Annotated in this window: 217 protein-coding genes (1 of these 217 cut by a window edge); 81 read left to right on the top strand and 136 right to left on the bottom strand. The window is 32.3% G+C overall.

The genetic code is table 11. From position 1 onward, the window contains the following. The 3 genes in view from VCM48_RS01085 to VCM48_RS01075 are tightly spaced (at most 8 nt apart) and all read right to left on the bottom strand, a layout consistent with a single transcriptional unit that may run on beyond the window. Positions 1 to 16, bottom strand: partial view of a hypothetical protein gene (locus tag VCM48_RS01085; RefSeq protein WP_482271291.1) — the 5' portion only. Its footprint begins 1334 nt before the window's first position; 16 of the gene's 1350 nt are visible here — the first part of the coding sequence; it begins with the start codon at positions 14 to 16; its stop codon lies beyond the left edge, outside the window. Positions 17 to 24: 8 nt separating this feature from the next. Then, the gene (locus VCM48_RS01080; RefSeq protein WP_482271290.1) at positions 25 to 2121 is read right to left on the bottom strand and encodes a fibronectin type III domain-containing protein; all 2097 of its coding nucleotides are present in this window, start codon (positions 2119 to 2121) and stop codon (positions 25 to 27) included. Further along, complete coding sequence (locus VCM48_RS01075; protein WP_482271289.1) at positions 2121 to 6836, bottom strand: hypothetical protein; 4716 nt, start codon at positions 6834 to 6836, stop codon at positions 2121 to 2123. The genes VCM48_RS01080 and VCM48_RS01075 overlap by 1 nt, the downstream gene beginning before the upstream one ends. A 172-nt stretch (positions 6837 to 7008) precedes the next feature. On the opposite strand from VCM48_RS01075, the gene VCM48_RS01070 reads away from it, so the two are divergent. After that, positions 7009 to 9384: an FdhF/YdeP family oxidoreductase gene (locus VCM48_RS01070; RefSeq protein WP_482271288.1), complete on the top strand. Its 2376-nt coding sequence runs from the start codon at positions 7009 to 7011 to the stop codon at positions 9382 to 9384. Between the two features lie 4 nt (positions 9385 to 9388). Here VCM48_RS01070 and VCM48_RS01065 read toward each other — a convergent pair whose 3' ends face one another. Then, positions 9389 to 9679 carry a chaperone modulator CbpM gene (locus VCM48_RS01065; protein WP_482271287.1) on the bottom strand — a complete coding sequence of 97 codons (291 nt, stop codon included), beginning with the start codon at positions 9677 to 9679 and terminating at the stop codon, positions 9389 to 9391. 2 nt (positions 9680 to 9681) lie between these two features. Beyond that, on the bottom strand, positions 9682 to 10584 hold the full coding sequence (locus tag VCM48_RS01060; protein WP_482271286.1) for a DnaJ C-terminal domain-containing protein: 903 nt from the start codon (positions 10582 to 10584) through the stop codon (positions 9682 to 9684). A gap of 110 nt (positions 10585 to 10694) precedes the next feature. On the opposite strand from VCM48_RS01060, the gene VCM48_RS01055 reads away from it, so the two are divergent. Next, a complete protein-coding gene (locus VCM48_RS01055; RefSeq protein ID WP_482271285.1) occupies positions 10695 to 11054 on the top strand; it encodes a hypothetical protein in 360 nt (119 codons plus the stop codon). A gap of 14 nt (positions 11055 to 11068) precedes the next feature. On the opposite strand, the gene VCM48_RS01050 is transcribed toward VCM48_RS01055, so the two are convergent. Genes VCM48_RS01050 through VCM48_RS01030 form a run of 5 tightly spaced genes read right to left on the bottom strand, consistent with a single transcriptional unit; the run spans position 11069 to position 14781 of the window. Then, complete coding sequence (locus VCM48_RS01050) at positions 11069 to 11779, bottom strand: LytR/AlgR family response regulator transcription factor (protein ID WP_121147287.1); 711 nt, start codon at positions 11777 to 11779, stop codon at positions 11069 to 11071. A gap of 10 nt (positions 11780 to 11789) precedes the next feature. Then, positions 11790 to 12107 carry an Hpt domain-containing protein gene (locus VCM48_RS01045; RefSeq protein ID WP_121147286.1) on the bottom strand — a complete coding sequence of 106 codons (318 nt, stop codon included), beginning with the start codon at positions 12105 to 12107 and terminating at the stop codon, positions 11790 to 11792. A gap of 2 nt (positions 12108 to 12109) precedes the next feature. After that, complete coding sequence (locus tag VCM48_RS01040; protein ID WP_482271284.1) at positions 12110 to 13834, bottom strand: GAF domain-containing sensor histidine kinase; 1725 nt, start codon at positions 13832 to 13834, stop codon at positions 12110 to 12112. Continuing rightward, positions 13834 to 14373 (bottom strand): heme NO-binding domain-containing protein, encoded by a 540-nt coding sequence (locus tag VCM48_RS01035; RefSeq protein WP_482271283.1) that lies wholly within the window; start codon positions 14371 to 14373, stop codon positions 13834 to 13836. The genes VCM48_RS01040 and VCM48_RS01035 overlap by 1 nt, the downstream gene beginning before the upstream one ends. A 3-nt stretch (positions 14374 to 14376) precedes the next feature. Further along, entirely contained in the window at positions 14377 to 14781 is a 405-nt protein-coding gene (locus tag VCM48_RS01030) for a response regulator (RefSeq protein ID WP_482271282.1), read from the bottom strand. A 161-nt stretch (positions 14782 to 14942) separates the two neighbouring features. On the opposite strand from VCM48_RS01030, the gene VCM48_RS01025 reads away from it, so the two are divergent. Further along, positions 14943 to 15308: a YchJ family protein gene (locus VCM48_RS01025; protein ID WP_482271281.1), complete on the top strand. Its 366-nt coding sequence runs from the start codon at positions 14943 to 14945 to the stop codon at positions 15306 to 15308. Between the two features lie 120 nt (positions 15309 to 15428). Here VCM48_RS01025 and ilvA read toward each other — a convergent pair whose 3' ends face one another. The 6 genes from ilvA to VCM48_RS00995 all read right to left on the bottom strand — a co-directional run bounded on the left by ilvA (position 15429) and on the right by VCM48_RS00995 (position 23219). After that, positions 15429 to 16694 (bottom strand): threonine ammonia-lyase IlvA, encoded by a 1266-nt coding sequence (gene ilvA / locus VCM48_RS01020; protein WP_482271280.1) that lies wholly within the window; start codon positions 16692 to 16694, stop codon positions 15429 to 15431. 4 nt (positions 16695 to 16698) lie between these two features. After that, on the bottom strand, positions 16699 to 18201 hold the full coding sequence (gene ilvC / locus VCM48_RS01015; protein ID WP_482271279.1) for a ketol-acid reductoisomerase: 1503 nt from the start codon (positions 18199 to 18201) through the stop codon (positions 16699 to 16701). Positions 18202 to 18220: 19 nt separating this feature from the next. Then, positions 18221 to 18748, bottom strand: coding sequence for an acetolactate synthase small subunit (gene ilvN, locus VCM48_RS01010; protein ID WP_482271278.1), 528 nt, complete (start codon positions 18746 to 18748; stop codon positions 18221 to 18223). Between the two features lie 6 nt (positions 18749 to 18754). Next, on the bottom strand, positions 18755 to 20488 hold the full coding sequence (gene ilvB / locus VCM48_RS01005; protein WP_482271277.1) for a biosynthetic-type acetolactate synthase large subunit: 1734 nt from the start codon (positions 20486 to 20488) through the stop codon (positions 18755 to 18757). 165 nt (positions 20489 to 20653) lie between these two features. Continuing rightward, entirely contained in the window at positions 20654 to 22330 is a 1677-nt protein-coding gene (gene ilvD, locus VCM48_RS01000) for a dihydroxy-acid dehydratase (RefSeq protein ID WP_482271276.1), read from the bottom strand. Position 22331: 1 nt separating this feature from the next. After that, entirely contained in the window at positions 22332 to 23219 is an 888-nt protein-coding gene (locus VCM48_RS00995; protein WP_482271275.1) for a branched-chain amino acid transaminase, read from the bottom strand. Between the two features lie 897 nt (positions 23220 to 24116). Between VCM48_RS00995 and VCM48_RS00990 the strand changes: the two genes are divergently transcribed. The 9 genes from VCM48_RS00990 (at position 24117) to argH (ending at position 33791) form a co-directional block, all read left to right on the top strand. Beyond that, complete coding sequence (locus tag VCM48_RS00990; RefSeq protein ID WP_124591130.1) at positions 24117 to 24728, top strand: GNAT family N-acetyltransferase; 612 nt, start codon at positions 24117 to 24119, stop codon at positions 24726 to 24728. After that, the gene (gene argG / locus VCM48_RS00985; protein ID WP_482271274.1) at positions 24725 to 25903 is read left to right on the top strand and encodes an argininosuccinate synthase; all 1179 of its coding nucleotides are present in this window, start codon (positions 24725 to 24727) and stop codon (positions 25901 to 25903) included. The genes VCM48_RS00990 and argG overlap by 4 nt, the downstream gene beginning before the upstream one ends. Positions 25904 to 26054: 151 nt before the next feature. Next, on the top strand, positions 26055 to 27032 hold the full coding sequence (gene argC / locus VCM48_RS00980; RefSeq protein ID WP_482271273.1) for an N-acetyl-gamma-glutamyl-phosphate reductase: 978 nt from the start codon (positions 26055 to 26057) through the stop codon (positions 27030 to 27032). Between the two features lie 86 nt (positions 27033 to 27118). Then, positions 27119 to 27928 carry a pyrroline-5-carboxylate reductase gene (gene proC, locus VCM48_RS00975; protein WP_482271272.1) on the top strand — a complete coding sequence of 270 codons (810 nt, stop codon included), beginning with the start codon at positions 27119 to 27121 and terminating at the stop codon, positions 27926 to 27928. Next, positions 27915 to 29042, top strand: coding sequence for an aspartate aminotransferase family protein (locus tag VCM48_RS00970; RefSeq protein WP_482271271.1), 1128 nt, complete (start codon positions 27915 to 27917; stop codon positions 29040 to 29042). The genes proC and VCM48_RS00970 overlap by 14 nt, the downstream gene beginning before the upstream one ends. Beyond that, positions 29039 to 29977 carry a Rossmann-fold NAD(P)-binding domain-containing protein gene (locus tag VCM48_RS00965; protein ID WP_482271270.1) on the top strand — a complete coding sequence of 313 codons (939 nt, stop codon included), beginning with the start codon at positions 29039 to 29041 and terminating at the stop codon, positions 29975 to 29977. Before VCM48_RS00970 ends, VCM48_RS00965 begins: the two co-directional genes overlap by 4 nt. Before the next feature lie 288 nt (positions 29978 to 30265). Next, entirely contained in the window at positions 30266 to 31075 is an 810-nt protein-coding gene (argB, locus tag VCM48_RS00960; RefSeq protein WP_482271269.1) for an acetylglutamate kinase, read from the top strand. Continuing rightward, positions 31072 to 32130, top strand: coding sequence for a M20 family metallo-hydrolase (locus VCM48_RS00955; protein WP_482271268.1), 1059 nt, complete (start codon positions 31072 to 31074; stop codon positions 32128 to 32130). Before argB ends, VCM48_RS00955 begins: the two co-directional genes overlap by 4 nt. A 389-nt stretch (positions 32131 to 32519) precedes the next feature. Next, on the top strand, positions 32520 to 33791 hold the full coding sequence (gene argH, locus VCM48_RS00950) for an argininosuccinate lyase (protein ID WP_482271267.1): 1272 nt from the start codon (positions 32520 to 32522) through the stop codon (positions 33789 to 33791). Positions 33792 to 34155: 364 nt separating this feature from the next. On the opposite strand, the gene VCM48_RS00945 is transcribed toward argH, so the two are convergent. After that, complete coding sequence (locus VCM48_RS00945; RefSeq protein WP_482271266.1) at positions 34156 to 34428, bottom strand: hypothetical protein; 273 nt, start codon at positions 34426 to 34428, stop codon at positions 34156 to 34158. 74 nt (positions 34429 to 34502) lie between these two features. Here VCM48_RS00945 and VCM48_RS00940 point away from each other — a divergent pair, with 74 nt between their 5' ends. The 4 genes from VCM48_RS00940 to VCM48_RS00925 all read left to right on the top strand — a co-directional run bounded on the left by VCM48_RS00940 (position 34503) and on the right by VCM48_RS00925 (position 38718). Next, positions 34503 to 35207 (top strand): hypothetical protein, encoded by a 705-nt coding sequence (locus VCM48_RS00940; protein ID WP_482271265.1) that lies wholly within the window; start codon positions 34503 to 34505, stop codon positions 35205 to 35207. A gap of 161 nt (positions 35208 to 35368) precedes the next feature. Then, positions 35369 to 36625 (top strand): hypothetical protein, encoded by a 1257-nt coding sequence (locus VCM48_RS00935; RefSeq protein WP_482271264.1) that lies wholly within the window; start codon positions 35369 to 35371, stop codon positions 36623 to 36625. A 1-nt stretch (position 36626) separates the two neighbouring features. Then, a complete protein-coding gene (locus VCM48_RS00930) occupies positions 36627 to 37643 on the top strand; it encodes a hypothetical protein (RefSeq protein ID WP_482271263.1) in 1017 nt (338 codons plus the stop codon). 373 nt (positions 37644 to 38016) lie between these two features. Further along, complete coding sequence (locus VCM48_RS00925) at positions 38017 to 38718, top strand: HU family DNA-binding protein (RefSeq protein ID WP_305733629.1); 702 nt, start codon at positions 38017 to 38019, stop codon at positions 38716 to 38718. A 632-nt stretch (positions 38719 to 39350) separates the two neighbouring features. Here VCM48_RS00925 and VCM48_RS00920 read toward each other — a convergent pair. The 8 genes from VCM48_RS00920 to tssD are packed head-to-tail and all read right to left on the bottom strand — an operon-like array spanning position 39351 to position 43240. Continuing rightward, complete coding sequence (locus VCM48_RS00920; protein ID WP_099216182.1) at positions 39351 to 39734, bottom strand: hypothetical protein; 384 nt, start codon at positions 39732 to 39734, stop codon at positions 39351 to 39353. A 1-nt stretch (position 39735) separates the two neighbouring features. Then, complete coding sequence (locus VCM48_RS00915) at positions 39736 to 40068, bottom strand: carboxypeptidase-like regulatory domain-containing protein (protein WP_482271262.1); 333 nt, start codon at positions 40066 to 40068, stop codon at positions 39736 to 39738. A 29-nt stretch (positions 40069 to 40097) separates the two neighbouring features. Next, positions 40098 to 40457 carry a hypothetical protein gene (locus tag VCM48_RS00910; protein ID WP_482271261.1) on the bottom strand — a complete coding sequence of 120 codons (360 nt, stop codon included), beginning with the start codon at positions 40455 to 40457 and terminating at the stop codon, positions 40098 to 40100. Positions 40458 to 40464: 7 nt separating this feature from the next. Further along, positions 40465 to 40809: a hypothetical protein gene (locus VCM48_RS00905; RefSeq protein WP_482271260.1), complete on the bottom strand. Its 345-nt coding sequence runs from the start codon at positions 40807 to 40809 to the stop codon at positions 40465 to 40467. A 12-nt stretch (positions 40810 to 40821) separates the two neighbouring features. Next, on the bottom strand, positions 40822 to 41166 hold the full coding sequence (locus VCM48_RS00900) for a hypothetical protein (RefSeq protein WP_482271259.1): 345 nt from the start codon (positions 41164 to 41166) through the stop codon (positions 40822 to 40824). A gap of 7 nt (positions 41167 to 41173) precedes the next feature. Continuing rightward, entirely contained in the window at positions 41174 to 41524 is a 351-nt protein-coding gene (locus VCM48_RS00895; RefSeq protein ID WP_482271258.1) for a carboxypeptidase-like regulatory domain-containing protein, read from the bottom strand. Next, positions 41521 to 42753: a hypothetical protein gene (locus VCM48_RS00890; RefSeq protein ID WP_482271257.1), complete on the bottom strand. Its 1233-nt coding sequence runs from the start codon at positions 42751 to 42753 to the stop codon at positions 41521 to 41523. The genes VCM48_RS00895 and VCM48_RS00890 overlap by 4 nt, the downstream gene beginning before the upstream one ends. Before the next feature lies 1 nt (position 42754). Further along, complete coding sequence (gene tssD, locus VCM48_RS00885) at positions 42755 to 43240, bottom strand: type VI secretion system tube protein TssD (protein WP_440121903.1); 486 nt, start codon at positions 43238 to 43240, stop codon at positions 42755 to 42757. Between the two features lie 876 nt (positions 43241 to 44116). Here tssD and VCM48_RS00880 point away from each other — a divergent pair. From VCM48_RS00880 to VCM48_RS00865, 4 genes are all read left to right on the top strand, one after another. Next, complete coding sequence (locus VCM48_RS00880) at positions 44117 to 44680, top strand: Crp/Fnr family transcriptional regulator (RefSeq protein WP_482271256.1); 564 nt, start codon at positions 44117 to 44119, stop codon at positions 44678 to 44680. A 117-nt stretch (positions 44681 to 44797) separates the two neighbouring features. Beyond that, positions 44798 to 44992 carry a tautomerase family protein gene (locus VCM48_RS00875; protein ID WP_073183706.1) on the top strand — a complete coding sequence of 65 codons (195 nt, stop codon included), beginning with the start codon at positions 44798 to 44800 and terminating at the stop codon, positions 44990 to 44992. Between the two features lie 5 nt (positions 44993 to 44997). Continuing rightward, entirely contained in the window at positions 44998 to 45741 is a 744-nt protein-coding gene (locus VCM48_RS00870; RefSeq protein ID WP_482271255.1) for an SDR family NAD(P)-dependent oxidoreductase, read from the top strand. Between the two features lie 11 nt (positions 45742 to 45752). Next, positions 45753 to 46121, top strand: a complete 369-nt coding sequence (locus VCM48_RS00865) for a nuclear transport factor 2 family protein (RefSeq protein WP_482271254.1) — start codon at positions 45753 to 45755, stop codon at positions 46119 to 46121. 130 nt (positions 46122 to 46251) lie between these two features. Here the strand turns inward: VCM48_RS00865 and VCM48_RS00860 are convergent, their stop codons facing one another. From VCM48_RS00860 to VCM48_RS00825, 8 genes are all read right to left on the bottom strand, one after another. After that, positions 46252 to 47034: a LytR/AlgR family response regulator transcription factor gene (locus VCM48_RS00860; RefSeq protein WP_482271253.1), complete on the bottom strand. Its 783-nt coding sequence runs from the start codon at positions 47032 to 47034 to the stop codon at positions 46252 to 46254. Between the two features lie 2 nt (positions 47035 to 47036). After that, positions 47037 to 48089 carry a sensor histidine kinase gene (locus VCM48_RS00855; protein ID WP_482271252.1) on the bottom strand — a complete coding sequence of 351 codons (1053 nt, stop codon included), beginning with the start codon at positions 48087 to 48089 and terminating at the stop codon, positions 47037 to 47039. A 71-nt stretch (positions 48090 to 48160) separates the two neighbouring features. Further along, complete coding sequence (locus VCM48_RS00850; protein WP_482271251.1) at positions 48161 to 48904, bottom strand: hypothetical protein; 744 nt, start codon at positions 48902 to 48904, stop codon at positions 48161 to 48163. A 166-nt stretch (positions 48905 to 49070) separates the two neighbouring features. Then, positions 49071 to 49937: a M57 family metalloprotease gene (locus VCM48_RS00845; protein ID WP_274640639.1), complete on the bottom strand. Its 867-nt coding sequence runs from the start codon at positions 49935 to 49937 to the stop codon at positions 49071 to 49073. Between the two features lie 242 nt (positions 49938 to 50179). After that, positions 50180 to 51295, bottom strand: a complete 1116-nt coding sequence (gene leuB, locus VCM48_RS00840) for a 3-isopropylmalate dehydrogenase (protein WP_482271250.1) — start codon at positions 51293 to 51295, stop codon at positions 50180 to 50182. Between the two features lie 11 nt (positions 51296 to 51306). After that, positions 51307 to 51888, bottom strand: a complete 582-nt coding sequence (gene leuD / locus VCM48_RS00835; RefSeq protein WP_482271249.1) for a 3-isopropylmalate dehydratase small subunit — start codon at positions 51886 to 51888, stop codon at positions 51307 to 51309. Continuing rightward, on the bottom strand, positions 51888 to 53270 hold the full coding sequence (leuC, locus tag VCM48_RS00830) for a 3-isopropylmalate dehydratase large subunit (RefSeq protein ID WP_482271248.1): 1383 nt from the start codon (positions 53268 to 53270) through the stop codon (positions 51888 to 51890). The genes leuD and leuC overlap by 1 nt, the downstream gene beginning before the upstream one ends. Beyond that, complete coding sequence (locus VCM48_RS00825) at positions 53270 to 54445, bottom strand: 2-isopropylmalate synthase (protein WP_482271247.1); 1176 nt, start codon at positions 54443 to 54445, stop codon at positions 53270 to 53272. Before VCM48_RS00825 ends, leuC begins: the two co-directional genes overlap by 1 nt. Before the next feature lie 132 nt (positions 54446 to 54577). On the opposite strand from VCM48_RS00825, the gene VCM48_RS00820 reads away from it, so the two are divergent. After that, complete coding sequence (locus VCM48_RS00820) at positions 54578 to 56143, top strand: hypothetical protein (protein ID WP_415269824.1); 1566 nt, start codon at positions 54578 to 54580, stop codon at positions 56141 to 56143. Positions 56144 to 56235: 92 nt separating this feature from the next. Here the strand turns inward: VCM48_RS00820 and VCM48_RS00815 are convergent, their stop codons facing one another. The 5 genes from VCM48_RS00815 to VCM48_RS00795 form a co-directional block, all read right to left on the bottom strand. Then, positions 56236 to 56643: a hypothetical protein gene (locus VCM48_RS00815; RefSeq protein WP_482271246.1), complete on the bottom strand. Its 408-nt coding sequence runs from the start codon at positions 56641 to 56643 to the stop codon at positions 56236 to 56238. 83 nt (positions 56644 to 56726) lie between these two features. Next, on the bottom strand, positions 56727 to 57665 hold the full coding sequence (locus tag VCM48_RS00810; protein ID WP_099216203.1) for an NAD(P)H-dependent flavin oxidoreductase: 939 nt from the start codon (positions 57663 to 57665) through the stop codon (positions 56727 to 56729). Between the two features lie 97 nt (positions 57666 to 57762). Further along, complete coding sequence (locus VCM48_RS00805; protein WP_482271245.1) at positions 57763 to 58572, bottom strand: toxin-antitoxin system YwqK family antitoxin; 810 nt, start codon at positions 58570 to 58572, stop codon at positions 57763 to 57765. A gap of 16 nt (positions 58573 to 58588) precedes the next feature. Next, the gene (gene mnmA / locus VCM48_RS00800; protein WP_482271244.1) at positions 58589 to 59776 is read right to left on the bottom strand and encodes a tRNA 2-thiouridine(34) synthase MnmA; all 1188 of its coding nucleotides are present in this window, start codon (positions 59774 to 59776) and stop codon (positions 58589 to 58591) included. Between the two features lie 223 nt (positions 59777 to 59999). Continuing rightward, positions 60000 to 60707 (bottom strand): toxin-antitoxin system YwqK family antitoxin, encoded by a 708-nt coding sequence (locus VCM48_RS00795; RefSeq protein ID WP_482271243.1) that lies wholly within the window; start codon positions 60705 to 60707, stop codon positions 60000 to 60002. A gap of 45 nt (positions 60708 to 60752) precedes the next feature. Between VCM48_RS00795 and VCM48_RS00790 the strand changes: the two genes are divergently transcribed. Continuing rightward, complete coding sequence (locus tag VCM48_RS00790) at positions 60753 to 61343, top strand: adenylosuccinate lyase (RefSeq protein WP_482271242.1); 591 nt, start codon at positions 60753 to 60755, stop codon at positions 61341 to 61343. 72 nt (positions 61344 to 61415) lie between these two features. Here the strand turns inward: VCM48_RS00790 and VCM48_RS00785 are convergent, their stop codons facing one another. Beyond that, positions 61416 to 62195: a hypothetical protein gene (locus VCM48_RS00785; RefSeq protein WP_482271241.1), complete on the bottom strand. Its 780-nt coding sequence runs from the start codon at positions 62193 to 62195 to the stop codon at positions 61416 to 61418. A gap of 64 nt (positions 62196 to 62259) precedes the next feature. Beyond that, the gene (locus VCM48_RS00780) at positions 62260 to 62790 is read right to left on the bottom strand and encodes a hypothetical protein (protein ID WP_482271240.1); all 531 of its coding nucleotides are present in this window, start codon (positions 62788 to 62790) and stop codon (positions 62260 to 62262) included. A gap of 268 nt (positions 62791 to 63058) precedes the next feature. Here VCM48_RS00780 and VCM48_RS00775 point away from each other — a divergent pair, with 268 nt between their 5' ends. Then, positions 63059 to 63319: a hypothetical protein gene (locus tag VCM48_RS00775; RefSeq protein WP_482271239.1), complete on the top strand. Its 261-nt coding sequence runs from the start codon at positions 63059 to 63061 to the stop codon at positions 63317 to 63319. Positions 63320 to 63362: 43 nt separating this feature from the next. Here VCM48_RS00775 and VCM48_RS00770 read toward each other — a convergent pair whose 3' ends face one another. Both VCM48_RS00770 and VCM48_RS00765 read right to left on the bottom strand, forming a co-directional pair. After that, positions 63363 to 64202: a sterol desaturase family protein gene (locus VCM48_RS00770; RefSeq protein WP_274640627.1), complete on the bottom strand. Its 840-nt coding sequence runs from the start codon at positions 64200 to 64202 to the stop codon at positions 63363 to 63365. Between the two features lie 44 nt (positions 64203 to 64246). Then, positions 64247 to 64762 carry a YkgJ family cysteine cluster protein gene (locus VCM48_RS00765; RefSeq protein ID WP_274640626.1) on the bottom strand — a complete coding sequence of 172 codons (516 nt, stop codon included), beginning with the start codon at positions 64760 to 64762 and terminating at the stop codon, positions 64247 to 64249. 121 nt (positions 64763 to 64883) lie between these two features. Here VCM48_RS00765 and argS point away from each other — a divergent pair, with 121 nt between their 5' ends. The 4 genes from argS to VCM48_RS00745 all read left to right on the top strand — a co-directional run bounded on the left by argS (position 64884) and on the right by VCM48_RS00745 (position 68878). Next, positions 64884 to 66656, top strand: coding sequence for an arginine--tRNA ligase (argS, locus tag VCM48_RS00760; RefSeq protein ID WP_482272231.1), 1773 nt, complete (start codon positions 64884 to 64886; stop codon positions 66654 to 66656). Positions 66657 to 66689: 33 nt separating this feature from the next. Continuing rightward, positions 66690 to 68078 carry a dihydrolipoyl dehydrogenase gene (gene lpdA / locus VCM48_RS00755; RefSeq protein WP_482271238.1) on the top strand — a complete coding sequence of 463 codons (1389 nt, stop codon included), beginning with the start codon at positions 66690 to 66692 and terminating at the stop codon, positions 68076 to 68078. A gap of 64 nt (positions 68079 to 68142) precedes the next feature. Further along, on the top strand, positions 68143 to 68595 hold the full coding sequence (locus tag VCM48_RS00750) for a hypothetical protein (RefSeq protein WP_274640623.1): 453 nt from the start codon (positions 68143 to 68145) through the stop codon (positions 68593 to 68595). A 94-nt stretch (positions 68596 to 68689) separates the two neighbouring features. Further along, positions 68690 to 68878 (top strand): hypothetical protein, encoded by a 189-nt coding sequence (locus VCM48_RS00745; RefSeq protein WP_274640622.1) that lies wholly within the window; start codon positions 68690 to 68692, stop codon positions 68876 to 68878. Positions 68879 to 69570: 692 nt separating this feature from the next. On the opposite strand, the gene ettA is transcribed toward VCM48_RS00745, so the two are convergent. From ettA to VCM48_RS00685, 12 genes are all read right to left on the bottom strand, one after another. Then, a complete protein-coding gene (gene ettA / locus VCM48_RS00740) occupies positions 69571 to 71262 on the bottom strand; it encodes an energy-dependent translational throttle protein EttA (protein WP_482271237.1) in 1692 nt (563 codons plus the stop codon). Between the two features lie 20 nt (positions 71263 to 71282). Continuing rightward, positions 71283 to 71459, bottom strand: a complete 177-nt coding sequence (locus VCM48_RS00735; protein WP_099216284.1) for a CAL67264 family membrane protein — start codon at positions 71457 to 71459, stop codon at positions 71283 to 71285. A gap of 137 nt (positions 71460 to 71596) precedes the next feature. Then, positions 71597 to 73621 carry an oxidoreductase gene (locus tag VCM48_RS00730; protein WP_482271236.1) on the bottom strand — a complete coding sequence of 675 codons (2025 nt, stop codon included), beginning with the start codon at positions 73619 to 73621 and terminating at the stop codon, positions 71597 to 71599. A 129-nt stretch (positions 73622 to 73750) separates the two neighbouring features. Next, positions 73751 to 74224 carry a hypothetical protein gene (locus tag VCM48_RS00725; protein ID WP_482271235.1) on the bottom strand — a complete coding sequence of 158 codons (474 nt, stop codon included), beginning with the start codon at positions 74222 to 74224 and terminating at the stop codon, positions 73751 to 73753. Between the two features lie 187 nt (positions 74225 to 74411). Next, positions 74412 to 74714, bottom strand: coding sequence for a phosphoribosylpyrophosphate synthetase (locus VCM48_RS00720; protein WP_440121935.1), 303 nt, complete (start codon positions 74712 to 74714; stop codon positions 74412 to 74414). 79 nt (positions 74715 to 74793) lie between these two features. Then, on the bottom strand, positions 74794 to 75234 hold the full coding sequence (locus VCM48_RS00715; RefSeq protein ID WP_482271234.1) for a MarR family winged helix-turn-helix transcriptional regulator: 441 nt from the start codon (positions 75232 to 75234) through the stop codon (positions 74794 to 74796). A gap of 58 nt (positions 75235 to 75292) precedes the next feature. Continuing rightward, complete coding sequence (locus tag VCM48_RS00710; protein WP_274640618.1) at positions 75293 to 75541, bottom strand: glutaredoxin family protein; 249 nt, start codon at positions 75539 to 75541, stop codon at positions 75293 to 75295. Between the two features lie 93 nt (positions 75542 to 75634). Further along, on the bottom strand, positions 75635 to 75916 hold the full coding sequence (locus VCM48_RS00705) for a GNAT family N-acetyltransferase (protein WP_440121938.1): 282 nt from the start codon (positions 75914 to 75916) through the stop codon (positions 75635 to 75637). Positions 75917 to 75918: 2 nt separating this feature from the next. After that, a complete protein-coding gene (locus tag VCM48_RS00700) occupies positions 75919 to 76350 on the bottom strand; it encodes a (4Fe-4S)-binding protein (RefSeq protein WP_482271233.1) in 432 nt (143 codons plus the stop codon). A 17-nt stretch (positions 76351 to 76367) separates the two neighbouring features. Beyond that, entirely contained in the window at positions 76368 to 76898 is a 531-nt protein-coding gene (locus VCM48_RS00695; protein WP_482271232.1) for an NADPH-dependent FMN reductase, read from the bottom strand. Beyond that, on the bottom strand, positions 76899 to 77309 hold the full coding sequence (locus VCM48_RS00690; RefSeq protein WP_482271231.1) for an OsmC family protein: 411 nt from the start codon (positions 77307 to 77309) through the stop codon (positions 76899 to 76901). It lies immediately after the preceding gene. Further along, positions 77309 to 77659: a DoxX family protein gene (locus tag VCM48_RS00685; RefSeq protein ID WP_482271230.1), complete on the bottom strand. Its 351-nt coding sequence runs from the start codon at positions 77657 to 77659 to the stop codon at positions 77309 to 77311. The genes VCM48_RS00690 and VCM48_RS00685 overlap by 1 nt, the downstream gene beginning before the upstream one ends. A 157-nt stretch (positions 77660 to 77816) precedes the next feature. On the opposite strand from VCM48_RS00685, the gene VCM48_RS00680 reads away from it, so the two are divergent. Together VCM48_RS00680 and VCM48_RS00675 are read left to right on the top strand one after the other, a co-directional pair. Beyond that, a complete protein-coding gene (locus VCM48_RS00680; protein WP_482271229.1) occupies positions 77817 to 78776 on the top strand; it encodes a bifunctional helix-turn-helix transcriptional regulator/GNAT family N-acetyltransferase in 960 nt (319 codons plus the stop codon). An 11-nt stretch (positions 78777 to 78787) separates the two neighbouring features. Continuing rightward, positions 78788 to 79165 (top strand): cupin domain-containing protein, encoded by a 378-nt coding sequence (locus VCM48_RS00675; protein ID WP_330487075.1) that lies wholly within the window; start codon positions 78788 to 78790, stop codon positions 79163 to 79165. A 179-nt stretch (positions 79166 to 79344) separates the two neighbouring features. Here VCM48_RS00675 and VCM48_RS00670 read toward each other — a convergent pair whose 3' ends face one another. After that, positions 79345 to 80976 (bottom strand): isocitrate lyase, encoded by a 1632-nt coding sequence (locus VCM48_RS00670; protein WP_482271228.1) that lies wholly within the window; start codon positions 80974 to 80976, stop codon positions 79345 to 79347. A gap of 169 nt (positions 80977 to 81145) precedes the next feature. After that, positions 81146 to 82741 carry a malate synthase A gene (aceB, locus tag VCM48_RS00665; RefSeq protein ID WP_482271227.1) on the bottom strand — a complete coding sequence of 532 codons (1596 nt, stop codon included), beginning with the start codon at positions 82739 to 82741 and terminating at the stop codon, positions 81146 to 81148. Positions 82742 to 82896: 155 nt separating this feature from the next. Here aceB and VCM48_RS00660 point away from each other — a divergent pair, with 155 nt between their 5' ends. The 5 genes from VCM48_RS00660 to VCM48_RS00640 all read left to right on the top strand — a co-directional run bounded on the left by VCM48_RS00660 (position 82897) and on the right by VCM48_RS00640 (position 89557). After that, entirely contained in the window at positions 82897 to 84375 is a 1479-nt protein-coding gene (locus tag VCM48_RS00660; protein ID WP_482272230.1) for a helix-turn-helix domain-containing protein, read from the top strand. 58 nt (positions 84376 to 84433) lie between these two features. Further along, entirely contained in the window at positions 84434 to 86077 is a 1644-nt protein-coding gene (locus VCM48_RS00655; RefSeq protein WP_482271226.1) for an acyl-CoA carboxylase subunit beta, read from the top strand. Between the two features lie 15 nt (positions 86078 to 86092). Beyond that, positions 86093 to 88084 (top strand): DUF3352 domain-containing protein, encoded by a 1992-nt coding sequence (locus VCM48_RS00650; RefSeq protein ID WP_482271225.1) that lies wholly within the window; start codon positions 86093 to 86095, stop codon positions 88082 to 88084. A gap of 57 nt (positions 88085 to 88141) precedes the next feature. Then, positions 88142 to 88864: a YebC/PmpR family DNA-binding transcriptional regulator gene (locus tag VCM48_RS00645; protein WP_099216239.1), complete on the top strand. Its 723-nt coding sequence runs from the start codon at positions 88142 to 88144 to the stop codon at positions 88862 to 88864. Positions 88865 to 88954: 90 nt separating this feature from the next. Continuing rightward, entirely contained in the window at positions 88955 to 89557 is a 603-nt protein-coding gene (locus VCM48_RS00640; RefSeq protein WP_482271224.1) for a hypothetical protein, read from the top strand. A 4-nt stretch (positions 89558 to 89561) separates the two neighbouring features. Here VCM48_RS00640 and VCM48_RS00635 read toward each other — a convergent pair whose 3' ends face one another. From VCM48_RS00635 to VCM48_RS00580, 12 genes are all read right to left on the bottom strand, one after another. Then, complete coding sequence (locus VCM48_RS00635; protein ID WP_482271223.1) at positions 89562 to 90614, bottom strand: AMP-binding protein; 1053 nt, start codon at positions 90612 to 90614, stop codon at positions 89562 to 89564. A gap of 25 nt (positions 90615 to 90639) precedes the next feature. Next, on the bottom strand, positions 90640 to 91584 hold the full coding sequence (locus VCM48_RS00630; protein ID WP_482271222.1) for a CPBP family intramembrane glutamic endopeptidase: 945 nt from the start codon (positions 91582 to 91584) through the stop codon (positions 90640 to 90642). 2 nt (positions 91585 to 91586) lie between these two features. Then, entirely contained in the window at positions 91587 to 92624 is a 1038-nt protein-coding gene (locus VCM48_RS00625; RefSeq protein WP_482271221.1) for an o-succinylbenzoate synthase, read from the bottom strand. An 11-nt stretch (positions 92625 to 92635) separates the two neighbouring features. Next, positions 92636 to 93154, bottom strand: coding sequence for an SRPBCC family protein (locus VCM48_RS00620; RefSeq protein ID WP_482271220.1), 519 nt, complete (start codon positions 93152 to 93154; stop codon positions 92636 to 92638). 26 nt (positions 93155 to 93180) lie between these two features. Continuing rightward, positions 93181 to 93858 (bottom strand): metal-dependent hydrolase, encoded by a 678-nt coding sequence (locus VCM48_RS00615; protein ID WP_482271219.1) that lies wholly within the window; start codon positions 93856 to 93858, stop codon positions 93181 to 93183. Positions 93859 to 93862: 4 nt separating this feature from the next. Beyond that, complete coding sequence (locus VCM48_RS00610) at positions 93863 to 94681, bottom strand: DUF4349 domain-containing protein (RefSeq protein WP_482271218.1); 819 nt, start codon at positions 94679 to 94681, stop codon at positions 93863 to 93865. A gap of 22 nt (positions 94682 to 94703) precedes the next feature. Then, positions 94704 to 95651 carry a 1,4-dihydroxy-2-naphthoate octaprenyltransferase gene (menA, locus tag VCM48_RS00605; RefSeq protein ID WP_482271217.1) on the bottom strand — a complete coding sequence of 316 codons (948 nt, stop codon included), beginning with the start codon at positions 95649 to 95651 and terminating at the stop codon, positions 94704 to 94706. Between the two features lie 88 nt (positions 95652 to 95739). Then, entirely contained in the window at positions 95740 to 96144 is a 405-nt protein-coding gene (locus VCM48_RS00600) for a hypothetical protein (RefSeq protein ID WP_482271216.1), read from the bottom strand. Positions 96145 to 96244: 100 nt separating this feature from the next. Next, positions 96245 to 97024: a (Fe-S)-binding protein gene (locus VCM48_RS00595; protein ID WP_099216248.1), complete on the bottom strand. Its 780-nt coding sequence runs from the start codon at positions 97022 to 97024 to the stop codon at positions 96245 to 96247. Between the two features lie 92 nt (positions 97025 to 97116). Further along, the gene (locus tag VCM48_RS00590; RefSeq protein WP_244174742.1) at positions 97117 to 98436 is read right to left on the bottom strand and encodes a 4Fe-4S dicluster domain-containing protein; all 1320 of its coding nucleotides are present in this window, start codon (positions 98434 to 98436) and stop codon (positions 97117 to 97119) included. 44 nt (positions 98437 to 98480) lie between these two features. Then, positions 98481 to 99446: an MlaD family protein gene (locus VCM48_RS00585; protein WP_274640599.1), complete on the bottom strand. Its 966-nt coding sequence runs from the start codon at positions 99444 to 99446 to the stop codon at positions 98481 to 98483. Between the two features lie 65 nt (positions 99447 to 99511). Further along, positions 99512 to 100702, bottom strand: a complete 1191-nt coding sequence (locus tag VCM48_RS00580) for an N-acetylmuramoyl-L-alanine amidase family protein (RefSeq protein ID WP_482271215.1) — start codon at positions 100700 to 100702, stop codon at positions 99512 to 99514. 94 nt (positions 100703 to 100796) lie between these two features. On the opposite strand from VCM48_RS00580, the gene VCM48_RS00575 reads away from it, so the two are divergent. Further along, positions 100797 to 103499, top strand: a complete 2703-nt coding sequence (locus VCM48_RS00575) for a putative LPS assembly protein LptD (RefSeq protein WP_482271214.1) — start codon at positions 100797 to 100799, stop codon at positions 103497 to 103499. Positions 103500 to 103561: 62 nt separating this feature from the next. Then, positions 103562 to 103942 carry a Rid family detoxifying hydrolase gene (locus tag VCM48_RS00570; protein ID WP_099216251.1) on the top strand — a complete coding sequence of 127 codons (381 nt, stop codon included), beginning with the start codon at positions 103562 to 103564 and terminating at the stop codon, positions 103940 to 103942. Between the two features lie 58 nt (positions 103943 to 104000). On the opposite strand, the gene VCM48_RS00565 is transcribed toward VCM48_RS00570, so the two are convergent. From VCM48_RS00565 to pfkA, 3 genes are all read right to left on the bottom strand, one after another. Next, positions 104001 to 104363 (bottom strand): methylglyoxal synthase, encoded by a 363-nt coding sequence (locus VCM48_RS00565; protein WP_099216252.1) that lies wholly within the window; start codon positions 104361 to 104363, stop codon positions 104001 to 104003. A 66-nt stretch (positions 104364 to 104429) separates the two neighbouring features. Beyond that, the gene (gap, locus tag VCM48_RS00560) at positions 104430 to 105422 is read right to left on the bottom strand and encodes a type I glyceraldehyde-3-phosphate dehydrogenase (protein ID WP_121147213.1); all 993 of its coding nucleotides are present in this window, start codon (positions 105420 to 105422) and stop codon (positions 104430 to 104432) included. Positions 105423 to 105445: 23 nt separating this feature from the next. Further along, a complete protein-coding gene (gene pfkA / locus VCM48_RS00555; RefSeq protein WP_482271213.1) occupies positions 105446 to 106429 on the bottom strand; it encodes a 6-phosphofructokinase in 984 nt (327 codons plus the stop codon). A gap of 130 nt (positions 106430 to 106559) precedes the next feature. Between pfkA and VCM48_RS00550 the strand changes: the two genes are divergently transcribed. After that, entirely contained in the window at positions 106560 to 108287 is a 1728-nt protein-coding gene (locus VCM48_RS00550) for a sodium:solute symporter family protein (protein WP_482271212.1), read from the top strand. A gap of 37 nt (positions 108288 to 108324) precedes the next feature. Here VCM48_RS00550 and VCM48_RS00545 read toward each other — a convergent pair whose 3' ends face one another. Continuing rightward, the gene (locus tag VCM48_RS00545; protein ID WP_482271211.1) at positions 108325 to 109695 is read right to left on the bottom strand and encodes a tetratricopeptide repeat protein; all 1371 of its coding nucleotides are present in this window, start codon (positions 109693 to 109695) and stop codon (positions 108325 to 108327) included. A 194-nt stretch (positions 109696 to 109889) separates the two neighbouring features. Between VCM48_RS00545 and VCM48_RS00540 the strand changes: the two genes are divergently transcribed. Together VCM48_RS00540 and VCM48_RS00535 are read left to right on the top strand one after the other, a co-directional pair. After that, positions 109890 to 110231 (top strand): DUF2853 family protein, encoded by a 342-nt coding sequence (locus VCM48_RS00540; RefSeq protein ID WP_099216255.1) that lies wholly within the window; start codon positions 109890 to 109892, stop codon positions 110229 to 110231. Between the two features lie 89 nt (positions 110232 to 110320). After that, positions 110321 to 111745 carry an L-serine ammonia-lyase gene (locus tag VCM48_RS00535; protein ID WP_482271210.1) on the top strand — a complete coding sequence of 475 codons (1425 nt, stop codon included), beginning with the start codon at positions 110321 to 110323 and terminating at the stop codon, positions 111743 to 111745. A 6-nt stretch (positions 111746 to 111751) separates the two neighbouring features. Here the strand turns inward: VCM48_RS00535 and VCM48_RS00530 are convergent, their stop codons facing one another. The 3 genes from VCM48_RS00530 to VCM48_RS00520 all read right to left on the bottom strand — a co-directional run bounded on the left by VCM48_RS00530 (position 111752) and on the right by VCM48_RS00520 (position 114019). Beyond that, positions 111752 to 112390 (bottom strand): SanA/YdcF family protein, encoded by a 639-nt coding sequence (locus VCM48_RS00530; protein WP_482271209.1) that lies wholly within the window; start codon positions 112388 to 112390, stop codon positions 111752 to 111754. After that, positions 112391 to 113149, bottom strand: a complete 759-nt coding sequence (gene yaaA / locus VCM48_RS00525; RefSeq protein ID WP_274640589.1) for a peroxide stress protein YaaA — start codon at positions 113147 to 113149, stop codon at positions 112391 to 112393. Positions 113150 to 113242: 93 nt separating this feature from the next. Then, positions 113243 to 114019 (bottom strand): MBL fold metallo-hydrolase, encoded by a 777-nt coding sequence (locus VCM48_RS00520; RefSeq protein ID WP_482271208.1) that lies wholly within the window; start codon positions 114017 to 114019, stop codon positions 113243 to 113245. Between the two features lie 81 nt (positions 114020 to 114100). Between VCM48_RS00520 and VCM48_RS00515 the strand changes: the two genes are divergently transcribed. The 4 genes from VCM48_RS00515 to VCM48_RS00500 all read left to right on the top strand — a co-directional run bounded on the left by VCM48_RS00515 (position 114101) and on the right by VCM48_RS00500 (position 117183). Beyond that, positions 114101 to 115543: a nicotinate-nucleotide adenylyltransferase gene (locus VCM48_RS00515; RefSeq protein WP_099216260.1), complete on the top strand. Its 1443-nt coding sequence runs from the start codon at positions 114101 to 114103 to the stop codon at positions 115541 to 115543. Between the two features lie 63 nt (positions 115544 to 115606). Continuing rightward, positions 115607 to 116152, top strand: coding sequence for an RNA polymerase sigma factor (locus VCM48_RS00510; RefSeq protein WP_482271207.1), 546 nt, complete (start codon positions 115607 to 115609; stop codon positions 116150 to 116152). A gap of 33 nt (positions 116153 to 116185) precedes the next feature. After that, positions 116186 to 116722: a hypothetical protein gene (locus VCM48_RS00505; protein ID WP_482271206.1), complete on the top strand. Its 537-nt coding sequence runs from the start codon at positions 116186 to 116188 to the stop codon at positions 116720 to 116722. Beyond that, entirely contained in the window at positions 116719 to 117183 is a 465-nt protein-coding gene (locus VCM48_RS00500) for a sensor of ECF-type sigma factor (RefSeq protein ID WP_274640585.1), read from the top strand. Before VCM48_RS00505 ends, VCM48_RS00500 begins: the two co-directional genes overlap by 4 nt. Before the next feature lie 28 nt (positions 117184 to 117211). Here the strand turns inward: VCM48_RS00500 and VCM48_RS00495 are convergent, their stop codons facing one another. The 5 genes from VCM48_RS00495 to kdsB form a co-directional block, all read right to left on the bottom strand. Next, complete coding sequence (locus VCM48_RS00495; protein WP_047789135.1) at positions 117212 to 117409, bottom strand: hypothetical protein; 198 nt, start codon at positions 117407 to 117409, stop codon at positions 117212 to 117214. 133 nt (positions 117410 to 117542) lie between these two features. Continuing rightward, a complete protein-coding gene (locus VCM48_RS00490; protein WP_274640584.1) occupies positions 117543 to 117809 on the bottom strand; it encodes a hypothetical protein in 267 nt (88 codons plus the stop codon). Between the two features lie 22 nt (positions 117810 to 117831). Beyond that, positions 117832 to 118458 (bottom strand): CatA-like O-acetyltransferase, encoded by a 627-nt coding sequence (locus VCM48_RS00485; RefSeq protein ID WP_482271205.1) that lies wholly within the window; start codon positions 118456 to 118458, stop codon positions 117832 to 117834. Then, complete coding sequence (locus tag VCM48_RS00480; RefSeq protein ID WP_274640582.1) at positions 118459 to 119145, bottom strand: HAD family hydrolase; 687 nt, start codon at positions 119143 to 119145, stop codon at positions 118459 to 118461. It abuts the gene before it with no gap. Next, a complete protein-coding gene (gene kdsB / locus VCM48_RS00475) occupies positions 119138 to 119872 on the bottom strand; it encodes a 3-deoxy-manno-octulosonate cytidylyltransferase (protein WP_482271204.1) in 735 nt (244 codons plus the stop codon). Before kdsB ends, VCM48_RS00480 begins: the two co-directional genes overlap by 8 nt. A 488-nt stretch (positions 119873 to 120360) precedes the next feature. Between kdsB and VCM48_RS00470 the strand changes: the two genes are divergently transcribed. Then, on the top strand, positions 120361 to 120714 hold the full coding sequence (locus VCM48_RS00470; protein WP_121147205.1) for a hypothetical protein: 354 nt from the start codon (positions 120361 to 120363) through the stop codon (positions 120712 to 120714). Between the two features lie 90 nt (positions 120715 to 120804). Here the strand turns inward: VCM48_RS00470 and VCM48_RS00465 are convergent, their stop codons facing one another. Genes VCM48_RS00465 through idi form a run of 3 tightly spaced genes read right to left on the bottom strand, consistent with a single transcriptional unit; the run spans position 120805 to position 122716 of the window. After that, entirely contained in the window at positions 120805 to 121776 is a 972-nt protein-coding gene (locus VCM48_RS00465) for a type I phosphomannose isomerase catalytic subunit (RefSeq protein WP_482271203.1), read from the bottom strand. Between the two features lie 3 nt (positions 121777 to 121779). Beyond that, on the bottom strand, positions 121780 to 122193 hold the full coding sequence (locus VCM48_RS00460; RefSeq protein ID WP_099216270.1) for a 6-pyruvoyl trahydropterin synthase family protein: 414 nt from the start codon (positions 122191 to 122193) through the stop codon (positions 121780 to 121782). A gap of 1 nt (position 122194) precedes the next feature. Beyond that, positions 122195 to 122716, bottom strand: a complete 522-nt coding sequence (gene idi, locus VCM48_RS00455; protein WP_440066157.1) for an isopentenyl-diphosphate Delta-isomerase — start codon at positions 122714 to 122716, stop codon at positions 122195 to 122197. Between the two features lie 108 nt (positions 122717 to 122824). Here idi and VCM48_RS00450 point away from each other — a divergent pair, with 108 nt between their 5' ends. The 6 genes from VCM48_RS00450 to VCM48_RS00425 all read left to right on the top strand — a co-directional run bounded on the left by VCM48_RS00450 (position 122825) and on the right by VCM48_RS00425 (position 129883). Further along, a complete protein-coding gene (locus VCM48_RS00450) occupies positions 122825 to 124411 on the top strand; it encodes a peptide chain release factor 3 (protein ID WP_482271202.1) in 1587 nt (528 codons plus the stop codon). A gap of 109 nt (positions 124412 to 124520) precedes the next feature. After that, positions 124521 to 125957, top strand: coding sequence for a hypothetical protein (locus VCM48_RS00445; protein WP_274640577.1), 1437 nt, complete (start codon positions 124521 to 124523; stop codon positions 125955 to 125957). 111 nt (positions 125958 to 126068) lie between these two features. Then, the gene (locus VCM48_RS00440; RefSeq protein WP_274640576.1) at positions 126069 to 126998 is read left to right on the top strand and encodes a peptidylprolyl isomerase; all 930 of its coding nucleotides are present in this window, start codon (positions 126069 to 126071) and stop codon (positions 126996 to 126998) included. Positions 126999 to 127196: 198 nt separating this feature from the next. Further along, on the top strand, positions 127197 to 127868 hold the full coding sequence (locus VCM48_RS00435) for an energy transducer TonB (RefSeq protein ID WP_482271201.1): 672 nt from the start codon (positions 127197 to 127199) through the stop codon (positions 127866 to 127868). A 73-nt stretch (positions 127869 to 127941) separates the two neighbouring features. Next, positions 127942 to 128604 carry an energy transducer TonB gene (locus tag VCM48_RS00430; protein WP_274640574.1) on the top strand — a complete coding sequence of 221 codons (663 nt, stop codon included), beginning with the start codon at positions 127942 to 127944 and terminating at the stop codon, positions 128602 to 128604. A 148-nt stretch (positions 128605 to 128752) separates the two neighbouring features. Next, on the top strand, positions 128753 to 129883 hold the full coding sequence (locus tag VCM48_RS00425; RefSeq protein WP_274640573.1) for an energy transducer TonB: 1131 nt from the start codon (positions 128753 to 128755) through the stop codon (positions 129881 to 129883). Positions 129884 to 130137: 254 nt separating this feature from the next. On the opposite strand, the gene VCM48_RS00420 is transcribed toward VCM48_RS00425, so the two are convergent. The 8 genes from VCM48_RS00420 to VCM48_RS00385 all read right to left on the bottom strand — a co-directional run bounded on the left by VCM48_RS00420 (position 130138) and on the right by VCM48_RS00385 (position 158870). Further along, positions 130138 to 130776, bottom strand: coding sequence for a hypothetical protein (locus VCM48_RS00420; RefSeq protein ID WP_482271200.1), 639 nt, complete (start codon positions 130774 to 130776; stop codon positions 130138 to 130140). 18 nt (positions 130777 to 130794) lie between these two features. Then, positions 130795 to 131001, bottom strand: a complete 207-nt coding sequence (locus VCM48_RS00415; RefSeq protein WP_440121988.1) for a hypothetical protein — start codon at positions 130999 to 131001, stop codon at positions 130795 to 130797. Positions 131002 to 131120: 119 nt separating this feature from the next. Then, positions 131121 to 131990 carry an OmpA family protein gene (locus VCM48_RS00410; protein WP_274640571.1) on the bottom strand — a complete coding sequence of 290 codons (870 nt, stop codon included), beginning with the start codon at positions 131988 to 131990 and terminating at the stop codon, positions 131121 to 131123. Between the two features lie 139 nt (positions 131991 to 132129). After that, the gene (locus VCM48_RS00405) at positions 132130 to 134286 is read right to left on the bottom strand and encodes an OmpA family protein (protein ID WP_482271199.1); all 2157 of its coding nucleotides are present in this window, start codon (positions 134284 to 134286) and stop codon (positions 132130 to 132132) included. 12 nt (positions 134287 to 134298) lie between these two features. Beyond that, positions 134299 to 135219 (bottom strand): PorP/SprF family type IX secretion system membrane protein, encoded by a 921-nt coding sequence (locus tag VCM48_RS00400; protein ID WP_274640569.1) that lies wholly within the window; start codon positions 135217 to 135219, stop codon positions 134299 to 134301. Positions 135220 to 135261: 42 nt separating this feature from the next. Beyond that, complete coding sequence (locus VCM48_RS00395; RefSeq protein ID WP_482271198.1) at positions 135262 to 156762, bottom strand: Ig-like domain-containing protein; 21501 nt, start codon at positions 156760 to 156762, stop codon at positions 135262 to 135264. 382 nt (positions 156763 to 157144) lie between these two features. Beyond that, positions 157145 to 158278, bottom strand: a complete 1134-nt coding sequence (locus VCM48_RS00390; RefSeq protein ID WP_482271197.1) for a cysteine desulfurase family protein — start codon at positions 158276 to 158278, stop codon at positions 157145 to 157147. Positions 158279 to 158324: 46 nt separating this feature from the next. After that, positions 158325 to 158870: a Smr/MutS family protein gene (locus tag VCM48_RS00385; RefSeq protein WP_273694577.1), complete on the bottom strand. Its 546-nt coding sequence runs from the start codon at positions 158868 to 158870 to the stop codon at positions 158325 to 158327. 83 nt (positions 158871 to 158953) lie between these two features. On the opposite strand from VCM48_RS00385, the gene VCM48_RS00380 reads away from it, so the two are divergent. Further along, positions 158954 to 159589 carry a low molecular weight phosphatase family protein gene (locus VCM48_RS00380; protein ID WP_482271196.1) on the top strand — a complete coding sequence of 212 codons (636 nt, stop codon included), beginning with the start codon at positions 158954 to 158956 and terminating at the stop codon, positions 159587 to 159589. A gap of 3 nt (positions 159590 to 159592) precedes the next feature. Here VCM48_RS00380 and ppk2 (VCM48_RS00375) read toward each other — a convergent pair whose 3' ends face one another. Both ppk2 (VCM48_RS00375) and ppk2 (VCM48_RS00370) read right to left on the bottom strand, forming a co-directional pair. Then, a complete protein-coding gene (ppk2, locus tag VCM48_RS00375; protein WP_274640399.1) occupies positions 159593 to 160372 on the bottom strand; it encodes a polyphosphate kinase 2 in 780 nt (259 codons plus the stop codon). Positions 160373 to 160374: 2 nt separating this feature from the next. Beyond that, the gene (gene ppk2, locus VCM48_RS00370; RefSeq protein WP_274640400.1) at positions 160375 to 161232 is read right to left on the bottom strand and encodes a polyphosphate kinase 2; all 858 of its coding nucleotides are present in this window, start codon (positions 161230 to 161232) and stop codon (positions 160375 to 160377) included. Between the two features lie 68 nt (positions 161233 to 161300). Between ppk2 (VCM48_RS00370) and VCM48_RS00365 the strand changes: the two genes are divergently transcribed. The 10 genes from VCM48_RS00365 (at position 161301) to VCM48_RS00320 (ending at position 170182) form a co-directional block, all read left to right on the top strand. After that, positions 161301 to 162245, top strand: a complete 945-nt coding sequence (locus VCM48_RS00365) for a lipid A deacylase LpxR family protein (protein WP_482271195.1) — start codon at positions 161301 to 161303, stop codon at positions 162243 to 162245. Positions 162246 to 162331: 86 nt separating this feature from the next. Beyond that, the gene (gene dnaN, locus VCM48_RS00360) at positions 162332 to 163450 is read left to right on the top strand and encodes a DNA polymerase III subunit beta (protein ID WP_125067899.1); all 1119 of its coding nucleotides are present in this window, start codon (positions 162332 to 162334) and stop codon (positions 163448 to 163450) included. Positions 163451 to 163584: 134 nt separating this feature from the next. Further along, complete coding sequence (locus VCM48_RS00355; protein ID WP_274640403.1) at positions 163585 to 164349, top strand: ParA family protein; 765 nt, start codon at positions 163585 to 163587, stop codon at positions 164347 to 164349. 9 nt (positions 164350 to 164358) lie between these two features. Continuing rightward, positions 164359 to 165246 (top strand): ParB/RepB/Spo0J family partition protein, encoded by an 888-nt coding sequence (locus VCM48_RS00350; protein WP_047789667.1) that lies wholly within the window; start codon positions 164359 to 164361, stop codon positions 165244 to 165246. Positions 165247 to 165288: 42 nt separating this feature from the next. Then, positions 165289 to 165825 (top strand): DUF5683 domain-containing protein, encoded by a 537-nt coding sequence (locus VCM48_RS00345; RefSeq protein WP_482271194.1) that lies wholly within the window; start codon positions 165289 to 165291, stop codon positions 165823 to 165825. Position 165826: 1 nt separating this feature from the next. Then, positions 165827 to 166528, top strand: coding sequence for a 4-hydroxy-tetrahydrodipicolinate reductase (gene dapB / locus VCM48_RS00340; RefSeq protein ID WP_482271193.1), 702 nt, complete (start codon positions 165827 to 165829; stop codon positions 166526 to 166528). Positions 166529 to 166606: 78 nt separating this feature from the next. After that, positions 166607 to 168187, top strand: a complete 1581-nt coding sequence (gene lepB, locus VCM48_RS00335) for a signal peptidase I (RefSeq protein WP_482271192.1) — start codon at positions 166607 to 166609, stop codon at positions 168185 to 168187. Beyond that, on the top strand, positions 168187 to 168807 hold the full coding sequence (locus VCM48_RS00330) for a WbqC family protein (protein ID WP_482271191.1): 621 nt from the start codon (positions 168187 to 168189) through the stop codon (positions 168805 to 168807). Before lepB ends, VCM48_RS00330 begins: the two co-directional genes overlap by 1 nt. A 37-nt stretch (positions 168808 to 168844) precedes the next feature. After that, a complete protein-coding gene (locus VCM48_RS00325) occupies positions 168845 to 169417 on the top strand; it encodes a Crp/Fnr family transcriptional regulator (RefSeq protein WP_482271190.1) in 573 nt (190 codons plus the stop codon). A gap of 186 nt (positions 169418 to 169603) precedes the next feature. After that, a complete protein-coding gene (locus VCM48_RS00320; RefSeq protein ID WP_482271189.1) occupies positions 169604 to 170182 on the top strand; it encodes a Crp/Fnr family transcriptional regulator in 579 nt (192 codons plus the stop codon). Between the two features lie 131 nt (positions 170183 to 170313). Here the strand turns inward: VCM48_RS00320 and VCM48_RS00315 are convergent, their stop codons facing one another. The 5 genes from VCM48_RS00315 to VCM48_RS00295 are packed head-to-tail and all read right to left on the bottom strand — an operon-like array spanning position 170314 to position 175881. After that, positions 170314 to 171819 (bottom strand): lipopolysaccharide biosynthesis protein, encoded by a 1506-nt coding sequence (locus VCM48_RS00315; protein WP_482271188.1) that lies wholly within the window; start codon positions 171817 to 171819, stop codon positions 170314 to 170316. 1 nt (position 171820) lies between these two features. Next, entirely contained in the window at positions 171821 to 172906 is a 1086-nt protein-coding gene (gene wecB / locus VCM48_RS00310; protein ID WP_482271187.1) for a non-hydrolyzing UDP-N-acetylglucosamine 2-epimerase, read from the bottom strand. Beyond that, the gene (locus tag VCM48_RS00305; RefSeq protein WP_482271186.1) at positions 172903 to 174183 is read right to left on the bottom strand and encodes a glycosyltransferase family 4 protein; all 1281 of its coding nucleotides are present in this window, start codon (positions 174181 to 174183) and stop codon (positions 172903 to 172905) included. Before VCM48_RS00305 ends, wecB begins: the two co-directional genes overlap by 4 nt. A gap of 1 nt (position 174184) precedes the next feature. Further along, complete coding sequence (locus VCM48_RS00300) at positions 174185 to 175357, bottom strand: glycosyltransferase family 4 protein (protein WP_482271185.1); 1173 nt, start codon at positions 175355 to 175357, stop codon at positions 174185 to 174187. Beyond that, entirely contained in the window at positions 175354 to 175881 is a 528-nt protein-coding gene (locus VCM48_RS00295) for a methyltransferase (protein WP_415269760.1), read from the bottom strand. The genes VCM48_RS00300 and VCM48_RS00295 overlap by 4 nt, the downstream gene beginning before the upstream one ends. A gap of 317 nt (positions 175882 to 176198) precedes the next feature. Between VCM48_RS00295 and VCM48_RS00290 the strand changes: the two genes are divergently transcribed. After that, a complete protein-coding gene (locus tag VCM48_RS00290) occupies positions 176199 to 177887 on the top strand; it encodes a helix-turn-helix domain-containing protein (protein ID WP_482271184.1) in 1689 nt (562 codons plus the stop codon). Here VCM48_RS00290 and VCM48_RS00285 read toward each other — a convergent pair. Together VCM48_RS00285 and VCM48_RS00280 are read right to left on the bottom strand one after the other, a co-directional pair. Beyond that, the gene (locus VCM48_RS00285; RefSeq protein ID WP_482271183.1) at positions 177884 to 180325 is read right to left on the bottom strand and encodes a YfhO family protein; all 2442 of its coding nucleotides are present in this window, start codon (positions 180323 to 180325) and stop codon (positions 177884 to 177886) included. The two genes, VCM48_RS00290 and VCM48_RS00285, sit on opposite strands and share 4 nt — an antisense overlap. Positions 180326 to 180327: 2 nt before the next feature. After that, positions 180328 to 180609, bottom strand: a complete 282-nt coding sequence (locus VCM48_RS00280) for a DUF4834 family protein (RefSeq protein WP_482271182.1) — start codon at positions 180607 to 180609, stop codon at positions 180328 to 180330. A gap of 140 nt (positions 180610 to 180749) precedes the next feature. Here VCM48_RS00280 and VCM48_RS00275 point away from each other — a divergent pair, with 140 nt between their 5' ends. The 7 genes from VCM48_RS00275 to VCM48_RS00245 all read left to right on the top strand — a co-directional run bounded on the left by VCM48_RS00275 (position 180750) and on the right by VCM48_RS00245 (position 188263). After that, on the top strand, positions 180750 to 182093 hold the full coding sequence (locus VCM48_RS00275) for a transporter (protein ID WP_440122021.1): 1344 nt from the start codon (positions 180750 to 180752) through the stop codon (positions 182091 to 182093). Between the two features lie 18 nt (positions 182094 to 182111). Then, complete coding sequence (locus VCM48_RS00270) at positions 182112 to 183230, top strand: GTP cyclohydrolase (RefSeq protein WP_482271181.1); 1119 nt, start codon at positions 182112 to 182114, stop codon at positions 183228 to 183230. After that, the gene (locus VCM48_RS00265; RefSeq protein ID WP_482271180.1) at positions 183230 to 183940 is read left to right on the top strand and encodes a 16S rRNA (uracil(1498)-N(3))-methyltransferase; all 711 of its coding nucleotides are present in this window, start codon (positions 183230 to 183232) and stop codon (positions 183938 to 183940) included. Before VCM48_RS00270 ends, VCM48_RS00265 begins: the two co-directional genes overlap by 1 nt. Positions 183941 to 184087: 147 nt before the next feature. Beyond that, on the top strand, positions 184088 to 185158 hold the full coding sequence (locus VCM48_RS00260) for a helix-turn-helix domain-containing protein (RefSeq protein WP_274640420.1): 1071 nt from the start codon (positions 184088 to 184090) through the stop codon (positions 185156 to 185158). Positions 185159 to 185676: 518 nt separating this feature from the next. Next, positions 185677 to 186318, top strand: coding sequence for a DUF4159 domain-containing protein (locus VCM48_RS00255; RefSeq protein WP_482271179.1), 642 nt, complete (start codon positions 185677 to 185679; stop codon positions 186316 to 186318). After that, a complete protein-coding gene (locus VCM48_RS00250) occupies positions 186302 to 187213 on the top strand; it encodes a bile acid:sodium symporter family protein (protein WP_482271178.1) in 912 nt (303 codons plus the stop codon). The genes VCM48_RS00255 and VCM48_RS00250 overlap by 17 nt, the downstream gene beginning before the upstream one ends. Before the next feature lie 3 nt (positions 187214 to 187216). Beyond that, positions 187217 to 188263 carry a lysophospholipid acyltransferase family protein gene (locus VCM48_RS00245; RefSeq protein WP_482271177.1) on the top strand — a complete coding sequence of 349 codons (1047 nt, stop codon included), beginning with the start codon at positions 187217 to 187219 and terminating at the stop codon, positions 188261 to 188263. Here VCM48_RS00245 and VCM48_RS00240 read toward each other — a convergent pair. The 4 genes from VCM48_RS00240 to VCM48_RS00225 all read right to left on the bottom strand — a co-directional run bounded on the left by VCM48_RS00240 (position 188244) and on the right by VCM48_RS00225 (position 193573). After that, positions 188244 to 191168 (bottom strand): serine hydrolase domain-containing protein, encoded by a 2925-nt coding sequence (locus VCM48_RS00240; RefSeq protein WP_482271176.1) that lies wholly within the window; start codon positions 191166 to 191168, stop codon positions 188244 to 188246. The two genes, VCM48_RS00245 and VCM48_RS00240, sit on opposite strands and share 20 nt — an antisense overlap. 71 nt (positions 191169 to 191239) lie before the next feature. Beyond that, positions 191240 to 191725 (bottom strand): ABC transporter ATPase, encoded by a 486-nt coding sequence (locus VCM48_RS00235; RefSeq protein ID WP_440122031.1) that lies wholly within the window; start codon positions 191723 to 191725, stop codon positions 191240 to 191242. A gap of 74 nt (positions 191726 to 191799) precedes the next feature. Beyond that, positions 191800 to 192627 (bottom strand): exonuclease domain-containing protein, encoded by an 828-nt coding sequence (locus tag VCM48_RS00230; protein WP_482271175.1) that lies wholly within the window; start codon positions 192625 to 192627, stop codon positions 191800 to 191802. Between the two features lie 91 nt (positions 192628 to 192718). Next, the gene (locus VCM48_RS00225; RefSeq protein ID WP_482271174.1) at positions 192719 to 193573 is read right to left on the bottom strand and encodes a PPK2 family polyphosphate kinase; all 855 of its coding nucleotides are present in this window, start codon (positions 193571 to 193573) and stop codon (positions 192719 to 192721) included. A 139-nt stretch (positions 193574 to 193712) separates the two neighbouring features. Here VCM48_RS00225 and VCM48_RS00220 point away from each other — a divergent pair, with 139 nt between their 5' ends. Next, positions 193713 to 194228 (top strand): flavodoxin family protein, encoded by a 516-nt coding sequence (locus tag VCM48_RS00220; protein WP_274640428.1) that lies wholly within the window; start codon positions 193713 to 193715, stop codon positions 194226 to 194228. Here the strand turns inward: VCM48_RS00220 and VCM48_RS00215 are convergent. Genes VCM48_RS00215 through VCM48_RS00185 form a run of 7 tightly spaced genes read right to left on the bottom strand, consistent with a single transcriptional unit; the run spans position 194218 to position 198021 of the window. Beyond that, positions 194218 to 194973: a LytR/AlgR family response regulator transcription factor gene (locus VCM48_RS00215; RefSeq protein WP_274640429.1), complete on the bottom strand. Its 756-nt coding sequence runs from the start codon at positions 194971 to 194973 to the stop codon at positions 194218 to 194220. The two genes, VCM48_RS00220 and VCM48_RS00215, sit on opposite strands and share 11 nt — an antisense overlap. Before the next feature lie 21 nt (positions 194974 to 194994). After that, a complete protein-coding gene (locus VCM48_RS00210) occupies positions 194995 to 195303 on the bottom strand; it encodes a 2TM domain-containing protein (RefSeq protein ID WP_482271173.1) in 309 nt (102 codons plus the stop codon). Then, positions 195287 to 195628, bottom strand: a complete 342-nt coding sequence (locus VCM48_RS00205) for a 2TM domain-containing protein (RefSeq protein WP_274640431.1) — start codon at positions 195626 to 195628, stop codon at positions 195287 to 195289. The genes VCM48_RS00210 and VCM48_RS00205 overlap by 17 nt, the downstream gene beginning before the upstream one ends. Position 195629: 1 nt before the next feature. Then, a complete protein-coding gene (locus VCM48_RS00200; RefSeq protein WP_274640432.1) occupies positions 195630 to 195917 on the bottom strand; it encodes a 2TM domain-containing protein in 288 nt (95 codons plus the stop codon). Next, on the bottom strand, positions 195907 to 196203 hold the full coding sequence (locus VCM48_RS00195) for a 2TM domain-containing protein (protein WP_274640433.1): 297 nt from the start codon (positions 196201 to 196203) through the stop codon (positions 195907 to 195909). Before VCM48_RS00195 ends, VCM48_RS00200 begins: the two co-directional genes overlap by 11 nt. 1 nt (position 196204) lies before the next feature. After that, entirely contained in the window at positions 196205 to 197560 is a 1356-nt protein-coding gene (locus VCM48_RS00190; RefSeq protein ID WP_482271172.1) for a 2TM domain-containing protein, read from the bottom strand. Between the two features lie 44 nt (positions 197561 to 197604). Next, entirely contained in the window at positions 197605 to 198021 is a 417-nt protein-coding gene (locus VCM48_RS00185; protein ID WP_482271171.1) for a DUF2141 domain-containing protein, read from the bottom strand. Positions 198022 to 198172: 151 nt separating this feature from the next. On the opposite strand from VCM48_RS00185, the gene VCM48_RS00180 reads away from it, so the two are divergent. The 3 genes from VCM48_RS00180 to VCM48_RS00170 all read left to right on the top strand — a co-directional run bounded on the left by VCM48_RS00180 (position 198173) and on the right by VCM48_RS00170 (position 199858). Continuing rightward, positions 198173 to 198667 carry an RNA polymerase sigma factor gene (locus VCM48_RS00180; RefSeq protein WP_099216427.1) on the top strand — a complete coding sequence of 165 codons (495 nt, stop codon included), beginning with the start codon at positions 198173 to 198175 and terminating at the stop codon, positions 198665 to 198667. 6 nt (positions 198668 to 198673) lie between these two features. After that, entirely contained in the window at positions 198674 to 199294 is a 621-nt protein-coding gene (locus tag VCM48_RS00175) for a hypothetical protein (RefSeq protein ID WP_440122053.1), read from the top strand. 81 nt (positions 199295 to 199375) lie between these two features. Beyond that, on the top strand, positions 199376 to 199858 hold the full coding sequence (locus VCM48_RS00170) for a hypothetical protein (protein WP_482271170.1): 483 nt from the start codon (positions 199376 to 199378) through the stop codon (positions 199856 to 199858). Here VCM48_RS00170 and VCM48_RS00165 read toward each other — a convergent pair. Continuing rightward, positions 199855 to 200877, bottom strand: coding sequence for a threonine aldolase family protein (locus VCM48_RS00165; RefSeq protein WP_482271169.1), 1023 nt, complete (start codon positions 200875 to 200877; stop codon positions 199855 to 199857). The two genes, VCM48_RS00170 and VCM48_RS00165, sit on opposite strands and share 4 nt — an antisense overlap. Before the next feature lie 36 nt (positions 200878 to 200913). On the opposite strand from VCM48_RS00165, the gene prfB reads away from it, so the two are divergent. The 3 genes from prfB to VCM48_RS00150 all read left to right on the top strand — a co-directional run bounded on the left by prfB (position 200914) and on the right by VCM48_RS00150 (position 205316). Beyond that, positions 200914 to 202008 carry a peptide chain release factor 2 gene (prfB, locus tag VCM48_RS00160; RefSeq protein WP_440122058.1) on the top strand — a complete coding sequence of 365 codons (1095 nt, stop codon included), beginning with the start codon at positions 200914 to 200916 and terminating at the stop codon, positions 202006 to 202008. Positions 202009 to 202027: 19 nt separating this feature from the next. After that, positions 202028 to 202369 (top strand): arsenate reductase (glutaredoxin), encoded by a 342-nt coding sequence (gene arsC, locus VCM48_RS00155; RefSeq protein WP_482271168.1) that lies wholly within the window; start codon positions 202028 to 202030, stop codon positions 202367 to 202369. A gap of 118 nt (positions 202370 to 202487) precedes the next feature. Then, positions 202488 to 205316: a M16 family metallopeptidase gene (locus VCM48_RS00150; RefSeq protein WP_482271167.1), complete on the top strand. Its 2829-nt coding sequence runs from the start codon at positions 202488 to 202490 to the stop codon at positions 205314 to 205316. 48 nt (positions 205317 to 205364) lie between these two features. Here the strand turns inward: VCM48_RS00150 and VCM48_RS00145 are convergent, their stop codons facing one another. The 13 genes from VCM48_RS00145 to VCM48_RS00085 form a co-directional block, all read right to left on the bottom strand. After that, complete coding sequence (locus tag VCM48_RS00145) at positions 205365 to 206318, bottom strand: glycosyltransferase family 2 protein (RefSeq protein ID WP_482271166.1); 954 nt, start codon at positions 206316 to 206318, stop codon at positions 205365 to 205367. Positions 206319 to 206325: 7 nt separating this feature from the next. Then, positions 206326 to 207099 (bottom strand): DUF3050 domain-containing protein, encoded by a 774-nt coding sequence (locus VCM48_RS00140; RefSeq protein ID WP_482271165.1) that lies wholly within the window; start codon positions 207097 to 207099, stop codon positions 206326 to 206328. Between the two features lie 72 nt (positions 207100 to 207171). Further along, positions 207172 to 207984, bottom strand: coding sequence for an enoyl-ACP reductase FabI (locus tag VCM48_RS00135; protein ID WP_099216418.1), 813 nt, complete (start codon positions 207982 to 207984; stop codon positions 207172 to 207174). A gap of 50 nt (positions 207985 to 208034) precedes the next feature. Then, entirely contained in the window at positions 208035 to 209687 is a 1653-nt protein-coding gene (recN, locus tag VCM48_RS00130; protein ID WP_482271164.1) for a DNA repair protein RecN, read from the bottom strand. Positions 209688 to 209816: 129 nt separating this feature from the next. After that, positions 209817 to 210707 carry a type IX secretion system protein PorD gene (porD, locus tag VCM48_RS00125; RefSeq protein ID WP_482271163.1) on the bottom strand — a complete coding sequence of 297 codons (891 nt, stop codon included), beginning with the start codon at positions 210705 to 210707 and terminating at the stop codon, positions 209817 to 209819. Beyond that, entirely contained in the window at positions 210700 to 211911 is a 1212-nt protein-coding gene (coaBC, locus tag VCM48_RS00120; RefSeq protein ID WP_482271162.1) for a bifunctional phosphopantothenoylcysteine decarboxylase/phosphopantothenate--cysteine ligase CoaBC, read from the bottom strand. The genes porD and coaBC overlap by 8 nt, the downstream gene beginning before the upstream one ends. A gap of 1 nt (position 211912) precedes the next feature. Next, complete coding sequence (locus tag VCM48_RS00115) at positions 211913 to 212233, bottom strand: DNA-directed RNA polymerase subunit omega (protein ID WP_274640446.1); 321 nt, start codon at positions 212231 to 212233, stop codon at positions 211913 to 211915. Between the two features lie 3 nt (positions 212234 to 212236). Next, a complete protein-coding gene (locus VCM48_RS00110; RefSeq protein WP_482271161.1) occupies positions 212237 to 213049 on the bottom strand; it encodes an outer membrane protein assembly factor BamD in 813 nt (270 codons plus the stop codon). A gap of 92 nt (positions 213050 to 213141) precedes the next feature. Further along, on the bottom strand, positions 213142 to 213363 hold the full coding sequence (locus VCM48_RS00105) for a hypothetical protein (protein WP_482271160.1): 222 nt from the start codon (positions 213361 to 213363) through the stop codon (positions 213142 to 213144). A gap of 89 nt (positions 213364 to 213452) precedes the next feature. Further along, on the bottom strand, positions 213453 to 213968 hold the full coding sequence (locus VCM48_RS00100; protein WP_099216412.1) for a ferritin: 516 nt from the start codon (positions 213966 to 213968) through the stop codon (positions 213453 to 213455). 100 nt (positions 213969 to 214068) lie between these two features. Next, a complete protein-coding gene (gene dapA / locus VCM48_RS00095) occupies positions 214069 to 214944 on the bottom strand; it encodes a 4-hydroxy-tetrahydrodipicolinate synthase (protein WP_482271159.1) in 876 nt (291 codons plus the stop codon). Next, positions 214944 to 215456: a DUF6913 domain-containing protein gene (locus tag VCM48_RS00090; protein WP_482271158.1), complete on the bottom strand. Its 513-nt coding sequence runs from the start codon at positions 215454 to 215456 to the stop codon at positions 214944 to 214946. The genes dapA and VCM48_RS00090 overlap by 1 nt, the downstream gene beginning before the upstream one ends. A gap of 29 nt (positions 215457 to 215485) precedes the next feature. After that, positions 215486 to 216559 (bottom strand): esterase-like activity of phytase family protein, encoded by a 1074-nt coding sequence (locus VCM48_RS00085; protein ID WP_482271157.1) that lies wholly within the window; start codon positions 216557 to 216559, stop codon positions 215486 to 215488. Between the two features lie 75 nt (positions 216560 to 216634). On the opposite strand from VCM48_RS00085, the gene VCM48_RS00080 reads away from it, so the two are divergent. Further along, positions 216635 to 217024 carry a DoxX family membrane protein gene (locus tag VCM48_RS00080; RefSeq protein ID WP_482271156.1) on the top strand — a complete coding sequence of 130 codons (390 nt, stop codon included), beginning with the start codon at positions 216635 to 216637 and terminating at the stop codon, positions 217022 to 217024. 46 nt (positions 217025 to 217070) lie between these two features. Here the strand turns inward: VCM48_RS00080 and VCM48_RS00075 are convergent, their stop codons facing one another. The 8 genes from VCM48_RS00075 to VCM48_RS00040 form a co-directional block, all read right to left on the bottom strand. Next, complete coding sequence (locus VCM48_RS00075) at positions 217071 to 217529, bottom strand: GyrI-like domain-containing protein (RefSeq protein ID WP_482271155.1); 459 nt, start codon at positions 217527 to 217529, stop codon at positions 217071 to 217073. 79 nt (positions 217530 to 217608) lie between these two features. Continuing rightward, the gene (locus VCM48_RS00070; RefSeq protein WP_482271154.1) at positions 217609 to 218265 is read right to left on the bottom strand and encodes a lysoplasmalogenase; all 657 of its coding nucleotides are present in this window, start codon (positions 218263 to 218265) and stop codon (positions 217609 to 217611) included. Then, positions 218249 to 218617, bottom strand: a complete 369-nt coding sequence (locus tag VCM48_RS00065) for a hypothetical protein (RefSeq protein WP_425658049.1) — start codon at positions 218615 to 218617, stop codon at positions 218249 to 218251. The genes VCM48_RS00070 and VCM48_RS00065 overlap by 17 nt, the downstream gene beginning before the upstream one ends. Positions 218618 to 218620: 3 nt before the next feature. After that, complete coding sequence (ligA, locus tag VCM48_RS00060) at positions 218621 to 220618, bottom strand: NAD-dependent DNA ligase LigA (RefSeq protein WP_482271153.1); 1998 nt, start codon at positions 220616 to 220618, stop codon at positions 218621 to 218623. Between the two features lie 4 nt (positions 220619 to 220622). Beyond that, positions 220623 to 221186, bottom strand: a complete 564-nt coding sequence (locus tag VCM48_RS00055) for a hypothetical protein (protein ID WP_482271152.1) — start codon at positions 221184 to 221186, stop codon at positions 220623 to 220625. Between the two features lie 132 nt (positions 221187 to 221318). Beyond that, positions 221319 to 221681 carry a hypothetical protein gene (locus VCM48_RS00050; RefSeq protein WP_274640458.1) on the bottom strand — a complete coding sequence of 121 codons (363 nt, stop codon included), beginning with the start codon at positions 221679 to 221681 and terminating at the stop codon, positions 221319 to 221321. A 98-nt stretch (positions 221682 to 221779) separates the two neighbouring features. Continuing rightward, positions 221780 to 223222 carry a glyceraldehyde-3-phosphate dehydrogenase gene (locus VCM48_RS00045; RefSeq protein WP_274640459.1) on the bottom strand — a complete coding sequence of 481 codons (1443 nt, stop codon included), beginning with the start codon at positions 223220 to 223222 and terminating at the stop codon, positions 221780 to 221782. Between the two features lie 153 nt (positions 223223 to 223375). After that, positions 223376 to 224764, bottom strand: a complete 1389-nt coding sequence (locus VCM48_RS00040) for a trypsin-like peptidase domain-containing protein (RefSeq protein WP_482271151.1) — start codon at positions 224762 to 224764, stop codon at positions 223376 to 223378. 136 nt (positions 224765 to 224900) lie between these two features. Between VCM48_RS00040 and dapF the strand changes: the two genes are divergently transcribed. The 4 genes from dapF to VCM48_RS00020 all read left to right on the top strand — a co-directional run bounded on the left by dapF (position 224901) and on the right by VCM48_RS00020 (position 228011). Next, entirely contained in the window at positions 224901 to 225677 is a 777-nt protein-coding gene (gene dapF, locus VCM48_RS00035) for a diaminopimelate epimerase (protein ID WP_482271150.1), read from the top strand. Further along, the gene (locus VCM48_RS00030) at positions 225677 to 226201 is read left to right on the top strand and encodes a GNAT family N-acetyltransferase (protein WP_482271149.1); all 525 of its coding nucleotides are present in this window, start codon (positions 225677 to 225679) and stop codon (positions 226199 to 226201) included. The genes dapF and VCM48_RS00030 overlap by 1 nt, the downstream gene beginning before the upstream one ends. After that, entirely contained in the window at positions 226194 to 227222 is a 1029-nt protein-coding gene (gene mltG / locus VCM48_RS00025) for an endolytic transglycosylase MltG (RefSeq protein ID WP_482271148.1), read from the top strand. The genes VCM48_RS00030 and mltG overlap by 8 nt, the downstream gene beginning before the upstream one ends. Positions 227223 to 227375: 153 nt before the next feature. Continuing rightward, positions 227376 to 228011, top strand: a complete 636-nt coding sequence (locus tag VCM48_RS00020) for a peptidoglycan-binding protein LysM (RefSeq protein ID WP_482271147.1) — start codon at positions 227376 to 227378, stop codon at positions 228009 to 228011. A 51-nt stretch (positions 228012 to 228062) separates the two neighbouring features. On the opposite strand, the gene VCM48_RS00015 is transcribed toward VCM48_RS00020, so the two are convergent. Genes VCM48_RS00015 through dnaA form a run of 3 tightly spaced genes read right to left on the bottom strand, consistent with a single transcriptional unit; the run spans position 228063 to position 230686 of the window. Further along, positions 228063 to 228767: an SAM-dependent methyltransferase gene (locus VCM48_RS00015; protein WP_274640469.1), complete on the bottom strand. Its 705-nt coding sequence runs from the start codon at positions 228765 to 228767 to the stop codon at positions 228063 to 228065. Then, on the bottom strand, positions 228767 to 229225 hold the full coding sequence (locus tag VCM48_RS00010) for a low molecular weight protein-tyrosine-phosphatase (RefSeq protein ID WP_482271146.1): 459 nt from the start codon (positions 229223 to 229225) through the stop codon (positions 228767 to 228769). The genes VCM48_RS00015 and VCM48_RS00010 overlap by 1 nt, the downstream gene beginning before the upstream one ends. A 36-nt stretch (positions 229226 to 229261) precedes the next feature. Beyond that, a complete protein-coding gene (dnaA, locus tag VCM48_RS00005; protein ID WP_274640471.1) occupies positions 229262 to 230686 on the bottom strand; it encodes a chromosomal replication initiator protein DnaA in 1425 nt (474 codons plus the stop codon).

The raw sequence follows: 230686 nt of genomic DNA, 5'->3' as shown, positions 1-230686 counted from the left end.
GTAATTTTCTTTTCATAGGCAATTTTAATACTTTACTTCAATTTTTCTTATTTGTCCTAAGCTACCATCAACAAAAACGGGGCGTAATATATAAGTATATATATTATTTGGTTTTACATTTTCATCTACTATTCTATTTGTGCTCGGTAAAACATTTTTTAACAAGGAAACTTTTTCACCTTTTTTCCCTTTATAAATCATTATCTCTACAATAGCTTCTTCATTTACAGTTTTCCAGAATAACTCAATAAAAGTGTTATCTCTATCTACATAACTTCCTAAGTTTTTCAATCCTTTTAACAAAGTAAACCTTGGTACCTCAATAGTGGTATGTTTTGTATTAATAGACTGTAAATCACTCTCATCAACAGCCTTAATTAGATACTGGTAAGTTGTATTTCCTTCTACATTAGTATCCTTCCAATTTGTATATTCAATATGTAAGGTATCCTTGGGTAGTGTAGCTATTAAATTCCATTTTATACTATCTCTAACCCGTCTATATACTTCATGTTTTGTTATATCGTTACTCTGACTATTAGCCCAAGTTAAATTCACAGTTTCTTTTTCAACCTTGTAAGATGTTATTACAGGTGGTGCTGGTGGAATAAAGTCTGGTTTTTTCAATACTAAAACATCTGAATATTCAGACATATTATATCTTTTATCTACCGCTACAATTTTATAATATACTTTATCATTCAAACTTTTTACTGAAACGCTATCATAAAAAGTTGTTGCAAGATGCGGACTTACTGTAAGCTGTGAAAATTCTTCTTTATCATTATTCCCCTTAAAAACTCGATACCCTAACATATCTGGTTCAATATTATTATTCCATTTTAAGGTAACTACTCCTAAACTATCTACCTTTCCTTCTAAACCTATTGGTTTTACTGGAGGAATAGAGTCTACTGGTTGCACCAACACTGGGTATGATGTTCTACTATTTCCTTGCTTACCTATAGCGGTAATTGTAAAATAGTTCGTAGGATCTAATTCATCGTATTGAATTTTTCTTGTTCCTTTAGAAATACCTTTAATAACAGTTTTATACGTACCATTCGCTTTATTACTTTTATTAAGTTCAAAACCTTTGATAAATTCAACTCCCTCTTCTAAAAACTCCCATTTTAGAACTACGCTTTTGTTATTGTTTACTATTTTTTTACTTGATATTTTGGGCACATAAGGCAAAACTTTCACCCCTTTTCCTGAAATAATATCAGAAGGTGGGCTTAACTCTCCAAAAGGGGTTCTCCCTTTTACCCTATAATAATAGGTTTTATTATTTTGAATGGAATCTGTGTAATAAATTCTCTTAGTATCTACCCTACCACCGCTATTTAATGTAGTATAAGGCAGCTTATTAAGTTGATTAAAATTTACTCCATCCTCTGAACGTTCTATAAAATAACTATTAAATTCATTTTTATGGATTGCATAGTTCCAGTTTAACATTACCTTTTGATCATCAAAAATAGCAGCTAAGTCTAACGGTTTAGGTAAATCCTGATAGTCTTGAAGCCCTACAAAAACTCCTCCGTCTTTGATTTTCATTTCTTCTTTTGGTACTAAAGGAAAAACTTTATAAACATATTTTTCTGTAGATTTCACCTTTAAATCTTCGAAACCTAGTCCTGCTAATTTTGCTACTTCAAAATCCTGATCAGCCACATATAATGCCCAAGTAAATCGCTGTTCTTGTTCTTGAGACATATTTATAATTCCTTGTAAAGAACCAACTCCTTCCACATCAAAACTTTCACCAAACAACGATTGAGCCATAATAGCTGCATTGTTATTTTTCTCTATTATGCTGATCCATTTTTGTGGTTCTGCTGGCTTAAAAACTCCTAAATCTTTCTCTATAGGCTTTGACAAAGTTTGCCCACTAATACTAATGGTGTATCGCTTTAGCCTATAACCATATTTTGCTAATTTTCTAAACGACATTGGAGTTGTTGCTCCCCATCTCAACATAATTTTATGGCTACTATGGGGTCTTGCTAATACTTTAATGGCATTCTTGTTTACTTCTTTAGCTTGAGAAAAAGCTACAAAAGTTGAGAACACAAAAATTAATAGTACTATTATATTTCTTTTCTTAATAAATAGCATTAAAAAGGATTTTTATATTTAAATACTGTACTTGTTCCTAATACTCCTCCTGGCATTACATATTGCATTTTAACCTTATATTTACCAGACCATATCGCTGGGAATACCCCATTGATGATGTAATTATACTTCTGAATTTTCGATGCATATTCGGTAGGATCATTTAAATATTTATTTACCACTTTATATTGTATATCCATAAAGTCTCTTTTATAATGATAAGGTAAATTATATCTATAAGGAATTCGTTTGCTTAATAATGAAAATGTAGGGTTATTTCTTAAGTATGGTACATACCAAGTTAAGATATCAATTCCCTTTTTAGGTGGAATTCCTAAATCTTTTATATCTCTGTCTACTGTAAATTCAGGTTCTAAAGGGTACTTTTCATAAATTAACTGATAAATTCTATCTTCATAATAATTATCATCAAGAACTGCTTCAGTTTCAATTAAAGGTTGCTTTCCTGAATACTTACCTCCTTCTAATTCAATTCTATCAAATCTTTCAGATTCTCTAACATCTGTTTGAATAGCATGTACATCTGAATAAATAGGTTCTAGATAATGTTTTACTACTCTTTTATCATCTACTTTCTTAGCAAATGTATTGTATTCACTTGTAGTAAACTCATAGGTCAATAACTCAGTTACTGCTTCGTTATTAACAACACTTTGTACCTCTTTATTTTTAACCTCTACCGTATTACCTTCATAACCGGTATCTTGTTTAGTATAAGAAGTTTCATTTACAGAACCTTCTCCTGCATCTGGTGAACTAATCAATTTCAATGTGTATTTCTTTTGATTATTGAATTCGCCTAATTTAAAATTAACTTGTCTTTCACCTTTATTATAAGATACAGTATTTACAAAACTATGCCCTTCTTCGTTACTATAAACTACATTTTGTTTCCAATTTGTTTCAGGCGCAAACAAGTATGGTTGACCTCTTTTTAATTTCACATAACCAATTGTACTTTCATCTTGATAAAAATATTTCTGATCTATTACAGGGTATGTATATTCTATATTTTCAACCGGAATATAATCTGGTGCTATACCTGTAGTAAAAGTTCTTTCTTCTATTTCTTGAGCTTTTTTACCGTTGTGCATTAATGTAATCCAACTTCCTGATTTTAATTCTTGAAAACTAACCGCCACTTTTACCTGAATAGCTTTTTGCGGGGGTAAAACATCAAAAGAAACAAAATTCACTACATCTTGTGATTCATTCCACTCTAACTCTCCTTCTATTACTTTTCCATCACTTTTTACGGTAAACTCATCTAGTAAAATTCTATAAGTCTTTACTCCTTTATCGTCTTCGAGTTCAAAAGATTTATTTATTTTCATATTAAATGCTGATTGTGGTGCCGTGAAAACATCGACCTCTGTAGCATCATTATCAGGTGTAACTCCCGAAATTATCTTTATTCCACCTAATGGAGCTCCTCCTATTATCTCACATTCTTCTCCTAACTCAATTTTAAATCTAAAGCGTCCTTTTATCATTCCTCCTAGCACACTAAAATGACCTCCTACATATCCTCTAAACCAACTAGGATTTGGTAATTTTGCCTGTAATAACACAGCTGCTCCGGCTTTTACTATAGGGATTTTTGCTTTATAAAACCATAAATTAACCCTTATCCCTAGCTCTCCTTCTAAATATGCATAGGCTTGTCCGTTTGCGTACCAACCATCAACACCTATTTGTCCACTTCCTTTACAAGCGGTTTCCCCATAATCTTTAATCATGATATCAAACCCTAATCCAGCTCTAAATCGGGCATAAAACATTAAGAAATTCATGTTTCCTGTATCTAGACTAAAGTCCATACCTATAGCAAAACCTCTTCCATCTCCTAATGCATTTAAATCTCTCATATAGTCTAGACTATTTAGGTTTACTCCTAAAATATCAGCTACTGCTTGTGGTGGTGGTGGGCTACCCGGTATATTATCTCCAATCATTAAATAGGTTGTTGCTGATACACTAAAACCACCTATTCCTACTCGAAGTCCTATACGATCTTTAGGAGTTCCCATATGTAAATACCATCCATCTGGTCCAGTATGGAAAACCGCCCATCCTGCTCTACCTCTAGGACCAACACCACTAAAAAAGTTTCCTGGTGTGTTTACATATACTTCCATTTCACTATGAAAAGAATTATTTACAAAATCCATTTCCATAGAAAAGTGTGCATCAATTCCCACATCAAAAGTTAATCCATCTTGTGGAAAAGATACTTTACTGTACTCTACTAAATTTGTTTCTTTTAAGTCTTTAACCAACTGATTATCGGCTAAATCATTAATTTTATTTTCAAGTTTATTGAGCTTTTCTTTAAACTTATCCGCAAACTCTAACTTATAACCTTGCATTATATGAGCTTCCCCGAAGAAAAATATCCTATTCAAACCTCCATGAGTATTGAAAGCCATTTCAAAACCAACCTTACCATTAAAAGCACCTTCGTTCGCTAATGCAAATCCTAACATTGCTCTGAACCCTAGACCTGAGTTAGCGTCTGGAGTATAATCCATTCCTGAAGGAGGTTTTGGAGTCTTAACTGGCACAGGGTTTCCATTTTCATCTAACTCTCCTTGGTATACTAATTTAGGCGGATTAGATGTCTTTTTCATGTGGTAATAAGCACCACCTCCAAAACCGTTAATTTCAACAGGTCCAATCGTAGGTTTTGCTCTCATAGAAGATAAATCAGCATAAGCATCAACATACCAGTACCTTACATCTGTTTTACCAAACCAAGCTGTAGCTTTTACATTAATACTATTAAAATCTGCCTCTAACTCACCGTAAAATCCATTACCATATACAGGATCATTGTCTTTGATATCAACAAGTCCTTTAAACTTAACACTTCCTAAATCTGCTTCAACATTTATTCTTTGAATATCTATTCCATCGTACTTCCATCTATGCGTATTATCCTTATCTTCAAATTTTCCTTTAATTTTTAGTTTTGTACCTCCAGCAAACCCTTTATTCATTAAGTTTACATCCAACGCAAAACTTAACCCTATTCTATTATCATTGGCTGTTAGTCCTATTTCTGATATTGTTACTGGAAAGTTTCCAAATTTCACATCATCTTTATACCCCATGTAATCAACAGAAAAATATGGAGATTCCGTTTGCAACTGAAGATTTTCAAATGTGATGCCTTTAAAATCAACCAGCTTACTTCCATTACTGTTTTTCCTTCCAATAGTTAAACTACCATGCAAATTAGCTTTCGGTCTAAACTTACCCTCCTTAACTTTAAGAGTTACACTTGAATTTGATTTTAAGTGTGCCTCTGCCATAAAAACAGGAAAGTGTAATCCTTTTTTTGCTATGGGTTCCAGAGCTAAACTATAATCATCATTCCCTACATCAATTATAGCTGTATATTTAATTGCTTTCCTAACTCCTTTAACAAGCTCTGTTTGATTAATAATATCTTCCTTTGTAACTTTTCCTGAAGTAGGCAAAGCTATATGCCCACCAAAGCCAGCTCCTGTTATTTTGTTTGCTATAAAAGAAGCATGCAGATCAGTTACAGAAATAGGCCAACCTGAAGCTATTCCTTCTTCGATAGAAAAAAGATTTTCTACTGAGAATTGCCCCGTTATTCCTTCGCCATCAATTAAAAATTCTTTTGCTGAAAAGCTAAGCCTATTTTGTTCATTTCTTTTCATAAACTCCTTAGGCGCAATAATTTTTATTTCTTCTATAGATACTCCTCTCCACAATTCTTCATTCCCAGGAACTAGGTACTTTTCTTTATACGAGTTAGGAAAACTCATATTTGTAGAGTTTCTTAAATCACTAAAATCAAAAACAGCATTTTTAACTTCAAAGACTAACCCTCCTTTACCCCTACCTGTTGTAGATTTTTTATCTTTTAATTGAAATGGATGACTTAAATTTATCTCTGCAATAATATCGTTCCAATCTGACACTACTGTTTTAAAAGAGCCTTTAACCCTTGTTTTTGTATCTTGAATAACTTTGTAGTTGGCGTCCAATGGCTCTAATAGTTCTCTTGAGAACAATACATCGGCCGCTACCCCTATTTCTTTAATTCCAGAACAATCAATGGTTATATAGGTTTTGTTTTCTACAATACCTGTTTTCATATTAAAACCTCCCTTCAATTCCAGTAAACCTTTGTTACCTTGTATTGGTATTGCTACATCACCAAACAAGGATATATTGGTATCACCATAAATTCCCCCATTATGAGATATTTTTATGTTATCTGCTCCAAAAAAAAGCTCTTGTTGCTTTCCGTTCGCTCCTAATTGACCAACTGTCAGTTTAGCAAAAAGTGTAACCTCAGTATAATCTGGATAAAACTTAGCTTTACTTACACCTAATAAAGCTGTGTATTTACCGAATCTCTTTTTAACACCAACCGGTAAAGTAATCATATCATCAGAGCCTAAAACATCTACATAGCTACCTGTTTTTTCTATCGCCTCAAAAACAGAGGTTGCTCTACTTATAAGTGTATCTATCTTAGGATCAGAGTAATTTTCCTTTACATAATCAAAATCAAACTCTCCTTTTGCTTTAGAAGAAAACTCTATTAATTTAGGAAGTGCTTTTTCCGACCTAGAAATACTATCTAAAGGATTATCTGTTGAAGAAAAAACTAATTGAGAAAATACAATAAAAAAGAAAAAAGTAATTTTTTTCATAAGCAATAAGGGGTTAACAATTTCATTTTTAGCCGTGCAAACATATGCAGTAATTTGCTGTTTTCCAAAGTTGAAGAATAAAAAAATTCACATTTTTTTAACAAAAATATTCACACCCTAATTGTTCTCTTTTTTTCTTAATTTTATATCTCATAAAGATTCTAGAAAAACAATGGATAACAAAGCTAATAAACAAGCCGATAAACAACCTTCTGCTGAACCTCCGTACAAATTATTAAGCTTAAGAACTGGTAAACCAAAAGATTGGGCTGCAGGAATTCCTGGAGTTACAAACGCTATAAAGAGTTTAATAAACGATAAGGCTTTAGTTAGAGGAGGAAAAGCTTTGTTTAAAATGAATCAGTTTGATGGTTTTGACTGTCCTAGTTGTGGTTGGCCTGATCCTGATGATGAGCGATCACCTATTGCTGAATATTGTGAAAATGGTGCAAAAGCTATAGCTGAAGAAGCTACTAGTAAAAAAATTACTGCAGATTTTTTTAAACAAAATTCTATTTATGAGCTTTCTCAATTAACTGATTATGAAATTGGACATCTAGGTAGACTTTCTGAGCCTATGTACCTACCTAAAAATGGTACACATTATGAACCTATTAGCTGGGACAATGCTTTTGCAAAAATTTCCGAACACTTAAATAGGTTAGAGTCTCCAGATAATGCTGCTTTTTACACTTCTGGAAGAACAAGTAACGAAGCTTCTTTTGCATATCAACTTTTTGTGCGTGAATTTGGAACTAACAACTTCCCTGATTGTTCTAATATGTGTCACGAAACATCTGGTTTTACCTTAGCCTCAGTTACGGGTATAGGAAAAGGAACTGCTACTTTAAAAGACTTCTACGATACCGATGTCATCATGATTATTGGTCAAAATCCAGGAACGAACTCTCCACGAATGTTAAGTGCTTTAGAAAAAGGGAAAAAGAACGGAGCTAAAATTATTGCTGTTAACCCTCTTCCCGAAGCTGGTTTAATGGGATTCCGAGATCCTCAAAAAATAAGCGGTATTTTAGGAAAAGGTATCCAACTTGCCGATTTACATCTTCCTGTTAAAATTAATGGAGATTTAGCATTGCTAAAAGCTATCGAACTCTTACTATTACATTTTGAGAAAGAAACTCCTGGTAAAGTTTTTGACCAAGAATTCATCAATAATAAAACAGTTGGTTATGAAGATTTAATTAAGCAAATTGAAAACTATGATTTAGATGAATTAGCAAATGCATCTGGTGTTTTAAAAGAAGATATTCAAAAAGCTGCAGAAATGCTAGCTCATAAAAACCGAATTATTATTTGCTGGGGAATGGGACTTACGCAACAACCTAACGGTGTTGATATTTTAAAAGAAGTTCTAAACCTGTTATTCTTAAAAGGAAGTATTGGTAAGTCCGGAGCAGGTTCTTGCCCTGTACGTGGACATAGTAATGTACAAGGAAATAGAACGATGCTTATTAACCACAGTCCTTCTGTAGAGCAACTTGATAAATTACAAGAGGTTTTCGACTTTAATCCACCAAGAAATAATGGTTATGATGTTGTGAATACCATAAAGGCTATGAATGAAGGAAAAATTAAAGTCCATTTTAGCATGGGGGGAAATTTCTTATCAGCAACTCCTGACACCACATATACTGCTAATGGAATGAGACAGCTTGATTTGTCTGTTTCTGTTTCAACTAAGTTAAACCGAACTCATTTGATTCATGGAAAAGAGGCTTTAATTTTACCTACTATTTCGAAAAGTGAAATTGATATCGTTAATGGTGAGCATCAGTATACAAGTGCTGAAAATGCTATGGGAATTGTAGAGTGGTCTAAAGGAGTATTAAAACCTATTTCTGACAAGCTTATCAACGAAACACATATTGTTTGTAGAATGGCAAAAGCTACTTTAGGAAATAAAAGTGTGGTTGATTGGGATCGATATATGGATAGTTACAATGCTGTAAGAGATGATATAGAAAAATGTATTCCTGGTTTTGACAACTACAATGTTCGTGTAAAACAAAAAGGCGGGTTTTACTTGCCTAATGCGGCTCGTGAAGGGAACTTTAAAACAAAAGAGTTTGGAAATCGTGCTCCGTTTTCTATAACGACATTGCCTCAAAACACACTAGCTGATGATGAGTATTTAATGGCTACAGTAAGAACACACGACCAATTCAATACTACTATTTATGGATTAAATGATCGTTATCGTGGAATTCATAATGAACGTCGTGTAATTTTCATGAATAAAAAAGATATTGAAAAAGCAGGTTTTACATCTGGTGATAAGGTAGATTTATATAATTATGATAATGACACAGAGCGTATCGCTCCGCTATTTATTATTGTTGAATACCCTATCCCCGAAAAAAACACGGTTACTTATTTTCCTGAAACTAACGTACTTGTTTCAATCCATAACACCGTAAAAGGAAGTAATATGCCAGCTTCAAAACATATTAAAATTAAAATAAAAAAACACAATCCGAATATCTATGATAAAATAGAGGGAGTTCTTCATAAGAAATCCAATTCATAAAAATTTACTCGTATAATTTTAATTTATTTTCTAGTTGTTTAATTGTTTTATGCATAGAATCCATTCTATCAAGCATATTATTAATTACGTCTATACCTTGCATGTTTACCTCTAAATCGTAGTGTAATCTGATTATTTTCTCTAAAATAGGTAACTGTTCTGTATATAAGTATTTATTGGAATCTTTTACTACAAACTCTATGAGTTGAAAAGATTCAATACTTTCTATAAATTGTTCATCTAAATTGTGATGAACAATAACTTTTTGTACACTTATTAGTTCTGTATTGCTCATATCTATTTCAATTTAGAAAGTTTTGTAAATAACTCTCGTTGTTCATCTGTTAAATTGGTTGGAATCTCTATTTTGTAAGTAACATATAAATCTCCAAACTGACCTTCTTTTTTATACTTCGGAAATCCCTTTCCTTTCAATCGAATTTTGGTTCCATTTTGGGTACCAGCTTTTACTTTTAATTTAGCTTTATCAACAAAAGTATTAATCACTACCTCTCCACCCAATACTGCGGTATATAAATCAATAGTTTGTTCTGTATATAAATTAGCGCCATCACGTTTAAAATTAATATCAGGTTTAATATCAAAAGTGATGTATAAATCTCCATTTGGACCTCCATTTATACCTTCTCCTCCATGCCCTTTTATTTTAATTGTTTGACCATTTTCTACTCCAGCAGGAATCGTTATTCGTATTTTTTTATCATTTACCGTCAGTACTTGTTTTTGTGAAGTATAAACATCTCTTAAGTTTAATTGTAATGAAGCGTTAAAATCTTGACCTCTAAATTGCGCTGTACGTCTACCTGAGCTTCTTCCACCACCAAAGGCGGCATTAAAAAAATCAGAAAAATCAGTTCCATCAAAATCTGAGGATGAATATTGCTGATAAGCCCCTCCTCTTCCAAATCCACTTTGACTAGCGCGTTGTTTTTTAGCTTCCTCATATGCTTCTGCATGTTGCCAGTTTTCTCCGTATTCATCGTACTTTTTACGATTTTCAGGGTTACTTAATACTTCATTGGCTTCATTTATTTGCTGAAACTTCTTTTTAGCTTCTTCATCATTTGGGTTTGTATCTGGATGATATTTTCTTGCTAACTTCCGATAGGCTTTTTTTATATCGGCAGCAGTTGCTTTTTTATTTATTCCTAAAACTTTGTAATAATCTATAAATTCCATATCAATTCGATTGACCTAACACACTAAAATTACGAAATTTAACAACATAAAACCAATGCTTTCCCCCTACTTCTTTTTAATGTATTTTTGCACCTTTATTTGAAGATTGAATGACAGTAGAAGATTTAGTAGGAACATACAATATTATTGGTAGTAACCAAGATGAAAGTGAGAATACTTATAAAGGTACTCTTTCTTTAACTCTTGATGAAAATAGTAGAATTATTGCAAAATGGATAATTAACAACGAACAAGAACAATTTGGAACTGGCTTTTTTAAGAATAACATTCTTGTTATCAACTTTAATTATAATGGTGATGACAATACTACCTACAAAGGTGTTGCTGTATACTCTTGTCTTTCTAAAAATATTTTAGACGGGTTTTGGTCTGAAAAGCACGGAAATCCTTTATTTCTTGGAGAAGAACGTTGTTTTAGAGTTCAAGAACAAAATGAGTTAGTTAATTAACTTAAATAAGATAATTATAGTAAGTTTAGTCTTCTTTTAAGCTCATTTCTATTAGATCTACTTACAGGAATAACATCTTGTTTTATAAGCACACTATTATCCTCTATATCAATAATTTCATTTGTATTTATAATATAAGACCTGTGTACTTTTAAAAATGATTCTGAAGGTAGTTTTTCTTCAATCTTTTTTAAAGGACTGTGAACAATGTAATTTTTTTCTTCTGTTTTAACTTTAATATAATCGCCTTTAGCTTCTACAACATAAATACTCGGAATATCAATTTTTACTAATCGTCTATCAATATTTACATATAGTGTATTTACATCTGTGGGTTGATCTTTCTTTACTGGTTTTACATTATTATCTTTTTCTATGGCTGCAATAATTTTCTCTACCGATTTTTTAAAGCGCTCTAACTCTATTGGTTTTACTATGTAGTCTACAACAAAATCATACTCAAAAGCTTCAACAGCAAAGTTTCTATCAGAGGTAGTCAATACAATTTTAGGTGGATCTTTTAGCGTTTGAATAAGATCAAACCCCGTAAAATCTGGCATATGAATATCTAAAAAGATAGCATCTACTTTATTATTGTTTAAAAATTTTATTGCTTGTATTGCATTAGAAAATTCTCCTACAAGTTTTAATCCTTCTACTTGTTCACTCACTTTTTTGAGAATCATTCTTGACATTAGTTCATCATCAATAACAATACAGTTCATAGTTAATCTTTTAAAGTTCCTTTAAAAAAGCAAGCATTACAGGCAATACACTTTCAAAATGTTCTTTGTTTTCTATGCTATTGTCTGCAAGGTTGTTTTCAAACTCGTTGGTTATTTTATAGCTTTTTTCTAAGCCTAAAATACTCATTTTATGCTTAATTCTATGAACAATTTCTTTAGTTTTCTTAAAATCGTTATTTTTAATGTATAAAAAATAGCTTTCTATTTCACCTGAAAGTTCCTCTTTTAAAACTGCTGTAACTTGTTTTTTAAACTCCTCATCTCCTTTAGAAAGTGCATTTATATAAGATAAGTTTGGTTGCTCCATAATTACTTTTTTATTGTAAAAAAGAAGATTGTTCCTTTATTTATTTCAGACTCTAACCATATTTCTCCTTTATAAAAATCTACAATTTTTTTTACGATTGATAAACCAATCCCTGAAGAGTCTTTAGACTTTTTTAAAGATTGGAAAATTTTAAAAATTTTATCAAAGTGTTCTTTTTCAATACCAATTCCATTATCCTTTATTGAAAACTTATAAAAAGAGTTTTGGTCTTTTACATCAATTTCAATAATCCCTTTTTCTTTATCGTTAAACTTAATTGCATTATTTATCAGGTTTTGAAATAATTGTAGAAACTTTGTTTTGTCTCCTTTTATAATGGGTAATTTCTGTAAAACTTTTATTGAAATGTTTTTTGGCACATATATTACTTTCTTAACTTCTTCAATTAGCAAATTTAAATCTACATCATCGTCTTCTTTAACTCCATTAACTACACTAGAATATTCTAACACATCAGTAATGAGTTGCTCCATTTTTTCAAGAGTATTTTCAATATGTTCAAAATTTTGGAGACTAGCTTCATCAAAAATTCCTTCATTATCAGTTTTAATCCAACTGGTCAAAGCATGAATACTTCTGATAGGAGATTTTAAATCGTGGGATACTATGTGTGCATATTCTTCTAGTTCTTGATTACTTTTTGCTACCTTTTTTAATAAGTCAGTATTTTTCTTTTCTACTTTTTTACGTTTTTTAATGTTTATTGCACTTTTTAACTGAAGCGATACTAAACCTGCAATACCTTCTATCGTTTTTAAGTGCTCTTCTGTAAAATAGTTTTTCTCTTGATGCTCTGCATTTATAACTCCTATTACCTTATCTTCATTCTTTATAGGTACTGTTAATTCTGATAGTTTTGGGGTAATATAAACTACGTATCTATCATCTAAATTTGTATTATCTATAATTTCTGAAACACCTGATTTTGCTACGCTTCCAACCACACCTTTTTCAAAAGGTAATCGCATTTTTTCGTAAATTTCTTTGCTCTCTCTTTCTCTTTTATCAAATGAAGCTACTAATTCTAATTGTTTTTTCTTCTCGTTTACTAAGTAAACAACACAATCGTCAGTATTTAAATAATTAGCAACGCTGTTTGATACTTCCCATGCTATTTCGTAGATATCTTCTTTTCCTAAAATTGATTTGGCTGTGTTATTTATAACTTCAATTACTTGCCGTTCTTTTCTTTGGTTAGTTATATCTCTAATAATTCCTTGTGCAGCTATTGGAGTATTATTTTTATCAAAAACTACGCTTGAATTAATATTTACCCATTTTACTTCTTCTTTTTTAGTAATAACTCTAGCTACATAATTGGTGAAGTATCCATTTTTTAATAATTGTGCGTAAGAATTCATCGCATAATCATAATCTTCTTGTTCAGGATAAATAAGGCTTACAACATTTACATCTTCTTCATTTACATCAAAACCAAATAACTCTACGGCAACATCGTTCATTTTTAACACATTACCATTAATATCCATTACTAGATAAGCATCATTAATATTTTCAAAAATTCCTTTTAATTGCGAATCTTTCTCATCTAAAAGGTCTTCTAATTGTTCATTAACTACCTTTAGCTCTTGAGAAATATTAAATAATTCTAACGATTTTTCTTCTAGTATTTTCTCTGCTTGTTTTCTAGCCTTTTTTTGTCTTTCTAGCGCTCTTTGTAGTATTTCAATTTCCTTTATACTCACTAATTTTTATTGATAATAAATCTTACTTCAGTTCCGTCATTTTTAATTTTTTCTAAAATAATTTCTGCTGAACTATTAAAATGCTCAAACGTTTTATTCATTAAACCTAATCCAAAATGATGCATTGCTCTACTTGATTTATATAGCATTACAAGTGAATTTTCGCTTTTCTCTTCTACAAGAAATGTTGGTAATTCTGCATCTGGATAAATCTTTTTTACTTCTACATGAATATGATCTTCAATAGATGACAACATCTCTATAGGATCATTATATGTAGCTAAAAGTCCGGGATAACTATCTTCTATCACTGAAAAGAAATGTTCTGCGTATACTAACAACAAATCATCTGTTGAAACTCCTGTATTATTACTCAAATTCTCTAATAATTGTAGCATTTCAGAAAATCTGTATGTACCAATAGCAGTATATACACCACCAGAATCTAACTCAGATTGTTCTATAATTTTATCTACCATTTCGATACCAAATTTATCTTCAACTAAATCCAAGAACTCTGTAAAAACAATCCCTTTCATATTTTATTTTTTAAATTCATTAAGGCTCCAATACTCAATTATTGTTCCTATTTTTTTTTCATAATCTTGATACTTTAAAGGCTTTAAAACATACCCTGCTATTCCCAATCTATAACATTCTGTAATGTCTTTATCATTATCTGATGTTGTTAGTACTATGGTAGGAATATGTTTTAACTTTTCATCATTTTTTAGAATAGATAAAAACTCAATCCCGTTAGTATCAGGCATATTCAAATCTAATAAAATTATATTTGGTAAATCTTTTTCCAATAAAGATAAGGCTTCTTTTCCATTATTAGCTTGTGTAATTGTATGATTTTCTAAAACAGGAGTAATAGCTCTATTAAACTTAAGCACCTCTATCTTATCATCTTCTATTAAAAGTATTTTTATTTTTTTATTCAAAACCTCAGATTAAAAACTAACTTGATAAAAATAAATCAAATCTAAAGTTATGGCTTTTTTCTTTGATAAAGAACTATTTATCTATAGATGAAATGCGTTTTACTATAGACGAATTGATTTTTTACTTTTTTCACCTACTTTTGAAACAAATCTTTTAAGTTATGCAATGTCCTTGCAACCCAAATAAAAAACACAGTGATTGCTGCCAAAAAGCACATCAAAACATTCATTCAGTTACCTCAGCTGAAGCTTTAATGCGCTCAAGATATAGCGCTTTTGTATTAGCTAATATCAATTATCTACAAAAAAGTCATCATAGTAGTACCAGACCTTCTAAAAGAGAAAAGAAAGAAATTTTAGCTTGGACAAAATCTGTTAACTGGATAAAACTAGAGGTGTTGCACACAACAGAAACTACTGTTGAGTTTAAGGCTTTTTTTATGGAAAATGGAAGTATTGACGTAATTCATGAAAACTCTCTTTTTTGCAAAGAGAACGACCATTGGGTGTATCTTGGTAAAAAATAAGACTGTCGAAAACGTCATTTCAACCAAAGGGAGAAATCTTTTGTTTGTTACTCGTTTTTGAGAGATCCCTCCTCGTCCCTCGTTCGGAATGACATTTTATCTTAGACAATCTCATTAATACTACACCAAGAATTCAAATAAATTAGGTTTATCATTTAAATATTCACCATAAAAACTACGCTCTTTCATTCTGCGAATTAATGGTTGTATATCTTCTTTTTTCTCTAACTCAATTCCTACCACTGCTGGTCCGTTTTCTCTGTTTGTCTTTTTAGAATATTCAAAAAAAGTGATGTCATCATTCTCTCCCAATACCTCAGCTACAAACTCTTTTAAAGCTCCAGCACGTTGTGGAAAACGAACAATGAAATAATGCTTCAATTTGCCATATAACAATGCACGTTCTTTTATTTCGGCAGTACGAGTAATATCGTTGTTACTTCCGCTAATAACACAAACTACATTTTTACCTTTTAATTCTTCTTGATAAAAATCAAGTGCACTTATAGTCAAAGCTCCTGCAGGCTCTACTACAATGGCTTCTTTATTATACATTTCTAATATCGTTTGACACACTTTTCCTTCAGGAACAGTTATCATATCCGTTAAGTTTTCTTGACAAATTCTGTAGGTTAACTCCCCTACTTGCTGAACTGCTGCACCATCTACAAACTTATCAATACTATCAAGCTTAATATTGTTATTTTCCTCTAACGATTTTTTCATAGAAGGTGCTCCTGCTGGCTCTACTCCTATAATTTTTGTTTTGGGAGACAATAACTTAAAAACACTTGATAAACCAGAAGCCAATCCACCACCTCCAACAGGCACAAAAACATAATCGATTGGTTGTTCTGATTGTTCCAAAACCTCAAGACCTACAGTTGCTTGTCCTTCAATAATTTTTTCATCATCAAATGGATGTACAAAAGTCTTTTGTAAACTATCGCATAAAAGTTTTGCTGCCTTGTAAGCATCATCAAATGTATCTCCTATTAATTGAATATCTACAAAATCTCCCCCAAACATTTTTACTTGTTCTACCTTTTGTTTTGGTGTTGGTGCAGGCATGTATATAGTACCGTAGATTTCTTTTTTTCTACACGCCAAAGCAACACCTTGTGCATGATTTCCTGCACTAGCGCATACAATTCCGTTTTCCAGTTCCTCTTCGGTTAAAGAGCTAATTTTATTATAAGCCCCTCTAATTTTATACGAACGAACTTGCTGCAAATCTTCTCTCTTTAAAAAGATATTAGCATTGAATTGTTGTGATAAGTTAAAATTTTCTTGCAACGGAGTAACTGCTACGACTTCTTGTAAAGTCGCAGCAGCTTGTTGTATTGCTTCTAGTTTTGGAAAATAAGTTTCTTTTTGAACTTCCATAGTGTTATGCTAAAACAGGTTCTTCTTGATTGACGCTTGTTTTGATTACTTTCATTGCAGTCATAGCCTCACGCAACTCTGCACCTACTTTTTCAATAGGATGATTACGAATTGCTTTGTTTACTTTAATTAATTCAAGATTATCTACTTCATTGGAAGTGCTGTACTCTTTTCCAATAACATCAGTACTTACCGACTTCATAAAATCGGTTAATAACGGTTTTGCTGCATGATCAAATAAATAACATCCATATTCAGCTGTATCCGAAATTATCCTATTCATTTCAAATAACTTTTTACGTGCTACCGTATTTGCAATTAGTGGTAACTCATGTAGTGATTCGTAATAAGCCGACGCTGAAATAATTCCTGATTTCACCATGGTTTCAAACGCCAACTCAACTCCAGCTTTTACAAAAGCTACTAACAATGTTCCTTTATCAAAATATTCTTGTTCTGAAATTTCTTCGGAAGTTGCCGCTGTTTTTTCAAACTGAGTTTCTCCTGTCGCTGCACGCCATGTTAATAAATTCACATCGTCATTTGCCCAATCTTCCATCATGGTTTTTGAAAAATGTCCTGACATAATATCATCCATGTGTTTATTAAACAAAGGCTCTAACACCTCTTTTAATTCTTCAGAAAGTTGGTACGCTCTAATTTTTGCTGGATTCGATAAACGATCCATCATATTGGTAATTCCTCCATGTTTTAATGCTTCAGTAATAGTTTCCCATCCGTATTGAATTAATTTAGAAGCATATGTTGGTTCAACACCTTCTTCAACCATTTTATTGAATGATAAGATAGATCCTGTTTGTAATACCCCACATAAAATGGTTTGCTCTCCCATTAGGTCTGATTTTACCTCAGCTACAAATGATGATTCTAACACACCTGCTCTGTGACCACCTGTTGCATATGCATAGGCTTTTGCTTGTGCTAACCCTTTATTTTCTGGGTCATTTTCAGGATGTACTGCAATTAAAGTAGGAACTCCGAATCCGCGTTTGTATTCTTCTCTTACTTCTGTTCCAGGACACTTAGGGGCTACCATAATTACTGTTAAATCCTTACGTACTTGCATACCTTCTTCAACAATATTAAATCCATGAGAATATGATAATGTCGCTCCTGATTTCATTAATGGCATTACAGCATTTACTACCTGCGTATGTTGTTTGTCTGGTGTTAAATTACATACCAAATCAGCAGTTGGAATTAGCTCTTCATAAGTTCCAACATTAAAACTGTGTTCTGTTGCATTTTTATACGATTGACGTTGTTCTTTAATGGCCGCTTCTCGTAATGCGTATGAAATATCTAAACCAGAATCGCGCATATTTAATCCTTGATTCAATCCTTGTGCTCCACATCCTACAATTACCACTTTTTTACCTTCTAATGCTGCTGTTCCATCTGAAAACTCATCAGCATTCATAAATCTGCATTTTCCTAATTGTTCTAATTGCTCTCTTAATGATAATTGGTTGAAATAATTTTTCATTTTTATTTGTGTTGTTTGTTTATGCTGTTATTAATTGTAATAGTTTTGATACTGGCATTTCTTCTTTCGTAATGGCAATTCTTCCTGAACGAACAAATTGCTTAATACCATGTTTGTCTAAAATATGATAGAGTTCTTCTACCTCTTCTTTACTTCCTGATTTTTCAAGAACAAAAAAGTTTTTGTTCACATTAATGACTCTTGATTTACTTTGATTGATAATTGTTTGGATATCATCGTTATCGGTCAATAAGTCTGTACTCAGTTTAAACAAACACGATTCTTGATACACCGTTTCTTCATCTGTATGGTAAAAAGCTTTAATTACTTCCACTTGCTTTTCTATCTGCCCGATAATTTTTTTCATTTGCTCTTCAGTAATCTTTACTAAAAGTGTAATTCTAGAAACACTTTTTATTTCTGAGGAAGAGCTATTAATACTTTCTATATTAATATGTCTTCGTTGAAATATTGCTGATATTCTATTCAATAATCCAATATTATTTTCTGTATAAATAGAAACCGTATAGGTGTTTTTTGTATTCATATTTTATTATTTTAATCGAACTTCTGATACCGATGCCCCTGTTGGAATCATAGGGAATACATTGTCTTCTTTTTCTACACAAGCCTCTAAGAAATAAGCTTCTTTAGATTGTATCATTTCTTGAACAGCTGTTGCTAATTCTTCTCTTTTAGTTACTCTATTCGCTGCCATATGGTACCCTTTAGCAATTGATACAAAATCAGGGTTTGTCATTACGGTTGAAGCGTATCGTTTGTCAAAAAACAACTGTTGCCACTGACGTACCATTCCTAAAAACTCATTGTTTAATACCACAATTTTAACAGCTGCTTTTGTTTGTAAAATTGTTCCAAGCTCTTGAATCGTCATTTGGTAACCACCGTCACCAATCACAGCTACAACTTCACGTTCTGGAGCTCCCATTTTAGCACCAATAGCTGCAGGTAAAGCAAATCCCATTGTCCCTAATCCTCCAGAAGTAATGCTACTTTTAGTTTGGTTGAATTCCGCATAACGACTTGCTATCATTTGATGCTGTCCTACATCAGTTACTACAATAGCTTTGCCTTCAGAAGCTTCATTGATTTGTTTGATAACCTCTCCCATCGTTAAACCTTCTTTCGTTGGAAACAAGTCACTTTTTATAACATTATCAAACTCTATTGCATCCAAATTTCTAAACTCTTGTAACCATTCTTTGTGTGAATTTTCTTCCAAAAGAGGAAGTGCTGATGCTAAAGTTTCTTTTACATTTCCTAAAACAGCTACATCTGTTTTTACATTTTTATCAACTTCCGCAGGGTCTATTTCAAAATGTATCACTTTTGCTTGCTTCGCATAACGGTTTAAATCCCCTGTTACACGATCGTCAAAACGCATTCCGACAGCAATTAATACATCGCACTCGTTGGTGAGTTTATTTGGACTATAATTACCATGCATTCCTACCATACCAACATGTAACGGATGTTTAGTTGGTAAAGCTGACAATCCTAACAAAGTACTCGCCGATGGAATTCCTGCTTTTTCTATAAACGCTTTGAATTCTTCTTCTGCTTCTCCTAAAATCACTCCTTGTCCCCAAACTACAAATGGTCTTTCTGCATTATTAATTAACTCAACTGCTGCTTCAACACTTTGCACATCCATATTCGGAACAGGTTGATAACTACGAACCGAAGTACATTTTTTATATTCAAAATCAAATTCTTCAAACTGAGCATTTTTGGTGATATCAACCAACACAGGTCCTGGTCTTCCTGAACGAGCAATGTAAAATGCTTTTGCCATCACTTCTGGTATCTCGCTTGCTTTAGTTATCTGATAATTCCATTTTGTTACAGGAGTTGAAATTCCTACAATATCGGTTTCTTGAAAAGCATCAGAACCTAATAAATGTGCTCCTACCTGTCCTGTTATGCATACCATTGGTGTAGAATCTATCTGTGCATCAGCAATACCTGTAATTAAATTCGTAGCTCCCGGACCCGAAGTTGCCATGGCAACGCCAACTTTACCTGTAGCTCTTGCATATCCTTGTGCTGCATGTGTGGCTCCTTGCTCGTGACGTGTTAATACATGATGTAATTTATCTTGATATTTATACAACTCGTCATAAACTGGCATAATAGCACCTCCAGGATATCCATATAACAATTCGACTCCTTCAGCTAATAAACATTTGATTACAGCTTCTGCACCTGTAATGGTTACTTTTTGTGTTGTTTCTTGTTCTGTTTGTTGTTTCGTTTTTGTTTCCATAAACTCAGCTTTATGCTTTAGCTTTTAGCTATATGCTTAGTTATTTTATTTAATTTTTAAGACTACCAGGTGTAGTATTGAATCTTAATTCTCATGTCTTTTTCTAAAAATCAAACACTTTTAGGCAAGCCTCAGGAGATCAACCCTCTGGCTATCGCCCTGCGATTAAAATTCATCGGTTACACATCCATTGGATGCTGATGCTACTGTTCTTGCATATTTATATAATACTCCTCTCTTTACCTTTAAAGGAGGAGCTGTCCACTCTTGTTTTCTCTTTGCTAATTCTTCTTCAGAAACAGCTAAGTTTATTGTATTGGTTTCTGCATTGATGGTTATGGTGTCTCCATCTTTTACCAAAGCGATTACCCCACCTTCTTGTGCTTCTGGTGTGATATGCCCTACTACAAATCCGTGAGTTCCTCCTGAAAAACGACCATCGGTAATTAGAGCAACCTCTTTACCTAATCCTGCTCCCATAATAGCAGCAGTTGGTTTTAGCATTTCTGGCATTCCAGGACCTCCTTTTGGACCTTCGTAACGAATTACAACTACATCACCTTTTTCAACTTTTCCGTCTCGTATTCCATCATTAGCCTCGTATTCTCCTTCAAAAACTTTTGCCTTTCCAGAAAAATACAATCCTTCTTTTCCTGTTATTTTTGCTACTGAACCTTCTTTAGCAAGGTTTCCATAAAGCATTCGTAAATGTCCAGTAGCTTTGATAGGCTGTTCTGTCGGTTTAATTACATCTTGCCCGTCTGTTAAACTCGGAACCGTAGCTAAATTTTCAGCTAATGTTTTACCTGTTACAGTTAAACAATTACCATGTAACAATCCTTTTTCTAGTAGATATTTTAAAACTGCAGGTGTACCACCTACTTTGTGTACGTCTTCCATTAAATATTTTCCACTAGGTTTTAAGTCGGCTAAGAATGGTGTTTCATCAGAAATACGTTGAAAATCTTCTAAGGTAAACTTCACTCCTGCTGCTCTTGCTATCGCTAAAAAGTGTAGTACTGCATTAGTTGAACCTCCCATTACTGTTACCAATCGTACCGCATTTTCTAAAGCCTTTTTCGTTACGATATCTGATGGTTTGATATCTTTTTCTAGTAATACACGTAATGCTTCTCCTGCCCTAACACATTCTTGTTCTTTGTTATCACTAATTGCAGGATTGGAAGAATTGTAAGGCAAACTCATACCTAGTGCTTCAATAGCTGATGCCATAGTATTTGCGGTATACATTCCTCCACAAGCACCTGCTCCCGGACATGCTTTTTCTATTACACTTTGATATTCTTTTTTAGTAATTGTTCCTGCAACTTTCTCTCCCCATGCCTCAAAAGCAGATACCACATCTAATTTTTTTCCTTCATGACACCCTGAAGCAATGGTTCCTCCATATACTAAAACTGAAGGACGGTTTAAGCGCAACATCGCCATAAGAGCTCCTGGCATGTTTTTATCACATCCCACTACGGTTACCAAACCGTCATAGGACATCGCTTGCACTACGGTTTCCATAGAATCGGCAATTACATCTCGAGAAGGTAATGAATAACGCATCCCTGGTGTTCCCATAGAAATTCCGTCGGAAACGCCAATGGTATTAAATATCAATCCAACCAAATCGGCATTTTCGGTTCCTTCTTTTACCAATTTCGCTAAATCGTTTAGGTGCATGTTACAAGGATTTCCTTCGTATCCTGTACTTGCTATTCCTACCAAAGGTTTTTCTAGGTCTGCTTTTGACAATCCTATGGCATGCAACATTGCTTGTGCAGCAGGTTGTGTATCATCTTGTGTTACTTGTTTACTAAATTTGTTTAGTTCCATGTTAACTTGCTTTTCTTTTTTGACGTAAGCCCAATACTTCGTCTTTATATAATTTCATTAGTTTGTGTCCGTGTGATTTTTCCCACGCTAGTGGAAATTGATAATCGTCTAACGATTGTAATCCAACTACTTCGGCTGCTGTTCCTGTAAAAAAGCAAGCATCTGCTTGTTTTAATTCTTCTAGTGTAAAGTGTTTTTCTTCAACAGGTATTCCTTCTTCCTTACACAAATCGATAACCGTAGCACGTGTAATTCCTGCCATAATATGCCCTCTTGGTGGAGTGTATAATTTTCCATCTTTTTGCATAAAAACATTGGCTCCTGAACATTCTGCTACATTACCATTCATGTCTAATAATAGTGCTTCATCGTACCCGTTGTTTTTTGCTTCGTTGGTTGATAATATTGAATTTGTGTAGTGTCCTGTTACTTTAGCTTCCACAAAGCATGATTTCGGATTCGGACGTTGGAATGAAGACGTTTTTACACGTAGTAATTTATCGCCCATATATTTTCCCCATTCCCAGCATTGGATAACTAGATTTGTTTCTTTAGAAGTTAACAAACTCATATCGGCTCCAGTAGTGACTAACGGACGGATGTATGCATCTTTCAAACCATTACGCTCTAATAACTCATACGTTATTTGCGTTAGTTCTTCTTCTGAATAATCTAATTGAATATTCATCACCTCTGCTCCAAACTTTAACCTTTTGTAATGCTCATAAGACTTAAAGACTCTTGCTCCTTCCGTTGTATCGTAAGCTCTTATTCCTTCGAAAACCCCGTTTCCGTAGTGTAAACTCTGGCTATACAGATTAGCGCTAGCATCTTTTGCTTTGATAAACTCTCCGTTGAAAAAAATTACTGTTTCCTCGTTATAGTACATTTTTAGTTGTTTTTACTGTTCAAAATTATTTTTCGCTTTTTACTTTACTTTCTTCTATTTTAAGGCTTCAATGATTCTCATTTACTCACAAAAACACTTAAAAAACTCAAAACCAAACATTTAACACCTATTCATTATGATATTCAGAAGCATAAAAAAAGCCTGTATCTAGAGTTAGATACAGGCTTTCTTATAGGTAATAACCATCTGTATCAACTCGGTGGAGAGCTAATAATGACAATAATAATTACCACGATGTTAAAAAATTGATTCATGTTTTTTGTAACAAAAAAAGGCTTCCTAAATTTAGGAAGCCTTCTTATAATTTATATGTTAAACTATTAAATACCGCTTCCTTATCCTTGTGAAATAATCACAATGACAATAATAGAAATGATATTTAAAATTTGTTTTTTCATCTGTTGCCACAAATATTTGAAATTATTTTTTAGTTATCCTAATATTTTTTTGACTTTTTTATTTTACTCCTAGAAAAAACACTCACTAACCCTTTGTATTACTTACACTTATAAAACTTTTTATTTTTTATATAGCATTAATCAAAATTTATTTTATAGATTTGCGCCATTATGCAAACAAATAAAATATACAACAATATACCCAGTTTCTTAGTGCGGTTTTTCAACCAACGCTAGTCTTTCCTTGCACAAAACTGAGTATTGTATAATTTTATTTTCATCCTTTTGATTTCTATAATCTACATTTTTATATCGTTACTAACTCTTGTTATTGTTTTCAATAACACAGTTGTTGTACGACCTATTTTTATCCGACGTCGCCCGTAAGGGTACTACTTCTTTTGGGAACCTAGGTGCGTCCGGTTCTTCTTTTCAAACCACCGATTTATAACAAAATGTTTATCTAAAATCAATTTCAATGAGAGTTGTTATTGCTGATCAATCGCATAGTAAGTATGCCGAAATTATTTGTCAAACTATTGACGAAGCTGCTCTGGTTAGAGGTACAGGAATTGCCAAAAGAAAACCAGAATATATTATTACAAAACTAGAAAATGGCAACGCAGTTATTGCTTTAGATGGCGATAAGTTTGCTGGCTTTTGCTATATCGAAGCTTGGAGTCATGGCAAATTTGTAGCTAATTCAGGATTAATTGTTCATCCAGATTACAGAGGTATTGGTTTAGCCAAGCAAATAAAAAAAGTAGTTTTTGAACATTCCAGAGCAAAATTTCCTAATGCTAAAATATTTAGTATCACTACAGGCTTAGCGGTTATGAAGCTCAATAGCGAATTGGGTTATAAGCCTGTAACCTTTTCTGAACTTACCGAAGATCAATCTTTTTGGAATGGTTGTCAAACCTGCAAAAACTACGATGTGCTACAACGTACACAGCAAAAAATGTGCTTGTGTACTGGTATGTTATACGATCCTAACAAAAAATCTCAAAACATAAAAATAAAAGGAAAAGTCTTTCAAAGACTTAAAAGAATTAAGGAGAGCATCTTCCTAAAAAAAGACAAAAAATGAAAAAATTAGTAATTGCATACAGTGGAGGTTTAGATACTTCATACTGTGCGGTAAGTTTATCAAAACAAGGATATGAAGTTCATGCTGTTAGTGTGAATACTGGCGGATTTTCTTCCGAAGAAATTAAAAAAATTGAAGAAAATGCCTATACAATGGGAGTAGCTACCTATAAAAACATTAATGCTGTTGATGATTTTTACAAGAAGGTAGTAAAGTATTTAATCTTTGGAAATGTATTAAAAAACAATACCTATCCCCTTTCTGTAAGTGCTGAAAGAATTGTACAAGCTATTGAAATTGTAAACTATGCCAAAAGTATAGGTGCTGACTGTATTGCTCATGGTAGTACAGGTGCAGGAAACGATCAGGTGAGGTTTGATATGATTTTTCAAACCATTGCTCCTGAAATTGAAATCATCACTCCTATTAGAGATTTACAACTTTCAAGACAGGAAGAAATTGAATACTTAAAAAATAACGGTGTTGATTTATCTTGGGAAAAAGCCAAATACTCTGTAAATAAAGGTTTATGGGGAACTAGTGTTGGTGGTGAGGAAACTTTAACTTCTGAGCAACCATTACCTGAACATGCCTATCCTTCACAAGTGACCAAAACAACACCAAAACAGGTAAAACTTTCTTTTGTAAAAGGCGAACTCGTTGCTATTAATGACGATAAAAAAACTCCTGTACAAAATATAGAAGAACTAAATACTATAGCCTCAAAATTTGGGATTGGAAGAGATATTCATGTTGGTGATACGATTGTAGGAATTAAAGGAAGAGTTGGTTTTGAAGCCGCTGCTGCCTTAATTACCATTAAAACACATCACTTACTTGAGAAACACACCTTAACCAAATGGCAATTACAACACAAAGAGTATTTAGCTAGTTTTTATGGGATGCACTTACATGAAGGTCAATATTTAGATCCAGTGATGAGAGACATGGAAGCTTTTTTAGAAAGCAGTCAATCAAAAGTTACAGGTGATGTTTTTGTAACACTAAAACCTTATCACTTTACACTAGACGGAATTACTTCTCCATATGATTTGATGAATACCAAATTTGGAAGTTACGGTGAACTAAACAAAGGTTGGACAGCTGATGATGCTAAAGGTTTTATTAAAATCTTAGGAAATCAGAATAAGATATATCAACAAGTAAATCAATAGACAGTAAACAATGAACAGATTGCCACACTTGAGCCTGTCTTGAGCGACAGTCGAAAGGCTCGCAATGACAAAACCGTCATCATGAGGAGTGATAACGACGTGATGATCTTATAAATGAAAACTGATTCTACTATTTAAAACAACAAACAATATGATACAAGTAGGAATTATAGGTGGTGCAGGGTACACAGCTGGCGAGTTAATAAGACTTTTACTACAGCATCCTGAAACTGCTATCAATTTTGTGTACAGCACCTCTAATGCAGGAAATAAAATAGCAAACATACATCAAGATTTAGTGGGTAGCACTGAACTAACATTTACCAATAAAATTAATAAGAACATAGATGTACTATTCTTATGCTTAGGACATGGAAACTCTAAAAAGTTTTTAGAAGCTCATACCTTTTCAGACCACACAAAGATTATTGATTTAGGGAATGATTTCAGATTAAAAGCTGATAACACTTTTCAAAGAAAAGAGTTTGTATACGGTTTACCTGAACTTCAAAAAACAGCGATACAAGGTGCTAATTACATTGCAAATCCAGGTTGTTTTGCTACAGCTATTCAATTAGGATTGCTTCCACTAGCAGAAGCTAATTTGTTACAAAGTGATGTTCATATCAACGCAGTTACAGGGGCTACGGGTGCAGGAACTTCATTATCAGCTACCACACATTTTACGTGGAGAGATAATAATTTTTCCTATTACAAACCTTTTACCCATCAACATTTGGGAGAGATAAATCAGACATTAGATACTCTTCAATCTAGTTTTGACTCAGAAGTATTATTTCTTCCTAATAGAGGAGATTTTTCTAGAGGTATTTATGCAACATTGTATACACATTTTGAAGGAAGTTTAGAAGAGGCACTACAACTGTATGCAGACTATTACAAAAATGCCGTTTTTACTCATGTTGCTGATAATGACCTGCATTTAAAACAAGTGGTAAACACGAATAAATGTTTAATTCACTTACACAAACATGAAGATAAACTATTGATAACAAGTATTATTGACAACCTATTAAAAGGAGCATCTGGGCAAGCAGTCCAGAATATGAACTTACTATTTGGTTTTAAAGAAGATACAGGTTTACAGTTAAAAGCAACTTATTTCTAACCCTCACAGAGGGATTAGGTAAACCAAGATGAATGTCTTAATACAAGAAATGAATAATACAAAATATATAATCTAAACTTTCTCAAATGAAAATAGCAATTATAGGAACAGGTAACTTAGGAAAATCAATCGCTAAAGGATTGATACAAAACAATTCATTTTCTCAACTTTTCTTAACCAAGAGAAACATTGAAGAACTCAATGAATTTAAAGAAGTGCCCAACGTTTTCATTAGTTCTAATAACAAGGAAGCAATCACAGCATCTGATGTATTAATTTTTGCTGTACAACCAACACATTTAGAAGCTCTTTTAAAAGAAACTGCTCCTCTGTTATCAGACAATCATATTGTAATTTCTACAGTTGCTGGTTTTTCTATTGAAAAAATGGAAACGCTAATTGGTTCAGATACTACTATTATCAGAGCTATGCCTAATACTGCTATTGCCGTTGGAAAATCGATGACTTGTCTTAGTGGCAATACTCAAAAGAAGGAAGATTTAGAAATAGCTACAACTATTTTCAATCAACTAGGAACTTCTATGATTATTCCTGAAGATCAAATGCAAGCAGCCACCGTAATATGTGCTAGTGGAATTGCTTTTTGGATGCGCTTAATACGGGCAACTACACAAGCCGCTATTCAGTTAGGTTTCGATGCAAAAGAAGCACAAAAACTCGCTATGCATACTAGTGAAGGCGCTGCCAACCTACTCATAGCCACAGGAAATCATCCAGAAGAAGAAATCGATAAAGTTACCACTCCTAAAGGCTGTACCATTGAAGGCTTAAATGAAATGGAACACAAAGGGTTAAGTGCAGCATTAATACAAGGAATGGTAGCCTCTTTTAATAAAATTAACACCATAAAAAAACACAATAATGAGTTTATTTAACGTATATCCTCTATTTGATATAACCCCAGTAACCGCCAACAATGTATATGTACACGACGATAAAGGCACAGAGTATTTAGATTTATATGGCGGACATGCTGTAATTTCTATTGGACACTCACACCCTACCTATGTAAAAAACATCAGTGAGCAAGTAAGTAAACTAGGCTTTTATAGCAACGCTATTCAGAATCCGTTACAAGTTGAGTTAGCTTCACAACTAGAAAACATATCTGGCTGTAAAGACTACCAACTATTTTTATGCAATTCAGGAGCCGAAGCCAATGAAAATGCTTTAAAGTTAGCCTCTTTTCATACGGGTAAGCAAAAAGTAATTGCTTTTAAGAATTCGTTTCACGGACGTACTTCTGCTGCGGTAGCTGCAACCGACAATCCTAAGATTGTGGCGCCTATCAATGCGCAGCAAGAAGTTATCTTTTTAGCCTTTGAAGATTTAGCAGGTGTTGAAAAAGCCTTACAAAATATTGATGTTTGTGCTATTATTATAGAAACTATTCAAGGTATTGGTGGATTGGACGAAGCATCAACTACTTTTTATCAAGGGTTAGAAAAACTATGCCAGCAATACAACACCATACTTATTGCTGATGAAATTCAGTGCGGATTTGGTAGAACGGGTGGTTTCTTTGCTTTTCAAAAACACGGCATTACGCCACATATAATTTCCATGGCAAAAGGAATGGGGAATGGATTCCCTGTTGGGGGAATCTTAATCCATCCAAGTATTGAGGCTTCTTACGGTTTACTTGGAACTACGTTTGGCGGAAATCACTTAGCCTGTGCTGCTTCCTTATCAGTTATTGAAACCATTAAAAAAGAGCATTTGATGGAAAATGCACAACAAATTGCTGCGTATTTTATGGAACAAGCAGCTTCTATTCCACAGATAACAACTGTAAAAGGAAGAGGCTTAATGTTAGGGTTGGAATTCGATTTTCCTATTGCTGAGCTAAGAAAGAACCTAATATTCAAACATCACATTTTTACAGGGAGTGCTAAGAATCCAAATTTATTAAGAATTCTTCCGCCACTAACCATTCAAAAGCAACATATCGATGTGTTTTTTGAAGCTTTAAAAAAGGAACTGTCATGAAAAAATACACCAGCCTAAACGATATTGAAAACCTTTCAGAAACTATTCAAAAGGCCATTCAATTAAAAGAAAACCCCTATCAGTTTGCTGATTTAGGAAAACATAAAACCTTAGTCATGCTGTTCTTTAATGCTAGTTTACGTACAAGATTAAGCACCGAAAAAGCGGCTAAAAACTTAGGTATGGAGGTAAGCGTGTTAAACATTACCAATGCTTGGAATATGGAGTTTGAAGACGGTACTGTGATGAATTTAAGTACTTCAGAACATATTAAAGAGGCTGCCATGGTAATTTCTCAATATGCTGATATGATTGCGGTAAGAGCTTTTCCGACGTTGAAAGACAAAGAAAAAGACACCTCTGAAATTGTACTCAATAGTTTTATAAAGTACGCTACGGTGCCTGTTATCAATATGGAAAGCGCTACTGATCATCCGTTGCAAGCCTTGGCAGATGCGATTACCATTACAGAAACTAAAAAAGTGGACAAACCTAAAGTTGTGTTGTCTTGGGCTCCTCACCCGAAAGCCTTACCACATTCGGTTGCCAATGCTTTTGTACACCTTATGCACAACATGGATGTAGAGTTTGTTATAACACATCCCAAAGGTTATGAGCTAGACCCGGAAATTACGAAAGGATTCCCTGTAGAATACAATCAAGAGAAAGCTTTTGAAAATGCCGACTTTATTTATGCCAAAAACTGGAGTTCTTTTAATGATTATGGTAACATACTAAATGAAGACCCCAACTGGATGGTTACCAAAGAAAAAATTGGAGATGCTAAGTTTATGCACTGTTTGCCTATTAGAAGAAATGTGGTAGCGGAAGACGCTGTTTTAGATAGTGAGAATTCTCTTGTCATTAAACAAGCCAACAACAGAACCTTTGCAGCACAGGTAGTATTAAAAGAGATTTTAACTCATTTAAGTTGAATTTAAATTTTGACTTGTCAGTTCGAGTGTCGACCGCAGGGAGATGTATCGAGAACTACTTGAAAACGTCTCGATACAATTTTTCTCCCTTTCAGTACTAAAAATCACTCGACGTGACATTTAATTAAAAGAGAATTAAAATATGAAAACTGTCTGTATAAAGAAATAACGAGTGAAAAAGCGGAAGTGCTAAGCGTAGCTTTAAGCATGAAGCTTTGAAAATGAGTGGTGCGTAGCAATTTCCTCTTTACAGACTTGATTTTTTGGTTCGTTTTTTATCAAGAAAAAATGAACAATAAATTAAACTTAAAACTAAAAATGAAAACCATAAAGATTGTTAAAATAGGCGGAAACATCATTAATGATGAGACAGCCTTACATAGTTTCTTAGCTAATTTCGCTCAGTTAAAAGGTTCAAAAGTATTAGTACATGGTGGTGGAAAATTAGCTTCTGAATTGGCTAAACAATTGAATATTCCTGTGACGATGATCGATGGCAGACGTGTAACCGATACGCAAACTTTAGATTTGATTACTATGGTATATGCAGGTAAAATTAACAAGCAAATTGTTGCGCAGTTACAAGCATACAATGCAAATGCTGTGGGATTTACAGGGGCTGACGGAAACACAATTATATCAACCAAACGTCCTGCTGAACCTATAGATTATGGATTTGCTGGCGACGTTATTACCGTGAATCCGCAAGTAGTAACGGCATTAATTAATAACGAAGTAACTCCAGTGTTTTGTGCGATTACACACGATGCTAACGGACAATTACTCAATACCAACGCCGATACTATTGCTGCTGAATTGGCTATAGGATTATCTGCTGATTTCAATACAGAACTGTACTACTGTTTTGAAAAACCAGGAGTATTAAGAGATGTTACTGATGATACTTCTGTTATCGAGCAAATCACATTAGAAGCCTATGCTCAACTAAAAACTAACGGAGTCATTTTTGAAGGAATGCTTCCTAAGTTAGACAATTGCTTTCATGCCCTAAAAAACAACGTTCAAAAAGTACACATAGGCAATACAGCTATGGTATTTAACTCAAAAAACAAACACACCTCATTACAACTATCATGATACAAAGACTCACTACAAAAGCTATCAGCTTATTAAAAAACTTGATAGAAACTCCTTCTTTTTCTTCGGAAGAAGATGCTACTGCCCTACTATTGGAAAACTGGTTTCAAGAATTTGATATTCCGTATACCAGAACACAGAACAATGTATGGTCGGTAAACAAACATTTTGATGATAGCAAACCTACGCTGTTACTAAACTCGCATCACGATACCGTAAAACCTAATAACGGCTATACCAAAGATCCTTTTAAAGCGATTGTGGAAGATGGTAAACTCTATGGTTTGGGAAGTAACGATGCGGGAGGCTGTTTGGTATCATTACTAGCAACCTATACCTATTTCTACCAAAAAGAAAACTTAGCGTATAATTTGGTATTTGCAGGGACTGCCGAAGAAGAAAGCAGCGGTCCTAACGGTTTAAACGGATTACTAAAAACCTTACCAAACATTGATGTAGCCATTGTGGGAGAACCTACCTTAATGCAATTAGCTATTGCCGAAAAAGGCTTGGTAGTTTTTGATGCTGAGGTTGCAGGCACACCGAGTCATGCAGCACATCCGAACCATGATAATGCTATTTATAACACCATTGATGTATTACAATGGTTTAAAGATGTTGAATTTGAAAAAACCTCGGAAACCTTGGGAGACGTAAAACTCACAGTAACACAAATCAATGCAGGGAAACAACACAATGCTGTTCCTTCCGAAGTAAAATTAGTGGTAGATGTTCGCGTAAACGATAAATACACCAATCAAGAAGTTAGCGATTATTTACAGCAAAACGCACCTTGTAACATACAACCAAGAAGTTTGAATTTAAATTCATCGTCAATACCAAAAGAGCATCCATTAGTACAAGCAGGATTGGCTTTAGGAAGAAAAACCTATGGTTCTCCTACCCTATCTGACCAAGCAGTGTTGAGTTGTCCCTCGTTAAAATTAGGACCTGGTGATAGTACCCGCTCACACACCGCTGATGAGTTTATTTATCTTCAAGAAATTGAGGAAGGGATTGAGTTGTATATAGAATTATTGAATAAAGTATTGTAGAAGAAAATAGAACAAAGAGTCAAGAACAAAGACTTATAACCAAATCTTTGCTCTAACAGCAAAGCGGTCTATTCTCTTAACTCTGAAAAACAATCGTCATTCCGAACGATAGAGAGAAAACGTAAGGTTCAGCGTAGCTAAATCTCATTAAAAAGAGTAACTCATAAGTTTGAGACCTCTCACATACGTTCGAGGTGACAAACAAACAATGAGAATTTTGTTAGATAAAGTATTTAACACTCAATACTAAAATAAAAACGTCATAACGAGGAGTGAAACGACGTGGTTATCTCTTAATTTGAAACACAAACAATAAGAAGATTGCCACACTTGAGCTTGTCTTGAGCGACAGTCGAAAGGCTCGCAATGACACATTAAACACTAAGATTATGAAACTTTGGGACAAAGGATTATCCATAGATAAAAAAATAGAGCATTTCACTGTTGGAAACGATAGAGAAATAGACATACACATTGCACCATATGATTTACAAGCATCACTAGCACACGCAAAAATGCTGGCTTCCATCGGTATTATTACTTCGGAAGAATTAACGCAAGTAACCACTGGTATAAAAACGCTTCAACAGCAAGTTGTAAACGGCACTTTTGTAATTGATGCTCAGTTTGAAGATGTTCATTCTAAAATTGAGTTCGAATTAACCAAGATGTATGGTGAGGTTGGTAAAAAGATACACACAGCACGTTCCAGAAACGACCAAGTTTTAGTGGCTTTACAGTTGTATTATAAAGACAATTTACAGTTGATTTCTGATAAAACGAAAACGTTATTCAATACCTTACTACAGTTGGCAGAAGAACATAAAACCAAGTTATTACCTGGGTACACCCACTTACAAGTGGCAATGCCTTCTTCTTTCGGGTTATGGTTTTCTGCTTATGCTGAATTGCTAATTGACGATTTGTACATGGTGGATGCTGCACTAAAAACGGTAGATCAAAATCCGTTAGGTTCTGCGGCTGGTTATGGTAGTTCCTTCCCTATTGATAGAGAGTTTACCACCAAAGAACTAGGGTTTGAAACCTTAAAATACAATGTGGTGGCAGCACAAATGAGCAGAGGAAAAAGTGAGCGTACGCTTACCATGGCATTAGGAAGTGTAAGTAACACCTTAGCTCGTTTTGCCATGGATATCTGTTTATATATGAGTCAGAATTTTGACTTTATTTCTTTTCCTGATGAATTAACCACAGGTAGTAGTATTATGCCGCATAAAAAGAATCCTGATGTATTTGAACTCACTAGAGGGAAGTGTAATAAAATTCAAGCCTTATATACCGAAACCTTATTAATCACTAATAATTTACCAAGTGGTTATCATAGAGATTATCAGTTATTAAAAGAAAACATCATCAATGCTTTTGAAGAGTTAAAAGATGTGTTGGATATTTTTGATTATGCTATTCAGCAAGTTATTGTTAAGGATATTGACCTACAGGATGAAAAGTATAAATACTTATTTACGGTAGATAACATGAATACTTTAGTAGAAAACGGTATGAGTTTTAGAGAGGCTTACCAAAAAATTGGTGGCGAAGTTGTCAACGGTACGTATACTCCTGATACTTCTAAAAAACATACGCATGTGGGTAGTATTGATAATTTGTGTTTGGATAAAATACGTGAGAAGCTTGGTTAGTGGTTAGTGGTTAGTGGTTAGTGGTTAGTGGTAAATACTAAAAAAAAAATCGTCATTACGAGGAGGATACGACGAAGTAATCTGTTTGTTCAGAGTTCAGAGTATAAAGATTTCTCCCTCCGGTCGAAATGACATTCATAAGTCTATACTCTAACAGCAAAGCGGTCTTGTTTCTTGGTTCTAAGTCTTCTGTCATTCCGAACGATAGAGAGGAATCTTATTAAAAGGAGTAACTCATAACCTTGAGACCTCTCCTACAGGTTCGAGGTGACACGATGAAATTAGAATTTTGTTAGATTTTAATAGAACTCATAAAACAGCTATATAAAAAGAGGTTATTCTTAACAAATAACCTCTTTTTACTTTATTTCTTTACTGTTCTTGACCCTATGGAGAACTTATATCCAAATTGAAATTGATAAAAAGCCTCATCACTTTCGTTTCCTTTGTAGTTATAGGTTACTAGTCTTGCAAAAATGGCTTGGTTTGGGTTTTTGTTAGGGTGATAAAATACTTCTGCTTGGTTTTTTACTACAGGTACTTTAAAGTCTAAATCTATGGCGCTAGACCCGTTATATTCATAAGTTAACCAATATGTCTTTCGGATATCCGCATTTTTTATTACGGAAAACCACAAAAAATATTCCCATGAGAATGTATAAATTTACAAAGAACTAAAAATAAACAACTTAACCAACTAAACAAATTATTATGATACTAACCAAAAAACTTATTTACGGGCTAATTGCAATCTTTTTTACAAACCTTATTAATGCACAAAACTTCACTTCTGATTATACTGCATTAACTACCCCTCAACAATATGACGGGCAAATATACTACGTTGAAAATGATAAAACAGTTAGTGTTAAAAGTATTAGGGATTTAACTCACGATAAAACTTTATTAAACTCATTTTCCAATATAGTGTCAAATGTCACAGTTTATCAAATGAATGCTAATGGAGAGTTATCTGTTTTAGGAGTGGGTATATCTGGAAAAAATGAAACTTATCAAGTTATTTATGATTTTTCCCAAACTCAAACACTTATTAGTGATTCTGAAAGTAATTATGAATCTATTTTAGTAGGTGTGGGAGTTAGAATGGTTGCTAAAATAAAAACAAAAAAAGCTGGAATTAATTTAGCTAGTCCTTTCAGTTTAGTTGCTGACATAGAAAAAATTGAGGGGTCTCTAGAAGTAAGAGTAAGTGGAATAGGCTCTCAAAAAATTAATAGCTTAATCCCTACAACATCAGATTTATCACCTGCATCTATTTCTAATGCACTTCAAGCAGTTGCAACTATCAAATCTCATATTTATGATACAGAAACTATAATAAACCCTCAAATATTAGCATATAGCATGAGAGATCAAAAACTTAACTCTCAAGCTAATAAGCAAAAAATTAAATAATACTATTTTATTACTTAAACAATTCCAAACATTTTAATTATTGCTAAAATAAAAGTCAAACTTTTACTCTATTAGTATCTTATATATTTTTTACGGAAGACCATAAAAATAAACAAAACATGAATTATACTTTTACTGATATTTATTAACATATTGAAAAAATGGAAAATAGAACCGAAGGAGCCTGGATAATAAACCATGCAAAAAAACTTCAAGATGTTACAAGAACAACAGATTTTGAAGATATTGAATTAGCAGGTAAATGTGGGCTTTTATTATCTAGTTTAGCTGCTTCTGAATCAGAAAGTACATTAGATAAAAATAAAGTTAATGCTATTTCAGATTCATTAAATATTAGTAAGCGATTAGAATTACCAATTATATTAGAAACTCTTGAAAAATCTCAACTAATTGATACATCCCACAATGGGGATGTATCAATTTTAGGTATCACTACCTCTGGTGTCCTTACGCATACCTCTGAAATATTTAACCAATCCTCAAATGATTATCAAAAAGCATCATTAGATTTAACTAATTATAGTTCTGATAAGCCTATAAAAGAAAAACTTTTAAAAGAATATATTAGTGATACTTATAAACTTGATAGCAAAACAAATTTTAAATTATTCCAACAATCAGAAGATATAGGTTTAATTGATTATGAAGAACTAGATAAAGAAAAAACTTATTTTAACGGTAATTTATTTAAACGAGATTCTATTGAAAAAACATCTAAAGTTCTTAGCTCTCTAAGTTCTGAAGATGCAAGAAAAGTGTCTGATTTAGATGCCTTAATATCTAAAGATGGTTGTATTATTATTGAAACAGCTTTAACTATTCTTGGAAGCAAATTACTATCTAAACTTCAATCTATCGCAATGTACGACTTTAATGAGGTTAGTAATAACAATCATTCAAAAATATTTCTGACGAAACCTTCTTCATTTGCTAAATTCGGAAACCCTTTTGAAGATGATGCCCTAGATATGGCGAAAGCTTTTATATCATCCTTGATTTATGGTTTAAAAATAAGCTCTTCTAATAGAGGTCAAATCCAAGACTACTCAATGCTTGTAAATACTTTAAAAAAATTATTACGTGGAGAAAAAGTAGGTCCTTGTACAGCGATAGGTGAAGATTATCAAATATTGGAATTAAACAGAGTAATAAAATTGGAACATAGTTATGGAACTAGGTACTTTATGATACTATTGAAATATGATATAGCTAGAATAGCTCTTGATGTAATAGAAAAAGGAGATTTAGCAGAAAAGTCTACTTTAGGAACAACAATAAGTAGTTCAAGCGTTTCTAATTATACTGGTCCAGAAGAAAACAGATGGAAAATTAGAAGAAAAAAATCAACTACATCTGACTTAAATGTAGCAGAATTATTAAGAACAATGAGGAAATAATATGGAAAAACAACCTGAACTTTTTAAAGGAGAATTGATGGAAGAAAAACTACGTTTATACTTTATCAATAACGGTTATTATGTCAGTAGGGGTATAAAATATGAGTTTGAAAGCAATGAAATAACAGATATCGATTTATTTCTATATGGCAGAGTTTCTGGATTAACTAGAGAAAGGACAAATGTAGATATTAAAAACAAAAAAACACCTAAAGCTTTTGAAAGAATACTTTGGGCTAAAGGGTTACAACAACTTCTTTGCTTTGACAACTGTGTTGTTGCAACTACTGATAAAAAAGAAGCTGTAAGAAAATATGGACATAAGCATAATATTACCATTTTAGATGGTAATTTTCTTCAAAAACTATCTTACAATAATCTTGATAGGTTATCTGAAGAAACTTTTTTAAACCTTTTAAGTTCTTATAAAAGTTTTAAAGAATTTAAAAACCTTACATGGAAGAATATTTATGAAAAATCCAAATCAAGGTTATTAAGCGAGCTGGACTTTAGCGGTTACAACTCTACTCTTCTTATTCTTAATTATTTTATAAAAAAATGTTTCGACCCTCAAAAAAAAGACACCGCTTTAAGGGCTGTTTACATTACTCTTTCTCATAGCTTTTTAATACTTGATTATATATTAAAAGATGTTGCCTTTTTAGAACCAGAACAAAGAAAAGCTGTTTTAAGTGATGGTTTTAAATATGGTAACCTAGGTCGTGAAGGAGTAAATCAGACTATAGAAATGGCTATTAAAATTGCTAACTCAAAAATATCTGCTAACCAAATAAAGAAGTCGCTAGACACTACGGAAATGGATATACTAAAAGAATACTACTCTAAAGTTGAAACCATAAAAGGCGTCTTTAAATGGGCAATCATGTTCGAGAAAAAAGCTTTCCAAAAAACTTTAATAAATCCTGATGAGCTGGAGATCGAATTAAAAAGTTCATTAGCTCTTATGTTAGACTACTTCAAAGTTAACAGAAAAGATTTTTTTGAATTATATAGCTAAAATAACTTACTTAAAAACGCGGATTCCACATCCGTGTTTTCTATTCCCATACCTCCCCTACACTTCCTAAAACATTAAAAAACTCATAAAGTCAGAGGGTTAAAACGAAAAAAAACTATTTTAGTGTCAGCTATAAAAATTGTTTGTAAAAAGTAAATTGCTATCTCTTATTACTATTCAACCACATTCAATTTTACAACATCTTTACGAGGTTAATGCTATTAAGGTACACTCATACCTGACTATTTGGTGATGAATAACACCAAGGTTAGTAATTGTTTTGGCATGTATTGGTTATTGCTCCTATACCCCAACTGTTACTACCCCAAAAAGGATTCAAAAGGAAAAGTAAGTAATTTTAAAAATCGATATGATGAAGTACTATTTAATTGAAAACAAGTTAACCGATGAAACTAACTACTCAGCACGCGTATTAACAGAGCGTACTATTAATCAAGATGAATTGATTGATAAAATGTTGAGCAAACGTAACCTAGTAAGTAAAACCGATATTGTGGCGGTACTTAATTCTTACTATGAAGAAATTATCGAGTCGATAGAAGACGGCGATAATATTAACCTACCCTTACTAAATATTGGGTATTCTATTTCTGGGGTTTTTGATACTGAGGAAGATGGTTTTAATCCAGAAACTCATAAACTACACGTAAACCTCAACAGCGGAAAGTTAATCAACGAAATTAAAGACGATATTCCGCTACAAAAAGTAACTGCTCCTATTACCAACACGGTTATTAATAATTTAAAAGATATTACTACAGCAACTACGAATACCACCTTATCTGCCAACGGATTGTTTGAGCTGAACGGTTTGCGTTTAAAGGTTGCTGGAGACTTACCTGATGTTGGTTTATATTTTGTTGCCGAAGACGGTACCGAAACCAAAGTTTCTTATTTAGCACAAAACAGCTATAAGAAGATTATTGGTCAAGCTCCTGCCCTTGCTGCTGGTAACTATCGTGTTAGAATTAAAACGCAAGCTACTTCTAGTTCTGATCGATTTTTAAAGGATATTATGATAGCTGAGTCTACATATACTCTTACTGTATCGTAACACTATACAGTAGTGTCGAGTGACACCATACAGTAGTGTCGGATGACTTCATACAGTAGTGTATGAAGGTTAATACAAAATCTAATAACAAAAAAAGTACGAGCATATAGCTCGTACTTTTTTTGTATTTCTTATTTGCTGTGGTTTTTAATGGGTATTAGGTGTTAACTAGTATAACTAACAAAATTCTCAATGTTTTATAGGGTGTTTTATCGTTCTTCGTTATGACGGTTATTTTAGAGCCAAGAGAATAGACCACTTCGCTGTTAGAGTAAAGACTTATTTATAGGTCTTCGTTCGATATTCTTTTTATCATCTAGTGTCACTTCGAGTAAAATTATTGAAATGAAATAAAAATAATTTTGTATCGAGAAGTTTTCGAATAGTTCTCGATACAATTTTTACTTCGTTATCACTCAATAAAAATCACTCGAACTGACAGTGATTATAATAAAAGAATAAGTGTAATGCTTTGGAGTGAGATTTAGCTACGCTGGACCTTACGGTTTCTCACTACCGTTCGGAATGACGGTTGATTTTGAAGTTAGATGAAAGAATGTTTACTGTTAAAATATAGACTTTAGAATGATTACATTAACCATTAATTTAGTTGCCTTTTTAAGTTGTAACTATTACTTTTCAAGTGGTTTTAAGAAGATTGAGTCAAATCTTATAGTGTCTTTTGTAAAACCATACCTACCTCTTCTCTCAATACTTCTTTTTTCATATCCTTTTTTTATTAAACTAAACTTAAAAAAGCCCATGGGAGCTTCACCTCCTATAGCCATTTTATCGTAGTAAGTTTTCATTTTTAAAAAGAAGCTCCCGTTTACATCACTAATGGTTTCAGTAGAATAATCTTTTTTTACTGAATCCCAAGTTACTACATCAACACTATCTATTTTTTGTAATGTTTTAGAGTTATATATATAACCTATTATAGGAGGTCTACTAACTCTTTTAACAAAACAGCTTGTTAATGTTACTATTATAAATATGAATACTACTTTTTTCATTTTATTCTATCCTCTTCATAAATAAAGTGTCTGACTTTTTAGTTATAAAGATTGTTTTATCACCCCCTCTAAACTCTATATAAGGGCTTATTGTATCTATTTCAAATCCTTCTTTTTTAAAAATTAAATTTGCTATAAATGAATCTCTATCTAGTTTAAAATATCCTTCTTTATTTGTGTATGTGGAATTTGACAACGCTGCTTCTTCATAAACTTTTACATTATCTATTGGCTTTTTATTTTCATCAAATACATAGCCGTGATAACAATCACATAATCCTTGTTTGCAAGAAACTGTTAAAAGTAATAGTGTTAGTAATAATACGTTTTTCATTTTAGCTGCACAGCGTATCTAGAATACGCTTACTTTTCAAGTGGTTTTAGGAAAATTGAATCATACAATATTGCCTCTTCTCCAAAACTCCCTCTTGTTCCTTTTTCTATTTTGATAATCTTGTATTTTGGATGTTTTAATTCCATTGAATAAGATAAAGGAACATGCCCGCCTTCAAAATTAAACATCACTCTTTTCTTTACTCTCTGTATGGTAAACTTTCCTTGATTATCGGACTTTATCTGTTCATCATCAATTTGTATTAATACACCTTTAATTGGTTTATATGTTAAAGAATCGTATAGTGTTCCTTTAATTTCGGGTCTTTCTATTCTTGATGAACAAGAATTCAAAATAAGTGCTATTAATAGTAAGTAATAGAATCTCATTTTTATTTTATTGAAAATACTTGATGTATTTACTTTTATGACTAATTAAATAAATAGTATCTCCAGTAAAGTTTCTACTTATAAACTCTCCATTATGAGTACTGTATACAGGCAATGTATCTATCCTATAGTTATCTTTTTTTAAGATGATTTCATTCCCTATTAATGTTTCTTCTTTTAGAGTAAAAAAACCTTTCTCATCTGTTTGAGTTAATTTATCATCTTGTAAACTACATATTTTTACACCTTTTATAGGCTTTTTTGTATCTATATCATAGATATATCCGCTATAGTTAGTGTTACAGCTTTGTATTAAAAAGATAAAAGCTAATAATAAATGGTGGATTTTCATTTTACAAATCAACTATTTAAACCTACTCATATCTATAAAAAGAGTATCGTTTCTTCCATTAATAAAACGATAATTCAATTTTTCTCCACGATTTGAGAATATCGTGTGTATGGTATCAATCACCTTATTATTTTCTGTATATACAACTAAATTACCTCCAAAACTATTTAATTCTGGTATCTTAAAGTATCCCTTTTCATCTGTTAAACTAAAAGTTTTAAGGTTGTCGTCTTCTACTACTTTTAAATTTCTTAAAGGCTTTTTCTCTTTACTATAAATATAACCGTGGTAATAGTCTATTTTTTTCTTACAAGAAAGTAAAGACAACAAGAGAATAGATAAAAATAACTTTTTCATTATAATTTCAACCTTCTATGTGAGATATTACTTTCTTCTGTAGAATTACAGTATCTGCTTTTTTATTTAGAAATGTGTACCCTACCACTTCACCACTATGAGTCCAAACTGTTCTTACTATCTTAGTTTTATAACCTTTTTTGGAAAAGGATAATTTAGAGATAAAGTTGATGTCTTTTTTTAATTTGAAATACCCTTTTGAATCAGATAATGTTGAATTATTAAAGTCCAATTCTTTTACCTTTACATTTGGTAAAGGTCTATTATTTTCATCTAAAACAACCCCATGATAAAAAAGTCTTTTTTCTTTACAGGATAGTGATAAAGCTATAAAAAATATGAATAAAAATTTTCTCATTTTAATTTTAATTTAGATAACCATAGTAGCCCCTTTACATCATTTTCGTTAGCCACTCTTCTAATGTAAAAATCTGAAGGTTTTATTCCATTGTAATATTTCATAAGATCTATTTCTTTGTCTCTAGATGGATAACTTTCTCCTTTTGAACTGTGCATAAAATCAAGATGAGTTACTTTGTCTAGTAAAGACTCCTCAATAGGTTTTTTATCTTGAGGTAAATAGTAAGAACTGCCCTTATGCTGCCACGAAAAAGTAGTACCATAAAAAGCTTGTAATATTTCGTGTCCTATTTCATGAGCACAAGTTTCAGAAAACTCAACCTGTTCTTCTTCATCAGTTTGATAAAACCAACCATTAGAATATTTTATATATCCGACATTATATGATATACGTTGTATAATACCTGTATCTGGAATTATGTTTAGAGCATTATCATCAATATTGTTATCATTATAACTTCCTCCAGGATTTCCTGAACGTGACCAAGCATTATTAGTATTATAAATCAAGGGAATATCATTTAAACTTGTATAAGAATTATCTGTATTTATTGCTGTCACAATTATTTCCCAATTTTCATTATTAATTATCGTTCCATGAGTATTTGTATATCTCCTACTCCAATACCTGTTTATTCCCTCTAAAGCCATTTCCTCTAAATCCCTATAAGTTTTTGTTCTTTCCTTTAAGGGTTCTCCATGTTTTTCTACATATTCTTGTGGTATTTTATCCCACGGACATACTTTCATTGGAACTCTAAGTTTTGGATCTGGGTCAATATCCTTTTCATAACACTCTACCCCTCTCGCTCCTCCATCTTTTAAATTAACACGTAATGTAACATCTATTCTTTTAGAGTTTTTATCAATCTTTACATCTACCCATTTAACCTCATCGTAACGCATACTAAAATCTAACTTTTTTCTGCTGTAGTTATTTGAGCTATCTACGCCAATAGTATACAGATTTAAATTTTCGTATTGTGTCAGTTTAGCCGTATCTAAAATTCCTCCGCTATCAAACCCATCCCATTTCCAAATATGTTCTCCTTGTTTTAGTTTGTTGGCATCAGTTATTTTTTCTTCATATATCACCGAGCTTCCATCTCTAATTTGTAGCGTTAGTTCTTTGGCATTATTATCGGCTATTTGGTAAGTAAATTGTACAAAGCCTCTTTCACTATTTCCGCTGTAATCAGCTATTCCTAGGGGGACAAAACTTGGCATATTACGATAATTTTGGGGTTACACTAAAGTTTGTACCGTTACTAGAAACGGCACTACCATTATTAGTTACTTCTTTTTGTACTCCAGAAAGTGTTTTCCTCCAATACGTAGAATATTCTAGCGAAGCGTTAGGCATTTTCACTCCTGCACATATAATAATTAATCGGTCTTTTATCGGTTGATCGTTTGTATTAGAAAATACTGTTTCATATTTCTTTAGGTAACAATCAAAAAAAGTCATTGTTTTAGAGCCTCCTTTTAAATATGGGTAGTATATTTTTAACTCTAGTTGGTCTATAGCATTTTCTTTACAAGCCCATTCTTCAAAATCAGTATTACTACCTGATTCTATTTCTAATTCTAAACCTGCAAAGTTAGCGGAGCTTGTAGGTTGGTCAGAAGCATTAATGTTTCTATTAAAACCAAAGTTATAGGTTAGTACTTCTATCTCTCTGTTGTTAAACAACAGCATAGTTCTATATTTCATAGCTTTATTTTTAGTTATTTTTTTCTTGTTGAAGTAATTCTTAGCAATTTCAACGTATCAAACCTACAATTTTTCCACTTAAAAAACTAGAATATTTTTTATTAAATCCCTTTGTACTAAGTAAATACGGAACGTGTACTTTGTTTGTACTTAATAAGTACTTCTACTAACTTTGTTTAGGGTTAAACACTATGAAAGAATGCTTGGTTGTTAGCGTATGGATTTTGAATAATGAGATAACTACGTCGCTATTGCTACTCGTTATGACGGTTGTTTTTTAGAGCCAAGAGAATAGACCGCTTCGCTGTTAGAGTATAGACTTGTTTATAGCTCTTTGTTCTATATTCTTTTTTATCATCCAGTGTCACTTCGAGTAAAATTATTAAAATGAAATAAAAATAATTTTGTGTCGAGAAGTTTTCTAATCGTTCTCTATAGCTCTGCTGAGCCTAGTCGAAGTACAATTTTCACTTCGTTATCACTCAATAAAAATCACTCGAACTGACAGTGATTACAACAAAAGAATAAGGGTAACACTTTTTAGTGAGATTTAGCTACGCTGAACCTTACGGTTTCTCACTATCGTTCGGAATGACAGTATACTATTGTATAGGTTTACGTCATTGCAAGTGATAACGATAAAAAGGAGTTTTATATTCTTTTTCTTGATAAAAAGAAGCAAAAATCAAGACGTACAATAAAAGAATAAGGGTAACACTTTTTAGTGAGATTCCTCACTACCGTTCGGAATGACAGTGTACTATTGTATAGGTTTACGTCATTGCGAGGAAGGTATGCAAAAACATTTTCTAAATGCTACTTACTTTACAAGTATATTTGCATACAATAAAAATAAAATAGCATACTCTTTATTAAATGACACATCCTTTACGACAACATATTGAAGAAATTATTCCTCTTACTGATGAGGAGTTTGCTTATATCCTAAGTTTTTTTCAGCCTGTTACTAAGCGTAAACATCAATACTTACTGCAAGAAGGCGAAACTGCCAATAAAGAGTATTGGGTGATAAAAGGTTGTGTAAAGAGTTATTTTATTGAAGATAGCGGTAAAGAGCATATTCTTCAATTTGCTATGGAAAATTGGTGGATTACCGATTACGAGTCATTTGTAAAGCAACTACCTTCTAAAACGGCTATTGATTGTATTGAAGATTGTGAATTGTTGTATATCACTTATGAAAACCGTGATAAACTTACTGCTACCATGCACAAAATGGAACGCTTTTGGGCTAAAAAGAGTAAAATGGGCAGAATTGCCCTTCAAAAAAGAATTGTATCGCTCTTACAAAATTCTGCAAAAGAACGATACGACCAACTTTTAGAACAATACCCTACCCTTTTTCAACGTGTTCCTAAAAAAATGATTGCTGCTTATTTAGGGGTTTCTAGAGAAACTCTTAGCAGACTTAACTCTTAATTTTAGTACTTCTTACTGTTTGTATGTGACATACATCACTTTAAAGGTGTGACATAGCTCCTGTGTAGAGTTGTGCATCCACCGCAACTTTGTAGCATAATTTTAAAACATATTATTATGCCTTTTGTAAACATTAAAGTTACCGACGAACAGGTAACTCAAGAACAAAAACGTCAACTTATTGAAGGAACTACACAGCTTTTAGTTGATGTACTTCAGAAAAATCCTGCAACTACCCATATTGTTATTGAAGAAGTTCCTATGGGTAATTGGGGACATGATGGTAAACAATATTTAGGAACTAAAAAATAAGACTTATGAAAAATAAAACTGCAATTATTACAGGAGCTTCAACTGGTATTGGTAAAGAAATTGCTAAACTTTTTATAGAAAAAGGATGCAATGTGGTAATGAATGCTTCTAGCGAAGAAAACTTACAAAAAGCTTATAAGGAGTTCGGAAGTCCTTCAAACGCAGCGCTTCTTGTTGGAGACATTAGTAAACAAGATACAAGTAAGCAATTAGTAGCCTTAGCTTTAGAAAAATTCAACAGTATAGATGTACTGATTAACAACGCTGGAATCTTTGCTCCTAAACCTTTTTTAGAGGTTGAAGAAAGTGATTTAGAGTTGTACTGGAATGTAAATTTAAAAGGAACTTACTTTGCTTCTCAAGCTGTTATTCCAAATATGGTAGCTCAAAAAAACGGAGCGATTATAAATATAGGAACCGTATTGGTAGACCATGCTATTGCTGGTTTTCCTGCTACTGCTCCTTTAATGAGCAAGGGTGCAATTCATGCCTTAACCAGACAGTTAGCTGCTGAATTTGGTAATGATAACATTAAAGTAAATACGATTGCTCCTGGTATTATTAGAAGTCCGTTGCAAAGTAAAATAGGTATTGAAGATGCTGATAGTTTGGCAGGATTACACTTATTAAACCGTATAGGTGAAGTTACTGATATTGCTGAAGCTGCTTATTATTTAGCTTTTTCAAATTTTGTTACAGGAGAAACTATGAATGTGGCTGGTGGACACACTGTTGGTCATGCCATTTAAAACTAAAAAAGATGTATAAAGAGAATATAACAGCAATAGAGCTTTTAGTAACGAACTACTTTGAGGGTATTTTTTATGGAGATACTCAAAAACTTCGAGCATGCTTTCATAACAATACTCCTATTTACGGGGATATTAAAGGTGCTGACTATTTTAAAAGTTCTGAAAATTATATTGAAGGAGTTGCTAACAGACAAAGTCCTAATGATTTGAAGGAATCTTTTAACATGAAAATTATTGGAGTTGATATTATGGGGAAAATTGCCATGGCAAAGTTACATGTACCTATGTTGGGTTATAATTATTACGATTACTTATCTCTAACTAAAATAGAGAATGAATGGAAAATTGTAGCTAAGGTTTTTACACATGTAGAATAACACTATAAACAAAAGCAGTTTGGGTTTTTATCTAAGCTGCTTTGTTTTTATTACTAACAACAAGCCTAATAATTTTTCTCATTTGATAGAGATTCCTCACTATCGTTCGGAATGATGGTAATTGCCTATTTTATAATCCTAACCACTTCGTAAACTCTGCTGTTTTATTTTGACTGGTTTTTAAAACTGTTTTGCTGTTTTTTAGATTAATAGCCACAACATTTTTATTATACCTACTTATCTTTTCTATATAGTTTCTATTGAGTAGTTCGCCTCTATTAATTTTAAAAAACACGTTAGGGTTTATTATTTCTTCTAATGCTTTTAAAGAAGATTGATTTAATACATGTTTTTTATTATTTATATCATATGCTGTTACAATTCCATAATCTGCTTGAAAATACATTACCTCTTCCATCTTTAAGAAGTAGGTGTACTGAGAAGATTTAACAGCAATAAAATCTTGATAGCTTTTAGGTGTTTGAGCTGTTTGATTTGCTAGATAAGCATCTAATTTTTGCAAAACATTATGGTTACTTTCATCCTTCATTGAACTCTTTAAGCTTGAATATTTATTTACTGCTTTTTCAAAACGTTCTAATGAATAAGGTTTTAATAAATACTCTATACCACTAGTTTCAAAAGCATGCATCCAAAACTGATTGTATGCTGTTATAAAAATAATTGGTACTTGAATTTGTAGCTTATTATAAGCATCAAAAACATTACCGTCTCGTAATTCTATATCAGAAAAAATTAAGTCAATATCAGAAGTTGATTCAAAAAACTGAAGCACCTCTTCTACCGTTTCAAACTCATCTACCACAGTGATAGGTTCATGATAACTTTCTATATATTTTTTTAGCTTTTTTCTGGCTGGTAATTCGTCTTCAACAATAAGTGCTTTTATCATTTTTATACAGATTTATGGGATGGTATTAATGGTAAAACGACTTCAAACTCCTTTTCAGTTTCACGTATTTTAATAGTATTTTCAGCAAGTAACTCAAATTGTTTTGATAAGTTAATCAACGCCATTCCATTACCTTTTCTTCTTGTAGCATACAGTACTTTATTATTTGTTACCTTAATTCCTTCATCCTCTGTTACAGTAATATCTACAGGTGATTCGGAGGTTCCTTTATTGTGAGTAATTGCGTTTTCTATAAGAACTTGTAAACAAAACGGGGGTACTACAATGTTTTTTGTGTATAAAGTTGGTGCTATATTTAGTTTATAATAACCTTCATACTTTTCTTCCATTAGCTTAAAATATCCTTCTGTAAAAAACAACTCTTCTTTTAATGTAACCAGTTGTTTATCTGAACTATGTAAACTATATCTATATAATTCTGCAAAACGATTTAAAAATAAAGAAGCTCTTTGAGTATCTTCTTCAATAAGTTGATCTAAAATATTTAGATTATTAAATAAAAAGTGAGGGTTTAATTGTGTTTTTAATTGTGTTATTTCATTTTTAGCTTTACTTATTTCATAGGCAGCTACCTGTTTTTGATAAGCAACATTTTCTTTATAATACAAGTAGGCTAATGAAAATCCTCCAAAAATAATAAAGTCAATTACAGAATTTATATTAACATATATTACATGATAAACAGAACCAAAGTTTCTGGAATAGGTATCAAAAATGAACGCAACAATTAATCCGAAACTATTTCCTATCACTAAATATGTTAACAAGCCTATTCCAAAAAAATGCACATATCTTCTACTTAATGAAGTTTGTTTTTTTGAGTTTTTATTAATACTCTTTTTGATAAAACTAACCCACCAAAAAATAAAAACTGCTTTAAAAAAATACCAAAAGGGAGCATCAGGATAAAAGATAAAATCTTTCCAAGAATCTGAATTCCCAAATTGATTTTTTAAAATAAATATTAAGCAAAAGGTAAAGAGAAAGATTAAAAATGTAGCATTTTCTCTAAAAAAGGATGTGTTTGTTTTCATATCAGTACTCACAAATATATCAAATTTGCGATGAAACTTTTGATTGAATCTCACCGCAAGCTCTAGTATTTCTATTTATCTTCTGGCCAAGTACTTACTGTATTTCCTTTTTCATCATAGGCTTCTAATTTTATTTTATTATCCTCATCTATAATAAACTTAGCTCTTGTTTTTCCGTTAGAGTCGTATAAAAACAATCCGTTTTGTTTTCCTGGTGTTTGCCCTAAAGCTACTCTTGGTACCCCACCTATCATTCCTTTTTGTTGATACTCTTTAAACTTAGCTCTTCTTTCAGCAGGATCATTAATAGCTCTTAATTCTTCACTTATTTTTTGAGTCATTTCTTGGGTTTCGTTATCTCCTCTATCATTAAACACCAACCTACCTGCTTTGTATCTTTTTCCATCTCTCTTTGCATCAGTAGTTATGAGCTGCATTACTTGGTCTCCATCATACTGATCAAACGTTAATGATAATCCCGAACTATGTCCTTTTTCAGTTTTTTTACCATCATAAATAAATCCCCCACACTCTATACCTTCTTCATTATAAAAAAGCATTCCTGCTCTCTTTTTTCTTTCGTGATATACTCTTCCATTAATCTTATCACCTTTACTAGGAAAGTTTGCTGCATTTGTAATTAGCATTTTTACTGTTCCATCATTTTCTATGATATTAATTCTTTTTACATCAATAGTATCAAATTGTGTATTCCCTTTATTCTTAAAGGCTACAGTAGTTAAAACTCCTATTAAAGCTGTTATACTTATTGCAAATGTTCTTAAAAAAATAAGTTCTCTTTTTGTGTTCATCATGGTATGTTTTTATTATTAGATGCCTCAAAAGTATTTTGGACTCATGTTTTTAAAAACATTTTTTTTATAAGCTCAGGAAAATAAATGATAAACTAAGGAATATAAGCAATAAAAAAGCCACCGACTTTTAATCGGTGGCTCACTATGTATTAAGGTTAGTTATTTCTTAGTACATGTTTTGTAATGCTGTAATGTCGTTACCATTAAACTCTCCGTCTTCGTTAGAGCTAAAGCACGCTAACATAACTGAAGTTGAATCGTATCCTGTTGGTGTACCAGATACATGGTTAGCTCCAACACCTGCAGTACCTTCATTGGTATTTTGTCCACAACTTTGACGGCTAAACCAATCTGTATGTCTAAATCCAACTGAGTGTCCAATTTCATGTGTAATTACATGCTCAACAACATTCGTATCGTAGTTGTTCAAACCATATATTTGTACAAACTTGTATGGTAAACCATTGCTTGGGAAACCTGCACTACCACCTGCTCCAGATTGAGTTGGGTTATGGTATACTACCATATCTTTGTTGCTGTAGTTGGTTCCAAAACTTAATGTAAAGCTAATAGATACACCACTTAAACGGTTGTAATTATCTACCGCCCATTGTAATGCTGTTTGCTCTTTACTAGAAAGACCATATCCACCACCACCTGTGTATCCTACGATAGAAATATTTCTACCCTGAGATACCAAATTATTGGTAGAGTATTGACGAGCAGATTGATCTTTAGCTTTAGCCATAGTAAACAACTGATCTTCTGTTATTACTACATCTTCCTCTAAAAATAAACGTACTTCTGAAGTTCCATCAGGAAAGTAAAAATTGTCATAACGAATATGATCTACATTTAGCTCTAATTTGGCTACAGCATCAACTACCTCTTGAGGTATTGGTTTAAGTCCTGGGTTATCGCTAGATTGCTCTATAACTTCAGGGTTTTTAACTTGTTCGTTTTCACTTGAACATGAGGTGAAGAATACACCTGCAGACAAGCCCATAATTAGGGCTAACTTTGTTTTTTTCATAATATGAAGGGTTTTTTAATTCGCTGTAAATCTACACTTTAGATTCATATATTTTAAATAAAACCGAAAAAAACGTTAAAAAAAAGAATATTTAAACAGAAAAATCATAAAATATTAAATATTAAACAATACATAATAATTTCAAACAACTAACAATCAGACTACCAGTTATTTATAAACAAAACTTCCTTTAACCATGATAGTTAAAGGAAGTTTACATAATTATTTATAGTTTTTACTACTTATATAATGGTGCTTTGCCCCATGTGTATATTTTGGAAATTCATATCACTATCTTCTTGGTTATAGATATAGTCCGCTATAAAATCTCCTACTTTACTAGTAGAAAATGGATTCTCTGAATTAATATCTTCTGTAGTAATTCCTAATTCTAATGATTTTTGAACAGCACTCTCTACTGTATCTGCCTCTGTATGCAATTCTAAATGTCTTAACAATAATGCAGATGATAATATAGATGCTAATGGGTTAGCGATGTCTTTTCCTTTTGCTTGTGGAAAAGATCCATGGATTGGTTCAAATAACGTATTTTCTTTTCCTACTGAAGCGGAAGCTAACAAACCTATAGAACCTCCTATAACACTTGCTTCGTCAGAAAGAATGTCTCCAAAAAGGTTTTCGGTTAAAATAACATCAAAATCTTTTGGGTTTAAAATTAACTTCATCGCTGCATTATCAACAAATAAATAGTCTACTTCAACGTCAGGATATTGAGTTGCTAAATCTCCAACAGTTTTACGCCACAGCCTTGAGGTTTCTAATACATTGGCTTTATCTACCAACGTTAGTTTTTTACGTCTTTTTTGAGCTGCTTGAAAAGCTAAATGTGCCATTCGTTCTATTTCTTCTACAGTATAAGAACAACCATCAAAAGCATGCTTTCCATCATCACTCAGTTCTTTAATACCAAAATAGATTCCTCCTGTTAGCTCTCTATAAATAGCAATATCTGTTCCTTCAATTCTATCTTTCTTTAAAGGTGACTTATGAATTAACGTGTCATACGCTTTTACAGGACGTACATTACAAAATAGACCTAACTCTTTTCTTAAACGTAGTAATCCTTGCTCTGGACGTACTTTTGCAGTAGGATCATTATCATATTTTGGATCTCCTATGGCTCCAAATAAAATAGCATCACTCTTTTTACACAACTCAATGGTTTCATCAGGCAATGGATTTCCTGTTTTATCAATAGCACAAGCTCCCATTAATGTTTCTTTAAATAAGAATGTGTGATCAAACACATTACCAACAGCTCTAAGCACTTTTTTTGCTTGCTCTGTTACTTCTGGTCCTATTCCATCTCCTGGTATTACCGCTATATTGTACTTCATCTTTTTACTTTTTATATCATTGTTACTTCAAAAGCTGTTATTGTATCTTTTTTACTGATTAAAAAATCTATATCGTCATAACCATTTATCATACATAGTTTTTTGTACGGGTTTATTTCAAAATCTACATTACCTATGGGGGTTTTTAGTTTTTGATTTTCTAAATCAACTATAATAGTTGTGTCTGGTAATTCAGTTACTTTTTTTAACAGTTTTGCTAAATATTCTTTGGGTACTTGTACTGGTAATATCCCGTTGTTAAGTGCATTTCCTTTAAAAATATCTGCAAAAAAACTACTGATGACTACTTTAAACCCGTAGCCTGCTAATGCCCATGCAGCATGTTCCCTACTTGAGCCACATCCGAAATTATCTCCTGCTATTAAAATGCTTCCTGTATAATTTGTATTGTTTAAAACAAAGTCTTCATTTAAACTACCATTTTTATTGTAGCGCCAATCTCTAAACACATTGTCTCCAAATCCTTCTTTATTGGTTGATTTTAAAAATCGTGCGGGTATAATTTGATCGGTATCTATGTTCTCCGTCGGTAATGGTATGGCCGTATCTATTAGTTTAACAAATTTCTCCATTAGTTTAATTGTTTTGTAAAGTCAGTAATTTTTCCCTCTACTGCTGTTGCAGCAGCCATTAACGGACTTGCTAAAATGGTTCTTGCTCCTTGTCCTTGACGTCCTTCAAAGTTTCTATTTGAAGTTGATACACAGTATTCTCCTTCTGGTATTTTATCGTCATTCATTGCTAAACATGCTGAACAACCTGGTTGTCGTAACTGAAAGCCTGCTGCTTCAAAAACTTCTTGTAAGCCTTCTCGTTTTATTTGTTTTGCTACTTGTTGTGATCCTGGTACTAACCACGCATTTACATTCGCTGCTTTTTGCTTTCCTTTTATATAGTTTGCTGCTACTCTAAAATCTTCTATCCTAGAGTTTGTACAACTTCCTATAAATACATAATTAACAGGTGTATTAATTAATGATGTTCCCTTTTTAAAGTTCATATACTGTAACGACTTTTCAAAGGAAGCATCATTAAATTGGGGAATGTTCTCTGAAATTTTTATCCCCATTCCTGGGTTGGTTCCGTAAGTAAGCATTGGTTCTATGTCTTCTGCCTTAAAAGTGTATTCTTTATCAAATTTTGCACTTTTATCAGTCTTTAATGTGTTCCAATAGGCTACTTTGTTATCAAACTCGTCTCCTTTTGGTGCAAACTCACGTCCTTTTACATATTCAAAAGTGGTTTCATCAGGAGCAATCATACCGCCTCTTGCTCCCATTTCGATACTCATATTACACACGGTCATACGACCTTCCATAGACATTTCTTCAAACACATTTCCTGCATATTCACAAAAATATCCTGTACCTGAATTTGTTCCTAATTGCGCTATAATATATAAGATTACATCTTTGGGTAATACTCCATTTTTAAGTTTACCTTTTACAGTTATACGCATACTCTTAGGCTTTTCTAACAATAAGCATTGACTTGCAAACACCTGTGCTACTTGGCTTGTTCCTATACCAAAGGCAATGGTACCAAAAGCACCGTGTGTTGATGTATGGCTATCTCCACAAACCATGGTCATTCCTGGTTGTGTTATCCCTAATTCGGGAGCCATAACGTGTACAATTCCATTATATCGATGTCCTAAACCATATAGAGTAATATCGTTTTCTTTACAGTTTTGTGTTAACTGCTCTAGTTGTTGCCTTGATAATTCATCTTTTATTGGTAAATGTTGATTTACGGTTGGTGTATTATGATCGGCTGTTGCTACTGTTTTGTCTGGTCGTGCAATTGGAATATTACGCTCTTTTAACTCGTTAAAAGCTTGCGGACTGGTTACTTCATGAATTAAGTGTTTGTCTATGTATAATATTTGTGGTCCGTCTTTTACAGTATCTACTACATGCGCATCCCATACTTTATCAAATAATGTCTTTCCCATTAAGCTATGGCTATTTTTGAAATTTTATTTACTTGTTTCATAATCTGATGAATATCTTCATCGATTACTTCTTTTTGTCTGTCAGCAAACTGTAAGAATGTTTTATAAGCTGTATCTAACTGAATTTTAGTCAGCTCATACCCTATCTTTTTTGCTCGGTATGCTAAGGCTGCTCTTCCGCTTCTTGCGGTTAATACGATAGCACTTTCTGTGACTCCTACATCTGCTGGATTGATAATTTCATACGTTTCACGATTCTTGATAACTCCATCTTGATGAATTCCTGAGCTATGTGCAAAAGCATTTGCTCCTACAATGGCTTTGTTAGGTTGTACAGGCATTCCCATGCGTTCACGAACCATCATGCTTGTATCGTATAGTAATTTGGTGTTAATATCTGTTTGAAGATTTAAATATGGATGCTGTTTTAAAATCATTACTACTTCTTCTAAAGCCGTATTTCCTGCACGCTCTCCTATTCCATTAACCGTACATTCTATCTGACGTGCACCATTGATAGCTCCTGCAATAGAATTTGCTGTGGCTAAGCCTAAATCGTTATGGCAATGGCATGAAATAATTACATTTTCAATACCTTTTACATTGTCTTTTAAATACTTGATTTTCGCTCCATATTCTTCAGGCAAACAATATCCTGTAGTATCAGGAATATTCAATACTGTTGCTCCTGATTTTATAACTTCTTCACAAACTTTGGCTAAAAAAGCGTTGTCGGTTCTACCTGCATCTTCTGCATAAAACTCTACATCGTCTACAAAGTTTTTCGCGTACGAAACAGCTTCTTTTGCTCGCCTAATTACTTCTTCTTTCGAAGCATTGAATTTATACTGAATATGTGAATCACTAGTACCAATACCTGTATGAATTCTAGGTTTATTAGCTAATCTTAAAGCATCTGCTGCTACTTCAATATCTTTTTTAACGGCTCTTGTTAATCCGCATACAGTAGCATTTTTAACTAATTTAGCTATTTCTTGTACCGAAGTAAAGTCTCCTGGGCTTGATACTGGGAAGCCTGCTTCAATTACATCAACTCCTAAAAAATCGAGTCTTTCGGCAATAACTAGCTTTTGTTGGGTATCTAATTTACATCCTGGGACTTGCTCTCCGTCTCGTAATGTGGTATCGAAAATTTGAATTTTATCGCTTTGCATAAATCTAAATATGATTATCAAAATAAAAACCAAATGTATATATTGGCTTTTCTAGCAAGCTCTTTTTTAATGGGTTAGTTACGATATCAAAACGATAAAAAACAAAAATAAAATACTGAAAAACAAAAAGTTATGCGTAAACCAATTACATTCTCCAACCAACAAAATGATGCTTTGTTTGTTTTGATTAAGTCTTTATCAAAGTCAGAAAAACGTCAATTTAATTTATATGTTGGTCGTTTAGGAGGTAATGTAGATGCTAAATTTTTTGCGCTTTTTAAATTGCTTGAAAAACAAAAGAGTTATAACGAAAAGGCTATTATTGATAGCGGTGTGGTGAGTAAGCAGCAGTTATCTAACCTAAAAGCTCATTTATACAAGCAAATACTAACTAGTCTTCGTATGAATCCTGCTCATAAAAACATTAGAATTCAAATACGTGAGCAGTTAGATTTTGCTACAGTTTTATATCAAAAAGGATTGTACAAGCAAAGTTTAAAATTGCTTGACAAGGCTAAAAATATGGCGGTTGAAAATGAAGAAAAGAATGTTGCTTATGAAATTGTTGAGCTTGAAAAAGTTATTGAAAGTCAGTATATAACCCGAAGTATTGATACGCGTTCTGACGAATTAACTATTCAGGCAAAAGAGCTTAGCATGCAAAATGTTATCGCTAGTAAATTATCCAACTTATCGCTACAATTGTATGGTACGTTGCTTAAAAATGGCTACGTAAAAAACGATGAGGAACTACAACGAGTGAATACTTACTTTTATTCTAAACTTCCTGAATATACATATGAAGAATTGGGTTTTAGAGAAAAGTTATGGTTATACAAGGCACATTTGTGGCATAGCTTTTTAACTCAAGATTTTTTACAGAGTTATAAGTATGCTAATAAATGGGTAGATTTATTTAAACATGATACTAAGAATATTTCTTTGCATCCTGTTTTTTATTTAAAAGGAAAGAACTACTTATTAGAGAGCTTATTTTTTATAAAGCATTATGATAAGTTTAAAGAAGAGCTTTCTGCTTTTGAAGAGGAAATTGAGGAGAAAAGTATTCCGCAAAATAGCAATACTGAAATCTTAACTTTTCTATACTATTATGCTAACAAATTACACTTACACTTCTTAGAAGGCAACTTCTCTGAAGGTGAATACCTAGTAGATATTATTAATGATAAAATAGATGAGTACAAAGACCGTTTAGATACGCATCATATTGTAGTTTTTTACTACAAAATTGCTTGTTTGTACTTTGGTATGGGTAAAAACAAAGAGTGTATTTTGTATTTAAATAAAATAATTAAACCTAAAAATATTCAAGTAGCTAACGATCTACAGTGCTTTGCCAGAGTACTTTCTTTAATTGCTCATTACGAGTGTGGCTTAGATTATGATTTAGAGCGACAGTTTAAAGATACCTATCGTTTTTTACTTAAAATGGAAAATTTACAAGAGGTTCAAAAAGAGTTTATTTCTTCTATAAAAGCGTTGGGAGATGTGTTTCCGCATCAAATAAAAAAGGAGTTAAAAAAAGTACACAGTCGCCTTAAGGTTTATGAGAATCATCCTTATGAAAAAAGAGCTTTTTTATATTTAGATATTCTTTCGTGGCTTGAAAGTAAGATTGAAAATAAACCTGTTGCTCAAATTATTAAAGAGAAATTTGTTAGTTCTCAAAAGTGTTGAGATTGAAAATAAACATCTCCAAAACAAAGTGTAAAAGTTCTAAAATCAACCTTACAAATTAATTTTATTACAATAGTAATTATCCACTACCTCTAACTAGGGGTACTTACTAAAACTTTAGAGAAATTGTCTCTTATATATATTAGTTTAGAACTATCTATTTTAGGAAAATTATAATTAATACTTTCCAAATAATCTATAAAATTTTCATCGATAGAGTAATTATAATTATCCTTAATAAAACTTGTAAAGTATGATGGCCAGATATAATTTCCATCTGTATAATAACAATCAGGAGATATAAACTTTCCTTTCTTGTCAATAAAATACCCCATCCAAGCAATTACTACCTCTCCTTTTTCTAAATATTTTATTATTCTTTCTCTTTTCTTTGGTATTCCTATCTTTAATTCTTCAGAATAAGTAGTTTGCTCAAATACTTTCTCATTAAACTCTTTATCAAAACCAACAAAATGAACTTTCTTCCTAAATGTAGTCATAAGCAATTTAAAAATACTTTACCTTATTACTCTAGGGTTCAATATATACTACTATACATTTTTAACCTTATAATAAACAGCTCCTAAAACAACTGCTCTTTTTTCACTTGCTGATATTCTTCTACAATTGCTTCTAAAACTTCTTTTGCTGGTTTAATTTCATGAATAAGCCCTGCTACTTGACCTATTTCAAGTTCTCCATCATCTAGGTTTCCTTCAAACATACCTCTCTTAGCACGTGCACGTCCTAACAATTCTTTTAATTGTTCTATCGTTGGGTTTTGTTGATATAGTTCTTGAACTTCTTGAAAGAATTTGTTTTTTACTAAACGTACAGGTGCGAGTTCTTTTAACGTTAGTTGTGTACCTCCATCTTTTACTTCAACAATTGTTTTTTTGAAGTTGTCATGTGCTGAAGATTCTACAGTAGCTGCAAAACGGCTTCCAATTTGTACTCCGTCTGCTCCCAACACCATTGCTGCTAACATTCCTCTACCTGAACCTATTCCTCCTGCTGCAATTACTGGAATTTTAACTTGTTCTTTTACCATAGGAATTAACGTAAACGTAGTAGTTTCTTCACGTCCGTTATGACCTCCAGCTTCAAACCCTTCACATACTACAGCATCTACTCCAGCTGCTTCTGCTTTTAAGGCAAATTTTACTGAACTTACCACATGAACTACTGTAATTCCTTTTTCCTTTAAAAAAGAGGTCCATGTTTTTGGATTACCTGCAGAAGTAAACACGATTTTTACTCCTTCTTCAACGATAATATCCATGATTTTTTCTATATCAGGATACAACATTGGCACATTTACCCCGAAAGGTTTATCTGTTGCTTTTTTACATTTTTGAATGTGTTCACGAAGTACTTCTGGATACATAGATCCTGCTCCAATTAATCCTAATCCACCTGCATTTGACACTGCAGAAGCTAACTTCCAGCCACTTACCCAAATCATTCCACCTTGAACGATTGGATATTGTATATTAAATAGTTTGGTAATTCTGTTTTGCATAGCGTAAATGTACAATCATTAGCTAGGAAGCACAAAAAAACCTCGAAAAAATCGAGGTTGTATGTTTATGTTTTTATGTTTGAAAAAGTAATAAGTTTTAATCTATTACTCTTGTCGTAAAATTCAACGCAATGCTATATTTAGATGGTATTTTTCTATTCATTTCCACCGCTGGCTTCCACCCTTTTATAGATTCAAAAAAATCAATTATCTCGCTCCTTAATTTATTTGGAATATTATTAACCACCCATACGTCTTTGATACTTCCATCTACATCAATAGTAAAATTTACATAGATAATGGTGTTAATAGCATAACTTACATTATCTATTAAATAGCTCATCTTTGAATTAAAATCTTCTTTTCCCTTTTTAAAAGTAGGTTTTATAAACTTTGTATAAGTATCGTCCTTAAGTTCTTCTCCTTTTTCATTGAATAGTATATACCTTTCTATATCTCCATTTATATCGTAATAAAATTTTGCTGCTAGGTTACCATTGTAATGATAATACTTCCACAACCCTGATGGGACTCCTTTTTTATGGAAACCCGTATAATTTCTATTACCATTGTCAAATAATGTAAGTACTTTTCCTTCTAATTCTCCCTCAGCATCATAAAAAGCCCTTTTAGATATTTTTCCATTTCGGTGGAACACAAGATATTTTCCTACATAACTGCTTCCTCTATTATTTTTTGAAAACCCCTTCTTGAAAATTTTTCCGTCTCTATAATAAAGTATCTTTTCCCAAAGAGCTCCTTTTTTTACACTAGTTTCAATATATTTAGCATCGTTTTTGTTTGAAGTTATTCTAAACTTTCTATCTAAATAATTAGAAATAGAATCTTTTTGTGAGTATCCATTAATACTAATGAATACTATAAATAATAACAATGTTTTTTTCATAGCTTTACTCTTCTTCTTAAGAAATTACACCAGAACCTAATAGCTCTTCATTTTTATACCAAGCAACAAACTGCCCTTCTTGAATAGCTGATTGTGGATTTTCAAACGCTACATAAACTCCTTTGTCTACTTTATACAACGTAGCTTTTTCTAATGGTTGTCGGTAACGAATACGTGCTTCTACTTCCATAGATTCACCTGTTTGTAAAGCTAAATCTTCACGTACCCAGTGCAATTCTTCATTTGATACAAATAATACACTTCTATACAATCCTTGGTGATTTTTTCCTTCTCCAGTATAAATAATGTTGGTATCTACATCGGTTTCAATTACAAACAATGGTTCTTTGGTTCCTCCAACCGCTAACCCTTTACGCTGACCTTTTGTAAAATAATGTGCCCCTTGATGTTTTCCTACTACTTTTCCATCCTCTTTATTATAAGAGAACTTCGTTGAAAAATATTCCAATTCTGCCTCTTTATTCTCAAATTCTGGAATTGAACGATTGTACTGCTCAAATTCATCTGGAATTCGGACAATATCTCCTTCTTTCGGTTGTAGTTTTTGTTGTAAAAAGTCTGGAAGTCTTACTTTTCCTATAAAACACAATCCTTGACTATCTTTTTTATCGGCTGTAATTAAATCTGCTTCTTTTGCTATTTCACGAACTTCTGGTTTTGTCAATTCCCCAATAGGGAACAATGCTTTCGATAATTGTTCTTGTGATAATTGACATAAAAAGTATGATTGATCTTTATTAGTGTCTTTTCCTGCTAATAACTTGTATACAGGTTTTCCATCAATAATTTCTTCTGATTTTCTACAGTAATGTCCTGTAGCTACATAATCAGCTCCTAAACTTAATGCGATGTCCATAAACACATCGAACTTAATTTCACGATTACATAATACATCAGGGTTAGGTGTACGACCTTTTTCATATTCGTTAAACATATAGTCAACGATACGTTCTTTGTATTGTTCGCTTAAATCAACTGTTTGAAAAGGAATTCCTAATTTTTCTGCAACAATCATAGCGTCGTTGCTATCTTCTAACCACGGACATTCATTAGAAATGGTTACTGAGTCATCGTGCCAGTTTTTCATAAACAGACCAATAACCTCATATCCTTGTTCTTTTAGTAAATACGCAGTTACACTACTATCTACACCTCCTGAAAGTCCTACTACTACTCTTTTCATTTTTTACTTTTGAAGCTGCAAATTTACGAAATAATAAACGTTTTCTATTATGGAAATAATTGATGACTTCATTGTAAAAATTGATGGACAGTGATATGTCTTAGTTTCTTACCTTCTCTTAGAATATTTTTAAATTAACCAGTCAGAAAGTAAAACTCTTATTCTCCACTGAGTTACTTTATAAAAGAAATAAATTTATCTTTATACTCTCTATATCTATAGATTAGTTTTTAGGTATTGAATGTACAGCTCTTTTTCTCTTATCGGTAACAACTTCTCCATCCATGTAAAATTGCCATTTACCGTCTCTTTTACCGTTTTTATACATTCCTTTTTCTTTTAAATCACCTTTTAAGTCGTAATACCTTCCTTCTCCTTCTAGTTTTCCGTCAACATAATATACTTCTTCAATCATTACTCCCGTTTCAGTAAAAATCTTAGAAAGTCCATTTTTCTTACCATTTTTATAGACGCTTTCCTCCGTTAATTTACCATTTCTATAGTAGTTTTTTAAAACTCCATCTAGTTTACCATCAGTATATTCTTCTTCTGAAAAAAGCTTTCCATCTGAAAAATAATACGTCCACTTACCTACTCTCTTTCTTCCTTTCATCCATCCTTTTGTTTTTACTTTTCCTTTTGGTGTAAAAAACTGTACAAAAGCACTATCTGATTTTGCTGAAAAGTCTTTAGACATAGAAGGTACCCCATAAGAATTAGGCTCATAAAAATTAAATGTTCCAACTTCTTTCCCATTTTTAAATTCGCCTGAGTATCTTATTCTATTTTTATTGTCGTCGTAATACTTTTTCCACACCCCATGTCTCTTACCATTTGCATCAAACTGATTAATTTTTTGTGCTTGTGCAGCCGTTGTAAAAAAGACTGCTAATAAAAGTGCCGTTGAAAATATCCTTTTTATATTTATCATGCTATAATTTCTTTTACATTTCAAATTTACATAAACCATACCAATATGAGTGTTGATTTTTTAATTTCTGTGTTAGAAAATGTTGATAATGCTGCTAAAGTAAACAGAGATAATGCTTCAAATATTGTGTTAGCACAACCTGAATTGATAAAATATTTGATTGATATCACTTTTGATGTTGATAATAAACTATCTATTAAAGCTGCTTGGGTATTGGAATGGATTTGTACGCACAAAGGGGTTGAGTATATTCTTCCTTATTTAAGTGTTTTTACAAAAAATATATCTAGCGTACATTTTGACAGTGCTGTAAGACCATGTGCTAAAATTTGTGAGCATTTAGCAACTGCTTTTTCCTCAAAAACAACCAATGGTATAAAAGAACAGTTAACAGAAACTGATATCGATTTAATTATAGAAACTGGATTTGATTGGTTAATTACCGACCAAAAAATAGCAGTGAAAGCCTACACCATGAGCACTTTATTTTTATTTGGTTTACAAAAAGATTGGGTACATCCTGAGTTAGAACATATAATTCGTACTAAGATAATTCATGAAAGTAAAGGTTGTAAAGCTAGAGGTAAGAAAATATTGGAATTGATAGAGAAGCATAAAAACCAAAAACAATTATAAAACCTCAGAAGAAAAATCTTCTGAGGCTCTTTTATTATTTTACAAACAACTAAATAGTTGTAGCTTATTTTATTACCAAGCCCATCCTTTAGTAGATGAAACTTTATCGTTCCAAGATTTTCTCCAGAACCACCAGCCTGACATAGTATACCATTTAAGGTTAGCTATTCCAAAACCTGTGTATCCTGTTCCTTGATAGAATCCTATTACTTTTCCTCCATAACAAGAATGTTGGTATAAGTATACTACGGCCTTTCTATATGAAGGTTTTGTTACAATTAAAGAAGATAACTGATCGTTATAACCACTTCCTACCCAATGATCTCTATAATAATAGCGGTTCATTCTACTCATTCCGCTCATATAAGTGTTATAATAAGCGTGTTTATAGAAGTAAAATCTTCCTGACCCATACACGTCATAGCTATCACATTTAGCAGCTCTACCTTCAGTACCTACTTGATCGCCAGGAAAATTTCCAGCTACTTTCGCTCCATATTCTTGTAAGTCTTCTCCATTATCAAAAACCTTAACTTGAATATCAGTACTTCCTTCTTTTGGGTTATCAAAGAATAATGATTTTGGTGCTCTTTCTTCATCTCCAAAGATTTCTTGAGCAAGCTCAACATCTCCATCAGCTTTCAGTACTTCTCCACTTTCTTCATCATATACATAAGCTACTTTAAACTGCTTACCATAATAATCGTACGTATGATTAATAGTTACTGTACTTTCTTTTGCTAATTGTACTTCTTCTTTGTTCGATTCATTTTCAATTACATCTTCACTTTGACAGCTGAAAAGCAATGTAAAGCACATCACAGCCATCCATAAAAAATTTTGTTTTTTCATTTTTTCTTATTTTTTGAAACTCCCAGTATTTACTAAGAGTTTATTAGTTTGATTAGTTAGTTATTTAATTTTTTACAGGTATTAAAACCTCTCCGTTTTTAAAACGTGAATAATCTACAACGTATTTACCTGCTTGCAAAGTAATATTAGTTTTACCCAATTCTGCTACTATATCTTCTCTAAGAGAAACGTTTTCTGAAATGATAAAATCTTCTTCTTCTAAACTTCTTGAAAACACCAATCGTAATGATTCACCTTCATTTCTGAACGCTATCACACCATTATCTTCATCATTGTTTCCTTCCATAAGTTTTGAGAAAATTTCTTTTACTTCATCTGATAAGCCTGAACTTGCATTTCCATATACAAGTATGTCTCCATAATCGTTTTTAAAACACACTCCTGGTCCTGTAGTACAAGTTCCTCTACTAAAACGCCAATCCATAACATATACCCATGGTGCATAATAGGCTCGAGCTTGTTTTACCTCTAAATTTGTGTTGTTTAACAATTCGTTTGCAGTGTCTTCTTTTTGACATGCTTGTAGCATCATAAGGACGATGCCTACAATTACAAAGTTTTGTAGTCGTTTCATAAAATAATAGTTTTCGGGGTTAATTATGAACTCAAATATACACGAACACCACAGCTTAACTATCAGGGGAATTGTTGTTTATACCACAGGAAAAACACCCTTAAAATAAATCTTATGTACTGAACATTTGCTAAAGTTTGTGGGTATTTCAATTTATACCCTCTATAAATCAAGTGTTTATTCCTTTTAAAAATACAGTCGTTAACCTAAAGACCTTCTTCTCTTTCGGTTATAGTTTTGCCAACATTATAAATCAAAATAAAAAATTATGTTGAAAAAAATTTTAAAGTTAAGTGGTGTTCAAAAACTAAACAGTTTAACTCAAAAAGAAATCTCAGGAGGAGGTTCTTTTGGTGGTTATTTAGATGGAGTAGACACAACAACAGATCCTGACAGATTTCCTTCTGATCCAGTAACATCAAATTGGAAGTGGAGGTGTCATAACCAAACTAGTAACGGTAATACACCTACCTTTTTTTATTCTTACACAGATTTAAGCTATCGTGGTTACATTTGTTATCCTTTATAACTAGATAAGAATTATAAAAGCAAACCTAACTGCTTGCTTTTATTTATTTAATACCCTTTAAGTTCGTAGGTTTTCTATATCCTTGAAAAGGTTGCTTGAGTAACTCTTTTAGGCTTGAATTTTTTACCTCATCAGGAAATGTATCTACTCCGTAGACTATTTTTTCTCTATCTAATTCCATATAAGTCCCTAATAATCGATCCCAAATAGAAAAGATGTTTCCGTAGTTGGAATCAGTATAAGGTAATAAATTATGATGATGTACTTTATGCATATCAGGTGAAACAATAACATAACTTAATACTTTATCCAATTTTTTAGGCATTTTTATATTGGCATGAGTTAGTTGTGTAAACACTAACGACATAGACTGATATAACATTATTATACCTATAGGTGTTCCTACTAAAAAAACACCTAGTAATGTAAATGTAAAACGAATAACGCTTTCTATTGGATGATGTCTGTTTGCTGTTGTGGTATCTACTTTATGATCAGAATGGTGTACTAAATGCACCATCCATAAAGGTTTCACTTTATGCTCTACTAAATGTGCTAAATAAGCTCCGAAAAAGTCTAAAAACAACACTCCTAACAATACATACAACCATAATGGCATTTCAGGAAGCCAGTTAATCAATCCAAAATCATTTGCTTGTACCCAGTCCGCTGTTTTAAGCAATACAAAAGCCAGAGTAAAGTTGATAATTACCGTGGTAGCAGTAAAAAACAAGTTAGGCCATGCGTGTTTCCACTTATTGTATTTAAAACTAAATAAAGGCACAGCTCCTTCTAACAACCAGAAAAAAGTTATTCCTCCAACTAAAATAATACTTCTATGACTAGAAGGAATATTTTCAAAATAATGTATAAGGGTTTCCAATGTGTAATATTTTTTCTAAAAATAGAAAAAATATCTATAACAGCTTATTTTTTAGAACTTCCCGATTGTGGTAGACGTTTTTTCAATTCCTCTACTATTCTATAAGTAGCAGGACAAACCTCTGTATTTTTAATCGTTAAATCTGCTATTTGGATAAACTTTTTTCGATTCGTATGTGGATATTCTGAACAAGCTTTTGGACGAACATCATAAATAAAACAAGTATTATCAGACTCGTCTAAAAAAGTACATGGAGCTGATTGTAAGACCATAAAATTATCTTCATCTCGCTGTAAATACTGATTTGTAAAATCAACCACCTTCATTTTTAAGTGTTTTGCTATACGCTCTATATCTTTTTCGGTAAAAATTGGTGAAGTTGTTTTACAACAGTTTGCACATTCTAAACAATCCGTACGTTCAAATTCTTCCTCATGCAACTCTTGCATTAGTAAATCTAAGCGTTTAGGTGTTCTTTTCTTTAATCGTTGAAAATACTTCTTATTTTCTTGTAAAGCGTCTTTGGCTAATTTTGGTAAGTTTTCAAGGTCTTTATCCATGGTGCAAAGGTACAAAAGCATCAACTAAGTATGCTATAATCATGAATCAAAAAATCATCCTTAAAATGGTGGGAAGAAAAAATTAAAAACACTAATTTTGTGCGATAATCAAAAAGAACCAATGAATATTCAATCGTTAATAGAAACGAAAGTAAAAGAAGGATTTTTAGCCTTGTATGATGTAGAAATTCCTAGTGTAGAATTTCAAGCAACCCGTAAAGATTTTGAAGGAGACATTACTGTTGTTGTCTTCCCTTTACTACGGTACAAAAAAGGAAATCCGGTTCAAATTGGTGAAGATTTAGGTAAATATATAGTTGAAAACATCAACGAAGTTACCAGTTACAATGTTGTAAAAGGTTTTTTAAACTTAGTCGTTGACGATTCTTTTTATGTAAACTTTTTTAATGAAATTGCAGCAGATGCAAGGTATGGTTTTGTAAAAGAAGACGAAACAGATGCTCGAATGGTAGAGTATTCTTCTCCAAACACCAACAAACCTTTGCACTTAGGACATGTTCGTAATGTATTATTAGGATATTCTGTTGCTGAAATTTTAAAAGCTGCAGGGCATAAAGTTTACAAAACACAAATTATCAACGATCGTGGTATCCATATTTGTAAGTCGATGTTGGCTTGGAAAAAATTTGGAGAAGGCGAAACTCCTGAATCAACTGGATTGAAAGGAGATAAACTGGTTGGTAATTACTACGTAAAGTTTGATCAAGAGTATAAGAAAGAAATTTCTGAATTAGTTTCAAAAGGAATTTCTGAAGATGATGCTAAAAAACAAGCTCCATTATTTTTAGAAGCACAAGAAATGCTTCGTAAATGGGAAGCTGGTGATAAGCAAGTTGTAGCCCTTTGGGAAATGATGAACGGATGGGTATATAAAGGGTTCGATGTTACTTATGAAAACATCGGAGTTAACTTTGACAAATTATACTACGAAAGTAACACCTACTTATTAGGAAAAGATATAATTGAAGAAGGATTACAAAATGGAGTTTTCTACACAAAAGAAGATGGTTCTGTTTGGTGTGATTTAACTGACGAAGGACTAGACGAAAAACTAGTATTACGTTCGGATGGAACTGCGGTGTACATGACGCAAGATATTGGTACTGCTATCCAACGTTCTAAAGATTTTCCTGATGTAAACGGAATGGTATATACCGTAGGTAACGAACAAGATTATCACTTTAAAGTGTTGTTCTTAATCTTACAAAAACTAGGATATTCTTGGGCTAAACAATTATTCCATTTAAGTTATGGAATGGTAGATTTACCTTCTGGAAAAATGAAATCTCGTGAAGGAACTGTAGTAGATGCTGATGATTTAATGGACGAAATGACCAATACAGCTCGTGAAATTTCACAAGAGTTAGGTAAGTTAGAAGGGTATTCTACTGAGGAAAAAGAGGAATTATATAAAATTATCGGATTAGGAGCTTTAAAATACTTCATTTTAAAGGTAGATCCTAAAAAGAGAATTTTGTTTGACCCACAAGCATCCGTAGACTTCCAAGGAAATACAGGTCCGTTTGTACAATATACTTATGCAAGAATTCAATCCATCTTACGTAAAGCTGATTTCGATTATTCTTCTTCGGTATCAGTAGAATTACACGAGAAAGAAAAAGAATTAATCAAGCAATTAGAATTGTACCCTGAAGTAATTCAACAAGCAGCGAGTAACTATTCTCCTGCTGTGATTGCTAATTACACCTATGATTTGGTAAAAGAGTTTAACTCATTCTACCAAAACGTATCCATTTTAGGAGAAGAAAATCAAAATAAAAAAATATTTAGAGTTCAGTTATCTAAAAAAGTAGCTGACACCATAAAATCTGCATTCAAATTATTAGGAATTCAGGTTCCTGAAAGAATGTAATAAATTAACAAACAACAAGTAAAAGTAAACAACATGAAATACGACGTACTAATAATCGGAAGTGGTCCTGGAGGTTATGTAACTGCAATTAGAGCATCTCAATTAGGATTTAAAACCGCTGTAGTTGAAAAAGAAAACTTAGGTGGAATTTGCTTAAACTGGGGATGTATTCCCACCAAAGCATTATTAAAATCTGCTCAAGTTTATGATTATTTAAAACATGTTGATGAATACGGTTTAAAAGCAGAAGCAATCGATAAAGATTTTGAAGCGGTTATTAAACGTAGTCGTGGTGTTGCTGAAGGAATGAGCAAAGGTGTTCAGTTCTTAATGAAGAAAAATAAAATAGACATCATCGATGGTTTTGGAAAGGTAAAAGCTGGTAAAAAAGTTGATGTTACTGATAAAGATGGTAAAGTAACTGAGTATTCAGCTGACCATATCATTATTGCAACTGGAGCTCGTTCACGTGAGTTACCAAGTTTACCTCAAGACGGTAAAAAAGTTATCGGATATCGTGAGGCTATGAGCTTACCTAAACAACCAAAATCAATGATTGTTGTAGGTTCTGGTGCTATTGGAGTTGAGTTTGCTCACTTCTATAACTCAATGGGAACTGACGTTACTGTTGTTGAGTTTATGCCAACAATTGTTCCTGTAGAAGATAAAGATGTTTCTAAACAAATGGAGCGTTCTTTCAAAAAAGCTGGAATTAAAGTAATGACTAGTTCTTCTGTAGAAGCTGTTGATACTTCTGGGGATGGAGTAAAAGCTACCGTTAAAACTAAAAAAGGAGAAGAAATTTTAGAAGCAGACATCGTATTATCAGCTGTTGGTATTAAAACCAATATTGAAAACATCGGTTTAGAAGATGTGGGTATTATTACTGATAGAGATAAAATCTTAGTAAACGATTGGTATCAAACTAACATTCCTGGTTATTATGCTATTGGTGATGTAACTCCTGGTCCTGCTCTTGCTCACGTTGCTTCTGCAGAAGGAATTACCTGTGTTGAAAAAATTGCTGGTCTGCATACTGAAACTATCGACTATGGAAACATTCCTGGTTGTACCTATGCTACTCCTGAGATTGCTTCTGTTGGTTTAACTGAAGAGCAAGCAAAGGAAAAAGGTTACGAATTAAAAGTTGGAAAATTCCCATTCTCTGCTTCAGGTAAAGCTAAAGCTGCTGGAACTCCTGACGGATTTGTAAAAGTTATTTTTGATGCTAAATATGGTGAATGGTTAGGATGCCATATGATTGGTGCTGGTGTAACTGACATGATTGCTGAAGCTGTTTTAGGTCGTAAATTAGAAACTACTGGTCATGAAGTATTAAAAGCAATTCACCCTCACCCAACCATGAGTGAAGCGGTTATGGAAGCTGTTGCAGATGCTTATGATGAAGTAATTCATTTATAAAATTTACAAACTTTATATAAATTATAACCTCGTCTTTTTTGACGAGGTTTTTTTATATTTGAATATGAAAAAAATACTCTCAATATTCGTTTTATTATGCTGTTTTTATTCTTGTAAAACAGAAGAAAAGAAAACACCCGTAAATCCATTAACGGTTCCTTTTAGTGAACGTCCAACTCCACAACTTCCAAATAACAACAATAATTCTGTTAATATTATTGGAGGAGCGCATTATATATGCCCTAAAAAGTGTGAAGGAGGTACTTCAAGTGTTCAAGGTACTTCTTGCCCTGTTTGTAAAACTCCTCTTGCTCATAACCAAGGATTTCACAATACACAAAATAAAACTTCCAACTCTCCAATATCAACTCCTGTAACACAGACTACTTCTGGACCTAATGCTGCTGGACAATATCACTATACCTGTACCAACGGTTGTGCTGGAGGGGCAGATACTACTGGAAAGTGTAACAGTTGTAACGGAGATTTAGCGCATAATGCTGCTTTTCATAATTAAAAAAGTACGTAATTCCCTTATTCTTATTACGGTTTTTAATCAAGTTTCTTGACTTCTATAATATAAATTTGTTTCACAATAAAAATTTACACTTATGTTAAGAAATATTTTAAAAGTAGGAACTATTTTAAAGAAAGAAGAGCAAAAATCAGTAAAAGGAGGAAATGACATGAAAGAATGTTCTTTAGGAGATCGTTGTCCTAATGGATCTCAATTTCCTTCTGAATGCCTTCCAGCTGCTGACTTTTGTTGCGTTAATGGTTTTTATGAAATATGTAGTTAATAGTAAACCTTATAACACAAAGAGCTATTAATTTAGTTAAAGTTTCGAAAAAGGATTATTAGAGAACATATAAAAGTTCGTAAACCTCACCTAATTGGTGAGGTTTGTTTTTAAAATACGTAATTACCTTACATTTATTACGGTTTTTCTAAAGTTTACTTTTGACTTAATACATAAATTTATAACAACTTTAAAATTTATGATTATGTTAAAAAATATTTCAAACATTGGGCTTGTCTTAAAAGTATCTGAGCAAAAATCTATTACTGGTGGAATTACTAGCATATGCCCTAGAGAAGGTTTGGCCTGTAACAGCCAATACCCTTCTCCTGTACACTGTATTACTGATGTTCCATATTGCTGTGTTGATGGCTACTTTGAAAAGTGCTACTAAACTCATGAAATATAAATACTTATAAACCTCATCAATAAATGGTGAGGTTTTTTACACAGTACTAAAAACAGATAATTTACCGTAAAACGGTAAAAAATAACATAAATTCAATAAAAATGTTATTTTATTGAGTTTACGGCACAATAATTGTTGTTAAGAAAACTTTAACACAATTCGCTATACTATGAAAAACTATCTACAAAACAGTTTTACATTGAGGGGACAATTGTTATAGAAAAAGAAAAAACTCGAAGCTGCTAACTTCGAGTTTTATTTTATAAAATATTAGACAATAATTTTATCTAATTAACTTCTTGTATTTAATTCGCTTAGGCATTAAATCACCTCCTAAACGTTTCTTCTTATTCTCTTCATAATCAGAGAAAGAACCTTCAAAGAAATACACTTGACTATCTCCTTCAAAGGCTAAGATGTGTGTACAAATACGGTCTAAGAACCATCTATCGTGCGAAATTACTACAGCACAACCTGCAAAATTCTCCAAACCTTCTTCTAAAGCTCGTAGCGTATTTACATCTAAATCGTTAGTAGGCTCATCTAATAACAATACGTTACCTTCTTCTTTTAGAGTCATTGCTAAATGTAAACGGTTACGTTCTCCTCCTGATAAAGTAGCTACTTTTTTGTTTTGCTCACTTCCTGAAAAGTTAAAGCGACTTAGATAAGCTCTCGAATTTACTTGCTTACCTCCCATCATCACTAAATCCTGACCTTCTGAAAAGTTCCCCCAAATAGATTTTTCAGGATCTATGTTTGAATGTGATTGGTCTACGTAAGCAATTTTAGCTGTCTCCCCTACTTTAAAACTTCCAGCATCAGGAGTTTCTTCTCCCATAATCATTCTGAAAATAGTGGTTTTACCTGCTCCGTTTGGACCAATAATTCCTACAATTCCTGCTTGTGGTAAATTAAATTCTAAGTTTTCATATAATAACTTATCTCCATAAGCTTTAGAAACACCTGTAGCTTCTATTACATTCGTTCCTAAACGTGGACCATTTGGAATATAGATTTCTAATTTTTCTTCCGTTTGCTTTTGGTCTTGACTCATTAACTTCTCATAGTTCTTCAAACGTGCTTTTTGCTTTGTTTGACGACCTTTTGCTCCTTGACGTACCCATTCTAACTCTCGTTCTAATGTTTTTTGACGTTTAGATGCTGTTTTACTTTCTTGAGCCAAACGTTTTGACTTCTGGTCTAACCAAGATGAATAATTTCCTTTCCAAGGGATACCTTCTCCTCTATCTAACTCTAAAATCCATCCTGCAACATTATCTAAGAAATAACGGTCGTGCGTTACTGCAATTACAGTTCCTTTATATTGTGCTAAATGGTGCTCTAACCAATGCACAGATTCTGCATCTAAATGGTTGGTAGGCTCATCTAACAATAAAATTTCTGGTTCTTGTAATAATAAACGACATAAGGCTACACGACGACGCTCTCCTCCTGATAATACTCCTATTTTTTTATCACCTTCAGGCGTACGTAACGCATCCATGGCAATTTCTAACTTAGTATCTAGCTCCCAAGCATTAGATGCATCAATTTTATCTTGTAGTTCAGCTTGACGATCCATTAATTTTTGCATCTTATCTGCATCAGAATACACTTCCTCTAAACCAAACATGTCGTTTATCTTGTTGTATTCATCTAAAATAGCAACAGTTTCTGCTGCTCCTTCTTTAACAACTTCTAAAACAGTTTTGTTTTCATCTAACTGTGGCTCTTGTTCTAAATAGCCAACCTTATAACCTGGCGAAAATGTAACATCTCCTTGGTAATTTTTTTCTACTCCTGCTATAATTTTTAATAAGGTAGATTTACCCGAACCGTTTAAACCTAAAATACCAATTTTAGCTCCATAAAAGAAACTTAAATAAATATCTTTTAAAACTTGTTTTCCTGTACTTTGGTAGGTCTTAGAGACCTTATTCATTGAAAAAATGACTTTTTTATCGTCGCTCATTTCTTTATTTTTTTCTTTAATTAAACTCTTCCTTTTAAGGCATTAAATACCCATGCATTTGCAAAAAAACCTAAACCAACAGCTCCAAAGCCATATCCAGCTATTTCATCATACTTAAATACTGCTAAACATATAAGTAAAATCCCCATTAATACCATTATAAGCGTTGCCCAACCTAGGACAGTGTTTTTGTTCATTGCCATAATTTACTTTTTTCAAAAAAATGTGAGCTACAAATATCGGTAATTATTTAGACTTATTCACTGTAGTTGTGTGCATAAAAAAAGTCTTGCATTGGCAAGACTTTTTTAGTGATTTTAAATTTATGTATAAACTAAAGTTCAGCAGCTAACCTACTTCCTTGATTTATGGCTCTCTTTGCGTCTAATTCTGCTGCAACATCTGCTCCTCCAATTACATGTACTTTCATTCCTTTAGCTTCTAATGGTTCTAATAATTCTTTAAACGGAATTTGACCTGCACAAATAATTACATTATCTACTGGTAATACTTTTTGTTCTTCATTTTGAACATAATGCAAACCTTCGTCATCTATTTTTGTGTACTGTACCTCATTAATAAACTGTACTTTTTTTCTTTTTAATACTGAACGATGAATCCATCCTGTAGTTTTTCCTAAATTTCCTCCAAACTTCCCTGAACTACGCTTGAACATAAATATTTCTCTAGGTGAAGGATGAATTTTTGGAGCAATTCCTTCAATTCCTGCACGTGCTTCTAATGTTTTATCTATTCCCCATTCTTCTAACCAAGCATCTACATTTAAAGAAGTACTCTCTCCCTCGTGAGCTAAGTATTCTGAAACATCAAAACCAATTCCTCCTGCTCCAATAACCGCAACACGTTTACCAACGGGTTTCTTTAATTTTACAACATCTATATAACTCAATACTTTTTCGTGCTCTACACCTTCTATTCTTGGAGTTCTTGGCGTAATTCCTGTTGCTAAAACAACCTCATCAAAATTACCATTGTATAAATCTTCTGCAGAAACTCTTGTGTTTAACTTTACATTTACGTTGTGTAATTCTAGCTGCTTATTAAAGTAACGGATGGTTTCATAAAACTCTTCTTTTCCTGGAATCTGTTTTGCAATATTGAATTGCCCTCCTGTTTCTTTATCTGCATCAAATAAGGTTACATCATGTCCTCTTTGTGCTGCTACTGTTGAAGCTGCTAATCCTGCTGGTCCTGCACCTACAACTGCTATTTTTTTCTTTTTTGATGTTGGATTATAGTTTAGCTCTGTTTCATGGCATGCTCTTGGGTTTACTAAACAGCTTGCCACTTTTTTCTGAAAAGCATGGTCTAAACAAGCTTGATTACAAGCTATACAAGTGTTTATTTCGTCTACTCTTTCTTCTTTCGCTTTATTTACCCATTCAGGATCAGCTAAAAACGGACGTGCCATTGAAATCATATCTGCATGTCCTTCTGCTAATACTTTCTCAGCAGTATCAGGCATATTAATTCTGTTAGAAGTAACTAACGGAATAGATAATTCTTCTTTCATTTTTTTAGTTACCCAAGTAAACGCTGCCCTAGGTACTGAAGTTGCAATAGTAGGTATTCGTGCTTCATGCCAACCAATACCTGTATTGATAATAGTAGCTCCAGCTTTTTCTATTTCTTTTCCTAGTTGTACCACTTCTTCCCAAGAACTTCCTTGCTCTACCAAATCTAGCATTGATAAACGATAGATAATGATAAAATGCTCACCAACTACTTCTCTAATTTTTCGAACTAACTCTACTGCTAAACGAATTCTGTTTTCATATTTCCCTCCATAATCATCGGTTCGTTTATTTGTTCTTGTTACTATAAACTGATTGATTAAATATCCTTCAGACCCCATGATTTCTACGCCATCATATCCTGCTTCTTGTGATAACTTAGCACAGTTAACAAAATCTTTTACTGTTCTTCGTATTCCTGATTGCTTTAATGCAAACGGTTTAAAAGGAGTTATTGGTGATTTTATTTTTGAAGGAGCTACGTTAAATGGATGATATCCATAACGACCTGAATGTAAAATTTGCATACATATTTTACCTCCTTCTTTATGAACTGCTTCTGTAATTACTTTGTGTTCACGGGCATGTTTTTTTGTGCTCATACGAGCAGAAAAAGGCGCTGTCCACCCTTGAATATTAGGAGCAATCCCTCCTGTAACAATCAAACCTACTCCTCCACGCGCACGTTCTGCATAATAAGCAGCAATACGTTCAATTCCATTTTTTTCTTCTTCTAAACCAGTATGCATAGAGCCCATTAATACTCGATTTTTTAAAGTAGTAAAACCTAAGTCTAATGGCTCGAAAATATGTTTGTATTTCATTGTTTTATTTTTATAAAATATTATGCACGCATAACAAATTGCAAGATACATATTTTTATAATATGTTTTTCATATAAAAAAGACCTCACACTTATGTATAAGGTCTTTTAGAAATACTTACTTATTCTATTACCACCAAATGATTATAATTAAACCATTTGAACATATTATAATTATAATAATTCTAACTTTAGTTCCATCATTTAGTTCAGCTTCAAACCTATAAACTGGTTGCCTTTCATACTCGTGCGGTACTTGTATTACATTACCATCCTTCATTCTATGCTCTGCTAAACCTATACCTGAAAATTCATCTTTTACAATACGGTAACTTTTTAAATCTTCTTTTTTAAGGTTTCCTTTTTCTAAAAATAGATCTAAGGTTGGTTTTGTAACACCTTCTGGATTCATTGGGTATTCATCCGCTCTAACTACTCCGTAGTCTTCATGGTAATCTAATCTTAAATCATCTGTGGACTTTGCAGCTTTAGCATCAATTGCTTCTGTCTGAGTTTCGTTTGGTAATACAGTTTCTTCATTTTGGCATGATGTAAATACCAGGAAAAAGATACTTACAAACATTAGGGTTTTTAAAGTTTTCATAAAATATTAGTTTGGGTTAATTAATTAGCCCAAATATATCTTACCTCTATTTAGAAACTTATAGGCAAAAGGTTATTTATTATATAAGGGAAACACCTTTATTTTATGAGGTGATTAGCCCTTTTTTAAACCATTTTTGGTTACATAAAAAAGAGAAAATCAAAAAAATTGTCTTTTTATTTTTATATTAATGAACTATTTTTAGTTTTTGAATCATTTCTGGAGAAAGAGAATTAGCATAAACCCCATAAGCATCAACTAAAACTCCTTTAACACCTGTTTTTGTTTGAATTGCATATACAACAGAGTTATCTCCTGTACTGCTCATTCCTTCAAATCGATATACTTCTACTACCTCAAAGAAATCTGGAGGAAAAATTTCTTTAGTATTTTTACTCTCTATTTCCTTTTCTCTCAGGTTAAAATCAAGAGTAAACCCTCTTTTTTGCAAGTCCTTTAATGCTTCTGAAAGTGTATCGTATGTATACATGACTTATATCTTTTCACTTTCTTAAAAGATACAATATTTAAACTAGATTTCCTATTTATTTAATAAATAAGCACAAAATTTACTGTCTTATTTTATCCAATAAACCACTAAGTTGTGTGGCTTCTTCTTCTGTTAAATTATCAATAAAATCTAAATGCAATTTATCATCTATTGTTTTTAAAAGCTTTTTTCCCTGTTGGGTAATACTTATATAAACCACTCTTCTATCATCTTCACATCTTTCACGGTCAATTAAGTTTTTCTCACATAATTTATCCATTAATCTTGTGGCGTTCGGAGCTCGTTCAATCATTCTATTCTTAATTGTTTGAACTTTTATTGCTTTTTTTGCTCCTCTTAAAATACGAAGAATATTAAATTGTTGTGGAGAAATACTGTACTGCTTAAAAAACTCATTTTCTTTACTGTTTATCCAGTTAGCAGTATATTTAATATTTATAAAAGCTTTGATTTTATTATTTGGAAATTTTGAATTGATGTCTTTTGAAATATCTCCCATTGTTTTGGTTATCGACTATTTAGCCATTAGCCGGTTTATATTATTTAATAAAAAAAGATTACCCTTTTAACTTTAAGTCTTGCATTAATTTGTTAAAAGTATCTGATGATGGTGTTAAGTACACTTCTTCATCAACAAATAGTGTTGGATATTTTACTTGACCTTCATACAATTCTTTAGTATGCTCCTTTGCTTCGTTATCAACAGAAACATCTTTGTATTCAAATGATACTTCTGCAGATTTTAGAAAGTTTTTATATGCAACTGTATGTGCATGTCCTTTTCTACCGTATAAAACTATCTTCATTTTAACCTCCTTATTTTGAGTACAAAAATACAAAACACACATTTATATACCAAGGAATATAAACTCTTTACAAATACTGAAAAGGAATTTTGTTTATGCTAAAACGTTTGAATATTCTGGCTTTTTATCAAAAACTGATTTAGCAAACGGACATAAAGGAAGGATTTTAATATTTTTACTCCTCGCAAACTCAACTGAAGCTGCTACTAACTTGTATCCGGCTCCTTTTCCTCTTAAACTATCTCCAACCTCGGTATGATCTATAATTAATTTATCTTTCCCTGCCCAAGTGTAAGTCATTAATGCATCCCTACTTCCATTAACTTCAATATAAAACTCTCCCTTACCTCCTTTGTCTTCTTGCTGTACCTTCATAATTATCCTTTAAACTCTACTTTTACATGCGTACCATCACAATATGGCTTATTATGAGAAGCTCCACACCTACAAAAAGCAGTTGTTTTACTTTTCTTTTCTGTACTACCATCTGGATTGGTTACATGCAAGGTTCCGTAGATTAATAAAGGGCCATTTTCTAAAGCTTCTACTTTAGTTTCTATATGAGCTGCTGCTTGATTACCTTCTCTTTTTGAAATGTATGATAAAGCTCCTGATGGACACTCTTCTACTTGTTTTTTAATTCTTTCTGTAGTTGCTCCATCCATATTAATCCATGGTCTATTTTGTGGATTAAAAACCTGTATCAAGCCTTTCCAACATTTTTTTGAGTGGATACATGTATTTGGTTTCCAAACTACAGTAATATCATCATTACTATATTTTTTTACAATTTCCTTTGCTTCTGACATAATATTAAATTTTATGTTTACACTGCTTTTTGGAAAGTTGTAACTGCTTCTTTAATTTTTTGATTAAACTCCTCATTTACAACCCTTCCGTCTTTAAAGTTATCATAAAATTTTGGTAAAGAAAAATCCGCTATGACATTTGCCCCCATGTGTGGAAAACCATTTTTTGCTATGGACATAGATGATGCTCCACCTCTACCTCCTGGGGAAGTTGATAATAGTAACATAGGTTTATTATGCCATACTTTCTGCTCAATACGCGACATCCAATCTATTATATTTTTAAAAGCTACTGTAAAATTTCCGTTATGTTCAGCTAACGATACCGCAATTCCATCAGCTTTTTTAATTTTATCCAGAAATTTCACTGCATTTTCTGGAATACCGCTTTCCGCTTCCTTATCAACTCCATAAATAGGCAATGGATAATCATTTAAGTCTAATACAGAAACCTCAACTTCCTTTAAAAAACCAGAAGCGTATATTACTAATTGTTTGTTTATTGATTTTTTACTATTACTCCCCGCAAAAGCGATTATACTCTTCATTTATGTTGTTATTTTTGAATCGATTTCAGTTTCTCCCTTCACCATTTTAGCTACTGGGCACTTACCTGCTATTTCTAATAATTTGACACGTTGCTCATCCGTAACTTCCTTTTCAAAAGAAATTTCTTCTACTAATGATTTTTTAATTCCTTCTGGAGTTAATTGTTCTTTTTGGCTGACATTTACTGTAACTCTTCCTAAATCCCACCCTTTTCTTTCTGCGTACATTCGCAGTGTTATTGATACACAACCGCCAATTGCAGTTAATAAATATTCTACTGGGGTTGGTCCGTTATCGTCTCCTCCTTTATCTAAAGGTTCATCAATAACGGCAAAATGATTTCTCATTTTACCTTCTGCTAAGTAATTTCGTTCAGTTAAAATAACTGTTGCTGCTGGATTATTGCTCATTATATTTTTTTACTATAAATATACGAAACTATTAATAGTACCATTGCAATTGCAGCACCTGTTTGCTCTCCATCTCCAATCATAAAATGAGCAAAAAAGGCAAGAATGAACGCAAAGAAAAAACCTGCATATGCCCATTCATTTATAAACTTCCCTCTAAAAAACCATAATGCTACTAAACCTAATATTTTTGCTATTGCATAGGGATAAATAATGTATGTTGGATATCCAAATGTTGTAAACATTTTAGCTACTTCTACATGGTTAAAAAAATACATTCCTGCTGAAAAAAACATCAATAGTGTTAACAAGCCTGTAGCTACATAAAAAATAATTTTATCTCTTTTCATTTTTAATTGTTGTTAAAATTCTTTTACAAATATATGAAATTTTTCAATTATCTCCCATGGTATATATTCTCTAGGTATTTATTAAAATTAATAATCAACTGTTTAAAATTAAAAAAACATTTATATTTGCAGTTATATAAGTACTTATGTTTTATAAATGGATGCATTAAAAGGATTAGGAGAAATAGGTATAGGTTCTAGATTAAAGAGAACTAGTGAATATATGATGCGTGAAACACAATTGGTATATGATGAGTTTAATATTGACTTTGACCCTTACCTATTCCCTACTTTTAAAATTATAAAAAACAAAGATGGTGTAACAAATACTGAGATTACCAACAGTTTAAAAACATCACAACCTGCTACAACGCAAGCAATTAATAAACTTCAAAAAAAAGGACTTATAATTCTAAAAGAAGATAAGTTAGATAAGCGAAAAAAAGTTGTTTTTGTATCCGATAAAGGAAAAAGACTTATCAAAAGTGTTACCCCAATTTGGAACAGTATTGAGTACATTATTAAAGAGTATACAAATATAAAATCTGAGTCTCTAACTGAACTTATAAATGAGTTAGAAGCTAAATTTAACGAAAAACCCTTCAGTAAAGCTATTATTGAACATATAAAAATGAATACAACAAAAAACACTGTAGCAATTACCACATTTAAAGAAGAGTATAGCTCTTCTTTTTACGATTTGAATATTGAATGGTTAGAAACATTTTTCTACGTAGAACCTTATGATAAGGAAGTTTTAAGCAACCCTCATACATATATTATTAACAAAGGAGGACGTATTTTCTTTGCTACATTAAATAACGAAATTGTTGGTACTGTTGCTTTGATGCCAATGGACGAACCCAACGTTTATGAACTAACTAAAATGGCTGTTTCACCAAAACACAGAGGTTACAAAATAGGACAACAGCTTATGCAGCATTGTATTGATTTTGCTAAAGAAAATAATTTTGATAAACTCGTTCTTTACTCTAACACAAAGCTAGAAAATGCTATTTACATTTATAGAAAATTTGGCTTTTTAGAAATCCCTGTGGAAGAAGGTTGCCCATACGAACGTTGTAATATTAAAATGGAACTGAAAACAAAGTCTTGATAATTTACGATATGGATACAACTCTAACAATTAACATCCTACAGGAAGCTGAAAAGTTAAAAGAATATTTTTCTCCTAAAATAATTTCTGAGGTTAACAATGAATATGTTAAACTCGCCAAAATTAAAGGAGAAGACATCCCATGGCATAATCACAAAAATGAAGACGAGCTTTTTTATATTATTAGCGGAAACCTTTTAATGGAACTAGAGAACCAACCAAGTTTTAGGATGAAAAAAGGCGATTTATTTGTGGTTCCCAAAGGTGTAAATCACAGAGTTAGCTCTTCGGAAGATTGTTTAATTATGCTTATTGAAACTAAATCCACCAAACATACTGGTGATCTAATAACTCCTATTACGAAATCTATTGATACTCAAAAATATTAAAGCTATTATTAAAAATGAAAAAGCTCTCTTAAAAAAGAGAGCTACTACTTCAAAATAAAATTTACAACTGCTAATTATAAATTTATACTATTAAATTGGCAAGTAAAATTCCCGCTATGTAAACAAACAATTGAAACAAACCAAACATAACGGGAAGTTTACAAACAACTAAGATTTTTTTATACAGCTACTGCACTTTCTTCTTCTAGTCTTTTGTCTTTTGCTCCTGCTTCAAATTGATTAGACGTATTTTTTTCTCCACCCGCTTTTAATGCCTTGTCTCCTGCGAAAAACGTTTTGTGATCATCTCCTAAATCTGAACCAGCCATACGCTGATGTTTTACACACGACACTCCTTTTCTAATTTCTTGTCGTTGTACACCTTTTACATACGCTAACATTCCATCTTCACCAAAATAACCTTCTGTTAAATCGTTCATATGTAGTGCTGTTGTATGATACGTTGGTAAGGTAATTAAATGATGAAAGATTCCTGCTTCTCTTGCCCCATCTATTTGGAAAGTGCGAATTTTCTCATCAGCTAATTGACAAAGTTGTGATCCGTCATAAGCTGCATCCATTAAATTATTTCTGTCATACATTGAAACATCATATCCTTGTATTACCATTTCATCATATGCTTGATTACGGAAATTTAAAGTCCAGTTAAATGATGGCGAGTTGTTGTATACTAATTTTGCATTTGGTACTACAGCTCTTACTCTATTTACCATATTTGCTATTTGACCTACATGAGGTGTAGGTGTTTCAATCCAAAGTAAATCTGCACCATTTTGCAAGCTTGTAATACAATCTAGCACTACCCTATCAATATTAGTTCCTTCTCTAAACTTATACAAACCATTTGCCAAACGTACAGGACGCACTAACTTTCCTTCACGTTTTAATAACACATCATCTTCTCTTGCTTCTTCAATCGTAATTTCTTCAGCTTCTACAAATGCTAAATATTGAGATGCTAAATCTCCTGGCTCTTGACTTACTGGTAATTTTTGTGTTAATCCTGCTCCTTCCGAATCAGTTCTAGCAACAATAACTCCATCCTCTACACCTAATTCTAAAAAGGCATATCTAATTGCATTAAGCTTTGCTATAAAATCTTCATGTGGTACAGTTACTTTTCCATCTTGATGTCCGCATTGTTTAGCGTCTGAAACTTGGTTTTCTATTTGAATAGCACAAGCGCCAGCTTGAATCATTTTTTTGGCTAATAAATACGTTGCTTCTTCATTTCCAAAACCAGCGTCAATATCTGCAATAATTGGTACAATGTGTGTTTCGAAATTATCGATTTCATTTTGCACGTCTTCTCCGTTTTCTAACCTTCTAAATAAATCGTTTAATTCAATAGCGTCTGCTTGACGTAGAAAATCATAAATTTCTTCAATTAATGCAGGAACTGCTGTTTTTTCATGCATTGACTGGTCTGGTAACGGTCCGAATTCTGAGCGTAACGCAGCTACCATCCATCCAGAAAGATATAAATAACGTTTACTAGTAGTTTTATGATGTTTTTTAACCGCAATCATTTTTTGCTGTGCTACAAACCCATGCCAGCACCCTAGAGATTGTGTATAGTTAGATGGATCTGCATCGTAAGCAGCCATATCATTTCGCATAATAGCAGCGGTATATCTTGCAATATCTAAACCAGTTTTAAAACGGTTTTGTGCTACCATTCTAGCTGCATTTTTTGGTGATACTGAATGCCAAGTTGATCCGAACTTTTTCTTTAATTCTTTTACAGTTTGTAAAGCAGAACTATAATTAGCGTGTGCTAAATTTTTCATAATTTTGTGATTGATAAGGTTATTAATTTTTATTGATAGCTCGCCCTCTTAAATGTTGCCGCATTTTTGAGGGCTTTTTTTACTCGATAATCGAGATTAAATATTCCTAGTTTAGTCTGTATATTAAAGTATTTGTTTACATAAGAACTTATTCTATAAATAGTTTATACTACAAGTATTTATATGCTGGTAAGGTTAAGAATTCAACAAATTCTTTGTTTAAAATTAACTCGTCAAATAATTGAATAGCTAATTCAAATTTCCCGTTGTTGTATCTGTCTTCACCTACATAACTTTTTATTTTTTTTAATTCTTCTTTTTTAAATTGCTCATACATTGCTTCTGTAAATGTTCTACCATCTTCAAGCATCACGCTTTTATGCAACCATTGCCATACTTGTGTTCGAGATATTTCAGCTGTTGCTGCATCTTCCATTAAGTTATACAAAGCAGCTGCTCCTTGCCCCATTAACCAAGATTCTATATACAGAATTCCAACATTAATGTTTTCTCGTATACCATTTTCAGTAATTGTACCTTCTGGTAATGCCACTAAATCTTCTTCAGTAATAGTTAAATCTTCTAGCTTTTTATCTATTTGATTAGCATTAGGCATTGTTGTATTAAAAACATCCATTGCAATTGCTACTAAACCAGGATGAGCAACCCAAGTTCCATCATGACCATTCTTAACTTCTTGTTCCTTATCATTCTTCACCTTTGCAAAAGCTTCTTTATTTAACTCATCGTTATTCTTAACTGGAATTTGTGCAGCCATTCCCCCCATTGCATGTACACCACGTTTATGACATGATTGAATAACTCGTAACGAATATGCTTTCATAAACGGACTGCTCATGGTTACTTGTGATCGATTTGGCACTATAAAACCAGTGTGATTTCTAAACTTTTTAATGTATGAGAAAATATAATCCCAACGACCACAGTTTAATCCAGCCACATGATCTTTTAACTCATAAATAATTTCATCTAACTGAAAACTTGCTGTAATTGTTTCAATTAACACTGTTGCTTTAATTGTTTTTTGTGGCACTCCTAAATATTCTTGTGCAAAGACAAAAACATCATTCCACCAACGTGCTTCTTTGTAATGTTCTAGTTTAGGTAAATAAAAATAAGTTGCACTTCCTCGCTCTTGTAACGTTTTGATATTATGGAAAAAGTACAAACCAAAATCAACCAAAGAACCTGACATTTCTACTCCATCAATCAACAAATGTTTTTCGTTTAAGTGCAATCCTCTTGGTCTTACTAATAAAGTAGCTACTTTGTCTTTCAACTCATAGCTTTTATCTTTTGCAGCGTTGTAAAATGAAATTGTTTTATTTACTGCATCTCGTAAGTTCACCTGACCATCTAAAATATTTTGAATTGTAGGTGAATTACTATCTTCAAAATCTGCCATAAATGTTTTTGCTCCAGAATTTAAAGCATTGATAATCATCTTACGCTCTACTGGTCCTGTAATTTCTACTCTCCTATCTAACAAATCTTCAGGTAATGGAGCACATACCCAATCGCTTTCTCTAATTTCTTTCGTTTCTAAAGGAAATATTGGATTATTTCCTGCATCAAAATAAGCTTGTTCTATTTCTCTTTCAGCTAATAACTGAAGTCTTTGAGTATTAAACTTTTCTTGAAGTTGAATTAAAAACGCTTTGGCTTCGTCAGTTAGAACACTTTTATACTCAGCTTGATCAAAACCTACACATTGAATTTCTTTTGCTAAAACATCTTGATTCATATCTATTTATTTTTTCTTATTGATTGACAGTTCAATATTAAAAAAAAGAACTCAAACAAAAAAGCGAACGTTCGCTAAAAACAAATAATTTACTAATTTTTATTAATTCGCTAATTTTTATACCTTTGAATTACGAATCTTTTAATAAAAACACCTTGGAAGAAGAATATATCAGATTAGTTTTCGGATTAAAGCTTAAACAAATACGTACAGATAAAAACCTATCACTCTTTGGATTAGCCAAATTAACAGGATTATCAAAATCGTATTTAAACGAAATTGAGAAAGGAAAAAAGTACCCAAAAACTGATAAAATTGTTACTCTTTCTGAGAAGCTAGAAGTGCCTTATGACCATTTAGTTTCCTTAAAGTTAGATAAAAACTTAGCACCAATTGGTGAAATTTTACAATCGAAAATTTTAAAAGAGATTCCTCTTGACCTATTTGGTATTAAAGAAAATAATCTAATTGACATCATTGCCAATGCTCCTGCCAAGGTTAATGCATTTATAAGTACAATTATTAAGATTTCTCAAAACTACAATTTAACAAGAGAGAGCTTTTTTCTTGCTGCATTACGTTCGTACCAAGAAGCACACAATAATTATTTTGAGGATATTGAAACAAAGGTTACTGACTTTATTAAAGCATATCAAATAAACCCTAATAAACCTATTACTTCAAAAGACTTAGAAGAAATTTTAATTGAAGAATATGGTTATACTATTGATAGTGAAGAACTATCTAAGCATCAAAAACTATCTGAACTCAGAAACATCTATATTCCAAAGAATAAAACACTCCTTATATATAACGACATAAGCGAAGCACAAAAAACATTTATTTTTGCTAAAGAAATAGCCTACAATTATTTACAGATAGAAAATAGACTATACACCTTTCCTTGGATCAAATTTGAGAGTTTTGATGAAGTATTAAATAATTTTATTGCTTCTTATTTTGCGGGCGCTTTAATTATTCCAAAAGGTGATTTAATTCAAAAACTAACACAACTTTTTTCTTTAGAAACCTGGCAACCTATACAATTACACAAAATTATTAGAAGCTATAACTGTTCTGATGAGACATTCTATCAACGTTTAACTAACATCCTACCAAGACATTTTAATATTAAAAATTTATTCTTTTTACGTTTTACACATAAAGAAGGCTCTCCAGTGCATAGACTTTCAAAAGAATTACATATTACTCAACAACAATCTCCACATGCCAATCGTAATAACGAACATTATTGTAGAAGATGGATTGCTATTAAAACAATTCAGGATTTAGAAGTGTCTGAAGAAAAAAAATCTGCTTACGGGATTCAGATATCATCGTACGAAAATTCTCAAAAAGAATACTTAGTACTTTCTGCAGCTACCGCAGATCCTTTTAAAGAAAAAATTAATCGTAGTGTGAGTATAGGTATGTTACTTTCTCCACACTTAAAAAGAAAACTTCATTTTTTTGATGAAGATACTTTCACTAAAAAAACAGTAGGAGTAACATGCGAAACTTGTGCTGTAAAAAATTGTAACGAACGTGTAGCTGAACCATATATTTTAATGAAACAATCTAGAAATAAAGAAATAGAAAACACTGTTGAAAACATCATTCAATCATATACTTAAACACCTTGTTTTATACATTGATTTTCTTATTTTAGCACACGCAAACAAATAACTTACCATGGATCTTAACTTCAATAAAAACGAAGACCACAATAAACTTTTAGTATCAGATTTACGCAGACGCTTTGCCAAAGTAAAATTAGGTGGCGGACAAAAACGTATTGATAAACATCATGAGAAAGGAAAATTAACTGCTCGTGAACGTATTGATTACTTATTAGACGATAAATCTAAGTCTATTGAAATTGCTGCATTTGCAGGCGAAGACATGTATCAAGAACACGGTGGATGTCCTTCTGGAGGTGTAGTTGTAAAAATGGGATATGTTAGCGGTAAGCAATGTATTGTTGTTGCTAATGATGCTACGGTAAAAGCAGGTGCTTGGTTCCCTATTACAGGAAAAAAGAATTTAAGAGCACAAGAAATAGCAATTGAAAATAAACTACCTATTATCTATTTGGTAGATTCTGCTGGGGTTTATTTACCAATGCAGGATGAGATTTTTCCTGATAAAGAACACTTTGGAAGAATTTTTAGAAATAATGCAGTAATGAGTAGCATGGGAATTACCCAAATTGCTGCCGTTATGGGAAGCTGTGTTGCTGGTGGTGCTTACTTACCTATTATGAGTGATGAAGCACTAATCGTAGATAAAACTGGAAGTATTTTCTTAGCAGGTAGTTATTTAGTAAAAGCTGCTATTGGTGAAACTATTGATAATGAAACGTTGGGTGGAGCAACCACACATTGTGAAGTATCTGGGGTTACCGATTACAAAGCAAAAGATGATAAAGATGCTTTAGACACCATTAAAAACTTAATGGATAAAATTGGAGATTATGACAAAGCTGGTTTTAACCGTAAAGAAGCTTTACCTCCAAAAGAAAATGAAGATGATATTTTCGGAATTTTACCAAAAGCTCGTAATGAGCAATACGATATGATGGAAATCATTAAACGTTTGGTAGATAATTCTGAATTTGAAGAATACAAGGCCGGTTACGGTCAAACAATTATTACAGGATACGCTCGTATTGATGGATGGGCTGTTGGTATTGTTGCCAACCAACGTAAAATTGTTAAATCAAAAGGTGCTAAAACGAAACCTAGCGAAATGCAATTTGGTGGTGTAATTTATAACGATTCAGCCGATAAAGCTACTCGATTTATTGCTAACTGTAACCAAAAGAAAATTCCGTTAGTTTTCTTACAAGATGTTACTGGGTTTATGGTAGGAAGTAAATCTGAACATAGTGGAATTATTAAAGACGGAGCTAAAATGGTGAATGCTGTTAGTAACTCTGTTGTTCCTAAGTTTACGGTAGTTATTGGTAACTCTTACGGAGCAGGAAATTATGCTATGTGTGGTAAAGCCTATGATCCACGTCTTATTTTTGCATGGCCTAGTGCTGAATTAGCTGTAATGAGTGGAGCCTCTGCTGCCAAAGTATTATTACAAATTGAAACAGCTGCTTTAAAGAAAAAAGGAGAGGAAATTACTCCTGAAAAAGAAGCTGAATTATTTGACAAAATAAAATCGAGATATGATAATCAAATATCTCCTTATTATGCTGCAGCAAGAATTTGGACCGATGCTGTGATTAACCCTCTAGATACTAGAACTTGGATTTCTATGGGAATAGAAGCAGCTGACCACGCTCCTATTGAAAAGCCTTTCAACCTAGGGGTGTTACAAGTTTAAAACATAGAAAGCAGCATGAAGAGGAAGGTATTTTGGGGTATTATCGCCCTTGTAATTGGTTTTGTAATCTATCAGGTTTATATTTTCACCTTATCTGAAAATGATAATATAAAATCTATTTACTTAGTTCCTGATGATGCTGTTTTCATAGTTGATACAGAAAGACCTATTGATACTTGGGATGAAATAAGCTCAAGTCAAATTTGGACACATCTTCAAAAAAATCAACAAATCAATAAACTATCTGAAGGTATAAATAGTTTAGATGAAACTTTTAAAGCAAAAAAGGAAATCTTTGACTTTATTGGAGAACGTAACCTGGTGATCTCTGTACATGTATATAGCCCCAAAAAGTACGGGTTATTATATATTGCTGATTTACAAAAGTTCTCTAAACTCATCTTTTTAAAAAGAGCTATTAGCAATTTAGCAGGTGAAGACTATAAAGTAACCAAACGTGTATACAAAGAGCATGAAATTATAGAACTCTATAATAAGCAAACAAGAGAAACCTTACATCTTTCCTTTATTAAAAATCAGGTCGTAGCTTCCTACACTCACCTTTTGGTTGAACAATCAATAGACCAATACTTAAATCCTATTATTGGACGTGATCTCAACTTTTTAGAAATAAAAAAGAAAACAGATACTGATGGCTTTTTTAATATGTACTTACAACATAAATACCTAAAGGACTATCTCAACTGTTTTACCAGTTCAAGTAATTTAGATTTCTTAAACAAAGAAGCATTCTTCTACTCTGGTTTAGATATATCAATTATAGAAGGAGTTATAGTTCAAGCTACAGGTTTTACAAATATTGATAGCAACTCGCAAACCTACCTAAAAGTATTACAAAAATCTGGAGTTGGCAAGCGTAGTATTGCTAAAATAGCTCCCAAAAACACTTCTTTATATCTTAGTTTCGCTTTTGATGATTTTAAAACATTTAATAGCAATTTAGAAAAGCTTCAACAAGAAAATCCAGCTGAATTTAAAATGTATACTGATCAGCTCGCTATGATTGAGGATAAATTAGATATAAATGTGTCTGAAAATATTTATAGTTGGATTGGTAGTGAAATAGCTTTAATTCATTTTAACACTGAGCTTTCAAAAAACAAAAAAGATATCGCTGCTATTATTAAAGCCGATGATATTGATGACGCGAAAGAAAACCTTCAGCTTATTCTTTCTAAAATTAAAGAAAATACCCCTTTAAAATACAAACAAATTAATTATAGAGGCTATCCAATTAACTTTTTTGACCTAAAAGGGTTCTTTAAAATGTTAGCTGGAAACATGTTTTCTAAGATGGAAAAACCTTATTTTACAATTATTGATGATTTTATTGTTTTTAGTACTAGCCCAAATACTATTAAAGAAATCATTAATAATCACTTAATAGGATACACACTTGAAAGTTCTGAAAAGTTTGACGATTTTAATTATCACTTTGAAAAGAAATCTAGTGTATTTGCTTATGTAAACACACCTAACTCATACAAAGATCTTTTAAGTTTAGTTGACAGCAAAACTCGACGTGAACTCCAAAAGAATAAACCATACATAACTTGTTTTTCTCAAATTGGAATGCAACTAATTGCTTCTGATGAACTCTTTGAAACTAATATTTCTTTCGTTTTTGAAGATCCAAAAAACATTGAAACAAGTATTAAAAAAGATAAAGAGTTAAGAGAAAAGTTACTGCTAGAGTTAGCTCCTTATAAAGACTCAACAGATACTCAAAATTCTACATCATTTTTCAAACTACCTCCAATACATCCTTCAGATTTAAGCGCTAAGTCGTACAAGGAGTATTATAAAAACGGAAAACTAAAGTTTGATGTGGACTTAGATGATGGTTTAAAAGATGGCTCTTATAAATCTTACTATGAAAACGGAAATATAAAAGTCAAAGGACATTATAAAAATGATAAGCAAAGTGGAACTTGGAAAGCTTATGATGAACAAACAGGTGATGTAATTTTCAAAAAACATTTTTAATTGCAATATTTTATAGCATTAGTTACATTTGCCAAGCAAAATTAAAACAGAATACACATGGGAAGAGCATTCGAATTTAGGAAAGCAAGAAAGATGAAACGTTGGTCAGCTATGGCTAAAACCTTTACTCGTATTGGTAAAGATATCGTTATGGCAGTTAAAGAAGGTGGTCCAAACCCCGAAACCAACTCTCGTTTACGTGTTGTAATTCAAAATGCGAAGGCTGCTAACATGCCTAAAGACAATGTTGAGCGCGCTATTAAAAAAGCTTCTGATAAAAGTACTGAAAACTATAAAGAAGTATTATTTGAAGGATATGCTCCTCACGGTATTGCTGTTTTGGTAGAAACTGCTACTGATAATAATAACCGTACAGTAGCTAATGTACGTGCTGCTTTTAACAAGTGTAACGGAAATTTAGGAACTTCTGGATCAGTTGCTTTTATGTTTGACCATGTGGTTAACTTTAAAGTAAAAGAAGATTCATTAGGAATGGATTTAGAAGAGTTTGAAATGGAAATGATTGACTTTGAAGTTGAAGAAGTTTTTGCCGACGAAGAAGATAGTTCAGTAATGCTGTATGCTCCGTTTGAACAATTTGGTGCTATTCAAAAATATTTAGAAGAAAATAATATTGAAATTCTTTCTTCTGAATTTGAACGTATACCTACAACCACTACTGCCATTTCTGACGAACAAAAAGAAGAAGTTAACAAACTTTTAGAAAGATTGGAAGAGGATGATGATGTGAATAATGTCTATCACTCTATGGAAGAATAATTTTCTATTTCTTTATAAAACTTCAAAATCCAACGAAAATAATCGTTGGATTTTTTTTATATATTTATCCAAACCAAACTTCTCACTATTATGATTTTCTACGGAACAAAAGGAGCGCATTTACACAGCGAAAAAGTTAGTGGTGTAAAATGTAACCACTGTGAACAACAAAACGCTCACACTATTAGTATTTTTGGTAAATACTTTTACATTTATTGGATACCTATTTTTCCTCTAGGTAAAAAAGGAGTGTCTGAATGTAACCATTGCAAAGCTACTTACGAACGTAAAAACATGAGCGAACAATTAAAACTAGCTCATGACAATGTAAAACGAAATGCAAAAACTCCATTCACACATTGGATAGGTTCTTTATTAATGGGATCTATAATTCTCTTCGGAATTTACTCTGCACAACAACACGATAAGGATGTTGTTACCTATATTAATTCTCCCGAAGTTAATGATATTATTGAGTACAAGTCATCCGACAAAGCCTACTCTACCGTAAAAGTAACAAACGTTACCGCCGATTCTATTTTCTTTGTAGCCAACTCTATGGAAATAAGCAGAAAAAGTAAACTTTATAAGATAGACAAAGAGAAAAACTATAACGCCGAACGATTCGGAATGAGTTTAACTGATTATAAAAAAGCTTTTGATGACAAAAAGTTTTTAGATGTTGATAGGTAAAAAACTATAATTCCACTAAATCCAACGTCTTTTTACGTTGGATTTTTTTTGTTTCTGTCTCAACAAATTCTTCTACAAAATAAATTTCTTTAGGAGTTTCATATTTAGAGAGCTCACTAAGATTTCTCACTTTGTTCGAAATGACACTATCTTTCTCTCCTTCTATTACTAAAATTAATTTCTCTCCTAATTTTTGATCAGGAATACCTGCTACAAAAAAACGATTCGAGATGATTTTAGAAAGTTTTTCCTCAATTTTTTCTGGATGCAGCTTAATACCTCCAGAGTTAATTACGTTGTCATAACGTCCTAGCCATTCAAATTCTGTTTTTGAAATCAAGCGAACTACATCATTTGTTACAGTTTTTTCTTCAGAAACTTTAAACGCATCAATAACTAAACAATTTCGATTGTCTTGAGATAATTGTACATTAGGAAGTACCTTGTAGTGAGATTTCTCGCTATCGTTCGAAATGATATTGTTTAGCTTTTTAACGGCAATATGCGTAATTGTTTCTGTCATTCCATATGTAGCAAAAATTTCAGTCGATTTATCTTCTATAATTTTAATTAAATCATTTGCTACGACTCCTCCACCAACAATAAGTTTCTTTATTTTATGAATGTTCTCCAAAGAACTTCTTAACTGCAAAGGTACCATCGCGGAAAAATCATAATTTTTTGCAATTTCAACTTTAGAAGTTGGAGCGACCACATCAATACTCCAGCCTAAGGTCAGTGCACGCACTAGCATCATTTTTCCTGCAATATAATCAGTTGACAAACACAGTAAAGCTGTAGTATTTTCTTCTAAGTTAAAAAAAGCTCCTGTAGCTTTTGCTGAGTTTATCATAAACTCTTTTTTTAACGATATTGGTTTAGGCTTTCCTGTGGAGCCTGAAGTTTGCACAATTACAAAATCATTAGTATTAAACCAATCTGATAAAAATTGATATATGGAATCGTTTATAGTCTTCGAAAAAGTTAATAATTCATCTTCCGATGAAAAAGATATTCCATTTAACTGAAAACTTTTATGAAAATTTAGATCCTTCACTACGTTCAGAACACTGTTTTTATAGTTATTGGTTAATTATTTCTGGCTTTTCTATATTTCCAAACAGTTTTTCTTTCCAGTTTTTCCAACCATATTTTTTTGAAAATAATAGTAGCATTAAAGGGTACAAAACAAATACAGGTAAAAACATTTCTATACCAACTGAAGGGTCTGAAGTATCTACAAATAAAGCATCTGTTTGAAAAACAGTCCAATCAGTTGTTACTAAGAATGCTGCTACAATATTGTTAATAGCATGTAAACCTAATGCTAACTCTGTTCCTTCATCCATTAAGGTTGTAATTCCGAAGAAAAAACCTGTTCCTATATAAAATACCATTGAAATATATCCTAGCTTCTCTACTTCTGGATTTGCTCCATGTAGTAGTCCAAAAGCTACTGAGGTTACTATTAATGGAACCCATCTGTTTTTAAACCAAGTTCCTAATCCTTGCATAAAATACCCTCTAAAAAGTAATTCTTCAAAACTTGTTTGGATAGGTAAAAACAAAAAAGATATTGCTACTAAAGTAAAAAAAGGAAGAGGTTTAAAGTTCCAAATATAATTTTCTGGGGACAAAAGAATATCAGAAGACACTACTATTACAGATAATATTCCCCATACAAAAAAACCGAACCAAAAACGACTCCAGTCTATTTTTGCTCTACTTGTTATAACTGTTTTAACCGCCCTTTTATGAATGTATTTTACTCCTAAAAACAATGAAACTAATCCAAAAGCAAACATGGCAACCATCATAAATAAAAACAAATTCTTATTTATTCCTAAACTCATAAAGCTATCATCCGCAGCTCTTAAAAATTCATTAGTATTTTCAGAATGTAAAACCGCCGTAATAGCTAAAGGAATTACACCTATAAATTGCCATCCAAATAAAACTATAAAAATAACTAGTAGGTATAAGTACCACTGATTTTGCCCTTTATATGCTTGTTGTATAAAATTCATTGTTAAATATTAAAGTTCCAATTTCTATCAACATTATATCCTAAACTGCCGTTTGAAACTTCTAACGGACTTTCAAAATTATTGGTAAACAAACTTCCTGTTCCTAACCCTTGTGGTAATGGATTGTTTAACGTGTACGTCCATTGTGCGATTGCATTTAACCCTATATTACTTTCTAAAGCACTAGTTATCCAATTACCTGCGTTATGGTTAGATGCTATTTGAATCCATTCGCTACTTCCTTTAAATCCTCCTACCAAACTAGGTTTTAAAATAATGTATTGTGGTTGAATTGTAGCAATACATTTTTCTTTTTCTTCGAAAGAAAATACTCCTATCAACTCTTCATCTAAGGCTATTGGTAATGGAGTTTTTTCACATAAACTTGCCATTTCCTGCCATTGTCCTTGCTTTATAGGTTGTTCAATAGAATGTAATTCCAATTCAGATAGCTTTTTTAATTTTTCTAAAGCATTTTCAGGTAAAAATGCTCCATTTGCATCTACTCGTAACTCTATTTCTTTGGCTGAAAATTCTTTTCGAATTGATTGTAATAAGGCTATTTCTGTATCGAAATCAATTGCTCCAATTTTCATCTTTATAGTGGTAAAACCTTGTTGCAACTTATCTTTTATTTGCTGTTGCATAAAGGCTTTATCTCCCATCCAGATTAATCCGTTAATGGAAATTTGCTGTTTTCCTTTTGTAAAATCTGATGGAAATAATTCAAATGGTATTTTACTTTCTAACGATAAAAAAGCTTGCTCTAATCCAAATTGTATCGACGGAAACTCAATGAGTTCGGGTAACAATTTCTCTAAACCTAAATTAACATTGTTACTTACCCATTGTAATTTTTCTTCATAATCGGGTTTATCATCTGCACTTAAGCCTCTGAACAATCCACATTCTCCAAAGCCTTTCTTTCCTTCATTTTCTAAAATTAAAAACCAAGTTTCTTTAGTTCTTAAAACTCCACGAGAAGTCCCACTAGCTTGTTTAAAGTTCAGTAAGTATTTATGGTAAGTAGCTTTTATCAATTGTAAGTTTTTTAATTATGAGCTTCAGAAGCTTTTTTAAAATTATCTAAATATTGTTGACTCATTCTTTTTAAAGATCCTTTAAAGTATGGAAATAAGCAACTCATTACATAAGAATCACTAGTACAAGTAGTAGTTTGTAGTATCTTGGTTTTATTTCCTTCTGAAGTAAACGTATAATCATCTGTTTTTAGCATGTTCTCTGCATCAAAATGAAGAGTAAGCTTTTCATTTTGCTTATATGCTAATACTTCTTCAGTCATCGTTACTAATTTCCCTTGGTTTTCAACAACTACTTTATACTTACTTCCTACTTTATCTGGTTTTTCTTCTAAGGTTTCAATTGATTTTACCTCTGGCATCCATTCTTTCATTAATTCTTCATCTTGAAAATCTGAAAAAACTTTATTCGTTGGCTTGTTTACTATTACTTCATTAGTATAAACAACTTCTTGTACTACTAACCCTGTTAAAAAAAATGCAAGAATTAAAACTGTTATAACTCCTAAAATTATTTTGATTGTTTTCATATATAATACCTAAATAAAAGGTTTACTTAAATAGTTATTGTTTGTCCAATTTCTAAAATCACCAATTCCTTTTTTGCTTGAGCAAACTTTTCTTTAGCTTCTTCTACATCTATTTCTATTGGAGGGAAGGTATTAAAATGACATCCTATCACCTTATTACAGATAACTAAATCGCTTGCTATAATAGCATCATCAACTCCCATTGTAAAATTATCTCCTAAAGGAAAGATAGAAGCTGTTAAATTGGTTGACATCGGTATTAGTTGCATATCCATTGTTACCGCTGTATCACCAGAAACATATAATGATTTTTCTCCTGCGGAAATTACGAATCCTCCGGGTTGACCTCCATAGCTTCCATCAGCAAACGAAGAGGTGTGAATTGCATTTACATATTTAGCTGAAAAGGTATCGTTAGTATAAGTACCTCCATGATTTACTGGATGTCCTTTAAGTTTTTTTGCTTCATAATAAGTTACAATCTCATAATTTGAAATAATTATAGCTCCAGTTCTTTCTGCAATACGTTCTACATCTAACACATGATCTTGATGTGCGTGTGTAAGTAATATATAATCTGCTTTTACTTGATCTACGTTTATATTAGTAGCTAATGGGTTTCCTGTAATAAAAGGGTCAACTAATACGTGTGTTCCGTTAATTTCAATACCAAAACATGCGTGACCGTAAAAAGTGATTTTCATCTATTTATTCTTTTCGTTTAATTCGTTTTTTAATGAATATAATTAGTAAAACTATTAAAAGTATAAATGGCCAAATGTTTACCAAACCGATAAAAAACCACTTTATATTATCTACTCCATTACCAAAAGCATCAGCTATACGTCTTCCAAAACTTTTGGAATAAGTTTTACTTACTTCTTTTTTATAAAATCTTATTGTTAAGGTTGAAAACGACACTTGATTTTGTAAATACTTCAAACGTCCTTCCATCGACTCTATTTCAGATCTTACATTTGTTAGTTCTCGCTCAACTTCTAAAATTTCTTTTACTGAACTAGCCTTTTTAAGTATTTCACTATATCGTTGTTCTAATTCTTTTTTTACTTTCAAACGTGCTTGTACATCAAGAAATTGTTCTGTTACATCATTTACAGAAATATTCTTATTATCAAACCTCTCAACTTTTGATGAAATCTCATTTAAAAAGTCATCAAAACTTTCTGAAGGAATTCGAACCGTTAAATTTGAAGTAATATTTTGAGAAGACTTGTATTCGTTATCAGCAGAAATGTATCCGTTATATTTTTTTACTGCTTGCTCTATGTGATTTCTTGTCTCTAATAAATCATCTGTTTCAAATGAAATGTCACCTGTTTTAATAAGTTTTCTTTCAATTGTTACTTCTTTATTCTCTTGTGTAACTTCTGATGCTTCTACAATCTCTTCAGTAATATCAAAATTTCCTGAAGTTTTAAGTTCTCCATAAGAGTTTGGGTTCTCTCCTTTGCTATTACAGCTTACAAATAATAAAAATGCTCCGAAAAAGACTAAAATAGTTCTCATAGTATTAAATTTTCTCGGGAAGTTACAAAATTTGACCTAATCCGAATAAAATTGAAAATAAAAAGGTACTAAGAGCTACTTTTTTTAACTCTCCATCTAATAGAGCTTCTTCTTTATTTTTATAGACAAAAAATAGGTGTTTTAGTAGAGGAATATAAGCTATAATAAATAAGAATTGATATGGTGATTTAAACTTGATTACCGTATATAATAAAGTAAATATAAAAGATACTATAATTAGAAAATAGTGATACATTTTTGCAGACTCTGCCCCCATTTTTACCACAAGTGTATTTTTTCCTGACATTGCATCATTCTCTCTATCCCGCATATTGTTTAAGTTCAATACCGCTGTACTTAACAGTCCAACTGTGATTGCTGGTAGAAAGGTTGTAAAATTTAGTTGTTTCGTGTATAAAAAGTATGTTCCAACGACTGCTAACAATCCGAAAAAGATAAAAACAAAAACATCTCCAAATCCACTATAACCATAAGCAGATTTCCCAACAGTATATTTTATGGCAGCAATAATTGAAGCGATTCCTAATCCGAAGAAAATTACTGAATACAAAAAGTTGTCTTTGCCAAAGGAAACATAAATCAGCAACAATGCTATAATAGTCGTAACAACTCCTGTAACAATCATTGCGTTTTTCATTTGTTTTGGAGTAATTGCTCCTGAAGCCACCATTCGTGCCTCTCCTTCTCTTTTGTTATCCGTACCTTTTACTCCATCTCCATAATCATTGGCAAAATTAGATAACACTTGAAAACCAATTGTGGTTAGAATTGCCAACCAGAAAATAGAAGACTCCAATATATTTTTTCTTCCAACATAAATAGTTGTATCAAGAAGAGTTGAAGACACTTTCAAAAAAGATTCATTTAATCCTAAAAATGCTCCAACAATAATTCCTGAAACAGATAGTGGTAGGGTACGTAAACGTGCTGCTTTTATGTAGTTTTTCATTGAGATAGTATGATTTTCAAAGATAAGTTTTTTAGACATAAAAAAAGGAAAGCTTAGCTTTCCTTTTATCTTAAAGTATATGAGCTGTTTATTTATTCACCACCGCATCAAAACCTACTTTTGTTCCTGGTTTATCTATAAAATATTCTCTTTTGTCAACTAAAACATTATCTCTAAATATTTCCATTGTTATTGTATAAACACTAAAATTATCTGTGGCTTTATCTTCATATTCAAAGGCTAAATTAGCTGCAAAATTAATTTCATCTGTGTACGATTTCTTATAAGGAAAAACATTAGTTGTTGTAGTGTTATCATACTTAAAAAAACCTGATTCTAGAAAAACAGTTTTAATTCTTCCATTATTGTCATTACTTGTACTTGTAATGTTAAACGTTATTGTTGCCAAGGTTCCATTTCCATCAATAGATAAATCCGTATCATCACATGATGTTAATAAAACTAAGCACAGGAAAGTAAAAAGGTATCTCATTCTTTTTTATTTTTTGTAATTATTTCCCAACAAACTTACTATAAAGAAAAAAGTGTGCTACTCTCGTAACACACTTTTAAGAAAACTTTATATTTCTTTACTAAAGGTTATTTGCTTCAGCAATTAACTCTGCAATATCTTTTACTTGTATTTGCGATTCTTTTTCTTTGAATTTTACACCGTCTGTCATCATGGTATTACAGTAAGGGCATCCTGTAGCAATAATTTGTGGGTTTGTTTCTAACGCATCTTCTGTTCGTAATACATTAATGTCTTTATCACCTTTTTCTGGTTCTTTAAACATTTGTGCTCCTCCAGCACCACAACATAATGCTGTTGACTTATGACGCTTCATTTCTGTCATTTTTACTCCTAAACGACGAATTAATTCACGTGGGCTTTCATATACATCATTTGCACGTCCTAAATAGCATGGATCGTGATATGTTAAACGTTTTCCATTTAAGTTTTCATCTTCTATGGTTAAACGTCCTTCTTTAATTAGCTTACTAATATATTGAGTGTGGTGATACACTTTATACTTTCCTCCTAATCCAGGATATTCATTTTTTAATGTATTAAATGAATGTGGATCGCAAGTAACAATTGTTTTTACTTCGTAAGCATTTAATACTTCAATGTTAGTAACTGCTTGCATTTGAAATAAGAACTCGTTTCCAGCACGCTTTGCTGCATCTCCTGTTGAACTTTCTTCGGTACCTAATACTGCAAAATCAACTCCTGCTTGTTGTAATATTTTTACGAAAGCTCTTGTTATTTTTTTTGCTCTATCATCATAACTTCCTGCAGCTCCTACCCAAAACAACACTTCTGGTTGTTTTCCTTGAGCCATCATATCTGCCATTGTTGGTACGTTCATAATTCTTTATCGTTTAATTGTTGAACTGTTTTTTTGTTTACACCTCTAACAGAGGTTACTTTTTAATTTTTATGGAATAAAATAGTTAAAAACTACTCTTCGTCTTTCCAGTTTAATCTATCCATTTGACTATACTGCCAAGGCGCTCCATTATTTTCAATATTGGTCATCATCATATTTAACTCCTGAGGAGCTGCTGATTCTTCCATTACTAAATAACGACGCATATCCATAATAATAGATAATGGATCGATACCAATAGGACATTCTTGTACGCAAGCATTACAACTTGTACATGCCCATAATTCTTCTGGAGTGATATAATCGTTTAATAACTGCTTACCATCATCTTTAAACTCTCCTCCATTTTCATCAATATTCTTTCCTACTTCTTCTAAACGGTCACGTGTTTTCATCATAATAGCACGTGGTGACAATTCTTTACCTGTTAAGTTTGCAGGGCAAGATGATGTACAACGTCCACACTCAGTACAAGTGTATGCGTTCATTAACTGCACCCAGTTTAAATCAGTTACATCTGAAGCTCCAAATTTTTCTGGCTCACCTTCTTCTTCTCCTTCTTCAGGCATAGCATATGGGTCAGCGTCTGGATCCATCATCATTTTTACTTCCTTCGTTACCGCTTCTAAGTTATTAAACTGTCCTTTAGGATTTAAGTTTGCAAAAAATGTGTTAGGGAAAGCTAATAAAATATGTAAGTGCTTAGAGTAGTATAAATAGTTTAAGAAAATTAAAATTCCTACGATATGTAACCACCAAGCTGTTTTTTCAATAGTATGCAACGATTCATTAGAAAAACCATCAAACCAAGGTGCTATAAACTGAGAAACTACATTTCCTACTCCTGCTTCTTGAAAATGTACATCTGTTGCATTCATTACCAAGAACAAAGTCATTAATACCATTTCAAAATATAGAATAATATTACCATCATTCTTTGGCCAACCTTCCATTTCTTTGTTCCAAAAACGTTTTACTTTCTCTATATTTCTACGGAACCAAAAAATTGTTACAGCTACAAAAACTAGTAATGCTAACACTTCAAAGTTCCCTATCAAGAACCCGTATAAAGCATCTCCAATAATTGGTTGAAAAACACGATGTGTACCAAATAATCCATCAATAACGATTTCTAACATTTCGATATTGATTAAAATGAACCCAACATACACAACTATATGTAAGATACCTGAAACTGGACGTCGTACCATTTTATATTGCCCTAAAGCTATTTTTGCCATGTTTTTCCATCGCTCAGGTTTTCTATCCGTTCTATCAATGTCTTTTCCTAATTTGATGTTTCGTATTAACTTACGAACATTCATTACAAAATACCCGATACCTGCAATTAAGATAAGTGCAAAAAAAATGTTTGGTACGTATTTCTCCATCGTTCTTTAATTATTAAGTTTGTTAGGTTTATAAAAACGTAAGCTTATTTATTACTTACATTTTTGGTATTATTCTCTTCGTTATACGGCTTTGCTTTTTTCCCAAATAATGAGAAGTGTACAAATCGTTTTGGATTTAGTTTCATTTCTCTTAACAGCTCTTCTAATTCTTTTGAAGCATTAGTAAGATTTGTATACATTTTCTCATCAGTCATTAACTTCCCTAGAGTTCCTTTTCCTGACTTCATTTTAGCTAATAAACCATTAACATTTGCTAAAGTAGCTTCTAGTTTTTTTACTGATTCTCCTAAATTAGCTTTTGCTAAATCATCAGATACTTTAGAAAAATTGTCGGTTATCTTTTTGGTATTTGCTAAGGTAGCATTTAAGTTACCTTTATTATCTGCTAATAATGAATTTACAGAAGATAATGTTTTACGAACATCAGAAATAGTTCCTTCTAAACCTAAAATACTTCTGTTTAAACTTTGACGAGATTTTTCGTCTAATACTTGATTAAATCCTATTAACAAAGAATCTGCTCCTACTAAAACATTTTCTAGTTTTGCTTGAATAGGGTTTAACTTTTCACCTACTGATGAAAATATATCTGACTCGACCTCTCCTTTTAAATAATCTCCTGACTTGGCTATTTCTCCATCATATTTAGGAACGATTGCTAAATTTTGACCTCCCATTAAGCTTGCTGAGTAAATCTTAGCAATACTATTTTTAGAGAAATTAAAGTCGGTATCTAATGAAATCTTAACAATTAAGTTTCCTTTTTTATCTGGATTATCATTGAATCTGATTTCATCTACTTTCCCTACTTTCAAGCCATTAATGGTAACAGAGCTAGCTTCATTAAGACCATTAATATTATTGTACTCTACAAAAAAGTGCCTTGCATTAGCACTGAACAAATCTTGTCCTTTTAGGAAGTTATAACCCCAAATAAATAGCGCAATAACAACGACAGCAACAATTCCTGTTTTTAGTTCTTTAGACATAGAATATATTTATACGAGCGAAAATAATAATAATTTTGGGAGTATAAATATAGAACACCTCTAAATTAACGGTTTTTCAGTGCTTCTTTTATTGAAATTCGCTTTCCATTTTTAAAAGCTACTACCCAAGCATCTTTATACCCTTTACTTCTTACCTTAGGTAAAACCTTCTTTATTCCAGATAAACTTGGTGAATTTCCGTAGTAATATTTGTAGTAATCATCTATAAATAAAGACTCAACGTTTTCTAACCCTTTAAAACCACTTGTAGAAAGTTTTTTTCTAGACGCTGCTATTTGTATTCTAAATACAACGTCTGTTGATACTGATTTTGGTTCTGTAGTTTTTTTCTTTGGTGAAGTTTCTTTTTTAACTACTTTTTTAGGTTCCTCTTTCTTTATTACAGGTTTTGAAACTTCTTTTTCAACCAACGGTGCATTAACTGTTAGTGTTTCGCTAATCGTATTTAGCTTTAATCGCTCAAAATACTTTTTTATTGCTTGAGCTATTGACTTGGCCATTCTTATTTGCCCCTTTCTAGAATTTAGATATTTACCTTCATTTTTATTAGTTAAAAAACCTAACTCTATTAAAACACTTGGCATAACAGTTTCTCTTAACACTAAAAAATTTGCTTGCTTTACCTTTCTATTATTTCTTTTTATTGCTACAAAGTTATTTTGAACTAAACCTGCGATTCCTAAACTATTTTCAAGGTTTTCTTCTTGTAGTACTGACAATCCAATAACTGACTCTGGTGAATTAGGATCATAATCATAATTCTGCTTATAATTATCCTCTAATAAAATTACCGAGTTCTCTTTCTTAGCAATCTCTAAGTTCTCTTTATTTCCACTCAATCCTAACACAAAAGTACTTGCTCCGTGCGGGTCAGGTCTTCTAAAAGCATCACAGTGAATAGACACAAATAAATCTGCTTTCTTATCATTTGCTATTTTAGCACGATTATGTAGCTCTATAAAAACATCTTTTTTACGAGTATAAAATACTTCTATATCTTTTGAAGTTAGTAACTCTTTACCTACATCTAGTGCTACTCTTAATGCTATGTTTTTTTCTCTAAAACCATTCCCCAGGTTCCCTGGATCTTTTCCTCCATGTCCTGCATCAAGAACAACTGTGTATTTTTTTTGCGCTGAAACCGATAATATTCCTCCATATAAAATAGTTAAAGAGGTTAGAATGATTAAGCTTAATTTTGAGATATTATATTTACGGAAATTTAAGAATTGCATCAATAAAATTTAACTATTTTTGGTTTTTAAAATATAGGCATTCAAATAGCACGCCAAAGTTTTTAAATATAACACAAAAATAGTATTAATAATATTGCGAGCAAATCCAACTTACATACTTTTAGCTTTCTATCTTTTTTGTTTTCAGTTAAGTAATGCGCAAGAATTTGGAAAGAAAGGCATTACTCCTCAAAAACCTAATAAAGACTCTATTTTTTCTAGTCCTAAAGACACCTTAATAGGTTTAAAAAATAATGCTCTTGTTAACAAAAAAAGAGACACTATTGCTAACGATTCTATTAAACCGAAAGAAGTAATTGATGGTATAATTACTCACGACGCTGAAGATTATACTATACAAAATGCCAAAGACAAAACTATTACCTTATATAATAAAGCCCAAGTAACCTATACTGATATTGAATTAAAAGCTGGAATTATTATTCTAGATTACAAAAACAATATGGTATATGCTAAAGGTATAAAAGATAGCACAGGATATCATCAGAGACCTCAGTTTAAACAAGGTGGACAAGAATCTGAACAAGATTCTATCCTTTTTAACTTTAAAACTAAAAAGGCTTTAGTTTATGGTGTTAAAACTGACCAAGCAGGGATTATTACTTACGGAGAGAAAACAAAAAGGGTAAACGATTCTACCATATATATGCGAAGGTTACGTTTTACTACTTCAAAAAAGAAAATTCCAGATTATTATATTCAAACAAATAAAGCAAAACTAGTTCCTGGTAAAAAAATTATTGTTGGTGGTAGTAATTTAGTACTAGCAGATGTACCAACTCCTGTTTATTTACCTTTTGCTTATTTTCCTTTAACAGATAAAAGAACCTCTGGTTTTATTATTCCTTCTTGGGGAGAGAGTAATAATCAAGGTTTTTTTATGCAAAATGGAGGATACTACTTTGCTTTAAGCGACTATTTTGATTTAACGGTGTTAGGAGATTTATATACCAATGGTAGTTGGGGATTAAATGCTTCCTCCAACTATTATGTTCGTTATAAGTTTAGTGGAAATTTTAGCGTTCGTTTTGAAAATATTATTAGAGGTATACGTGGTTTAAGCGACTATCAAAAATCTACAAATTTTAATCTTAGGTGGAGTCATAGTCAAGACGCTAAATCGAGTCCAAATTCTCGTTTCTCTGCCTCTGTTAATCTAGGAAGTAGTAAATATTACCGTCAGTCTTTAAACGAATTTAATAGTTCTCAGTTTTTAAACAATACGTTGAGTTCTTCTATTTCATACTATAAAAATTTTGTAGGCACTCCTTTTAATGTTAGTGTAACAGCTACTCACTCACAAAACACAAATACGGAGTCTATTACCATGACACTTCCTTCTTTACAACTTAACATGGATCGTATTTACCCATTTGCAGGAGAAGGAGGAATTAAAAAGAACGCTATTCAGCGAATGGGACTTAACTATAGTATGCAAGGTCAATATCAGATTAATACTACTGATGATGAGTTTTTCACTTCTAAAATGTTTAAAACAGCAAAAAAAGGAGTTCAACATAATTTAAGTACAAACACAAGTTTAAAAGCTTTCAAATATTTTACATTATCACCTAGTGTAAACTACAAGGACGTTTGGTACTTTGATCAAATTAAAAAACGATACGATCCAACTGCCGTAAACAAAGATGGTAATTTTGGTGCTGCTGTTAATGATACCATCAGTGGTTTTACTCGTTATAATGAATATAACTTTGGTGTTTCTCTATCTACAAACATATACGGTACATTTAACTTTAAAAAAGGACGTTTAAAAGCAATTCGTCATACAATTAGACCCTCTATTTCATACGGATATCGTCCAAATTTTGCTGATGATTACGATTTAACAGTTCGTCAAAGCTCTGATCCTAATGATCTATTAACTTACTCTCCTTTTGAAGGTGGTATTTATGGAACACCAGGAAGTGGAGTTTCAAACTCTATTGGTATTTCGGTAAATAATGTTTTAGAAGCCAAAGTAGCACCAAAAGACCCTGACAGTGATGAAGAAGATAAAAAAATCACGATTCTTAACAACTTAAATTTTAGCACAAGCTACAACATAGCTGCCGATAGTTTACGTTGGTCTCCAGTAAGAGCAAATGCTGGTACACGTCTTTTTAAAGACAAGCTTGCTTTAAACATGAATGCTACTTTTGATCCATACCAAGTAAACAGCAAAGGACAAAGAATAAATAAATTTAACGGTAGCCTTCTTAGAATGACTAATTTGGGAGTAACAGCAAACTACTCTATTTCTAGCAAAGATTTTGAAAAGAATAAAGATGGTGAAGATGACTCTGATAATAAAAGTGGAAATGGAGCCCAAGACACTCCTGATGTTTTTGGAGAAGGTATAGGTCCCACCAATGGCTTTCCTAACAATAGAGGTAATAAAAAAGGTGAAAGTGAAACCAAAGAAACTGAGCTATATAGAGCTAAAATACCTTGGACTCTTAATTTAGCTTACAGTATGAGCTATACAGACAATGGTTTAGAAAGTAAAATTGGTAACAATACGTTAATGTTTAGTGGTGATGTTGAACTTTCACCGAAATGGAAGGTTGGTTTTTCTTCTGGTTACGACATAAAAGACAACGCTTTCACATACACAAGATTGAATTTCTCTAGAGATTTAGATAGTTGGCGATTCAACTTTAACTGGACTCCTTTTGGTGTTAACTCGTCTTATAATTTCTTTATTGGAGTAAAATCTTCAGTATTAAGTGACTTAAAATGGGATAAAAACAAACCACCAGATAGAGTTTTATTCTAAAGTTAGAAAAATCTAACTTCCCCTTTTTAACAAAGCAAACAACTTTATAAACTCAAACTAAAATGAAAAAAATAATCACAACTGATAAAGCTCCAGCTCCAATTGGACCATATAATCAAGCTGTACTTAGTGGAAATACTTTATACACTTCTGGACAAATAGCAATTAACCCTGAAACTGGTGAGTTAGTTTTAGATTCTATTGAAGCAGAAACAAAACAAGTAATGCAAAACATGAAAGAAGTATTAGCTGCTGCTGAAATGACTTTTGAAAACGTTATTAAGACTTCTATTTTCATTTCAGATATGCATAACTTTTCAAAAATTAATGCTGTTTATGGTGAGTATTTTGATGATGCTACAGCTCCTGCTCGTGAAACTGTTGAAGTAGCTAACTTACCTAAGTTTGTAAATGTAGAAATTAGTATGATTGCTGTTAAGTAAGCCAATCTTAAAAACATGAATAAATAAAAAATCCACTTTTTGAAAGTGGATTTTTTTATTATATCGCTTTTATTAATAATTCTGCTGTTGATGGATTTGTAGCTAACGGTACATCGTGAACATCACACAAACGCATTAACATAGAAATATCTGGTTCATGTGGATGTTTTGCTAATGGATCTCTAAAAAACAGTACCATTTGACATTTCCCTTCTGCTACCCTACCTGCAATTTGTGCATCACCCCCAATAGGTCCTGATAAATATTTTGTTACTTCAAATCCTGCTTTTTCAGCTTTCTCTCCAGTTGTTCCCGTTGAAATTAACTGAACACTTTTTTGGCGTAAAACTTCTTTGTGTTCATTTAAAAACTGAACCATTTCAGCTTTCATTCCATCATGTGCTATAATTGCTATTTCCATAAATAGTGTTTAAAAAAGTATTCCCGCAAAAAGCGGGAATACAATATTACAAAATATTTTATGCTTTTATAAAGAAGCTGAATACTCTAGTAAATCTACAATTTTTGTAGCATATCCAAACTCATTATCGTACCAAGAAATTACCTTGAAAAAGTTTTCGTTTAACTCTAAACAAGCATCAGCATCAATTACTGATGTTCTTGTTTCTGAAACAAAATCTTGTGATACTACCTCATCTTCAGTATACCCTATAATTCCTTTAAATTCACCTTCTGAAGCTTCTTTTAATGTTGCTAAAATTTCTTTTAACGAAGTCGCTTTATCTGTTCTAAACGTTAAATCAACCAAAGAAACATCCGCTACAGGAACTCTAACAGCCATACCTGTTAATTTACCTTCTAGTTCTGGAATAACCTTTGTTACAGCTTTTGCTGCTCCTGTTGATGTAGGTATAATATTGTTAACTACTGAACGTCCTCTTCTCCATTTTTTGTTAGGTCCGTCAACCGTGTTTTGTGTTGATGTTGCTGCATGAACCGTAGTCATCAAACCTTCTTTTAACCCAAAGTTATCGTGAATTACTTTTGTTAATGGCCCTAAACAATTTGTTGTACACGAAGCATTTGAAAAGATATTTTCATCAGCTGTTAATTCTTTATGGTTTACCCCCATAACATACATATTAGCATCTTTAGAAGGCGCTGAAATAATTACTTTCTTTGCTCCTCCTGTAATATGCATTGCTGCCTTATCTTTGTCTGTAAAGAAACCTGTAGATTCAATTACATATTCTGCTCCGGCTTCATTCCATTTTAAATTTTCAGGATTTCTTTCCGCAGTTATTCTTATTGTTTGTCCATTTACAACTAAGTTTCCATCTTTTACTTCAACATCTCCTTCAAAACGTCCATGAACAGAATCATACTTCAATAAATAGGCTAAATAATCTACATCTAACAAATCGTTAATAGCCACAACTTGAATGTTGTCTCTTTTCATTGCAGAACGGAATGCTAATCGACCAATTCTTCCAAATCCGTTAATTCCTATTTTTATCATTATTTTAAATTTTATATTCGTGTTTAAGTGGTCATAATATCAGATACGCGTAATAATTCAGTATCAATATTATGTTGACCTTTGATTGCTTTTTCTAAATCGGTAGAAATTACTTTATTATCTTTCAAACCTACCATCAAATTTGTTTTTCCGTCAAGTAATAATTCAACAGCACTTACACCTAACCTACTTGCTAAAACTCTATCAAAACATGATGGAGAGCCTCCTCGCTGCATATGACCTAACACAGAAACCCTCACTTCATATTCAGGTAAATTTTCCTCTACATAATCAGCCAGTTCAAATACATTTTTTCCAGTTTTATCTCCTTCTGAAACTACTACTATACTTGATGATTTTCCTGATCTTCTACTTTTCTTTAACGATTCTAACATTCTTTCTAAACCTAAATCTTCTTCAGGAATTAAAATCTCTTCAGCTCCTGCACCAACACCTGCATTTAATGCTATAAACCCAGCATCACGTCCCATAACCTCAACAAAGAAAAGTCTATTATGAGAAGAAGCTGTATCTCTAATCTTATCAATGGCCTCTACAGCTGTATTCAAAGCTGTATCATAACCAAGGGTATGACTTGTTCCTGAAATGTCATTATCTATTGTTCCTGGAATTCCTATAATGGGGAAATTGAACTCTTTGTTAAAAATAACTCCTCCTGTAAAAGATCCATCACCTCCAATTACTACTAAAGCATCTACATTATTCTTTTTTAAGCTTTCATAAGCTTTTTGTCTTCCTTCTTTAGTTCTAAAATCTTTTGACCGAGCCGATTTTAATATCGTTCCTCCTTTATGAATAATATTATTTACACTCCTAGCGGTTAAAGGAATTAAATCTTCTTCTATCAATCCTTGATACCCTCTATAAATCCCCATACAATCCGTACGATAATAGGCACAAGTCCTTACAACAGATCGTATCGCGGCATTCATTCCTGGAGCATCCCCTCCAGAAGTCATCACTGCTATTTTTTTAATTTTTCTCATAAAACGAATATCAAATTTACTCAATTTTAGTCATTTTTAAGTAAAAAACAACAAATTCATTTTTGCATTTTAATTGAAATTTAACGTTTCATTTTATTTGGTTACTTTTAGCCAACAAATAAAACAAACTATGCTATTAACCTCTCTTGATTACATTATTATTTTCGGTTTTTTTATTCTTTCATTACTTATTGGGCTTTGGACTTCAAAATCAGCAGGTAAGAATAGCTCTGAATTCTTTTTATCAGGAAGAAACATGCCATGGTGGTTATTAGGAGTTTCTATGGTCGCAACTACATTTGCTGCAGATACTCCTGGATTGGTTACCGAATTAGTTAGAAAAAATGGTGTTTCAGGTAACTGGGTTTGGTGGGCAATGCTTCTTACGGGAATGCTTACCGTGTTTTTTTATGCTAAACTATGGAGAAAATCAGGTATAACTACCGATTTAGAGTTTTATGAGTTACGCTACTCTGGTAAAATGGCTAGCTTTTTAAGAGGTTTTAGAGCCATTTATTTAGGTGTAATTTTTAACGTAATTACAATGGCAGGGGTTTGTTTGGCTGGAGCTAAAATTGCTAATATTTTATTAGGAATATCGCAAGAAGAGACACTATTGTATTCTTCAATAATTGTTGTTATTTATTCTTCTTTAGGTGGATTAAAAGGTGTGTTACTTACTGATTTTGTTCAGTTTTTAATTGCTATGATTGGTTCTGTTTGGGCCACTATATATATTGTTAGTTTACCAGAAATTGACGGGCTTTCAAATTTATTAACGCACCCAAACGTAAGTGATAAACTAGCAATGTTTCCTGATTTTTCAAACAAAGAAGCTTTAATTACTTTATTTATTATTCCTTTCGCTGTACAATGGTGGAGTACTTGGTACCCTGGAGCTGAGCCTGGTGGAGGTGGCTATATTGCACAACGCATGTTGGCTGCTAAAGATGAAAAAAATGCTACATGGGCTACTTTATTTTTCAATTTTGCGCATTATGCATTACGTCCTTGGCCATGGATTATTGTTGGCTTAGCTTCATTAATTATTTTTCCAAGTTTAGAAAGTATGAATCAAGCGTTTCCTGGTTTAACTACTGAAATGCAAGGACACGATGTGGCTTATGCTGCAATGATGACCTATTTACCAGCAGGCTTATTAGGAATTGTATTAACTTCATTAATCGCTGCTTTTATGAGCACTATTTCTACCCAATTAAACTGGGGTAGCTCATATGTGGTAAATGATTTTTATAGTAGATTTATTAATAAAGATGCTTCTGAAAAGCAAAAGGTAGTAGTTGGTAGAATATCAACTGTAGTTTTAATGTTATGTGCTGCTCTTTTTTCTTTCTACTTACAATCAGCCAAAGGAGTTTTTGATTTACTACTACAAATTGGTGCAGGAACTGGACTGCTATTTATTTTACGTTGGTTTTGGAGTAGGATTAACCCGTATAGTGAAATTGCTGCAATGGCTATATCTTTTATAATTGCTGTTTTCTTTTTTATCAATGGAAAAATGGAATCTCCATTTATTCAAATTGCGGGTTATTGGCAATTAATTATTGGTGTTTTGGTTACTACAGTAGGTTGGGTTATTGTAACCCTTTTAACACAACCTACCGATGCTAAAACTTTAGAAAAATTTGATAATCTTATTTTTGAGAATAATAATAAGTTTAAAAATGTTGGATATAAAATTGTAGGTTTTATAACTGGAACTATAGGTGTCTACAGCTTCTTATTCGCCACTGGAAATTGGATTTATGGTGAAATAGTTCTTGCTACAATACTTTCTATAATCACCTTAATTTGTATTTTAATTTTAAGAAAAATATGGAAGTTTGTTTCTTAACACAATTAATCCTTACAAATGTTAGATACAAAAACCTTTATTGAACAGCTTTATCGTAATTAGATATAATTTTTTGTATTCTTTTGTTTTCAAAAACAGAAGGATACAACTCTTTTACAATTGTATGATACTCAAAATCGATAGTTAAAGCGTTATTTAAATGTGTTACACTATACTCCTCTTTACCAAGAATCATAAATAACCCACAAAGTCTATACTCTATTTCTGCAAATTCTTTATACGTTTTCTTTGCTTGAATTAATATTTTAAGAGCTTCATTAAACTCTCCTAAAAACAGTAGAAGGTCTGCCAACGCAACATATATTTCAATTTCTCTGTCTCCTAATGATAAGCAAGTTCTAAAAGCTTTAACAGACTCTTCGTAAAAACTAAGTTTTAAATTGATATCGCCATAACGTCTCCAATACAAAACGTTTGCCTCATCAATATGAATAGCTTTATTAATATAATACAGTGCTTTTTGATAGTTTTCTTGATTATAACAAGCATTCGTTAACAAAATCCACCCTCTATCTAAAAGTGGATCTTCATGTACAGCTTTTTTATAAAAGTGTATTGCTGTTTGTATGTTCTCAAGTTTTTCGTAACATTCTCCTATTCTTATGTAGGCGTAAGCTGTTGGGTCATCTAGTTCTAGTGTTACTAAATAATTCTCTATAGCTTCTTCATATCTCTTTAACTCTTCTAAAGATTTAGCTTTCTCTAAATACCCTCCTATAAAACTATCATCAATCAATACTGCATAATCAAAAGCTGTTAATGCTTCTTTAAACAAACCTAACTCAAAATATTGCCTTCCTAATTGATGCCACGCAACTTCGCAGTAAGGATTTTTATCTAAGTATGAGTTTAAAAATTTTATCGCATCCTCATGACTATCTTGCATATCAAAACAATACACAATGTTATATAACGATGAATAATCTTCGTAATCTACCTCAATACATTTAGCAAAGTTTAAACGTGCATTTTCAAAATCATCTAGGTATAGGTACTCCATACCTATCATAGACCAAACATCAGATGGGTCTTCTATGTATTGTAAAGACTCTTTTAAAATGGCAATTGCTTCTGTGTGTTGTTTCTTTTTAGATAAGATAATTGCTTTTTGAATAAATACCTCATCGTTGTGAGGTTCAACAGCTTCAATATTAGATAGCATTTTAATTGCTTCATGCAATTCATCTTCAAAAATTAAAATTTCTACTTTCATTAATTTTAATTGAATTGAAGATGGATGCTGCTCCAAACCTAGCTGTACAGCTTTTTTTGCCAACGACTGTTTACCTATATTTAAATAATGCTCTATAATTGTTTCAAATTCTACAGCATCAAAAAAATATACCTCATTGGTTTTCAACATGGATTCAAATTTTGATAATGACATAGGCTACAGATTTGAATTTATATAAAGTTACTACAAGAACAGTACCTATTTACCCATATGTTTATTTCTTTTCAACAATTTAATTAACAATACTAAGCTCTCTTTCTTATTAACACTAAGTTATTTGAAAGAGTTAATTATTTTTCTATATTTGAAAGAACAAAAAATTAACATCTAATTTTAAACAAAAAATCATGAGTAAATTTGACGAAAAAGTAGCGCTTTATAAAAAATTTATGGACGATAGAGATATTCGTTCTAATACTGATTTATTAACTGCTGTTACAAAAGGATTAGGACCTTCTATTTATAAAAATGATGCTGAAACAGTATCAGGTAGTGATCCTAAAGAACTAGAAACGGTTAAGAAAAACTTTTTAATGAAAAAATTAGGTTTAGCTGATGGACCTGAATTAGATAAGGCTATTGGAGAAGTGATGGAGAGAATTGGAAAGTCTGAAAGAAATAAATATCGTGCAGTTGTATACTACATGCTGGTTAAGAAATTTGATAAAGAGTCTGTTTACGGAATGTAATAATATTCTTTTAAGAAATATAAGTCCTGTATTTAAGTTTTAAATACAGGACTTTTTTTATTTTAGCCACCAACAAACAACTTATATTTATGTCGCAATTTATTAGCGTTTTTGATATGCTTAAAATTGGGGTGGGACCTTCTAGCTCCCATACCTTAGGCCCTTGGAGAGCTGCCCAACAGTGGATACAAAAATTAAAAGAAACAAATGAATTTCTTTTAATTGAAGAAATAAAAGTAGACTTGTATGGTTCTCTTTCTTTAACTGGTAAAGGACACGCGACAGATTTAGCTGTTTTATTAGGTTTAAGTGGTGCTGATCCGGAATACATTCCTATTGAAACAATCGATGTTATTATTAGTGATATTCAAACCAAAGAGCTTTTATTTTTTAATAATGAAAGAAATATTGCTTTTGCTAATGGCTCAGTAACATTCAACAAAGAGTTTTTACCGTTTCATGCCAATGGAATGACTTTTAGAGGATTTGCTAACGGTGTAGAGATTTCTACGGAAACATACTATTCTATTGGTGGAGGTTTTATTGTACAAGAAGATGATAACCTTGCTGAAGATATTGAAATTAATAAACAAAATTTTCCATTTCCAATCAACAGAGCTACTGAGCTTGAAGCCTATTGTGAAAAGGAAGGGTTAAATATTTCTGATATTGTTTACCAAAATGAGCTTGTAATTAATTCTGCTGAAGAAATAGATAAAGAGTTACATCGTATATGGAATACAATGTTAGAGTGTATGTACATAGGTTGTCATACTCAAGGGACTTTACCTGGAGGATTAAATGTAAAGCGACGTGCATTTGAAACACACCAAAAACTTATTAAAGATGCTCAATACACTAATCAACAAGAATGGATTACTGCTATTAGAGGTACCGAAGTTAAGTTTCGCGAAATTTTAAAATGGGTAAGCTGTTTAGCCTTATCTGTTAACGAGGTAAACGCTGCTTTAGGTAGAGTTGTTACCGCTCCTACTAATGGAAGTGCGGGAGTTATTCCTGCTGTAATAATGTATTACTTAGTAATAGAAAACCACGATGCTACTTTTGAACATGTTAAAAAGTTCTTACTTGTTGCTGGAGAAATAGGAAGTATATTTAAGAAGAATGCTACAATTTCTGCGGCTATGGGTGGCTGTCAAGCTGAGATTGGTGTATCCTCTGCCATGGCCGCTGCTGCATTAACAGAATTGTTAGGCGGAACCCCATCACAATGCTTAGTTGCTGCTGAAATTGCCATGGAACATCATTTAGGACTTACATGCGATCCTATTGGTGGATTAGTACAAGTGCCTTGTATTGAGCGTAATGCTATGGGAGCCATTAAAGCTATTAACGCTGCTGAATTAGCTTTAGAAACAAACCCAAAAGAATCTAAAGTGCCTTTAGACAAAGTAGTTGATACCATGTGGGAAACAGCTAAAGATATGAATAGGAATTATAAAGAGACTTCAGAAGGAGGTTTAGCCGTAACTGTACGATTAGCTGATTGTTAATCTCTACTATTTTACCTCTATTGGTTCTCCTAAAAATTTAGGTTTTATATTAAAAAGGATATCAATAAAAACTTTTACTCTAGCTAAGTATTCTCTTAGCTGGACTTTTATTGCCTTTTTGCCTGAAACTCCTTTAGCATTAAAGCCTATTGCATCAATCTCAAAATGATTTGCTAAATATAAAGCTCTTTCATTATGGAATTGTTGAGAGATAATAGTTACAGAAGTCTGCCCGAAAATTTCTTTAATTCTTACTACCGAATCTAAAGTTCTAAAACCAGCATAATCTAAATAGATTTTATCCTCAGGAATTCCTGCTTTAATCAAATCATTTTTAAAATCGGTTGGTTCATCATATCCTTCAGAACCATTATCACCGCTTACTAAAATAAAATCAATCTTCTTTGCTTTGTATAACTCCACAGCAGCATTCAATCGAAATTGATAGTACAAATTCACTCTACCATCAGATAGATACTTTACCGTACCTAATAACAATCCTACTTTGTTTTTAGGAATTGTTTCTGTAGTATTAAATAGTTTTTCTTCCGCATTTTTAATTATTACTTTATTTGATATATAAATAGCAATAACAATTAATAAACAACTTAAAAGAAAAAGGATAGCAACATTTTTTCGTTTCATTTATCTTGTGAAAACTAGTTCTGTTTCAGTAGACATTTCTTCAGAAAAGCCATATCCTTCTACATCAAAACCTTTCAACTCTTCTAAAGTTTCTACATTATTGTCTATAATGTAACGCACCATTAATCCCCTTGCTTTTTTAGCAAAAGTCATAATCGTTTTATACTGCCCATTTTTAAAATCTTTAAAAACTGGGGTTATCATAGGTACTTTTAATGCTTTTTTAGGAAGTGCTTTAAAATACTCTGTGCTTGCTAAGTTGATTAACAACTCACCGTCTTGTAACTCTTCATTTAGTGATTCAGCTAATGTAGTATCCCAGAACTTATATAAGTTTTCTCTTCTTCCTACTTTTAACTTAGTTCCCATTTCTAAACGATACGGTTGAATTAAATCTAAAGGTTTTAGTAAACCATACAACCCTGATAAAATCCTCAACTTGTCTTGTAAAACAGGAATCTTATCTTCTGAAATTGAATTAGCATCAATCCCTCTATACACTTCACCTGTAAATGCAAACACTGCTTGTTTTGCATTATCTAAAGAAAAAGGAGGTTGCCAATCTTGATTTCTGTCATAATTTAAACTTGCTAAATCATCAGAAATCTTCATTAACTCACTCAATTTTTTTCTTGATAGTGTTTTTAACTTCTTATTTAGTTTTTCAGATTGTTCTAAAAATCTAGGTTGTGTATATACATCGGTAGTCGCTTTGTTTTCAAAGTCTAACGATTTTGCTGGTGATATAATAATTTTCATGCTGTAAAATTTAAAGTAAAAATAAGAAGCTATTTTAAAATCATCAATTACTTCAGGTAATTTATATTGATTGTAGTATTGATATTTTTAATACTAAACTTGTAATCCATCATAAGCCAAAAACACATTCTCAGGTAACTCTATTTCAACCTCATCATGCAACCCTAAAAGCTCACTAATATGGGTTAGATATGCTTTCTTTGGTTTAATCTCTTCTATAAAACTTAATGATTCTTCTAAATTAAAATGTGTTTTATGAGGCTCCCTTCGCAAACCTGTAACTACTAAAACATCTAAATCATTTAGTTTTTCTTTCTCCTCTTCAGAAATAGTTTTAATATCAGTTATATACGCTACATTATTAAAACGGTATCCGAGAATTGGTAAATTACCATGCATTACTTCAATTGGAGTTACCTCTACCCCATCTAACTCAAAACTTTTTTTATGTGATATAATGATTGGAGCTACACTTGGTGCACTTGGATATCGGTTTTCGGTTGCAAATATATAATCGTATCGCTTTTGTAAAACTCCCAGTACTCTTTCTGTTAAATAAATGGGTACTGGACCTATTTGAAAACAATACGGACGAATTTCATCTAAACCAGCTATATGATCAGCATGTTCATGTGTAAATAAAATTCCATTTATTGAAGCAACTTCTTCGCGCATCATTTGCTGACGAAAATCAGGTCCGCAATCAATCACATAATTAATATCATTCCATGAAACCAACACCGAAGATCGTAATCTTTTGTCTTTGGGGTTTTTAGATAAAGCTACAGGATGTTTACTTGTAATCATTGGAACTCCAGTAGAAGTTCCTGTTCCTAAAAAAGTTATTTTTACTTGATTTTTTTTCTTCATTTTCACCACAAAAATACAACAAAAATTGTCTGTTAGTTTGTAATTTCAGTACATTTGTACTACGTAACTAAAAATAACAAAATGGCAATTACGTTAAAAGGAGATCAAAAGATAAGTACTGTACCAACTACCAAAATGAAATCGTTAAAGATTAACTTAAACGCTCATATATATGGAACTTTTGCAGAGATTGGAGCTGGTCAAGAAACTGTTCGTAATTTTTTTAGAGCCGGTGGAGCTTCTGGTACAATAGCAAAAGCTATGAGTGCTTACGACAAAGACTTTTCTGATGCCATTTATGGAGTTGAAAAAGACAATCGTTATGTTACTGAACCTCGATTAAAAAAGATGCTAAAGCATGAAATGGATTTAATTGAGGAGCGTCTTGATCGTCAAAAGCATCCTGATAAATTATTTTTTAGTTATGCTAACACGGTAGCAACCATTAACTTTACTAAGAAATTTAAAGGTCATGGTTGGGTTGGTATTCGTTTTCAGTTAGATCCATTAGAAGATTATAACGAAATTGTTTTACACCTCCGTTTTAAAGAAACTGATGCTCGTCAGCAACAAGAAACGTTAGGTGTTTTAGGTGTAAACTTAATTTATGGAGCTTACTACTTAAATGACAATCCAAAAGACTTATTAAAGTCTTTTTACGACAACATTGATAAAGACCGTTTAGAGATTGATATGATTAATTTCTCTGGTCCTCGATTTATGTATGTTGATAATCGTTTAATGAGTTTACAACTTGTTAAAAATGGGATGACTAATGCTGTAATGTTTGGTCCTGATGGAAACAACTTATTACCAGCACAAGTACTTTACAAAAAGAACATTTTAGCACTTCGTGGTAGCTACAGACCTGTTACCAAGGTAAATATGGATATGTTTGAACGTGCTAAACAATTATTCTTTGACGAGAATAAAGTAGACCCAAAAAAGACAAAAATTATTTTTGAGATTACCTTGAGTAACCTTCGTGCCGAAGGAGAAATTAATGAACGTGACTTTTTAGATAGAGCTGAGCTTTTATGTTCTCTTGGTCAAAATGTTATGATTACCAACTATCAAGAATACTTCAAACTAGTAGAATACTTTAGTGAATACACTAAAGAGCGTATGGGACTTGCTATGGGAGTTTACAACCTGATTCAAATTTTTGATGAAAAATACTACCGTGATTTAAGTGGTGGTATTTTAGAAGCTTTTGGTAAACTTTTCTATAGAGATTTAAAGGTATACATGTATCCTTATAAAAATGAGGAAACAGGAGAGTATATAACCAGCGAAAACCTTAAAGTACATCCAAGAATGAAAGAACTTTATAAGTTCTTTAAAAATAATGGTCGTTTAATTGATATTAAAGATTTCAATCCTAACATCTTACATATTTTTTCTAGAAAAGTTTTAAAGAAAATAAAAAATGGAGAAGAAGGATGGGAAGAAATGCTTCCTAAAGGAGTTTCTGAAACTATCAAGGAAAAACGTTTATTTGGATGCACAAAAAGAATTAAGTAATCTTTTTAAACCTCTTTTTAAACCTTTTATTATCTTTAAAGTCTAACAGCTAAACAGTTTTAGTTGATTGACGAAATTACACTTATAGATCAATTACAGCAATCTACTACTAAAGAGATTGCTTTTAAAAGCCTTGTATCTCAATATAAAGAGCGATTGTATTGGCATATACGAAAAATTGTAATTTCTCATGAAGACGCTGATGATGTTTTACAAAACACATTTATTAAAGTCTTTAAAAATATTGATAACTTTAAAAGAGATAGTAAATTATTTTCTTGGATGTATAGAATAGCTACTAATGAAGCTATAACTTTCATAAATAAAAAAGCTAAAGAAAAAAAAATACATATTTCTGATTATCAACTACAAATAACCTCTACTCTAGATAGCGATTATTGGTTTTCTGGTGATGAAATTCAGCTTATTTTGCAAAAAGCAATTGCTACATTACCTCAAAAGCAGCAATTAGTATTTAACATGAAGTACTTTGACTCTATGAAATATGAAGAAATTTCTGAGATTCTTGACACCTCAGTTGGAGCTTTAAAAGCCTCGTATCATATAGCCGCAAAAAAAATAGAACATTTTATAAAGAACTATAATTAAACCTTTTACAAAAACAATAGTCTTACTAGGGTAATGAATGAAAAATTAAAACATACTATAGATTTTATAAACCAGCAGGTTGGCAAAGATTGTGGTTTTTCGACTCCTCAAAACTATTTTGAAGAAGTTGAAGAAACTATTAACACCTCTATATTTATAGATAGTTTACCAAAAAATAAAGCATTTAATACCCCTGACAGTTATTTTGACGATATTGAAGCTCAAATTCAATCAAAATTAGCTACAGAACAAATTACAGAAACGAAAGTAATTTCTTTTCGTAAAAGAGTTCTACAATATATTCCTGTAGCAGCTGCGGCTTCAGTTTTACTTTTTATTGGCATTAATTATTTTAACACTCAAAAAATTACTTTTGAAGACATTACTATTACTGATATAGAATCTTGGTATGAAAATGGATATGGTGATATTGACAACAGCGAACTTGCAGTAACATTAAACACTTCTGAACTAGACGAAGATATACTGGCCTCTATTAGTGATGAAACACTTGAAGATTACTTAGATTCTGTTGACACACCAACACTTATAAACGAAATAGAACAATGATGAAGAAACACTTACTTATATTATTAGTAGCTTTTACTTCTTTTTTCTCTGTTCAATCACAGACAAAAAAAGGTAACTATGAAAAAATTAAAGCTTTTAAAGTGGCTTTTCTTTCTGAAAAGTTAAACCTTACAGAAAAAGAGGCTGATAAATTTTGGCCATTATACAATGTGTACGATAAAAAAATGATTGAGCTTCATAAAGCAGAACGTTACAGTATAAAAAAGAAAATACTTAGTTGTGGAGGAATTGATAGCTTAACCGATAAAGAATCAAAAGAAATTGTCAATAAAATTAAGTCTGTTTCAAAAGAACAATATGAAACTAAAACTAATTTTTATGATAACCTTTCTACCTTTTTATCAGATAAAAAAATCCTCACTTTAGAGGTGGCTGAACACGAATTTCACCGAAAGCTTATAAAAAAGCTAAAAGGTGAAAAAAGGAAACATCGAAAATAAAAAAAGGAAGCTTAAAAGCTTCCTTTTTTTACTTATCGACTAAGGCTAAACAAACATATAAATCTGGTTTATTAGCCGTAAATTGTTTTAGCCAAATAGTTAGTTCATCTATTTCATAAGGTAGTAATCTACCTAAAGCTTTTTCAAGCTCTTTACAAAATAAATCAGCGTTAAAACTAACCTTTTGAAGTACAGTTTTCGTGTACTCGTACATAGCTCTTGCCATATTTATTGGGGTTATCTGTTATTAAATACTGAACGTAATTTACGAAATTTTATTCCAATGTTAGTGTTAAAGTTTATCAAAAAAAAAGCGAGACTTAAATAAGTCTCGCTTTTTAAACATATAATTTATAGTATTATAAACTATTTACTTTTTCTATTAAAGCGTTTGCTCTTGACTCTAAATCAGCACTTACTGATTTATAGTGAGCTTTTTTATCTTCAACATTTTTTGCATTTACCTTTGCAATTAAATCATCAAAAGTTACAATAACTTCATCTACAATAGCGTCTGCTTTCGCTTTATCAGCTTCAGGGTTTAACTCTGTAGTTATTTGACAAATACTAATAATGTCTCCTAATGTATAGTTAATATCTTTCTTTAAATTTTTTATGCTTGCCATAATTATAAATTTTGATGCAAAATTAATCGATTTTATCTAATTCTTGTTGAAATTTTTCAAAAAACTGCCCCACATGATATCCATCTACCAAAGCATGATTTACATTTATTGCTACCGGCATTAATATTTTATCATTTTCATACTTTAATTTACCAAAAGCTAATTGAGGAACACTATCCTTTTTGTTTCCTGAAAAAGGTTCTTTATGTCCTGTAAAACTTACCCAAGGAATCGCTGAAGAGTGTATACAGCCTAACGAATATCTGGGAGGTAATAAATTAGTTGAATTTTGTATTCGCTCTTTTTCTTCTAGATAACTTTTGTTAAACGTTTCAAAATCTTCTGAGTAATCAAAATAAGAAAAGCCAAATGTTGTATCTGCTCTTGCTACAGTTGTTGATGCATTAATAACATCATAAACTGTAACTTTATCTCCTTCTATTCTATACTTAAAGTTTTCAACGGCATTTATAGCTTTCATACAAGCGTGTAAATACCGAACAAAAAAGGATTGATTTTTCTCCTTTGCCGATTGATAAGTCCTAGACACATCTACATCTGCAACTAAACCGAAAGTTGGGTCTGCTAAAGCTCTAAAATGTTTAAAAAGTTCTTTTCTGTTCCAATTTTCAATATCTAGATACTTCATTTATAAAAACTTTAATACATCTGTAATACTAGATACTGTTTTATAAGCATCTGACTTTTGTTCTTCATTTACTTCTTCGTGCGCCCATGTTGTATGAAATGGAACATGAATTGCAGTTGCTCCTATTTCTATTAAAGGTAATACATCTGATTTTAATGAGTTTCCTATCATTAAAAACTCAGAAGGGTTAATATCTAACCTTTTTACAAGTTTTTTATAGTCAGTTTTTTTCTTTTCACTCATTACTTCAGTATGATGAAAATATTTTAAAATTCCTGATTTAGCTAACTTACGTTCTTGATCTAACAAATCTCCTTTTGTTGCTACAATTAACTTGTATTTTCCGTGTAACTCTTGTAGAACCTCTTCTACCCCATCTAACAACTCTATTGGCTTTTCTAACATCTCTTTTCCTATCTCTAAAATTGCTTCCATTTTTTTTGGACTGATTTTATAGTTAGAAATTTCTAAAGCGCATTCTACCATTGACAACATAAAACCTTTTACTCCATATCCATATATTTTAAGGTTTTCTATTTCCTTTTTAAATAACTCTTGATGGATTTTATTTTCCGTTTCGTAATCAGACAATAATCGAGCAAAGTCATCTTCAGCATCACGAAAGTAAGTTTCGTTTACCCAAAGTGTATCGTCAGCATCAAAGGATATAATTTTAATATTATTCATTTTCTAATAATTTTATAGCTTTTTCTAAGTCTTCAGGAGTATCAATACCAATGCTTTCTACTGAAGTTTCAATCATTTTTATTTTTTTTCCTACTTCTAAATAACGAATACATTCAATTTTTTCAGCAGCCTCTATTGGTGTCATAGGTGTATGATAAAAATCAATTAATGCTTCTTTTCTGAATGCATAAACTCCCTTATGTTTGTAGTAATTAACAGCTACTTCTTTATCTCTATGATATGGAATTACACTTCTTGAAAAGTAAATAGCAAAATCATTTATGTCTGTAATTACCTTTACGCTATTAGGGTTTTGAATCTCTTCTTCATTTGTCATTTTTACTTTTAGTGATGCTAAATCAATTTCCTTTTGAACATCAGATTTAAAAACACTAATTAATTTTGACAACGAAACTGTATCAATAAAAGGCTCGTCTCCTTGTACGTTTACCACGATATCTACGTCTAAGTTTTCAACTGCTTCAGCAATTCTATCAGATCCACACTCGTGTTCTTTTTGGCTCATTAACACCTTCCCCCCTATCTTTTCTATAGAGTTATAAATTACTTCAGAATCTGTTACCACATATACTTCATCAAACAAATTAGCTTTTACCGCAGCCTCATAAGTTCTTACAATTACAGGTTTTCCGCCTAAATCTTTCATTAATTTCCCAGGAAAACGTGATGCACTATAACGTGCAGGAATCATTGCTATTATCTTCATAAATAATCATAAGTGTTTACGTATCAAAGATACATATTTAAACTACTAACATAAAAACTGATAAAGCTCACATTGATAAAACTTTAACATTAAATACTTTTTGATTTTATTCAATTATTAAAAACTTTTACTATTTTTGGATCATTATGAAGGCGCTTTTAGGCACATACACATTTATTTTTAACGCGATCAATTCGATTATGTGTAATGCCCGCATGCATAAACAATATGTATATGTAACTAAAAGCACCCAAAGAAACAGATTAAAACATCGATTTTAAATAATCAATTTTTATAAAACTTAACCAAGGTGCTTTTTAAAAAAAGCACCTTTTTTTATTTACTAATATTTTAAATTTTAAACATTATGAACACTTTTAAGTATCGAAATTCAATTAGAAAACACGTAGCCTCAACAGTAATGTACTCAGTACAAAATCCATTTTACAGAGATCCGGAATTACTAATACTTAATCCTTAAAATTATCATGAAAACATTAAACATCACATCAAACAATAAGTCTAACCAATTTATAGTTAACAAAAAACAAGTTAGTAAAAACAAAGTGCTAAAAGCTTCAGTTTTATATGATAAAATTGAATCTAGCGCGAACACTTCTTTAGACTTTTATCCAGATTCTTCTAATTTTAGTTTTAACAGCATCGAATTTGATCTGTTAGGCAATGCCTACCTTAATGATAAGCTTGTTATCAAAAACAATATTAAAAAATTGAGTGATACTGAAATTATTTTCAATATAACAGTATCTAAAAAAGAAGAAAAGAAACAAAATATTATTTGTACAGCTACTTTTGGCTATACTATTAAAAAAGCATCTTAATTATTCCTAAAAATTGATTTTACAATCAATTGAGCAATCGTTAAGTTAGTTTGGTTTGTTTATAAGCTTAGGAGATTTTTTCTCTTAAGCTTATTTTATATACGTTTCTAATAACTCTGAAGAACCTTCTGATAAAATTTCTACTTTATCAATACATGCTGGTACCAAGATTGTTTCTCCTTTTCTTATGATTTCTTGTTGGCTATCATAAAAAAATGTTACTTCTCCTTCCACACACATATATATTATAAAACTATCTTTTCTTGATAAATCAATTTCTTTCTTTCCTTTTACAGGAAGTATATTCGTTGTAAAATAAGGGCATGTAACTACTTGACTTGCTACATTTTTTTGTTTCGAGTAAGTTGTTTTATAAGTATTCTTGGCTGAAAAATCTATTGCTTTTAATGCTTTTTCTGTATGTAATTCTCGGTAATTACCATCAATATCTTTTCTATCCCAATCATAAATACGATAAGTAATATCTGAAGTTTGCTGTATTTCAGCAATCAACAAACCCGCTCCAATAGCATGCACTCTACCTGGAGGTACAAAATATACATCTCCTTTAGTTACTTTATCAACATTTAATATGCTTAAAAGTGTTTTATTATCAAGATGCTGTATGTATTCTTCTTTACTTGAATTTTCTTTGAACCCTATTATAATACTAGCCTCTTCATCTGCTTGCATTACATACCACATTTCGGTCTTTCCATAAGACTCTTGAAGTCCTGCTAAATCATCATCAGGATGTACTTGAATACTTAGTACTTCTTTAGCATCTATAAACTTTATTAACAGCGGAAACTGTTTTCCAAAAGTTTTATAAACATAATTACCTACTAAATCATGCTTATACTCTTTTAAAAGACTTCTTAATGTTCTCCCTTTTAAGTTACCGTTACTAACGATTGATTCATCTCCATCTACATCAGAAATTTCCCAGCTCTCTCCAATATTGGAACCATCTGATTTTTTATGAAGTAGTTGGTTTAGTTTTTTTCCTCCCCAAATTTTTTGTTTTAAAATTGGAGTAAATCGTAGTAATTGGTTTATCATAGATTAAGCACCTCTATAAGTTACGTAGTTTCTCGGAGTTTCGTATAATGTAACTTCTAAGTCTAATTTTTCAGGAATACTTACACGTAACTTATTATAAATTACCACAGATATATTTTCTACTGTAGGATTGACATTTTTAAACTCTTCAACTTCAATATTTAAGTTTTTATGATCTAAAACATCTTCAACCTTTAACTTAACTAAATCTTTCAGTTTACCTAAATCATATACATAACCTGTTTCTTGATCTATCTCACCAGTTAATGAAACAATTAACTCATAATTATGACCATGGTAATTAGGATTGCTACATTTACCAAAAACCTCATAATTTTTCTCGTCAGACCATTTAGGGTTAAATAACCTGTGTGCAGCATTAAAATGTGCTTTTCTATGAACTGTTACTTTAGGCATATTAAATATACTTAGATATTTTATCGTAAGATTCTTTAAAAATTATTTTAAACCAAGCTGTATATTCTTCTGGATGATTTTCTATATCATTTTTCACCTCTTCTAAAGGCATCCATTTATATGAAGCTACTTCTTCAGGGTTTACAATAGGTTCGTCGTTAAATCTACCAATCATTACATGATCATATTCATGTTCTGTCAAACCATTATCAAACGGCGCTTTATAGATAAAAGAAAACACCTCTTCTAACTCACATGAAAAACCCATTTCCTCTTGTAATCTACGTTTTCCAGCCTCTATATTCGACTCTCCATCTCTTTGGTGTGAACAACAAGTATTTGTCCATAATAAAGGTGAATGATATTTTTCAGCAGCACGTTGTTGCAACATTAATTCATTTTTATTATTAAAAACAAATACCGAAAAAGCCCTGTGTAGTAAAGCTTTTTCATGTGCCTCAATCTTTTCCATTAACCCTATCGGATTGTCTTGCTGGTCAACTAAAATTACTTGCTCTTTCATGTAGAAAATTTACGAAAAGCAAACTTACGAAATTGAGACCAGTTCAACAATTAAAACCTTTTGAACAGTTCGCTTTAAAATGTATCTTTGCAACCTTAAAATTTATAGATGAGTTTTTTAGAAGAAATACAGAAGAGACGTACATTCGGAATTATATCACACCCCGATGCTGGTAAAACTACCCTAACTGAAAAGTTATTACTTTTTGGTGGAGCAATTCAAGAAGCTGGTGCGGTAAAAAATAACAAAATTAAAAAAGGAGCTACTTCCGATTTTATGGAAATTGAGCGCCAACGTGGTATCTCAGTAGCCACTTCTGTATTAGCTTTCATTTATAAAGACAAAAAAATCAATATTCTTGATACACCAGGTCACAAAGATTTTGCTGAAGACACCTTTAGAACGTTAACTGCTGTTGATAGTGTTATTGTTGTTATTGATGTTGCAAAAGGGGTTGAGGAGCAAACCGAAAAGTTAGTAGAGGTTTGTCGTATGCGTAAAATCCCGATGATTGTTTTTATCAATAAATTAGACCGTGAAGGTAAAGATGCTTTTGATTTATTAGATGAAGTTGAGCAAAAGTTAGGTTTAAAAGTAACTCCTTTAAGTTTCCCTATCGGAATGGGATACGATTTTAAAGGAATCTATAATATTTGGGAAAAGAAATTAAATATCTTTTCTGGAGATAATAAACAAACCATTTCAGAAGGTGTTGAATTTGATGATATAGATAACCCTGAACTAGATAAAATTGTTGGAGAAAATTCTGCAAATACACTTCGTGAGGAATTAGAATTAGTGAATGAAGTATATCCAGACTTTGATCAAGAAGCTTACGTTAATGGAGATTTACAGCCTGTTTTCTTTGGTTCTGCTTTAAACAACTTTGGGGTGAAGGAATTATTAGATTGCTTTATTGATATTGCACCTAATCCGCAACCAAAACAAGCGGAAGAACGCTTAGTTGACTCTAAAGAAAATAAATTAACTGGTTTCGTATTTAAGATTCATGCAAACATGGATCCTAAACACCGTGATCGTTTAGCTTTCGTGAAGATTGTTTCTGGAACTTTTAAAAGAAACACTCCTTACTTACATGTTCGTAACGGTAAGAAAGTAAAGTTTTCTAGTCCAAATGCATTTTTTGCTGAAAAGAAAGAAATCGTTGAAGAATCTTTCCCTGGAGATATTGTTGGTTTACACGATACAGGAAATTTTAAAATTGGTGATACCTTGACTGAAGGAGAACAATTAAATTTCAAAGGAATTCCAAGTTTCTCTCCAGAGCATTTCCGTTATGTAAACAACGCGGATCCTATGAAAGCGAAACAACTATACAAAGGTTTAGATCAATTAATGGACGAAGGGGTTGCACAGTTATTTACGATGGAAATGAACGGACGTAGAATTGTAGGAACTGTAGGAGCGCTTCAATACGAAGTAATTCAATACCGTTTAGAGCATGAATACGGAGCTAAATGCTCGTATGAAAACATTGGAGTACATAAAGCTTGTTGGGTTGAACCAGAAGACCCTAAAAATGAAGAGTTCAAAGAGTTTAAGCGTGTAAAACAACGCTATTTAGCGAAAGACAAACAAGGTCAACTAGTATTTTTAGCTGACTCACCTTTTACAATTCAAATGACACAAAGTAAATACCCAACGGTAAAATTACATTTCACTAGTGAGTTCTAAAAAACACTACATAGCATTTTTTCTTTTCTCTTTTTTCTCTTTTTCCTCAATACACAGTCAAGGGAGTTTATCGAGTTTACAGGGAAAAGAATTACATAATAAAGTTCGGTTGAATTTTATTCCTGTTGAAATGCCTACGGATGAATTTCCTAACTTAAAATCAACGATGGGACTAACTGGTTTACATTACCAAATTCCAATTAACGATTGGCTGTATGGTGGTGCCGGATTCCATTTTGCAGTAACAGGAGATCAGGGAGGATTGTTTACGTTAGGCGCTGAATTAGGAGTTAATAAACAACTATACAAAAACTTTTATGTTGATGCTAATTTCCATATTGGCGGTGGTGGTGGATATCGCTATCTGGTAAATGATGGTGGCTTTATCAATCCTAATATTGGATTACAATACAAAAAGAATGATTATTCCTTCGGAATACAATATAGTCACGTTAACTTTTTATCAGGAGAAATAAAAAGTAATTCAGTTTCTTTCTTTGTAGAAATACCAAGTATTTTACGTTTTACTGATTATGATAAAGCGCATCAAAAATTTGTAGCGGACAATCTTTCTCCAGATAGTTTTTGGAACAAACCAGTTGTTAAAAATGCACAACAAATTCGTTTTGATTTCTTTAAGCCTATTGGGAATTCAAAAAAAGATAATGGAGACGACCTAAATGAGGTACTATATGTGCTAGGTTTTGAATATCAGAAGTATTTGAACGAAAACACTTTTTTATTTGCGCATACTGATGCTATTTATAGAGGCTTACGTGCTGGTTTTATGGATCTATTTGTAGGTGCAGGATATCATCCATATCAATCGAAGTACATTAATATATTCGGAAAATTAGGTGTTGGTGCTGCTGGTGGTCGTGTGGCTCCTGAAGGTGGATTGATGGTCTACCCTTCCGCAGGAATTGATTTAAAGATATTTAAAAATATTGCTATTAGTGGTCATGGAGGTTACTATCGTGCTATAGCTGGAGATTTAGAAGCGTATACCTTCGGGTTTGGATTAAAATACTTCGGATTAAACGGTGGAGTATCTTCTGAAGAAAATAGCACTTACAATACAAAAGGATTACGTTTTGAAGTACAAAATCAAAGTTATTTTGATGTTGCTAAAACAGATGACCTTTTAGACGCTACTGAAATTGACTTGCAATTAATTGGTTTTAAAGTTAATTATGACTTGAATCATTCATTGTATGTTGCAGGAGAAGCTGGTTTTGCTTACGATGGTCGTTCTGGTGGTTATGCTCACGGATTAGTTGGTGGTGGTGTATATAGCCCTAGATTTTTCAATGATAAAGTACGTGGTTTTATTGAAGTTATGGCTGGTGCTGGTGGAGGTGCTGGTGTAGATACTGACGAAGGAATTATAATTCGTCCTACACTTGGATTAAGTTATGATATCGTAAATCAAATTTCTATAATTGCTTCTGGGGGTAGATATTATTCTCCTTTCGGTAATGTAAACTCAAATAATATTAACATAGGTTTAAGCTTTAACCTTTCAACTTTATCAGTAAAAAACTAACTTTGTCATTGCTAAGAAAAACAATGATTTAGCTATTTTAATAATTTAAGATTCTTTTTTCCTAAATTTTGGATATAGGGAATCGTACATATATAAATAAACAAGAGAAAAATGGATAACGGAATTTATGCAAAGTTCACCACTCCAAAAGGTGATATTTTAGTAAACTTAGAATATGAAAAAACTCCTGGAACTGTAGGTAACTTTGTTGCTTTAGCAGAAGGTAACTTAGAAAACTCAGCAAAACCACAAGGAACTCCTTATTACAACGGTTTAAAGTTTCACCGTGTAATTGCTGACTTTATGATTCAAGGTGGTTGCCCTCAAGGAACTGGAACAGGAAACCCTGGTTATAAATTTGATGATGAAATTCACCCTGAATTAAAGCATGATGCTCCAGGAAAATTATCAATGGCAAATGCTGGACCTGGAACAAATGGTTCTCAATTTTTCATTACACATGTTGCTACTCCTTGGTTAGATGGTAAGCACACTGTTTTTGGTAGTGTTGTAGAAGGACAAGATGTTGTTGATGCGATTGCTCAAGACGATACTATGGATGTAGAGATTATACGTGTTGGTGATGCTGCTGAAGCTTTCAATGCAGTGGAAGCTTTTAGAACTTTTGAAGGAGCTCGTGAAAAACGTGAAGCTGAAGCAAAAGCTAAACAAAAAGAATTATTAGATCAAGTAGCTGCTGGATACGATGAAACTCCAAGCGGATTACGTTATAAAATCTTACAAAACGGAGACGGAAAACAAGCTACTAAAGGAGCTATGGTTTCTGTACACTACAAAGGTCAGTTATTAGACGGAACTGTATTTGATTCATCATACAAACGTAAACAACCTATTGATTTTGCTATCGGTGTTGGTCAAGTAATTCCTGGTTGGGATGAAGGTATTCAATTGTTAAAAGTTGGTGATAAAGCTCGTTTAGTAATTCCTTCTGACTTAGCATATGGTGCACAAGGTGCTGGTGGTGTAATTCCTCCTAATGCAACCTTAATTTTTGATGTTGAGTTAATGAATGTAAAATAATAACTTACAACATAATTATATAAGTTAACTAAGCCTTCATAATTTATGGAGGCTTTTTTATGCTCTAATTTCACTTAATATTTATTTAATATTCATAACATTAAAGAGTATATTACTTAATGGATATATCATAATTACTTAAGAGCAAGAAAGTAAAAAAGGGTGATTTTTACATCACAAAACAAGCTCTTAAAACCTATGAAAACAACTTTACTTTATTTAACAACATTCATTCTTCTGTCTTCTATCGAACTAAAAGCTCAAGAAGTATGTACTACACCAGAAGATAATGCTATTGATTTAAATATTATAAGCGCAAAAAAATGTGATATTGTTAACGAAAAACAAACCCCAAGAGAAAGAACTACAAAAACATTAATTGCTAGAAATAGAATAAAAAAAATAAGAAAATCACCACAAAAAAGTCAATCAAGCTTAAGTGCTTCTTCTAAAGTTTCTATTGTCACTACAAGCAATGATTTATCTATAAAAAACTCTTTAAAATCTCAAACTAAAGAAGTTTTATTCTCGGTTGTTGAAGAAGTTCCTTTATTTCCTAAATGTAAAAATAGCTCTAACGAAAAAGCTAAAAAGTGTTTTAAAGACAATATGCAAAAACATTTTTCAAAAAATTATTTTCCTGAAGTCTTTTCAGAAGAAGGTATACGTGGTAGAATTTTAATTCAATTTACTATAGATATTTATGGTAATCCAAAAAACATCCAAGTAGTTAGTTCTAAGCCTAGTAAAGTTATTACTAATGAAATCAACCGAATTATCAACAAACTACCTCAGTTAGAGTCTGGTAAAGAAAAAGGAATCCCTGTAGATGTTACTTACTCTTTCCCTATAAATTTAATCTTAAATTAATATAAGATATTTATCTGAGTTTTCAGATAATTTTATTTTCGTGCTCCTTAAAATTCCTCTTTAACACACACAAATGAAACATATCTTTACCATTTTTTTATTTTCAATATCATTTTCTTATTCTCAAGAAAAATGTGAAACTCCTAATGAAAACATCCAAGATTTAAATACTATTAGTATTACTAAATGTTCTATAGAAGATGTAAAAGAAGCTCTAGAAACTGAAAAAGTTAAAGAAATTTCAACAAGAAAAAGACATCGTAAACTTAGAAAAGCAAATGCTATTTCAACTAAATCAAATAAAGTTGAAGAAATTAAAAGTAAAAACACTCTTGTTCAAAAGTTAAATATAAAAGAAGATATCCTAAGTTCTCTAGATAAAGTTCCTTTTCACTTAGTAGAACAAATTCCTTTGTTTGATGAGTGTAAAAGCACTCCTATTTTACAACAATCAAAGTGTTTTGAAAAAGAAATGATAAAACATATCGTTAGAAATTTTGATTATCCAAAAGAAGCTTTACGAAAAAAAATTGAAGGCAAAATTTTAGTGCAATTTACAATTGATAAAGAAGGTAATGTTGTTGATATAAAGAAAAAAGGCCCTGAAAATAGTGACCTTTTAAAAAAGGAAGCACATAGGCTAATTAATACACTTCCTAAATTTATTCCTGGTAGCCATAAAGATAGTTTTGTTAATGTAAAATACGCTTTACCAATAATTTTTAGAGTACCTTAAAACTAATTTTTACTCGTTCTTTTTTTGGTTATTAACACTCTAGTCAACTGAATAACAGAATAAATTTGTTATATTCTATTTTTTATTTATATTTACAGCGTTAGTTAACGTTTAATTAACTTCACCAAACACTTAAAATTAGAGCACAATGATTAAAAAATTCCCCTCAGTAGTAGCTGCCATGCTACTTTCTTTAGCGGCTGTAGGACAGGAAGTATGTACTACTCCAGATGAACAAATCGCAGATCCGAACAGTATCACAAAATGTGCAATCGAAGACACCGATAATGGTGCAAAAAAACAACTATCTATTGAAGTCTCTACTAGACGACGTGTTGTTCGTAAGAACAAAGAAGCGGTCTCTGCTATTGGAGGTATTAATTCTTCACAAAAAGTAGCAGATATTAAAAAGAAATCTTTATTAATTGGTAAACTTGAGTTAGAAGACAACTCTTCAACTATTGAGAAAGTACCATTTAATTTAGTAGAAGAAATTCCTTTGTTTAGTAAATGTAACAACGTTCCTTTAATTAAACAAGCAAAGTGTTTTGAAACTAATATGACTAAACACATTATTAAGAATTTTAACTATCCTCAAGAAGCAATTGATGCTGGAATACAAGGTAGAGTTTTAGTTCAGTTTACTATAAACGAGCAAGGAAATGTTGAAGATATTTTAATGCGTGGACCTAAAGGTGGTGAATCTTTAGAGAAAGAAGCTGAAAGAATTATTAATGATCTTCCTAAGTTTATTCCTGGAAAACATAATGGTAGAACTGTAAAAGTAAAATATGGAGTTCCTATTACTTTTAAAGCACCAGGAGCAACAAATAACAGTTCTTCATCTAGAAGAAGTACTAACAAGGTTGTTGCTAAGAAAAGCTCTAACGTTGTTAAAAAGGAAAAGGTTATTACTGATTTTGTGAAGTTTGTTGAAGTACAGAGTATTCCTCAATTCAAAGCTTGTACAAAAGTTCCAGATATGCAAAAATTAACATGTTTCAACGAAAGAATGGTTAGCCATATTCAAAGAAACTTTAACTATCCTGCTGCTGCTGCTGAACAAAACATTGAAGGTAGAGTTTGGGTACGCTTTATAATTGACAAAAAGGGAGAAGTAACTAATATTAAGATGAAAGGTCCTGAGAATGGTCAATTATTAGAACAAGAAGCTAAAAGAATGGTTTCTAAGTTACCTAAATTTGTTCCAGCAGAGCATAATGGTAAGACAGCTAATGTTGAATATTACATTCCTGTTAACTTCAAATTACATGAATAACAACTCTTAAAAGTGTTTATATAAAAAAAGAGCTTCTAATTTAGTTAGAAGCTCTTTTCTTTTTGTCCAAATAGTTTTTACAATACTATTTAACCTCACTCAACTTATATGTAACTAAGCTCTAACACAAATAAATTATACAGTACAGTAACTTTTAAATAACGATACAATACTTAGTAATCGATTCACTTAAAAACAAAAAAAGAGGTAGTTAATAATTAACTACCTCTTTTTATTACTATACTATTTTATTACTATTTCTTATCTTCTGGAAATAATATTTTCTTTAGAGCTTCTTTCTCTTTTTTAACTTTTTCTTTTTGCTCTTGAATCTTTTTATCTAACTCACTAAGTCTTTCATTAGCTTTGCGAACTACTTCTTCCTTTTCTTTAGCTTCTTCATCAGAGATTTCTTTATTCTCTTTAGCTTCTTTTATTCTCTCTTGAGCTTTTTTAACCTTTTCTCTTCCTCTATTTAAAACACCTTCGCTATCACGAATGTTTTTTTCTTGCTCTTCAATTCGTTGCTTAGCTTCATTTGATCTCATTTTTCCAAATTCTCTTCCGCTCATTCCATCCTTATCTCGACCATAGGCATTAGCTTTTCCTTTTTTCTCTTTATCTGCCTTTAGTTCTTTTTTCTGCTTTTTACCTTTTTTCTCTTTTAGCTCTTTTTCCTTCTTCATTTCTTGAGCTTTGTCTTTCCCTTTTTCTTTTACATCTTCTACTTCTTGCTCAAGTTCTTCTTTTATCTCTTCGGATTTATCCTTTCCTTTTTGCTTTACCTCTACACTTTTTTCTTTTCCTTTACCCTTTCCTTGGGCAAATGCTTGTTGAGTTCCTATAAATGCAAAAAGCATTACGATTGATGCTATCAGTTTTATGTTTTTCATAATGATTGAGTTTTTAATTTATATACTATCTATTTCTTGCAACTGCTCTTCAAGTTTCTTTGTTGCTTCATTTAATTTATCGATGCCAGCTTTTACCTCATTTTCAATAGAGTCTATTTTTTTTATAGCTGCTTCAATTTTCTGTTTTTCTTCTTGTTCTTTCTTTTTATCTGTACAAGAAACCATAAAAAGAATTCCGAATGTTAAAATCAATAGTTTTTTCATAATTTAATTAAATAGGTTAATATATACTAAGACACTTAAACAACTACAAAGTCACTATGGACTATAGCTATTTAAGCAAAAAGCCAGCATAATGCTGGCTTTTTGTTGTTTTTAAATGATTAAGGTTTGATATTTTCTTCCTTAGCTAATAAACCAAAAAACTTATCTAAGTTTGGTAAGATTACAATTCTAGTTCTTCTGTTTTTTGCTCTATTAGAAGCAGTATTATTATCTACTAACGGCATTGCACTACCTCTACCCGATGCAATTAATCTGCTTGGATCGACTCCATATTTTTTCTCTAAAAGTCGAACGATAGATGTTGCTCTTTTAACACTTAAATCCCAGTTATCTTGTAAAACTCCAGAGTTAAATGACCTAGCATCAGTGTGTCCTTCGATCATAACATCCATACTTGGTTCAGAGTTAATAATATCAGCTAACTTTTTTATTAATTTGTTAGCATTTCTTTTTACTCTGTAACTTGCTGTATTAAATAACATCTTGTCAGAAACAGAAATCATCACAACCGTTTGATCGATATCAATGTTTACATCTTCATCATTTTCCAATTCTGATGTATTAATTGATTTCTTAAGATTGTAAGATACTGCAACATTCATCGAGTCTTTCAATGTTTTAGCATTTGCTAACTCAGCTGGATCAACATTTTTAAGTGTTTCTCTCATTTTTTCTTTCATAGAGTTAGAAATAACAGCTGTATTACCAACCATATCTAACTTTACGCTATTTTCTTCATGGAGTGATTCATTTACATTTCTTAATGAATTAATCTTGTCATTGTAGTCATCAACTCTCTTTTCTATTTTAGCAAACTTTGCTTCAAGTTGCTCCTTTTCTAGAGTTGTTTTTTGTAAATTTCCTCTTGTATCATTGTACTTCTGTTCTAACTCAACATACTTCTTTTTTGACACACAAGACGTCATTGTTAAAGCCAATAACGCCATAGGAATAAATAGTTTCTTCATAATTAATAATAATGATAATAAGTTAATGTAACCTTATAACTTAATTTTTTCCATAATATTATACTTGTATGAATAAAAAAACTCCTTTTTAAAAAGGAGTTTTTAACTTGATAATATTACTATTATTTATGTAAGATTCTTAATTCTTATAATTCACTTTTATTTCTTTATCCATTCTATTGCAATCTTCTTCTTTTTCTTTAAAACATTTATTGTTTTCAGGTCTTGCACTTCTTCCTGATCTCTTCAAATTCTTACTTAAAAACTCTAAAAAGTTACTTTTTTTAGTAGCTATTCTTTTTCTCACTCTTTTCTTCTCTTGTTCTTGCCTTATTTCTATAGATTCACTTCCTTCTACTATATAGAAATATGAACGCCTGTTTAATTGATACTCTTCTTCAGAACATCTTATTCCGTCTACACAGTCATTTAATGGTTTATCTTCTCCATACCCTATAGCGCTTTCAATTCTGTTACTAGCAATACCTCTTGACAAAATATAATCTCTAGTAGATTTTGCTCTTTTATCTGATAACATTCTATTATAATCTCTATGACCACGACTATCCGTATGTGATTCTATTTTTATCACTAATTCAGGGTGGTTTGTCATTACTGTTACAATATTTTCTAACTCATATTCTGCATCTTCTCTTATAACAGACTTGTCATAGTCAAAGTAAATAGGTTTTATTACTATTTGGTTTCCTATAATTAACGGTGTTAACTTAAGATTTGCTGTAACTTCATCACTTCTTTTACTAGTAGTTGAAACAACACTTCTACCTGATCTGTGATCTAATTTAGTTGCCGTAATTGTATAAGTATTATTACACGGTACATCTTTAAAAGTATAATTACCTGAACCATCAGAAATTGTTTCTGCTATAATTTCTTTTTCTCTATTAATTAACTTTATTACTGCTGCATCTACTGGAGTATTTGTTTTATTGTTCTTTATTACTCCTCTAACAATTTGTGTACAAACAGGTGGATCTGTGTAGATAAAGAAACTATAAATATCATCATCTCCTTTTCCTTTTTCTCTGTTTGACGAAAAGAAACCTCTTTTACCATTATTACTTATAAAAAAAGAAAAGTCATCTTTTTTACTATTGAATGGATACCCTAAATTTTCTGGTGATGATAATGTACCATCTTCTTTAATTTTTGCTTGAAAAATATCAAGAAGTCCTAAACCTAAGTGCCCATTGGAAGAAAAATACAATACATTATCATTTCCTACATAAGGAAAGACTTCTTTTTCTGGTGTATTTACAGAGCTTCCTAAATTTTCTGGTTCTCCGTACTCATCTTTACCTTTGATAGCTACTTTATAAATATCAGATTGTCCATAACCTCCAGGCATATTAGAAACAAAATATAATGTTTTTTCATCTGGACTTAAGGCTGGATGCCCTGTTGAATACTCATCATTATTAAATGGCAACTCTTTAACATTAACCCAATAACCATTTACATAACTAGCTTTATAAATTTTTAAGTTAGAAGTGTTTTTCTTACTTTTTCTTGCTCTTTTTCCTTCTGAATTATTTCTTGTAAAGTAAATAGTCTTTCCATCTTTTGTAAAAACAGGTGTTGATTCATGTAATTCAGAAGCTATTGGTTCTCCAAGCTTTTGAACGTTACCTAAAACTAAAATAGTATCTTGTTTACTACCTTCTAATGTTTGTATGTCCTCTTCTGCCTTATAAATATTTAAGAATGGTTGGTTGTTCCATTTATATATTTTTTGTCTTTTTGAATCATTAGGCACAGCGGATGTGAAATATGATTTTCCATTCAATAAGACCCCACCAAAATCTGAGTATGGTGTATTTATTGCCAGATTTCTTACTCCTATCCTTTTTTCTTGACTATTGTAATCTAATAAGTAACTATCCTTTTTAAGTTCTTCATTTAGGCTACTTTTTTGAGATTGTGCTAATTTTAAAAATATAGAATCTGATTTTTTATACTTTCCATTACTCCTCAAAGCTTGAGCATACTTAAATAAGTGTTTTTCTTCAACCTTTTCATTAAAATTAGAAATAAGTTTTTGGTACCAAACTTCTGCTTTTTCAGTATCTGAATTGTTATAGTAAGATTCTGCCAACCTACTTAATACATGTTGAGAACTATCTCCTTTAATTAATACTAAATCTTTATATAATTTAGCTGATTGAACATAAGAAAACTCTTCAAAATAACGATCTGCTACTTTTCTACTTTGACCAAAAACATTTACTGCCAATACTAACAGCATTGTTAGCACTAGTAATTTTTTAAAACTCATTTTTCTCTTTTTTTAGAAGAATCTTGGGGACCTATATCTAATATCTTTAAATATTTCATATTGTAACATGATTTCGTGTGTTCCCGAATTTGTTACATTATAGTTTGATGTTGTTAAATCATATGAGTATCCTATAAGCAAAGAATCTGTTGCTTGAAAACCTAAAAGTGCACTTACAGAATCATCCCATCTCCATGAAGCTCCAACTCTAAATTTCTCATTAAACAATAAATTTGCTGAGATATCTAATGATAGTGGAGCTCCAGAAACTCCTTTTAGTAAAGCAGCTGGTTTAAACTTTAAGTCTTCATTTATATCAAAAACATATCCTGCTATTAAGAAAAAGTGCATTCTTTCTACAGCTACTTCACCTGGAGTATCGGCATCGTAATGCTCCATTCTTAAAATATTTGGTACCGATAATCCGACATACCACTGTGGTTGGTGATAATAAATACCTGCTCCAACTGTTGGTAAGAACTTATTGATATTATCTTGAAAAACTACTTCATCATCTTTATAGGTTCCTTTTGACCAATCTATATTTAATAACCTACCTCCTAAACGTAAACCAAAAGCTAAATTTCCTTCTTGTCCAGTTTGAATATTATAAGAAACATTAGCATCTAAATATATTTCACTAGATGGACCTACTTGGTCATTCATTAAATTAACTCCTAATCCTAATCCTGAATACCCTAAAGGAGTATCATAAGATAAATTTTGGGTATTAGGTGCCCCCTCAAAACCTACCCATTGCATTCTACCTAAGGCAGTGATTACTGTATGCCCTCTTGATCCTGCATAAGCAGGGTTCACATTCATAGTATTGTACATATACTGTGTATACTGAGGGTCTTGTTGTGCATGAATATCTGTAGTTATACAGATACTCATTACACATATTAAGATTAAACTTAAATATAATTTCATTTGATTAAAACTTTTATTCATCAGTCTTTTTATAAATCCAGATTATCTATTAATGTAAATCCAGCCTTTTTTAACTTTACTTCCGTTTCCTAGATCTAAAATATAGAAGTATGTTCCAACTGGCAATTTATCTCCTACATTTATATTAGCTCTTCCTTCAGAGATTCCTTCAAATCTTTTATTTCTGTCCTTATTCGAGTATCCTTCTATTCTGTATACGGTGTTACCCCAACGGTTAAAAATTTCAAGAGTATTATTTTGGAAATTCTCAATACAATCAATATGTAAATAACTGTTTGCTTGATCTCCATTAGGACTCATTAAGTTGTTTACTTTCACACAAGTATCATCATTGATTGCGTCCCCGAAGCCATCTAACCCATCTACACTATCAGCTATACCATCTCCATCTGAATCTATTCCACTATCATCAACTACACCGTTTCCTCCACTATTAGGATCTGTTGGGTCTGTATTATTATCTGGAGAATTGGCATCTCCATGACCGTCAAATCCGTCTACACTATCGGCTATACCATCTCCATCTGAATCTTCAGAAGGGTTGTCTACTTGACCATCTCCATCTTCATCAGAATTTCCTCCTTCCACAACGTCATTAATACCATCATCATCACTATCTAAATCTTGATAATCAGGAATACCATCTCCATCTGTATCTGGTTCTTCATTATTATCTACTGAATCATCAGCCTGCCCATCTCCATTAGCATCTGTATATCCTGAATCATTAGAATCGATAACACCATCTCCGTTTGTATCTAAATCTCCATCTCCTCCTTCTGTTACATCATTAATACCATCGTTATCTGAATCTAAATCTAATGAATCTGGAACCCCATCATTATCTGTATCTACCAAACCATCACCTTCTTCTACATCTGGTATACCATCATTATCATCATCCACATCCATAGCATCTGGTATACCATCGTTATCTGTATCAACACAATCTTCTCCTGATAACCTACCATTTACTACAAAATCTTCAGAAGATCCTCTACCACAACTACTACTCACACTTACTGTATAAGTAACTCCAAAATTATAACCGTTAATTACACCGTTTTCATCAACCGCTAATGTTGAATCATTGAAAACATAAGTTAAACTTGAATCGTAATTAGTAATTATAGCCCTACCTGGTGTTGAACATGTAGCTCTTTCAACTGATATAGAAGGTATCGAAGGAACAGCCTCTTCTGTTACCACTACTTCAGATGTAGCTTCACTTGTACATGAACTCGTTGCTGCTACTGTATAGGTATAGATTCCTGCTCCGGCTAAGGCTGGTGACCAAGCACCACCTGTATCTGGCGTCCCACCTAACTCTGCAAATAACTGCGTTTCTGTTACTGTTGTTCCTTCACAGATTGTTAACGTTCCGTTGGTTCCTGCATCTGGAGCTCCTGTGATTGTCAATACAACCGATGTTCTTGTTAAACTTGTACAAGTACCATCGTTATACTCTGCATAATAAGTTGCTGTTCCTACTGTATTTAATGTAGGGCTTGCAACTACATTTCCGCCTGTTGAAGTATCGTACCAAGTAATTCCTGTTGTACTTGATAATGCATCGTTGGCATCTAAAGTCTGGATTGGACTTGTCTCACACTCAGTAATATCTCCACTGCTCACTGGGGCTGCTGGAGCTCCTGTGATTGTCAATACAACCGATGTTCTTGTTAAACTTGTACAAGTACCATCGTTATACTCTGCATAATAAGTTGCTGTTCCTACTGTATTTAATGTAGGGCTTGCAACTACATTTCCACCTGTTGAAGCATCGTACCAAGTAATTCCTGTTGTACTTGATAATGCATCGTTGGCATCTAAAGTCTGGATTGGACTTGTCTCACACTCAGTAATATCTCCACTGCTCACTGGGGCTGCTGGAGCTCCTGTGATTGTCAATACAACCGATGTTCTTGTTAAACTTGTACAAGTACCATCGTTATACTCTGCATAATAAGTTGCTGTTCCTACTGTATTTAATGTAGGGCTTGCAACTACATTTCCATCTGTTGAAGCATCGTACCAAGTAATTCCTGTTGTACTTGATAATGCATCGTTGGCATCTAAAGTCTGGATTGGACTTGTCTCACACTCAGTAATATCTCCACTGCTCACTGGGGCTACTGGAGCTCCTGTGATTGTCAATACAACCGATGTTCTTGTTAAACTTGTACAAGTACCATCGTTATACTCTGCATAATAAGTTGCTGTTCCTACTGTATTTAATGTAGGGCTTGCAACTACATTTCCATCTGTTGAAGCATCGTACCAAGTAATTCCTGTTGTACTTGATAATGCATCGTTGGCATCTAAAGTCTGGATTGGACTTGTCTCACACTCAGTAATATCTCCACTGCTCACTGGGGCTGCTGGAGCTCCTGTGATTGTCAATACAACCGATGTTCTTGTTAAACTTGTACAAGTACCATCGTTATACTCTGCATAATAAGTTGCTGTTCCTACTGTATTTAATGTAGGGCTTGCAACTACATTTCCATCTGTTGAAGCATCGTACCAAGTAATTCCTGTTGTACTTGATAATGCATCGTTGGCATCTAAAGTCTGGATTGGACTTGTCTCACACTCAGTAATATCTCCACTGCTCACTGGGGCTGCTGGAGCTCCTGTGATTGTCAATACAACCGATGTTCTTGTTAAACTTGTACAAGTACCATCGTTATACTCTGCATAATAAGTTGCTGTTCCTACTGTATTTAATGTAGGGCTTGCAACTACATTTCCATCTGTTGAAGCATCGTACCAAGTAATTCCTGTTGTACTTGATAATGCATCGTTGGCATCTAAAGTCTGGATTGGACTTGTCTCACACTCAGTAATATCTCCACTGCTCACTGGGGCTACTGGAGCTCCTGTGATTGTCAATACAACCGATGTTCTTGTTAAACTTGTACAAGTACCATCGTTATACTCTGCATAATAAGTTGCTGTTCCTACTGTATTTAATGTAGGGCTTGCAACTACATTTCCATCTGTTGAAGCATCGTACCAAGTAATTCCTGTTGTACTTGATAATGCATCGTTGGCATCTAAAGTCTGGATTGGACTTGTCTCACACTCAGTAATATCTCCACTGCTCACTGGGGCTGCTGGAGCTCCTGTGATTGTCAATACAACCGATGTTCTTGTTAAACTTGTACAAGTACCATCGTTATACTCTGCATAATAAGTTGCTGTTCCTACTGTATTTAATGTAGGGCTTGCAACTACATTTCCGCCTGTTGAAGCATCGTACCAAGTAATTCCTGTTGTACTTGATAATGCATCGTTGGCATCTAAAGTCTGGATTGGACTTGTCTCACACTCAGTAATATCTCCACTGCTCACTGGGGCTGCTGGAGCTCCTGTGATTGTCAATACAACCGATGTTCTTGTTAAACTTGTACAAGTACCATCGTTATACTCTGCATAATAAGTTGCTGTTCCTACTGTATTTAATGTAGGGCTTGCAACTACATTTCCATCTGTTGAAGCATCGTACCAAGTAATTCCTGTTGTACTTGATAATGCATCGTTGGCATCTAAAGTCTGGATTGGACTTGTCTCACACTCAGTAATATCTCCACTGCTCACTGGGGCTGCTGGAGCTCCTGTGATTGTCAATACAACCGATGTTCTTGTTAAACTTGTACAAGTACCATCGTTATACTCTGCATAATAAGTTGCTGTTCCTACTGTATTTAATGTAGGGCTTGCAACTACATTTCCACCTGTTGAAGCATCGTACCAAGTAATTCCTGTTGTACTTGATAATGCATCGTTGGCATCTAAAGTCTGGATTGGACTTGTCTCACACTCAGTAATATCTCCACTGCTCACTGGGGCTACTGGAGCTCCTGTGATTGTCAATACAACCGATGTTCTTGTTAAACTTGTACAAGTACCATCGTTATACTCTGCATAATAAGTTGCTGTTCCTACTGTATTTAATGTAGGGCTTGCAACTACATTTCCGCCTGTTGAAGCATCGTACCAAGTAATTCCTGTTGTACTTGATAATGCATCGTTGGCATCTAAAGTCTGGATTGGACTTGTCTCACACTCAGTAATATCTCCACTGCTCACTGGGGCTGCTGGAGCTCCTGTGATTGTCAATACAACCGATGTTCTTGTTAAACTTGTACAAGTACCATCGTTATACTCTGCATAATAAGTTGCTGTTCCTACTGTATTTAATGTAGGGCTTGCAACTACATTTCCGCCTGTTGAAGCATCGTACCAAGTAATTCCTGTTGTACTTGATAATGCATCGTTGGCATCTAAAGTCTGGATTGGACTTGTCTCACACTCAGTAATATCTCCACTGCTCACTGGGGCTGCTGGAGCTCCTGTGATTGTCAATACAACCGATGTTCTTGTTAAACTTGTACAAGTACCATCGTTATACTCTGCATAATAAGTTGCTGTTCCTACTGTATTTAATGTAGGGCTTGCAACTACATTTCCGCCTGTTGAAGCATCGTACCAAGTAATTCCTGTTGTACTTGATAATGCATCGTTGGCATCTAAAGTCTGGATTGGACTTGTCTCACACTCAGTAATATCTCCACTGCTCACTGGGGCTGCTGGAGCTCCTGTGATTGTCAATACAACCGATGTTCTTGTTAAACTTGTACAAGTACCATCGTTATACTCTGCATAATAAGTTGCTGTTCCTACTGTATTTAATGTAGGGCTTGCAACTACATTTCCGCCTGTTGAAGCATCGTACCAAGTAATTCCTGTTGTACTTGATAATGCATCGTTGGCATCTAAAGTCTGGATTGGACTTGTCTCACACTCAGTAATATCTCCACTGCTCACTGGGGCTGCTGGAGCTCCTGTGATTGTCAATACAACCGATGTTCTTGTTAAACTTGTACAAGTACCATCGTTATACTCTGCATAATAAGTTGCTGTTCCTACTGTATTTAATGTAGGGCTTGCAACTACATTTCCATCTGTTGAAGCATCGTACCAAGTAATTCCTGTTGTACTTGATAATGCATCGTTGGCATCTAAAGTCTGGATTGGACTTGTCTCACACTCAGTAATATCTCCACTGCTCACTGGGGCTGCTGGAGCTCCTGTGATTGTCAATACAACCGATGTTCTTGTTAAACTTGTACAAGTACCATCGTTATACTCTGCATAATAAGTTGCTGTTCCTACTGTATTTAATGTAGGGCTTGCAACTACATTTCCGCCTGTTGAAGCATCGTACCAAGTAATTCCTGTTGTACTTGATAATGCATCGTTGGCATCTAAAGTCTGGATTGGACTTGTCTCACACTCAGTAATATCTCCACTGCTCACTGGGGCTGCTGGAGCTCCTGTGATTGTCAATACAACCGATGTTCTTGTTAAACTTGTACAAGTACCATCGTTATACTCTGCATAATAAGTTGCTGTTCCTACTGTATTTAATGTAGGGCTTGCAACTACATTTCCATCTGTTGAAGCATCGTACCAAGTAATTCCTGTTGTACTTGATAATGCATCGTTGGCATCTAAAGTCTGGATTGGACTTGTCTCACACTCAGTAATATCTCCACTGCTCACTGGGGCTACTGGAGCTCCTGTGATTGTCAATACAACCGATGTTCTTGTTAAACTTGTACAAGTACCATCGTTATACTCTGCATAATAAGTTGCTGTTCCTACTGTATTTAATGTAGGGCTTGCAACTACATTTCCATCTGTTGAAGCATCGTACCAAGTAATTCCTGTTGTACTTGATAATGCATCGTTGGCATCTAAAGTCTGGATTGGACTTGTCTCACACTCAGTAATATCTCCACTGCTCACTGGGGCTGCTGGAGCTCCTGTGATTGTCAATACAACCGATGTTCTTGTTAAACTTGTACAAGTACCATCGTTATACTCTGCATAATAAGTTGCTGTTCCTACTGTATTTAATGTAGGGCTTGCAACTACATTTCCGCCTGTTGAAGCATCGTACCAAGTAATTCCTGTTGTACTTGATAATGCATCGTTGGCATCTAAAGTCTGGATTGGACTTGTCTCACACTCAGTAATATCTCCACTGCTCACTGGGGCTGCTGGAGCTCCTGTGATTGTCAATACAACCGATGTTCTTGTTAAACTTGTACAAGTACCATCGTTATACTCTGCATAATAAGTTGCTGTTCCTACTGTATTTAATGTAGGGCTTGCAACTACATTTCCGCCTGTTGAAGCATCGTACCAAGTAATTCCTGTTGTACTTGATAATGCATCGTTGGCATCTAAAGTCTGGATTGGACTTGTCTCACACTCAGTAATATCTCCACTGCTCACTGGGGCTGCTGGAGCTCCTGTGATTGTCAATACAACCGATGTTCTTGTTAAACTTGTACAAGTACCATCGTTATACTCTGCATAATAAGTTGCTGTTCCTACTGTATTTAATGTAGGGCTTGCAACTACATTTCCGCCTGTTGAAGCATCGTACCAAGTAATTCCTGTTGTACTTGATAATGCATCGTTGGCATCTAAAGTCTGGATTGGACTTGTCTCACACTCAGTAATATCTCCACTGCTCACTGGGGCTGCTGGAGCTCCTGTGATTGTCAATACAACCGATGTTCTTGTTAAACTTGTACAAGTACCATCGTTATACTCTGCATAATAAGTTGCTGTTCCTACTGTATTTAATGTAGGGCTTGCAACTACATTTCCATCTGTTGAAGCATCGTACCAAGTAATTCCTGTTGTACTTGATAATGCATCGTTGGCATCTAAAGTCTGGATTGGACTTGTCTCACACTCAGTAATATCTCCACTGCTCACTGGGGCTACTGGAGCTCCTGTGATTGTCAATACAACCGATGTTCTTGTTAAACTTGTACAAGTACCATCGTTATACTCTGCATAATAAGTTGCTGTTCCTACTGTATTTAATGTAGGGCTTGCAACTACATTTCCATCTGTTGAAGCATCGTACCAAGTAATTCCTGTTGTACTTGATAATGCATCGTTGGCATCTAAAGTCTGGATTGGACTTGTCTCACACTCAGTAATATCTCCACTGCTCACTGGGGCTACTGGAGCTCCTGTGATTGTCAATACAACCGATGTTCTTGTTAAACTTGTACAAGTACCATCGTTATACTCTGCATAATAAGTTGCTGTTCCTACTGTATTTAATGTAGGGCTTGCAACTACATTTCCACCTGTTGAAGCATCGTACCAAGTAATTCCTGTTGTACTTGATAATGCATCGTTGGCATCTAAAGTCTGGATTGGACTTGTCTCACACTCAGTAATATCTCCACTGCTCACTGGGGCTGCTGGAGCTCCTGTGATTGTCAATACAACCGATGTTCTTGTTAAACTTGTACAAGTACCATCGTTATACTCTGCATAATAAGTTGCTGTTCCTACTGTATTTAATGTAGGGCTTGCAACTACATTTCCGCCTGTTGAAGCATCGTACCAAGTAATTCCTGTTGTACTTGATAATGCATCGTTGGCATCTAAAGTCTGGATTGGACTTGTCTCACACTCAGTAATATCTCCACTGCTCACTGGGGCTGCTGGAGCTCCTGTGATTGTCAATACAACCGATGTTCTTGTTAAACTTGTACAAGTACCATCGTTATACTCTGCATAATAAGTTGCTGTTCCTACTGTATTTAATGTAGGGCTTGCAACTACATTTCCACCTGTTGAAGCATCGTACCAAGTAATTCCTGTTGTACTTGATAATGCATCGTTGGCATCTAAAGTCTGGATTGGACTTGTCTCACACTCAGTAATATCTCCACTGCTCACTGGGGCTGCTGGAGCTCCTGTGATTGTCAATACAACCGATGTTCTTGTTAAACTTGTACAAGTACCATCGTTATACTCTGCATAATAAGTTGCTGTTCCTACTGTATTTAATGTAGGGCTTGCAACTACATTTCCACCTGTTGAAGCATCGTACCAAGTAATTCCTGTTGTACTTGATAATGCATCGTTGGCATCTAAAGTCTGGATTGGACTTGTCTCACACTCAGTAATATCTCCACTGCTCACTGGGGCTGCTGGAGCTCCTGTGATTGTCAATACAACCGATGTTCTTGTTAAACTTGTACAAGTACCATCGTTATACTCTGCATAATAAGTTGCTGTTCCTACTGTATTTAATGTAGGGCTTGCAACTACATTTCCGCCTGTTGAAGCATCGTACCAAGTAATTCCTGTTGTACTTGATAATGCATCGTTGGCATCTAAAGTCTGGATTGGACTTGTCTCACACTCAGTAATATCTCCACTGCTCACTGGGGCTGCTGGAGCTCCTGTGATTGTCAATACAACCGATGTTCTTGTTAAACTTGTACAAGTACCATCGTTATACTCTGCATAATAAGTTGCTGTTCCTACTGTATTTAATGTAGGGCTTGCAACTACATTTCCACCTGTTGAAGCATCGTACCAAGTAATTCCTGTTGTACTTGATAATGCATCGTTGGCATCTAAAGTCTGGATTGGACTTGTCTCACACTCAGTAATATCTCCACTGCTCACTGGGGCTGCTGGAGCTCCTGTGATTGTCAATACAACCGATGTTCTTGTTAAACTTGTACAAGTACCATCGTTATACTCTGCATAATAAGTTGCTGTTCCTACTGTATTTAATGTAGGGCTTGCAACTACATTTCCACCTGTTGAAGCATCGTACCAAGTAATTCCTGTTGTACTTGATAATGCATCGTTGGCATCTAAAGTCTGGATTGGACTTGTCTCACACTCAGTAATATCTCCACTGCTCACTGGGGCTACTGGAGCTCCTGTGATTGTCAATACAACCGATGTTCTTGTTAAACTTGTACAAGTACCATCGTTATACTCTGCATAATAAGTTGCTGTTCCTACTGTATTTAATGTAGGGCTTGCAACTACATTTCCATCTGTTGAAGCATCGTACCAAGTAATTCCTGTTGTACTTGATAATGCATCGTTGGCATCTAAAGTCTGGATTGGACTTGTCTCACACTCAGTAATATCTCCACTGCTCACTGGGGCTACTGGAGCTCCTGTGATTGTCAATACAACCGATGTTCTTGTTAAACTTGTACAAGTACCATCGTTATACTCTGCATAATAAGTTGCTGTTCCTACTGTATTTAATGTAGGGCTTGCAACTACATTTCCATCTGTTGAAGCATCGTACCAAGTAATTCCTGTTGTACTTGATAATGCATCGTTGGCATCTAAAGTCTGGATTGGACTTGTCTCACACTCAGTAATATCTCCACTGCTCACTGGGGCTGCTGGAGCTCCTGTGATTGTCAATACAACCGATGTTCTTGTTAAACTTGTACAAGTACCATCGTTATACTCTGCATAATAAGTTGCTGTTCCTACTGTATTTAATGTAGGGCTTGCAACTACATTTCCGCCTGTTGAAGCATCGTACCAAGTAATTCCTGTTGTACTTGATAATGCATCGTTGGCATCTAAAGTCTGGATTGGACTTGTCTCACACTCAGTAATATCTCCACTGCTCACTGGGGCTGCTGGAGCTCCTGTGATTGTCAATACAACCGATGTTCTTGTTAAACTTGTACAAGTACCATCGTTATACTCTGCATAATAAGTTGCTGTTCCTACTGTATTTAATGTAGGGCTTGCAACTACATTTCCGCCTGTTGAAGCATCGTACCAAGTAATTCCTGTTGTACTTGATAATGCATCGTTGGCATCTAAAGTCTGGATTGGACTTGTCTCACACTCAGTAATATCTCCACTGCTCACTGGGGCTGCTGGAGCTCCTGTGATTGTCAATACAACCGATGTTCTTGTTAAACTTGTACAAGTACCATCGTTATACTCTGCATAATAAGTTGCTGTTCCTACTGTATTTAATGTAGGGCTTGCAACTACATTTCCATCTGTTGAAGCATCGTACCAAGTAATTCCTGTTGTACTTGATAATGCATCGTTGGCATCTAAAGTCTGGATTGGACTTGTCTCACACTCAGTAATATCTCCACTGCTCACTGGGGCTGCTGGAGCTCCTGTGATTGTCAATACAACCGATGTTCTTGTTAAACTTGTACAAGTACCATCGTTATACTCTGCATAATAAGTTGCTGTTCCTACTGTATTTAATGTAGGGCTTGCAACTACATTTCCGCCTGTTGAAGCATCGTACCAAGTAATTCCTGTTGTACTTGATAATGCATCGTTGGCATCTAAAGTCTGGATTGGACTTGTCTCACACTCAGTAATATCTCCACTGCTCACTGGGGCTGCTGGAGCTCCTGTGATTGTCAATACAACCGATGTTCTTGTTAAACTTGTACAAGTACCATCGTTATACTCTGCATAATAAGTTGCTGTTCCTACTGTATTTAATGTAGGGCTTGCAACTACATTTCCATCTGTTGAAGCATCGTACCAAGTAATTCCTGTTGTACTTGATAATGCATCGTTGGCATCTAAAGTCTGGATTGGACTTGTCTCACACTCAGTAATATCTCCACTGCTCACTGGGGCTACTGGAGCTCCTGTGATTGTCAATACAACCGATGTTCTTGTTAAACTTGTACAAGTACCATCGTTATACTCTGCATAATAAGTTGCTGTTCCTACTGTATTTAATGTAGGGCTTGCAACTACATTTCCATCTGTTGAAGCATCGTACCAAGTAATTCCTGTTGTACTTGATAATGCATCGTTGGCATCTAAAGTCTGGATTGGACTTGTCTCACACTCAGTAATATCTCCACTGCTCACTGGGGCTGCTGGAGCTCCTGTGATTGTCAATACAACCGATGTTCTTGTTAAACTTGTACAAGTACCATCGTTATACTCTGCATAATAAGTTGCTGTTCCTACTGTATTTAATGTAGGGCTTGCAACTACATTTCCGCCTGTTGAAGCATCGTACCAAGTAATTCCTGTTGTACTTGATAATGCATCGTTGGCATCTAAAGTCTGGATTGGACTTGTCTCACACTCAGTAATATCTCCACTGCTCACTGGGGCTGCTGGAGCTCCTGTGATTGTCAATACAACCGATGTTCTTGTTAAACTTGTACAAGTACCATCGTTATACTCTGCATAATAAGTTGCTGTTCCTACTGTATTTAATGTAGGGCTTGCAACTACATTTCCGCCTGTTGAAGCATCGTACCAAGTAATTCCTGTTGTACTTGATAATGCATCGTTGGCATCTAAAGTCTGGATTGGACTTGTCTCACACTCAGTAATATCTCCACTGCTCACTGGGGCTGCTGGAGCTCCTGTGATTGTCAATACAACCGATGTTCTTGTTAAACTTGTACAAGTACCATCGTTATACTCTGCATAATAAGTTGCTGTTCCTACTGTATTTAATGTAGGGCTTGCAACTACATTTCCGCCTGTTGAAGCATCGTACCAAGTAATTCCTGTTGTACTTGATAATGCATCGTTGGCATCTAAAGTCTGGATTGGACTTGTCTCACACTCAGTAATATCTCCACTGCTCACTGGGGCTGCTGGAGCTCCTGTGATTGTCAATACAACCGATGTTCTTGTTAAACTTGTACAAGTACCATCGTTATACTCTGCATAATAAGTTGCTGTTCCTACTGTATTTAATGTAGGGCTTGCAACTACATTTCCATCTGTTGAAGCATCGTACCAAGTAATTCCTGTTGTACTTGATAATGCATCGTTGGCATCTAAAGTCTGGATTGGACTTGTCTCACACTCAGTAATATCTCCACTGCTCACTGGGGCTACTGGAGCTCCTGTGATTGTCAATACAACCGATGTTCTTGTTAAACTTGTACAAGTACCATCGTTATACTCTGCATAATAAGTTGCTGTTCCTACTGTATTTAATGTAGGGCTTGCAACTACATTTCCATCTGTTGAAGCATCGTACCAAGTAATTCCTGTTGTACTTGATAATGCATCGTTGGCATCTAAAGTCTGGATTGGACTTGTCTCACACTCAGTAATATCTCCACTGCTCACTGGGGCTACTGGAGCTCCTGTGATTGTCAATACAACCGATGTTCTTGTTAAACTTGTACAAGTACCATCGTTATACTCTGCATAATAAGTTGCTGTTCCTACTGTATTTAATGTAGGGCTTGCAACTACATTTCCACCTGTTGAAGCATCGTACCAAGTAATTCCTGTTGTACTTGATAATGCATCGTTGGCATCTAAAGTCTGGATTGGACTTGTCTCACACTCAGTAATATCTCCACTGCTCACTGGGGCTGCTGGAGCTCCTGTGATTGTCAATACAACCGATGTTCTTGTTAAACTTGTACAAGTACCATCGTTATACTCTGCATAATAAGTTGCTGTTCCTACTGTATTTAATGTAGGGCTTGCAACTACATTTCCGCCTGTTGAAGCATCGTACCAAGTAATTCCTGTTGTACTTGATAATGCATCGTTGGCATCTAAAGTCTGGATTGGACTTGTCTCACACTCAGTAATATCTCCACTGCTCACTGGGGCTGCTGGAGCTCCTGTGATTGTCAATACAACCGATGTTCTTGTTAAACTTGTACAAGTACCATCGTTATACTCTGCATAATAAGTTGCTGTTCCTACTGTATTTAATGTAGGGCTTGCAACTACATTTCCACCTGTTGAAGCATCGTACCAAGTAATTCCTGTTGTACTTGATAATGCATCGTTGGCATCTAAAGTCTGGATTGGACTTGTCTCACACTCAGTAATATCTCCACTGCTCACTGGGGCTGCTGGAGCTCCTGTGATTGTCAATACAACCGATGTTCTTGTTAAACTTGTACAAGTACCATCGTTATACTCTGCATAATAAGTTGCTGTTCCTACTGTATTTAATGTAGGGCTTGCAACTACATTTCCACCTGTTGAAGCATCGTACCAAGTAATTCCTGTTGTACTTGATAATGCATCGTTGGCATCTAAAGTCTGGATTGGACTTGTCTCACACTCAGTAATATCTCCACTGCTCACTGGGGCTACTGGAGCTCCTGTGATTGTCAATACAACCGATGTTCTTGTTAAACTTGTACAAGTACCATCGTTATACTCTGCATAATAAGTTGCTGTTCCTACTGTATTTAATGTAGGGCTTGCAACTACATTTCCGCCTGTTGAAGCATCGTACCAAGTAATTCCTGTTGTACTTGATAATGCATCGTTGGCATCTAAAGTCTGGATTGGACTTGTCTCACACTCAGTAATATCTCCACTGCTCACTGGGGCTGCTGGAGCTCCTGTGATTGTCAATACAACCGATGTTCTTGTTAAACTTGTACAAGTACCATCGTTATACTCTGCATAATAAGTTGCTGTTCCTACTGTATTTAATGTAGGGCTTGCAACTACATTTCCACCTGTTGAAGCATCGTACCAAGTAATTCCTGTTGTACTTGATAATGCATCGTTGGCATCTAAAGTCTGGATTGGACTTGTCTCACACTCAGTAATATCTCCACTGCTCACTGGGGCTGCTGGAGCTCCTGTGATTGTCAATACAACCGATGTTCTTGTTAAACTTGTACAAGTACCATCGTTATACTCTGCATAATAAGTTGCTGTTCCTACTGTATTTAATGTAGGGCTTGCAACTACATTTCCATCTGTTGAAGCATCGTACCAAGTAATTCCTGTTGTACTTGATAATGCATCGTTGGCATCTAAAGTCTGGATTGGACTTGTCTCACACTCAGTAATATCTCCACTGCTCACTGGGGCTGCTGGAGCTCCTGTGATTGTCAATACAACCGATGTTCTTGTTAAACTTGTACAAGTACCATCGTTATACTCTGCATAATAAGTTGCTGTTCCTACTGTATTTAATGTAGGGCTTGCAACTACATTTCCACCTGTTGAAGCATCGTACCAAGTAATTCCTGTTGTACTTGATAATGCATCGTTGGCATCTAAAGTCTGGATTGGACTTGTCTCACACTCAGTAATATCTCCACTGCTCACTGGGGCTGCTGGAGCTCCTGTGATTGTCAATACAACCGATGTTCTTGTTAAACTTGTACAAGTACCATCGTTATACTCTGCATAATAAGTTGCTGTTCCTACTGTATTTAATGTAGGGCTTGCAACTACATTTCCATCTGTTGAAGCATCGTACCAAGTAATTCCTGTTGTACTTGATAATGCATCGTTGGCATCTAAAGTCTGGATTGGACTTGTCTCACACTCAGTAATATCTCCACTGCTCACTGGGGCTACTGGAGCTCCTGTGATTGTCAATACAACCGATGTTCTTGTTAAACTTGTACAAGTACCATCGTTATACTCTGCATAATAAGTTGCTGTTCCTACTGTATTTAATGTAGGGCTTGCAACTACATTTCCATCTGTTGAAGCATCGTACCAAGTAATTCCTGTTGTACTTGATAATGCATCGTTGGCATCTAAAGTCTGGATTGGACTTGTCTCACACTCAGTAATATCTCCACTGCTCACTGGGGCTACTGGAGCTCCTGTGATTGTCAATACAACCGATGTTCTTGTTAAACTTGTACAAGTACCATCGTTATACTCTGCATAATAAGTTGCTGTTCCTACTGTATTTAATGTAGGGCTTGCAACTACATTTCCACCTGTTGAAGCATCGTACCAAGTAATTCCTGTTGTACTTGATAATGCATCGTTGGCATCTAAAGTCTGGATTGGACTTGTCTCACACTCAGTAATATCTCCACTGCTCACTGGGGCTGCTGGAGCTCCTGTGATTGTCAATACAACCGATGTTCTTGTTAAACTTGTACAAGTACCATCGTTATACTCTGCATAATAAGTTGCTGTTCCTACTGTATTTAATGTAGGGCTTGCAACTACATTTCCGCCTGTTGAAGCATCGTACCAAGTAATTCCTGTTGTACTTGATAATGCATCGTTGGCATCTAAAGTCTGGATTGGACTTGTCTCACACTCAGTAATATCTCCACTGCTCACTGGGGCTGCTGGAGCTCCTGTGATTGTCAATACAACCGATGTTCTTGTTAAACTTGTACAAGTACCATCGTTATACTCTGCATAATAAGTTGCTGTTCCTACTGTATTTAATGTAGGGCTTGCAACTACATTTCCATCTGTTGAAGCATCGTACCAAGTAATTCCTGTTGTACTTGATAATGCATCGTTGGCATCTAAAGTCTGGATTGGACTTGTCTCACACTCAGTAATATCTCCACTGCTCACTGGGGCTACTGGAGCTCCTGTGATTGTCAATACAACCGATGTTCTTGTTAAACTTGTACAAGTACCATCGTTATACTCTGCATAATAAGTTGCTGTTCCTACTGTATTTAATGTAGGGCTTGCAACTACATTTCCGCCTGTTGAAGCATCGTACCAAGTAATTCCTGTTGTACTTGATAATGCATCGTTGGCATCTAAAGTCTGGATTGGACTTGTCTCACACTCAGTAATATCTCCACTGCTCACTGGGGCTGCTGGAGCTCCTGTGATTGTCAATACAACCGATGTTCTTGTTAAACTTGTACAAGTACCATCGTTATACTCTGCATAATAAGTTGCTGTTCCTACTGTATTTAATGTAGGGCTTGCAACTACATTTCCACCTGTTGAAGCATCGTACCAAGTAATTCCTGTTGTACTTGATAATGCATCGTTGGCATCTAAAGTCTGGATTGGACTTGTCTCACACTCAGTAATATCTCCACTGCTCACTGGGGCTACTGGAGCTCCTGTGATTGTCAATACAACCGATGTTCTTGTTAAACTTGTACAAGTACCATCGTTATACTCTGCATAATAAGTTGCTGTTCCTACTGTATTTAATGTAGGGCTTGCAACTACATTTCCACCTGTTGAAGCATCGTACCAAGTAATTCCTGTTGTACTTGATAATGCATCGTTGGCATCTAAAGTCTGGATTGGACTTGTCTCACACTCAGTAATATCTCCACTGCTCACTGGGGCTGCTGGAGCTCCTGTGATTGTCAATACAACCGATGTTCTTGTTAAACTTGTACAAGTACCATCGTTATACTCTGCATAATAAGTTGCTGTTCCTACTGTATTTAATGTAGGGCTTGCAACTACATTTCCGCCTGTTGAAGCATCGTACCAAGTAATTCCTGTTGTACTTGATAATGCATCGTTGGCATCTAAAGTCTGGATTGGACTTGTCTCACACTCAGTAATATCTCCACTGCTCACTGGGGCTGCTGGAGCTCCTGTGATTGTCAATACAACCGATGTTCTTGTTAAACTTGTACAAGTACCATCGTTATACTCTGCATAATAAGTTGCTGTTCCTACTGTATTTAATGTAGGGCTTGCAACTACATTTCCATCTGTTGAAGCATCGTACCAAGTAATTCCTGTTGTACTTGATAATGCATCGTTGGCATCTAAAGTCTGGATTGGACTTGTCTCACACTCAGTAATATCTCCACTGCTCACTGGGGCTACTGGAGCTCCTGTGATTGTCAATACAACCGATGTTCTTGTTAAACTTGTACAAGTACCATCGTTATACTCTGCATAATAAGTTGCTGTTCCTACTGTATTTAATGTAGGGCTTGCAACTACATTTCCGCCTGTTGAAGCATCGTACCAAGTAATTCCTGTTGTACTTGATAATGCATCGTTGGCATCTAAAGTCTGGATTGGACTTGTCTCACACTCAGTAATATCTCCACTGCTCACTGGGGCTGCTGGAGCTCCTGTGATTGTCAATACAACCGATGTTCTTGTTAAACTTGTACAAGTACCATCGTTATACTCTGCATAATAAGTTGCTGTTCCTACTGTATTTAATGTAGGGCTTGCAACTACATTTCCGCCTGTTGAAGCATCGTACCAAGTAATTCCTGTTGTACTTGATAATGCATCGTTGGCATCTAAAGTCTGGATTGGACTTGTCTCACACTCAGTAATATCTCCACTGCTCACTGGGGCTGCTGGAGCTCCTGTGATTGTCAATACAACCGATGTTCTTGTTAAACTTGTACAAGTACCATCGTTATACTCTGCATAATAAGTTGCTGTTCCTACTGTATTTAATGTAGGGCTTGCAACTACATTTCCGCCTGTTGAAGCATCGTACCAAGTAATTCCTGTTGTACTTGATAATGCATCGTTGGCATCTAAAGTCTGGATTGGACTTGTCTCACACTCAGTAATATCTCCACTGCTCACTGGGGCTGCTGGAGCTCCTGTGATTGTCAATACAACCGATGTTCTTGTTAAACTTGTACAAGTACCATCGTTATACTCTGCATAATAAGTTGCTGTTCCTACTGTATTTAATGTAGGGCTTGCAACTACATTTCCACCTGTTGAAGCATCGTACCAAGTAATTCCTGTTGTACTTGATAATGCATCGTTGGCATCTAAAGTCTGGATTGGACTTGTCTCACACTCAGTAATATCTCCACTGCTCACTGGGGCTGCTGGAGCTCCTGTGATTGTCAATACAACCGATGTTCTTGTTAAACTTGTACAAGTACCATCGTTATACTCTGCATAATAAGTTGCTGTTCCTACTGTATTTAATGTAGGGCTTGCAACTACATTTCCGCCTGTTGAAGCATCGTACCAAGTAATTCCTGTTGTACTTGATAATGCATCGTTGGCATCTAAAGTCTGGATTGGACTTGTCTCACACTCAGTAATATCTCCACTGCTCACTGGGGCTGCTGGAGCTCCTGTGATTGTCAATACAACCGATGTTCTTGTTAAACTTGTACAAGTACCATCGTTATACTCTGCATAATAAGTTGCTGTTCCTACTGTATTTAATGTAGGGCTTGCAACTACATTTCCACCTGTTGAAGCATCGTACCAAGTAATTCCTGTTGTACTTGATAATGCATCGTTGGCATCTAAAGTCTGGATTGGACTTGTCTCACACTCAGTAATATCTCCACTGCTCACTGGGGCTGCTGGAGCTCCTGTGATTGTCAATACAACCGATGTTCTTGTTAAACTTGTACAAGTACCATCGTTATACTCTGCATAATAAGTTGCTGTTCCTACTGTATTTAATGTAGGGCTTGCAACTACATTTCCATCTGTTGAAGCATCGTACCAAGTAATTCCTGTTGTACTTGATAATGCATCGTTGGCATCTAAAGTCTGGATTGGACTTGTCTCACACTCAGTAATATCTCCACTGCTCACTGGGGCTACTGGAGCTCCTGTGATTGTCAATACAACCGATGTTCTTGTTAAACTTGTACAAGTACCATCGTTATACTCTGCATAATAAGTTGCTGTTCCTACTGTATTTAATGTAGGGCTTGCAACTACATTTCCACCTGTTGAAGCATCGTACCAAGTAATTCCTGTTGTACTTGATAATGCATCGTTGGCATCTAAAGTCTGGATTGGACTTGTCTCACACTCAGTAATATCTCCACTGCTCACTGGGGCTGCTGGAGCTCCTGTGATTGTCAATACAACCGATGTTCTTGTTAAACTTGTACAAGTACCATCGTTATACTCTGCATAATAAGTTGCTGTTCCTACTGTATTTAATGTAGGGCTTGCAACTACATTTCCGCCTGTTGAAGCATCGTACCAAGTAATTCCTGTTGTACTTGATAATGCATCGTTGGCATCTAAAGTCTGGATTGGACTTGTCTCACACTCAGTAATATCTCCACTGCTCACTGGGGCTGCTGGAGCAATGTCTACAACTACTACAACAGACTCAATTTCATAACAACCACTAACTGAAGTTAATTTTATATAATAAGTCCCACTAGTAGCTACTGCGTTAGGAGATACTAAGGTATTGGTCGCAGCTGAATCTGTCCAATATGTTAATGTCCCTGTTGTACTACTTCCGTTAGCTCCATTTGTTACTGTGCTAGCCGTTAAATCAACAGTTGAAGGACTACATACTGATGCTGGATTCGTTATTATTAAAGTTGGTACAGCATCTGTGTTTTCTGTGGCACTTGTTCCTATTCCTTGACCTTGTGTATTGTTACCTCCGTCAGCAGAACCACCAGAATTAACTATATTAGGAACACCATCACTATCTACTCCTCCTGTTATTCTACCGCTTGATAAGTCTGATATATCCACATCTTCATTACCTTCTATAGCATCAAAACAACCATCTCCATCTGAATCAGTATCTAAATAATCTGGGATATTATCATTATCTGTATCGACACAAGATGAATACACCTTTACTGCCCCACCAATTCTATCTGGTCCTGAACCATCTTGATTTATTACATTAAAGTTATTGGTTCCTGCTAAAAAAGAAATAGTATTAAAAGAAGAACCATCTCTGGGTTGCATTAACTCTAAAGATGTAGAACTTGTTGAACGAGAACCGTATGCTGTAACATTTCCTAAAAAATCAATTTCAACCCTTAATCTTGGTAAACCATTATTATTTGCCAACCATGGTGAGTTCATTAAAGAATTATCTGAAGTGAACTCCATAATTACTTCTCCTGAATTGACAATATTCTCTAATTGTAATACATTATTTGCATTTAAGCCTCCCCCGTTTATTTCTATTGCTACTGAATTATCAACATAATAAAAATCAAATACTGCTGAAGAAACTGCTGATTGTGAAAAGCTTGTAGTACTACCTCCATCACCTCCAAAAACAGCAAAATAATTAGTAGCACAACTTCCTTCAGAAGAATCAAGAATACCATCGTTATCATCATCTAAATCACAAATATCACTTATACCATCTGAATCTGTATCATTTGTATCAACTATCACTGTCACCACCGATGTTGGAGAACTCTCACATGCCACACTGTTTTCCGTAGATATTGTTACTCTTCTAAACTGTGTTGTAACTGTTAAAACATTTGGATCATAGGTTGATGAAGTTTCTCCTGAAACAGGATTCCAATTAATCCCGTCTTCACTCGATTCCCATCGGTAACTTATTGTACCGCTTCCACTACCATCTGTATCACTAGTAAACGCTATAGGGTCACCTCCGCTACATATTACTTGATCACCTGCAATAGTTCCAGCTATAACTTCATCTTGAATTGTCACCACAACTGGTTCTATTTCATAACAACCACTAGCTGATGTTAACTTTATATAGTAAGTTCCATTAGTAGCTATTGCATTAGGGGTTGCTAGGGTATTAGTAGCTGCAGCATCTGTCCAATATGTTAATGTCCCTGCTGTACTACTTCCGTTAGCTCCGTTAGTTACATTACTTGCTGTTAAATCTACCGTATTTGAAAAACATACCGTTTGTGGCGGTGTTATGATTAAATTTGGACTAGCATCAGCACTAAACACCAATTTTGAACCAACTCCTTGTCCTTCATCTCCACCTAAATCTGCAGCTCCTCCTGAGTTTACTAAATTAGGAACTCCAAAATTTGTTATTCCTCCTGTTGAAAAGATATCTATTCTATCATTTCCATCTAATTGAGACACCTCTACATTTTCATCTCCTTCAATAGCATCTGGGCAACCATCATTATCGGAATCTACATCCAATCTATCAACAAAAGCATCACCGTCTGTATTTATGTCAACACAGTCTGTAGAACTAAAAGCTGGATAAGAAAAAGAATCTATATATATACGCCTGTTTGAATTTGTCTGAAGGTTTGCTCCTCTAACTCTAATATACCTTGCATCTGTACTTAAAACATATGCTATATTCTTATATGAATTACTAACTGAATATGTATCCGTTAATGTATTTTCAAATGCAGAACCGTCTATAGACTGATCTATTAACACACTTACTTGATTATGAGCATTGGTCTCTGTTTTAATCGTAATAATAGTACCTTGCGGAACGACTTGACCTAAATCTACCGTTAAGAACTCTCCTGGATAATCTATATATGCATTAACATCATCACTCCCCCCTAATGCTTCACTCGTACTATGCCCGTTACTAGAAAAAACAGCCGAAGCATTACCTGCAGGTATATTAGTAGTAGTACAACTTTGTTCGTCTATATCTAAAATACCATCATTATCATCATCTAAATCATATACATCAGCTATATTATCTCCATCAGTATCCTGAGAACAATTTGTTGTGGCCGTACTTCCTCCATCTGATAAAGTTATATTTGTGGGGTCTCCAGAATAATTTGTAACTAAAAAAGCATAGTATTTACCTGAAGTTACAGTTATATCAAAAGTAAAAAATGACTCGGGTTCATAATCACAATCTAGTGGTGTTGAATAAGAACCGCACTGAAACAACATGTCGTTAATCGAATCGAATGGTCCCCAAATGGCTCCATCCACATCTACAGATGTTGTTCCATTAGTATTTGTTTGATTAATAACTAAACTCCCTCCTGTACTTGCTTGAAAGAAAAACCATTTGGAGTTTGGAGTTGTTGTTAAACAACCATAGTTGTTTCCTGGAGTAATATCCCTAGCAGAACCTCCTGAAGTTTCTGCTGTATAAGTCTGAGTAGTACCAATACAAACTGGTGTAAAATCTGAAATTACACTACAATCTTGTCCATAAAACTCTACCGAAAACAAAAGAGTTAACACTAAAAAGAACAACTTCTTATATGTACTGATTTTAGAAACGTAGTTTTCCCCCATATTAATACATTTTATTTTATATACAATGTTGTACCCCAAAACTCTTTGAGGCTATTTATTTTTTAATAAACAATACGGTGGGATATAAAAAACCCCACACAAAAACGTTAAGTTGCTCTTTTACAACTTATTTCTTGTGGGGGGCTTCTAATTATTTTCAGTGTGCAAAAGTAAACTATTTTTACTTTCACTAAAATATTAGACGTAAAATTAACAATTTAGGTCACATTATAGATAAAAAAAACATGCTAGCAATAATCTATAAATAAAACCTATTTAAAGAACTCTCTAGAAACGCTTTATAAAGACTTAATTTCTAATAAGAATAATTCTCTAGCAAAGAAATAAAAAAACGCCTTAAATACAAATAAAAAAGACTTTATTATTTTTTTAGTACTTTTTTTAACTGACTAAGTACATAATCAACTTCATCGAGTGTATTTAATTTACTAAAAGAAAACCGTACAGATGTTTTCTTTTCTTCTTTTTCATTTAAAAACTCCTGTAACACGTGAGATCCCTTACTACTTCCACTTTGACAAGCACTACCTCCAGAAACAGCTACTCCAGACAAATCTAAATTAAACAACAACATTTTATCTTCAATAGGAAATTGTAAGTTCAATATTGTATAACTTGTTTTTTCTACTGACTCTCCGTTAACCTTTACATTTAGAATTATTTCTTTTACTTTATCTACAAAGTACTTTTTTAATCCTAAAATATACTCTTTATCTTTTTCTAAATCTTCATAAGCTATAGTTAACGCTTTTTCCATACCAACTATGGAGTGTACATTTTCTGTGCTTGACCTAGCTCCTTTTTCTTGCTCTCCTCCATGTAACATTGGTAGTATTCCTATACCTTTTTTAAAATAAGCAAATCCTACTCCTTTAGGTCCATGAAATTTATGAGCGCTTGCTGCAATAAAATCTATTGGTGTTTTTTGTAAGTCTATATCATAATGTCCTATGGCTTGTACTGTATCTGAATGAAAATACGCTTCATGTTCTTTACATAATGCTACCACATCTTCTATAGGCAGTAAATTACCTATCTCGTTATTTACATACATTAAACTCACCAAAGTTTTTTTCTTTGATTTATTTAGTAAGTCCCCCAGACTCTCCATTGAAACAGTTCCGTTTTCATTTACCCTAACATAATCTACAGTTATTTTGTATTCTCTTTCTAAAAACTTAACTGTATTTAAAACTGCATGGTGCTCTATCTTAGAAGTAATAATTCTTTCAACTCCTAAATTTAAAACTGCATTAAATAAAATTAGATTGTCTGCTTCTGTTCCTCCAGCTGTAAAAATAATTTCACTTGAAGACACATTAAAATGTTTTGCTATATTTTTTCTGGCTGTTTCTACCGCAGCTTTAGCTTTCCTACCATATTGATGAGTAGATGATGGGTTACCAAAATTTGTTAACATTGATTGTTGAACAGCTTCAATAACTTCAGGCAACATAGGTGTTGTTGCTGCATTGTCTAAGTAAACAGATTTCATAGGGCAAAAATAAGGTTTTCTTTCTGATAGTTAAGCTTTCAAAAAATTACTGATTTTGAAAAATATATACCTCGGTAGCTCCTTGTCCATACTTTTGATAAGAAGCATCATAATATTTAACTGGATAGTTATTTAACAAGTATTGTAACTCTGTTTTTAAAACCCCATCTCCTACTCCATGTATTAAAACTAGTTTTGATATTCTTTTAGATATACAATATTCTAATTTATGTTTTGCTGTATTGATTTGTATTGATAAAATATCAAAATTATCCATTCCTCTTGTAGACTTAACCAACTTTTCAGCATGTAAATCTACTTCCATTACTATTTCTTTTTTATCTTTTACAAAAGATGTTTTTTTCTTCTTTTCTTTGGATTGAATTTTTGCTTTTAGCATTGGATTATTGATGTCAGAATACTTGCTTAACTCATTTTGATCCACTTCAACTTTTACCAATTCTTTCCTAAGAAAACAATACTCCATTCCGTCCTCATCTTTAACAAAAACCTCTTCATTTTTAATTTTTGTTACAAATCCTCTAATATCAGCATCAATTACTGCCACTTTATTACCGATTTCTAAACACATCCTTAACCTTTATTTAATTAGCTAAAAGGGTATTAGCTTGTATTTTTGCAAATAATTATACTCTGCAAAAGAACTGCAAATAAATGATAAACACTAAGAATATTAATACAAAAATTTTCTTTGAGGAAGCAAGAAAAGAGTTAATCCTTACTGAAGAGCGAAAAGATTTATTACTTGAAATAGCTGATACTATTCTTGAAGAGTATCTTGATAGAGAGAAAATAAATTTAAACTTTATTTGTACTCATAATTCTCGTAGAAGTCAATTAGCACAAGTATGGAGTTTCTTTGCTATTGAATATTTCAACTTAAAGAATATATTCACCTATTCTGGCGGAACAGAAACTACTTCTTTCCATAGAAATACAGTAAAATGTTTACAAAAAACTGGTTTTACTTTTAGTGTAGTTGATTTTTCTCATCAAAACCCAAGATATTTAGTTTCCTTTAACGGGACTAAAAAATCTATCTTAGGTTTTTCAAAATTATACGATCATCCTCAAAACAGTTATCCTTTTATCGCTATTACCACTTGTGATAACGCTGATCAAAATTGCCCGTATATTCCTGATGCAATTGAGCGTTTTCACCTACCTTATAACGACCCTAAAGCATCAGACAATACTGATTTAACTGAAGAAACATATCTAGAAACAAGCAAACAAATTGCTGGTGAGTTGTTTTTTATTTTTGAAAATATTCAACAAAAATTATCTTAGTTTTTATACCTCTATACTTTTATCGTAAGGTATTCTTTCTAAAATATAATTAATCACATTTATTCTTGCTATTGTTTTTCTATTTGCTCGAATAACTTTCCATGGAGATATTTCTGTGTTTGTTTTTGAAAACATGGCCTTTTTGTATTCTGTATAATCATCCCAAAGCTCTTGCGCTTTTTCATCTACAGGTGTCATTTTCCATTGTTTTAATGGATTGTTCTTTATATCATTAAATCGTTTCGCTTGTTCCTTTTTGTTGATAGACATGTAAATTTTCACCAAACGAATACCCGACTCTAGAATCATACGTTCAAAATCATTTACCTGATTCATAAAAATCTCATATTCTTCTTGCGTACAAAAACCATTAACAGGTTCAACAACCGCTCGATTATACCAGCTTCTATCAAAAAAAACTATTTCTCCTGCTTTAGGAAACTGCTCTACATATCGCTGAAAATACCACTGAGTTTTTTGATCTTCATTTGGTTTTGGAAGTGCTACAATTCGCATATGACGAGGATTTATACGTTCTGTAATTCTACGTATTGCACCACCCTTACCTGCTGCATCTCTTCCTTCAAAAATTACAATTATTCGTTCATTTTCTTTTATTGCCCAAGCCTGTAAACGAATTATTTCAACTTGTAATTTTTTTAGCTTTCTTTCATAATCAACATATCGAATTGCTCTTTCTAAATTAAAAGATTTCGACAATAAAGCTTTTAAGCCTCTAGTTGTATTTAGTTTATTTACGTCTCTTTGAGTTAACTTTCCCATTCTTAATCTAAATGTTTTACTGAACGATAATAACGCATTACAATATTTGGATCTGGTGTTAAAATCGTTTGAGCTTCTTCTTTTCCTTCGTAATCAAATTGAGATAGCACATGACGCATACACTCAACTCTTGCTTCTTTTTTATTATTCGTTTTTACTACTATCCACGGACTGTAAGCTGTATGTGTTTTACTAAACATTTCGTTTTTATAATAACTATATCTATCCCATAATTCTTGCCCTCTTTTATCTACAGGACTAAACTTCCAACGTTTTAATGGGTTGTTATTTCGAGAATTGAAACGACGTAATTGCTCATCTTTTGAAATTGAAAGCCAAAACTTTATAACCACCACCCCATCTTCATATAACATATGTTCAAACTCTGGTACTTGCACCAAAAAATTCTGATACTGATCATCGGTACAAAACCCCATTACAGGCTCTACTACTGCTCTATTATACCAGCTACGATCAAAAAAAACTATTTCGCCTGGATTTGGCAATTCTTTAATGTAACGCTGAAAGTACCATTGCCCTTTTTCTACTTCTGTAGGCTTATTTAAAGCTACCAAACGAGTAGAACGCGGGTTCATATGTTCCATAAAACGTCGAATACTTCCTCCTTTCCCTGCTGCGTCTCTTCCTTCAAAAATTACTGCTACTCTTTTTTTATTTTTCGCAATCCATCGTTGAAGTTTTACCAATTCTATCTGTAATTTCCTTAACTCTTCTTCATAATCTAACTTAACCTTAACCTTACTTATAGAAATTCCCTTTTCTTTAATTATAGCCAACAACTCTTTATTTGTTGAAACATTTTCAAAATCTTCAATTGTTAATACAGGTTCTTCTTTCATAAGTCTATTAATTATTCTTCTTAATAATTTAACCAAGGTTGTGCTAAAATAATACGATATTTACAGCTATGAAAAAAAATATACTACTTTTATTTATCTTATTTTGTCTTTCTTCTTTCTCACAAAACAAATATTCAAAAGAGTTTAGTTTTATAAATGATAATGATTTATACACCTCTACTTACCAAGACAGATATTATACCAATGGAGCTTTTTTAACATACCGTTTTCTAAGCAAACAACAAGTAGAAAACATTGATAAAAAAATATATGAAATTCAATTAGGACATCATATGTACACTCCTTATAAAGCTATCGTAGAAACCGTTGAAGAACACGATCGTCCCTTTGCTGGTTATTTATTTGGTAGCTTTGGTATAAACAGGTTTTTCAAGAATGAATCTATTTTAAAAACATCCATACAAATAGGTGTTATCGGTTCATCTTCTTTAAGTGAAGAACTGCAAGGCGTTATTCATAAAATGTATGGTTTTAGAGAAGCTACTGGATGGGAGTACCAAATAAAAGACGCTTTTGCTCTTAATTTAAAAGCTGATTATATTAAAAAAATAACTAAAGACAATGTTTTTGATCTTAATTGGACTAACTCTGCCAGGTTAGGTACTGTTTATACTGATTTATCAACTGGTTTATACACTCGTATTGGTTTCAAACCTTTAGAAAGTATTATTAACTCTATTGCCTTTCATGGAAACTTAAACAATCAGGATACAAACTTCGAGAATAAAGCTGAAGTCTTTTTATACTTAAAACCAATGATACATTATGTAGCCTATGACGCTACTATAGAAGGTAGCTTTTTAAATGACAATAGCCCTGTTACATTTGACGTAGAACCTTTTAAATTTACAACGGAGTTTGGAATTCGTTTTACAAGTAATCGTTTTAATTTTGGTTATGCTATAAATTACCATACTAAAAAACTTAAAAGTTCGCGTGTTCCTAAAGGGAATTTTTATGGCACAATACAGTTAAATTATCAGTTTAATTAAGCTTATTGTACCCCCATAAAAAAATAATTTTTAAAATCATCAAATTAAGATATATTTGTAAGTCTAATAAATAGAAAAATTACTAAATGAAATTTATCGTATCTAGCTCACAATTATTAAAACAACTACAAGTTTTAGGTGGGGTTATAAATAGCAATAACACGTTACCAATTTTAGATAACTTTTTATTTGAACTATCTGAAAACGAATTAAAAATATCTGCTTCTGACCTTGAGACAACTATGTCTTCAGTTATTGAGGTAGAAAGTACTGATACTGGAGCGATTGCTATAAATGCTCGTTTATTATTAGATACTTTAAAAACATTTCCTGAGCAACCACTTACTTTTAAGGTTGAAGGAGATAATACTATTGAGATTATTTCTGAGCAAGGAAAGTATGATATGGCTTATTTTAGTGGTGATGAATTCCCTAAAGCTGTAGAATTACCTTCTCCTAGTAGCACTGAAATTCCATCTCATATTTTAGCTACAGCTATTTCTAAAACTATTTTCGCTGCCGGTAATGATGACTTACGTCCAGTAATGAGTGGTGTATTTTTTCAGTTCAATTCAAAAGAATTAACTTTTGTAGCTACTGACGCTCACAAATTAGTAAAATATACCCGTACCGATATTACTGCTGATAAATCAGCTGAATTTATCATGCCTAAAAAACCTTTAAACTTATTAAAAGGAATTTTAGGAGGTTCAGAAAATAACGTAACTATTGAGTATAACGACACCAATGCTAAGTTTACGTTTGATAACGTGGTGTTAATTTGTCGATTAATTGATGGAAAATACCCTAATTACGAAGCAGTTATACCAAAAGAAAACCCAAATAAATTAACAGTAGATAGAGCTTCTTTCTTAAACTCTGTTCGTCGTGTATCTATTTTCTCTAGTAAGACTACACATCAAATTCGTTTAAAAATGGCAGGTACTGAGTTAAATATTTCTGCGGAAGATTTAGATTACTCTAATAAAGCTGACGAACGATTGAATTGTGATTATCAAGGAGATGACATGCAAATTGGATTCAACTCTCGTTTTTTAAGTGAAATGTTGAACAACTTAAACTCTAACGATGTTTTAATTGAAATGAGTTTACCAAATAGAGCTGGAATTTTAACTCCAATTGATGGAACTGAAGAAGGTGAACTAGTAACTATGCTTGTTATGCCTGTGATGTTAAACGGGTAATAAATTCTTAATATATAAAATTACAAAAGCCACAGAATCAAAACTCTGTGGCTTTTGTAATTTTATTAACGTCTTTCTCTTTCAAAAATGATAAATAATTGTAAATTTACCTCTTTCAAACTTTATAAATTATAATGGGTAGAATTATTGCAATTGCAAATCAAAAAGGTGGCGTAGGTAAAACTACTACATCTGTAAACTTAGCTGCGGCTTTAGGTGTTTTAGAAAAAAAAGTATTATTAATTGATGCTGATCCCCAAGCAAATGCTACTTCTGGTTTAGGTTTAGACGTTGAAAGTGTAGAAATTGGAACTTATCAGGTATTAGAACATACAATTCCTGCTAAGGATACTGTTTTAAAAACAGACTCTCCTAACGTTGACTTAATCCCTGCTCATATTGATTTAGTAGCCATTGAAATTGAATTGGTAGACAAGCAACAACGCGAGTACATGTTAAAAAATGCGTTAGAGGACATTAAAGATGATTACGATTTTATTTTAATTGATTGCGCTCCATCTTTAGGTTTAATTACCTTAAACTCTCTTGTTGCAGCTGACTCTGTTGTTATCCCTATTCAATGTGAATATTTTGCTTTAGAAGGTTTAGGAAAACTATTAAATACTATTAAGAGTGTTCAAAAAATACATAATCAAGAATTAGAAATAGAAGGTTTATTATTAACCATGTTTGATTCTCGCTTACGCTTGTCAAACCAAGTGGTAGATGAAGTACGTAAACACTTCAGTTCTATGGTTTTTGAAACAATAGTACATAGAAACATTCGTTTAAGTGAGGCACCAAGTTATGGAGAAAGTATAATTTCATACGATGCAACGAGTAAAGGTGCCGTAAATTACTTAAATTTGGCGAACGAAATTTTAACTAAAAACGTATAATTACTGTAAATGGCAAAAGCAACAAAAAAACAAGCTTTAGGTAGAGGTTTATCAGCATTATTAAAAGAAACTGCAGAAGTAAATTCAGCAGAAGACAAAAATGCAGATAAGTTAGTTGGAAATATTATTGAGATTGATATAAACTCAATAGACGTAAACCCATACCAACCTAGAACTTATTTTGATGAAGAAGCGTTGCGCGAACTAGCTAGTTCAATTAAAGAATTAGGAGTTATTCAGCCTATTACTGTACGTAAACTATCAAGTGATAAATTCCAATTAGTTTCTGGAGAGCGTCGTTTTAGAGCTTCTAAACTTATTGGTAACAAAACAGTTCCTGCTTATATTCGTTTAGCTAACGATCAGGAAATGTTAGAAATGGCGTTGGTAGAAAATATCCAGCGTAAAAATTTAGACCCAATTGAAGTTGCTCTTTCTTATCAACGTTTAATTGATGAAATTCAACTTACACAAGAAGAATTAAGTACTCGTGTAGGTAAAAAACGTTCTACAGTTACTAACTATTTGCGTTTACTTAAGTTAGACCCAATTATTCAGACAGGAATGCGTGATGGGTTTATTTCAATGGGACATGGTCGTGCTTTAATTAATGTTGATAGTAATTCTGATCAATTAAACATTTATGAAAAAATTGTTCGTGATAAACTATCGGTACGTCAAACAGAAGAGCTAGTAAAAAACTTAAAAGCTGGTAAGGTTGCTAAAACAGCTAAAAAGAAAGCTTTACCTAATTATATTTCTGAAAGTGTTAAGGATATTAGCGACTATTTTGGACATAAAATTGACGTTACGGTGAACAATCGTGGAAAAGGTAAAATTTCTATCCCTTTTCATTCAGAAGAAGACTTTAATCGTATTAAAAACTTATTAAAGTAATTGAACATACGTACAATCATATTCGTTTTTTTTAGTCTTTTTTTGTTTCAAAATACATTTGCTCAAAAAGATTCTATTGCCGTTAGGGCAAAACAGCTTCAATTAACTAGCGACAAATACAACCCTTTATCTCCTTCAAAAGCTGCTTTTTATTCGGCTATTTTTCCTGGAGGTGGACAAATTTATAATGGAAAATACTGGAAAGCTCCAATAGTATGGGCAGCAATGGGCGCCAGTGCTTATTTTTATATTCATAATAGTGATCAATATGATCGCTACCGAACTGCTTTTAAACTTCGTAAACAAGGGTTAAAAGACGAATTCACCAGAGAGGATGGAACTGTTCTTATTTCTACTGCTGGTTTAGAAAGTGCTCAAAAAACTTTACGAAAAAATAGAGATTTATCATTATTAACTGGTGTACTTTTATACGTTTTACAAATTGTTGAAGCTAGTGTTAACGCACACTTATTACAATTTGACACAGATGATAGCTTGTCTGTAAAACCAGTAATAACTCCAGATCCTTTATTTATAGAAGCACCAAAGGTTGGTTTAACACTAAAATATTCTTTTTAAGATGAAAATAGCCTTACTTGGTTATGGTAGAATGGGTAAAGAAATTGAAAAAATTGCTTTACAAAGAGGTCATGAAATTGTTATAAAAGCTTCTGGGAAAGAAGTGTATGATATTACAGAAGCTGATGTAGCAATAGACTTTAGTATTCCTTCTTCTGCATACGACAATATCAGTAATTGTATTAACAATAATATTCCTATTATTTCAGGAACCACTGGTTGGTTAGATAAATACGAAGATATCGTTAATTTATGTAATGAAAAGAAAGGCGCATTTATTTATGCTTCTAACTTTAGCTTAGGTGTTAATGTTTTCTTTGAACTAAACGAACAACTTGCTAAAATGATGAGTACTTTAGAGCAATATAATGTTTCTATTGAAGAAATCCATCATACTAAAAAGCTAGATGCCCCTAGCGGTACTGCAATTACATTAGCAGAGGGTGTTATTGAAAACACAAATAAAAAAGCTTGGGAGCTAGACAAAAAAACATCAGACGAAAATATTCCTATCACAGCTATCCGAACTCCAGATGTTCCAGGTACTCATACTGTAACTTATAACTCTGAAGTAGATACAATTGATATTAAACACACCGCTCATAATCGTCAAGGTTTTGCTTTAGGTGCAGTAATTGCTGCTGAATGGTTAAATGGTAAAACAGGTGTTTTTACTATGCGAGATGTGTTAAACTTAGGTTAATAGCGTAACAAAAAACTCTAAAAGCACACAAATAATATTGAATTTATTCCTTGTAAGGAAATACAAAATATATAGATTATGACATTTACTGAATGGTTTTTATTCTTCTTACTTATACAAGTTATTCATTTTTTAGGTACTTGGAAACTATATACTAGAGCTGGTAAAAAAGCTTGGGAAGCAGCTGTGCCTGTATATAATGCCATAGTACTAATGCAAATAATAAATCGCCCAAAATGGTGGGTAGTTTTATTGTTTATTCCTATCGTTAACCTATTAATGTTTCCTATTATTTGGATTGAAACATGTAGAAGTTTTGGCTTTAATAAAAGACCTGACACCATCTTAGCAATTCTAACTTTAGGGTTATACATCTATTATATCAACTACTTTACAAATGCAGAGCATATAGAAAACAGAAGTTTAAAACCTAGATCTCCTTTAGGTGAATGGGTAAGTTCTATTGCTTTTGCTATTATTGCTGCTACTTTAGTGCATACTTATTTTATGCAACCTTACACCATCCCTACATCATCATTAGAAAAAACCTTATTGGTTGGTGATTACTTGTTTGTAAGTAAATTTCATTATGGTGCACGTGTTCCTATGACTACAATCGCAGCACCAATGGCACATGATACAATTCCTGGATTAGGTTTAAAATCATTTTTATCTGATGATAAAAATAAAGATGGTTTACTAAATAAACTGTCATTACCTTACATGCGTGTTCCTGGTTTTCAAAAAATTAAACGTAACGATATAGTTGTTTTTAGCTGGCCTTCAGATTCCTTAGCTACAATGTGGGGTGACAATTCTGGAAAATTCACTTATAAACCTATTGACAAACGTACTAACTATGTAAAACGTGCTGTAGGTACTCCTGGTGATAGCTTAGAAGTGCGAGATGGTTATGTATTTATTAATGGAGAAAAAACGGTATTACCTGATAGAGCAAAGCCACAATGGCTACATATTGTGGATACTAACGGTGAAAAGTTTAGTGAAGGCTCTGTAAAGAGATACAACATCAGAGAATGGGGAATGCAAGGAGATAAATATGTCTTGAATTTAACAGATGAAGAGGCTACTTTAATAGCTAAAAACCCTATTGTAAAAACTATTGAAAAGCACATAACCCCCAAAGGGACTTATGATAAATCTATATTCCCTCACGATCCAAGATATGCTTGGTCTACCGATAATTTTGGACCTATATATATTCCTAAAAAAGGAGCTACAGTAGAGCTAAACTCTAAAACCATACCTTTTTATGAGCAAATTATTCGTAGGTATGAGGATAACAACTTAACAATTTTTGGAGACGACATTTACATTAATGGTAAGAAGGCAAAAGAATATACTTTTAAGCAAGATTACTACTGGATGATGGGAGACAATCGTCAACGCTCATTAGACGCTAGAAACTGGGGATACGTACCTTTTGACCACGTAGTTGGTAAACCTGTAATGATTTGGTTAAGTTGGGATGCTAACGCACCTAATTTTATCGCTAAATTAAACTCTATTCGTTGGGATAGAATGTTTACAACTGTTGGTGGCAGTGGTAAACCAGTTTCTTATCTTTGGTTAGTTTTATTATTAATTGGAGGTTATACTGTATATAGTTTTAGAAAAAGTAAAAAGAAGAAAGCGTAATGTCACTTTTTATCCCTACTTACTTTGCTCCTATTTCACAGTATGCTGCAATCTATAAATCAGACGTAATAACTTTTGAAGTAGAAGACAATTATCAAAAGCAAACCTACCGTAATCGTTGTTATATTTATGGAGCTAACGGTAAACTTGCCTTAAATATTCCTGTTAAACACAAAACAAAAGACGGTAGAAAAAAGACAAAAGACACGTTAGTGGAAAATGATTTTCCTTGGCAGCAACAACATTTTAAATCGTTACAATCAGCCTATCGCTCTTCTCCTTTTTTCGAATTTTTTGAAGATGATTTACATACTATTTTCAGCAAAAAATACACCTTTTTACAAGACCTAAATATTGATACTCATTTATTTGTAGCAGATGCCTTACAAATTGATCAACAATTTAGTAAAACAACTAGTTACGAATTAAGCCCTGAAAAAACTGATTTCAGGTCTTTAGCAATTGCTAAAAAAGGAGTTGAAATAGAAATGGATTCCTATGTTCAAATGTTTGATGATAAATATGGGTTCATACCTAATTTATCTATTTTAGATCTCCTTTTCATGGAAGGCTCTAATACTATTAGCTTTTTAGAAAAAATTAATGTAAATTTGGAATAACCCCCTCTAGTTATTTCATCCTTTCATTATTTTACTTATGGAGTTTTTTAGAGAGTTTTCGCAAAATTTTCATCCTTTATCTGAAGCTGCTTTAAATAAAATATTTGCTATTTTATCTATAAAGAAGTTTCCTAAAAATTATGAGCTAGTCTCTTTAGGTCAGATGCCCACAAATGTATATATCTTAAAAGAAGGAATTATAAGGTCATATAACGTAGACTCCAAAGGAAAAGAACACACAAAAACTCTTTACACTCCCGTAATTACATCAGGTAATTTGGGTGCTTTAATTAAAAACGAGCCTTCTGAATTAATTTATGAATGCTTAACTGACTGTGAAGTTTTAGAATGTAATTATCAAGATTTTTATAGTCTTTCTTTACAATATCATGAGATTTCTATTTTTCACTACAAAATACTACAAAACATATATATTAGGGAAGAATCCAAAATTTTAGAGTTACAGATGTTGGATGCTACTCAGAGGTACAAAAAACTCCAAGAAAACTATCCAAACATTGATAATCTCATTAATCAATACCATATAGCTTCTTACCTCAATATTACACCAGTTCAACTTAGTAGAATTAGATCTAGTTTTATTTATTAACATATGTTAATGGTTATACTATAAAACTGTTCTAAATTTGTTTTTGTAATTAACAAGTTACATACCCCTTATCATATTCAGACCTAATTTCCCCTTAAAGTTAGGTCTGTATTTTTACTTCAATAACTAAAAGTTTTTTATTAACTTAGTAATTTACCCTCACTATTATCATATAACTTGTTAATTATGAATGATGATATAAAAAACTTTATTCATCTCTACATTGACTTGCCAGATGACTTAGTTTCACTTTTTCAAGGCATAGTTACGTATACGGAGTTAAAACCCAAAGAAATTCTCACGAAAGAGGGAGAATACTCAAATGATTTTTTTATAATCAAAACAGGAATTATGCGGTCTTATTTATTGAATGAAAAAGGAACAGAAACCACTAGGGCTTTTTTTATTTCTGGTGATATTTCTGGAGCAAACTCTGCAATGATGCAAAAAATTCCCTCGGAAGTTAACTATCAAGCCTTAACAAACGTAAAAGGTTATAAGGGAGATTTTAATAAGCTTATAGAGCTAACATTAAAACATAAAGAATTTAGTTTGTTCTACATAAAAGCACTAGAAAACGCATATTTAATAGCTGAAGAATTACTTTTGAATATTTCCACACTTACTTCAACAGAAAGATATATAGCTTTAAAAAAAAGAATACCAAATATTGATAAACTAATTACACAACGACACATCGCTTCATATTTAAACATTTCTCCTGTACAACTCAGTAGAATCAAGAAAAAACTAAAAAATCAATAATTTTTTAACATAAATTAAGAGGCTGTTTACTTATTTTATATATATTTGTCAGCGAAACATTTCCCCCTTTTTAATGTTTCATTCCCCCTTATTATTAAGAAAAGACTTGTTCCCTTTGTGTGCAGGTCTTTTTATTTTATATACCTTTTTACTAAATTATTTATCTGTTCTGAAATAGATAACTTTACTACTACAAAAACATAAACTGCAATAATTAGTATACTTTTTAAAATAATGTTTATTATGGGGTGAATTGGAAAGTCTGAAAAGTAAAACTCAGGTATTGAAAAGTTCCAAAAATTAAATCCTAAAAACATTATTAAGACAATAAGAATCATTAAAAATGTTTTATTAGTAAAAGGTGTCATATTAAACTTTTCTTTTACAAACCATAGTTTAAAGGTGTTAAATACTAAGATTGTAATGAGAGTTGCAAGTGCTAACCCTTTCGTTCCCATTTCTAAATCATTAAAAAAGTAAATATTTAAAAAATATACAGAAAAGGCCATTCCTAAACCTACAGGTAAAGTAATACGATAAAATTTAGAATTGCTTATAATAGCTCCATTACTACCTAATGACATTAAAAATAACTTTGCAGACGAGATTAATAATACTACTAGTACTCCTTCTTTTCCATAATTTTTATTCGGCATCAGCCTGAATAATTCCTCCACATTACAATTCACTAGGATAAAAAACAGTCCACCAATCAACAATAAGTTAATAGAACTTTTTTTGTATAAATTCTCTGTTTCTTTAGGATTATTTTCATTAAGTGCCTTAGAGGTTAATGGCTGTAAAATTTGTCCCATAGCTCTGCTTGGGGCTTCTATAAACGATCCTATAAACACAGCTACTGTATAATATGCAGCTGTAGCAAAACCTTCTTTGCCTGGTATCATTACTTTATCTATATCTAAAATAATAGCCCCAGCACTACCTGCTAAAATAATATAAAAAGTATATCTCAATACTTCTTTAAAGTTACTTGGTAAACTAAATGTAAATTTTGGTGTATACAAACGAAAAGCGTATGTCATCATTAGCAAAACTCTAAATATATATGCTACCGACATATAAATTAAAAACTCTTCTTTAGTTATTACATTAAAGTACACAGCTAAAAGTAAAACCATTACTGCCACTCTATTGTATAATTCTTTTAAAAGATTTCCAAAAACTGACTGCATTTGTACCCTTGCCCAAGAGTAAAACACTTCAAAATAAGCACATGCAACAGCTATTATATAAATATAAATTGTGTAGTCTTCAATTATTAAATTCTCATTAGCTCCACTTTCTACTACATAACTCATAATCCAATCATGAAAGAAATTCCAAAAATACCCTATTGGAATTGCTATGAATAATGGTAAAAAAATTATGGTGCTTAAAAACTTATCCTTTTCTACCTTCGATGTATACCCTGAAAAAAACTTTATTATAGTAAAATGAACTCCGAAAGCTGTTATGGGCATTATTAAATTTGAAGCAGAAAACACATAGGTTGCTAAACCATAATACTCATCACCTAAAAAACGTGTATATAATACTAGGGTATTAATACCTCCAATTAAAAATCCTAAATAAATTATTAAGGTGTTTCTGAATGATTGTTTAAATACAATTCCCAATTTATTCTTTTATTAACTTTAGTATTGATTGATATATTTTTTCTCCTACATTCTCTCCATACAACTGCTCTTTAAAATCTTTTGTTGTCGCTAAAAACTGTTGGAAATAATTTTCTATTTTTTTTGCACTAGCTCCAGTTATAGCTGCATAACCGTTATCTACTAATTCTTTCCACTCTGTTTCATCCCTTATTATTATACAAAACTTCTTATTAAAGAAAGCCTCTTTTTGTAATCCTCCACTATCAGTAATAACCAAGCTACAGTTTTTTAACAACTCTAACATTGAAAAATAACCTACAGGTTCTATAAAAGTAACGTTTGGTTGTAATTGATATTTCTCTAACATCTTTTTTGTTCTCGGATGCAAAGGAAGTATCACTTCTTTTGTTTTATGAATCTCTTCTAGAGCAGAGAAAATATTAGTTAGCTTACCTTCACTATCTGTATTTTCTTGACGGTGGATTGTTGCTAACACAAACTCTTTTTTCTTTAAACCTAAGTCTTTAATAATAGTTGACTTCTCTTTGGAAACTTGACTATAAAACTCTACAGCATCTTTCATTATATCACCGTGTTTCTCTATCAAAATATCAAAACTATCAAAGCCTTCATTTCTTAAATTTGATACAGCAATATCTGTTGGGCAACTTAGTAAATTCCCTATTCTATCAGTTAAAATACGGTTAATTTCTTCAGGCATTAGCATATTAAATGAACGTAATCCTGCTTCAATATGCACTACTTTGATATGAAGTTTTTTTGCTGCTAAAGCTCCAGCTAAAGTTGAATTAGTATCTCCGTATACAACAACTACATTAGGCTTTTCCGTTAGTAAAATTTCTTCAATTTTTTCTAGCATTTGACCCGTCATTGCCCCATGATTCAGTCCATTAATATTCAAGTTATACTTAGGCGTAGGAATTTGCATTTGATCAAAAAAAACAGCGCTCATGTTTGCATCAAAATGTTGTCCTGTATGCACTATTACTTCTTCAACTTCATTGTGTTTTTGAACCACTCTACTTAACACGGCTCCCTTTATAAATTGCGGACGTGCACCTAATATAGTTACTATTTTTTTCAAGAATTAACGACTTGTTTTAATATGATAGATAATTTTTCAGTTAGCTTTTTTCGATGATATTGCTCTATGTTTTCAGAATTAACTTCTAAAGTTCCTTTCTTATATTGATTATAGAAAAGTTTAATTTCTTTTTTCATTTTTACTACATCATCAAAATCAACAATAGTCCCTGAGTTAGTTTTAGCCAATATTTTTGCTAAATCACCATCTTCTGGACCTACTGCTAAGATAGGACGTTTTGCTTGCAAATATTCAAAAATTTTACCTGTTATAATCCCTTTAGCACTTGGCACTTTATTTACTGCTAACAATAAGACTTGTGATTTTCTTTGGTGTTGCTGTACTTCTTGGTGAGGAACATAAGCAATTTTTGTAATATTTTTAAACTGATATCGTTCTAAAGTTTTTTCAACTTCTTTAGCTACTTTTCCTATAAATTTAATTTCTAAGTCTTCTGTAAATTCATTATTTTCTACACATAACTCTGATAAAGCTTTCCACAAAGCCTTAGGATTTCTATCAGCATTCATCAAGCCTATATGCGTTATTGAAAATTTTTTATCTAGAACAACGTTTTCTTTATCATTCAATTCAAAATCAAATCCATTGGTTATAACGTGAATATTTTTGGAAAATTTTTGATAATTCATTTTCATTGTTTCCCCCACTACCAAACTTGCATCAGCATATTTTAGAACTTCCTCCTCTAGCTTATAATGTTTTATTTTAGATTTTTCAGTTAAAGGTAATTGATGAAAATAATCAATATCTGTCCAGGGGTCTCTAAAATCTGCAATCCATTTTACTCCTAACTCTTTTTTTAATTGCACCCCAATTAAATGTAAACTATGAGGTGGTCCAGTAGTTATGATAGCATCAATATTATTTTCTTTTAAATGTCTTTTTAGCTTTTTAACTGAAGGTTTTACCCAAAATTTACGTGCATCAGGAATAAAATAGTTAGCACGAATATACTGCATAACCTTCCCTGTAAAACTTGGATTAGGATCTAGAAATCCTGCACTTGTTTTTGTTTCTTTTTTCTTAAAAACAGATAATAAATCATTAGGTTCCCATATCGGAGTTTTAAATACTTCTAAATTCTTAGGAACATCTTTTTTTAGTGATTCATCTATAATCGGGTATGTTGCCCCGTCAACAGTAAAAACTACTGGTTCAATATTAAAATCTCTTAAATATTTTACAAACTTCAACCATCGTTGTACACCAGAACCTCCAGAAGGCACCCAATAATATGTAATTATTAATACTTTCAAATTATAAACTATTGTACAAGTTTATCAATCCTTTTGAGGTCTTGTCCCAAGTAAACTCATTTCTAACAAAAGTTTCACCATTATTCCCTAGTCTTTCTCTTAATTGTTCCTCTTTGTACAGAGTTAAAACCTTCTTTGTAAAATCAGCCACATTTTTTTCTTCGTGTACTAATCCTCCTCCTACTTTTTCAATTATATTTTTTTGAGCTGTGGCATCACTAACTAATAAAGGTTTTCCTAAGCTCATATATTGAAATAACTTATTTGCATGTGTAGTATCATGGTGAATATTTCTATGTAGTGGGGATAAACAAATATCACTATTACTTATATAACTTGGGAATGTCACTTCATTCTGCCAACCTTCAAAACTAACGTATTTCTCTACATCTAACTCCTTTACTAATGCTTTTAAATCGTCATTTACGTTTCCTACTATAACTATTTTGATGTTTTTTATATCCTTTTTTAAAACAGGTAAGCTTTTTATTACTGTTTTTAACCCTCGTCTTTCACCCGTATCTCCAATATACAATAAGTTAAAACTATTTTTTATTGTATGTTCTTTAAGTTTGTTTAATGATTTAAAAAAAGAGTTTCTAACAGTATTAGGAACTATAAAAATTTTTTTTGATGCTATTTTAACTCTTCCTAATATTTCATTTTTTGCCTCTTCTGTAACAACTATTAGTTTACTGGCTCTTTTAATAAACTCCTCTTCTTTCTTTTTCCATTTGTTAGTTGATATTAAAATACTTTGTGGAAACTTTTTTAAGTGAGGATAAAACTTCATTATCTCAGGCCTATTCTCATGTAAATCTAATATAAATGGTATTTGCTTTTTTTTATTAGCTAATAAAACTGCTTCTGCAACAACTATATCATGCACATGAATTGCTTCTATAGCGTATTTATTAAGAAAATGAGTTATCTTCTTTTTCATTAGAATAGAATATAATGGTATAGTATAAGCTAAAGCTGATAATTTATACTCTAACTTATTAGATTTATATCTCTTTACCTTTATCTCATTTATAAACTCTTCTGAAGGTTCATTAGTATAGGTTAAACAAAACAAAAAAACCTCATGACCTGCTTTTATAAGCTCTATAGCTTCATTTTGTACTCTAGGATCTGGAGGAAATGTTTTATCTAAAATCATTCCTATTCTCATTTCACATTAGCTTTTTCTGCATATACAGCATAATATCTAGGAGTATATTTTCTTAAAACAGGTCTAATTCCAAACTTATTAATTGGGCTAGTCCATTTTTTCGTATCAACAATATTCCATCCTGATTTTTCTAATAACCAATCATACTGCCAATCTTCAAACTCATGATAATGTCTATCCCACATATCTGTTTTACTCCTGTAAGCACTCGTAAACCACAATTTTAACGGAATAGTTGTTATTATTTTTGTTGCCTCAATTTCTCTTAACACATTGAAAGGAGCTAACAAATGCTCAAAAATTTCAAAAGCTGTTACAGCATCTACTTTATATTCTTTTACTATTTCTGGTAACAAATCTAAATCTTCCCCATTAGTATTATAAACTGTGTAACCGTTCTCTTCCATTATTTCAGAAAAGGGGTTACGAACTCCTAAATCTAGTATGATAGCAGGTGCAGGAAGATGCTTTTGTAAAAACTCAAGTGTGTGCTTATATCTTTTTTGAGGTAGTTTAGAATACATGAACATTATTTTAATAACAAATGTATTACTATTTTATCATTTCAAACAACAATGCTTAAAATAGAATTGAGTAACATTCCATAAAAAACAAAAGCGAAAGATTACCCCTTCGCTTTTAACTATTTAGTTTTCCATAGCAACTCGTACTTATATTAATTAGTACGTTTTACATGCTACAAACATATTATTGTTTCACTTATAAAAAAACATTATATACCGTATTTTATAAAAAGCATCATTAAAATAATGTATATTTGGAGTTGTTGCATATGTTTTTTAGAAAAAGAACTTTCTTTATTTGACTTATTTATATTAAGATGACCAGATTTATAATTATAATACTTATAACCTTATTCTCTTCTTTAAAAATAATTTCCCAAACAAAGTATTTAGACTCTATAAATCATAGTAAAATTGACTTTTATAAAAACATTAATAGTGATAGCTTATTTTTTTATTGTGATAAATTAGAAAACTCTAACGATATCTGTAAAAAAATAGTGGCCTCTACTGGTAGAGCTTATGGGTTTTATAGATTAAAAAAATATGATAAGGCTGAAACAATATCTATCAATGTAATAAAACAAGTAGACTCTTTGTTAAAGGTGGAAAATTTGACTTGCCTTATTGACAGGAAGATTGCTGCCTTAAATAGACTTTTTTGGCTTAAAAAAAACCAAGAAAAATATGAAGAAGCATACTCTATTCTCATAAAGTATGAACATGAAATATTAAATCATCCTATTCAAGATCAAAAATGGATTAGAAATAAGTTAGGTCTTGCACTCAGTAAAGCTGTGATAAAAAATAAGCTTAACATGCAAGAAAAATCGAAAGCTATATTATTAAACACTATCTCTGAATCTAAAAACCCTATTTTAAAAAGTGTTCAAAAGAATAGCTTTTTTCTTCAATGGAAGGCTAATTCTTTTAATTGCCTAGGAAACACTTATATGTCTATTAACAATAAAAAGCCAAATAAAACTTATCTAGATTCAGCTGATTACTATTTTAACAAAGCTTATAAAATAACTCAACAGTTTATACCTGAGCATAAGGACTCTGAAATCTTTTATAACTTAAGAAAAACTGAAGTTTTAATGGCTAGAAAAGAATTTTCCAAAGCCATTGACTTAATTAACAATTATAAAAACATAAGTAACGGATATCCTTATTTTCACAGAGAGTATTTTCAAAAAGCTATCTGCTTTCACAACTTGAAAAAACCTGATTCTGCTATTTATTATTCAAACAAACTCTTAAAGAATCATAAAAAATGTGAAACAAGTAAACTTATTACCATTTACGATATCCTTTCAAAGGAATATAACAACTTAAATAAATTAGATAGCGCTTATAAATATTCTAAACTTACTTTAGATCAGTATAATCTCGCAAAAAACACTAAGGATAAAACTTTTAATTTATTTTACAATAATAACTTTGAACAAGCTCAACAACTCAACAAAACTATAGAAAAAAGAGAAGCTAAAAAGCAACGAAATCTTATCATTTCTTTTATAGTATTACTATTAACTTTTATTATTATCACCTTTTATCTTTTAAATAAAGAGAAAGAAAAGAAAAAAGAGCTTATTTTAATAATGAATAAAAATAAGCCTATAGAAACTGAAAGAAAAGAGTACAATATTGACGAAGCTTTAGAAAATAAAATTCTCCACGAATTTAAAAACGTAACTGAAAGTTTAGACTTTTTAAAACCTGATTTTTCAATTAATTATATTGCAGAAAAACTTGATACTAACACTACATATATTTCATTTGTTTTTAATAAACATCATGATGAATCTTTTAAGCAATACTGTACTAAGCTTAAAATTAACTATGTGGTAGAAAAATTAAAGGCAGACAAAAACTTTAGAAAATATTCTATACAAGCCATAGCTGAAGAAATAGGCTATACCAATGCATCTGCTTTTACAAGAGCATTTAAAAAACACATTGGTATAACTCCTTCTGCTTTTTTAAAAAGTATTGAGAATTAGTTCTTCTTTCTTTTTATTACAAACCAACCAATAGGTATTATCAGTAATAAAGCATAACAGAATAAAGACAATAAACTTCCTGTTTTTATTACTCTAGGCTCATATTTAAAAGTTATAGTATGTTTTCCTTTAGGAACCTCCATTCCTCTTAAAACATAGTTTATTCTATAGTATGGTACACTTTTTCCGTCAATATAAGCATTCCATCCATCTTTATAATAAATTTCCGAAAATACAGCAAATTGATTTGAATTTGTATTTGACTCATACACCAATTCAGTAAGGTCTTTCTTTACTAAAGAAATAGTAGCTGTTGAATCTTTTTGAAATGTATCAACTTCTACTTTAAACTCCTTTGAGTTAATAACCGCTTCTGATTTAGTATTCAAACTATCTAATGCTATAATTTCTTCATTAGTTGAATTAACCTCTTTTAAAGAGTTTACAAACCATGCGTTTCCGTTCGCTTTAGGGTTTTCTTGAAATTGTTCTTCACTAATAATAAAGTACTTGGTATTTAACATATTTAGTACTTCCATATTATTTTTAGCTATTTGATAATCAAACAACTCTTGATAACGTTTCATTTTTGCTGCGTGGTACCCTCCTATCGAATTATGGAAATAAGATGTTCTACCATCTTGCATAGATGTTTGATAATACAATTTTTCTCCCTTTATTGTTTCAGAAATGCTAAAAACAATAACTCGATAATTGCCAGTATCTTTTAAAATCTCTGTATCTGCTTTTGTTGCTGTAAATGGCTTTTGTATTCTTCTTGCTGAAGTAAAATCATCCTTGTTAACATAATTAGCATCTATTGACACTAAATCAAAAATCATGAGTCCTCCCAATACAATTAACACAGGTACTTGCTTCAGTTTTCCTTTTAAATGAGACCATAACATTCCTGCAACAGTTAAAACAAGCAAAAGAGAACGTAAGCTATCGTTAAATAACATTGATTTTCTATCTGCTATTAAAGTATCAATTATCCCAGGCAATTGTTTTTCAAATTCTATATACTGATAATCATTTATACCTTCAAAAGCAAATAAGCTAGCCCCAAACAACAAAAACAACAACGAAATTCCTCCTACTATATAAAAAGCCTTTTTTATTGCATTTTCTTTTTCTTCAGAAGAATTCTCAGAAGAGAAAAATTCTTTCAATGCCAGAACTCCTAACAACGGAACACATAATTCTGCAATTACTTGAATAGACGAAACTGCTCTAAACTTATTATACAAAGGAACATAGTCGATAAAAAAGTTCGTTATTATAGAGAAGTTTTTACCCCAACTTAATACAATGGAAAAAACAGTAGCTGCAACCAACCAATATTTTAATCGTCCTTTTACTAAGAAAATTCCTAAAAAGAACAAGAAAAAAACAATTGCCCCAATATAAGCTGGTGCTTCAACAATAGGTTGCTTTCCCCAATAAGTTAAAACTTGACTAGAATAAGCTTTAGCTACATTTTTTCCCGCATTCTGCTCTAAAATTTGATAAAAATTTGAATCTTCCCCTAACTCTTCAACTGTTCCTCCACCCATAAAGCGAGGAATCATTAAATTAAATGTTTCAGCAATACCATAACTATACTCTGTTATGTACTCCTTATCTAATCCAGAAGATTTTTCTTTAGGCATCCCATCAGGAGTAATTGTTAACTCCGATTTACCTCGTGTACTGTAATCAGCATATTCTTTCATAGCTAACAACCTAGTAGAATTGGCTCCAATACCAATTAACATTGCTGCAATCAAAATAGCTGCTTGTTTAAAAAACACTGGTAATATTCTCGATTTGAAAGCTTCAATAAACTCTACAATAGCTAAAATCAACAAACAAAACCCTAAATAATAAGTCATTTGAGGGTGATTCGAATAAATCTCTAAAGCCATTGCTAAAGCTGTTAAAACAAATCCTAATAGATATCGTTTTCTGAAAATATAAATAACTCCAGCTACAACCATAGGCATGTAACCTATAGCATGTGCTTTTGCATTATGACCTGCTCCAAAAATAATTATCAAATAGGTAGAAAAACCAAAGGACAAGCTACCTAAAACAGCTAGCTTCCAATCTACCTTTAAAGCTATTAACAGCAAGAAAAAACTTAAAAAATATAAGAAAAGGTAATCTGCTGGTCTAGGTAAAAAACGAATAGCTTTATCTATATAACGCACAAAATCATTAGGGTAATAAGCACTTACTTGATACGCTGGCATTCCGCTAAAAGCATTAGCTAACCAATACGGCTCTTCTCCTTTTTCAGCTCTATACTCTTTTACATCTTTTGACATTCCTATAAACTGGGTAATGTCACTTTGTTTAATTTGTTTTCCGCTTAAAACCGGATTAAAATACAATACGGATGCTATTGCAAAAACAATAACTGCTATTGCAAACGGTAAAAATTTCTTTAAGTTCATGGTTAGTCTATTTCTTCATAGTCAACGTACTCGCCAACAGAATTATTACTTTCTTTCGATTTATTTGGCTTTTTATCAATAACAGTTTTTCCAACTTCAACATCAGATGCTTGTTGTTGGTTTCTATACTGTTGCTCAGCTTTCTTTTGTACTTTGTCAACTGCTTTTTTTATTAAGTATGGTCCAAAAAGTTTTGCTAAAAACTTAATAGCATAATAAACTAACAGAATAATTAATATGGTTTTTAAAAAATTCACAGGTCCAGCTTCATTTAAATATGTCATCTTTTTTCTTAAAATAAAAAAATCAATCAAAAATAACAATTTGAAGCAAAAGGAAGCGTTAAGAGTTTACAAAACTTATATTATATAGGTAATTGTATTTTTACGTATGTTTGTACAACCTGAAAATTTGGATTTATTATATGATTAAGAAACTTCTTATCCTTTTTGTTTTTTGCTCAATTTTAACTGCTAACGCGCAATATACACCTGTTATAAATTCAAATAGGCCAGGTTTCTCTGAAAGCCCTTATAGTGTTGGCTCGGGAGTATATCAGTTTGAAACAAGTGTTTTTTATAGAAAAATGAATGCTACACCTACCTTTAGTAACCCTGAAGCACTAGGTTTAAATTTATTTTTTAGAACCAGTTTTATTTCTGAAAAGCTAGAACTTAATTTTAATACTTCTTTACAAAGAGATAAAGTTGCTTTTAAAAATATTTTTGAATCATCTTATAATAAAACTGGGTTAAGCCAATTTAGCTTAGGTGCAAAGTATATGATTTATGCTCCTAAATATGATGATAAAAGCAAAGAAATAAGAAGTTGGAAAAAAAGACATTCTTTCGACTGGAAAAGGTGGATACCACATATTGGTGTTTCTGCTGGAATAAATATTGGAAGCTTTTTAACCGATTACCATGAAAGAGGTGGGTTTAGCCCTAAAGTTGGTATTTTATTACAAAATGAATTTTCTGACAAGCTAAATGTTATTACCAACCTTCATTATGATTATATTGGTACTGATTTTTCTCAATTTTCTTACATAGTAACAGGTACTTATAACTTTGATGATTATTGGTCTGGTTTTGCTGAAATACAAGGTATATTTGAAGAATACGAGAAAAAAACTAACATAGGAGCTGGAGCTGCCTATCTTTTTAGTGAAAACTTACAGTTTAATGCTTCACTAAGAGCTAATTTACAACAAGATGAAATTGGAATTTATAGTTCTTTAGGAGTATCATACAGACTTAATAGGCATAAAGACGATTTTGTTGAAATAGATGAATTCGGAAACAAAATTGAAAAGGAAAAGCCTGTTAAATATGACGAGGATAGAAACTTCTTTGGCCGTATGTTTAGTAAAGTAGGTAAATTATTTTCTAAAAAAGACAAACGAAAAGTAGATTTAGATACCGACTCTAATAATGGAGAGCTTTTAAATGAAAAACCTAAGAGAGAACGTCAAGGATCTTTAGTTGATGTGATTGTTAAAGAAGACAAAAAACAAAAGAAAAAGACTGCTAAAGAAGAAAGAAAAGCCGCTAAAAAAGCTAAAAAGAAAGCAGAAAAAGAGGCTAAACGCAAAGAAAAAGAACGTTTAAAGCTTGAAAAACAAATTAAAAAAGAAGAGGAAAAAGAAGCGAAACGTAAAGAAAAAGAACGTTTAAAACTTGAAAAGGAGATTAAAAAGCTAGAAGAAGAAATAAAAAAAGAAGAACAAGAAGAGAAAGAGAAGGAAAAAGAAAAGGAGGATAATTAAAAGCCTTAAATTTGTAAAATGATTCAAATTAAAGAAATAACTACCAAAAAGGGAATGAAACAATTTGTTAAATTTCCTTTTTCTCTTTATAAAGACAATAAGTATTGGGTTCCTCCTATTATTAAGGATGAAATTGAAAGTTTTGACAAAAATAAAAACCCTGTTTTTGAATATGCAAACGCTCACTTTTTTTTAGCCTTAAAAAACAATAAAATAGTTGGTAGAGTTGTAGCAATCATCAATTCTTACGAAATAGAAAAACAGCACATAAAAAAGATACGCTTTGGTTGGTTTGATGTTATTGATGACATAGAAGTATCTAAAGCCTTGTTAAATAAAGTTGCGGAAATAGGTCGTGAAAACAACCTAGAGTATATAGAGGGACCTGTTGGTTTTAATAATTTGGATAAAACAGGGGTTCTTATTGAAGGTTTTGATTATATCGGCACTATGATTACTTGGTACAATCATCCATACTATGCTAAACATTTAGAGCAGTTAGGCTTTACAAAAGAAAAAGAATACATTGAAAGTATATTCTCTTTTAGTAATGTTGATATTAAAAAATATAGAAAAGCAAGCAATATAATTCAAAGAAGGTATAACTTAACTCCTTTGAATTTTACTTCAACCGATAAAATAATGCCTTATGTAGATGAGATGTTTGATTTGTTTAGTAAAACCTATTCAAAACTATCTACATATGTACCTATTTCAGATGCTCAAATAGCTTACTTTAAAAAGAAATACATAAGCTTTATAAACCCTGAGTATATAAAATTTGTTGTCGATGAAAATCATAAATTAGTAGCCTTTGCTATTGTAATGCCTTCTTTTTCTGAAGCCTTACAAAAAGCAAAAGGAAAACTTTTCCCTTTTGGAATTTTCCACTTACTTAATGCCAGGAAAAACTCAAAAGATGTTACATTTTATCTAATAGGTGTTGACCCCGAATACCAAAACAAAGGAGTAACTGCTATTGTTTTTGAGCAATTTCATCCTATATTTTTAGCTAGAGGGATTCAAAACTGTATTAGAACACCAGAACTTGAAGAAAACCAAGCAATTCATCAAATCTGGAAAGATTTTGACCCTAAAATTCATAAAAGAAGAAGAACATACAAACTCGATTTATAATGCAACTCTTTTATAATTCAGATTTATTAACTACTTCAAAAGAAATTACTTTCAATAAAGATGAAAGTCGTCATATAATTCGTGTATTGCGAAAAAAAGAAGGAGATATATTACACATTACTAACGGTAAAGGAATCCTATTTTTTGCCGAAATAATTATTGGAAGCGATAAAAAGTGTATTGCTAAAATCATTAAACATGAAGAAAAACCTTGTACTAGAGATTATTATTTACATGTAGTTATAGCTCCTACAAAAAATAATGATCGTTTAGAATGGTTTTTAGAAAAGGCTACAGAAATAGGTATTGATGAAATTACTCCTATCATTTGTAAAAACTCAGAAAGAAAAGTTGTAAAAATTGATCGTTTAGAGAGGATTATACAATCTGGTATGAAACAATCATTACAGTTTACGCTACCTAAGCTTAACCCTCCTGTAAATTTTTCTGACTTTATAAAAAATGATTTTTCAGAAGAAACTTTCATTGCACACTGTGAAGAAAGTATTGAAAAAAAGTTTTTAAAAAACATTGCTTCTCCTAAATCAAAATACACAATTCTTATAGGCCCTGAAGGAGATTTTTCTCATGAAGAAATCCAACAGTCTTTAAATAAAAAATTCACTCCTATTTCTTTAGGAGATAATAGACTTAGAACAGAAACAGCTGGTTTAAATGTAGTACAGAGTATAGCCTATTTACACCAGTAATTCATTTTTTGTATATTTAGCTACTCTTAAAGGTTTTTTATTTTGACTACAGCAGATTTTTTTAATCTCTTTTTGTTAATTAGTGCCGTTCACGGTTTCGCTTTTAGTATTATACTTTTTTGTTCTAAAAATGGACGAGAAAAAAGTATGATATACTTAAATCTTTTAATATTAGCTATATCATTAAACAACATACAATCTTGGGCCTTAGAAAAAGAATTGTTTCAGCATAAGTTTGCTTTAGACTATGTACAAGTTCCTTGGCACTTTTTAGCAATGCCTTTTTTGTATATGTTTTTAATTCACTATCTAAATCTTGCTGAAAAATCATACAAAATATTAAAGATAATTATTCCGCTATTTTTAATTCTTGTCGCCAGTCAAATTAGTTTTGTTCTTTACTACAGTGATTCAGCTTCTAGAGAGTATCTAAATTTTATTTACGAAAGATATACTTCTATCGAAGAAATATTTAGTTTGATTACATCGTTAGGAATTTTTATTTATTCATTTTACATTTTGTACAAAAAGGAAAAACTTTTTCCTAAAATTCTATCATTTGACAATCTTAGATGGATTTATACATTCTTTATATTAACTTCTATCGGATATGCTCTTTGGATTTTAGCTTTATTTATTAAAGTAAAAATGAACTTTACTGGTTTCTTATTCTCATATTATCCTTTAAGAGTTTATACTACTGTATTAATTTATTGGTTAGGATATCAGGGATTGAAACAAATTCGTGTACTAAAAGAGCGTGAAAGAATTAGAGAATCTCTTTTACTTGATTTAAATGGTGACTTTAGCGTTGATACAATTAATTTAAACACCGAGAAAAACTTCTCTAAAAATCATGTCGAAAAACAAAAGGAACAATTTATTGAAATAGATAAATTCATTCGATCTAAAAAGAAGTATTTACTAAATAAGTACACACTACAAGACCTGTCAAAAGACACTGAGTTAAGTTCTAGTACTCTTTCTCTTGTTATAAATAATATTGCTAAAAAATCTTTTACCGATTATTTAAACGAAATGAGGATAGATTTAGCTAAAACACTCTTGTTAGATCCCGATTATACCAGCTATACAATAACTTCTATTGGGCTAGAGTCTGGGTTCAACTCTAAGTCTACATTCTATACTGTTTTTAAAAAACATACGGGACATACACCTGTCCAATTTAAAAGCTTATCATTAGCTGTTTTAAATTAAAACTAACTTTCATTTTATAAAAAGACAGTTCGAAAACATCCAAAATGGACGTTTTCGAACCTTTATCTCCTTATTCTAAAGTATATTTACTAAGTGAAATTAAAAAATTAGTAATTGAAAATAGTTGAAGGGGTTTTCAATTTATAATTAAGATTTCTAATAAAATTATTGAGAACACTTATTTCTCAATGCGAAGAAGGAAAAGCTATAGCTTAAAAACACCAATAATATTATTGGTGTTTTTTACCTTTTACAACCCAAATACAACTTATTAACAAATCATCATCAATCATGCTTTTTATAAAAAGTTGGTTTTAAAACACCTTTTTGGATGTAACTGAACTACAAATAGATAAGCTTATTATATTTTTATTACATATAAAAAAGGCTTTCTTTAAAATTGGGGAATTTTCTGAATAGAAAGCTTATTTTATTTTTTAAGGGGAAAAAACACCAACACATTTGTTGGTGTTTTTTATTGTTGTTTTACTATATTGCTTTTAAATTCAAGTTAATTAATGAAAAACTTCATCCTGTTTTTTTTCTTTCTATTAAACCTCAATATTTTTTCACAAGAAATAGCAGTCATACAATATAAAGGAGGTGGTGATTGGTATGCAAACCCTACCGCATTACCTAACCTTGTAAGGTTTACTAATCTAAACACAAAAACACAAATTGATAAGGACATACAAAGCATTACACTTGATGATGAAACCATCCTTAACTATCCTATAGTCTTTATAACAGGACATGGTAATATTTTATTTACAGATATTGAAGTATCAACACTAAGAAACTATCTTATTTCTGGAGGGTTCTTGCACATATCTGACAACTATGGTCTTGATAAATATATACGAAGAGAATTAAAAAAAGTTTTTCCCGAATTGCAACTTCAAGAAATTCCTAACAATCATCCTATTTACCATCAAACATTCTCTTTTTCTAAAGGCTTGCCAAAAATTCATGAACACGATAAAAAACCACCACAAGGTTTTGGTTTATTCTACGAAGGGAGACTTGTTGTTTTTTATGATTATGAAAGTGATTTAAGTGATGGATGGGAAGATACAGCAGTACACAACGACCCAAAAGAAATTAGAACTAAAGCGCTACAAATGGGAGCCAACATAATAGAGTATGCTTTTAAACATTAACACTTTACAAATTGATAACATTAAAATTAATTTTGACACAGAGGCTTTATGGATGCTAAATATTGCTCTAGCAATAATTATGTTTGGTATTGCCTTAGATATAAAAGTAGATGACTTTAAAAGACTTATTAACAACCCTAAAATATTATTTGTTGGACTATTATCACAATTTATCCTGCTTCCTTTTTTAACTTTTATTCTTGTTAACATCATTAATCCATATCCCAGTTTTGCCTTAGGTATGATGATGATTGCTGCTTGTCCAGGTGGAAATGTTTCTAACTTTTTTAGTAAAATGGCAAAAGGTAACGCTGCATTATCTGTTAGCTTAACGGCCTTTTCTACAATTATTTGTTTAATAATGACTCCATTAAACTTACAGTTATGGGGTAGCTTATATGAGCCTACTAATGAAATTTTAAAAAGTGTTTCCTTAAATCCTTTTGAGCTTTTTAAACTTGTACTTCTTATTTTAGGAATTCCAATAGTTTTAGGAATGCTAGTTAATCATTATCATCACGAAATGGCTAAAAAAATAAATAAACTTTTACGTCCGTTTTCTATTTTCTTTTTCCTCTTATTAATTGTAATAGCATTGTATGATAATGCGGATGTTTTTAAAAACTACATACATTTAGTATTATTTCTTGTAATATTTCATAACATTTATGCGTTTGTTATAGGCTATGCTGCTGCTAAATCTTTTAAGTTAAATAAAAAGGATTGTAAAACGATTTCTATGGAAACTGGAATACAAAATGGAGGCTTAGGGTTACTTCTTATTTTTAGCTTTTTTGACGGCTTAGGCGGAATGGCTCTTCTTGCTGCGTTCTGGGGTGTTTGGGATATTTTTTCAGGAATGATCTTAGCTACTTACTGGGGAAGAAATAAATAATAAATGAAAACACTTTTATACTACTTTTTTAAACTCTTTGTAAAAACTGGTTTATTCTTTTACTCTAAAAAAACAACAGTGATTGGTAGTGAACGTATACCAAAAAATGAAGCTGTAATTTTTACTGCTAATCATCCAAATGGCTTAATTGATCCTTTACTCATAGCCACTCACATAAAAAGGAGAACAAACTTTTTAGTACGCGCTGCAGTATTTAATAACCCTATTATTGCTAAGTTTTTTAACTTACTTGGAATGATGCCTATATACCGTATTAGAGATGGTGTGCAACAGCTTAGTAAAAACGAAGAAATTTTTAATAAATGTCAACTAATATTAAAAAATAACAAAACCTTACTAATCTTTCCTGAGGGAACTCACAATAAAGACAGAACTGTTAGACCTTTAAGTAAAGGTTTTACAAGGATTATTTTTAAAACTTTAGATAATTTCCCTGACACTAAAATTAATATCGTTCCTGTAGGAATTACATATCAAAATATATCTAGTTACCCTTCAAAAACTGCTATACATTTTGGCTCTCCAATTCTGGCTAACAATTATTACGATAAACAAAACATAAATCAATCAGTAAAAAACATAAAGGAACTTGTTTCAAATCAACTAGAAGATTTAAGTGTTCATATAAAACAAGATGAAAATTATGAAACTATTTTTTCTACCTTAAACAATGCTCAAGTTGATTTTACTAAAGTTAATTATGTAAATACTCTTATAAAAGACAAAAAAGTACTTCCACAAAAAAAGCGCAGTATAAACTACGCTCTTCCTTTATTTTTATTAATTGTTTTCAATAGTTTGATTCCATATTCAATCTGGAAATTTTTAAGTAAAAAAGTAGATGAAATAGAGTTTATAGACACCTTTAGATTTGGCGTAAATGCTATTTTGTTCCCTTTGTTTTACTGTATCCAAAGTTGGATAATTAATATCTTTTTTGGCTGGAAAATAGCTTTACTCTATTTTTTCACTTCTTTCTTACTTATTCTTTTATATACCAAACTATCTACTACTCCGCCATCAAAATAGCATCTTGAATATCTTGTTGAATTTTAGTACGTATATTACTTTTTACTAAACCGTAATTTCTCATTGTGGGATATATTCTGTTTGATAAAAACACATATACAACACCTGTTGCTGGATCTGCCCAAGTATAAGTTCCTGTAAAACCACTATGCCCAAAACTTACATCTGACACACAGCCGCAAGTAGCTTTAACCTTAGGATTTAATTGTGGTTTATCAAAGCCTAAACCTCTACGTACTTTTTTGTTTTCGTAGTAACGTTTGTTAAATTTATGTACTGTTTCTGGCTCTAAGTACTTTTTCCCTCCATAAGAACCATCTTGTAAAAACATTTGCATAATTTTAGCTACATCATTTGCATTTGCAAACAAACCTGCATGTCCACCAACACCTCCAAGCATTGCTGCTCCCATATCATGAACATAGCCATGGACTAATTGATGCCTGTAGTAATTATCTCTTTCAGTAGGAACAATTTCGTCCTTTGTGAACTTAGTTAAAGGTAAATAAGTCATTCTATCTGCTCCAATAGATTGATAAAACTGCTCATCAACGAGTTTATTTAACGGTCTTTTGTATTTTCTTTCTATAATTTCTTTAAAAATATAATATCCTAAATCACTGTACTTATACCCTATCCTTTTTCGTTGTTCAGAATCTACTATCTGCTTATATATTGAGTCTTTATATTCTTTAGCTAGATATAAATTTCTTGCTACTTTTATACTAAACCTTGGCGTACGTTTTTTTCTATAAAATTTTGTAGAATTTTTTCCTGTTACACTATCTTTTGTATGCAAATAAAATGGAATCCAAGAACGTAAACGTCCATAGTGAGACAATACCTCTTTTAACAATAAAGTATCTTTATTTGATTTACTATACCTTGGTAAGACATCCCCTAAATTTGAAAATAAGCTAATTTTCCTTTCTTCTTCAGCCTTCATTATCATAGGTAATGATGCTAATATTTTGGTTAAAGATGCTAAATCATAAATATCAGAGTTTTTTACAAGTCGTTTTTTATCTAAAGTATGATAACCAAAGCTTTTATTATAAATTACTTTACCATCCTTAGCTACTAAAATTTGTCCTCCTGGAGACATTTTCTCTTGTAAAATGGTATCAATTCTTTTGTCTATAATTGAAAGTTTTTCTGATGAAACTCCAGCCTCTTCAGGAATTGTATACTGTAACACATCCAATCCGTCTACCAATAATCCATACCCAACTTTAAACTCATTTTTTATAGATACTGGTAATTTTCCTTTTAAATCGAAAGCTCCAAAAAGAGCTTGCGCTGAAAGTTCTTGAGCTAGCTTACTATTTTGATATGACATAACAACTCCTTCTATATTAGTAAAAGAAGAAACTTGAAGTAAACTATAAGGACTAGCAAAAACATCTAACACTACTTTATTACTTCTAGCTATTTCTTGTAACCACACAAGGTCTTTGTTAGAAAACTTATAACTTTTCCATGGGTTTTTATTTGATTTATGAAAACCAATAACAACAAGATTATACTTTTCTAACTTCTTCTTTAAGACACTTAAATGCTTATCTGAAACTTTATCTACCTTAGTATAATTTTTAAGCATTTCATAAAAATCTGATCCATTATCACTTCCTAAAGAAACATAAGCTACTTTTTTATCCTTAAGGTTTTTAATTGGTAAAATAGCTCCTTCATTTTTTAAAACCGTGATAGAGTTTTTTATCAACTTACGATGTAAAACCTCATCATAAGGACTATTTATATCTTTTAGAACATTTTCTGTAACAATAGGCTTATACTTATTCAATCCAACTAGGTATTTAGCCTTTAAAATCTTTTTAACTGAATGGTTTAAGCGTGCCTCTGTTAATTTCCCTTCTAAAAGAGCTTTTTTAATCAGTCTAATTGAACCAGGAACATCTTGTGGAATCAACAACACATCATTTCCTGCTAAAATTGCTGCTAAATCAATTTCTGCTGGTGTTGAGTAATTTGCAGCTCCTTTCATATTCAATCCATCGGTAATAACTAATCCTTTAAAACCTAGTCTGTTTTGTAACAGATTAGTCACTACACTTTTTGATAGTGATGATGGTAGTTTTGGATTGTTTTCTAATGCTGGGATGCTTAGGTGTGCTGTCATTACACTTCCTACTCCTGCTTCAAATATTTTTTTGAATGGATATAACTCTATCGAATCTAAGCGTTGTTCGCTAAAATTAACTGTTGGTAATGTGTGATGAGAATCTGCTTCAGTATCTCCATGTCCTGGAAAATGCTTCGCATTAGCTAACACGCCTACCCCTTGCATTCCTTTTGTAAAAGCTATAGCTTTTTCTGCCACATTTTCTTTACTCTCACCAAAAGAACGGTTTCCTATAATAGGGTTATTCGGATTTGTATTTACATCTACAACTGGAGCAAAATTCATATGAATTCCTACTCTCTTACAGTGTTCTCCTATTCTTTTACCGACTTCTTGAAGTAGAACCGTATCTTTAACTGCTCCTAAAGTCATGTTCCAAGGAAAACGATACGTGTTCTTTAAACGCATATCCAAGCCCCATTCACCATCAAAACCTACCATTAGAGGTACTTTTGCTAATTTTTGATATTTATTGTTTAAAACTACTTGCTTATCTGGTGTTCCTTGCATAAAAATAATATTTCCAACATGGTATTTTGTAACCATGCTTGAAATAAAATCCTCGTGTTTTTTATCTTTATTTGAATACGCTTGTATCATAAATAACTGTCCTATTTTTTCATCAACAGACATGCTCTTCATAATACTATCTACCCAAACTTTTTGTGCTGTAGAATCTTTTGCCAACAAAGGATCTTGTTGTTGGGCTTGAGTTATTTGTAAAAAAACAAACGCTAGTACCGTAAATACTTTTCTCTTCATATATATCATACTTCTATACAAACTTTACTCGTTCGTGTAAAGTTTTAATTCCTTTTAAATAAAATCAATAGTTATACCAAAAATCGTGCATGCCAACTCTCATTTGCTGGTACTTCCCATTTTTTCTCAAAATCTTCTTTAGTATTTACCATATTATTAAACACAACTGTTTCTGCTGTTATTTTTTGTTCTTTGGCAAAATTTTGGAACTCTGGAAGTTTTACGATGTTAATGTTATCTCCGTCTTTAAAAGAAACATTCATTTTATCCATTAAATCTAATTCTAGCTCTTTTTCTAATTCTTGTATAAAACGCACAGAAGCATCTATTGAACACCCTGAAACGTTATTAAAATTCTCATCTACTCCCAATATTAAAAATTGATTGTACTTAATAGTAAAAGATCCTTTTAAATCATCACCATGACGCGTCCAATTATCTATAAAAAGTAATGCTTTTGCACTAATAAATTCTATTTCTTCTTGTGTAAACTCTCTATCTGACTGATACACCCAAACTCTTGAGTTTTGAGGTAGTTTTTTATATTCTGTAAACATTGTTGTATTGTTTGTTTTCGTAATATCTAAATTAAAGAACAACTGAGATAATTACTAAAAATAAATGTTAAAGATTACCTTAAATTAAATTTCTGTTGTAAAGCTTGTAACTTTTCTTCATCCGTCATGGTATCTTTTGGCGCTGACATTCTTTCTTTTATTTCTCGTAATACTTTTTTGGTATATAATGGGAAATCGGCATTTTGTATCCAAGCATTATATCCTGGGTTCTCTTTTAGTACTTCTTCTACAGTTCTTCCTTTATACTTTCCAAAAGAAAAAATTTCTTGATCTTTATCATCAAATAAGATAAATCCAGCAAAATCAGCTCTTTTTCCATGTGTTGAAAACTCACTTAGTGCTTCTATTGAATTTTCTAAATCTTCATACTTTTCAACTTGTGCTAATAAGATTTCATAAGTTGCATTGGTATCTGCTTCTGCTCCATGTGCTCCTACTAACTCTTTTCCACAATAAAACTGATATCCTGCTCCTAACGTTCGTTGTTCCTTTTTATGAAAAATAGTTTGTACATCTACAGCTTTACGGTTATTCATATCGAAATCAATTCCTGCTCGTAATAATTCTTCTGCTAATAAAGGAATATCAAATCGGTTTGAGTTAAACCCTGCTAAATCAGCATCGCCAATTAGCTCATTTATTTGCGGTGCTAATTCTTTAAAAGTTGGTTCTGTTACTACTTTTTCATTAGTAATTCCATGAATATCTGATGCTTCTTTTGGTATTTCTATTTCTGGATTCACCAACCATGTTTTACTTTCTTTATTACCATTAGGAAACACTTTTAAAATAGATATTTCAACTACTCTATCTTTAGCTATGTTTACTCCTGTTGTTTCTAAATCAAAAAATACGATTGGTTTTGTTAAGTTTAGTTTCATGTATATTGTTTCTCTAGTTCGAAAGTTTTTAATATTTAAAAAGTTGGTATGTTCTCTATCTATACTTTACAGCTTTGTACTTTCTAACTCTTTATTCTTTATTTAATTCTTTTTTGAATTCATCTATTTGGTCTAACACTTTCTGCGGAAGTGTAGGCTCTTTAAAATTATATTTTTCTAACTCTTCTTCTAACGTTTTTGCTACAATGTAACGTGCTGTTGGTTTATCATCAGCTGGTATTATATACCAAGGTGCGTTATCTGTAGATGTTCTTTGTAACATATCTTCATAACACTCTTGATATTTATCCCACAATTTTCGTTCCTCAAGGTCACCAGCGGAAAATTTCCAGTTTTTTTCTTCAATATTCAACCTGCGTAATAACCTATTTTTTTGTTCTTCTTTAGATACATTTAAAAAGAATTTTAAAACAATAGTTCCGTTTTCTGATATGTGTTTCTCAAACTGATTAATACGTTCCATTCTACTATGATAAAAAGCATCAGTTAAATCATCTAAACTTTTTACTGTCGGAATATTTTCTGCAAATATATACTCTGGATGCACTCTTGTTACCAAAACATTCTCGTAATGTGTACGATTAAAAACTCCTATTTTTCCTTTTGCGGGTAATGCAGTATAATGACGCCATAAAAAATCGTGCTTCAACTCCAAATCTGTTGGTACTTTAAAACTATGTACCACTACTCCACGCGCATTTACATCTTTAAAAACTTCGCGAATTAAACTGTCTTTTCCCGCTGTATCCATTCCTTGTAAGCACAATAAAACACTATACTTACCCTCTGCATACATAGTGTCTTGTAAATCACTAATCTTTTTTCTTGATTTTTTTAGCTTTTTCTTAGCATTATCGACAACTTCTTTAGTAGAAAATTCTTTTAACTCTCTTTTTTTAGAAAATTTATAGGTATTTGTGTTCATTCGCTTTTTATATAGTATAAAAGTACAAAAATATAGAGTTTTTTAATTGATTTTTTCTTGGTTATTATCAATTATTACAATTAAATCTAAAATATTTCTTTATTTATTTTTTTGAGCTTTACTTCCAAATAAACAACAGATGAATAAAACAATTATTATACAAGCTAGCTCTAAAAGTACAGGAAACACTAATAAAGTGATTAACTACCTCAACAGTAATGAATCTTTTGACTTTGTTGACTTAAAAACCAAAAATATTGGTGTGTTTGAATACGACTTCTCTAATGCTGGTGATGACTTTATTCCCCTTATGGAAGAAATTATTAACAACTACGATACCCTTGTATTTGCTACTCCTGTTTATTGGTATACCATGAGTGCTACTTTAAAAACTTTTTTTGACAGATTGTCTGACTTACTAAAATATAAGAAAGATTTAGGAAGACAGTTACGAGGTAAAAACATGGCTATGATTAGTAACTCAGGTGCTAATGACCGTAGAAATGGTTTTGAAATGCCTTTTATTGAAAGTGCTAAATATTTAGGCATGAACTATCTTGGTAGTGCCCATGCCTGGTTTACTGAAGATGGAAACGATATACATGTTGAAGCCAAACTAAAAATTGATACCCTTAGAAAGGTGCTTACTCAATAAAATATTTAAAATCTTTTACACGCTCTCTGCTTACAATTATTTCTGAGTCTTCATAAGATTCTAATTTTAGTTGTAAGCGTGAGTTTGTATAAGACACAATATCTTTTATGGCATTTATATGTACTATAAATGTTCTATTTACTCTAAAAAACTGCTCTGGATCTAACTCTTCTTGCCAATATTCTAAAGAATTATCTATCAAATAACTTCTATTAGAGTTTGTATGGATATAAGTGGCTTTATTTTCTGAATAAAAGCATTCAATATCTTCTGTATTGATGATTTTTAAGTGTTGTCCGACTTTTATTGTAAATCGCTTTTTGTATTTTCTATCTACAGGATTAATCAATAACTTACGAATGTCATTTATATTAACTTGAATGTTGCTTTGTAAAGGTTGATGTTCTTTAAACTTATCTACAGATATTTTTAATTCATCTTCATCTATTGGTTTTAATAGATAGTCTATTGAATTTAACTTGAATGCTTTTAATGCATATTCGTCATAAGCAGTGGTAAAAATAATAGCCGATTTTACAGTTACTTCTTCAAAAATTTCAAAGGATAATCCGTCTGAAAGCTGAATATCTAAAAAAATTAAATCAGGATGTGTATTATTTTGAAACCAATTAATCGATTCTTCTACTGAATGTAACATTTGCTGAACTTCTATGTTTAGTTCCGCTAACATTCTACTTAACCTTCTTGCAGCTGGCTTTTCATCTTCTATAATTATAACATTCATAGTTTGGTTTATTTTTAGCAATTATTTGTTCATGTATTCTTTAATCTTTCGTTCTTCCCATTTTTTAGAAAAAAGTTTTCCTTTCGAAAAAACATTAAATCCGTGTAAAAATACTATAACTCCCCACCAAAAGAACGAATTATAGTTGTTTATATCTAAAAAGGCCTCCATTACTGATTCGTCTCTATAAACAATATCTTTATATATTCTTCTTCCTATAAAAACTAGGTTTATTAGTATGTAAACCACTAAATGTTTGTAAAATTTTTTAATTTCGTTTACTCTTCTTTGTGCTCTTATATATTGCTGTTCTCTATTTAAACTTTCCATTTTCTTTCTTTTTTAGTTCATCTAGATACTCTTGTATTTTGCGTTGTTCCCAATCTTTATTAAAAAATATATTAGTTCCAAATACCCCTAACCAATGAAAAAAGACTCCAATCCCCCAAAAAAGCCAAGTAGCATACACCCCAAAATTGGTTATTGATTTTGTAAAAGTTAATTTATCTTCATTCATCAACCCCATAATAATTACGATTGAAATAAATATATTCACAATTACATACGCTGCCAAATGCCAGTAAAATCCTTTTATTTTTTCTACTCTTTTTTTGGCTAATAAATACTTGTGTTCTTCTTTATAATCATTTTCCATACTAACCCTTTTTATTTAGGTATTCGTTTATCTTTTTCTCCTCCCAATCTTTTCCAAAACCTAATACATTAACTCCAAAAACTAGCATCCAATGAATAAAAGTAACTAGTACTATTCCTATAACTGGAAACCAAAACCAGTGATAATAAGGTGAGAATTTTAAATTCACTAAAACAATAATAATCACTGAAATTATATTTACTAAAGCATGAGCATAAAATCCTTTTACTTGTTTTACTTTCTTTTTTGCCTCTAAATACTTTTTTTCTTCTATATAGTTATCTTCCATTGTTATTGTTTTCTAAAAATTCTTTAATTTTTCGTTCTTCCCAATCTTTTCCTAACCCTATTTTTTCAATACCGAAAACTCCTAGCCAGTGAAAAAAAACACCAATTAACATTCCTATTATTGGATAATAGAACCAATGGTAACTGGGTACAAACTTTAAGTTAATAAAAATCAGAACCGGTATAATTAATACTGTTACAATGAGATGAATATAAAAACCTTTAATTTTTTCTACTTTCTTTTTTGCTTTTGCGTATTTATGCTCTATTGTGTAATCTTTTTCCATCTTATTTATAGTTTTTATCATCATCCATTAACTCCTTAATCTTACGTTCTTCCCAGTTTTTACCTAAGAATAAATTATAATTATTTACTTCTAAGTAATGAAAAATCAAGCCTATTCCCCAACCTATCATTGGAAACCAAAACCATTGAAATTTTGAATATGTTTTAAGGTTTATAAAAATTAAAAAAGGGATAACTATACAATACGAAACTAAATTTTGATAAAATTCTTTTAGTTTTTCTACCTTTTCTACTGCTTTTACGTAGTTACTATTTTCTAAACTTTTTGTATCCATGATACTATCTTTTATATTAATTAACAGCGGTAAACACACTGTAAATGTTTTGTTATTATTAATTATTTGAACGTTTCTATCGGTTATTAAACCGTAACGATCTGCTATATTTCTTAATCCAACTTTTGTGCTTTTTCCTATAGCTTCTTTTGGATTAATATTATTTTGAATTTTTAAGAAGCCTTCTTCTTCAAAAATGTTTATTTCTAAAGGTTTAGTTGAAGAAACTACATTGTGCTTTACTGCATTCTCTAGTAATAATTGAAGAGATAACGGAACTATTTTTAAATCGGGATTACTTACTTCTTCTGGAATATTAAATTGTACAGCTTCTTCAAAACGCATCTGTAATAATTCCATATACGTCTTAGCAAATTGTAACTCTTCTTGTATAGGTACTAATTCTTTATTTCGCTGCTCTAATACATACCTATATACTTTAGATAATTTTGTGGTAAATTTTTCTGCTTGCTTTGGGTTTTCACTTATTAAAGAGGTTAGTACATTTAAACTATTGAACAAGAAGTGTGGATCTATTTGACTTTTTAAGGTTTCAAACTTTGCTGTTTCTGTTTTTGCTACTATTTCATGCTGTGTGGTTTCTTGTTTTACTGATGCCTTCCAGTTTACCATGAAATCTTTCGCATGGAAAAACACAGCGATAGCTAATGAAAGTATAATTGCAAATAAATGCATCCATAAAAACTGACCTTTAAAAAAGTTATCTATGTTATTATTAAAAATAACAAAGTATTGCACGTAATGGATTAATAATACAGCTACTACCGTGTAACTTATTGTTGCAACAATACCAGCCCATACTCTTTGATTAGTTTGTAAAACCCAATCCCACTTTTCACTTAAGTAGTCATTTATAATTCCATTTCCTAAACCTAAAACAAAAGAATACATTGCAGAGAATAAAAACACCGACCCAGCTTCTTTTAACGTAAATGCCTGATTTATTAAAGTAAAAACAACACCAAAAATGATTGTAAGTTTTGTACAAATCCAAATATCATTTTTTAAGTTGTTAAGTCTTTTTTTTAATGGTGTCTTCATTTTTTCTCTTTTACTTACTACTAACTTAAGTTTACTTTAGTTCATTAAAATTTAATATCGAAAGATACATCTTTATCCTTAACTAAGAACTTTGCGGCTTCATATTGAGGTGGTCCAAAACGTGATAAATTATTATTTGATGCACCATAATCTTCTAAAGGCATTCCATTAGGTTCAAAATCCATTTTATTATTATTGTTTGCATCATGAAAACAAATAATCGCATACTCACCAACAGGTACTTTTTCAAAAATCACAGTGCTTTTTCCTTCTTTTATTAGTGATTCTTTAGCTTCTAATGGTTCTTTTCTAAAATTCTCTTTAGTGTATAAAGCGAACTTTACTTTTCCTTTGTCAGAAGTAACGTTTACAACTGTTGCTGTAACTGTTTTGTTTTGAGCTGACACTGTTTCAATAGTAAACAAAATTGCTATAACAAAAATGTGTATTAAGATTTTCATCGTGTTATTTTTTATGGTTAATGATGACACAAATATTTATCAAAGACTTTATTTCTGAAATAAAAACAAACTGAGTTGTATTATTTTTAGGATGAGCTGTAACAATTTGTATTTTTGAGCTACTTATAACATATCAACTCTACTAAACTTAGTGAAAAAAGAACTAGAAAATAAATTTTTAACTGATTTCGAAGCCAATCAAAACATTGTGCATAAGGTCTGTAGGATTTATACTACTAACCAAGAAGCTCATAATGATTTGTTTCAAGAAATCACCATTCAGTTATGGAAAAACTATAGTAAGTTCAGAGGAGATGCAAAGTTTAGCACTTGGATGTATCGAGTAGCATTAAATACTGCTATTTCTTTATACAGAAAATCAACAAGAAGTATAAAAACACAAGATTTTACAGATTATTCTTTTAAAATTAAAGCTGAAGAGTATGATGATACTGAAGAGGTACAGTTAAAAGCTCTGTATGGTGCTATCCGTAAATTAAATGATATTGATAAAGCATTAATTTTTTTATACCTAGAAGATAAACCTTACAAAGAAATCTCTGAAACTTTAGGTATTAGTGAGGTAAATGCTCGTGTGAAAATGAATAGAGCAAAAGATAAATTGAAAAAAGTATTAAACCCATAGTTATAAATGGATTTAGATTTAGATAAATATAAAAAAGCTTGGGGTAATCAATCAGAAGAAACTAACAAAGTTTCTAGGGTTGATATCTATAGAATGGCACACTCCAAGTCATCATCAATAGTAAAATGGATTTTTATTATTGGCCTTTTAGAGTTCATTTTTGTAGCTGTTATTAATTGTTCCTTTAGAGTCAATCCTGATGATTATGATGCTTTAAAAGGTCATTTTATAGGAAATTACATGCTCGAAATTGAGATACTTTCTTATTTAATAATCATTTATTTCTTAATACGTTTTTATAAAAACTACAAAAGCATTTCTACTTCAGACAATACTAAAGTTTTAATGTCTAAAATTTTAAAAACTCGTAAAACAGTTAAAGCTTATGTTTTTATCAATTTAAGTTTTGTTTTTGTCGTTGCTCTAATTACCATAACACAAACTCTTTTAAAAGAAGAGCATGCACACACAGCTACTTTTTATATAACTATAACTATTGTTTCTATCTTCCTTATAATTATCATTATAGGTCTATATTGGTTATTTTACCAACTACTCTATGGTATTTTACTACGAAAACTTAACAAAAACTATAAAGAGTTAGCTAAACTTGAAGAATTGAACTAAAAAACTTACTAACTTTTTATAAACTTCTCTTAACGTTTAGTGATGAGTATTTACTATATTAGCTGAGTTAACCTTTTATATATGAGAAAATTAATACTTTTTGGTTTTTTAATTTGTTCTACTATTGCTTTTACTCAAGAAGATAATTTTTGGAATAATGTTCGCTTTGGAGGTAGTGTTGGTTTTGGGTTTGGTTCTAACAATACAACGCTTTCCATATCTCCTGCAGCTGTATATGATTTTAACGATAGTTTTTCTCTAGGTGTGGGTATTGGGTATTCTTATAATAAAAAAGATTCTTTTAAATCAAATATTTTTAGTCCAAACATATTTATACTATACAGGCCTATTAGAGAAATAGAGCTTTCTTCAGATTTACAACAAATGTATGTTCACAGAAAGTCTAATTCATTCTCTGAAAAGTACAGCTACCCTGCATTGAACTTAGGATTTTCCTATAGGACAGGTAGTGTGTCCTTGGGAATACAATACGATGTTCTATATGAGGAAGATAAAAGTATTTATGCTTCAGGTTTTACTCCCGTAGTAAGAGTTTTCTTTTAAAAAAACGCTTTCAAGTCTTCTAGTAGCTTTTCATGCATATCATTCGTATAATCTAAATGTGTTACAATACGGATTTTTCCTTCACCCATTGAAATTAGTAATACACCTCTTTCTGCCATCTTTTTCATAAAGTCATCTGGATTTATTGAATCTTCAACATAAAAAATAACAATATTCGTTTCTATAGGTTCCACTTTTACTACGTACGAACATTTTTCTAAAACAGTTCCTATTTCCTTTGCTTTCTGATGGTCTTCAGCTAAACGTTCTACCTGATTATCTAGAGCATAAATTCCAGCTGCTGCTAAAAAACCTGCTTGACGCATTCCTCCACCAAATAACTTACGTACACGTAATGCTTTTTCAATATGAGCTTTACTCCCCACTAATACAGATCCTACAGGAGCTCCTAATCCTTTTGACAAACAAATTGAAATTGTATCAAATAACTCTCCATATTCTTTTGGAGTTTCATTTTTTGCTACCAAAGCATTAAATAAACGTGCTCCATCTAAATGATATGCCAAATCATTTGCTTTAGCTACTTTTTGAATCTTTTTCAATTCTTCAAAATTCCAACAAGCCCCCCCTCCTTTATTTGTAGTATTTTCAGCACAAACTAATCTACTATATGGAGTATGGATATCATTTCTTCCTCCAACTAAACTATCTAACTGTTCAGCTGTAAACATTCCTCTATCTCCATCAATCAAACAAGAAGTTACCCCCGCATTAAACGCAGCTCCTCCTCCTTCATAATTATATACATGCGCCCATTTATCACAAAACATTCTATCTCCTGGCTGAGTATGAATTTTTATCGCAGTTTGATTTGCCATGGTTCCCGAAGGAAAAAATAAAGCATCTTCCATTCCAAACATATCAGCTACTTTTTCTTGCAGTAAATTTACTGTTGGATCTGCTTTAAAAACATCATCTCCTACCTTAGCATTCATCATCACTTCCAACATTCCTTTAGTTGGCTTAGTTACAGTATCGCTTATTAAGTTTATTTCCATTTCTAACTACGATTTATAAAATGTATTTTTGCATTTATGATTACACACGAACAGCTTAAAAATATCGCTGAACGAATTGGCAAGTTAAAAGGATATTTAGAAATTGACAAGAAGTTAATTGAAATTTCAAATGAAGAAGAAAAAACAGCTAACCCTGATTTCTGGAACAATCCAAAAGAGGCTGAAGTTGTGATGAAGTCACTTCGATTTAAAAAGAAATGGGTAGAAGATTACAATGCTGTTGTAGCTATGAATGATGACTTAACTGTGCTTTATGATTTTTACAAGGAGGGTGATGTTGAGGATAGTGAAGTAGAAGAACAATTTGAAAAAACAGCTACTTTCTTAGAAGATATTGAATTTAAAAACATGCTTTCTGAAGAAGGTGATAGCTTAAGTGCTACAATACAAATTACAGCAGGTGCAGGAGGAACTGAAAGTTGTGATTGGGCAGAAATGCTTACCCGTATGTATACTATGTGGGCAGAAAAGCAAGGTTTTAAAATAAAAACACTCAACTATCAAGAAGGTGATGTTGCTGGTATAAAAACGGTTACTTTAGAGTTTGATGGTGATTATGCTTTTGGGTGGTTAAAAGGCGAAAACGGCGTACATCGTTTGGTTCGTATCTCTCCTTTTGATAGCAACGCAAAACGTCATACTTCCTTTGCTTCTGTATATGTATACCCTGTTGCTGATGATTCAATCGAAATTGAAGTAAATCCAGCTGATATTGAAATTACCACAGCTCGTTCTAGTGGTGCTGGTGGACAGAATGTAAATAAAGTTGAAACTAAAGTTCAATTATTACATAAACCGACAGGAATTCAAATTCAGTGTTCTAATTCACGTTCACAACATGATAACAGAGCTACAGCTATGCAAATGTTAAAATCACAATTGTATGAAATTGAATTACAAAAACGTTTAGCTGCTCGTGATGAAATTGAAGCAAATAAGATGAAAAATGAATGGGGAAGCCAAATTCGTAATTACGTAATGCACCCATATAAATTAGTTAAAGACGTACGTACTGCTCATGAAACAGGAAATGTAGATGCTGTTATGGACGGAAATATCAATCCATTTTTGAAAGCTTATTTAATGATGATGGGACAAAAAGAAGATTAACACTATAAAACTCATTAAAATGATAAAAATATACCACAATCCACGATGTTCTAAATCAAGACAAGGTTTAGAAATTTTAGAAAACTCTGGTAAAGAGTTTGAAACCGTAAAATATTTAGATACTATTCCTTCTGAAGAAGAATTAAAAGAAATTATTAATCTTTTAAATATTTCTCCGATTGATTTAGTTCGTAAAAATGAAAAAATTTGGAAAGAGGAATATAAAGGAAAAGAATTATCAGATTCTCAAATCATTACAGCAATGGTAAAAAATCCAAAGTTAATTGAAAGACCTATTGTTATTAATGGAAACAAAGCTGTAGTGGGTAGACCACCAGAAAATATAAAAGAAATTATTTAATTTTTAAAAGCTCTCAAGAAATTGGGAGCTTTTTTATTTTAACACAATTTAAATAACTATTTTTTTAGTTTACTAATAATTCACCGTAAATTGCCTACAAAATTAAAATTCATATACTATGAAAAAAACATTATTAGGACTATCCCTGGCCTTCTTTATATCTATGGGGTATAGTCAAGCTTTAAAAGAAACACAACAAAAGCTACCCAAAAAAGGAAAAGTAAGCGCTATGAAAATCCCAACCGACCCTTCGGTTAAGATAGGAAAACTATCGAATGGGATGACTTACTACATTAAACAAAACCCAAAACCAGCCAACAAAGTAGAGTTACGATTAGTTGTAAATGCAGGTTCTATTTTAGAAGATGATGACCAATTAGGGTTAGCTCACTTCATGGAACACATGAACTTTAATGGAACAAAAAACTTTAAAAAGAATGAACTGGTAGATTACCTACAGTCAATTGGGGTAAAATTTGGTGCTCACTTAAATGCATATACAGGTTTTGATGAAACTGTATACATTTTACCTATTCCAAGTGATGACAAAGAAAAACTTGAAAAAGGTTTTCAAATTCTTGAGGACTGGGCACATGGAGCCTTATTAGAAGGGAAAGACATTGATGAAGAACGTGGTGTTGTTTTAGAAGAATACCGTTCTCGTAGAGGAGCTGACAGCCGTATGTTAGAAAAATACTTACCTAAAGTAATGCATGGTTCTAAATATGCTGAAAGATTACCTATCGGAACTAAAGAAAACTTAGAAAACTTTAAACATGAAAGTATTCGTCGTTTTCATAAAGATTGGTATCGTCCAGATTTAATGGCTGTTGTAGCTGTGGGTGATGTTAGTGTTGATATTTTAGAAGAAAAGATAAAATCACACTTTAATAAGATTCCTGCTGTTAAAAATCCTCGTAAAAGAGAAGTTGGCTCTTTAAAAAACCACAAAGAAACTTTTATCGCAATTGAAGCTGATAAGGAAGCACCTTTTTCTAGTGTGCAATTAATGTACAAAGATTATGGAGAAGCTACACCAGATGTTACAATTACTGATTATAGAAATTCAATTGTAAAGTCTTTATTTACTCAAATGATTAACAATCGTTTGAATGAGTTACGTAACAGCGAAAACCCTCCTTTTGTATACGGATTTAGCTATCATGGTGGAACATGGGCTCGTGGTAAAGAAGCTTACCAATCAAGAGCTAGTGTAAGTGCTGACGGACAATTAAAAGGTTTACAAGCTTTATTAGACGAAAGCGAACGTGTTAAAAGATATGGTTTTAAACAAGGTGAATTAGACCGAGCAAAAATGAATATATCTGCTCGTATGGAAAAAGCTTTTAAAGACAAAGATAAAAGAGAATCTAGAAGAATTGTTGGTGAATATGTAAACAACTTCCTAGAGCAAGAACCAATTCCAAGTATTGAATGGGAGTACAAAGCTCATCAAACACTATTACCTTCAGTAAAATTAGAAGAAGTAAATAAGCTTATTGAAAGTTACTTGCATGATGATAATCGCGTTGTTGTTATCACTGGACCTAAAAAAGTTGTTACTGAACAACAAGTTATTGATGCTTTAAATAACGTTAAAACAAAAGAATTAAAACCTTATGAAGATAAAGCAGTAGCTGCCTCTTTAATAACAAAACAACCAACATCTGGATCTATAGTAAATGTTACTGAAAATAAGAATTTAGGAACAAAAACTATGACTTTAAGTAACGGAGCTAAAGTTACCTATAAGAAAACCGATTTTAAAAATGATGAAGTATTATTTGAAGCATTTAGTTTCGGAGGAACTTCTTTATACTCTGATGAAGAATTAAAAGCTACTTCATTTGCTAACAGAGGGCTTGCTGAAGCAGGAATTAATGGTTTTTCTAAAACAGATTTATCTAAAATGATGTCTGGTAAAATTGTTCGTGTTTCTCCATTCATTGGTAGCTTAAGTGAAGGATTTAGAGGTTCTGCTACTCCTAAAGACTTAGAAGAATTATTCCAAATGGTACATTTATACTTCACTTCTTTAAATAAAGATGAAAAAGCGTTTAATTCTTATGTAAACAAACAAAAAAGCTTCTTAGGAAACTTATTAGCTAGCCCTAATTTCTTCTTTCAAAAAGAAATGAGTGAGTTTGTTTATGGAAAAGATCCTCGTTATACAGGCTTCCCTTCTCCAGAAAAATATGAAAAGGCTGATTACAACTTAGCATATAAAAAGTATCAAGAGCGTTTTGCTGATGCTGGTGATTTCAACTTCTATTTTGTTGGTAATGTTGATGAGAAGAAACTTGCTGAGTACGCAACTAAATATATTGCTGGTTTACCAGGAAAAAATTCTAATGAGACATACAAAGTGTCAGACTTTAGACCTTTATCTGGTTCTCATTCTAAAACAGTTACTAAAGGTAAAGATCCTAAAAGTAATGTACGTATCACTTATCAAGGAAAAGCTAAATACAATAAAAAAGATGCCTTAGCTTTTAAAATTTTAGGTGAGGTTGTTGGAATTAAATTAACTGAAAAGTTACGTGAACAAGAAGGAGGTGTGTATTCTTCAAGAACTCGTGGTAGTATTTCTAAAATGCCTTATAGTTGGTATAACTTTACGATTTCATACCCTTGTGCACCTGAAAATGTTGAAAAATTAAAAAACATTTCTGTAGCTGAAGTTGCTTCGGTTGTTAAAAACGGACCTACTGAAGAAGATTTAATGAAAGCTCAAAAAGGAATGATTGCTGACTACAAGGAAGACCTTAAAAAGAATCGTTTTTGGTTAAGGACTATTAAAAATGTAGACTATCAAAATAATGATGTTTCAGATATAGCTTCTTTTGAAGATAGAGTAAATTCTTTAACTAAAAAAGATATTCAAAAAGTAGCTAAGAAATATTTAACTAACGGATACATCCTGGGTGTTTTAAATCCTGAAAAATAATTTTAAATAAATTATAATTAACAAGAGCTCTCAAGAAATTGGGGGCTTTTATTTTTTTAGAAATCTAGATTCTAAAAAGCCCAATCCGTAACCATAAAACTGAGTAATAGTCGTAACTATACTAAACAAAGCTACTTTTAGGTTTTTATTTTGAATTAGAGAGTCTAGAAAAATACAAGTAAAGTACCCTAAATAAAAAGTTAGCAACTGCCAATACCCAAAAAATAGTGCTATAATCGCAATATCAATTCCAATAATAAATAAACTAGGAAACCAATAAGTTAATTTTGCTGTTTCAGGATACTTTTTATTTAAAATAGGTCTAGCGGTGCCAAAAGCAAAAGTCTGCTTAAAAAACTGCTTAATAGTACTTCTACGTTTATGGTATACAAAAGCCTTTTCTATTAATTGTGTTTCAAAACCATTCTCCCAAAGGCGAAAGGTTAAATCGATGTCTTCACCAGCTTTCATCTTTGAAAAACCATTTGTTTTTTCAAAAGCAGTTCTTGATAAACCTAAATTAAAGCTTCTGGGTTGAAATTTTCCTACGGATTTTTTCTTTCCTCTAATTCCTCCAGTTGTTAACACCGAAGTCATCGAATAATTAATAGCTTTTTGTAAAGCAGTGAAATTAGGGTGTGCTGCGTCTGGACCTCCAAAAGCATCTGTATAATTCTCTTCTAATGCTTTTTTTACTTCAGAAAGGTATTGAGAGGGAACAATAACATCGGAGTCTAAAATAATAAAGTAGTTTCCTGATGCTCTTTGCATTCCATAATTACGACTTGCTCCTGCCCCACTATTCTCTTTATAAAAATAATTTAAATTGAGTTGTGATGTGTATTTTTTTACAATTTCTTCAGATGAATTTTCAGAACCATCTTCAACAATTAACACCTCAAAACTGTCTTGAAAACCTTGTTTAGTTAAGCTTTCTAACAACTCATCAACCTCTTGTGGTCGATTATAAACGGGTACTATTACTGAAAACTTTAAGTCCATTATAACCTTAAGCTCTTTGTTTAATTTGTTGAGCTATTCCATTCCAAAGTTGTATTCTTTTCTGCAAAGATTCCTTAGCATAAAACAACACATCATCCCATTTTTGTTGATCTTGATCACACAACTCCTCTATCATTTGTAACGATAACGGTCCGTGTTCATCTCCATCAAGTTCAATATGTCTGTTTAAGTAATATGTAAGTTTACTGTAAGAACTTCCTTCTTTTTCTTCAGTGTTTTTTACAATTTCTAAAAACATATCTGGTATTACATCTTCTCTACCAAAAGTAAAACTAGATGCTATAATATGTGGCTCACCTGTTTTAATTACTTCAAAAGAAAAATTTACAAAGTCTTTTACTTCTTCAATAATTGAACTATTCTGCATTACTTCCTCAACTGGTTTTCCGTCAATAACACCTGAAATAAAGCTCGAAATTTCATCGATACTAGCCCCTGCTTGACGCATCGCATCAATATACATTTCAAAGTGACTCTTTGGTTCTCCTAATTCATTAACATCAGTTTCTTCACCTAAAACAATTTCATTGATAAATCGAGCCGTTTTGGTATTTACAGCAGGTAACCAAGGTAAATTCACACAAGTAAGTTCTCGTTGTAACGCTTTTAATAGTGACATGAAATCCCACACAGCAAATACATGCGATTCCATAAATAATTTTACATCGTCAATATGCTCTAACGAGTTATATAGTTCATGTTCTTTTAGTTGCTCCCTTAACGGTGCTAACTCTTTTTCAATGTGTAAAATATTGCTCATATGATAACTATCAATAAAAAAAGCAAATCTAACGATTTGCTTTTTATCTTTAATTCTATTTATATAAAGATCTTATTCTTCAGTAAACCTTTCCATTACCGCATCACTCACTCCCATATTAGAGAAACCTCCATCGTGGAATAAGTTTTGTAACGTTACTTTCTTAGTTAAATCTGAGAATAATGAGATTGTATAATCAGCACATTCTAAAGCTGTCGCATTTCCTAATGGAGACATTTTTTCAGCATACGAAATAAACCCGTCAAACCCTTTTACTCCTTGCCCTGCAGTTGTTGGAGTTGGTGATTGAGAAATTGTATTTACACGTACTTTATGGTCTCTTCCAAAGAAATATCCAAAACTACGTGCGATACTTTCTAAATACGCTTTGTTGTCAGCCATATCATTGTAATCTGGGAATACACGTTGTGCTGCCATATAAGTTAATGCAACAATACTTCCCCACTCATTCATGGCTTGTTTGTTATATAAAACGTTCATTACTTTATGAAAAGATACCGCTGAAACGTCCCATCCTTTAGTTGTAAAATCGTATTTAGAATCTGTATAATGACGTCCTTTACGTACATTAACTGACATACCGATTGAGTGTAAAACGAAATCTATTTTACCTCCTAAAATTTCCATAGACTTTTCAACCAAATTGTTTAAGTCATCCATAGAAGTTGCGTCAGCTGGAATAATTTCAGATCCTGTCTTCGCTGCTAAATCTTTAATACCTCCCATACGCATTGCAATAGGTGCGTTGGTTAATACAAACTCTGCTCCTTCTTCGTGAGCACGTTCAGCTACTTTCCATGCAATAGAATTTTCATCTAATGCTCCAAAAATAATTCCTTTTTTTCCTTTTAATAAATTATACATATTTAAAATATTTTAGTCTATCGTTGTTTGTTCTGAAAGCAAATATACTCTTAATTTAATAATTCCTTTGCATGGGTCAATGCACTTTCAGAAACGTCTTTTCCACTTAACATCTCTGCTATTTCTCTAATACGTTCGTCTTCTGACAATAACTTTAAATTAGAGGTGGTTACTCCTTTCTCTTCTCCTTTAAATACTTTATAGTGTTGCACTCCTTTTGAAGCTATTTGAGGTAAATGCGTTATGGTTATTACCTGCATATGAGCACTCATATCTTGCATTATTTTTGCAATTTTATTAGATACCTCTCCTGAAACTCCGGTATCAATCTCATCAAAAATAATCGTAGGCAATTGTATGTTTTCTGATAGTATTTTTTTGATAGATAACATGATTCGAGACAATTCCCCTCCTGATGCTACCTTCTTTAACTCTCCAAAGTTACCTCCTTTATTTGCTGAGAATAAAAATTGTAAGTTGTCTTTTCCGTTTGATAAGTATTCTTCTGAAGATAGCAATTCTATAGCAAAACGAGCATTTGGCATTCCTAATTCTGATAAAAGATATTCTAATTCTTTTTTCAACTTTGGAATTACTTTATTTCTCGAAATAGTAATCATCTTCGCTACTTCATCTAACTTTTTAGCTACATCTTTAATTTCTCCTTCTTTTTGAGCCACTATTCCTCCAGCATCTTCAACTTGTGCTACCTTTTCTGATAATGATACATGAATTTCTTGCAATTCTATTATTGTTGATACTGAATGTTTCTTTTGAAGGTTATAAATTAATTGTAACCTATCATTGAGCTCTTCAATTTCGTTAGGATTAAACTCTACCTCTTCATTTGCGCTTTCTAACTCGGTAACTACATCATCTAATTCAATTTTCACACTCGTTACTCGATTGGCTAACTCTTCATATTGTTTAGAAAAAGAACTGATTTTTTGTAGTTTACTTTCCAAAGAATTTAACAAAGTTTGAATACCTATTTCTTCATTAATCGAAACACCTAAAGCTTCTGATAAATTCAATTTTATTTCTTCAATATTATTTAATTTATCTAACTTTTCTTCTAAAACTTCTTGCTCCCCTTCTTTTAAGTTCGCTTCTTCAAGCTCATTAAACAAGTGCAAATTGTACTCGTATTGTTCTTTTGATTTTTCAGTTTCTTCTTGAAGTGCTTTCAGTTCTTTTCGTAATTTGTTATACGTACGCAAGCCTCTTTTATAAGATGCTATTTTAGCTTGATTTTTTGCCAAGGCATCAATAACAGAGAATTGAAAAGATACATCTGACAACTGCATAGTTTGATGTTGCGAATGAATATCAATAAGCTTTGTTTTCAAAGCATTTAACACCGATAATGTAACCGGCGTATCGTTAACAAAAGCTCTTGATTTACCAGATGGCAAAATTTCTCTTCTAATTATGGATTCTTTTTCATAATCGAGGTCTAACTCTTCAAATAACTCTTGTAAAGCATATCCTTCTACCGAAAATTGTGCTTCAATAATGCACTTTTTCTCAGTATCTTTTAAAGAAGATAAGTCAGCACGATTACCCATTACCAAACCTAAAGCTCCTAATAAAATGGATTTTCCTGCTCCAGTTTCACCAGTAATGATAGATAAACCTTTTGTAAAATCAATCGTTAACTGATTGATTAATGCATAATTATGTATAGATAAATGTGTAAGCAAATTCTATTCTTTTGTAAAAAATAAAAGTAAGGATTTTGAATGAATTAAATCAAGCTAAAACAAAGGAAGTCTATTGATTTTTCAACAGCTTATAAACGTTGTATTTAAGGCTTTAATAACAAAATACTTTTACTGAAGATTTTTCCACTTATCTTTATAAGTTGGAGCAATTTTATTCAGAACCGTAATCATTTGTGATTGATTTCTTGAAGTAACTCCATCAGAAAAAACATTTACTATTTCATCTCCTTTGGCATCTAAGAAAACGCGAATCATATAGTTACCAATAGTAATATTATGTAGTTTATCTAAATCTAAAACACTTTTTTCAATTGCCCCTTTAGCTGAATTTTTATTGTCTGCAAAATTATCGAAACCGTTACGGTGGTAATTGTAGTAGATACTTCGTAAAACACTAAATTTAGAAGACAGTAAATTATCTATTAAAGCAAAGCGATTTTGTTTCCCTACTTGATTTTGCCAACCAGACTCTCCGTTAGACTGTGCTAACAACATAATATTTTCTGCTTGTTTCAAGTAATTCTCTCCTCCTTTTAAAGCAAAAGTATCTGCATCAACTCCTAATATTGTATATACATAAAAAGCAATTGTTGAGATTAAATTAGATTCGTAAATAGTTGGATTGTAAATTAACGGATCAAACTCATTATAGCGAAAGTTAAAGTTTGTATCATTAATGTTTAAAACAGGTGTAGCATAGGTTGAATTATATACAGGTCTGGTTGACTGTACTTGCAAAGTCCCTGAAAAATTACTCCCGTTTTGCTCATTTATAATAATGTTAAATGCACAATTAATACGTTCTTGTTGCTTAAAGTTTCTATTCGTCCATTGTTTATCATTAATAAACTCAGTTAATGCTTTTTGTAAAGTTTGATAAACTTGTTTATTACTACTCTGTACTTTATCTGAATTGATTATTACAGTAGCATTCAACTCTTGTGAATAAGAAGAAAAAGTAACTGAAAAAAGAAAAACTATAAAGAAAAACTTACGCATCTAATTTTTGTATTATTTCGTTAACGATATCTTTTGACACTGCTTTTTTCGATTTTAAATCGAACGATTTTTCGTTAAAATCAGCATCAATAATTGTAATTTTATTAGTGTCGGTTGCAAAACCAGCACCTTTATCACGTAACGAATTTAATACAATAAAATCTAATTTTTTGCGTGTAAGCTTACTTTTTGCGTTTTGTACCTCATCGTTCGTTTCTAATGCAAACCCAACTAACAACTGATTCTTCTTAATTTCTCCTAGAGATTTTAAGATATCTTTAGTTGGTTCTAACTCAATACTTAACGCTGCTTCTTTCTTTTTTATTTTTTGAGTAGCTACATTTTTTGGTCGATAGTCTGAAACTGCCGCCGATAACACAGCTATATCAACTTCGGCAAAATACTTATGACATGCTTCATACATATCTTGTGCAGACTTCACATCTATTCTATGAATAAAAGAATGGTTTACTTGCTGATTTGATGGACCAGCTACTAAAAACACCTCAGCTCCTAAATTAGCCGCTGTTTTAGCAATTTCAAATCCCATTTTACCTGAAGAGTGATTTCCAATAAAACGTACAGGATCTATAGCTTCATAGGTTGGCCCTGCTGTTATTAACATCTTTTTCCCACGGAGTGGTAATTTAGATACTATATCTTTTTCTATAAAGTCAACAATATCTTCTGGTTCAGCCATACGACCTTCCCCAACCAATCCGCTTGCTAACTCACCCGAAGTAGCAGGAATTAATATATTACCAAAACTTTGTAAGCTTTCTAAACTAGTTTTTGTTGATGGATGTTGATACATATCTAAGTCCATCGCAGGTGCAAAATACACTGGACATTTAGCTGACAAATAGGTTGCTAATAATAAATTATCGCATGTACCATTTGTCATTTTAGACAAGGTATTTGCTGTAGCTGGGGCAATTAACATTAAATCTGCCCACAAACCTAAATCTACATGATTATTCCATAATTCATTTTCATCTTCTTTATCATAAAAAGTAGAATGAACTGGATTTTTTGATAAGGTGGAAAGTGTAAGAGGTGTTATAAAATCTTTAGACGCAGGAGTCATAATTACTTTGACTTCTGCGCCTGATTTTATAAATAAACGAACTAAGTTCGCTGTTTTGTATGCCGCTATACCGGCGGTAACACCAAGTAAAACTTTTTTACCGCTTAGTACAGACATATTATTTTGTCTCTGGAGTTCTATAATATACCTTGTCGTTTAACCACTCTTCTACTGCAATAGCATGTGGTTTAGGTAAACGCTCATAAAATTTAGAAACTTCGATTTGCTCTTTGTTTTCAAAAACTTCTTCTAAACTATCGTTATAAGTAGCAAACTCATCTAACTTATCAACTAATTCCTTTTTTAAATCAGAATTAATTTGTGTAGCTCTCTTTGCTATAATAGAAATAGCTTCATAAATATTATGCGTTGGAGCCTCGATAGCTTCTTTATTATAAGTTATAGTACTTAACGGCGCTTTCGTTTCTTTATAATCCATTTTTTAACTTTTAGCTAATTGTTCTTGTTCTTTGTTTAATGCTGCTAGCATTTCGTTTGATTCTTCCATGAATTTTGATTCAGGAAAGTTTCTTTTTAATTTATCGTACGCTTTGACTGCTTCTTTAATTCTTTCTGCTTTTCTACGTTGCGTACTTTTCATTGCAAAATCATGAGCTGCTTTTAAACGATAGTATAAAGCTTCTTCTTTATACTTCGTTCCTAAAAAGTCTTCTAATAAATTATCAAAAGCAACGATTGCCGCCTTGTAATTTCTAGGGTCGTAATCAGCAGTTCTATAATATGTTTTTGCTATTTCAAAAGATTTCTTTTCAAGTTTTGCTCTTAATTCTGCATGATACTTGTTAGCCTCTTCTATCTTATCTGAATCTGGGTAATTATCTATAAATTTTTGAAAAGCCTCTAACGCTTTGTTTGTATCCGTTGGATCTAAACTATAACTAGGTGCTGCTTTGTAATAGCTTAAAGCTGATAAAAAAGCGGCTTCTTCTCTTTTTGAACTTTTTGGATAATTTCCTGTAAATCTATTAAAGTAATATCCTGCTAACCCGTAATTTTTTTCATTAAAGTTAGATTGAGAAACCATAAATTGAATACGCTCCATTTGAGGTTTACCTCTGTATGAAGGTGTTATTTTTTCGAACAAACGTAAAGCTTTACTGTACTTTTGAGTTTCGTACATTTTTACAGCCATTTTGTATTGTTCTTCTACAGTTCCTTTATTCAACACTTTTTGATATTCTCCACATGAAGAAAGTACTAAAAGCATTACAGCAATATACGCTAGATTTTTCATTTTTTGCATCTGGCAAAATTAGTGATTATTTTTTAATAAAAAATTAGATCTACTTAAAAAACAAGTAGATCTAAAAAACATTTAATTACAATTTAGTAGCCTCTAGTACATAGTTTTGTAGTACCTCCATAAATACATTCATAGCTCTCACACTTACTACCGCGCTGAGGGCATTGAGCATCTGAAGAACACCTATCATAGCATTGACCTCCATCATCACCATCTGTAGGGTAACTTAATCCACCTTTTATATCTTTTTGATAGCTTTTTGTTAAAAGAGTTACTCCCTCTAAATTTAAAATTTCTTTTTTCATTTATAAAATATTTTGACAATTAAATTAGTAAGCTAATGTAGTAAAAAAATAACTTTTTAAATAAGAAAAAACTTAAATGTTTGTTAATCTTATTGCTGAGCTCCAGCGGCAGATTGAGCTACTATTTGCTTAACATCATTATCAAATAAATACAAACCTCCTTTATCGTCTCCAATTAGGTTAATTTTATCTAAAATATTGCGTGCCAATGCTTCTTCTTCTATTTGTTCAGATACATACCATTGTAAAAAGTTATGCGTTGCATAGTCTTTTTCTTGTAATGTAATATGTACTAAATCGTTTATTGACTTAGATACCATTACCTCATGATCAAATAATGTTTGAAACATATCTTTAAAAGACCCAAACTTTGCTGGTGGTTCTTTTAAATCAGAAATATGTGCATGTCCACCACGTTCATTTACAAACTTTATTAATTTTAACATGTGCATACGCTCTTCATCTGAATGTGCATACATAAATTGTGCAACACCTTCAAAGCCTTGAATTTCTGCCCAACACGCCATAGCTAAATATACTTGTGATGACTCTGCTTCTACTCTTATTTGGTCGTTTAATGCCTGCTCTATTACTTTTGATAACATATTTTCTACTTTAAAAATTACTCTTTATACAAAGATGCTAAAAAAAGACTACAATAACGAAATTGTAGCCTTTTGCATTCTTTATTTTTGTTTAGACAGCTTATAGATTATCTATAAAGTCTGATATTTTTGTTTGTAATTCTTCCGAAGCTGTTACTAATGGTAAACGTACTTCATCTAAACAGATTCCTAACTTTTGTAATACCGCTTTTATTCCCGCAGGATTATTTTCTTCAAAAATTAGATTTACTATATCCATTAGTTTGTAGTGTATATCGTAAGCCTCTTTTGCTTTCCCTTCTAACCCTAACTGAATCATTTTTGAAAACTCTTTAGGTAATGCTTGCCCAATTACAGAAATAACTCCTGCTCCACCTGCTAAAGCTACTCCAACAGCCAAATCATCATCACCAGAAATCACTAAAAAATCTTCTGGCCTGTCTTTTAACAACTCATAGTATTGTTGTTGATTGTTTCCTGCTTCTTTAACTGCAACAATGTTTTCAAAATCTCTTGCTAATCGTAAAGTTGTTGCTGGCTCCATATTTTTTGCTGTTCTGCCAGGAACATTATACATAATAATTGGCTTAGGACTCGCTGAAGAAATTGCTTTATAGTGCTGATAGAATCCTTCTTGCGTTGGTTTGCTATAGTATGGAGCTACTGATAAAACTCCATCTATTTCAGATAAGTCTAAAGATTGTAATTCTTCTACAACAGCTTGTGTGTTGTTTCCTCCAACTCCTAAAACTAAAGGTAAACGTCCTTTATTTTCTTCAGCAATTACTTTTATTATTTCTATTTTTTCTTCTTTAGTAATTGTTGCACTTTCTCCAGTAGTTCCATTTATTACTAAATAGTTTGTACCGTTTTCAATATTGTAATTTACTAACTTTTTAAGTGCTTCGAAATCTACACTTAAATCTTCATTGAAAGGAGTTACCAAAGCTACTCCAGTTCCTACAAACTTTTGCATTATATTTTATTTAAAATCGTTAGGTATTTTTTTAATTCTTGATTTAAAACTGCTTCGTTAAAACTAGTATCAGACACTACTATATCGTACAATCTGTCATCAATTTCTGCAAAACCAGCTTTAAAATCTGCTTGCGACAACAAAGTTACCATATTCGTTAATAAGTTTGACGTTTTTGTATAGTTTATGAGTAGGTCATATTTGTTTTTAACGAAATCTTTTAAATTGTCGGATTTTAAACTCGCTTTGAAACCAAAATCTTTTTCGGTAAAGAACTCTGGAGACGGCTCTTCTTTCTTCGAGTATTCTTTGTAAACTAGTACTCTTATGTCTGTTTTTTGAAAAGGAAAAATGTTTGTTAAGTTGGCTATTACTACATTTACTAAAGCTTCATTATCTAGCAAAATTGCTACACTTTTAACTTTGGTTTCTTTATGTGGGGTATTCTCTTTTTTTACAACAAGTTTGTCGTATACTTTCTGAATATATTTTTTCTTTAGGGTACTTATCATCTGTAAAAATTACGAATAGCTAATTTATATTATTTCTCTTCAATTTCTAATAATAAAAACTGATTTAACTGCTTTCCATACAACTGAAAGTTATCATCAGCCGCTAAGATTAACGATTTGTTTCCGTTTTGCAATATTGGTCCAAAAGTAATTGCTTCAATATTGTCTATAATTCCATCTGTTAATTGATTTTCAACAGTACTAAAATCTAATAATAGTTCTTTTTTTAACGGTGTATATTTTTCGTTTTTTAAAGATTGTATTTCCAAAGTATTTGTTGAAGTATCATTAATAGATGCTTTAAAAATTCTAACTACATTTCCATGACTTCCATAACCACTTTGATAAGCTCTTTCAATTATGAAAAAGTGATTTTTTTGATATTCTAAAATAGCTGTTGTTCCGTTTAGGTTTACATTTCCTTTCGCAGGTTTATCAATTTTTTCCAATTGATATGCGAATTGTTTGGTTGCTTTTTTTAATTCGTTATCAAAGTATGTAATTCTTATAGGAGATTGTGTTTCATGGAATGTTGGTTCTTCTCCATCTGCTTCTAAAGGAGCTTCCATTGCTACCCAAAAGCCTTTTCCGTCAAAACTTTTTGAAGAACTTTCAAAAACACCATTATGTTTTGGTTTTGCTTTTGATGTTGCTTTGAAGTAACTCGGTATTTCTACCTGACTTTTAAAGCTTCCATCTGCATTAATTTCAAATATACTTGGGTCTTTTTTATACTGAATAGATCCTTCACTTACTAAATTTATAGTTCCCTTATCTACAAAAATAGACTCTAAATCTAGTACATGATTTTTAGTAAACTGACTTGTAGTATCTACTATAATAACATCTTCAAAGTTTACCGATTCTATCAAATCATTTTTAACAATAATATCTCCTATTAATATTCTTGGATTTGTAGCGTCATCAACTACCATGTAGTAATTATTATTATAAAAATCGATTCCAGAGATTCCACCAACAGCAGTATTATCAATTACCAAAGAATCCTTTACCACATGTTCATCTAAAAACTTAAGCGCTGTTTTTTGTTGTTTACAAGCTAATAAACCAAAAACTGATAGAGTAAGTATTATTTTTTTCATACTTACAAAAGTATTGTTTTTAGTTTATGTAAGCATTAAAAATTGCGACGTCTAACTTAATAGATTCAATTAAGCATGAAAAAATATATTCTTTTAATTTTAAAACTGATAGCGGCTATTATAATGCTTCAAACATTGTTTTTTAAGTTTACTGGTGCACAAGAAAGTATTGATTTATTTACTAAAATAGCCGGAAATAATGAAGCTTATATGCGAATAGGAACTGGTGTTTTTGAATTAATTGCTTCTATACTTTTATTTACTCCAAAAAAAACTTGGTTAGGTGCTTTGCTAACTACAGGTTTAATGACTGGAGCAATTATGAGTCACTTAACTATTTTAGGTATTGAACATAACAAAGACGGTGGTACTTTGTTTATAAGTGCTATCGTAACTTTTATCTCTGGAGTGATTTTATTAATTTTCAACAGACAAAACATTCCTGTAGTTGGGGACAAACTATAACTTTATGAATCAAAAAAGGACAGTTATAAAACTGCCCTTTTTATTATTAATTTAATCCTATAAATATTTCTACTTCTGCATTTGTTGGATCTAATGTTTTTGTTCCATACACCTCATAATCGGAAGTATATGCTCTATTTATATCTTCATTCCAAATCTCTAACCATTTGTTGTAAACAATATTATCAGTTAAACTTCCTTTTGCTACATATGCTTTATAGTTTGGTGCTTCTATTTTTTTACTCACAAACCCTTCTGGGATATTATCTACCTCGTTTACTTTGTAACCAATGATTGTTGTATATGGTTTCGTATGGTCTGACTCATAATCGGTATACACAGCATATACTTCATTTGAAGATTTATTCGGGATTTTATCAGCTATATTTTCAGATATAAATCGTTGCCATAAAGCAGGTATATCTTTTGCTGCTTGCTGATTCTCATTGGAAGTTCTTACTGAAATACCAACAACATAAAACGGTTCTTTTTGCTCTGTATTCATCTTTTATTTTTAAGTTTTACACAAAAATAAAGTCCATTGTGTCAACCCTATGTCAGGAGCAATGTATTTTCTTTAAAAATTATTTTTCCTTGGCTATAATTGCCTTAACTATTAAATATTGAGAAACAATATACAATACTATAATAGCAATATTAAATAATGGTTTGGGCATGTAAAAATTATTCAATGCTATAAGACTATCTGAAGCTATAAACAAAATAGCCCCTAATAACAACCAAGTATTTGCTGTTGTTTTTTGCTGACGATAGTTTAGTAATGCAGCCGTACCAAAAGTTGAAATAGCAACCCCGTATACAATTACAGGCAGCAACATGTCTCCTAAATTATTATAAATTAAACCTAACAACCCAACAAATAACAATACAAAAGGAATTGCCGATGTTATAATTTTTACTGTTAAATCTTTAAACAATAAATCAGTTGTTATTTTAATATAAACAAGATGAGCTACTAAAAAAGCCCCTAAACCGAACACAAAAAACTTTTCCTTATCTAACAGAAATACATCACCCCAAAATGAAAAAAACAAAGCTGACAACAGCCAAAAACTTGGCTTTTTAACCGATACCAAATACACTACTGCTAGTGATGTCATTAGTAAAGGTTTAAAAATCATTTCTATTGTTTTATTTTGTGTAATTACTGCATACACATCTGTAATAGCAACCACTAGAAATACAATAGATGCTACGGTTATTTTAGTTTGTTTGGTCATTTTCGTCTACTTTAAATGGGGCATATTTATTATTCTTATGCCAATTTTTAACAATATGTAATTTTCTATATCTAGAACTTATTTCAAAAAAACATTTCCCTTCAATAATCTTAATATTAACCCATAAAGGAATACAATTGTTTTCTGTAACTAAAACATCTAAAGCAGCATCTAGTGAAAGCTTTACACCAATGGAGTTTTCAATATATTTTCTTTGAAAAACACCCATAACTCCCATATCTAGCCCTTTACCTTCTTCAAGCTTTAAGGTTACTTGATCTATTTCTAGATTGTAGTCACCCCTTATGTTATCTAGTTTAAATTTTAAATAATTTATATTAGACTTTTGCACTTCTTATATAATCATATCAATAAAATCTTGTTCAGAAATAATTGGAATGCCTAAACTTTCAGCTTTTGTAAGTTTACTTGGTCCCATATTATCACCTGCAATGATGTATGTTGTCTTTTTAGAAATAGAACTCGATACTTTTCCTCCGTTATCTTCAATCGCTTTTTTAAGTTCACTTCTACTCATTTGATGAAAAACTCCTGAAACAACAAATACTTTTCCTGCTAACTTATCTGTCTGTCCTTCTAAGCTCTCTGCAGAGACCTCTAACTGAACTCCGTGCGATTTTAATCGGTTAATTAAATCAATATTTCCTAAATCATTTGAAAAATCGATAATACTCTGTGCAATCCTATCTCCAATTTCATCAACCGCAATCAATGTTTCCAAATCAGCATTGATTAAGTTATCTATCGATTTAAAATGTTTTGCCAACTTTTTAGCTACAGTTTCTCCTACAAATCGAATTCCTAACGCAAATAACACTTTTTCAAACGGAATTTCTTTTGATTTTTTAATTCCTTCAATCATATTTTGCGCTGACTTTTCTGCCATTCGTTCCAACGGAATTACTTGTTCTACCGTTAAATCATACAAGTCTGCATAGTTCTTTATCAGTCCTTCTTTGCGCAATAAATCTACAGTTTCTCCTCCTAGGCCATCAATATCCATCGCTTTTCTACTGATAAAATGCTTGATTCTTCCAGTAATTTGTGGTGCACATCCAAATTCATTCGGACAATAATGTTTTGCATCTCCTTCTGTTCTGACTAATTCAGTATTACATTCAGGACAATGTGTAGCATACTCTGTAGGAACAGAATCTACTGGTCGTTTTGTTAAATCAACAGCAATAATTTTCGGAATAATTTCTCCGCCTTTTTCTACAAAAACCGTATCTCCTATTCGTACATCTAATTTTGCTATTTGATCAGCATTGTGTAGTGAAGCTCTTTTTACAATTGTTCCTGCCAATTGCACAGGTTCTAAGTTTGCTACAGGAGTAATGGCTCCTGTACGACCTACTTGGTAAGTAATTTCATTTAATACTGTTGAAACTTGCTCTGCCTTAAATTTATAAGCAATTGCCCAACGAGGAGCTTTTGAGGTATATCCTAACTCATCTTGTTGTTGAAATGAATTTACTTTTACTACTACTCCATCTGTTTCATAAGGTAATGTGTGACGCTTAACATCCCATTCATTTACAAAGTTTAACACCTCCTCTATCGACTTAGCTAAAACAATCGTGTCTGGAATTTTAAACCCAACTTTTCTTGCAGCTTCTAAACTTTCAAAATGTGAAGCATACTTTCGCTCTCTGGTTACTAATTGATACAACAAACAATCTAACGGGCGTTTTGCTACTTCTGCACTATCTTGTAACTTCAAGCTTCCACTAGCGGTATTACGCGGATTTCTATAAGGTTCTTCATCATTTGCAACACGCTCTTCATTCATTTTGTGAAATCCTTCTAACGGTAAAATGATTTCTCCTCGCATTTCAAAATCAGAAACAAAGTCGTTATTTGGTAACAATGGAATAGATTTTATGGTGCGGATATTGGTTGTTACATTATCTCCTTGAAATCCATCTCCACGTGTAACTGCTTGTACAAACTCACCATTCTCATAAGTAAGATTTATAGAAGCTCCATCATATTTTAACTCACATGTATATTCAACTTGATCAGTTCCTAAAATTTTCTGAACGCGTTTTTCCCAATCTAACAAATCTTCTTTAGAGTATGAATTATCTAATGAATACATCCTATGCTTATGGGTAACGGTTTCAAAGTTTTTAGTAACTTCTCCTCCTACTCGTTGCGTTGGTGAATTTGGATCGAAATATTCTGGATTTTCGTCTTCTAATTGCTGAAGCTCTTTTAATTTAATATCAAACTCATAATCTGATATAGTTGGCGCATCCAACACATAGTAACTGTGATTATGTGTATGTAACTCTTCTCTTAACTGTTGTATCTTCTCCTTAACTGTCATTAAATTATTTTCTAACGGTACCTGTAAAATGATTGATTTTTGAATTGATTGGGTTTCCTGAGGCTCTTCTAAATGAGGCTAACTGACCTGCATGCCAAATAGCATCAGCAATAGGTCCATTAATAGCATTCCATATTGGATGTTTTTTATCTCCAAAAATTATTTTGTGCTGCGATACATCTGTACTTTTTCTAAAAATATCGCTTGCTAACTTTAAATTTTCCAAGGTTGCCTTTCTCTTTTCAGCAAATGTCATTTCTGATTTTACTTCTTTATGCGGAACCTTTAATGCTGCATTTTTAATTACTTGCGATAAACTTAACACATGATCTATTGTTTCTTCGGTAGTTTTTGCGTCTTTACTCGGTTTATATTCTAAGTCTTTTTCTGTTAAACCTTCTGTTGCCCAATAATAACGAAACCCTAATCCATCTATCATCCTACTCACAATGGTTCCTGCTGTAAACTCTTCAGCTTCTTCTGGTATTTCGTAATATGGTAATTTGGATTGTGCGCTTGTTGTTAATGCTGCAAATAGCAATAATATTGGTGTAAGTACTGCTCTCATTTAATCTTATTTTTTGATGCTAATTTAAGGAAAAGATTTATGAGTAATACATGTAAAGTATGGTCTACTAAAATAAAAAAACCGAGGCAATCCCTTACCTCGGTCGTTAAAAAACAAACTATGAATGATAGTTTATTTTTTTAACCACATAGTATAGATGGTTTCTTTATTTCTTGCTGAAACTAATAACATTGTTTCACTAATTTTTTCAATTTTTAAATTTTCTTCAAAGCTTTCATTATCAAATTCTAACTCCTTAGCCCCTGTAATTAACTTCCAAGTTCCACTTTCTTCTTTATTACTCATCATAACTTGATATCTTCCATCAGGACTTAGCTCTAACCAATTTTTCCCTTCTGAAAACTCAAATTTTTCATTTCCAATTTTCATTGAATCTACAAACCATTTTCCAGAAACTAGTGTTTTTAATTCTTGAGAATAACTTAGCGAAGTAGTGCCAAGTAGTAGGAACAGTAATATTATTACTTTTTTCATTGAGGGGACATGTTTAAGGGGTTACTCTTAGTCAAATATAGCAAAAAAGCCGAAGCAAATCAATGCTTCGGCTTTTTTTATCTGTTTTTAACTTTATTTTAATAATAAGTATAACGACGTACTTTAGCAATATGCTTTGCTAAACGCATTACTTGATGTGAATAACCATACTCGTTATCATACCATACGTAGATTACAATAGTATCTCCATCTGCAATAGTTGCTTTACTATCAAAAATAGAAGGAGCTGTTGTTCCTACAATATCAGAAGATACTAATTCATTACTTAATGAGTATTGAATTTGCTCTACTAAATCACCTTCTAACGCATATTGCTTCATAATAGCGTTAACAGATTCAACTGTTGCCGGAGTTTTTAATTGTAAGTTTAAGATAGCTAATGATCCGTTAGGTACTGGTACACGAATAGCACTTGAAGTTAACTTACCTGCTAATGCTGGTAATGCCTTTGCTACTGCTTTACCTGCCCCAGTTTCGGTAATTACCATATTTAAAGCAGCTGCTCTACCTCTACGGTATTTTTTATGCATATTATCAACCAAGTTTTGATCATTTGTATATGCATGAATTGTTTCTAAGTGTCCTTTTTTAATTCCGAAGTTATCTTCTAACACACTTAATACTGGTGTAATAGCATTAGTTGTACATGAAGCTGCTGAGAAAATATCTATATTATCAGGATTATTTTCTTCATGATTTACTCCGTGCACAATGTTTGGCACACCTGCTCCTGGAGCTGTTAATAATACTTTACTTGCTCCTTTTGCTTTTAAGTGACGACTTAATGCTTCTTCATCTCTAAAAGCTCCTGTGTTATCAATAATTAACGCATCGTTAATTCCATATTTCGTATAGTCAATATCTTCAGGTTGTGCTGCAGAAATCATGTAAACAGTTGTACCGTTAATGATTAATGCATTATTATCAGCATCTACTTGAACTGTTCCTAAGAAATCTCCGTGAACAGAGTCTACACTTAATAAAGAAGCTCTTTTTTCTAATACTGTTTGATCTATTTTACCACGAGTAACTACTGCTCTTAATCTTAATTGAGAACCTTTACCCATCTTACTACTCAACTCACGAGCTAGTAAACGACCAATACGTCCAAAACCGTATAATACTACATCTTTTGGTTGAATGTTTTCTGCTTCAGTTGCATCTTTTAATTGCTCTTTTACAAAAGCTACCTTGTCTGCTGATGCATCGTCTTGTAAGTGAAATTCGTAAGCTAATTTACCAATATCTAATTTTGATGGTGGTAAATCAATCGATTGAATTGCTTTAGCTATTTCTAAAGCATCTTCTATTGTTATTGGCTTCGCTACAAACTCTTTAGCGTAATCGATTAAGTTTAAAACCTCACTAGCTCTTTTATCTACTAATGGATTTCTAAATAATACTAACTCGATAGATTTATCGTACCATAAATCGTTAACGATATTAATAAACTCAACCGTAGCTCTTCGAACTTGCGCTTGATTTACTACTTCTTTTTCGTAATTTGTTATTGTTGACATAGTTGTGTGTTAACTAAAATTAAAAAATTTGTGCAAAAATAGGTATTTCTTCTTTATTTTTTATTGGTTTTATAAAAGAAAAAGCCTTGTTAAAACGATTTTAACAAGGCTTTTTCTTTAAGTATATATATTCTAGAGTTTTTTAACCTGTAACTAGTATCTAAATCTTTCTATTTGACCAGAAGGGCTAACCATTTCTAACAAAAGTCTATTTCCACTTCCGTACACACTATCTAACATATTAACGGCCTCTTTTGCTGTCATAACTTTCTTTCCGTTAACTTTAGTTAAAATATACCCTTTTCCAACTTCAAACTGTTTGAATGCCATATTTTGAGTACTCTTTATCTTCGCTCCTCCGTCCAATTTAAACTTTTTCCTATCCTCTTTTGTAAGATCTTCAAACTCGGTTTTTAAAACTCTACTCACAGGCAACTTTATAAGTTTAGTTAACTTAACTACTTTGGTAAGCTCTTCTCCATCCCTGTCAATTATTACATTCACGTATTCTCCAGGTCTTTTTGCTGTTAACTGTCCTTTTAAGTCTGAAAACTTAGAAATCTTCACATTGTTTACTTTCGTAATAACATCTCCTTCTTTTAATCCTGCTTTTTTAGCACCTCCTTCTTCTAAAACTTCCCCTATTCTTACTCCTTCAATATCTTTTGTTTCTGGATCTATACTAATTCCTAAAACAGCTTGTTGAACCGCTCCAAACTCTAACAAATCATCTACTACTTTTTTAGCTATGTTTGACGGCACTGCAAACGAATATCCTATAAAAGAACCAGTTCTTGATGAAATAGCTGTGTTAATTCCTATTAACTCACCTCGTGTGTTTACCAAGGCTCCACCACTATTCCCAGGATTTACAGCAGCATCTGTCTGAATAAACGAGTCTATATTTGTGTTTCCGTCCAAATCACGTCCTTTTGCACTTACAATACCTGCAGTAACAGTAGATGTTAAATTATAAGGATTCCCTACTGCTAAGACCCATTCTCCTACCTTAATATTATCAGAATTTCCAAAAGGTAAATTAGGCAATTCAAAATCAGCTTCTACTTTCAATAAAGCTATATCGTTACTTTTATCTGCTCCAATTAAAGTTGCCTTTAACTTCTTCTGATTATTCAACGTAATTTCAATATCGCTTGCTCCTTCAATTACATGATTGTTGGTTACAATATACCCGTCAGGAGAAATAATTACACCGCTTCCTGTACCTACTTGTTGATACTTTCTCGTTCCACTTCCTCTACCATAAAATAATTCTGCTAACGGGTTTTGTTGTGTTCTTATTGAGGTGTTTTTAACATGCACCACCGCATGTACCGTTTTATCTGCTGCTTCTGTAAAGTCGGTTGGTGTTGATGTTGAGTTTATTACTGTTGGCGTATAGCTTGCCTTTACGGTTTGCATTGTTGGCTCTACCGCTTTTTCTACAATCACTTGCGGTTCTTCTATCAATGTTTTATATCCTGCAAGTGCTATTGCGCCTCCTAAAATCGCAATTCCTAAAGTTCCAATAATTTTCTTCATATGCTTACAAAATTTTATACTCCAAATATACAATTTTAACATTTCAAGTAAATGTGTTTAACTTCTATTTAACTGATTTTAACCGCTATTTAACAATCCTCTTTCCTTCATAAAATATGTATCTTTGTCCATTATTATGGATTTAGAATTTTACAAATACCAAGGAACTGGTAACGATTTTATCATGATTGATAATCGTTCAAAAACCTTTCCAAAAAATAAAACTGACATAATTGCAAAATTATGTGATAGACATTTCGGTATCGGAGCTGACGGTCTTATCCTACTTGAAGAAGATAATACTACCGATTTTAAGATGGTATATTATAACTCTGATGGTAATGAAAGTACTATGTGTGGTAACGGAGGTCGTTGTATTGTAGCTTTTGCTCATAAACTTGGACTTTTCGAAACTGAAACTACTTTTATTGCTATTGATGGATTGCATCATGCCTCTATTTCTAACGACCTGGTTTCTTTACAAATGATTGATGTTGACAAGGTTAATATTTTTGACAAATACGTTTTTACCGATACAGGATCACCACACCATGTCCAGTTGGTAAACGATCTTGCAAATTATGATGTCTTTTCAAACGGAAAAGAAATTAGAAATGATATTTATGGCTCTGAAGGAAGTAATGTTAACTTTGTAGAACAAATAGCTAACAACACTTTTAAAGTACGTACCTACGAACGAGGAGTTGAAGATGAAACTTTAGCTTGTGGTACTGGTGTTACTGCCGTTGCCATAGCCATGCATGCAACCAAAAAAACAAATAGCTCTTCTATTATTTTACCTGTTGAGGGTGGAGAATTAGAAGTTTCTTTTAAAGAACAAAACGGAATCTATTCTGAGGTCTTTTTAAAAGGACCAGCTACTTTTGTATTTAAAGGCAAAATAAATATTTAGTGCATACGTTAACTGGAACACATATCAAGTTAAGAGCTTTAGAACCTGAAGATTTAGGGTTTTTATTTCAAATAGAAAACAATGAGTCTTTTTGGGAAGTAAGTCATACACAAGCTCCATTTTCTAAATTTTTATTAAAACAATATTTAGAAAACGCTCACTTAGATATTTTTGAAGCTAAACAGTTACGATTAGTTATTGATGAAAAAGCTACTGGTAAATCTATTGGGATGATAGATTTGTTCGATTTTAACCCGCAACATAAAAGAGCTGGTATCGGAATTTTAATTCATCCTTACTTTCAACAGAAAGGATTTGCTTCTGAAGCTTTACAATTGCTAATTAACTATTGCTTTACACATTTGCATTTACACCAATTATATGCAAACATTACAAATGATAATACCAATAGCTTACACCTTTTTGAAAAGCAAAATTTTAAGCTAATTGGAGTAAAGAAAGATTGGATTTTTTACAACGGAACATACAAAGACGAACTATTATTTCAATTAATAAATGAATAAGAAAATTATTTTAGGAGGTATTGCCACCATTTTTTTAATTGGTGGAATTATTGGATTTAACTACTATCAAAAAATATTTGGTAAAGCAGTTACTAAAGATGGGGCTATATATATAGGTTCTAATGCTTCTTTTGTAGATGTAAAAAAACAACTTTCTGATTTTGTTAAACATCCTGAAAATTTTGTTTGGGTTGCAGAAAAGAAAAAATTCACCAAACCTAAAGGTGGAAAATATCTATTAAAAAAAGGGATGAACATGAATGATGTTGTAAACCTTTTACGTAGTGGAAATCAAACTCCAATTACCTTATCATTCAATAATCAAGATACTTTAGAAAAATTAGCAGGAAGAATTGCTGAACAAATTGAAGCAGACTCTATTGCTTTATTACAAGCTATGCAAGATCCTTCTTTTTTAGCTACCAATAAGTTTTCTAAAAAATCTGCATTAGGAATGTACATCCCTAATAGCTACGAGTTTTATTGGAATACTTCTGCTGAAAACTTCCGTGATAAAATGTTACGCGAATACAATCGTTTTTGGACTTCTGCTAGATTAGATAAAGCTAAAAAACTAAACCTTTCAAAAGAAGAAGTAATTACTCTAGCTTCTATCGTTCAGAAAGAAACAGCTAAAAAAGTAGAGCGACCTATTGTTGCTGGTTTATATTTAAATAGATTAAAAGATAATTGGCCTTTACAAGCCGACCCAACAGTTATATATGCAATTAAAGAAGTTAAAGGGCAAGATTTTGTTGTAAAAAGGGTTTTAAACAAAGATTTAGTAATAGACTCCCCTTACAATACTTATAAAAACACAGGACTTCCTCCTACTCTGATTGCAATGCCAGATATTTCATCTATTGATGCTGTTTTAAACCATCAAAAACACAATTATTACTATATGTGCGCAAGTGTTGATAAGATTGGTTTTCATGAATTTGCGAATTCTTTAGCACAACATAATAGAAATGCAGTGAAATATCAACAATGGATAAATCAACAAGGTATAATGAGATAAATTAACAAAATTTTATTCTTATCAATTTCAATAAAACATTACCAAAAGATTAATAAAAGATATTTATTTTTGTTTTTTACCTAAAAAAAACACAGGAAAACAACTTTATCATCAATAGTTAAAAAACTGTAAATTATTGATTTATAGTCTGTTGTGAAAAAATGCCGTATCTTTGCAGCGCTAAACAGAAAGTATTTAATTATCAGACATTTAGTATTAGTGTTTTTAGGATTTGTATTATTAACCAGTTTTACAGAGACTACAGCTAAAAAAGAAAAAACTACTACAACAACGCCAATACCAATTCATAAGGTAGAAAAGGTTAACATTCCTTTTTTATTAAATGATTTTGTAGGATTTAAAGAAGCTTTAGCTTTTAAAGAATCACAAGGTAAGTATAGAGTAGTTAACACACTTGGATATTTAGGGAAATACCAATTTGGTAAAGAAACCCTAAAGAGATTTAGAATTTACAACACCACTCATTTTCTTAAAAACCCTGAATTACAAGAACGTACATTTGTTGCTTATTGTAAATTAAACAAATGGATTTTAAGAAAAGACATTAAGAGAAGTGTTGGCAAAACCATTAATGGTGTTAAAATAACCGAATCTGGTATTTTAGCAGCAGCACATTTAAGTGGTGCAGGTAATGTAAAAAAGTTCTTACGTTCAAACGGGTCTATCCGTTTTAATGATGCCTATGGAACCTCTATACAATCATACCTTAAAAAGTTTGCTGGTTATGATGTTTCCAACATCAAAGCCAATAAAAAACCAACGGTTTAATTAATAAGAAAACAAATAAAAAAAAAGCATCGATTAAATCGATGCTTTTTTTTATTTATGGATGATAAAGATTGCTGGTCGTTTATGTAAATCAGTTTTTACATGTTTCCATTCTTTTACCGTTAGTGTTTTAATATACTCTGTTGGAAGTGTTATATCACACGCCACGCAAACTCTTGTATCAGGAGACAAAGTAGCGCGTAAATCATCTAACATTTTTTCATTCCTGTAAGGAGTTTCGATAAAAAGCTGTGACTGATTTTTTTCTTTTGAAAGCTTCTCTAAATCTTTAATTGCTTTTTTTCTGTCTGACTTATCAATAGGTAAATATCCGTTAAACGCAAAACTCTGCCCATTCATACCAGAAGCCATAATTGCCAACAAAATAGAAGAAGGTCCTACCAATGGAACTACCTGAATTCCTTTTTGATGTGCTAACTTCACAATACTTGCACCTGGATCTGCCACTGCTGGTACTCCTGCCTCAGAAAGCAAACCAACAGATATTCCTTTTTCACAGGCATCTAAGTAATTCTTGGTTTCTAAATCATCTGAATACTTATCTAATAACATCAACTCCAATGAAGGTTGCGATTTTGTTGGTGTAATTCTTTTAATAAACCTTCTAGCTGACTTTTCGTTTTCAACAATAAAGTAATCTAATTGTTCTACCACCTTTTTTACTGATAACGGCATTACCTCTAATGGTTCAGTATCCCCTAGTGTTGTAGGAATCAAGTATAATTTACCTTTCATTATTTCTGTTCTAATTTTGAAGCTATAATTTCACACGCTTCATCTAACATTTTGTACACATTTTCAAAACCTTGATCTCCTCCATAGTACGGATCTGGAACATTCCTGTTTTCTTTAGGATGTAATTCGTTCAAAATCATTTTTACTTTTTCATGCTGCTCTTGATTTTCAGACATAGCTACAATATCACCATAATTACTTTGATCCATAGCAAAAATCATGTCAAAATTATCAAAATCAGCTTTTACAAACTTTCTTGAACGTTGATTTGTAATATCAATCCCGTATTTTCTAGCTACTTCAATAGAGCGACCATCAGGTAATTCACCTGCATGATAACCCGAAGTACCAGCCGAATCTACTATAAAATCTTCTGAGGATAATTTAGATTTTAAAATTCCCTCAGCAAGAGGAGATCGACAAATATTTCCTAAACAAACCATTAATATTTTTTTCATACTCATAAAAAAACCTCACTAGGTGAGGTTCGTTGTTTATAAAGTTAACTTTTTTGTTAAGTCTTCTACGTACTTTTTAAACTGCTTATCAGTTTCAGTCAAATTATCAACAGTTTTACACGCATGTAACACAGTAGCGTGATCTCTTTTTCCTATTTGACTTCCAATACTTGCTAATGATGACTTTGTCATACGTTTTGCAAAATACATAGCTAACTGACGCGCTTGTACGATATGACGTTTACGTGTTTTAGATTGTAAGGTTGCCACATCCATATCAAAGTATTTTGATACTACTTTTTGAATGTAATCAATAGACAATTCTTTTTTCGTATTCTTAACAAATTTGTCTACAATCTGTTTTGCTAATTCAATTGTAAACTCTTTTCTATTAAAAGAAGCTTGAGCTATCATTGAAATTATCACTCCTTCTAGCTCACGAACATTAGACTTGATATTTTTTGCTATATACTCAACAATTTCTTCAGGCATTTCAACACCATCTCTGTACAATTTGTTTTGTAAAATAGAAACTCTTGTTTCGTAATCTGGTGCTTGTAGTTCAGCTGACAATCCCCATTTAAAACGAGAAAGTAAACGTTGTTCGATATCTTGCATATCAACAGGTGCTTTATCCGAAGTTAAAATAACCTGTTTTCCATTTTGATGTAGGTGATTAAAAATATGGAAGAACACATCTTGTGTACCTGCTTTTCCTGATAAAAACTGCACATCATCAATAATCAAGACATCAATCATTTGGTAGAAATGAATAAAATCATTTCTAGTATTTGATTTTACAGAATCAATAAACTGTTGTGTAAATTTTTCAGAAGAAATATACAATACAGTTTTATCTGGGTATTTATCTTTTATTTCAACACCTATAGCATGTGCTAGGTGTGTTTTTCCTAATCCAACCCCTCCATATATTAATAATGGGTTGAATGAAGTTCCACCTGGTTTATTTGCTACAGCCATACCTGCTGAACGTGCCAATCTGTTAGAATCTCCTTCAACAAAATTCACAAAATTATAATTTGGATTTAGTTGAGATTCTATTTTCACCTTTTGTAAACCCGGAATAACAAATGGGTTTTTAAGTTCTCGTTTTGACTCTAACGGAACTGTTACCTTTTGCGGTTTTAAAGGGTTACGGTTTGAACTAGGTATTTTTACAGTCTGAGGGCTATTGCTACTATACGTATTCTCCATACGTACATCGTAAATTAATTTAGCATCATTTCCTAACTGACGAACCAAAGCTACTCTTAACAGTTTTATGTAATGCTCTTCTAACCACTCGTAAAAAAACTTACTTGGTACTTGAACTGTCAAAGCTTCCCCTGCCAATTTAATAGGCTTTATCGGCTCGAACCAAGTCTTATATGCCTGTGGCTTAATGTTATCCTTAATAAAAGACAAGCATTCCATCCAAACTGAATCGGCTGTTTTAGTCAT

Source organism: Tenacibaculum sp. DPLXC6 (genome assembly GCF_056815515.1).
The sequence above is the reverse complement of the archived record's forward strand: the minus strand, read 5'-3'. Positions and strand labels throughout refer to the sequence as shown.

Excerpts from the sequence above, each read along its gene's own strand:
- VCM48_RS01080 (WP_482271290.1), bottom strand. The coding sequence starts at position 2,121 with ATGCTATTTATTAAGAAAAGAAATATAATAGTACTATTAATTTTTGTG.
- VCM48_RS01075 (WP_482271289.1), bottom strand. The coding sequence starts at position 6,836 with ATGAAAAAAATTACTTTTTTCTTTTTTATTGTATTTTCTCAATTAGTT.
- VCM48_RS01070 (WP_482271288.1), top strand. The coding sequence starts at position 7,009 with ATGGATAACAAAGCTAATAAACAAGCCGATAAACAACCTTCTGCTGAA.
- VCM48_RS01065 (WP_482271287.1), bottom strand. The coding sequence starts at position 9,679 with ATGAGCAATACAGAACTAATAAGTGTACAAAAAGTTATTGTTCATCAC.
- VCM48_RS01060 (WP_482271286.1), bottom strand. The coding sequence starts at position 10,584 with ATGGAATTTATAGATTATTACAAAGTTTTAGGAATAAATAAAAAAGCA.
- VCM48_RS01055 (WP_482271285.1), top strand. The coding sequence starts at position 10,695 with ATGACAGTAGAAGATTTAGTAGGAACATACAATATTATTGGTAGTAAC.
- VCM48_RS01050 (WP_121147287.1), bottom strand. The coding sequence starts at position 11,779 with ATGAACTGTATTGTTATTGATGATGAACTAATGTCAAGAATGATTCTC.
- VCM48_RS01045 (WP_121147286.1), bottom strand. The coding sequence starts at position 12,107 with ATGGAGCAACCAAACTTATCTTATATAAATGCACTTTCTAAAGGAGAT.
- VCM48_RS01035 (WP_482271283.1), bottom strand. The coding sequence starts at position 14,373 with ATGAAAGGGATTGTTTTTACAGAGTTCTTGGATTTAGTTGAAGATAAA.
- VCM48_RS01025 (WP_482271281.1), top strand. The coding sequence starts at position 14,943 with ATGCAATGTCCTTGCAACCCAAATAAAAAACACAGTGATTGCTGCCAA.
- ilvA (WP_482271280.1), bottom strand. The coding sequence starts at position 16,694 with ATGGAAGTTCAAAAAGAAACTTATTTTCCAAAACTAGAAGCAATACAA.
- ilvC (WP_482271279.1), bottom strand. The coding sequence starts at position 18,201 with ATGAAAAATTATTTCAACCAATTATCATTAAGAGAGCAATTAGAACAA.
- ilvN (WP_482271278.1), bottom strand. The coding sequence starts at position 18,748 with ATGAATACAAAAAACACCTATACGGTTTCTATTTATACAGAAAATAAT.
- ilvB (WP_482271277.1), bottom strand. The coding sequence starts at position 20,488 with ATGGAAACAAAAACGAAACAACAAACAGAACAAGAAACAACACAAAAA.
- ilvD (WP_482271276.1), bottom strand. The coding sequence starts at position 22,330 with ATGGAACTAAACAAATTTAGTAAACAAGTAACACAAGATGATACACAA.
- VCM48_RS00995 (WP_482271275.1), bottom strand. The coding sequence starts at position 23,219 with ATGTACTATAACGAGGAAACAGTAATTTTTTTCAACGGAGAGTTTATC.
- VCM48_RS00990 (WP_124591130.1), top strand. The coding sequence starts at position 24,117 with ATGAGAGTTGTTATTGCTGATCAATCGCATAGTAAGTATGCCGAAATT.
- argG (WP_482271274.1), top strand. The coding sequence starts at position 24,725 with ATGAAAAAATTAGTAATTGCATACAGTGGAGGTTTAGATACTTCATAC.
- argC (WP_482271273.1), top strand. The coding sequence starts at position 26,055 with ATGATACAAGTAGGAATTATAGGTGGTGCAGGGTACACAGCTGGCGAG.
- proC (WP_482271272.1), top strand. The coding sequence starts at position 27,119 with ATGAAAATAGCAATTATAGGAACAGGTAACTTAGGAAAATCAATCGCT.
- VCM48_RS00970 (WP_482271271.1), top strand. The coding sequence starts at position 27,915 with ATGAGTTTATTTAACGTATATCCTCTATTTGATATAACCCCAGTAACC.
- VCM48_RS00965 (WP_482271270.1), top strand. The coding sequence starts at position 29,039 with ATGAAAAAATACACCAGCCTAAACGATATTGAAAACCTTTCAGAAACT.
- argB (WP_482271269.1), top strand. The coding sequence starts at position 30,266 with ATGAACAATAAATTAAACTTAAAACTAAAAATGAAAACCATAAAGATT.
- VCM48_RS00955 (WP_482271268.1), top strand. The coding sequence starts at position 31,072 with ATGATACAAAGACTCACTACAAAAGCTATCAGCTTATTAAAAAACTTG.
- argH (WP_482271267.1), top strand. The coding sequence starts at position 32,520 with ATGAAACTTTGGGACAAAGGATTATCCATAGATAAAAAAATAGAGCAT.
- VCM48_RS00940 (WP_482271265.1), top strand. The coding sequence starts at position 34,503 with ATGATACTAACCAAAAAACTTATTTACGGGCTAATTGCAATCTTTTTT.
- VCM48_RS00935 (WP_482271264.1), top strand. The coding sequence starts at position 35,369 with ATGGAAAATAGAACCGAAGGAGCCTGGATAATAAACCATGCAAAAAAA.
- VCM48_RS00930 (WP_482271263.1), top strand. The coding sequence starts at position 36,627 with ATGGAAAAACAACCTGAACTTTTTAAAGGAGAATTGATGGAAGAAAAA.
- VCM48_RS00925 (WP_305733629.1), top strand. The coding sequence starts at position 38,017 with ATGAAGTACTATTTAATTGAAAACAAGTTAACCGATGAAACTAACTAC.
- VCM48_RS00920 (WP_099216182.1), bottom strand. The coding sequence starts at position 39,734 with ATGAAAAAAGTAGTATTCATATTTATAATAGTAACATTAACAAGCTGT.
- VCM48_RS00915 (WP_482271262.1), bottom strand. The coding sequence starts at position 40,068 with ATGAAAAACGTATTATTACTAACACTATTACTTTTAACAGTTTCTTGC.
- VCM48_RS00910 (WP_482271261.1), bottom strand. The coding sequence starts at position 40,457 with ATGAGATTCTATTACTTACTATTAATAGCACTTATTTTGAATTCTTGT.
- VCM48_RS00905 (WP_482271260.1), bottom strand. The coding sequence starts at position 40,809 with ATGAAAATCCACCATTTATTATTAGCTTTTATCTTTTTAATACAAAGC.
- VCM48_RS00900 (WP_482271259.1), bottom strand. The coding sequence starts at position 41,166 with ATGAAAAAGTTATTTTTATCTATTCTCTTGTTGTCTTTACTTTCTTGT.
- VCM48_RS00895 (WP_482271258.1), bottom strand. The coding sequence starts at position 41,524 with ATGAGAAAATTTTTATTCATATTTTTTATAGCTTTATCACTATCCTGT.
- VCM48_RS00890 (WP_482271257.1), bottom strand. The coding sequence starts at position 42,753 with ATGCCAAGTTTTGTCCCCCTAGGAATAGCTGATTACAGCGGAAATAGT.
- tssD (WP_440121903.1), bottom strand. The coding sequence starts at position 43,240 with ATGAAATATAGAACTATGCTGTTGTTTAACAACAGAGAGATAGAAGTA.
- VCM48_RS00880 (WP_482271256.1), top strand. The coding sequence starts at position 44,117 with ATGACACATCCTTTACGACAACATATTGAAGAAATTATTCCTCTTACT.
- VCM48_RS00875 (WP_073183706.1), top strand. The coding sequence starts at position 44,798 with ATGCCTTTTGTAAACATTAAAGTTACCGACGAACAGGTAACTCAAGAA.
- VCM48_RS00870 (WP_482271255.1), top strand. The coding sequence starts at position 44,998 with ATGAAAAATAAAACTGCAATTATTACAGGAGCTTCAACTGGTATTGGT.
- VCM48_RS00865 (WP_482271254.1), top strand. The coding sequence starts at position 45,753 with ATGTATAAAGAGAATATAACAGCAATAGAGCTTTTAGTAACGAACTAC.
- VCM48_RS00860 (WP_482271253.1), bottom strand. The coding sequence starts at position 47,034 with ATGATAAAAGCACTTATTGTTGAAGACGAATTACCAGCCAGAAAAAAG.
- VCM48_RS00855 (WP_482271252.1), bottom strand. The coding sequence starts at position 48,089 with ATGAAAACAAACACATCCTTTTTTAGAGAAAATGCTACATTTTTAATC.
- VCM48_RS00850 (WP_482271251.1), bottom strand. The coding sequence starts at position 48,904 with ATGATGAACACAAAAAGAGAACTTATTTTTTTAAGAACATTTGCAATA.
- VCM48_RS00845 (WP_274640639.1), bottom strand. The coding sequence starts at position 49,937 with ATGAAAAAAACAAAGTTAGCCCTAATTATGGGCTTGTCTGCAGGTGTA.
- leuB (WP_482271250.1), bottom strand. The coding sequence starts at position 51,295 with ATGAAGTACAATATAGCGGTAATACCAGGAGATGGAATAGGACCAGAA.
- leuD (WP_482271249.1), bottom strand. The coding sequence starts at position 51,888 with ATGGAGAAATTTGTTAAACTAATAGATACGGCCATACCATTACCGACG.
- leuC (WP_482271248.1), bottom strand. The coding sequence starts at position 53,270 with ATGGGAAAGACATTATTTGATAAAGTATGGGATGCGCATGTAGTAGAT.
- VCM48_RS00825 (WP_482271247.1), bottom strand. The coding sequence starts at position 54,445 with ATGCAAAGCGATAAAATTCAAATTTTCGATACCACATTACGAGACGGA.
- VCM48_RS00820 (WP_415269824.1), top strand. The coding sequence starts at position 54,578 with ATGCGTAAACCAATTACATTCTCCAACCAACAAAATGATGCTTTGTTT.
- VCM48_RS00815 (WP_482271246.1), bottom strand. The coding sequence starts at position 56,643 with ATGACTACATTTAGGAAGAAAGTTCATTTTGTTGGTTTTGATAAAGAG.
- VCM48_RS00810 (WP_099216203.1), bottom strand. The coding sequence starts at position 57,665 with ATGCAAAACAGAATTACCAAACTATTTAATATACAATATCCAATCGTT.
- VCM48_RS00805 (WP_482271245.1), bottom strand. The coding sequence starts at position 58,572 with ATGAAAAAAACATTGTTATTATTTATAGTATTCATTAGTATTAATGGA.
- mnmA (WP_482271244.1), bottom strand. The coding sequence starts at position 59,776 with ATGAAAAGAGTAGTAGTAGGACTTTCAGGAGGTGTAGATAGTAGTGTA.
- VCM48_RS00795 (WP_482271243.1), bottom strand. The coding sequence starts at position 60,707 with ATGATAAATATAAAAAGGATATTTTCAACGGCACTTTTATTAGCAGTC.
- VCM48_RS00790 (WP_482271242.1), top strand. The coding sequence starts at position 60,753 with ATGAGTGTTGATTTTTTAATTTCTGTGTTAGAAAATGTTGATAATGCT.
- VCM48_RS00785 (WP_482271241.1), bottom strand. The coding sequence starts at position 62,195 with ATGAAAAAACAAAATTTTTTATGGATGGCTGTGATGTGCTTTACATTG.
- VCM48_RS00780 (WP_482271240.1), bottom strand. The coding sequence starts at position 62,790 with ATGAAACGACTACAAAACTTTGTAATTGTAGGCATCGTCCTTATGATG.
- VCM48_RS00775 (WP_482271239.1), top strand. The coding sequence starts at position 63,059 with ATGTTGAAAAAAATTTTAAAGTTAAGTGGTGTTCAAAAACTAAACAGT.
- VCM48_RS00765 (WP_274640626.1), bottom strand. The coding sequence starts at position 64,762 with ATGGATAAAGACCTTGAAAACTTACCAAAATTAGCCAAAGACGCTTTA.
- argS (WP_482272231.1), top strand. The coding sequence starts at position 64,884 with ATGAATATTCAATCGTTAATAGAAACGAAAGTAAAAGAAGGATTTTTA.
- lpdA (WP_482271238.1), top strand. The coding sequence starts at position 66,690 with ATGAAATACGACGTACTAATAATCGGAAGTGGTCCTGGAGGTTATGTA.
- VCM48_RS00750 (WP_274640623.1), top strand. The coding sequence starts at position 68,143 with ATGAAAAAAATACTCTCAATATTCGTTTTATTATGCTGTTTTTATTCT.
- VCM48_RS00745 (WP_274640622.1), top strand. The coding sequence starts at position 68,690 with ATGTTAAGAAATATTTTAAAAGTAGGAACTATTTTAAAGAAAGAAGAG.
- ettA (WP_482271237.1), bottom strand. The coding sequence starts at position 71,262 with ATGAGCGACGATAAAAAAGTCATTTTTTCAATGAATAAGGTCTCTAAG.
- VCM48_RS00735 (WP_099216284.1), bottom strand. The coding sequence starts at position 71,459 with ATGAACAAAAACACTGTCCTAGGTTGGGCAACGCTTATAATGGTATTA.
- VCM48_RS00730 (WP_482271236.1), bottom strand. The coding sequence starts at position 73,621 with ATGAAATACAAACATATTTTCGAGCCATTAGACTTAGGTTTTACTACT.
- VCM48_RS00725 (WP_482271235.1), bottom strand. The coding sequence starts at position 74,224 with ATGAAAACTTTAAAAACCCTAATGTTTGTAAGTATCTTTTTCCTGGTA.
- VCM48_RS00720 (WP_440121935.1), bottom strand. The coding sequence starts at position 74,714 with ATGTATACATACGATACACTTTCAGAAGCATTAAAGGACTTGCAAAAA.
- VCM48_RS00715 (WP_482271234.1), bottom strand. The coding sequence starts at position 75,234 with ATGGGAGATATTTCAAAAGACATCAATTCAAAATTTCCAAATAATAAA.
- VCM48_RS00710 (WP_274640618.1), bottom strand. The coding sequence starts at position 75,541 with ATGAAGATAGTTTTATACGGTAGAAAAGGACATGCACATACAGTTGCA.
- VCM48_RS00705 (WP_440121938.1), bottom strand. The coding sequence starts at position 75,916 with ATGAAGGTACAGCAAGAAGACAAAGGAGGTAAGGGAGAGTTTTATATT.
- VCM48_RS00700 (WP_482271233.1), bottom strand. The coding sequence starts at position 76,350 with ATGTCAGAAGCAAAGGAAATTGTAAAAAAATATAGTAATGATGATATT.
- VCM48_RS00695 (WP_482271232.1), bottom strand. The coding sequence starts at position 76,898 with ATGAAGAGTATAATCGCTTTTGCGGGGAGTAATAGTAAAAAATCAATA.
- VCM48_RS00690 (WP_482271231.1), bottom strand. The coding sequence starts at position 77,309 with ATGAGCAATAATCCAGCAGCAACAGTTATTTTAACTGAACGAAATTAC.
- VCM48_RS00685 (WP_482271230.1), bottom strand. The coding sequence starts at position 77,659 with ATGAAAAGAGATAAAATTATTTTTTATGTAGCTACAGGCTTGTTAACA.
- VCM48_RS00680 (WP_482271229.1), top strand. The coding sequence starts at position 77,817 with ATGGATGCATTAAAAGGATTAGGAGAAATAGGTATAGGTTCTAGATTA.
- VCM48_RS00675 (WP_330487075.1), top strand. The coding sequence starts at position 78,788 with ATGGATACAACTCTAACAATTAACATCCTACAGGAAGCTGAAAAGTTA.
- VCM48_RS00670 (WP_482271228.1), bottom strand. The coding sequence starts at position 80,976 with ATGAAAAATTTAGCACACGCTAATTATAGTTCTGCTTTACAAACTGTA.
- aceB (WP_482271227.1), bottom strand. The coding sequence starts at position 82,741 with ATGAATCAAGATGTTTTAGCAAAAGAAATTCAATGTGTAGGTTTTGAT.
- VCM48_RS00655 (WP_482271226.1), top strand. The coding sequence starts at position 84,434 with ATGGATCTTAACTTCAATAAAAACGAAGACCACAATAAACTTTTAGTA.
- VCM48_RS00650 (WP_482271225.1), top strand. The coding sequence starts at position 86,093 with ATGAAGAGGAAGGTATTTTGGGGTATTATCGCCCTTGTAATTGGTTTT.
- VCM48_RS00645 (WP_099216239.1), top strand. The coding sequence starts at position 88,142 with ATGGGAAGAGCATTCGAATTTAGGAAAGCAAGAAAGATGAAACGTTGG.
- VCM48_RS00640 (WP_482271224.1), top strand. The coding sequence starts at position 88,955 with ATGATTTTCTACGGAACAAAAGGAGCGCATTTACACAGCGAAAAAGTT.
- VCM48_RS00630 (WP_482271222.1), bottom strand. The coding sequence starts at position 91,584 with ATGAATTTTATACAACAAGCATATAAAGGGCAAAATCAGTGGTACTTA.
- VCM48_RS00620 (WP_482271220.1), bottom strand. The coding sequence starts at position 93,154 with ATGAAAACAATCAAAATAATTTTAGGAGTTATAACAGTTTTAATTCTT.
- VCM48_RS00615 (WP_482271219.1), bottom strand. The coding sequence starts at position 93,858 with ATGAAAATCACTTTTTACGGTCACGCATGTTTTGGTATTGAAATTAAC.
- VCM48_RS00610 (WP_482271218.1), bottom strand. The coding sequence starts at position 94,681 with ATGAGAACTATTTTAGTCTTTTTCGGAGCATTTTTATTATTTGTAAGC.
- menA (WP_482271217.1), bottom strand. The coding sequence starts at position 95,651 with ATGAAAAACTACATAAAAGCAGCACGTTTACGTACCCTACCACTATCT.
- VCM48_RS00600 (WP_482271216.1), bottom strand. The coding sequence starts at position 96,144 with ATGAGATACCTTTTTACTTTCCTGTGCTTAGTTTTATTAACATCATGT.
- VCM48_RS00595 (WP_099216248.1), bottom strand. The coding sequence starts at position 97,024 with ATGAACGTACCAACAATGGCAGATATGATGGCTCAAGGAAAACAACCA.
- VCM48_RS00590 (WP_244174742.1), bottom strand. The coding sequence starts at position 98,436 with ATGGAGAAATACGTACCAAACATTTTTTTTGCACTTATCTTAATTGCA.
- VCM48_RS00585 (WP_274640599.1), bottom strand. The coding sequence starts at position 99,446 with ATGTCTAAAGAACTAAAAACAGGAATTGTTGCTGTCGTTGTTATTGCG.
- VCM48_RS00580 (WP_482271215.1), bottom strand. The coding sequence starts at position 100,702 with ATGCAATTCTTAAATTTCCGTAAATATAATATCTCAAAATTAAGCTTA.
- VCM48_RS00570 (WP_099216251.1), top strand. The coding sequence starts at position 103,562 with ATGAAAAAAATAATCACAACTGATAAAGCTCCAGCTCCAATTGGACCA.
- VCM48_RS00565 (WP_099216252.1), bottom strand. The coding sequence starts at position 104,363 with ATGGAAATAGCAATTATAGCACATGATGGAATGAAAGCTGAAATGGTT.
- gap (WP_121147213.1), bottom strand. The coding sequence starts at position 105,422 with ATGATAAAAATAGGAATTAACGGATTTGGAAGAATTGGTCGATTAGCA.
- pfkA (WP_482271213.1), bottom strand. The coding sequence starts at position 106,429 with ATGAGAAAAATTAAAAAAATAGCAGTGATGACTTCTGGAGGGGATGCT.
- VCM48_RS00550 (WP_482271212.1), top strand. The coding sequence starts at position 106,560 with ATGCTATTAACCTCTCTTGATTACATTATTATTTTCGGTTTTTTTATT.
- VCM48_RS00545 (WP_482271211.1), bottom strand. The coding sequence starts at position 109,695 with ATGTCATTATCAAAATTTGAATCCATGTTGAAAACCAATGAGGTATAT.
- VCM48_RS00540 (WP_099216255.1), top strand. The coding sequence starts at position 109,890 with ATGAGTAAATTTGACGAAAAAGTAGCGCTTTATAAAAAATTTATGGAC.
- VCM48_RS00535 (WP_482271210.1), top strand. The coding sequence starts at position 110,321 with ATGTCGCAATTTATTAGCGTTTTTGATATGCTTAAAATTGGGGTGGGA.
- VCM48_RS00530 (WP_482271209.1), bottom strand. The coding sequence starts at position 112,390 with ATGAAACGAAAAAATGTTGCTATCCTTTTTCTTTTAAGTTGTTTATTA.
- yaaA (WP_274640589.1), bottom strand. The coding sequence starts at position 113,149 with ATGAAAATTATTATATCACCAGCAAAATCGTTAGACTTTGAAAACAAA.
- VCM48_RS00520 (WP_482271208.1), bottom strand. The coding sequence starts at position 114,019 with ATGAAGAAAAAAAATCAAGTAAAAATAACTTTTTTAGGAACAGGAACT.
- VCM48_RS00515 (WP_099216260.1), top strand. The coding sequence starts at position 114,101 with ATGGCAATTACGTTAAAAGGAGATCAAAAGATAAGTACTGTACCAACT.
- VCM48_RS00505 (WP_482271206.1), top strand. The coding sequence starts at position 116,186 with ATGAATGAAAAATTAAAACATACTATAGATTTTATAAACCAGCAGGTT.
- VCM48_RS00500 (WP_274640585.1), top strand. The coding sequence starts at position 116,719 with ATGATGAAGAAACACTTACTTATATTATTAGTAGCTTTTACTTCTTTT.
- VCM48_RS00495 (WP_047789135.1), bottom strand. The coding sequence starts at position 117,409 with ATGGCAAGAGCTATGTACGAGTACACGAAAACTGTACTTCAAAAGGTT.
- VCM48_RS00490 (WP_274640584.1), bottom strand. The coding sequence starts at position 117,809 with ATGGCAAGCATAAAAAATTTAAAGAAAGATATTAACTATACATTAGGA.
- VCM48_RS00485 (WP_482271205.1), bottom strand. The coding sequence starts at position 118,458 with ATGAAGTATCTAGATATTGAAAATTGGAACAGAAAAGAACTTTTTAAA.
- VCM48_RS00480 (WP_274640582.1), bottom strand. The coding sequence starts at position 119,145 with ATGAATAATATTAAAATTATATCCTTTGATGCTGACGATACACTTTGG.
- kdsB (WP_482271204.1), bottom strand. The coding sequence starts at position 119,872 with ATGAAGATAATAGCAATGATTCCTGCACGTTATAGTGCATCACGTTTT.
- VCM48_RS00470 (WP_121147205.1), top strand. The coding sequence starts at position 120,361 with ATGAAAACATTAAACATCACATCAAACAATAAGTCTAACCAATTTATA.
- VCM48_RS00465 (WP_482271203.1), bottom strand. The coding sequence starts at position 121,776 with ATGATAAACCAATTACTACGATTTACTCCAATTTTAAAACAAAAAATT.
- VCM48_RS00460 (WP_099216270.1), bottom strand. The coding sequence starts at position 122,193 with ATGCCTAAAGTAACAGTTCATAGAAAAGCACATTTTAATGCTGCACAC.
- idi (WP_440066157.1), bottom strand. The coding sequence starts at position 122,716 with ATGAAAGAGCAAGTAATTTTAGTTGACCAGCAAGACAATCCGATAGGG.
- VCM48_RS00450 (WP_482271202.1), top strand. The coding sequence starts at position 122,825 with ATGAGTTTTTTAGAAGAAATACAGAAGAGACGTACATTCGGAATTATA.
- VCM48_RS00440 (WP_274640576.1), top strand. The coding sequence starts at position 126,069 with ATGGATAACGGAATTTATGCAAAGTTCACCACTCCAAAAGGTGATATT.
- VCM48_RS00435 (WP_482271201.1), top strand. The coding sequence starts at position 127,197 with ATGAAAACAACTTTACTTTATTTAACAACATTCATTCTTCTGTCTTCT.
- VCM48_RS00430 (WP_274640574.1), top strand. The coding sequence starts at position 127,942 with ATGAAACATATCTTTACCATTTTTTTATTTTCAATATCATTTTCTTAT.
- VCM48_RS00425 (WP_274640573.1), top strand. The coding sequence starts at position 128,753 with ATGATTAAAAAATTCCCCTCAGTAGTAGCTGCCATGCTACTTTCTTTA.
- VCM48_RS00420 (WP_482271200.1), bottom strand. The coding sequence starts at position 130,776 with ATGAAAAACATAAAACTGATAGCATCAATCGTAATGCTTTTTGCATTT.
- VCM48_RS00415 (WP_440121988.1), bottom strand. The coding sequence starts at position 131,001 with ATGAAAAAACTATTGATTTTAACATTCGGAATTCTTTTTATGGTTTCT.
- VCM48_RS00410 (WP_274640571.1), bottom strand. The coding sequence starts at position 131,990 with ATGAAGAAACTATTTATTCCTATGGCGTTATTGGCTTTAACAATGACG.
- VCM48_RS00405 (WP_482271199.1), bottom strand. The coding sequence starts at position 134,286 with ATGAGTTTTAAAAAATTACTAGTGCTAACAATGCTGTTAGTATTGGCA.
- VCM48_RS00400 (WP_274640569.1), bottom strand. The coding sequence starts at position 135,219 with ATGAAATTATATTTAAGTTTAATCTTAATATGTGTAATGAGTATCTGT.
- VCM48_RS00395 (WP_482271198.1), bottom strand. The coding sequence starts at position 156,762 with ATGGGGGAAAACTACGTTTCTAAAATCAGTACATATAAGAAGTTGTTC.
- VCM48_RS00390 (WP_482271197.1), bottom strand. The coding sequence starts at position 158,278 with ATGAAATCTGTTTACTTAGACAATGCAGCAACAACACCTATGTTGCCT.
- VCM48_RS00385 (WP_273694577.1), bottom strand. The coding sequence starts at position 158,870 with ATGTGTTTAGAAATCGGTAATAAAGTGGCAGTAATTGATGCTGATATT.
- VCM48_RS00380 (WP_482271196.1), top strand. The coding sequence starts at position 158,954 with ATGATAAACACTAAGAATATTAATACAAAAATTTTCTTTGAGGAAGCA.
- ppk2 (WP_274640399.1), bottom strand. The coding sequence starts at position 160,372 with ATGGGAAAGTTAACTCAAAGAGACGTAAATAAACTAAATACAACTAGA.
- ppk2 (WP_274640400.1), bottom strand. The coding sequence starts at position 161,232 with ATGAAAGAAGAACCTGTATTAACAATTGAAGATTTTGAAAATGTTTCA.
- VCM48_RS00365 (WP_482271195.1), top strand. The coding sequence starts at position 161,301 with ATGAAAAAAAATATACTACTTTTATTTATCTTATTTTGTCTTTCTTCT.
- dnaN (WP_125067899.1), top strand. The coding sequence starts at position 162,332 with ATGAAATTTATCGTATCTAGCTCACAATTATTAAAACAACTACAAGTT.
- VCM48_RS00355 (WP_274640403.1), top strand. The coding sequence starts at position 163,585 with ATGGGTAGAATTATTGCAATTGCAAATCAAAAAGGTGGCGTAGGTAAA.
- VCM48_RS00350 (WP_047789667.1), top strand. The coding sequence starts at position 164,359 with ATGGCAAAAGCAACAAAAAAACAAGCTTTAGGTAGAGGTTTATCAGCA.
- dapB (WP_482271193.1), top strand. The coding sequence starts at position 165,827 with ATGAAAATAGCCTTACTTGGTTATGGTAGAATGGGTAAAGAAATTGAA.
- lepB (WP_482271192.1), top strand. The coding sequence starts at position 166,607 with ATGACATTTACTGAATGGTTTTTATTCTTCTTACTTATACAAGTTATT.
- VCM48_RS00330 (WP_482271191.1), top strand. The coding sequence starts at position 168,187 with ATGTCACTTTTTATCCCTACTTACTTTGCTCCTATTTCACAGTATGCT.
- VCM48_RS00325 (WP_482271190.1), top strand. The coding sequence starts at position 168,845 with ATGGAGTTTTTTAGAGAGTTTTCGCAAAATTTTCATCCTTTATCTGAA.
- VCM48_RS00320 (WP_482271189.1), top strand. The coding sequence starts at position 169,604 with ATGAATGATGATATAAAAAACTTTATTCATCTCTACATTGACTTGCCA.
- VCM48_RS00300 (WP_482271185.1), bottom strand. The coding sequence starts at position 175,357 with ATGAGAATAGGAATGATTTTAGATAAAACATTTCCTCCAGATCCTAGA.
- VCM48_RS00295 (WP_415269760.1), bottom strand. The coding sequence starts at position 175,881 with ATGTATTCTAAACTACCTCAAAAAAGATATAAGCACACACTTGAGTTT.
- VCM48_RS00290 (WP_482271184.1), top strand. The coding sequence starts at position 176,199 with ATGACCAGATTTATAATTATAATACTTATAACCTTATTCTCTTCTTTA.
- VCM48_RS00285 (WP_482271183.1), bottom strand. The coding sequence starts at position 180,325 with ATGAACTTAAAGAAATTTTTACCGTTTGCAATAGCAGTTATTGTTTTT.
- VCM48_RS00280 (WP_482271182.1), bottom strand. The coding sequence starts at position 180,609 with ATGACATATTTAAATGAAGCTGGACCTGTGAATTTTTTAAAAACCATA.
- VCM48_RS00275 (WP_440122021.1), top strand. The coding sequence starts at position 180,750 with ATGATTAAGAAACTTCTTATCCTTTTTGTTTTTTGCTCAATTTTAACT.
- VCM48_RS00270 (WP_482271181.1), top strand. The coding sequence starts at position 182,112 with ATGATTCAAATTAAAGAAATAACTACCAAAAAGGGAATGAAACAATTT.
- VCM48_RS00265 (WP_482271180.1), top strand. The coding sequence starts at position 183,230 with ATGCAACTCTTTTATAATTCAGATTTATTAACTACTTCAAAAGAAATT.
- VCM48_RS00260 (WP_274640420.1), top strand. The coding sequence starts at position 184,088 with ATGATATACTTAAATCTTTTAATATTAGCTATATCATTAAACAACATA.
- VCM48_RS00255 (WP_482271179.1), top strand. The coding sequence starts at position 185,677 with ATGAAAAACTTCATCCTGTTTTTTTTCTTTCTATTAAACCTCAATATT.
- VCM48_RS00250 (WP_482271178.1), top strand. The coding sequence starts at position 186,302 with ATGCTTTTAAACATTAACACTTTACAAATTGATAACATTAAAATTAAT.
- VCM48_RS00245 (WP_482271177.1), top strand. The coding sequence starts at position 187,217 with ATGAAAACACTTTTATACTACTTTTTTAAACTCTTTGTAAAAACTGGT.
- VCM48_RS00240 (WP_482271176.1), bottom strand. The coding sequence starts at position 191,168 with ATGAAGAGAAAAGTATTTACGGTACTAGCGTTTGTTTTTTTACAAATA.
- VCM48_RS00235 (WP_440122031.1), bottom strand. The coding sequence starts at position 191,725 with ATGTTTACAGAATATAAAAAACTACCTCAAAACTCAAGAGTTTGGGTG.
- VCM48_RS00230 (WP_482271175.1), bottom strand. The coding sequence starts at position 192,627 with ATGAAACTAAACTTAACAAAACCAATCGTATTTTTTGATTTAGAAACA.
- VCM48_RS00225 (WP_482271174.1), bottom strand. The coding sequence starts at position 193,573 with ATGAACACAAATACCTATAAATTTTCTAAAAAAAGAGAGTTAAAAGAA.
- VCM48_RS00220 (WP_274640428.1), top strand. The coding sequence starts at position 193,713 with ATGAATAAAACAATTATTATACAAGCTAGCTCTAAAAGTACAGGAAAC.
- VCM48_RS00215 (WP_274640429.1), bottom strand. The coding sequence starts at position 194,973 with ATGAATGTTATAATTATAGAAGATGAAAAGCCAGCTGCAAGAAGGTTA.
- VCM48_RS00210 (WP_482271173.1), bottom strand. The coding sequence starts at position 195,303 with ATGGAAAGTTTAAATAGAGAACAGCAATATATAAGAGCACAAAGAAGA.
- VCM48_RS00205 (WP_274640431.1), bottom strand. The coding sequence starts at position 195,628 with ATGGAAAATGATTATAAAGAAGAACACAAGTATTTATTAGCCAAAAAA.
- VCM48_RS00200 (WP_274640432.1), bottom strand. The coding sequence starts at position 195,917 with ATGGAAGATAACTATATAGAAGAAAAAAAGTATTTAGAGGCAAAAAAG.
- VCM48_RS00195 (WP_274640433.1), bottom strand. The coding sequence starts at position 196,203 with ATGGAAAAAGATTACACAATAGAGCATAAATACGCAAAAGCAAAAAAG.
- VCM48_RS00190 (WP_482271172.1), bottom strand. The coding sequence starts at position 197,560 with ATGAAGACACCATTAAAAAAAAGACTTAACAACTTAAAAAATGATATT.
- VCM48_RS00185 (WP_482271171.1), bottom strand. The coding sequence starts at position 198,021 with ATGAAAATCTTAATACACATTTTTGTTATAGCAATTTTGTTTACTATT.
- VCM48_RS00175 (WP_440122053.1), top strand. The coding sequence starts at position 198,674 with ATGGATTTAGATTTAGATAAATATAAAAAAGCTTGGGGTAATCAATCA.
- VCM48_RS00170 (WP_482271170.1), top strand. The coding sequence starts at position 199,376 with ATGAGAAAATTAATACTTTTTGGTTTTTTAATTTGTTCTACTATTGCT.
- VCM48_RS00165 (WP_482271169.1), bottom strand. The coding sequence starts at position 200,877 with ATGGAAATAAACTTAATAAGCGATACTGTAACTAAGCCAACTAAAGGA.
- prfB (WP_440122058.1), top strand. The coding sequence starts at position 200,914 with ATGATTACACACGAACAGCTTAAAAATATCGCTGAACGAATTGGCAAG.
- arsC (WP_482271168.1), top strand. The coding sequence starts at position 202,028 with ATGATAAAAATATACCACAATCCACGATGTTCTAAATCAAGACAAGGT.
- VCM48_RS00150 (WP_482271167.1), top strand. The coding sequence starts at position 202,488 with ATGAAAAAAACATTATTAGGACTATCCCTGGCCTTCTTTATATCTATG.
- VCM48_RS00145 (WP_482271166.1), bottom strand. The coding sequence starts at position 206,318 with ATGGACTTAAAGTTTTCAGTAATAGTACCCGTTTATAATCGACCACAA.
- VCM48_RS00140 (WP_482271165.1), bottom strand. The coding sequence starts at position 207,099 with ATGAGCAATATTTTACACATTGAAAAAGAGTTAGCACCGTTAAGGGAG.
- VCM48_RS00135 (WP_099216418.1), bottom strand. The coding sequence starts at position 207,984 with ATGTATAATTTATTAAAAGGAAAAAAAGGAATTATTTTTGGAGCATTA.
- porD (WP_482271163.1), bottom strand. The coding sequence starts at position 210,707 with ATGCGTAAGTTTTTCTTTATAGTTTTTCTTTTTTCAGTTACTTTTTCT.
- coaBC (WP_482271162.1), bottom strand. The coding sequence starts at position 211,911 with ATGTCTGTACTAAGCGGTAAAAAAGTTTTACTTGGTGTTACCGCCGGT.
- VCM48_RS00115 (WP_274640446.1), bottom strand. The coding sequence starts at position 212,233 with ATGGATTATAAAGAAACGAAAGCGCCGTTAAGTACTATAACTTATAAT.
- VCM48_RS00110 (WP_482271161.1), bottom strand. The coding sequence starts at position 213,049 with ATGAAAAATCTAGCGTATATTGCTGTAATGCTTTTAGTACTTTCTTCA.
- VCM48_RS00105 (WP_482271160.1), bottom strand. The coding sequence starts at position 213,363 with ATGAAAAAAGAAATTTTAAATTTAGAGGGAGTAACTCTTTTAACAAAA.
- VCM48_RS00100 (WP_099216412.1), bottom strand. The coding sequence starts at position 213,968 with ATGTTATCAAAAGTAATAGAGCAGGCATTAAACGACCAAATAAGAGTA.
- dapA (WP_482271159.1), bottom strand. The coding sequence starts at position 214,944 with ATGCAAAAGTTTGTAGGAACTGGAGTAGCTTTGGTAACTCCTTTCAAT.
- VCM48_RS00090 (WP_482271158.1), bottom strand. The coding sequence starts at position 215,456 with ATGATAAGTACCCTAAAGAAAAAATATATTCAGAAAGTATACGACAAA.
- VCM48_RS00085 (WP_482271157.1), bottom strand. The coding sequence starts at position 216,559 with ATGAAAAAAATAATACTTACTCTATCAGTTTTTGGTTTATTAGCTTGT.
- VCM48_RS00080 (WP_482271156.1), top strand. The coding sequence starts at position 216,635 with ATGAAAAAATATATTCTTTTAATTTTAAAACTGATAGCGGCTATTATA.
- VCM48_RS00075 (WP_482271155.1), bottom strand. The coding sequence starts at position 217,529 with ATGAATACAGAGCAAAAAGAACCGTTTTATGTTGTTGGTATTTCAGTA.
- VCM48_RS00070 (WP_482271154.1), bottom strand. The coding sequence starts at position 218,265 with ATGACCAAACAAACTAAAATAACCGTAGCATCTATTGTATTTCTAGTG.
- ligA (WP_482271153.1), bottom strand. The coding sequence starts at position 220,618 with ATGACAGTTAAGGAGAAGATACAACAGTTAAGAGAAGAGTTACATACA.
- VCM48_RS00055 (WP_482271152.1), bottom strand. The coding sequence starts at position 221,186 with ATGAGAGCAGTACTTACACCAATATTATTGCTATTTGCAGCATTAACA.
- VCM48_RS00050 (WP_274640458.1), bottom strand. The coding sequence starts at position 221,681 with ATGAAAAAAGTAATAATATTACTGTTCCTACTACTTGGCACTACTTCG.
- VCM48_RS00045 (WP_274640459.1), bottom strand. The coding sequence starts at position 223,222 with ATGTCAACAATAACAAATTACGAAAAAGAAGTAGTAAATCAAGCGCAA.
- VCM48_RS00040 (WP_482271151.1), bottom strand. The coding sequence starts at position 224,764 with ATGAAGAAAATTATTGGAACTTTAGGAATTGCGATTTTAGGAGGCGCA.
- dapF (WP_482271150.1), top strand. The coding sequence starts at position 224,901 with ATGGATTTAGAATTTTACAAATACCAAGGAACTGGTAACGATTTTATC.
- mltG (WP_482271148.1), top strand. The coding sequence starts at position 226,194 with ATGAATAAGAAAATTATTTTAGGAGGTATTGCCACCATTTTTTTAATT.
- VCM48_RS00015 (WP_274640469.1), bottom strand. The coding sequence starts at position 228,767 with ATGAAAGGTAAATTATACTTGATTCCTACAACACTAGGGGATACTGAA.
- VCM48_RS00010 (WP_482271146.1), bottom strand. The coding sequence starts at position 229,225 with ATGAAAAAAATATTAATGGTTTGTTTAGGAAATATTTGTCGATCTCCT.
- dnaA (WP_274640471.1), bottom strand. The coding sequence starts at position 230,686 with ATGACTAAAACAGCCGATTCAGTTTGGATGGAATGCTTGTCTTTTATT.